At 42.2% G+C, this 230,686-nt stretch carries 204 protein-coding genes and 2 pseudogenes (2 of these 206 only partly in view); 59 read left to right on the plus strand and 147 right to left on the minus strand.

Features of this window, described 5'->3' with window-relative positions:
- Positions 1-1,136: the 3' portion of a phosphocholine cytidylyltransferase/choline kinase family protein gene (locus ACFPZG_RS03195; protein ID WP_283732654.1), read on the plus strand. 736 nt of this gene lie to the left of the window's left edge; only the last 1,136 of its 1,872 coding nucleotides appear in the window; its start codon lies beyond the left edge, outside the window; it ends in the stop codon at positions 1,134-1,136.
- A 320-nt stretch (positions 1,137-1,456) separates the two neighbouring features.
- Here ACFPZG_RS03195 and ACFPZG_RS03200 read toward each other — a convergent pair whose 3' ends face one another.
- The 15 genes from ACFPZG_RS03200 to ACFPZG_RS03270 form a co-directional block, all read right to left on the minus strand.
- Positions 1,457-2,692: a hypothetical protein gene (locus ACFPZG_RS03200; protein ID WP_381426401.1), complete on the minus strand. Its 1,236-nt coding sequence runs from the start codon at positions 2,690-2,692 to the stop codon at positions 1,457-1,459.
- 13 nt (positions 2,693-2,705) lie between these two features.
- A complete protein-coding gene (locus ACFPZG_RS03205) occupies positions 2,706-3,404 on the minus strand; it encodes a sugar phosphate nucleotidyltransferase (protein ID WP_317940612.1) in 699 nt (232 codons plus the stop codon).
- A gap of 259 nt (positions 3,405-3,663) precedes the next feature.
- The gene (locus tag ACFPZG_RS03210) at positions 3,664-5,142 is read right to left on the minus strand and encodes a CDP-glycerol glycerophosphotransferase family protein (protein ID WP_283732658.1); all 1,479 of its coding nucleotides are present in this window, start codon (positions 5,140-5,142) and stop codon (positions 3,664-3,666) included.
- A 161-nt stretch (positions 5,143-5,303) separates the two neighbouring features.
- Complete coding sequence (locus tag ACFPZG_RS03215; RefSeq protein ID WP_317940611.1) at positions 5,304-6,944, minus strand: glycosyltransferase; 1,641 nt, start codon at positions 6,942-6,944, stop codon at positions 5,304-5,306.
- Positions 6,945-7,064: 120 nt separating this feature from the next.
- On the minus strand, positions 7,065-7,901 hold the full coding sequence (gene hag / locus ACFPZG_RS03220) for a flagellin Hag (RefSeq protein WP_317940610.1): 837 nt from the start codon (positions 7,899-7,901) through the stop codon (positions 7,065-7,067).
- Between the two features lie 249 nt (positions 7,902-8,150).
- Positions 8,151-8,372, minus strand: a complete 222-nt coding sequence (gene csrA / locus ACFPZG_RS03225; protein WP_283732661.1) for a carbon storage regulator CsrA — start codon at positions 8,370-8,372, stop codon at positions 8,151-8,153.
- Positions 8,373-8,810, minus strand: coding sequence for a flagellar assembly protein FliW (gene fliW / locus ACFPZG_RS03230; RefSeq protein ID WP_283732662.1), 438 nt, complete (start codon positions 8,808-8,810; stop codon positions 8,373-8,375).
- 64 nt (positions 8,811-8,874) lie between these two features.
- Positions 8,875-9,750 (minus strand): flagellar hook-associated protein FlgL, encoded by an 876-nt coding sequence (gene flgL, locus ACFPZG_RS03235; RefSeq protein WP_283732663.1) that lies wholly within the window; start codon positions 9,748-9,750, stop codon positions 8,875-8,877.
- 18 nt (positions 9,751-9,768) lie between these two features.
- The gene (gene flgK, locus ACFPZG_RS03240; protein WP_283732664.1) at positions 9,769-11,238 is read right to left on the minus strand and encodes a flagellar hook-associated protein FlgK; all 1,470 of its coding nucleotides are present in this window, start codon (positions 11,236-11,238) and stop codon (positions 9,769-9,771) included.
- 10 nt (positions 11,239-11,248) lie between these two features.
- Entirely contained in the window at positions 11,249-11,764 is a 516-nt protein-coding gene (locus ACFPZG_RS03245; protein WP_381426402.1) for a flagellar protein FlgN, read from the minus strand.
- Positions 11,765-11,769: 5 nt separating this feature from the next.
- Positions 11,770-12,033 carry a flagellar biosynthesis anti-sigma factor FlgM gene (gene flgM / locus ACFPZG_RS03250; protein ID WP_317940608.1) on the minus strand — a complete coding sequence of 88 codons (264 nt, stop codon included), beginning with the start codon at positions 12,031-12,033 and terminating at the stop codon, positions 11,770-11,772.
- 286 nt (positions 12,034-12,319) lie between these two features.
- Entirely contained in the window at positions 12,320-12,745 is a 426-nt protein-coding gene (locus ACFPZG_RS03255; protein ID WP_283732667.1) for a TIGR03826 family flagellar region protein, read from the minus strand.
- 14 nt (positions 12,746-12,759) lie between these two features.
- The gene (locus ACFPZG_RS03260; protein WP_317940607.1) at positions 12,760-13,368 is read right to left on the minus strand and encodes a ComF family protein; all 609 of its coding nucleotides are present in this window, start codon (positions 13,366-13,368) and stop codon (positions 12,760-12,762) included.
- Positions 13,365-14,744 (minus strand): DEAD/DEAH box helicase, encoded by a 1,380-nt coding sequence (locus ACFPZG_RS03265; protein WP_317940606.1) that lies wholly within the window; start codon positions 14,742-14,744, stop codon positions 13,365-13,367. Before ACFPZG_RS03265 ends, ACFPZG_RS03260 begins: the two co-directional genes overlap by 4 nt.
- Positions 14,745-14,903: 159 nt before the next feature.
- A complete protein-coding gene (locus tag ACFPZG_RS03270) occupies positions 14,904-15,749 on the minus strand; it encodes a DegV family protein (RefSeq protein WP_317940605.1) in 846 nt (281 codons plus the stop codon).
- Positions 15,750-16,059: 310 nt separating this feature from the next.
- Between ACFPZG_RS03270 and ACFPZG_RS03275 the strand changes: the two genes are divergently transcribed.
- Positions 16,060-16,836, plus strand: a complete 777-nt coding sequence (locus ACFPZG_RS03275; protein WP_317940604.1) for an enoyl-CoA hydratase-related protein — start codon at positions 16,060-16,062, stop codon at positions 16,834-16,836.
- Between the two features lie 181 nt (positions 16,837-17,017).
- On the opposite strand, the gene ACFPZG_RS03280 is transcribed toward ACFPZG_RS03275, so the two are convergent.
- From ACFPZG_RS03280 to ACFPZG_RS03310, 7 genes are all read right to left on the minus strand, one after another.
- Positions 17,018-17,665: a TetR/AcrR family transcriptional regulator gene (locus ACFPZG_RS03280; RefSeq protein WP_283732671.1), complete on the minus strand. Its 648-nt coding sequence runs from the start codon at positions 17,663-17,665 to the stop codon at positions 17,018-17,020.
- A gap of 10 nt (positions 17,666-17,675) precedes the next feature.
- Complete coding sequence (locus ACFPZG_RS03285) at positions 17,676-18,701, minus strand: ABC transporter permease (protein ID WP_317940603.1); 1,026 nt, start codon at positions 18,699-18,701, stop codon at positions 17,676-17,678.
- On the minus strand, positions 18,698-19,429 hold the full coding sequence (locus tag ACFPZG_RS03290; RefSeq protein WP_283732672.1) for an ABC transporter ATP-binding protein: 732 nt from the start codon (positions 19,427-19,429) through the stop codon (positions 18,698-18,700). The genes ACFPZG_RS03285 and ACFPZG_RS03290 overlap by 4 nt, the downstream gene beginning before the upstream one ends.
- 203 nt (positions 19,430-19,632) lie before the next feature.
- Entirely contained in the window at positions 19,633-20,169 is a 537-nt protein-coding gene (locus ACFPZG_RS03295) for an SF0329 family protein (RefSeq protein WP_283732673.1), read from the minus strand.
- Positions 20,166-20,711 carry a GNAT family N-acetyltransferase gene (locus tag ACFPZG_RS03300; RefSeq protein ID WP_317940602.1) on the minus strand — a complete coding sequence of 182 codons (546 nt, stop codon included), beginning with the start codon at positions 20,709-20,711 and terminating at the stop codon, positions 20,166-20,168. Before ACFPZG_RS03300 ends, ACFPZG_RS03295 begins: the two co-directional genes overlap by 4 nt.
- A 16-nt stretch (positions 20,712-20,727) precedes the next feature.
- Complete coding sequence (locus tag ACFPZG_RS03305) at positions 20,728-22,698, minus strand: S9 family peptidase (RefSeq protein WP_317940601.1); 1,971 nt, start codon at positions 22,696-22,698, stop codon at positions 20,728-20,730.
- A gap of 77 nt (positions 22,699-22,775) precedes the next feature.
- Positions 22,776-23,861, minus strand: a complete 1,086-nt coding sequence (locus tag ACFPZG_RS03310; RefSeq protein WP_283732674.1) for a citrate synthase/methylcitrate synthase — start codon at positions 23,859-23,861, stop codon at positions 22,776-22,778.
- Between the two features lie 104 nt (positions 23,862-23,965).
- On the opposite strand from ACFPZG_RS03310, the gene ACFPZG_RS03315 reads away from it, so the two are divergent.
- Positions 23,966-24,847: a LysR family transcriptional regulator gene (locus tag ACFPZG_RS03315; RefSeq protein ID WP_283732675.1), complete on the plus strand. Its 882-nt coding sequence runs from the start codon at positions 23,966-23,968 to the stop codon at positions 24,845-24,847.
- Between the two features lie 389 nt (positions 24,848-25,236).
- Here the strand turns inward: ACFPZG_RS03315 and ACFPZG_RS03320 are convergent, their stop codons facing one another.
- The 6 genes from ACFPZG_RS03320 to ACFPZG_RS03345 all read right to left on the minus strand — a co-directional run bounded on the left by ACFPZG_RS03320 (position 25,237) and on the right by ACFPZG_RS03345 (position 32,967).
- Positions 25,237-26,790 (minus strand): fatty acid--CoA ligase family protein, encoded by a 1,554-nt coding sequence (locus tag ACFPZG_RS03320; protein WP_317940600.1) that lies wholly within the window; start codon positions 26,788-26,790, stop codon positions 25,237-25,239.
- 189 nt (positions 26,791-26,979) lie between these two features.
- A complete protein-coding gene (locus ACFPZG_RS03325) occupies positions 26,980-28,905 on the minus strand; it encodes an ABC transporter permease (protein ID WP_317940599.1) in 1,926 nt (641 codons plus the stop codon).
- 33 nt (positions 28,906-28,938) lie between these two features.
- Complete coding sequence (locus tag ACFPZG_RS03330) at positions 28,939-29,706, minus strand: ABC transporter ATP-binding protein (protein ID WP_283732678.1); 768 nt, start codon at positions 29,704-29,706, stop codon at positions 28,939-28,941.
- Complete coding sequence (locus ACFPZG_RS03335; RefSeq protein WP_283732679.1) at positions 29,657-30,709, minus strand: sensor histidine kinase; 1,053 nt, start codon at positions 30,707-30,709, stop codon at positions 29,657-29,659. The genes ACFPZG_RS03330 and ACFPZG_RS03335 overlap by 50 nt, the downstream gene beginning before the upstream one ends.
- Positions 30,706-31,410 carry a response regulator transcription factor gene (locus ACFPZG_RS03340; RefSeq protein WP_283732680.1) on the minus strand — a complete coding sequence of 235 codons (705 nt, stop codon included), beginning with the start codon at positions 31,408-31,410 and terminating at the stop codon, positions 30,706-30,708. Before ACFPZG_RS03340 ends, ACFPZG_RS03335 begins: the two co-directional genes overlap by 4 nt.
- A gap of 564 nt (positions 31,411-31,974) precedes the next feature.
- On the minus strand, positions 31,975-32,967 hold the full coding sequence (locus ACFPZG_RS03345) for a lipoate--protein ligase (RefSeq protein ID WP_283732681.1): 993 nt from the start codon (positions 32,965-32,967) through the stop codon (positions 31,975-31,977).
- Positions 32,968-33,245: 278 nt separating this feature from the next.
- On the opposite strand from ACFPZG_RS03345, the gene yhfH (ACFPZG_RS03350) reads away from it, so the two are divergent.
- Both yhfH (ACFPZG_RS03350) and yhfH (ACFPZG_RS03355) read left to right on the plus strand, forming a co-directional pair.
- The gene (yhfH, locus tag ACFPZG_RS03350; protein WP_283732682.1) at positions 33,246-33,371 is read left to right on the plus strand and encodes a protein YhfH; all 126 of its coding nucleotides are present in this window, start codon (positions 33,246-33,248) and stop codon (positions 33,369-33,371) included.
- Between the two features lie 77 nt (positions 33,372-33,448).
- Positions 33,449-33,574, plus strand: a complete 126-nt coding sequence (gene yhfH, locus ACFPZG_RS03355) for a protein YhfH (RefSeq protein ID WP_283732683.1) — start codon at positions 33,449-33,451, stop codon at positions 33,572-33,574.
- Positions 33,575-33,613: 39 nt separating this feature from the next.
- Here the strand turns inward: yhfH (ACFPZG_RS03355) and ACFPZG_RS03360 are convergent, their stop codons facing one another.
- From ACFPZG_RS03360 to hemE, 4 genes are read right to left on the minus strand one after another with little or no spacing between them, the layout of a single operon-like run.
- Positions 33,614-34,468, minus strand: coding sequence for a glycerophosphodiester phosphodiesterase family protein (locus tag ACFPZG_RS03360; protein WP_317940598.1), 855 nt, complete (start codon positions 34,466-34,468; stop codon positions 33,614-33,616).
- A 48-nt stretch (positions 34,469-34,516) separates the two neighbouring features.
- Positions 34,517-35,938, minus strand: coding sequence for a protoporphyrinogen oxidase (gene hemY / locus ACFPZG_RS03365; RefSeq protein ID WP_317940690.1), 1,422 nt, complete (start codon positions 35,936-35,938; stop codon positions 34,517-34,519).
- 24 nt (positions 35,939-35,962) lie between these two features.
- Positions 35,963-36,892 carry a ferrochelatase gene (hemH, locus tag ACFPZG_RS03370; RefSeq protein ID WP_283732685.1) on the minus strand — a complete coding sequence of 310 codons (930 nt, stop codon included), beginning with the start codon at positions 36,890-36,892 and terminating at the stop codon, positions 35,963-35,965.
- A gap of 36 nt (positions 36,893-36,928) precedes the next feature.
- On the minus strand, positions 36,929-37,966 hold the full coding sequence (gene hemE, locus ACFPZG_RS03375; RefSeq protein WP_317940597.1) for a uroporphyrinogen decarboxylase: 1,038 nt from the start codon (positions 37,964-37,966) through the stop codon (positions 36,929-36,931).
- A gap of 217 nt (positions 37,967-38,183) precedes the next feature.
- Between hemE and ACFPZG_RS03380 the strand changes: the two genes are divergently transcribed.
- The 3 genes from ACFPZG_RS03380 (at position 38,184) to ACFPZG_RS03390 (ending at position 40,706) form a co-directional block, all read left to right on the plus strand.
- Positions 38,184-38,705, plus strand: a complete 522-nt coding sequence (locus ACFPZG_RS03380; protein WP_283732686.1) for an antibiotic biosynthesis monooxygenase family protein — start codon at positions 38,184-38,186, stop codon at positions 38,703-38,705.
- Positions 38,706-38,809: 104 nt separating this feature from the next.
- Positions 38,810-39,976, plus strand: coding sequence for a M20 metallopeptidase family protein (locus ACFPZG_RS03385; protein ID WP_283732687.1), 1,167 nt, complete (start codon positions 38,810-38,812; stop codon positions 39,974-39,976).
- 166 nt (positions 39,977-40,142) lie between these two features.
- Positions 40,143-40,706 (plus strand): competence protein ComK, encoded by a 564-nt coding sequence (locus tag ACFPZG_RS03390; protein WP_317940596.1) that lies wholly within the window; start codon positions 40,143-40,145, stop codon positions 40,704-40,706.
- Here ACFPZG_RS03390 and ACFPZG_RS03395 read toward each other — a convergent pair.
- From ACFPZG_RS03395 to ACFPZG_RS03410, 4 genes are all read right to left on the minus strand, one after another.
- Positions 40,672-41,046 (minus strand): hypothetical protein, encoded by a 375-nt coding sequence (locus ACFPZG_RS03395; protein WP_283732689.1) that lies wholly within the window; start codon positions 41,044-41,046, stop codon positions 40,672-40,674. The genes ACFPZG_RS03390 and ACFPZG_RS03395 overlap by 35 nt on opposite strands.
- 489 nt (positions 41,047-41,535) lie before the next feature.
- Positions 41,536-42,108: a nuclear transport factor 2 family protein gene (locus tag ACFPZG_RS03400; protein WP_283732690.1), complete on the minus strand. Its 573-nt coding sequence runs from the start codon at positions 42,106-42,108 to the stop codon at positions 41,536-41,538.
- Positions 42,109-42,171: 63 nt separating this feature from the next.
- Positions 42,172-42,846 (minus strand): response regulator transcription factor, encoded by a 675-nt coding sequence (locus ACFPZG_RS03405; protein WP_317940595.1) that lies wholly within the window; start codon positions 42,844-42,846, stop codon positions 42,172-42,174.
- A gap of 2 nt (positions 42,847-42,848) precedes the next feature.
- On the minus strand, positions 42,849-44,009 hold the full coding sequence (locus ACFPZG_RS03410) for a sensor histidine kinase (protein ID WP_381426413.1): 1,161 nt from the start codon (positions 44,007-44,009) through the stop codon (positions 42,849-42,851).
- Positions 44,010-44,157: 148 nt separating this feature from the next.
- On the opposite strand from ACFPZG_RS03410, the gene ACFPZG_RS03415 reads away from it, so the two are divergent.
- A complete protein-coding gene (locus ACFPZG_RS03415) occupies positions 44,158-44,790 on the plus strand; it encodes a YigZ family protein (RefSeq protein ID WP_283732692.1) in 633 nt (210 codons plus the stop codon).
- Between the two features lie 153 nt (positions 44,791-44,943).
- A complete protein-coding gene (locus ACFPZG_RS03420) occupies positions 44,944-46,002 on the plus strand; it encodes an LCP family protein (protein WP_317940594.1) in 1,059 nt (352 codons plus the stop codon).
- Positions 46,003-46,075: 73 nt separating this feature from the next.
- On the opposite strand, the gene ACFPZG_RS03425 is transcribed toward ACFPZG_RS03420, so the two are convergent.
- Complete coding sequence (locus tag ACFPZG_RS03425; RefSeq protein WP_317940593.1) at positions 46,076-46,267, minus strand: hypothetical protein; 192 nt, start codon at positions 46,265-46,267, stop codon at positions 46,076-46,078.
- A 29-nt stretch (positions 46,268-46,296) separates the two neighbouring features.
- Positions 46,297-47,340, minus strand: a complete 1,044-nt coding sequence (locus ACFPZG_RS03430) for a glycosyltransferase family 4 protein (protein ID WP_283732694.1) — start codon at positions 47,338-47,340, stop codon at positions 46,297-46,299.
- A gap of 255 nt (positions 47,341-47,595) precedes the next feature.
- Between ACFPZG_RS03430 and secA2 the strand changes: the two genes are divergently transcribed.
- Entirely contained in the window at positions 47,596-49,962 is a 2,367-nt protein-coding gene (gene secA2, locus ACFPZG_RS03435) for an accessory Sec system translocase SecA2 (protein ID WP_283732695.1), read from the plus strand.
- Entirely contained in the window at positions 49,959-50,855 is an 897-nt protein-coding gene (locus tag ACFPZG_RS03440; protein ID WP_283732696.1) for an accessory Sec system S-layer assembly protein, read from the plus strand. Before secA2 ends, ACFPZG_RS03440 begins: the two co-directional genes overlap by 4 nt.
- A 320-nt stretch (positions 50,856-51,175) precedes the next feature.
- On the opposite strand, the gene ACFPZG_RS03445 is transcribed toward ACFPZG_RS03440, so the two are convergent.
- Both ACFPZG_RS03445 and nagB read right to left on the minus strand, forming a co-directional pair.
- Complete coding sequence (locus tag ACFPZG_RS03445; protein WP_283732697.1) at positions 51,176-51,667, minus strand: C40 family peptidase; 492 nt, start codon at positions 51,665-51,667, stop codon at positions 51,176-51,178.
- A 205-nt stretch (positions 51,668-51,872) separates the two neighbouring features.
- Complete coding sequence (nagB, locus tag ACFPZG_RS03450) at positions 51,873-52,574, minus strand: glucosamine-6-phosphate deaminase (RefSeq protein ID WP_283732698.1); 702 nt, start codon at positions 52,572-52,574, stop codon at positions 51,873-51,875.
- Between the two features lie 298 nt (positions 52,575-52,872).
- On the opposite strand from nagB, the gene ACFPZG_RS03455 reads away from it, so the two are divergent.
- The 8 genes from ACFPZG_RS03455 (at position 52,873) to ACFPZG_RS03490 (ending at position 60,578) form a co-directional block, all read left to right on the plus strand.
- The gene (locus ACFPZG_RS03455; protein WP_283732699.1) at positions 52,873-53,019 is read left to right on the plus strand and encodes a cytochrome c oxidase subunit 2A; all 147 of its coding nucleotides are present in this window, start codon (positions 52,873-52,875) and stop codon (positions 53,017-53,019) included.
- Between the two features lie 24 nt (positions 53,020-53,043).
- Entirely contained in the window at positions 53,044-53,547 is a 504-nt protein-coding gene (locus tag ACFPZG_RS03460) for a cytochrome c oxidase subunit II (protein WP_283732700.1), read from the plus strand.
- On the plus strand, positions 53,544-55,199 hold the full coding sequence (locus tag ACFPZG_RS03465) for a b(o/a)3-type cytochrome-c oxidase subunit 1 (protein ID WP_317940592.1): 1,656 nt from the start codon (positions 53,544-53,546) through the stop codon (positions 55,197-55,199). The genes ACFPZG_RS03460 and ACFPZG_RS03465 overlap by 4 nt, the downstream gene beginning before the upstream one ends.
- A 122-nt stretch (positions 55,200-55,321) precedes the next feature.
- Positions 55,322-55,669, plus strand: coding sequence for an SCP2 sterol-binding domain-containing protein (locus ACFPZG_RS03470; protein ID WP_283732701.1), 348 nt, complete (start codon positions 55,322-55,324; stop codon positions 55,667-55,669).
- Positions 55,670-55,827: 158 nt separating this feature from the next.
- Entirely contained in the window at positions 55,828-56,430 is a 603-nt protein-coding gene (locus ACFPZG_RS03475; RefSeq protein WP_283732702.1) for an ECF transporter S component, read from the plus strand.
- Between the two features lie 24 nt (positions 56,431-56,454).
- Positions 56,455-57,222, plus strand: a complete 768-nt coding sequence (locus tag ACFPZG_RS03480; protein ID WP_283732703.1) for an energy-coupling factor transporter transmembrane component T family protein — start codon at positions 56,455-56,457, stop codon at positions 57,220-57,222.
- A complete protein-coding gene (locus tag ACFPZG_RS03485) occupies positions 57,219-58,892 on the plus strand; it encodes an ABC transporter ATP-binding protein (RefSeq protein ID WP_317940591.1) in 1,674 nt (557 codons plus the stop codon). The genes ACFPZG_RS03480 and ACFPZG_RS03485 overlap by 4 nt, the downstream gene beginning before the upstream one ends.
- Before the next feature lie 111 nt (positions 58,893-59,003).
- A complete protein-coding gene (locus ACFPZG_RS03490) occupies positions 59,004-60,578 on the plus strand; it encodes a SulP family inorganic anion transporter (protein ID WP_317940590.1) in 1,575 nt (524 codons plus the stop codon).
- A 222-nt stretch (positions 60,579-60,800) separates the two neighbouring features.
- On the opposite strand, the gene ACFPZG_RS03495 is transcribed toward ACFPZG_RS03490, so the two are convergent.
- Together ACFPZG_RS03495 and ACFPZG_RS03500 are read right to left on the minus strand one after the other, a co-directional pair.
- Positions 60,801-61,904, minus strand: coding sequence for an amidohydrolase (locus tag ACFPZG_RS03495; RefSeq protein ID WP_317940689.1), 1,104 nt, complete (start codon positions 61,902-61,904; stop codon positions 60,801-60,803).
- An 82-nt stretch (positions 61,905-61,986) separates the two neighbouring features.
- Positions 61,987-63,090: a glycosyltransferase gene (locus ACFPZG_RS03500; protein ID WP_283732708.1), complete on the minus strand. Its 1,104-nt coding sequence runs from the start codon at positions 63,088-63,090 to the stop codon at positions 61,987-61,989.
- Positions 63,091-63,453: 363 nt separating this feature from the next.
- On the opposite strand from ACFPZG_RS03500, the gene ACFPZG_RS03505 reads away from it, so the two are divergent.
- Positions 63,454-64,347 carry a C40 family peptidase gene (locus tag ACFPZG_RS03505; RefSeq protein ID WP_283732709.1) on the plus strand — a complete coding sequence of 298 codons (894 nt, stop codon included), beginning with the start codon at positions 63,454-63,456 and terminating at the stop codon, positions 64,345-64,347.
- A 281-nt stretch (positions 64,348-64,628) separates the two neighbouring features.
- Positions 64,629-65,675 (plus strand): serine hydrolase domain-containing protein, encoded by a 1,047-nt coding sequence (locus tag ACFPZG_RS03510; protein ID WP_283732710.1) that lies wholly within the window; start codon positions 64,629-64,631, stop codon positions 65,673-65,675.
- 195 nt (positions 65,676-65,870) lie between these two features.
- Here ACFPZG_RS03510 and ACFPZG_RS03515 read toward each other — a convergent pair whose 3' ends face one another.
- A complete protein-coding gene (locus tag ACFPZG_RS03515) occupies positions 65,871-66,938 on the minus strand; it encodes a CapA family protein (protein WP_283732711.1) in 1,068 nt (355 codons plus the stop codon).
- Positions 66,939-67,110: 172 nt separating this feature from the next.
- On the minus strand, positions 67,111-67,284 hold the full coding sequence (locus ACFPZG_RS03520; RefSeq protein WP_283732712.1) for a hypothetical protein: 174 nt from the start codon (positions 67,282-67,284) through the stop codon (positions 67,111-67,113).
- A gap of 145 nt (positions 67,285-67,429) precedes the next feature.
- Between ACFPZG_RS03520 and ACFPZG_RS03525 the strand changes: the two genes are divergently transcribed.
- On the plus strand, positions 67,430-67,669 hold the full coding sequence (locus ACFPZG_RS03525) for a hypothetical protein (protein ID WP_283732713.1): 240 nt from the start codon (positions 67,430-67,432) through the stop codon (positions 67,667-67,669).
- 69 nt (positions 67,670-67,738) lie between these two features.
- Here ACFPZG_RS03525 and ACFPZG_RS03530 read toward each other — a convergent pair whose 3' ends face one another.
- From ACFPZG_RS03530 to ACFPZG_RS03580, 11 genes are all read right to left on the minus strand, one after another.
- Positions 67,739-68,458, minus strand: coding sequence for a hypothetical protein (locus ACFPZG_RS03530; protein WP_283732714.1), 720 nt, complete (start codon positions 68,456-68,458; stop codon positions 67,739-67,741).
- Between the two features lie 23 nt (positions 68,459-68,481).
- On the minus strand, positions 68,482-69,639 hold the full coding sequence (locus tag ACFPZG_RS03535) for a hypothetical protein (protein ID WP_317940589.1): 1,158 nt from the start codon (positions 69,637-69,639) through the stop codon (positions 68,482-68,484).
- 27 nt (positions 69,640-69,666) lie between these two features.
- Positions 69,667-70,905: a hypothetical protein gene (locus ACFPZG_RS03540; RefSeq protein WP_283732716.1), complete on the minus strand. Its 1,239-nt coding sequence runs from the start codon at positions 70,903-70,905 to the stop codon at positions 69,667-69,669.
- A 224-nt stretch (positions 70,906-71,129) separates the two neighbouring features.
- Positions 71,130-71,738, minus strand: coding sequence for a cupredoxin domain-containing protein (locus ACFPZG_RS03545; RefSeq protein ID WP_317940588.1), 609 nt, complete (start codon positions 71,736-71,738; stop codon positions 71,130-71,132).
- 82 nt (positions 71,739-71,820) lie between these two features.
- Positions 71,821-72,714, minus strand: coding sequence for an ABC transporter ATP-binding protein (locus ACFPZG_RS03550; protein ID WP_317940587.1), 894 nt, complete (start codon positions 72,712-72,714; stop codon positions 71,821-71,823).
- 17 nt (positions 72,715-72,731) lie between these two features.
- Positions 72,732-73,928 carry a hypothetical protein gene (locus ACFPZG_RS03555; RefSeq protein WP_283732721.1) on the minus strand — a complete coding sequence of 399 codons (1,197 nt, stop codon included), beginning with the start codon at positions 73,926-73,928 and terminating at the stop codon, positions 72,732-72,734.
- A 24-nt stretch (positions 73,929-73,952) separates the two neighbouring features.
- Entirely contained in the window at positions 73,953-75,191 is a 1,239-nt protein-coding gene (locus ACFPZG_RS03560; protein WP_317940586.1) for a hypothetical protein, read from the minus strand.
- Between the two features lie 149 nt (positions 75,192-75,340).
- Positions 75,341-76,720, minus strand: a complete 1,380-nt coding sequence (locus ACFPZG_RS03565; protein WP_283734689.1) for an ABC transporter substrate-binding protein — start codon at positions 76,718-76,720, stop codon at positions 75,341-75,343.
- Positions 76,721-76,764: 44 nt separating this feature from the next.
- Positions 76,765-77,577: a carbohydrate ABC transporter permease gene (locus ACFPZG_RS03570; protein WP_317940688.1), complete on the minus strand. Its 813-nt coding sequence runs from the start codon at positions 77,575-77,577 to the stop codon at positions 76,765-76,767.
- 2 nt (positions 77,578-77,579) lie between these two features.
- Positions 77,580-78,464 carry a carbohydrate ABC transporter permease gene (locus ACFPZG_RS03575; protein ID WP_283732723.1) on the minus strand — a complete coding sequence of 295 codons (885 nt, stop codon included), beginning with the start codon at positions 78,462-78,464 and terminating at the stop codon, positions 77,580-77,582.
- Positions 78,461-79,594 carry an ABC transporter ATP-binding protein gene (locus ACFPZG_RS03580; protein ID WP_317940585.1) on the minus strand — a complete coding sequence of 378 codons (1,134 nt, stop codon included), beginning with the start codon at positions 79,592-79,594 and terminating at the stop codon, positions 78,461-78,463. The genes ACFPZG_RS03575 and ACFPZG_RS03580 overlap by 4 nt, the downstream gene beginning before the upstream one ends.
- Before the next feature lie 73 nt (positions 79,595-79,667).
- On the opposite strand from ACFPZG_RS03580, the gene ACFPZG_RS03585 reads away from it, so the two are divergent.
- Positions 79,668-80,519 carry a glycerophosphodiester phosphodiesterase family protein gene (locus tag ACFPZG_RS03585; RefSeq protein ID WP_283732724.1) on the plus strand — a complete coding sequence of 284 codons (852 nt, stop codon included), beginning with the start codon at positions 79,668-79,670 and terminating at the stop codon, positions 80,517-80,519.
- 43 nt (positions 80,520-80,562) lie between these two features.
- Here the strand turns inward: ACFPZG_RS03585 and ACFPZG_RS03590 are convergent, their stop codons facing one another.
- Positions 80,563-81,729 (minus strand): pyridoxal-phosphate-dependent aminotransferase family protein, encoded by a 1,167-nt coding sequence (locus ACFPZG_RS03590; RefSeq protein ID WP_317940584.1) that lies wholly within the window; start codon positions 81,727-81,729, stop codon positions 80,563-80,565.
- A gap of 343 nt (positions 81,730-82,072) precedes the next feature.
- On the opposite strand from ACFPZG_RS03590, the gene ACFPZG_RS03595 reads away from it, so the two are divergent.
- On the plus strand, positions 82,073-83,251 hold the full coding sequence (locus ACFPZG_RS03595) for an IS256 family transposase (RefSeq protein WP_317940583.1): 1,179 nt from the start codon (positions 82,073-82,075) through the stop codon (positions 83,249-83,251).
- A 274-nt stretch (positions 83,252-83,525) separates the two neighbouring features.
- Here ACFPZG_RS03595 and ACFPZG_RS03600 read toward each other — a convergent pair whose 3' ends face one another.
- The 12 genes from ACFPZG_RS03600 to ACFPZG_RS03655 all read right to left on the minus strand — a co-directional run bounded on the left by ACFPZG_RS03600 (position 83,526) and on the right by ACFPZG_RS03655 (position 98,489).
- Positions 83,526-83,642: a YhfH family protein gene (locus ACFPZG_RS03600; RefSeq protein WP_283732725.1), complete on the minus strand. Its 117-nt coding sequence runs from the start codon at positions 83,640-83,642 to the stop codon at positions 83,526-83,528.
- A 15-nt stretch (positions 83,643-83,657) separates the two neighbouring features.
- The gene (gene aceB, locus ACFPZG_RS03605) at positions 83,658-85,268 is read right to left on the minus strand and encodes a malate synthase A (protein WP_317940582.1); all 1,611 of its coding nucleotides are present in this window, start codon (positions 85,266-85,268) and stop codon (positions 83,658-83,660) included.
- Positions 85,269-85,279: 11 nt separating this feature from the next.
- Positions 85,280-86,560 carry an isocitrate lyase gene (gene aceA, locus ACFPZG_RS03610; protein ID WP_317940581.1) on the minus strand — a complete coding sequence of 427 codons (1,281 nt, stop codon included), beginning with the start codon at positions 86,558-86,560 and terminating at the stop codon, positions 85,280-85,282.
- A gap of 417 nt (positions 86,561-86,977) precedes the next feature.
- Positions 86,978-87,562, minus strand: a complete 585-nt coding sequence (gene leuD, locus ACFPZG_RS03615) for a 3-isopropylmalate dehydratase small subunit (RefSeq protein ID WP_317940580.1) — start codon at positions 87,560-87,562, stop codon at positions 86,978-86,980.
- Between the two features lie 15 nt (positions 87,563-87,577).
- The gene (gene leuC / locus ACFPZG_RS03620) at positions 87,578-88,987 is read right to left on the minus strand and encodes a 3-isopropylmalate dehydratase large subunit (protein WP_317940579.1); all 1,410 of its coding nucleotides are present in this window, start codon (positions 88,985-88,987) and stop codon (positions 87,578-87,580) included.
- A 203-nt stretch (positions 88,988-89,190) separates the two neighbouring features.
- Positions 89,191-90,291, minus strand: a complete 1,101-nt coding sequence (gene leuB / locus ACFPZG_RS03625; protein WP_283732726.1) for a 3-isopropylmalate dehydrogenase — start codon at positions 90,289-90,291, stop codon at positions 89,191-89,193.
- A 327-nt stretch (positions 90,292-90,618) separates the two neighbouring features.
- Positions 90,619-92,169 (minus strand): 2-isopropylmalate synthase, encoded by a 1,551-nt coding sequence (locus ACFPZG_RS03630; RefSeq protein WP_317940578.1) that lies wholly within the window; start codon positions 92,167-92,169, stop codon positions 90,619-90,621.
- Positions 92,156-93,190, minus strand: a complete 1,035-nt coding sequence (gene ilvC, locus ACFPZG_RS03635) for a ketol-acid reductoisomerase (protein WP_317940577.1) — start codon at positions 93,188-93,190, stop codon at positions 92,156-92,158. Before ilvC ends, ACFPZG_RS03630 begins: the two co-directional genes overlap by 14 nt.
- A 49-nt stretch (positions 93,191-93,239) precedes the next feature.
- Entirely contained in the window at positions 93,240-93,755 is a 516-nt protein-coding gene (gene ilvN, locus ACFPZG_RS03640) for an acetolactate synthase small subunit (RefSeq protein ID WP_283732727.1), read from the minus strand.
- Positions 93,752-95,476: an acetolactate synthase large subunit gene (ilvB, locus tag ACFPZG_RS03645; RefSeq protein WP_283734690.1), complete on the minus strand. Its 1,725-nt coding sequence runs from the start codon at positions 95,474-95,476 to the stop codon at positions 93,752-93,754. The genes ilvN and ilvB overlap by 4 nt, the downstream gene beginning before the upstream one ends.
- 545 nt (positions 95,477-96,021) lie before the next feature.
- Entirely contained in the window at positions 96,022-97,689 is a 1,668-nt protein-coding gene (ilvD, locus tag ACFPZG_RS03650; RefSeq protein ID WP_317940576.1) for a dihydroxy-acid dehydratase, read from the minus strand.
- Positions 97,690-97,949: 260 nt separating this feature from the next.
- Entirely contained in the window at positions 97,950-98,489 is a 540-nt protein-coding gene (locus tag ACFPZG_RS03655) for a DL-endopeptidase inhibitor IseA family protein (RefSeq protein ID WP_283732728.1), read from the minus strand.
- 416 nt (positions 98,490-98,905) lie between these two features.
- On the opposite strand from ACFPZG_RS03655, the gene ACFPZG_RS03660 reads away from it, so the two are divergent.
- The 4 genes from ACFPZG_RS03660 to ACFPZG_RS03675 all read left to right on the plus strand — a co-directional run bounded on the left by ACFPZG_RS03660 (position 98,906) and on the right by ACFPZG_RS03675 (position 102,015).
- The gene (locus tag ACFPZG_RS03660) at positions 98,906-99,064 is read left to right on the plus strand and encodes a sporulation histidine kinase inhibitor Sda (protein ID WP_381426414.1); all 159 of its coding nucleotides are present in this window, start codon (positions 98,906-98,908) and stop codon (positions 99,062-99,064) included.
- Between the two features lie 95 nt (positions 99,065-99,159).
- Positions 99,160-99,987 carry a hypothetical protein gene (locus ACFPZG_RS03665; protein WP_317940575.1) on the plus strand — a complete coding sequence of 276 codons (828 nt, stop codon included), beginning with the start codon at positions 99,160-99,162 and terminating at the stop codon, positions 99,985-99,987.
- Positions 99,988-100,091: 104 nt separating this feature from the next.
- Complete coding sequence (locus ACFPZG_RS03670; RefSeq protein ID WP_381426403.1) at positions 100,092-101,453, plus strand: S-layer homology domain-containing protein; 1,362 nt, start codon at positions 100,092-100,094, stop codon at positions 101,451-101,453.
- A gap of 76 nt (positions 101,454-101,529) precedes the next feature.
- Positions 101,530-102,015 (plus strand): VanZ family protein, encoded by a 486-nt coding sequence (locus ACFPZG_RS03675; protein WP_317940573.1) that lies wholly within the window; start codon positions 101,530-101,532, stop codon positions 102,013-102,015.
- 443 nt (positions 102,016-102,458) lie between these two features.
- Here ACFPZG_RS03675 and ACFPZG_RS03680 read toward each other — a convergent pair whose 3' ends face one another.
- The 4 genes from ACFPZG_RS03680 to ACFPZG_RS03695 all read right to left on the minus strand — a co-directional run bounded on the left by ACFPZG_RS03680 (position 102,459) and on the right by ACFPZG_RS03695 (position 111,172).
- A complete protein-coding gene (locus tag ACFPZG_RS03680) occupies positions 102,459-103,592 on the minus strand; it encodes a M20 family metallopeptidase (protein ID WP_317940572.1) in 1,134 nt (377 codons plus the stop codon).
- Between the two features lie 339 nt (positions 103,593-103,931).
- Complete coding sequence (locus tag ACFPZG_RS03685; RefSeq protein ID WP_317940571.1) at positions 103,932-108,461, minus strand: endonuclease; 4,530 nt, start codon at positions 108,459-108,461, stop codon at positions 103,932-103,934.
- A 271-nt stretch (positions 108,462-108,732) separates the two neighbouring features.
- Positions 108,733-110,469: an AAA family ATPase gene (locus tag ACFPZG_RS03690; RefSeq protein WP_317940570.1), complete on the minus strand. Its 1,737-nt coding sequence runs from the start codon at positions 110,467-110,469 to the stop codon at positions 108,733-108,735.
- 571 nt (positions 110,470-111,040) lie between these two features.
- A complete protein-coding gene (locus ACFPZG_RS03695; protein WP_283732737.1) occupies positions 111,041-111,172 on the minus strand; it encodes a hypothetical protein in 132 nt (43 codons plus the stop codon).
- A 278-nt stretch (positions 111,173-111,450) separates the two neighbouring features.
- On the opposite strand from ACFPZG_RS03695, the gene ACFPZG_RS03700 reads away from it, so the two are divergent.
- Entirely contained in the window at positions 111,451-112,128 is a 678-nt protein-coding gene (locus ACFPZG_RS03700; protein WP_317940569.1) for a C40 family peptidase, read from the plus strand.
- 230 nt (positions 112,129-112,358) lie between these two features.
- Here ACFPZG_RS03700 and ACFPZG_RS03705 read toward each other — a convergent pair whose 3' ends face one another.
- Positions 112,359-113,276 carry a patatin-like phospholipase family protein gene (locus tag ACFPZG_RS03705; RefSeq protein WP_283732740.1) on the minus strand — a complete coding sequence of 306 codons (918 nt, stop codon included), beginning with the start codon at positions 113,274-113,276 and terminating at the stop codon, positions 112,359-112,361.
- A 201-nt stretch (positions 113,277-113,477) separates the two neighbouring features.
- Between ACFPZG_RS03705 and ACFPZG_RS03710 the strand changes: the two genes are divergently transcribed.
- The gene (locus ACFPZG_RS03710; protein ID WP_283732741.1) at positions 113,478-114,044 is read left to right on the plus strand and encodes a general stress protein; all 567 of its coding nucleotides are present in this window, start codon (positions 113,478-113,480) and stop codon (positions 114,042-114,044) included.
- Positions 114,045-115,076: 1,032 nt separating this feature from the next.
- On the opposite strand, the gene ACFPZG_RS03715 is transcribed toward ACFPZG_RS03710, so the two are convergent.
- The 3 genes from ACFPZG_RS03715 to ACFPZG_RS03725 all read right to left on the minus strand — a co-directional run bounded on the left by ACFPZG_RS03715 (position 115,077) and on the right by ACFPZG_RS03725 (position 117,720).
- Positions 115,077-116,291, minus strand: a complete 1,215-nt coding sequence (locus ACFPZG_RS03715; protein ID WP_317941406.1) for an ISL3 family transposase — start codon at positions 116,289-116,291, stop codon at positions 115,077-115,079.
- Positions 116,292-116,445: 154 nt separating this feature from the next.
- Positions 116,446-117,162 carry a hypothetical protein gene (locus ACFPZG_RS03720; RefSeq protein WP_283732742.1) on the minus strand — a complete coding sequence of 239 codons (717 nt, stop codon included), beginning with the start codon at positions 117,160-117,162 and terminating at the stop codon, positions 116,446-116,448.
- 48 nt (positions 117,163-117,210) lie between these two features.
- Complete coding sequence (locus ACFPZG_RS03725; protein WP_283732743.1) at positions 117,211-117,720, minus strand: YybS family protein; 510 nt, start codon at positions 117,718-117,720, stop codon at positions 117,211-117,213.
- A gap of 160 nt (positions 117,721-117,880) precedes the next feature.
- Between ACFPZG_RS03725 and ACFPZG_RS03730 the strand changes: the two genes are divergently transcribed.
- The gene (locus ACFPZG_RS03730) at positions 117,881-119,200 is read left to right on the plus strand and encodes a PQQ-dependent sugar dehydrogenase (RefSeq protein ID WP_317940251.1); all 1,320 of its coding nucleotides are present in this window, start codon (positions 117,881-117,883) and stop codon (positions 119,198-119,200) included.
- Positions 119,201-119,385: 185 nt separating this feature from the next.
- Entirely contained in the window at positions 119,386-119,808 is a 423-nt protein-coding gene (locus ACFPZG_RS03735; protein WP_283732746.1) for a general stress protein, read from the plus strand.
- A 48-nt stretch (positions 119,809-119,856) separates the two neighbouring features.
- On the opposite strand, the gene ACFPZG_RS03740 is transcribed toward ACFPZG_RS03735, so the two are convergent.
- Together ACFPZG_RS03740 and ACFPZG_RS03745 are read right to left on the minus strand one after the other, a co-directional pair.
- On the minus strand, positions 119,857-120,597 hold the full coding sequence (locus ACFPZG_RS03740) for a hypothetical protein (RefSeq protein WP_317940252.1): 741 nt from the start codon (positions 120,595-120,597) through the stop codon (positions 119,857-119,859).
- Complete coding sequence (locus ACFPZG_RS03745; protein ID WP_317940253.1) at positions 120,598-124,443, minus strand: AAA domain-containing protein; 3,846 nt, start codon at positions 124,441-124,443, stop codon at positions 120,598-120,600.
- Positions 124,444-124,678: 235 nt separating this feature from the next.
- Here ACFPZG_RS03745 and ACFPZG_RS03750 point away from each other — a divergent pair, with 235 nt between their 5' ends.
- The 5 genes from ACFPZG_RS03750 (at position 124,679) to ACFPZG_RS03770 (ending at position 130,081) form a co-directional block, all read left to right on the plus strand.
- Entirely contained in the window at positions 124,679-125,629 is a 951-nt protein-coding gene (locus ACFPZG_RS03750; protein WP_317940254.1) for a thermonuclease family protein, read from the plus strand.
- Positions 125,630-125,817: 188 nt separating this feature from the next.
- Positions 125,818-126,051, plus strand: a complete 234-nt coding sequence (locus ACFPZG_RS03755; RefSeq protein ID WP_283732751.1) for a hypothetical protein — start codon at positions 125,818-125,820, stop codon at positions 126,049-126,051.
- Positions 126,052-126,487: 436 nt separating this feature from the next.
- A complete protein-coding gene (locus ACFPZG_RS03760; RefSeq protein ID WP_317940417.1) occupies positions 126,488-128,773 on the plus strand; it encodes a xanthine dehydrogenase family protein molybdopterin-binding subunit in 2,286 nt (761 codons plus the stop codon).
- Positions 128,743-129,612: an FAD binding domain-containing protein gene (locus ACFPZG_RS03765; RefSeq protein WP_317940255.1), complete on the plus strand. Its 870-nt coding sequence runs from the start codon at positions 128,743-128,745 to the stop codon at positions 129,610-129,612. Before ACFPZG_RS03760 ends, ACFPZG_RS03765 begins: the two co-directional genes overlap by 31 nt.
- Position 129,613: 1 nt before the next feature.
- On the plus strand, positions 129,614-130,081 hold the full coding sequence (locus tag ACFPZG_RS03770; RefSeq protein WP_283732752.1) for a (2Fe-2S)-binding protein: 468 nt from the start codon (positions 129,614-129,616) through the stop codon (positions 130,079-130,081).
- Positions 130,082-130,285: 204 nt separating this feature from the next.
- Here the strand turns inward: ACFPZG_RS03770 and ACFPZG_RS03775 are convergent, their stop codons facing one another.
- On the minus strand, positions 130,286-130,477 hold the full coding sequence (locus ACFPZG_RS03775; RefSeq protein WP_283732753.1) for a hypothetical protein: 192 nt from the start codon (positions 130,475-130,477) through the stop codon (positions 130,286-130,288).
- A gap of 392 nt (positions 130,478-130,869) precedes the next feature.
- Here ACFPZG_RS03775 and ACFPZG_RS03780 point away from each other — a divergent pair, with 392 nt between their 5' ends.
- From ACFPZG_RS03780 to ACFPZG_RS03790, 3 genes are all read left to right on the plus strand, one after another.
- Positions 130,870-131,322 carry a competence protein ComK gene (locus ACFPZG_RS03780; RefSeq protein WP_283732754.1) on the plus strand — a complete coding sequence of 151 codons (453 nt, stop codon included), beginning with the start codon at positions 130,870-130,872 and terminating at the stop codon, positions 131,320-131,322.
- 227 nt (positions 131,323-131,549) lie between these two features.
- Positions 131,550-131,738, plus strand: a complete 189-nt coding sequence (locus ACFPZG_RS03785) for a hypothetical protein (protein WP_283732755.1) — start codon at positions 131,550-131,552, stop codon at positions 131,736-131,738.
- A 151-nt stretch (positions 131,739-131,889) separates the two neighbouring features.
- Complete coding sequence (locus ACFPZG_RS03790; protein ID WP_283732756.1) at positions 131,890-132,432, plus strand: manganese efflux pump MntP; 543 nt, start codon at positions 131,890-131,892, stop codon at positions 132,430-132,432.
- An 86-nt stretch (positions 132,433-132,518) separates the two neighbouring features.
- On the opposite strand, the gene ACFPZG_RS03795 is transcribed toward ACFPZG_RS03790, so the two are convergent.
- Complete coding sequence (locus ACFPZG_RS03795; RefSeq protein WP_283732757.1) at positions 132,519-132,680, minus strand: hypothetical protein; 162 nt, start codon at positions 132,678-132,680, stop codon at positions 132,519-132,521.
- A 147-nt stretch (positions 132,681-132,827) separates the two neighbouring features.
- Here ACFPZG_RS03795 and ACFPZG_RS03800 point away from each other — a divergent pair, with 147 nt between their 5' ends.
- Together ACFPZG_RS03800 and ACFPZG_RS03805 are read left to right on the plus strand one after the other, a co-directional pair.
- A complete protein-coding gene (locus ACFPZG_RS03800; RefSeq protein WP_381426404.1) occupies positions 132,828-134,273 on the plus strand; it encodes a tetratricopeptide repeat protein in 1,446 nt (481 codons plus the stop codon).
- Positions 134,273-134,416 (plus strand): hypothetical protein, encoded by a 144-nt coding sequence (locus ACFPZG_RS03805; protein ID WP_283732759.1) that lies wholly within the window; start codon positions 134,273-134,275, stop codon positions 134,414-134,416. The genes ACFPZG_RS03800 and ACFPZG_RS03805 overlap by 1 nt, the downstream gene beginning before the upstream one ends.
- Before the next feature lie 99 nt (positions 134,417-134,515).
- Here ACFPZG_RS03805 and ACFPZG_RS03810 read toward each other — a convergent pair whose 3' ends face one another.
- From ACFPZG_RS03810 to ACFPZG_RS03835, 6 genes are all read right to left on the minus strand, one after another.
- Positions 134,516-135,286 carry an ABC transporter ATP-binding protein gene (locus ACFPZG_RS03810; protein ID WP_283732760.1) on the minus strand — a complete coding sequence of 257 codons (771 nt, stop codon included), beginning with the start codon at positions 135,284-135,286 and terminating at the stop codon, positions 134,516-134,518.
- Positions 135,276-136,268 (minus strand): FecCD family ABC transporter permease, encoded by a 993-nt coding sequence (locus tag ACFPZG_RS03815; protein WP_317940257.1) that lies wholly within the window; start codon positions 136,266-136,268, stop codon positions 135,276-135,278. Before ACFPZG_RS03815 ends, ACFPZG_RS03810 begins: the two co-directional genes overlap by 11 nt.
- A 17-nt stretch (positions 136,269-136,285) precedes the next feature.
- Positions 136,286-137,164, minus strand: a complete 879-nt coding sequence (isdE, locus tag ACFPZG_RS03820) for a heme ABC transporter substrate-binding protein IsdE (RefSeq protein WP_317940258.1) — start codon at positions 137,162-137,164, stop codon at positions 136,286-136,288.
- Between the two features lie 24 nt (positions 137,165-137,188).
- Positions 137,189-138,160: an NEAT domain-containing protein gene (locus tag ACFPZG_RS03825; protein WP_283732761.1), complete on the minus strand. Its 972-nt coding sequence runs from the start codon at positions 138,158-138,160 to the stop codon at positions 137,189-137,191.
- A 74-nt stretch (positions 138,161-138,234) separates the two neighbouring features.
- Complete coding sequence (locus ACFPZG_RS03830) at positions 138,235-139,698, minus strand: NEAT domain-containing protein (protein WP_317940259.1); 1,464 nt, start codon at positions 139,696-139,698, stop codon at positions 138,235-138,237.
- A 3-nt stretch (positions 139,699-139,701) separates the two neighbouring features.
- The gene (locus ACFPZG_RS03835; RefSeq protein ID WP_283732764.1) at positions 139,702-140,304 is read right to left on the minus strand and encodes an NEAT domain-containing protein; all 603 of its coding nucleotides are present in this window, start codon (positions 140,302-140,304) and stop codon (positions 139,702-139,704) included.
- Positions 140,305-140,568: 264 nt separating this feature from the next.
- On the opposite strand from ACFPZG_RS03835, the gene ACFPZG_RS03840 reads away from it, so the two are divergent.
- Positions 140,569-140,736, plus strand: coding sequence for an acyltransferase (locus tag ACFPZG_RS03840; RefSeq protein ID WP_283732765.1), 168 nt, complete (start codon positions 140,569-140,571; stop codon positions 140,734-140,736).
- 76 nt (positions 140,737-140,812) lie between these two features.
- Here ACFPZG_RS03840 and ACFPZG_RS03845 read toward each other — a convergent pair whose 3' ends face one another.
- Positions 140,813-142,198 (minus strand): S41 family peptidase, encoded by a 1,386-nt coding sequence (locus ACFPZG_RS03845; protein WP_283732766.1) that lies wholly within the window; start codon positions 142,196-142,198, stop codon positions 140,813-140,815.
- Positions 142,199-142,636: 438 nt separating this feature from the next.
- Between ACFPZG_RS03845 and ACFPZG_RS03850 the strand changes: the two genes are divergently transcribed.
- Positions 142,637-142,858, plus strand: coding sequence for a TM2 domain-containing protein (locus ACFPZG_RS03850; RefSeq protein ID WP_317940418.1), 222 nt, complete (start codon positions 142,637-142,639; stop codon positions 142,856-142,858).
- 156 nt (positions 142,859-143,014) lie between these two features.
- Here ACFPZG_RS03850 and ACFPZG_RS03855 read toward each other — a convergent pair whose 3' ends face one another.
- The 3 genes from ACFPZG_RS03855 to ACFPZG_RS03865 form a co-directional block, all read right to left on the minus strand.
- Positions 143,015-144,811, minus strand: a complete 1,797-nt coding sequence (locus tag ACFPZG_RS03855) for a S9 family peptidase (RefSeq protein WP_317940260.1) — start codon at positions 144,809-144,811, stop codon at positions 143,015-143,017.
- A gap of 741 nt (positions 144,812-145,552) precedes the next feature.
- Positions 145,553-146,896, minus strand: a complete 1,344-nt coding sequence (locus ACFPZG_RS03860; RefSeq protein ID WP_283732770.1) for an S-layer homology domain-containing protein — start codon at positions 146,894-146,896, stop codon at positions 145,553-145,555.
- A 167-nt stretch (positions 146,897-147,063) separates the two neighbouring features.
- Positions 147,064-147,492, minus strand: a complete 429-nt coding sequence (locus ACFPZG_RS03865; protein ID WP_283732771.1) for a VanZ family protein — start codon at positions 147,490-147,492, stop codon at positions 147,064-147,066.
- Positions 147,493-147,711: 219 nt separating this feature from the next.
- Between ACFPZG_RS03865 and ACFPZG_RS03870 the strand changes: the two genes are divergently transcribed.
- The 3 genes from ACFPZG_RS03870 to ACFPZG_RS03880 all read left to right on the plus strand — a co-directional run bounded on the left by ACFPZG_RS03870 (position 147,712) and on the right by ACFPZG_RS03880 (position 150,901).
- A complete protein-coding gene (locus ACFPZG_RS03870) occupies positions 147,712-148,359 on the plus strand; it encodes a GGDEF domain-containing protein (RefSeq protein WP_283732772.1) in 648 nt (215 codons plus the stop codon).
- A gap of 35 nt (positions 148,360-148,394) precedes the next feature.
- The gene (locus ACFPZG_RS03875; RefSeq protein ID WP_317940261.1) at positions 148,395-150,041 is read left to right on the plus strand and encodes a DUF4855 domain-containing protein; all 1,647 of its coding nucleotides are present in this window, start codon (positions 148,395-148,397) and stop codon (positions 150,039-150,041) included.
- A gap of 143 nt (positions 150,042-150,184) precedes the next feature.
- Positions 150,185-150,901: a 3-ketoacyl-ACP reductase gene (locus ACFPZG_RS03880; RefSeq protein WP_283732775.1), complete on the plus strand. Its 717-nt coding sequence runs from the start codon at positions 150,185-150,187 to the stop codon at positions 150,899-150,901.
- A 285-nt stretch (positions 150,902-151,186) separates the two neighbouring features.
- On the opposite strand, the gene msrA is transcribed toward ACFPZG_RS03880, so the two are convergent.
- Together msrA and ACFPZG_RS03890 are read right to left on the minus strand one after the other, a co-directional pair.
- Positions 151,187-151,846: a peptide-methionine (S)-S-oxide reductase MsrA gene (gene msrA / locus ACFPZG_RS03885; protein ID WP_317940262.1), complete on the minus strand. Its 660-nt coding sequence runs from the start codon at positions 151,844-151,846 to the stop codon at positions 151,187-151,189.
- Positions 151,847-151,942: 96 nt separating this feature from the next.
- The gene (locus tag ACFPZG_RS03890) at positions 151,943-153,079 is read right to left on the minus strand and encodes a plasmid pRiA4b ORF-3 family protein (protein ID WP_283732776.1); all 1,137 of its coding nucleotides are present in this window, start codon (positions 153,077-153,079) and stop codon (positions 151,943-151,945) included.
- 295 nt (positions 153,080-153,374) lie between these two features.
- On the opposite strand from ACFPZG_RS03890, the gene ACFPZG_RS03895 reads away from it, so the two are divergent.
- Complete coding sequence (locus ACFPZG_RS03895; protein WP_283732777.1) at positions 153,375-155,888, plus strand: hypothetical protein; 2,514 nt, start codon at positions 153,375-153,377, stop codon at positions 155,886-155,888.
- Positions 155,889-156,054: 166 nt separating this feature from the next.
- The gene (locus ACFPZG_RS03900) at positions 156,055-156,666 is read left to right on the plus strand and encodes a hypothetical protein (RefSeq protein WP_317940263.1); all 612 of its coding nucleotides are present in this window, start codon (positions 156,055-156,057) and stop codon (positions 156,664-156,666) included.
- A gap of 165 nt (positions 156,667-156,831) precedes the next feature.
- On the opposite strand, the gene ACFPZG_RS03905 is transcribed toward ACFPZG_RS03900, so the two are convergent.
- The 6 genes from ACFPZG_RS03905 to ACFPZG_RS03930 form a co-directional block, all read right to left on the minus strand.
- Positions 156,832-161,187 (minus strand): S8 family serine peptidase, encoded by a 4,356-nt coding sequence (locus ACFPZG_RS03905; protein ID WP_317940264.1) that lies wholly within the window; start codon positions 161,185-161,187, stop codon positions 156,832-156,834.
- Positions 161,188-161,323: 136 nt separating this feature from the next.
- Positions 161,324-161,866, minus strand: coding sequence for a signal peptidase I (gene lepB, locus ACFPZG_RS03910; protein WP_283732779.1), 543 nt, complete (start codon positions 161,864-161,866; stop codon positions 161,324-161,326).
- Positions 161,863-162,534: a hypothetical protein gene (locus ACFPZG_RS03915; protein WP_283732780.1), complete on the minus strand. Its 672-nt coding sequence runs from the start codon at positions 162,532-162,534 to the stop codon at positions 161,863-161,865. Before ACFPZG_RS03915 ends, lepB begins: the two co-directional genes overlap by 4 nt.
- A gap of 60 nt (positions 162,535-162,594) precedes the next feature.
- Positions 162,595-163,368, minus strand: coding sequence for a hypothetical protein (locus tag ACFPZG_RS03920; protein WP_283732781.1), 774 nt, complete (start codon positions 163,366-163,368; stop codon positions 162,595-162,597).
- A 2-nt stretch (positions 163,369-163,370) separates the two neighbouring features.
- Positions 163,371-163,865: a hypothetical protein gene (locus tag ACFPZG_RS03925; protein WP_317940265.1), complete on the minus strand. Its 495-nt coding sequence runs from the start codon at positions 163,863-163,865 to the stop codon at positions 163,371-163,373.
- Positions 163,866-164,166: 301 nt separating this feature from the next.
- Positions 164,167-164,814 (minus strand): response regulator, encoded by a 648-nt coding sequence (locus tag ACFPZG_RS03930; RefSeq protein WP_283732783.1) that lies wholly within the window; start codon positions 164,812-164,814, stop codon positions 164,167-164,169.
- 738 nt (positions 164,815-165,552) lie between these two features.
- On the opposite strand from ACFPZG_RS03930, the pseudogene ACFPZG_RS03935 reads away from it, so the two are divergent.
- Positions 165,553-166,623: pseudogene (locus tag ACFPZG_RS03935) on the plus strand (class I adenylate-forming enzyme family protein); the annotation flags it as partial.
- A 123-nt stretch (positions 166,624-166,746) separates the two neighbouring features.
- Positions 166,747-167,055, plus strand: a complete 309-nt coding sequence (locus ACFPZG_RS03940; RefSeq protein WP_317940419.1) for a class I adenylate-forming enzyme family protein — start codon at positions 166,747-166,749, stop codon at positions 167,053-167,055.
- A gap of 155 nt (positions 167,056-167,210) precedes the next feature.
- Here the strand turns inward: ACFPZG_RS03940 and ACFPZG_RS03945 are convergent, their stop codons facing one another.
- The 4 genes from ACFPZG_RS03945 to ACFPZG_RS03960 all read right to left on the minus strand — a co-directional run bounded on the left by ACFPZG_RS03945 (position 167,211) and on the right by ACFPZG_RS03960 (position 171,734).
- Positions 167,211-168,500, minus strand: a complete 1,290-nt coding sequence (locus ACFPZG_RS03945) for a CitMHS family transporter (protein ID WP_317940266.1) — start codon at positions 168,498-168,500, stop codon at positions 167,211-167,213.
- Positions 168,501-168,523: 23 nt separating this feature from the next.
- Positions 168,524-168,835, minus strand: a complete 312-nt coding sequence (locus ACFPZG_RS03950) for an AtuA-related protein (protein WP_283732784.1) — start codon at positions 168,833-168,835, stop codon at positions 168,524-168,526.
- Positions 168,816-170,153, minus strand: a complete 1,338-nt coding sequence (locus tag ACFPZG_RS03955) for an acyclic terpene utilization AtuA family protein (protein WP_283732785.1) — start codon at positions 170,151-170,153, stop codon at positions 168,816-168,818. The genes ACFPZG_RS03950 and ACFPZG_RS03955 overlap by 20 nt, the downstream gene beginning before the upstream one ends.
- Before the next feature lie 207 nt (positions 170,154-170,360).
- Positions 170,361-171,734 (minus strand): sigma-54 interaction domain-containing protein, encoded by a 1,374-nt coding sequence (locus tag ACFPZG_RS03960; protein ID WP_317940267.1) that lies wholly within the window; start codon positions 171,732-171,734, stop codon positions 170,361-170,363.
- A 221-nt stretch (positions 171,735-171,955) separates the two neighbouring features.
- Here ACFPZG_RS03960 and ACFPZG_RS03965 point away from each other — a divergent pair, with 221 nt between their 5' ends.
- Positions 171,956-172,240 carry a phospholipase gene (locus tag ACFPZG_RS03965; RefSeq protein WP_317940268.1) on the plus strand — a complete coding sequence of 95 codons (285 nt, stop codon included), beginning with the start codon at positions 171,956-171,958 and terminating at the stop codon, positions 172,238-172,240.
- A gap of 385 nt (positions 172,241-172,625) precedes the next feature.
- Here ACFPZG_RS03965 and ACFPZG_RS03970 read toward each other — a convergent pair whose 3' ends face one another.
- The 5 genes from ACFPZG_RS03970 to ACFPZG_RS03990 form a co-directional block, all read right to left on the minus strand.
- Positions 172,626-173,987, minus strand: a complete 1,362-nt coding sequence (locus ACFPZG_RS03970; protein WP_317940269.1) for an IS1096 element passenger TnpR family protein — start codon at positions 173,985-173,987, stop codon at positions 172,626-172,628.
- A gap of 163 nt (positions 173,988-174,150) precedes the next feature.
- On the minus strand, positions 174,151-174,330 hold the full coding sequence (locus tag ACFPZG_RS03975; protein WP_283732789.1) for a hypothetical protein: 180 nt from the start codon (positions 174,328-174,330) through the stop codon (positions 174,151-174,153).
- A complete protein-coding gene (locus ACFPZG_RS03980) occupies positions 174,321-175,376 on the minus strand; it encodes a hypothetical protein (protein WP_283732790.1) in 1,056 nt (351 codons plus the stop codon). The genes ACFPZG_RS03975 and ACFPZG_RS03980 overlap by 10 nt, the downstream gene beginning before the upstream one ends.
- 26 nt (positions 175,377-175,402) lie before the next feature.
- Positions 175,403-176,704, minus strand: a complete 1,302-nt coding sequence (locus tag ACFPZG_RS03985; RefSeq protein WP_283732791.1) for a serine hydrolase domain-containing protein — start codon at positions 176,702-176,704, stop codon at positions 175,403-175,405.
- Positions 176,705-176,819: 115 nt separating this feature from the next.
- Entirely contained in the window at positions 176,820-177,566 is a 747-nt protein-coding gene (locus ACFPZG_RS03990) for a hypothetical protein (protein WP_283732792.1), read from the minus strand.
- A 121-nt stretch (positions 177,567-177,687) separates the two neighbouring features.
- On the opposite strand from ACFPZG_RS03990, the gene ACFPZG_RS03995 reads away from it, so the two are divergent.
- Entirely contained in the window at positions 177,688-178,020 is a 333-nt protein-coding gene (locus ACFPZG_RS03995; RefSeq protein WP_381426405.1) for a hypothetical protein, read from the plus strand.
- Between the two features lie 23 nt (positions 178,021-178,043).
- On the plus strand, positions 178,044-178,985 hold the full coding sequence (locus ACFPZG_RS04000) for a nuclease-related domain-containing protein (protein WP_317940270.1): 942 nt from the start codon (positions 178,044-178,046) through the stop codon (positions 178,983-178,985).
- Between the two features lie 495 nt (positions 178,986-179,480).
- Here the strand turns inward: ACFPZG_RS04000 and ACFPZG_RS04005 are convergent, their stop codons facing one another.
- The 25 genes from ACFPZG_RS04005 to ACFPZG_RS04125 all read right to left on the minus strand — a co-directional run bounded on the left by ACFPZG_RS04005 (position 179,481) and on the right by ACFPZG_RS04125 (position 213,077).
- Positions 179,481-180,467, minus strand: coding sequence for a tripartite tricarboxylate transporter substrate binding protein (locus tag ACFPZG_RS04005; protein WP_317940271.1), 987 nt, complete (start codon positions 180,465-180,467; stop codon positions 179,481-179,483).
- A gap of 51 nt (positions 180,468-180,518) precedes the next feature.
- Positions 180,519-181,193 carry a response regulator gene (locus ACFPZG_RS04010; RefSeq protein ID WP_283732794.1) on the minus strand — a complete coding sequence of 225 codons (675 nt, stop codon included), beginning with the start codon at positions 181,191-181,193 and terminating at the stop codon, positions 180,519-180,521.
- 12 nt (positions 181,194-181,205) lie between these two features.
- Positions 181,206-182,780: a sensor histidine kinase gene (locus ACFPZG_RS04015; RefSeq protein ID WP_283732795.1), complete on the minus strand. Its 1,575-nt coding sequence runs from the start codon at positions 182,778-182,780 to the stop codon at positions 181,206-181,208.
- 91 nt (positions 182,781-182,871) lie between these two features.
- A complete protein-coding gene (locus ACFPZG_RS04020; RefSeq protein ID WP_283732796.1) occupies positions 182,872-183,606 on the minus strand; it encodes a sulfite exporter TauE/SafE family protein in 735 nt (244 codons plus the stop codon).
- Positions 183,607-183,630: 24 nt separating this feature from the next.
- Positions 183,631-184,779 (minus strand): MFS transporter, encoded by a 1,149-nt coding sequence (locus ACFPZG_RS04025; RefSeq protein WP_317940272.1) that lies wholly within the window; start codon positions 184,777-184,779, stop codon positions 183,631-183,633.
- A gap of 118 nt (positions 184,780-184,897) precedes the next feature.
- A complete protein-coding gene (locus ACFPZG_RS04030; protein WP_283732799.1) occupies positions 184,898-185,920 on the minus strand; it encodes an ABC transporter ATP-binding protein in 1,023 nt (340 codons plus the stop codon).
- Complete coding sequence (locus ACFPZG_RS04035; protein WP_283732800.1) at positions 185,901-186,917, minus strand: ABC transporter ATP-binding protein; 1,017 nt, start codon at positions 186,915-186,917, stop codon at positions 185,901-185,903. Before ACFPZG_RS04035 ends, ACFPZG_RS04030 begins: the two co-directional genes overlap by 20 nt.
- Complete coding sequence (locus tag ACFPZG_RS04040; RefSeq protein WP_283732801.1) at positions 186,914-187,855, minus strand: ABC transporter permease; 942 nt, start codon at positions 187,853-187,855, stop codon at positions 186,914-186,916. The genes ACFPZG_RS04035 and ACFPZG_RS04040 overlap by 4 nt, the downstream gene beginning before the upstream one ends.
- 33 nt (positions 187,856-187,888) lie before the next feature.
- A complete protein-coding gene (locus ACFPZG_RS04045; RefSeq protein ID WP_317940273.1) occupies positions 187,889-188,839 on the minus strand; it encodes an ABC transporter permease in 951 nt (316 codons plus the stop codon).
- 88 nt (positions 188,840-188,927) lie between these two features.
- Positions 188,928-190,496: an ABC transporter substrate-binding protein gene (locus tag ACFPZG_RS04050; protein WP_317940274.1), complete on the minus strand. Its 1,569-nt coding sequence runs from the start codon at positions 190,494-190,496 to the stop codon at positions 188,928-188,930.
- Between the two features lie 263 nt (positions 190,497-190,759).
- A complete protein-coding gene (locus tag ACFPZG_RS04055; protein WP_381426406.1) occupies positions 190,760-190,888 on the minus strand; it encodes a hypothetical protein in 129 nt (42 codons plus the stop codon).
- 87 nt (positions 190,889-190,975) lie between these two features.
- Positions 190,976-191,947: a 2-hydroxyacid dehydrogenase gene (locus ACFPZG_RS04060; protein WP_381426407.1), complete on the minus strand. Its 972-nt coding sequence runs from the start codon at positions 191,945-191,947 to the stop codon at positions 190,976-190,978.
- 62 nt (positions 191,948-192,009) lie between these two features.
- Positions 192,010-192,696 (minus strand): FadR/GntR family transcriptional regulator, encoded by a 687-nt coding sequence (locus ACFPZG_RS04065; RefSeq protein WP_381426408.1) that lies wholly within the window; start codon positions 192,694-192,696, stop codon positions 192,010-192,012.
- Between the two features lie 115 nt (positions 192,697-192,811).
- Complete coding sequence (gene gudD / locus ACFPZG_RS04070) at positions 192,812-194,167, minus strand: glucarate dehydratase (RefSeq protein WP_283732805.1); 1,356 nt, start codon at positions 194,165-194,167, stop codon at positions 192,812-192,814.
- Positions 194,168-194,178: 11 nt separating this feature from the next.
- The gene (locus ACFPZG_RS04075) at positions 194,179-195,474 is read right to left on the minus strand and encodes an MFS transporter (protein WP_317940275.1); all 1,296 of its coding nucleotides are present in this window, start codon (positions 195,472-195,474) and stop codon (positions 194,179-194,181) included.
- Between the two features lie 80 nt (positions 195,475-195,554).
- Positions 195,555-197,024 (minus strand): alpha-ketoglutaric semialdehyde dehydrogenase GucD, encoded by a 1,470-nt coding sequence (gene gucD, locus ACFPZG_RS04080; RefSeq protein WP_283732808.1) that lies wholly within the window; start codon positions 197,022-197,024, stop codon positions 195,555-195,557.
- Entirely contained in the window at positions 197,025-197,963 is a 939-nt protein-coding gene (kdgD, locus tag ACFPZG_RS04085) for a 5-dehydro-4-deoxyglucarate dehydratase (protein WP_283732809.1), read from the minus strand.
- A 69-nt stretch (positions 197,964-198,032) separates the two neighbouring features.
- The gene (gene garD, locus ACFPZG_RS04090) at positions 198,033-199,568 is read right to left on the minus strand and encodes a galactarate dehydratase (RefSeq protein WP_317940276.1); all 1,536 of its coding nucleotides are present in this window, start codon (positions 199,566-199,568) and stop codon (positions 198,033-198,035) included.
- A gap of 255 nt (positions 199,569-199,823) precedes the next feature.
- Entirely contained in the window at positions 199,824-200,840 is a 1,017-nt protein-coding gene (locus ACFPZG_RS04095) for a mannonate dehydratase (protein WP_317940277.1), read from the minus strand.
- A 108-nt stretch (positions 200,841-200,948) separates the two neighbouring features.
- Positions 200,949-201,938, minus strand: coding sequence for a tripartite tricarboxylate transporter substrate binding protein (locus tag ACFPZG_RS04100; RefSeq protein ID WP_317940278.1), 990 nt, complete (start codon positions 201,936-201,938; stop codon positions 200,949-200,951).
- A gap of 40 nt (positions 201,939-201,978) precedes the next feature.
- Entirely contained in the window at positions 201,979-203,499 is a 1,521-nt protein-coding gene (locus ACFPZG_RS04105) for a tripartite tricarboxylate transporter permease (RefSeq protein WP_317940279.1), read from the minus strand.
- Between the two features lie 12 nt (positions 203,500-203,511).
- A complete protein-coding gene (locus ACFPZG_RS04110; RefSeq protein ID WP_283732811.1) occupies positions 203,512-204,006 on the minus strand; it encodes a tripartite tricarboxylate transporter TctB family protein in 495 nt (164 codons plus the stop codon).
- Between the two features lie 545 nt (positions 204,007-204,551).
- Positions 204,552-210,374 (minus strand): FecR family protein, encoded by a 5,823-nt coding sequence (locus ACFPZG_RS04115; protein ID WP_317940280.1) that lies wholly within the window; start codon positions 210,372-210,374, stop codon positions 204,552-204,554.
- A 4-nt stretch (positions 210,375-210,378) separates the two neighbouring features.
- Positions 210,379-212,028, minus strand: a complete 1,650-nt coding sequence (locus tag ACFPZG_RS04120; protein ID WP_317940282.1) for an S-layer homology domain-containing protein — start codon at positions 212,026-212,028, stop codon at positions 210,379-210,381.
- A gap of 242 nt (positions 212,029-212,270) precedes the next feature.
- Positions 212,271-213,077, minus strand: coding sequence for an isoprenyl transferase (locus ACFPZG_RS04125; protein WP_317940283.1), 807 nt, complete (start codon positions 213,075-213,077; stop codon positions 212,271-212,273).
- A 1,149-nt stretch (positions 213,078-214,226) separates the two neighbouring features.
- Here ACFPZG_RS04125 and ACFPZG_RS04130 point away from each other — a divergent pair.
- Entirely contained in the window at positions 214,227-215,633 is a 1,407-nt protein-coding gene (locus ACFPZG_RS04130) for a purine-cytosine permease family protein (protein ID WP_283732819.1), read from the plus strand.
- Between the two features lie 19 nt (positions 215,634-215,652).
- Positions 215,653-216,408: a creatininase family protein gene (locus ACFPZG_RS04135; protein ID WP_283732820.1), complete on the plus strand. Its 756-nt coding sequence runs from the start codon at positions 215,653-215,655 to the stop codon at positions 216,406-216,408.
- Between the two features lie 108 nt (positions 216,409-216,516).
- Here the strand turns inward: ACFPZG_RS04135 and ACFPZG_RS04140 are convergent, their stop codons facing one another.
- The gene (locus ACFPZG_RS04140) at positions 216,517-217,200 is read right to left on the minus strand and encodes a hypothetical protein (protein WP_283732821.1); all 684 of its coding nucleotides are present in this window, start codon (positions 217,198-217,200) and stop codon (positions 216,517-216,519) included.
- Between the two features lie 154 nt (positions 217,201-217,354).
- On the opposite strand from ACFPZG_RS04140, the gene ACFPZG_RS04145 reads away from it, so the two are divergent.
- Complete coding sequence (locus tag ACFPZG_RS04145; protein WP_381426409.1) at positions 217,355-217,525, plus strand: hypothetical protein; 171 nt, start codon at positions 217,355-217,357, stop codon at positions 217,523-217,525.
- On the opposite strand, the gene ACFPZG_RS04150 is transcribed toward ACFPZG_RS04145, so the two are convergent.
- The 10 genes and pseudogenes from ACFPZG_RS04150 to ACFPZG_RS04195 all read right to left on the minus strand — a co-directional run bounded on the left by ACFPZG_RS04150 (position 217,510) and on the right by ACFPZG_RS04195 (position 228,149).
- On the minus strand, positions 217,510-218,157 hold the full coding sequence (locus ACFPZG_RS04150) for an L-fuculose-phosphate aldolase (protein WP_283732822.1): 648 nt from the start codon (positions 218,155-218,157) through the stop codon (positions 217,510-217,512). The two genes, ACFPZG_RS04145 and ACFPZG_RS04150, sit on opposite strands and share 16 nt — an antisense overlap.
- A gap of 12 nt (positions 218,158-218,169) precedes the next feature.
- A pseudogene (locus ACFPZG_RS04155) lies at positions 218,170-219,504 on the minus strand (Na+/H+ antiporter NhaC family protein).
- A gap of 12 nt (positions 219,505-219,516) precedes the next feature.
- Positions 219,517-220,299 carry an SDR family NAD(P)-dependent oxidoreductase gene (locus ACFPZG_RS04160; RefSeq protein ID WP_283732823.1) on the minus strand — a complete coding sequence of 261 codons (783 nt, stop codon included), beginning with the start codon at positions 220,297-220,299 and terminating at the stop codon, positions 219,517-219,519.
- Between the two features lie 4 nt (positions 220,300-220,303).
- On the minus strand, positions 220,304-221,296 hold the full coding sequence (locus ACFPZG_RS04165) for a sugar phosphate isomerase/epimerase family protein (RefSeq protein ID WP_283732824.1): 993 nt from the start codon (positions 221,294-221,296) through the stop codon (positions 220,304-220,306).
- A gap of 14 nt (positions 221,297-221,310) precedes the next feature.
- Entirely contained in the window at positions 221,311-222,495 is a 1,185-nt protein-coding gene (locus tag ACFPZG_RS04170; RefSeq protein WP_317940284.1) for a trans-sulfuration enzyme family protein, read from the minus strand.
- Positions 222,485-223,537: a 2-hydroxyacid dehydrogenase gene (locus tag ACFPZG_RS04175; protein WP_283732827.1), complete on the minus strand. Its 1,053-nt coding sequence runs from the start codon at positions 223,535-223,537 to the stop codon at positions 222,485-222,487. Before ACFPZG_RS04175 ends, ACFPZG_RS04170 begins: the two co-directional genes overlap by 11 nt.
- Positions 223,522-225,087: an FGGY-family carbohydrate kinase gene (locus ACFPZG_RS04180; RefSeq protein WP_283732828.1), complete on the minus strand. Its 1,566-nt coding sequence runs from the start codon at positions 225,085-225,087 to the stop codon at positions 223,522-223,524. The genes ACFPZG_RS04175 and ACFPZG_RS04180 overlap by 16 nt, the downstream gene beginning before the upstream one ends.
- Positions 225,088-225,101: 14 nt before the next feature.
- The gene (locus tag ACFPZG_RS04185; RefSeq protein ID WP_317940285.1) at positions 225,102-226,037 is read right to left on the minus strand and encodes a sugar-binding transcriptional regulator; all 936 of its coding nucleotides are present in this window, start codon (positions 226,035-226,037) and stop codon (positions 225,102-225,104) included.
- Between the two features lie 269 nt (positions 226,038-226,306).
- Positions 226,307-227,947, minus strand: a complete 1,641-nt coding sequence (locus ACFPZG_RS04190) for a glycerol-3-phosphate dehydrogenase/oxidase (RefSeq protein ID WP_283732831.1) — start codon at positions 227,945-227,947, stop codon at positions 226,307-226,309.
- Between the two features lie 31 nt (positions 227,948-227,978).
- A complete protein-coding gene (locus ACFPZG_RS04195; RefSeq protein WP_283732832.1) occupies positions 227,979-228,149 on the minus strand; it encodes a hypothetical protein in 171 nt (56 codons plus the stop codon).
- A gap of 90 nt (positions 228,150-228,239) precedes the next feature.
- Here ACFPZG_RS04195 and ACFPZG_RS04200 point away from each other — a divergent pair, with 90 nt between their 5' ends.
- Positions 228,240-228,686, plus strand: coding sequence for a glycerol-3-phosphate responsive antiterminator (locus ACFPZG_RS04200; protein ID WP_283732833.1), 447 nt, complete (start codon positions 228,240-228,242; stop codon positions 228,684-228,686).
- Here the strand turns inward: ACFPZG_RS04200 and ACFPZG_RS04205 are convergent.
- From ACFPZG_RS04205 to ACFPZG_RS04220, 4 genes are all read right to left on the minus strand, one after another.
- Positions 228,681-228,881, minus strand: a complete 201-nt coding sequence (locus tag ACFPZG_RS04205) for an HAD hydrolase-like protein (protein ID WP_317940286.1) — start codon at positions 228,879-228,881, stop codon at positions 228,681-228,683. The genes ACFPZG_RS04200 and ACFPZG_RS04205 overlap by 6 nt on opposite strands.
- A gap of 3 nt (positions 228,882-228,884) precedes the next feature.
- Positions 228,885-229,454 carry an HAD-IIA family hydrolase gene (locus ACFPZG_RS04210; protein WP_317940287.1) on the minus strand — a complete coding sequence of 190 codons (570 nt, stop codon included), beginning with the start codon at positions 229,452-229,454 and terminating at the stop codon, positions 228,885-228,887.
- A gap of 57 nt (positions 229,455-229,511) precedes the next feature.
- Positions 229,512-229,907 (minus strand): ABC transporter permease subunit, encoded by a 396-nt coding sequence (locus ACFPZG_RS04215; RefSeq protein ID WP_381426410.1) that lies wholly within the window; start codon positions 229,905-229,907, stop codon positions 229,512-229,514.
- A gap of 104 nt (positions 229,908-230,011) precedes the next feature.
- Positions 230,012-230,686, minus strand: the 3' portion of a protein-coding gene (locus tag ACFPZG_RS04220) for an RNA-guided endonuclease TnpB family protein (RefSeq protein WP_283732835.1). 438 nt of this gene lie beyond the right edge of the window; the window shows 675 of its 1,113 coding nt (coding positions 439-1,113); the start codon falls outside the window, past its right edge — the gene reads right to left on this strand; it ends in the stop codon at positions 230,012-230,014.

Below are 230,686 nucleotides of genomic sequence, written 5' to 3' on the forward strand. Positions count from 1 at the left end.
AAATGGTTGGAATCACTAAGATTTCCTATGAAGTATTTATTGAAATGCTTGAAATTTATAAGGAGAACAAAAACCCTTTTATCAATTATGAATATACACTTCTGAATGTCTCCCGCAAGGTTAATTTAGGGTATTTAAAGCTTCCTGAATTGATTTGGTCGGAAATTGACAACAAAGAGCATTATTTTAAAGTCACTGATAAAATCTATACGTTGCTAAAAGTAAAAGAGGAAAAGTTTAAAGAAGATAAATTAAAGCATATAATTGCGGACGCTTTATCGATTGATGTAAAGCGTGTCATTTCCATGGAGCCACTTGGAGGCTTAACAAATCGAAATTATAAAGTATCGATTGACTCAAAGGATTATGCAGTTCGATTCCCTGGAAAAGGCACTGAAAGGTACTTAAATAGATACGCCGAAAAAGTGAACACTGAAATTGTTAGTGCTTTGGGTGTGAACCCAAATATTCTTTATTTTAATGAAGAGAATGGATTGAAAATTGTTGAATATATTCAAAATGGAGAAACCCTTAATCCGAAAACCGGGAGACGTGAAGACAATATTATCTTAGTTGCTCAATCTTTTCGCAAAGTTCATATGTCCGGGGAGGAGTTTGTAGAAGTATTTAATGTGTTTGAAAAGATTACTGAATATGAAACAGTATTAAAAGAATTAAAAGGTCAACTTCCAGAAGACTACGAAGAAGTAAAACGGCAAGTTTTAGATTTAAAAGATAAATATCTATCTCTTGATTTTAAATTAGCACCTTGCCATATCGATCCCCTCACAGAAAATTTTGTAAAAAGTAGCGAGGATAAAATGTATTTAATCGACTGGGAGTACGCGGGAATGAACGATCCTTTGTGGGATATCGCTATGTATGCGATAGAAGCTGGGTTAACTTCAGCTGAAGAAGAGCTATTCTTAACAATTTATTTTAATGGCATAGTTACAGATGAAGATACAGCAAGAGTCTTAATGAATAAAATTTTCATTGACTTCTTATGGACAATTTGGGGATTAATGAAGGAAGCCGGCGGAGCTGATTTCGGATCATATGCAGCAACACGATACAGTCGTGCGAAAAACTTTTTACGTGAGTACCATTCACTTACAAATAAGGTAATTAACTAATTGAGTATTGAAATTGATTAGCATCGTTACAAATAGTAATCCCAAAATCTTATGAACTAAGCAGAAAAACCAAAAGGACTAATAGTTAATATCACACTGTTTAAGCACCCTCAAACAAATGCAGTATCTCCTAAGTATAATTGATGTATACATTTTTAGGAGGTGCTGCTCCCATCTCAAATGTGCAAATAACGATTTAGCAGCGTTACCCTTCAACCCATTAGAACTCTTCTTCGAATGGGTAATACAGTTTAATTACTTCTGACATACCGTATTTGCTTGACGGTTGGCCGATTCCAGTGTTTGAGTTGTAAATGACTTTATATTACTTCCAAAACTTTTTTATTGAGTTCTGTGATAATTTCAGCAACATAATGCTGATATAACCATATCCCATCGATATTTCCCGTAAAGGATTTTTCACCACCACTAACCTCAGTTAAACCGATTCCAACACCTAAACCGTAGCTGTAAAAGCAGTCAATGGACTCTTGATTTTTCATAACAGGTCTAAAGTGGGTATCTGTTTTTAAAATTCCATTATTCACTTCAAACTGAATCTGCTTACCATTCTTATAAACCGGAATTAAATTTGTTTTATATCCAAGACATTCAATAATTAAATCATAATCTGCATTGTCTTTGAAATAAACTCTTTTTAACGTAACATTATTAATGGTCTCGTTCAAAATAGCCTTTGCTACTAAGAAAGATTCTTCACGCATTCCTGAATAACGATTAACCCTTTGTGTAACAGGACATATATCATCCTCTGTGAAGTTATATCCATCTAATAGTGCATCTTCCATACTTGAATAGTATAATTTCAAATTTGATTTTCCATATAGATCAAAGCTATATTTTGATGAATTAATGACGCTATAACGCTCATTTAATTTACTCAAAACTGACATAGCACTATGTGAATTACCGACAATCGCAATTTTAAGACTATCATTTGACGTAAATAGTTCTTCTAAATGCTCGTTTTGTTCCGTCAATATATAATGAGAATGCACATAACGGTCATCTTCATCCAGATTTAAAGTTTTCGGCACCCCACCTAAATTGACATGAACATTTTTTGCCCAAACTTCCTTTACACACCCGAATTGCTTAAATACTACTTTGAAAAGTCCCTCTTCACAAATATGTATCTGCTCAACTGTTGCGCATTTATATACATCACTATTTGGGTTTTGCTTAATACACTGTTCTAAAAAGTTACCGATTTTCCCATAAAGTACTCCGATATCATGCAAACTAGGGGCAATATCACAATAGCTTTGTATTTGCTCACTAAGCTTTTCTTTATTTAAATACTGTTGTACTAAAGAATGTTCAGATAAAAATTCAAACAAAGCCCCTCCTTTAGAGTTTGCAGATATTTTGTATTTCTTAATGTTTCCTGACAACAATTCGTCTGTTTTTTCAATGACACAAATTCCTCGATTTAATTCTTCTGCCAATTGACCTTGAGCATCAAAATAAATTAATTGAGACATACCGGCTGGACCACCGCCACAAATAATTGTTTCATAAACAGTTCGTTTCATAAAAACACCATACCTATTCATTAAATTCTTCTAATAAGCTTTTATAATCCTCTAAATCGTCAATTTCATAAACTAAATTTTCTGGAATGATCTTTACATAAACATTTAAATTCTCAAGGTTATTTTTCAAAATCGTATCCCAATATAAATTCGGTGAAAGTGAAACAAAATCCAAGCCTTCAAATACATTTTTCAAAGTATGACCGTCTGCATCATTTAAATACGTAATTCCAGCAGAAATATAATCGCTACCACAAACCTGTCCTACCCTAATATCGACTATCTTAGAATTTAAATCCGTTGTAACAAGCCACTCTTCTTTTGTTGTGTCTAATCTTTTCACAAAATAATTTGACGTATCAGTTGAGATATCCTTAAATACAGATTCCTTAATAAACAAATCACCTTCAAGTATATAACTATCCGCTAAAAAATCTCGTACTATATATAATGAATACGCATTATTTAATTCAACATACTTATCATTAAAAACTAATCTCACTTCTTTAAACTTTTCCGCCAAATACTCAAATTGTTGGTTTAAATAGCCTGTTACAATGATGATTTCTTCAACTTTTTCCGCTATTAAAAACTTTATCGTTCTTTCTAAAAACGGCTCTTTATTAATAGTCAAAAGCGATTTATGAGTTTTTTCTGTCAAAGGACGCAATCTAGTCCCCTGTCCAGCTGCTAAAATAATTGCACTTGTCATAATTTGCCTGCATCCCTTCAAATGTTCAATAACTTATTATAGCTTATACCAGCATTGTCCCGGAAAACCTCTTATTGTGATCCCCACACACAATCACCTCAAAATTAGCTGCATTATTAACCATAATAATACACCCCAACAGTTAGATTTTCGACTCTAACTTTTGGGGTGCATCTCATTTCTGTTAGAAATTCCCTAAAGGTGGCATTGATTTTATTGCTTAAAATTAGGAATTAAATCTAATTGTAAAGATGTTTAATCATGGTAGCCCCAATTGTAAATTTTTCATTAATAGTTCACTTACTCTTTCACCAATTCTTCCATCGGCTCCTGACATTTCTTCTTGAATTATCTGTAGTCTCTTATTTTTTGTCGTATCCACTCCGCTTTTAACCCTATCAATAAAGTCCTGAATTTCTCTTAAAGACGTTGCTTGTTCAAGATGATTGATAGGGAATATATACTGAGTTTCGTCTGAAACAATTTCTTCTTTATTTTTCTTAACCCAAATAATTGGTTTTTCAGTTAATAAATATTGTGCTAACAAAGAGCTATAGTCACTAATTAAAGCATCAGAGTAATTAAATGACATATAGGAAGAAGCATTATTATCAAGAACTATATTACTTGATTTATTAATTATCTCTTTCATGTATTCCCACTTATTAAGATACTGGGGTTGATACAGTTTAAATATAGTATCGGTCATAGGATGTGGTCGCCATATTAAACTAATGTCATCTCTGTCAAAAAAATGCTCTATTAAAGAGGTTCCGTATTCTAAAAGTGTTCCATTATTTGAAGTAATATTATAATGAGTGTTCCATAAAAAGACTTTTTTCCCCTTCAGTTTACTATCCCATTCTATATTTCTATGTGTGGTACTTAAAAATCCCTCATCCCATTTTGGCAAACCTGTTACTAAAACATTACTTCCCTTCTTAGGTGAAAACTCTTTATGCAACTCTTTTACTTTTTCTGATTGTGCAATTATCCTCCACGCATATTTAGTAACTGGAAACTGGCAATTAACCTGGATACTGGCATCGTCAGATATCAAAGTGGTATAGTATGGTAGATAAACAAGTTTTGTATATTTCGCAATGTTTTCAGGCCAAAACTGAGGGAGGGTTACACTTTCATAAGGATTACTAATTAATACAAGGTCAGGTAAATGCTTGGTAATATCATATTTGTTATATGGTATAAAGTTTATTCCTAAACTTGTAAGATAATCTTCATAAATAAAATCAGTTTCTATTTTTCCGTTGGTTTCTACTGTACGAAAAATTGGTGTTAATACCACACTGACTTCGCAGTCACTTCTTTGGCTAAAAGCTTCATATACACTTTGCATAGAATCCCATTTTTGACCAAGCTCTGCAAAAAACACAATATGGTAGATAGCACTAATTTCTTTTTCAAATATGACCGTTAAATCTTTTATATCCTCCCTTAAATCAGTTGTTAATTCAAGAATGCGATCTTCTTTATTTTGAATTAAAAGTTCAACAACTTTTTTTTCGCATAGTTTTATTTGACCAAAAATTTTTTGGTTATTGGTATCTTTATGATTTTCACTAATTACTTTTTTTATTCCCTGGAGAAACTCTTTACTGTTTAATAATAACTGATTATAAATTACCTCATCATTATTTTTTTCATTGTGAATATAATCTGCGGCTTCTAATAATGTAACTAACATTTCTTGAATATATTTATGTAATGCATAACGCACAAAATCCCACCTTTAGGCTGAAATTATTTTAATACTGAAACTTTGTAATTCGATAGACAGAATCATAGATACAAAAATCCCTGTCTTTAATACGAAAACCTATTTCAAAGAGTTTTGTTGAAAATAACCTCTGTTTTTCAAATCAAAGATATTCAACTTAATCAACCAATAAGTTTCAATTTATTTTTAAGTTTTTTACTTAAAAATGCTCTTTTCCCCTTCAAAATGGTTAACACCTCTGTTGACTCCAAAACTTCAGTCTGTTTATATATTGCTTCAAAAAAACTCTCTTCAATTGCAGTTAGTTTCTTATTTTTCTTCTTAAATATCATGTTATATAAATTCACTAAAGGCTGATCATATTTTATATTATATAGAAAATCAATAAATTCTTCGGATTCCAGCCTAACAGTCAATAGGATATAATCAACTAAACTAAATATGCCAGTTGCAAGTAGTGAAATAACTTCTTGATCACTTTTCTTTTTTAAAGACTCGCTTATTTCAGATTCAAATCCATCAAGTTGCAAATTCTTTATGAATAATGCCTCATTCTCGTTTGATGTTAGGTCTGGATTATCTAATAGAGAGCGGCTAAGTTTTTGTACATTAAGATTTGGAACAGAAAGTAGGATCTTCACAACCCTTAAAGGTGTCATTGTTTTTTTGTTTACCATATTATTATTCAAGAAGATTGACAATTCTTCTAAAGATGAATGCTTTGCAAGAATAGAAATTAATTTCACCCATACTTTATCGTCCGAGTCATTTATGGACAATGCCCTTGAATAACTTTTTACAGATTTATGCAAATCGTTCTCTATCTCATATATTTCACCAAGGTGTTTTAGTGGCAAGAACTCTAAAAAATCATCACTTGAATCACTTCTCAATATTTCTTTTTTAGATATTATTTCTTCAAATATTTTTTTTGCTTGTTTATACTGTTTTTTATTAAAAGATATAATTCCTTTATAATATTTGAAATCAACAACATTAGGAAAAGCTTCTATGCAAGTTTCTATGATATCTAACGACTCTTCGTTTCTATTACTTCGATGCAGTGCATCTGATAAATACAAAAGAAGTTTTTGAACCCATTCTAAGTTTAAATCGGGCTTAAAACTATATGCCTTCTGGTAGTATTGAATAGCCCTATTATTGTCATCGATATTTTTATATTCATTTCCAATAAAAAAGTAATCTATCGCTTCTTTATGTTCATTATCCAACAATAATTCCAAATTTCTATTTGACTTTTCTTTCTCCTGAACTGTACTTGTCAAATAGCCCGAATGGTAGAGCTGAAAGTCAATAATACCGTGTTTGGCCTTATCTGGATCATTATGTTCCAAAACTTCGTGAATACTTCTTCGATAAGCAATAGATCCATCATTTTTATATAAACGTTCATGGTGGTTAAGTGAAGTATTCTGTCCGTTTTGTCCAATAAAACTAACAATCTGAACACCTATTATATTGAAGACTGGTGGTTTAGATAGAAGATCATTTTTAAACTTTTCGAAGCTATCTCTATCTACATACTCATCAGCGTCAATAGCAAGAATCCATTCTCCTCTTGCTTTTGAGGCCGCAAAATTTCTTGCTTTTGAGAAATCATTTACCCATTGAAAGTCAAACACTTTATCAGTGAATTGAAGCGCAATTTCTTTTGACTGATCCTTAGAGCCCGTGTCTACAATTATAATTTCATCAGCGATTCCGCTAATTGATTCAAGACATCTTCCAATAACCTTTTCCTCATTTTTCATAATTATGCATACAGAAAGTATAGGTTGCATGTATAGCACTTCCCTTAAAATTTGATAGATTATAGGTTCATAAAAAAAATCGTACAGTCTATGTACGACTTTTTTTATGAACCTGTCATCATGATTGAGACAGGTCCGTTTTATTATTTATTATCGAAGTAATTGAAGTACGCCTTGCGGTTGTTGATTTGCTTGAGCTAGCATAGCTTGAGCAGCTTGAGTTAAAATATTGTTCTTTGTAAAGTCCATCATCTCTTTGGCCATATCGACATCTCTAATGCGAGATTCAGCAGCTGTTAGATTTTCGGAAGAAGCTCCAAGGTTATTGATTGTGTGTTCTAGTCTATTTTGGTATGCACCTAGTTTGGAACGCTCAGATGAAACTGCATCAATCGCCGACTGGATTGTCTTAATAGCATCATTTGCGGAAGCTTGAGTAGAAATTTTAATTCCTAAAGCTGCAGATGCGCCTTCAACTCCAAGCGCGCTTGCCCCCATATTGCCAATTGTTAGTTTAATACTCTGTGAAGCGTTTGCACCTATGTGGAAGGTCACTCCGCTTGTAGCTAAGCTGCCATTAATCAATTTCTTATTGTTGAACTCAGTATCAGTTGAAATACGAGTAATTTCTTGAGCTAATTGATCCACTTCGTTCTGAAGGTTTGCCCGCTCTGAATCAGTATTTGTATCATTCGCTGATTGTACTGCAAGCTCACGCATACGTTGAAGAATTGCATGGGTTTCGTTCATTGCACCTTCAGCTGTTTGGATCAAAGAAATACCGTCTTGAGCGTTTTTAGAAGCCATATCCAATCCACGGATTTGTGCACGCATTTTTTCGGAGATTGCAAGACCCGCTGCGTCGTCTCCTCCACGGTTGATTCTTTGACCAGAAGATAGCTTTTCCAAGTTTTTAGCTGCGTTTGTGTTGTTAGCACCTAGTTGGTTAAACGTATTAAGTGCAGCAATGTTGTGGTTAATTCTCATGATTTTTTCCTCCTTGAGTGTTTGTAGATTCACGTCCCTGTGAATCAATTAATTTGTTTGCGAAGTAAGAGCCGGCCGAACTCGTTACTGTCGCTTACATTGTTAATATCGGTTTGGTTGCCAAGTAGTTTAGTGTTTAATAAAAGATTTCGTGAGATTTTGGTTTATTTAGTGGAAAAATAGCGGATTTTACCTAAACGGATGGCCTGGCGCTTTTTCGGAAGAGAGCCAGGCTTTTATTTCGGAGATTTAATCTTTTTTTGTAAGCTGTGAAAATAATGCAGTATCCAGTGTAAGAGCTTCCGTGTTCGTTTCTGTTATTGATTGAACGAGTTCACCACGGAGAATATCCACTGTTTTTGGTGCTTCAATGCCAATGCGAATGGTTTCTCCTTTGACTTCGAGAATGCGTATTTCAATATCGTCACCAATTTTAATTGTTTCATTCGGTTTGCGTGAGAGGACTAGCATTTAGACTTCCTCCTTGACTTGGCCGATGATGTGGCGTGTTTTGAATCGGTTGTCGTTTATAATCATTTGTTTTGCTGTTTTGTTATTCATTTGAAAGATGAGTGGTGCTTGTAGGTTGATGGTTGATGTTTCGAATGGTTGTTTGAGTGTTAGGATGGCTAACACGAATACGTCTTCTGGTTTTTCGATGTTAAGTAGTTCAATTGTTGGTTCGTCGATGTCGAATGAATAGTCTTCGATAAGTGAATATGGATTCGAGACAATAAATGCTACTGCTTCGGTTGTTGTTGATTGTAATACTTGGAAATTAGGGTTTCCTTCGATTGGAAGCAGTGCGAATTGCTTTTCAGTTTCGAAGCCAGGGATGCCTTTTGGAAATTTCCATAGTTGGTCCGTTTGTATATCGATTTCGCCGTGGAATTTTGTTTGGATTTGCATAATGGTGATCGCTCCTTTTCCTTTTGTTGATTTGCATAAAAAAAGAACGTATAAACGTCCTTTTTTATCTTAGAAAGTCGACTAATGAAGGTTGGATAACTCTTGCGCCTACTGAGAGGGATGCACGATAGACGGCTTCTTGGGTAAGCATTTCGGTTATCACTTTTTCGAAGTCTATGTCTTCGTTTTCGGATTGTAGTTTTTTGGCTGATGCTTCTTGTACATCAAGTCGATTTTGCATGAGTTCTGCGCGGTTGGAGCGGCCGCCGATGTCCATTCGGAGTGCAAGGACATCATCCATCTGTTTATCAAGATCCGTCAGAGCTTTATCGAATTTGACATCTTCTCCGGCTTCTGTAATTTCATTAAAGAAAGTATTTAACTCTTCGAAAAGGTCTCTTGCATTAGTATTGACTTTCAAATTCACGCCATTGAATATTTCAATTTCAATGTCTTTGGAAAATCCATCTGTATCTGGCGTGAATTCTTTAGTTTGTTTATTGAATAGAGGCGTGTCCGTTTTGGTCCCGCTGAAAATATATTTATCCATTACTTGTGTGTTTGCAAAGTCTTGAATCGTTTCCTGAAGTTGCCTTAGTTCGATTTTAATAAACTCACGTTCTTCGGGATTCATTGCTCCGGTATTTGCGGCATTTGTGACAAGATACTTGGCACGTTGCAAGACTTGCCCAACGCCATCAAGTGCATCTTCCGAGCTGTCGAGCCAGTTATTCACTTCGATAAGGTTTTTCTTGTATTGGTCGATTTTGTCCACTTGATTGCGGAAGCCTATGCTTTTCATGGCGGCTCCAGGATCGTCTGATGGACGGTTAATTCTTTTTCCAGAGACTGCCTGTTCTTGCAGCTTACCCATTTTACTATAGCTTGTCATCAAGTTTCGAACTGTATTGTTAGAAAGCATGGATTGTGTTACGCGCATTGATTAGTACCCCCTTTATTATCTGCCAGATAAGCCCATTCCGTTAATGATTTTGTCGAGTGTTTCATCAATGACCGTAATCATACGGGCGGAGGCATTGTAGGCTTGCTGGAATCGGATCATATCTGTCATTTCCTCGTCCAGTGAAACGGCGCTGATGGAGTCGCGGCGATTGGCAGCGGCACCTTGTAGTGATGCTGTGTTAAATGCCATGCGCTGTGCTTGTTGGCCGTTAACTCCAAGTTTTCCGATAATACCTGAAAAGAAATCTTGAATTGTGGATTTATTTAAATCGTCCAATGGACTTGTTTGAATGGCTAAAAGGGCTTTGGCGTTATCCGCGTTAGCTATTTCATCAGCTGAACCTGATGCTGCAAGTTTTCTTGGATCGTCGATCAGATCTTGATTCACTGATAGATTACCAGCTGTTGTAATAACAAAGAATGCTTCTCCATCATTACCATCAAGATCTATTCCTTCTCCATGAACTCTGTTAAATTCATTTGCTAAAGCCTCAGCCATCTTATTCAAATTATTAATCATATCTGGATAAAGGCCATTTCCATCACCCGTGCCATATCCATATGAATTAATTAGTGACTTCAATTTTCCAGAATCTAAGAATTCGGAAAGTACGTGATTAGTGGAATCAGTATCGCCTACCGCCTTTATAGAAATGCCCTGAATTAATTGATTTGTAGGGTTTACCTCTACCTCCCCAAATTCCTTGCCTTTCACAAGCTCGACCCTTACACCGTCGTTCATTTTCAAAGACACAGTTACTGTCCCTTGAGCAATCGCCGATGTACCTCCACCTGTTTTTTCAAACTTAGTTTCGATCGGTAAATAGGTCGACAACTCGTCTAACAACAAATCTCTTTGATCATACAATTCATTCGGTAGATAACCGCCTGACTCCATTCCGGAGATTTGGCCATTCAATCTCGCAACTTCCTCCAATAGGAAGTTGACGTTATCTGTTGAAAAACTGATTTCTTTTCCTAAGTTTGTCTGGGCTTCGGTCAATGAACTGTGTAAATGATTGAATGACTCGGCTACATCCTGACCTCGCTGAATGACGATAGCTCTTGCGCCGCTGCTTGAAGGGCTTGTCGCAAGCGTTTGTAGTGAAGACCAAAATTCGCTTAGTGATTTTTGTAAACCGAATTCTGAAGGTTCACCTATAATGTCTTCAATTTGTGAAATTGCATTGGATCTTGATTCCCAATAGCCAAGTGTGTTGGATTCCTGTCTGAATTGGTTGTCGACGAAGGAATCGCGGATGCGTTGGATTGAGCTTGCTTCGACACCGGTCCCTAATAATCCAGGCGACGACGTGAGGCCCTGTGTTGCCTGCATATTGACGCGTGTTCTTGTGTAGCCGAGTGAGTTGGCGTTGCTTATGTTATTGCCGGTCGTGTAAAGGCCGGTTTGTTGTGCGTAGAGTCCGCGTTTATTTGTTTCAAGTCCCATGAATGTGGAGCGCATACTGTTCCTCCTATGCTTGAGAGTCGAAGTTTGGTATATCCCTCGACGCTTTTTTGCCGTTAATGCCTGTTTTTGAGTAAGTGACCGATTCCGTACGTGGTCGAACCATGTCCAGCGACAGATTCACAAATTGAAGGGATTGGTAGGTCAGTTTTTGGTTGAGATCATTTTGCCATTTCAATTCATGAATCGCATGCAGGAGACGGTCCCTCGCCTCCGTAAGTTGTTCAGTATCCGGAATGGGAGTTGCTTCAATCAGGTCGGTGATTGTTGGATTCATCGGCATAGAAATACCTTTTCCTTCAAGATAGTTGCTGACCGCATTCTGCCTGCTTTGGTCCATTTGGACGATTGCAGCGAGATGTGCCTGCTCATCTTTTAGGAGTTGGTCAATGCCTTGAATATCGCCATTTTTAATGAGTTCCGATTTTTCTTTTGCGATGCGAAGCAGGCTCTTATGCAATTTTTCCAGATTGTCGAGTATGGAAAGTATTGTTTCGATTGTCATCATAGTCCCTGCTTTCATCTAACTTATTTTTTGTAGTAGTTGAGTAGGCTTTGGGCCAATTTTTCGGGGTCTACTTTGTAATTTCCCGATTCGATTTGCGCCTTCAGTGATTGAACACGTTCGTTTCGTTCGATTGTGATTGGTGATGTTTCGGAAAGTTGTTTTGCTTCGGATGAGATTTCAATCTTGTCGGTTTTGATTTGGTGGTTTTCCTTTGCCTGTTCAACTTTCATTTGGTTGGCGCGGTATGGGTTGATGGGCGTGATGTTGACTCTATTTATTTTCATGATTTGGCTCCTTTCTTGGAGTATTTATATCCTTATGCTTTATTTCGGCATTTTTGAGCTGAGGTTTAGCTTAATGTGAAAGATTTGTGTATGAATACGTTCTTGGAGATAGTGTTTCCTTAATTAGCATAGAAAAAACCGACTTTTTATGGAGTCGGTTTTTCGTTTATGCGCTTTTGGGGTGATTTATGCGTGTTTACGGCTGTTTATGCTTTTTTGGAATGAAATATGCGTGTTTCCTACGAGTTATGGAATTTTGGAAGGATTTATGCGTTTTTGTAGAAATTTATGTGTTGAATTTATCTTCTCTCGTCATCTTTCCATGTGCCAAATACGTTTCATTCATTTCAATAATGGTTTCTTGTGATGCTTCGTATGCGTCTAACTGGCTTTTAAGTTTGTTGGTGCAACTTTCGCATATTTTTCCTGTTGTGATTAATTCTCCACAGTTCTCACATGGGTAGCCAAGGCCGGGGAACCGTGAGGGGTGAAGATGGCCTTTGCGCACCCATTTAAATAGCAATGTTGTAGTTACTCCCGTTTCTTGGACAATTCTTTGAACGGTTGAGGCGCGATTTTCTCGTCTTCTTAAAAACTGATGCACTATATCGAACATTTTTTCCTCTTCTTTTGTACACAATGGACAGATATCACTTAGTCCGTTATATTCGAATATTCCTTTGCAGGTTGAACAATTTCGTATTTCCGTCATAATGTTTTTTTCTCCTATCTTTCTGCACGTATGAGCGTGACCGCTTCCACTCTTTCAGCACCTGCTTCAAGTAAAGCGGTGGCTGCATGTTGGAGTGTCGTGCCGGTTGTGTATATATCGTCGACAAGTATATATGTAGTTTGTTGGATGACTGTACCTTCTTTGATTGAAAATAAATGGCGCATCGCAAGCCGTTCTTCCCTCGTCTTCTCCCCCATCACTTCGGTGTTCGTTTTTACGAGCAAGTCTTCGAAAGGGATGTTCGCCGCATGCAACAGCTCTTCGACATGTGAAAAAGTTCTTTCAATTTTTTTATCTAAATGCATTGGGATCGGCACAATAATTGCGTTTTTCCGTTTGAGTTCATTTCTTAACTCATTCGCAAAGACGCCAGAGAGTGCGACATCTTGGAGGAATTTGTATTGATGGAGATATTCGCGCATTGCTTCATTGTACGTATAAAGGGATTTGACGTGATGTAGAACATCCCCTCTCTCACTAGTATCGACACGTTCGAAGCTATTTGAACAGATTTCGCATATTAATAAAGTCTTTTCGATGGCAAGGAGAGATTGCCAGCTTGGTGTACTCGCAAGTTTTTGTTCACAAAGGAGACAGTTCATTTTTGGGGACCTCCTTTATTCAACTTCATAATTTCGTTTTTCGCGTCATCCATCGCGTAGGTGATTCCGTTATGGAAGAACGTGAAATCGCCTGTCGGGAATTCTGCTGAACGTCCGACTCGACCACCGATCTGAATAAGGGCGCCTTTATCGAAGATTTGCTGTTCCGCTCCAACTACTGCTACTTGGACGTTCGGGATTGTTATCCCCCGTTCAAGGATGGTAGTCGTCAATAGGCCAGGAAGTTCTTTATTCCGAAGTGCCTGTACGTGTTCCTTCCTGTCTGGATGCGATGCATGGACGGATTGGATATGTGGATTGAGTAGTTGGAATAAAGGCCTTGCTTCCTCCATTAAGCCGATATGATGGAAGAATATCAGGAATGGTTCATTTTTCGTGAACCTTTGCTTAGTCCATTGTACCAGTTTTTTTGGAAGTTTTCCTTTACGTATTTGTTTTTCATAGTTCCAAAGGGATTCATACGTCGGAACGGGTAATGGATGGCCATGATAGCGACGATTAATAGTAGAGATGGAACCCGATCGTTTCATGTTGGAAATGAGCTTATCTGAGGGGGTTGCCGTAACGTAATGGGCAGGAGCACCGGGTTTCAATGCTTTTTGGACGGCTCTTTGCAGCGTTTCATCTGCCTTATATGGGAAGGCATCCGCTTCATCGACGAAGATGGCATCAAAGGCATGTTGGAATCTGTATAGCTGATGAGTCGTGGCAAGCACAAGCTGGGACGCTTCCATCGTTGGTTTCGCGCCGCCGTATAATGCTTCGATTTTCGAATGCGGAAACGCTGTGCGCAGACGTGGTTCGAGTTCGAGAATGACATCAACTCTTGGAGCCGCGATGCAGACACGCTTTCCTTCGGATAAAAGCTTATGGATTGGCGGGAATAAAATTTCCGTTTTCCCCGCTCCGCAAACTGCGTAAATGAGATGGGAAATTTGCTGTTCCTGGCTTCTGATAAGATCCTCAGATGCCTTTTGCTGATGCGGCGTAAGTTTCCCTTGCCAAGCCAAAGTGTGGTTTGTCGGGTATTCAGGTTTATCACCGCTCCAGACGACCAATTCCGTGCATGAGGAAACTCGCCCCATTTTGAGGCAGTGCCTGCAATATGTACAAGGTCCTTCGCATTTGGCACAGTTAAATGTTGTGAAAAGGGCCGGATTATTATTTTCGCATCGGTTGCAGAAATGCTGTTTTTGATTCATGAATGAAGGTTTTGTTTGGATGCCTTCGATAATCTGAATATGACCCATTTCGATCTGTGCGGTTATTTCTTCAGGTGGAAAAGGGGTGTGCATGCGCAACCAAATACGACCATGCAGGAAATCCCTGATTGCCGAATTGAAAGGCTTTGTCATGTGTACACCCCTTTTCTTATTATTATTGATGTATGATTGCGTTTATGCGTAATTGAGTCCTTTTATGCGTTTCTGGCCCGATTTATGCGGTTTTTCAACGCTTTATGCGTATTTACGGCATTTTATGCTTACTTTCAGCAATTTATGCGTTTATTCACATTAAGCCTTCCGTTTCACCCATCCGAGTCCCATTGATCCTTCGCCTAAATGTGTGCCGATCACGGGGCCGAAATGGCTAATTGTGAATTCGACGTCAGGTAAGAGTTCTGACAGTTCTTCTTTCCAAGCTTCTGCCTCTTCCGGACGGTTTGCATGGATGATTGCCGCTTCAAGGGGCATTTTCCCCGCGTCTTCCGCAAGCATGTCCGCGATTCGTTTCATTGCTTTTTTACGTGTTCGGATCTTTTCGAATGGCACAATCACTTTGTCGTGGAAATGAAGGATCGGTTTAACTTGGAGCAGTCCCCCAATCAATGCTTGCGCACCGGATAACCTTCCGCCACGTTGTAAATGCGCGAGATCGTCCACCATGAAATAAGCACGCATCGTCTTTTTCATTTCATTAAGCTCCGCCATAATTTCATCTGGCGTAGCGCCTTCCTTAGCCATTTTGGCGGCTCTGATTACATAGAATCCTTGAAGATAACATGACAATTCGGAGTCGAATGCGCGCACATCCACGCCCTCTGTCATTTCTCCAGCCTGTACTGCTCCTGCGAAAGTTCCGCTAATTCCGCTTGATAGATGGATTGAAATGATTGTCTCATGGTCCTTTTTCAATGAGTCGAACAACTGTGCGAATTTCCCGACAGGTGGCTGGGAAGTTTTTGGAAGCGGTCCGTCACCACGTACCTTATCGTAGAATTCCGCCGACTTTAGGTCGACTTCCTCTTCATATGCTTGTCCATCGATTGTCACCGTCAAAGGGATGACGTTGATATCCAATTCTTTTACTATGTTAGAAGGCAAATATGCCGTACTATCCGTAACTATTGCTGTGTTCACTTGTATCACTCCCGAATAACATTCTACTCGAAACAAGCAGAAAGAACAAAAGCTGAGGGCGCTTGCCCAACTGCGACAGGCATAAGGCGAAGATGCGTAGTGGCGTTTTTTGCCACAGAGCAGCTTTGACTTATGACCCGAGCAGTTAGCGCCCGAAGCTGGATGGGACAAAAGCTTAGAGCGGCTCGAAGAATGTCGAATTTACCTCCAGCTAATACTACGAGTATACTAATTTTTTAGTTACTTTCATAGCGACATCTACTAATAAATGATATGTTTGTAGTAAGTTTTTACAAATGGGGGTTTTAAAATGGATACGCTTTTATATGAACAAGAGGGGCATATTGCGCGTGTGACGCTTCATAGACCGGATGCGATGAATGCATTTAATTACGATATGCTGTCTGAACTTGGAATGGTTGTCGAGTCAATTCGCATTAATCCTGATATCCGTGTCGTTATTTTTACGGGGGCGGGAGTTCGTGCGTTCAGTGTGGGGGCTGATTTGAAGGAACGGAAGCTGTTGACCGATGAGCAGGTGAAGCGCAATATTTACAAAATTGGTGAAGTGTTTACGATGATTGAAAACTTACCTCAGCCAACGATTGCGGTATTGAACGGATATGCATTCGGTGGGGGCATGGAGCTTGCCCTATCTTGCGATTTCAGGTTTGCGGTCGATACGGCAGTCATGGGATTGACGGAAACGGGACTTGCAATTATTCCGGGAGCTGGCGGAACGCAGCGCTTGCCAAGATTGATTGGCGAAGCAAAAGCGCTTGAGCTCATTTTGACGGCAAGAAGGTTGGATTCGAAATCGGCATTGCAATATGGTATTTTGACTTATGTTGCTTCTGCTGCGGACATGATAGAGTTGTTGGACCGATTCACAGGTGAATTGCTTGGCAATGGACCAATTGCGTTACAGCAGGCGAAATTTGCTATCAAGCATGGGATGAATGCGGATTTACAGACTGGACTTGCGATTGAGCGCAAGGCGTATGAGATTACGATTCCGACGGAGGATCGACTTGAGGCGCTTGCTGCGTTTGCGGAGAAGCGGAATCCGGAGTTTAAAGGGAAGTAATTTTAGATAGATAACGGGTAGGTATAGGGATTTTCCTATTCCTACCCGTTTTTGTATTGCGGATTTATGCGTGTTTGGGAGATGTTATGGACTTTTGAATACATTTATGCGTTTTTGTAAGGATTTATGCGCTTTTGCAAGGATTTATGCGTTTATTGATTGATTTCCATTAAGAAATTACTCAATTCTCTGCTGTTAGTCCTTTCATAAGGAATGTGATCATTTGATTTATCTCTTCTACATCATTCCAGTTCGCGCCAATGACGTGTTTTGTGACGAAATAGCCCATGATTGTGGAAGCGGTGAGGCGGATGACCGTCGTTGGAGGCATGTTGGTGATCTGCCCCTTTATTTGGTAATGCTCCACGATTTGAGTGAAGCGTCCGAGGACTTTTTTTCCGACGTGTTCGATGAATTGCTCCCTTAATTCGTAATGGAACGGAATTTCCTGGAGGAAGATCTGGACGACTTTCAGGTTTTTCTCAAGGAATTCCTGCCTGTTTTTTATCATGGCACGTAGGAAATCTTCGAAGTGCTCGAATTCCTTATCTAACACTTTGTTCAAGTCTTTGATGATGAATGGTGCCAGCATTTTGACCATCATTGGGGTGACGATGGAAAGTAACAGTTCTTTTTTCGTTTTGTAATGGCGGAAAATGGTGCCTTCAGCGACACCCGCTTTTTTGGCGATTTCATTTGTCGATGTAGCAGCGAAGCCTTTTTCCGCGAACATTTCGGTAGCTGCAACGAGGATTTGCTTTTGTTTTTCTGTTAGGCTTTCGTCTTCCTGCAGCATTTCTTCAAGTAGATGTTTATTTTGTTCAGTCATGATGGACTCCTTATATTTTACGATATTTTCGTAGGACCATAATATTTACGGCGATGAACAATAGACAGAATCCTAATAGAGCAAGCAAATTCGGATAGATGTCGCCCCACCCATATCCCCTTACCATGACGTCGCGGAGTGCTTCAGCGGCGTAATAAAGAGGGGTCAGAATACCGATCCAGCTTAGCCATTCGGCAATCGTCTCTAAGTTGAATAGGCCCGAGAAAAAGACTTGCGGGACGACAACAATCGGGATGAATTGCATCATTTGCAGTTCATTATGTGCGAATGAAGAAAGTAGGATGCCAAGCGTGAGTGCTGTCAATGCAAGCATCAGGATGATCAGCAGCACATAAAAAAATGCCCCCTCCATCACCATGTCTAATACGTAAATTGCATATGCTGTTATGATTGTTGACTGGATCATCGTGAAAAGTCCAAAGCCGATAACGTATCCAGCGACGATTTCCCATTTCTTGAGCGGACTTGCGAGCAGCCTTTCAAGTGTGCCAGTTGTGCGTTCACGTAGGAATGAAACGCCTGCGATTAGGAAAACGAAAAAGAATACGAAAAATCCAAGGAGAACCGGACCGAAATAATCGAACTGCCCCATGTCGCTTGAGCCATGCAAATAGTGGATATTCAAATTGCTTTCTTCTACGTGCGAAGGTATCGGCAAAGCGTTTTGAAGCCATCTCATCGTAGCTCCTGTGACACTCGGGTCACTTCCTTCAAGGACGATGGTCGGTGACATTCCCTCGATTTTCAAGTAACCGTCCAACTCCTGAGCGGCAAGTTTTTCTTTCGCTTCATTCTCATTGCTGAAAGTTTTCACTTCCGCACCACTTGTATCGATTTGATCCACAAGTATCTCCGGGACATCGACCAATCCAATCTTAGGGATGTAATCGGAACCATTGAAGACAAAATACAGCATTGTCAAAACCAATATAGGTGCAAAGATAAGCAGCCCGATTGTCCGTTTATCTCTGACAAGTTGACGAAGAATCCTTTTTACCAGTGCCATCACTCTCATCGTTCAACACCTCCGAAAACAAGGAATGCCTCTTCGATTGTTGCTGTATTTGTCTGCTTTTTCAGCTCTTCAGGCGTGCCGACCGCGATTAATTTCCCGTCACGCATTAACCCAAGGCGATCGCATTTATCGGCCTCATCCATTACATGCGTTGTGACGATAAGTGTTTTGCCTTGTGCTTTCAAATCAGTGAATGCTTTCCAAATGCTTTTTCGTAGGACAGGGTCGATGCCAACAGTCGGCTCGTCAAGGATCAACAATTCAGGTTCATGAAGTAGCGCAATGGCAAGCGATAATCTTCTTTTCATCCCTCCGGAATAATTGGACACTAATTTTGTGACGTCTCCGGAAAGCTTGACGAGTTCCATCACTTCCTTGATACGCTGCGATTGTTTCTGTCCTTTTAATCCGTATAGTTCGGAGAAGAATTGAAGATTTTCTTTTGCCGATAAGTCTTCGTAAAGGGCGTCCGATTGGGCCATATAACCAATCCGTTTGATCAGTTGCAAGGAAGGCATTTTTTCCTGGAATAAATAATTCTCACCCTTGGTCGGTTCGTCAAGGCCAGCCAATTCCTTCACCAATGTTGTCTTTCCCGCTCCAGATGGACCTAATAAGCCGAAAATTTCCCCTTCATTGATCTCCAGACTAATGTCTTGTAAGACGACATGCTTGCCAAAACTTTTGGAGACATTTCGAATCGAGACGCAAGCTTGCTTTTCATTCATGGAAAGTCACCTCTTTCTACAGTGAGTGATTACTCACTTTAGATTAATAGATAATAAGAAGATTGTAAAGTGAGTAATCACTCATTTCCGTTAATTAAATGTGGTCAAGTTACCCTGCGCAAGTTTCACCTTCCTAAAATATAGAAGATAATATGGAACAACAAAAATCCTCCCGATTTCAGGAGGATTTTTGTCTATTCATATCAACCTTCTATTTCATCGCGAAGTTTATAAAAACTACGGACAATCTCTTTTTCATCTGTTACATTAATATCCTTCCGCCTTCGCTTCCCAAGTCTCCGATCGAATAAGGCAATTGCCCGAATGAAAGGATGCTCATGGGTAAGCGCTTTGTCAAAGGGCATGTGGATGTAATCAAACAGTAGCCCGATGATTTCACCTGCCGGATATAAGCCACTCTCTCTAACTTCAGTTTCAGCATCATCATACGCTGCGTGAAGCTGTTTAAGTTCATTTGATTCCCACATCTTCCGCCAATCGGAATCCCATTTCAACGGGTCGATCGCCCTTTCTACAGTTAGTTCCTGACCCCGGGATGTGGCTGCGAGGTTATAGGGTATATCGGAAGCGCGAAAAATTTCATCTCCGTCAAATGTTATGCGAAAAGTGCCTGTTTGGTCATGGCTTTTCCGATGGATAATCCAATGGTATTGGACTCTCCCCTGAAGCGGTTCACATAGAAATCCTTCCGCCAATTGCTTTAACTTCGACCATCTCATTTCGCTTTATGCTCTTCCCACTCTTCTCGCAACACGCCCATACGGATGGAGTCGTAGTAGACACCGTTCCAGAAACGTACTTTGCGGATACGCGCTTCCATTGTCATGCCTAATTTTTCAGCTACTCGGATCATCCTCATGTTCCCGGACCAAGTCGTAAGACCGACGCGGACAAGCGGCATTTCATTGAATAAATGATCGATCCACATTGTGAGGGCTTTCGTTCCAAAGCCGCCACTCCAATATTTCGGCTCGTATATGAGGATGCCCATTTCGAGCCAAAGGGACGGCTTGTGCTCCCAGTAATAGCTGAGCATGCCGATAAGTTCGCCGTCCACTTCGATACCCCAATAATCATCTTGTGCTATTAATTTGTCTTTACGTTCTAAATAGACTTCATACGACATTGTCATATGCGGATAATAAGGAGCATCCCATTTCTTCCATTCTGGATTTTCCTCTTTGAAAGTAAGTTCCCACATACGTCGCAAGTCATCTTCTTTAATAGGGCGAATGGTTACGCCTTCAAGTGTATACGTCAAACTGTGTCCTCCGAAATTATAGGTATTTCGCGAACCAGCCCGTCATCTCATTTAGTCTTTCGATTCGCAGATTCGGTGCACCGGTCCGCGATAGATTATGGTCTGCATCAGGGAATCTGACGAATTCCGTCTCTTTCCCCATGCTCTTTAACGTAATATAAAGCTGTTCAGCCTGTTCAATCGGGCAACGGAAATCTCTTTCAGAGTGGAGGATCAATAATGGAGTCTCCACATTTTCCGCATATTTCAACGGAGAATGCTTCCATAATGTCTCTACATCCTTCATATCCGCCGCGATTTGCCATTCGCTGAAGTAATATCCGATATCGGAAACACCGAAGAAGCTGATCCAGTTACAGATCGAACGTTGTGTAACTGCTGCTTTGAAACGGTTCGTATGGCCGACAATCCAGTTCGTCATGAATCCGCCATAGCTGCCACCTGTCACGCCGAGACGGTCTGCGTCAATCCAAACATTCTCGGAAAGTGCAGAGTCGACAGCTGCCATGATGTCCTCATAGTCGCCGCCACCGTAATCACCACGTACAGCGTCAACGAATTCTTGGCTGTACCCATGGCTCCCGCGTGGGTTGATGTACAGGACACCATATCCACTTGCCGCAAACAGCTGCATTTCATGGAAGAATGTGTTGCCGTACATTGCGTGCGGACCGCCATGGATATTGACGATTAATGGGTATTTCTCCCCTTCTTCGAATCCTGCCGGTTTCATAAGCCAACCATGTACATCCCAATCTTTAGGACCTTTAAACGTTATTGCTTCCGGATGAACAAGCTCTACTTCCTTCAAATAATTATCATTGAATGAAGTGAGAGCTTTCCTTTCTCCGGTTGCAATGGACATTTGATAGATTTCACCAGGATGTACAGGGTCACTAATAGCGACTAACGCAAAATCACCCTCTGCATTCACATCATATCCATAGACATGCTCGTTTTCCGGCGTAGCTGGATACAGCTCTCCTTCAAGTGTTGCGAAATAGAGACGGACATCTCCCATCGTTGAAAGTTGGAAGTACAGGTCATTGTCTTTCGTCCACACGGCGCTTGGTGCGCTTGCCGATTGCTGATGATCCGCGGCAGTATAATCCCCGACAGGTGCATCGATGCTTTCAGTGATATTAATTGTATTGCCCCTTTTCGTGTCGTACACATATAAATGGCCGTGTGAAGCGTTTTGGTATGCACGGTCCGAACCTACGAACGCAATATAATTGTCATCCAATGAAAAGCGTGCGCCACCATAATAGCCCTCTTCTTCAATGATTACCGTTTCTTCCTTCGTTTCCACATTCACCAAAAAGAGTGGCTGACGGAATTCATGGTCCAAGTTTTCCTTCCGGTTCACACCGATGACAAGATGTTGGCCATCATTTGAAACCGCCTGTAATGAATGCTGGAAATTTCCTTCAGTAAATTGAGTGACCTCCTCAGTTTCAAGATTGACGAAACCGATTTGCTTGTATGAATCCTGTGGCAATAAACCGACGCCATCCATTTTGTACTTCATTTTCGTAACGCGTACTGGTTCAGGCTTCTTTTTATCGTTCTTTTCTTCTTTGAAACTGAAGTCCCTGCCTTCTTTTAGCGATGCGTCAAACCAGATTTTTGTACCGCAAGGAGACCATTGGAAGCTTGAAACGCCTTTATCAAAAGACGTTGCTTTTTTTGCTTCTCCACCACGTACAGGCAGAATATACAGCTGATTTTTATCGTCGCGATTCGACAAAAAAGCGATTTGCTTTCCGTCCACTGACCATTTAGGTGAGCTGACACGGTGTTTTCCGTGCGTCCATTGCGTCACTTCGTTTGTAGAAAGGTCAATATGGTACAAGTTTGAAATGTATTTATTATCCTCTTCGTCGATATGCGTTTTGATGAACAGCGCTTCTTTCCCGTCTGGTGATAACTGTGGGTTTGTGACGGATTGTAGTTTAAATAGGTCGTCTACTTGTAGGTTTCTCATATGGAATTCCCCCTTCTTTTTCTATTCTACATATTTCGACACCCGTAACAGTTATCCCTTCTTCATTTTTAAATTTATTAAAATTTATTTCCGACATATAAAGATTGTGGTCGGAAAATGGTGTTATCACCTTGTTGTTCGATTGCATGGGCCGTCCATCCGACAATTCTTGCGGCGCTGAATGCCGGAGTGAACAGTTCAGGCGGCATGTTGATGGCACGCATGATGGCTGCCGCATAGTATTCGACATTTGTGTATAATTCTCTGCCTGGTTTATACGTCTTGAGTAAGTCGATAATTTCTTTTTCGGCTGTCGTCGCAAGATCTAACCACTCATCTTTACCTGCCATGCTTTCACATTTCTTCCTAAGTAGAATTGAGCGCGGATCTTCTGTTTTATAAACCCGATGGCCGAATCCCATAATTCGCTCACCGTTTTTTAATCTTTGCTCGATTACTGGACGGATATTATTTTGAGTACCTATTTCCTCAAGCAGATCGATGACTCCTGAAGGGGCACCTCCATGTAATGGACCTTTCATCGTTCCGAGCGCTGAAGTAACGGCCGCCGTCAAATCGGATTCAGTAGAAATCGTGACCCGCCCAGCGAAAGTAGAGGCATTCATGCCATGCTCCATCGTCAGTTTCAAGTAGGTCTCAAGCGCTTCAACGTGTACATCAGTAGGTTTTTCGTAATTTAGCATCCAGAGGAAATTGGCAGTATGCGAAAGATTTTCGTCCGGCTCAACGATGGGCAATTGATTCACATTCCTGTAATGCCTTGCGATGATAACGGGTAACGCAGCGGTGAGAACAATCGCCTGTTCATCTATCGGTTTTTGCTTGAATTCAACCTGACCATATGCAGAAATTGCGGTCCGGATCGCATCCATTAGTGGAATATCTTTCGGTAGGATATCGATAATGGATGCAATATGCTGTGGAAGTCTTCTGCCTGCTCGCATCTTCGACTTCAATGAATTCAGTTCCTCTTCGTCCGGGAATTTACCATGCCATAAAAGGTAAGCCAATTCTTCGAATGAATGATCCGGGACTAACTCGCCCACTAAAATCCCCCTATATCTGAGCTCCCCCAACTCACCGTCAACTGATGCGATCTTCGTATGGACTGCCACAACATCCTTCAAACCTCTATTAAACATGTTCATTCCTCCTTTTCTTTTAGTATAAAGTAAAGATATAATTAATTAAATTGAATAATTACTATTGACTTAATTAAATTTATTAATCAATCAGGAGGGGTTGAATGGATACTCAATGGCTACGAACATTTATCATAGCGGCAGAAGAACTGAACTTCCGGAAAGCCGCGGAAAAACTGATGCTGTCCCAACCAAGTGTGACTGTACAAATCCGGCTATTGGAAGAGCATTTAGGGATACAGCTTTTTGATCGGATCAATCGACGTGTATCGCTGACTGAGGCAGGAAGATTGTTTTACGATGAGGCAGTAGGATTAATACAGAAGTTAGATGATAGCGTAGATCGAATGCATGCATTTGCGCAAGGATACAGACGGAACTGGACAATTGCAATTTCACCATTAATGGCGGAAACGATTTTGCCATATTTTTTGAGGACCTTCATGGAACGGCACGAGGAAGTCGAATTGACGATTCGAGTTGAGGAGTCGGAATTGATCGAACGCCTTGTCGACAGTGGCGAAGTAAATTTAGGCATTTCAGCACTCGACGCGACACTAAAAAATATTGAATCCCAGCGCATTTACGAGGATCCAATTATCTTTGTCATGCCGACCGACAGCTATGACGAAGAAAGCGGACCACAAATTGATGTAAAAGAGGCATTGATGATTAATTATTTACTTACCCACCATCACCCCGTCTATTGGGATGAATTGCTTTTCACATTAAACAAGCAGATCCCGGGCATTCGGACGATGAAAGTAACGCAAGCCCATATAGCCAAACGGTTCATCCAAGAAGGAATCGGCGTCTCATTCCTCCCCCACTCAATTGTACGCCGTGAATTATTGGAAGGAAGACTCATGAGACCCCACTTCGACCTATTCCCCCTCCCCTCCGTCGCCACTTTCATCCTGTTGAAAAAGAAGGGAGATCTGGAAGAAGAATTCATCCGAGACATCTCCGGATTCTACTTTGGATGAATTACCGATATCGCGGAGAAGAATAGTGTATTATTGTTCTAATAGTCGTGAAAAGTGTTTTTGACAAATTAAGGTTTTAAAAATGTAGCAGATGCGGCGGTTATGCGTGATTGCGGGGGATTTATGAGGTTTTGAATGGATTTATGCGTGAGTTCCGGAGTTTATAAACTTTTGTATGGATTTATGCGTGTTTAGGAGGGTTTATGCGTATTTCGAAGGTGAGATACTATTTTCATGTTAAATACTCTCTATTGATTGAAGCGGAAGGCGGCGACTCCTGCGGGATTTAGCGCGAATGGCGAGACCCCGCAGGTAGCGAAGCGGACGAGGAGGCTCGCCCGCGCCCCGCGGAAAGCGTCCGCCTGAAGCGGAAATCAATGTTTGTACTGTTATTGCTTCACTATATCCTTCAATGACCGTCTAAGAATTTTACCTGTTGTATTCTTAGGCAGTTCACTCAAAAACTCGATCGACTTCGGAACCTTATACTTTGCCAAGCGCTTCGCACAATACGCCTTCAACTTCTCGGCATTTCGTTCTGCGCCTTCCTTCAAAACAACAAAGGCTTGAACTTCATCGCCAAAATCAGCATCCGGCACACCAATCACCGCAGCTTCAACAATATCGCGATGCTCAAACAACACTTCTTCAACTTCACGCGGATACACATTATATCCGCCAACAATAATCATATCCTTCTTGCGGTCTACAATATAGAAATAGCCATTTTCATCCTGTCGCGCCATATCCCCAGTATATAGCCAACCATCGCGGATTGCGGCAGCTGTATCCTCAGGCATCTTATAATAACCCTTCATCACATTCGGCCCTCGGACTACAAGCTCACCTACTTCACCAACCGACACTTCATCCCCGAACTCATCGACGACTTTATTTTCCACATTCACAATACTTCTTCCAATCGAACCCGGTACGCGTTCTCGGTCTAATGGATTGAAGCAAGTGACAGGAGACGCTTCGGAAAGGCCGTATCCTTCCGAAATCCTTACATTGAATTTAGATTCGAAATTTGTTAAAAGCGCCACAGGCAATGAAGCCCCGCCCGAAATAGCTATCCTAATATTTTTAAAATCCTCCGCCGCCCCTTCAGGGAACTGATAAAGGAAATTGAACATCGTCGGAACGCCTGCAAAAATGGTAGCCTGCTGCGCCTTAATTGTTTCAAATACTTCTGCGGGACTGAACTTCGGCAGCAGTAAAATCGTTGCACCTTTTAATAATGGTGCATTGACAACAACTGTAAGCGCGAACACATGAAATACCGGCAATGTCGCAATAACGCGGTCTTCCTCTGAAAAACTTAGGTAATCCGCGGTATCTCGTGCATTCGAATACAAATTCTTATGCGTCAACATCGCGCCTTTCGGATGTCCAGTTGTACCCGATGTGTATAGAATGACAGCGGTTTCATTTTCATCAACTTCAATTGGAGCTTTGTTAGGCCTGTCCTTCGCAAAGAAATGTGTAAACTGGCTCACTTTCTTTCTCACATCTTCCGGTAATTCCGAAATTGAACTTCCGGTTAATGTACTTGTCTCACAAATAATATAATGTTCGATTGTCGGGAACGAGGTAGCAGCCTTTTCGACGAGCGGCAATAGCTGATCAAGCGCAATGACAACCTTCGCATCACTATTATGTAGGATATACGAGATTTCACTTGGTGAATAAATCGGATTGATTGGAATTGCAGTAGCCCCAATCCGCATCGTTGCGTAAAGTGAAACGATGAAATGCGGCGTATTCCCTAATAAAAATGCAACATGGTCTCCCTTTTTAACCCCTAAATCTTCAAGTCCTTGAGCAAACGTGGACACATGCTTGTCGAACTCGCCGTATTTCGTATCTTTGCCCATGAAATGATAAGCCGTCTTTTCCGGCTTCAGTTTCGATGTTTCATAAACCTGTGTGACCAAATTCATACATAACATCCCCTTTTCCCAAAAAATGAACAACCATTCATAATTCTCTCTATTATTATATAAGAAAAGTTTATAGTTAACAATGATTTTTGAAAATCTACTCAAATAGTAATAGTCCGAATGCTAAAAGCGTATTCTTTATTTCGGAAAATTAGTAAAGAAAAACATCGAGCCCATGCCTTTTCAGCATCAGCTCGATGTTCGGATATGCGCAAGATAGCGCCAGCGGATCAGATAGAAATAGATGACCTGTAAAATTGTAAACCCAAGCAAGACGAAGATTAGTTCACGCACAATCGAAATCTCGGCGAGTGCATCCCAAATGACTTGCAATGTTAAAAATGCAAAGGAACTATGCAACAGCGCCACTCCCCAAGGGACAAAGAATTGTGGAATAAGCTGTCGATTGATGATTTTCTTGAACTCCCTATCGGTAATGCCCATACGCCGCAGCACATCGAATTGCTTCCGGTCACTGTCAAGGGAAGTGTACAACCTGAAGTAAATAAAACTTCCCGCAGCAAGTAGAAATACTCCTGCTAACAATAAACCGATGAAAAGCAATAAGGTGAATGTTGTCCGTATGATGGAATAGTTCCGCCCTGGATTATCAAACGTGTAATTAAGTTCATGGGATGTTCCCGCCAAAATCGATTCCGTCATCGAATGCTCAATCGTCATGCCGATATTCTTCGTCATCTGCCACTCCGGGATGTCGAAAGCATGATAAACAACCGATGGAGTTTTAACGAAAGCGGCAATCCGGTCAAAATCCGTATCATTCAAAATGATTGCATTCGTTCCAATCGCATGTGCCGGGAATAATTGGTGAGGGTACGCGCCGTTGATCCGTATGGAAACTCCGCTTTCCTCCAATACCGTTTCGACAATTTGACTGTTCAATTGCTCGAATGTAGAAATCGTCGGTGGCAGGAATAGTGCCTCTCCTTCGTCCAATTCAAACGCTGTATTGCCAAAAGCCGTCGCTAACTCATTAATACTTGAGAGTTTAACGATGGATACTGTGAATTCCGTATAGGAAGAGCGTTGTTTCAAGACTGGAAAATCTACATATGTGTACTCAAGCCCATTTCTCCTTAATTCATCACGAAGCCGTTTAATGTTCTGTTCCTCCATCTTGTCACCCGGATAGCTGACATAGACAAGGCCAAGAGGGTTCACTTCCCGGTACTGCGAGGCGAATGAAGTTAATGAAGCAAGAATACCTACCGACATGAACGCGACCGTAGATACGATTGTGACGATGAAAAACATCCTCGCATTTTCCTTCAAACGGATTACCCCTTCGGATATGGCCAACAACCGGAAGTGACGCCAATACAATTCCTTCCTCCCTTTGAAAAGATGAAGAAGGAATGGCAAGGAATCCGTAAAAAAGAAATACGTTCCAAGTGTTGCAAGTGGTGGTAGAAGGAAAATGAGCCCGATGACAATATTATTGGATGTAAGTGAAGCCAACGTATAGGAAAGCACTAAAAGGATTAATCCAAGAGAACCACGGATTTTCGAAAAGCCTTCCTTTTCTTTTCCACTGCCGTCCCCGCGGATTAGTTCATGCAATCCGTCAGTCCGGATGAATACGGGAGCGACAAGCGAAATGATGATGAAAAGGCTAAAAAATGCACCTACGGTTAATGCAAATGGTTCCCATGATAAATACAATGGCAACGCAGGCAATAGGACAATCCGTTTAACGACCATGAAGAAAAACTTCGAGAACATATACCCTAAAAACGTCCCCACTCCGATTGAGCCCGCACCAATCAATATCGTCTCGATGAAAATGAGCCGATGCAATTGCCGTTTTTCCATACCTAAATGAAGGAGGATGCCAAACTCCTTCGTCCTCGCCTGCAAAAATGCACGCATCGAATAAAACAAGAAAAACATTGTAAATATGTAAAGGATGAGTTCCGCTGCACCCATGCCCAACAACGCAATATCCCGTAAGGAGCCCCCCTCAATGGATGGATGGAAAAGCAGCATGGAATAAAGGAAAAAAACCATTACCGAAAAAACACTCGCCATGAAAAAGGCCGCGTAAATTCGCCGATTCCGCACAACATTCCGATAGGCAAACTGGCGAAACGTCATGCAGCAGACCTCCCTATTTGGAATGAATCACATCTATCGCAAATCATGGACATTTCCTCCAAGCAAACTAAGCACATTCAATATCCGTTGGAAAAACGTCTGTCGTCTTTCATCCTTATAAATTTCATTGAAAATCTCCCCATCCTTGATGAACAACACACGATCGCAATAGCTTGCTGCAATCGGATCATGCGTCACCATAATGATAGTCGTCCCCTCGGTTTGATTGATATGGCTGAGCAATTCCAATACTTCCTTTGCAGATTTGGAATCAAGGTTCCCTGTCGGTTCGTCCGCAAGGATAAGTTTCGGTTTATGGATTAGCGCTCTGCCGACAGCTGTCCGCTGCGCTTGTCCGCCTGATAACTCATCCGGTCGGCGATTAAGAATTTCAGTTAATGTGAGTTGATCTGCCAATCGAGCGATCCGTCTTTTCATTTCCGAAATAGGCAGCCCATCCAATGTGAGAGGCAGAACAATGTTCTCTTCAACAGTCAGCATTTGGAGCAAATTGATGTCCTGGAAGACAAAGCCGAAATTACGTCTCCTGAAGAGCGCCAATTCATTGCCATTCAACGACTCGGGCTCAATTCCGTCGATTAGGACCTGTCCGTAAGTGGGCATATCGATTGTCGAAATGATGTTCAACAATGTCGTTTTGCCACTGCCGGACGGCCCCATAATTGCGATGAATTCCCCTTCGTCCGCTTCGAAATCCAGCCGGTTTAGCGCACGATGGATCACCTTACCTTCATAGATTTTCGTTATCTGCTTCAGTTTTAGGATTGCGTTCTTCGGCATCCGCCTCACCCATCTCTCCATTTGTAAACAAGATCTTCACAGCCGTACCTTTTCCAACTTCCGATTTAATCGCCAATGGGTGTCCTAACTTCCCGCACACTTCATCTGCAATATAAAGGCCCATCCCTGTCGACTCACCCGTGAGCCTTCCGTTCTCACCAGTAAAAAACGCCCTTGTCACCCGCTTCAGATCGGATGCCGGGATGCCTACCCCTTCGTCACGTATCGTCAATTCAAATCCTTTTTTCGTATGCTCCGCGGATAAATACACTCGCTTTCCTTCGCCGAACGTATATTTCACAGCATTTGTGATGAATTGCCCGATGACGATCTTCATCCATTTCGGATCGGTCGCAACGACCAACCGCTCATCGATTGAAATAACCGGAAACACACCGTTTGTAATGAACAACCGCTTATGATCCGTCACAATTTGTTGGGTAAGACTTTTCAAACCGACCCGTTCGATATGCATATCTTCTTCGAACGTCCCAAGCCTTGCATTGACAAGCACAGCATCCAGCCCGCGTTGTATTTTATCCACTTCTTCCCGGACACTTCTTTTATCAAGCTCCCCTTCTTCTTGAAGGAGTAAATTAATGACAGAAATCGGCGTCTTCATCTGATGCACCCATTGATTCATGAAATTGAGTTGCCGATGCTGTGTCGCATAAAGGGTCTGCACTTCATTCTGGTGCAGACTATACAAATCACGCATAAAATCCGAAGACCTTTTCTGTTCAGACGTTCGCACATTCCTGATGAGCGCATCCTCCATCTTCGTCGGTTTGCGGATAATCGCATTGTAATACGATCTTCTTGTGATGAATTTCGCCCCAAGGAATGCACCTAACAACAGCATGCTGATGATGATCGAGTAGATCATCGTGTTGATGCCGGTGAATCCATCCAGCCAATACAAAACGATTATGAACGATATAAGGAACATTTCGAAGATGACCCATGACAAGTATTCATTTATGAATAAACGGATCTGCCTCATGATTCCTCCGGCGCCGCTAATAGCCGATAGCCCGAGCCACGAACTGTCTCAATAGTCGACTTCACACCATAATCAGTGAGTTTCTTCCGCACACGCGTCATATTCACATTCAACGTATTCTCATCGACAAAAGACTGATCATCCCATAACTCCTCAAGAAGCGTCTCGCGCGACACCACTTTCGGCGACGCCTCCATTAGCAGTTCAAGAATGATGGCTTCTTTTTTCTGAAGCGGAATCGCCTCATCACGTAAATGAAGTTCCATCCGTTCGATGAACAACTCAAGCGCACCTAACTTCACAGTCCGCTCCCCCTGACTCGGCGCATACTCCCCGAACGCCCTTCTCAAATGACTCCTGATCTTCGCAAGGACGATCTCGTAATGAAAAGGTTTCGTAATGAAATCATCCCCACCATTCTCAAGCGCAAACACTTGATCCATATCCCCGGATCGAGCCGAAATATAAATGATCGGGCATCGTGTATGCTGCCGCAATTGACGGCACCAATAATACCCATCATAAGAAGGCAAATTTATATCAAGCAAAATCAAATGCGGATCAAACGCCAAACACTCCGTGTCCACATTATCAAAATCCTCCACAATCGCCACATCATACTGATACTTCCGAAGCGTCTCCGCCAATAAATGTGAGATTTTCTTATCATCTTCCACAATAAAAATACGGTGATTCGCCAATGCCAATTCCCCCCTTACTAGTTCCTATATTATATCGTATCATTGAAAAATTCGCTCGGCATCAGTGATCACAATCGCCCAGGGGCGGTTATCACCACTTGGGTGGAGTTTATCACCGCTTAGAGGAAGTTTATCACCGCTTAGGCAGACTTTATCACCACTTAGAGGAAGTTTATCACCGCTTAAGCAGGAGTTATCACCGACTCTTGGAGCGTTATCACCGACTTGGGGGAGTTTATCACCGACTCTTGCCACTTTATCACCGAATCACTCAAATACACCCGTTTTCCACCTGAAAAGTTGCACTTCACTTAGAAACGCGCACCAATGAAAATGCATTACCACCGACTTTTGGGGCGTTATCACCGACTCTCGGCCTGTTATCACCGACTCTGGGGAGTTTATCACCGACTCTCCGCAGTTTATCACCGACTCTCCGCACTTTATCACCAACTCGCCCAAATTCCACATCCTCGAACCAACAAATCCGCCAACACCCTTTCCTCAAACCCCACATATACTAAACCAAAAGAAAAAAACCGGCATGCACCGGTTTTCTTTCAATCAATAAATTAAATTAATGAATTCTTCTTTCGTAATACCACCAAGGATCGTTGGAATGTCTACTCCTTCAATCGCATTGCTAATGGATTCACGATCGTATTGGACATTTTTCAAACTTTCTTCAACAACCTGAACCTCACCTACACCGAAGAAATCCCCGTATATATTCACGTCTTGGATATTTCCGTTTTCTACTTGAAGGCGCACATCGATGCCACCAACAGGGAAACGATGTGAATGCTGTACGTTGAATTTAGGCGATTTGCCGTAATTCCAGTTCCAGTTGCCGTAACGCTCAGCTGACAACGCATGGATATTTTCCCAATCCTGCTCGGTCAACTCCATGTATTGAATATTTTCTTCGCCCCCGAAAATCGAGTTCAAAATGTTCATTCGGAACTGTTCGATTGTCATCGGTTCTTCGATGAATTCCGAGATATTCGCGACACGGCTACGGATGGACTTGATCCCTTTTGATTCAATCTTGTCCTTCCTGACACGCAACGCGGAAACGACCCGCTCAATTTCAGTGTTGAACATAAGAGTTCCATGGGTGAACATACGGCCATGTGTAGCAAACTGCGCGTTGCCCGAAACTTTACGCCCTTCGACAAGTATGTCATTTCGGCCTAACAATTCCGCCTTTACTCCCATATCTGCCAACGCTTTGATGACCGGCTCCGTGAACTTTTTGAAGTTACGGAAAGATTCTCCATCATCCTTCGTTATGAAACTGTAGTTGAGGTTTCCTAAATCATGGTACACAGCACCGCCCCCGGAAAGTCGGCGGACGACATGAATACCGTTTGCATCGACATACTCTGTATTGATTTCCTCGACGGTGTTTTGATTTTTCCCGATGATGATTGAAGGTCCGTTAATATAGAACAGCAAAAACGAATCTTTATCGACGTCCATGTTTTTCAGTACATACTCCTCGATCGCGAGGTTGATACGTGGGTCTGTTATGCCTTTATTATCAACGAAGAACACACTAATTGCCCCCTATGTAATTGAATTCATCTCTATTTTATACGAAATAGCAAAATAAGTCTTGACATTTGTTCGGTTGTTATAATACACTGACAATATTAATCTTAGTTATAGAACAAGAGATGATGAATATGTTGACCGGGAGTATAGAATCATAGAATCGCCCCATTAGCCAATTGTGAAAATACCGTAGTATACTATTTTTTTATCAATACTGTTATACTACAAACACATATTATTCAAGTAGTATTAATACAGAATAGATTGGAGAGAACAATATGATCGAGAATGTCATCGAGTTTTTCAAGAACCTACCTGCTAAATCCTGTACTACATGCGGAAAAGAAATTGAGGAACAGCACGAATGCTACAGTAATAAATGCGAAGAGTGCAATGTCATCTAATTTTTTTATCTAAACTGTTATATTACAAATAACTATATTCATTTAGTGTTACTACAGAATAGATCGGAGGGATTGTTATGATGGAGAATGTCATTGAGTTTTTCAAAAACCTGCCACCGAAAACCTGTATTACTTGCGGAAAAGAAATAGAGGAACAGCATGAATGCTATAGCAATAAATGCGATGAATGCAATATAATTTAGTCAACATAAAAGCAGCTGAGAACGCAAACTCAGCTGCTTTTATTCATCCAATAAATCCGGTTCATTCGTATGAATTCCATTTACCCCCATCGCCTTCAAACGCAATGCCGCTTCCGCATCATCCACTGTATATGCATGGACGACAAGCCCTTCTTTATGCATTTTATTCACAAATGAAGGGGTTATCGCTTCATAACTCACTCCGACTCCGGATGCATAGGATAGCATATCCTTCAACTCCTTCTTCGGAATTTTAGCCTCCTCATCTTCATCAAAGGAAATCAATTGCAGTAATGGAATTGCTGGATTTAGCCTATGCACTTCCTTCAGTGCCTCTTTATCAAATGAATGGATAATGGCTCTCGGATAACCATTACTGTTCTCACTAATCAATTCATATTCCTTCATCAGATCGATTATCTTCTTTTCAATTCCCACGTATTGCTCCGTATCCTTCAATTCGATGACATAATGGATATCATCCGCCATCTCATCAAAGACTTCACTCAATATCGGAATTTCATAGGCATCCTTGTCACGACCCGTGACTGCAACTATTTCGCCCTCTTCCTCATTGGCGTCTAACTCTTTCAGTTCCCTAAGAGTATAGTCCTTTATTTTACCCATGGATTCAGTCGTGCGGTCTACTTCGTCATCATGCATGACGATAAGCTCTCCGTCTTTTGTCAAATGAACATCAAGCTCAATATAATCAGCGTCTAATTTCTCCGCAAGCTCGAATGACGGCAGTGTATTTTCCGGTTCATAAGCCGAAGCCCCACGATGAGCGATCATAATGAACCCATCTTCAGGCATGGGATTATCCCAATCCGACCCAAGGGAGCAAGCCGACAATAAAATAAGCGCAATACATATACCGATTATTTTCTTCATCATATCTCCCCCTCTAAGTCAAAAAGCCCGCACTAGGCGGACTTTCTTTTAATTATGAAACAGCTCTTGAAGTACTTCTTCCACAGCTGCTTTTCCTTGGTTGACACAGTCCGGCAAGCCGACCCCGTCATAGGAGGCGCCCGCTAATTTGACGTTCGGAAACTCTTGTTTCAATTCAGCACGTGCCTCGTCAACACGTTGGCGATGACCGACCCTATATTGAGGACGATCTTCCTTGAATCGTGTGATGACTGAGAAATCGGGTTTGCCTTTGATCGTAAGAACTTTACCAAGGTCCTCAAGTACGATTTTCTCAATTTCACCATCCGGCAAATCGACGATCGCTTCTTCCCCGATCCGTCCGACGAAAGCACGTAGCAGAATTTTTCCTTCCGGCGTCGTTGTCGGCCATTTCCGATGGACCCATGTACATGCCGTTATGGAATAATCGTTGCTTCTTGAAACAAGGAAACCCGTGCCTTCCTTGTCCTGGACGACGGCATCTGCAGGAAATGCAAGGGCGACAGTCGCAACAGAAGTCGTCTGGATTTCCTTCAAGCCTTTAAGCAGTCCGTGAGAAGCGAATAGTTGGTGGGCAGCCATATGGCCCGTCGTTACGATGACCGCGTCTGCCAAAACGACTTCCCCGTTATTCAACTCAAGGATAGTTTGGTTCCCCTGTTTCGAAATGTTTTCGATGCGGACCCCTTTCTTCACAGTCCCCGGAAATAGTTGCTGTTCCGCAGCTTCTACGATTGATTCAAGACCATTCCGGAATGAATGGAATGCACCCTCTTTCGAAGCCCCGTGTCCATCCTTCTGCGGCACTTGCTTCGGAGTCGTTCTCTTCATCCCAAGGATAAGGCTCCGGTGCTTCTTTTCCACTTGGTAAAATTGAGGGTAAGTCGATTGCAAACTCATATGATCGATATCCCCTGCATAGACACCGGAAAGAAGTGGTTCAATTAGGTTATCCACAATCTCCCTGCCGAAACGACGGCGGAAGAATTGACCGAGTGACTGATCTCCCTCGACTCTGGAGCGCGGTAAGAACAAATCTCCAGCTGCCCTCAGTTTTCCGGTCAATGAAAACAGACCTGATCCTAAGAATGGACTCATCTTCGTCGGAATTCCCATGACAGAGCCTGGAGGAATCGGTTGAAGCCGGCCATTCACGAGGATATGCGCTTGCCCGGTTGCATTTCGCACTAACTCCCCGTCAATACCGAGGTCTTTGGCGAATTCCTCCATGCTTTTCTTACGAATCAGGAAGCTGTCAGGACCACGTTCAATCACAAATCCGTCGCGGCGAACCGTTTGAATTTTACCACCGAGGCGTTTGGTCGCTTCGATGAGCATTACTTCGATTGGCAAATTCTGTTCCTGTGCCGCCTTTTGCATATAAAACGCCGCAGAGAGCCCAGTGATTCCCCCACCGACAATGACAACTTTTTTCTTCTGTTCATTCATGTCCATCATCACTTCCTCACTGTTTCACGCCTTCAGTTGTTCAAGAACAGCATCAGACATGGCACTAATGAATAGCGGATCTGTATTCGGCATTTCCAGACGGTAATAAGAAGCACCAATTTCATCACAAACAACTTTACATTCGTAATCATTGTCGTATAGAACTTCCAAATGGTCCGAAACGAAGCCAACCGGCGTATAAACGAATGCTTCATATCCGTCTTTTTCATGCAATTCACGCGTCAAGTCTTGTACGTCCGGCCCTAACCAAGGCTCTCCCGTCTGTCCTTCACTTTGCCAACCGACTGCATAGTTTTTCACTTCAGCAGCTTCAGCGATCATTTTCGCCGTTTCTTCCAATTGTTCAGGATATGGATCTCCGAACTGCTTGATTTTCTCAGGCAAAGAGTGTGCTGAAACGATCAGACATGCTTTTTCCCGTTCCGCTTCGTTCATGCTATCGAATGAACCCCGGATTTTTTCTGTCCAATACTGGATGAATTTCGGTTGTTTGTACCAGCTATCAACTGAAGTAATCGAAATACCGTATTTTTCTGCTTCTTCTTTCGCACGTTCATTGTATGATTTTACGGAGAATGTTGAGTAATGTGGTGCAAGTACGATGGAAACTACTTCTTTGATTCCATCTGCGTCCATTTTTTCAACCGCTTCTTCAATGAAAGGCGTAATATGTTTTAGTCCGACATATACGCTAAATTCGATTTCATCTTGTGTTTTATTCAAGTGATCACAAAGCGCGTTTGCTTGGTTTTCCGTGATTTTCGCAAGTGGAGAAATTCCGCCGATTGCTTGGTAGCGGTCACGAAGGTTTTGTAGTTGTTCCGGTGCTGGTGGACGACCGCGTCGAATATGCGTGTAGTACGGTTCTATGTCTTCGTCTTTGTACGGAGTTCCGTACGCCATGACTAAAAGCCCCATTTTCTTCCTTGTCATTAGTTGCACCTCGTTTTAATCTGATTATAGTTTTACTTATTTTCGTAGTTGTGCACTGTACTCATGTACGAATTCAGTCAATCTCTTCAAAGTTGCTGGTTGGACTTCTGGGAAAACTCCGTGGCCCAAGTTGAAGATATGGCTGCCGTGCTCTACGCCTTGTTCGACGATTACTTTTGCACGTTCTTCTATGATGTTCCAATCAGCAAGGAGCAATGAAGGATCTAAATTCCCTTGTAATGTCTTCGTCAAACCTCTTTCCCCGGCTTCTTTGATGCTTAAACGCCAATCAAGACCGACGACGTCTACAGGAAGGTCATGCCACTCGTTTGCCAAATGGCTTGCACCGACTCCAAACGTGATTAGCGGTACATTTAATTCGCGCAGCTCTGAGAAGATTCGGTTCATGACAGGTTTGATGAATGTTCTATAGTCAGATACATTCAAAGCTCCGACCCATGAGTCAAATACTTGGATTGCTGCAGCTCCTGCATTAACTTGTGCCTTGATGGAAGTGATGATTGTATCACCCAATTTATTCATAAGGGCAAACCATGCTTCCGGTTCCGACACCATGAAGGATTTTGTCAGATTATAGCTTTTTGACGGGCCGCCTTCAATCATATAGCTTGCCAACGTGAATGGCGCACCAGCGAAACCGATCAATGGTACAGTCAGTTGTTCTTTCAATATTTTAATCGTGTCGAGAACAAATGGAATATGATCTTCTGGAGACAGTTCTCCAAGATTATGAACATCTTGCACAGAACGGATTGGATTAGAAATAACAGGGCCAACGCCCGCTTTAATTTTCACATCGACCCCGATTCCTGGCAAAGGCGTTACGATATCCTTATACAAAATTGCAGCGTCTACATTGTAGTTATCAACAGGCAGCTTTGTTACATATGCACAAAGTTCCGGCTGGTGTGTAATCTCTTCAAGGGAGTATTTTTCTTTTATTTTACGGTATTCCGGTTGTGAACGGCCAGCTTGTCTCATGTACCAAACCGGTGTATGGTCAATTTTTTCGCCTTTAGCAGCACGAAGCAGTGTATCGTTAAATGTTGTCATAAATCGATTCCCACCTTCTTAAAGTATTAGCAAACGTTTTTCTTTATTCGCTTTCAAATATAGACGTTTCCTAGCGTAAAGTATAGTATTTGCCTCGTTTTGTCATGAATTTGTACTGCTTTCTCTGTCATTTCTGCCACCATATCGCCATTGTTTGTTTTAATTCTTCTGATAAGGGAAAATATGAGTAGTATCTATAGTAGAGGAGGATTTGGGAATGAATTTGTATTTGACATCCGGAACGAAGGACTTTATGGAGAAACTTCAACAACGCTATAAAGATAAGGGAATGATCCTCATGCACGGTGGCGGACAGTCGCTACTTTTACATGAAACAGAGGCGAAGTCATTATTCCAAACACCAAGACGTTATGAAGTCATCAGTTCAACCGGCAATCTTAAAGATGAAGGCTTTTTTGTCTGCAATAATGTCACAATCACTGATGAGGGGCGTCCTGTTTTCGAACATCGTTTCTCTTCTTTAAATGAAGAAATCGAGTCCCAACCGGGGTTCGTTGCCTTCCGCCTACTTCGCCCGATTGGTTCGGACACATATGTCATTATGACGGAATGGGAAGAGGCTTCGGACTTCGACCTTTGGAAAAACACATCGTCGTATAAGAATTCCCATCAAATGATTGATAATAAGGAGTTTGCAAATAGTACGACGCATATTTTTTCAAGCGCTCCCTATATTACTACATTTATTGCAAAGAAAGAGGATAGCGGCGAACGATAAGCATCTATCAGCAAAAGCGGAGCAGTTAGACATATTGCGGGTCCCGAAACGTATTGTTATAATTACGAATGTATAGAAAATACGTTTTTGAGAGGGGTTATCGAATGAATGGGCGATTGTTCGAAAAGCTGGACCGTAGCTTTGAAGATATGGTGATCATCCGCAGACATCTGCATATGCATCCGGAATTATCATTTCAGGAAGAGAAAACTGCACAATATATCCATGATTTCTACACCGATCTTGGGGTCGATGTTCAAACAGGTGTTGGCGGCAACGGAGTAGTGGCTCGCATCAAAGGGGCTCGTCCAGGAAAGACGGTTGCATTGCGTGCTGATTTTGATGCATTGCCAATCCAGGATGAAAAAGATGTTCCTTATAAATCCACAGTACCAGGCGTCATGCATGCGTGCGGCCACGATGGACATACCGCTGCATTATTGCAATTGGCGAAAGCCATCCATGAAATGCAGGAAGATCTTGCAGGGGAATATGTGTTTATCCACCAACACGCAGAGGAATATGCTCCAGGTGGCGCCATTTCAATGATTGAGGACGGATGTCTCGAAGGCGTCGATGCAATCTTCGGTACCCATCTCTGGTCGGGTACTCCATTAAGAACGATTGAATACTTAACAGGACCAGTCATGGCGGCTGCCGACCGATTCGAAATAACAATCCAAGGGGCAGGTGGACACGGGGCATCTCCTCATCAGACGAAAGACGCGGTAGTTATTGGAGCGCAGCTTGTCATAAACCTTCAGCAGCTTGTGTCGAGACGTGTCAATCCGATTGAGTCCGCTGTACTTTCCGTTGGCTCTTTCATCGCCGACAATGCCTTCAACGTAATCGCGGACTCTGCCAAACTTGGCGGTACCGTCCGTTCCTTCAACCCGGAAATTCGTGATTTGATGGAACGGGAAATGAAGCGTGTCGTAGAAGGAACTGCTATCACCCACGACTGTGAAATCAAATTCGACTATTTCCGCGGCTACCCTGCCGTCGTGAACCATAAAGCGGAGACTGAATTCCTAAAAGAAGTTGCTGAGCAAATCCCAGGTGTTGACGCGGTCATCGAAAGCAAGCCACATATGGGCGGAGAGGATTTCGCATATTATTTGGAAAAGGTTCCCGGAACATTCTTCTTCACAGGAGCACAACCGGCTACCCCTTACCCACACCATCATCCGAAATTCGATTTTGATGAACAAGCGATGTTACTTGCAGCGAAGACACTCGGCGCGGCCGCATTAGACTATCAAACTGTTTAAGAAAAATTGGATAATTAACATCTACAAGGACACCCCAATTTGAGAAGGGTGTCCTTTTTCACTGCGTAATTGTTAGTTTTGAATAAATAATTCAAATTATCGCACCAATTGATTGCTATTATTTTATTTATCCTATACTATAAAGTGGACGGGATAGACAGAGATTTTGACGAAAAAGGGGGAATTACCGATCAATAATGAGTTAACCACGAGATACATCATTACAGAAAAGACCTTCGTATTGGCACCCGAAAATGCAGGCAACAAAATCTTCACAAGAGTCATCGAGCGGGAGAAGACGTTGATCGTTCCGAAAAAACCGTTACATATTGTGAGCCGTTCTTGCGCCGAATATGGTTCTGATTATGAAACCACCTTGAAGGCATCTAAAGTGTTATTCGGGAATAACAGACAAAAATCGCCCATTTTGTTGGCAAACTCTTATGGCTTACCATACATCTTCCTACCAACACTATCACCTCAGTCAGACCAAAATGTATGGATTGCGTACCATGCAATCGATCTTTTCAGCACTGACGGCTTAGGCACTTCCGTTTATTTTGATAATGGACAAAAATTCAAAACGGAAATCTCAGCCCCCACCCTGTATCGCCAATTCGCCTTGGCAAGAATGATCGAAAAAGATTTCCTAAAGAAACGAGAAATGGCAAACCGTTCATTTTTCTTTTTCCCGGCTAATGAGAGGCCGAATAATTTCCCATCCTTGTGAAATACGAATCCAATAATTCTTCCGTCCTGTTTCTTAGACGGACATTCAAATACCGGCGATGATCTTCATAGCCACCATTGATAAAAATGTATTCCGTAAACATACTATCCCTGTCCTTACGGATTACTTTCATATCATGGCGTCTCAGATAAAATTTCGTTTCTTGCAACTCGCTTTGAACCTGTGTCATCGTAGCATCAATAATTTTAAGATAAGGGCCCTTCAATTTGAACGGGCCCTTTTCAAGCAGCTCCCGATCACGTTGCAATACAATTAAAAGCATCGGCAGATAAATCATATTTTCAAAATAAGGCAATGCCTTCCCAGGAATTAAAGGCATCACTTTCTCCTCCTCTCAAAAGGAACGTTTGTTCTTATTATATGACTTAAATTCGGAAAATGCAACACAGGCCGGAAGGTAATTTTATCCGCAGCGGAGAATGAGTGAGGTAGCTGCGCGCTTTATGCGTGTTTCGGGAGATTTATGGACTTTTGCGGGGATTTGTGCGTATTTTGCGCGATTTATAAGCTTTTAACAGCGTTAAAGCGTGTTTCAATTGTTTTATGAGTATTTAAAGGAATTTATGCGATTTTGGAAATAAAAAACGAGCCCACCATTTAATTTAATGATGGACTCGTTCTTATGTTTTATTCAAAAAAATAATTTATTAAAAGCAGTCACCGTTGATTGAAGCGTAGGGCGGCGACTCCTGTGGGATTAAGCGCGAATGGTGAGACCCCGCAGGGAGCAAAGCGAAGCGTCGCGGACGAGGAGGCTCACCCGCGCCCCACGGAAAGCGTCCGCCCGAAGCGCAAATCAACTTATTGCTTACTTCTGATCCTCCATATAATAAACTGAAGTGACCTTCCATTCCCCATCCTCTTTCGCGAAAACAGTCACCTGACGACCATTACGCTTCGTCTCAAGACCCGTCGACTTCTGCTTCATCGAAGTAAACAAATTCGCAAAAACTTGAGCCTCATTCGTATCCTCATCATACTTAACAACCGTAATATCCGACGCTTCACGGCTCAATGCGTACTCCTTAAAAACACCCTCAATATAAACCCGCTCTTCATCAATTGTAAAACTCTTAGGATTTTTAGAAAGAACACTCATATATTCATCAACATCCTGATTATTAAAAGCATGCATATACGTCTCAAAAGACTTTATAATAAGATCCTTCTCCGCAGAAGGAACATTCGTCGCCTCTTCAATCGAACCGCCCAACATATTAAAACCAACCTTATTTTCATCTACCCCGTGATCAATCGAACCAAAGCCACCAACCGTTTCACCATCACTTACAGAACCACCAGTGGAATTTTCCTTATTAGAACATGCCCCAAGAATAAGAACAAGCGCTAAAGCCAAGTAAATCAGTACATTTTTCTTCATACTACTCCTCCTAACATTAAAAAAGGGACCCTTTAAAAGGCCCCTTTATCATACCAATTAATATTACTTAACTTCAACCCAGCCGTTTTTGATTGCAGTGACAACTGCCTGAGTACGGTCGTTGACACTCATCTTTTGCAAGATGCTGGATACGTGGTTTTTCACAGTTTTTTCAGAGATGAAAAGCGTTTCCCCAATTGTACGGTTGCTTTGTCCATCCGTCAACAATTGTAATACTTCACATTCACGTCTTGTCAATAAATGAAGCGGACGGCGAATGTCATTTTGATGGAAGTATCCTTTATGTTCTCGTTCGCTGAGACGACGGTATTCCGCAACAAGATTGCGAGTCACTTTCGGATGTAGGTATGAACCTCCAGCCGCTACGACCTTGATGGCTTGGACGATAGCGTCAGCGTCCATTTCCTTCAGCATATAGCCAAGTGCGCCTGACTTCAACGCATGCGATACATATGATTCATCATCATGGATGGAGAGAATGATAATTTTCGCGTCCGGGAATTCGTTTTTAACCTTTTCTGTTGCCTCTACGCCATTCATTCCCGGCATGTTGATATCCATTAATACGACGTCTGGTTCAAAGCGTCTGTAAAGTTCAGCCACTTCAGAGCCATCGTCCCCCTCTCCCACTACTTCGAATGAGTCTTCGAAATCGAGAATACGCTTAACACCTTCTCGGAAAAGCTGATGGTCATCCACAATTAAAATTTTGGTCATTTTCATTCCCTCCCAATACCCTTTTCAACAATTATATTTTCCTGTAACGGAATACGGAATAACACTGTAGTACCATTGCCTACGCTTGAAATAATTTTCATTTCACCTTTCAGCAATTCAATGCGCTCCCGCATCCCAATAATACCGAATGATTTCTCTTTAGATTGATTTACGTCAAAGCCTTTTCCATTATCTTTCACTACAATGTTCATTGTATCACGAAGCCATTCAACTTTCACCCATACATCCCTTGATTTACCATGTTTAAGGGCGTTGGTAATGCATTCCTGAACAAGTCGAAAAGTCGACACTTCAAAATTCGGCTCCAAGCGCCGCTCGCTGCCATTATTCACGAAGTGAATTGTAGTACCTTTCTCATATTCCATGGTCGTTTGGGAATACTTTCGTAGTGTCGGTATTAACCCTAAATCATCAAGCGCCATGGGACGTAGGTCATAAATGATACGACGCACTTCAAGAAGGGCATTTCTTACCATTTCCTTTAATGAGTGAAGCTCGGATATCGCTTCATTGGGACCTCTTTCGGTAAAGGTCTTTTCAATAAGTCCAGAACGAAGCAGAACATTGGCGAGCATCTGAGCTGGACCGTCGTGAATATCCCGGGAAAGGCGTTTTCGTTCTTCCTCTTGTGCCTGGATAATCTGAACAGCGAACTCCTGTTTCTTTCGTGCCGTTTCTAACGCTTCACCAACCTTTTTCAAATCGGAAGTCAAATACGAAATGACTGTAGTTACCTGATTAATAAGGTGATCAGCTTTATCAATTGTCTCTAATAGAGCTGCTATTCGCCGATCAAGATCGTCCCGGCGTGCACGTAATTGCTTTTCCTCCATCCGGTTGATAGATAACCTTACAAGCAGATCATTCGCAGTCTCATAAGCCTTTCGCACTTCTTCCTCGGAGTAATTCATAAAGTTCTTCGATACATCCGCAAGTCTTCTCCGAGAATGCCGTGTCAAATCCTCTAAATTATCTCCTTCATCGATTACCCGGGAAATCTCTTCTTTAATAAGTGCAATTTCAGTCTGCATCTCCTGGAAGGTTAGGCGGCTTTGCTCGCTAATAGAGAAAATATCATTTTTGGATTTATCCATCACATTAACCATATTATCGAAGATACTTTCCAAACGTTGGATATCCATGGTATTCTCTGCCAATTTTAACACTCCCATCCAGGCCACTATGTAGCAATGTTGCAGTATTCTTTAATAACGAATACACTTTATTATTATATCATCATAAAACTGAATACATATTAAGATTGTATTACAAGTGATAGGGGTGCTGCAAATGAGAGCGGATTACAAAACAGTCAAATTGTCCGGCGAAAGTGAACTCGTCATACAAAAATCTAAATTCCTCACATATGTCAGACGGGTAGAGACGGAAGAGGAAGCATTGGATTTCATACAAGAGATCAAAAAGATGCACCATACAGCGACACACAACTGTTCAGCCTATATTATCGGGGAGCATGACCAGATTCAAAAAGCGAATGATGACGGAGAACCATCAGGAACAGCTGGTTTTCCGATGCTTGAAGTCCTGAAAAAACAAGGATTGAAAGATACTGCAGTTGTAGTAACTCGCTATTTCGGAGGCATCAAATTAGGCGGCGGCGGACTAATTCGGGCGTATGGCCGGGCCACAACCGAAGGAATAGCCGCAACCGGTGTAGTTGAACGAAAGCTGCATCAGTTAATGAAAGTTTCCATCGATTACACTTGGCTTGGAAAAGTTGAGAATGAAGTTAGGCAATCTCCTTATCCATTAAAAGAGATTCTATATGAGGAAGACGTCAGCTTACTGCTATACGTACCGACTGATCATTCCAATGAATTTATCGAATGGATAACAGATTTAACAAACGGCCAAGCCGAGATATCCACTGAATCTAATACATTCCTTGAATTTGAAGTCTGATAATAGTATACGACAACCGAATTTAATAGTATAATGGTGAAAGTTGACGAATGATTACATTTATTGCAACTAAGTTACACGTAGACTTTTGCGCATACTAACTAAAAGATTAAAATTGCTAAGAAAATTCCTTAGCCCGGTGGAGGCTTAAATATGAAAAGAAAAGAATTTAAAAAAATGAAGAAAGCGACGTCAAAGACTCGTATTGCCGTCAAAATAGGTCTATTAGTTTCGTTGACCGCATTGCTTGTAATAGCTTCCTACGCGCTTTCATTGCGTCAGAAGGCTGAACAAGCCGTCGAAAATGCATATGAAGCGGTTCCTACTACATCGAAATCCGAATTAAGAGGTAATTCCAAGGTTAAGCCGTCGAGGGATAACGTATCCATTTTATTAATCGGTGTAGATGAAAATGATACTCGGATGGAAGCAAGAGGCCGCTCCGATGCACTTCTTGTTGCAACCTTCAATGTGGAAGAAAAATCCGTAAAATTATTAAGCATCCCTCGGGACTCTTACGTCTACATCCCGAAAGTCGGATATAAAGATCGGATCAACCATGCTCATGCTTTCGGAGGAACTCATGCAGCAATCGAAACAGTCGAGGAATTGTTAGACATTCCAATCGATTATTATGTGAAGATGAATTTCAATGCGTTTATCGAAGTTGTTGATGCATTAGGCGGTATTGAAGTCGAAGTACCATATAACAGACTGGAAAAAGACGAAAATGATAAAAACACCATTCAATTGAAAAAAGGACTTCATGTGCTTGACGGTCGACATGCTCTTGCATTAGCTCGCACACGTAAGCTTGATAGCGATCTTGAACGTGGAAAGCGCCAACAAATGATTTTGCAAGCAATCATCAAAGAAACGGCTTCAGTGAAATCGATCGGGAAGTATGGAGATGTCATCGAGGCTGTCGGAGATAATATGAAAACTGACATGACCTTTGGTGTGATGACATCGTTCTGGGAATATGCAAAAGGTGGTATGCCCAAAATCGATACGATTAACTTAAAAGGCTATGATGATTATTCAAAAGGTCCCTATTATTATCAGTTGGATCAAACCGACCTGGAAAATGTAAAACAGTTATTGAAAGCCCATCTTGGACTCATCCCGGATTCTTCGAATTTAACTGATGGCAGTTCAGACATTTACGGGGCAACAGATGAAAGTGCTGATGGCAGTGAAGATATAAAATGAAAAAACATCCCGCTGATTCTATTCAGCTGGGTGTTTTTTGTTGGAACAAAATATAATCCAGATAGGTCGAAGGTCATGAAACGACGATATTTCTCGTGAAGTGACCGATAACTCGCAGCAAGTGACCGATATCTTTGCGATAGTGACCGATAACCCCCGGCAAGTGACCGATAAATTTGTGAAAGTGACAGATAACCACCCGCGACAAACAATCGATCCCCATTTTTGTTTCATTCCAATAAAAAAGAACGATGATATGCATCATTCGCATACCACCGTTCTATATAGTATTATTTATTTTCCAATCATACGAACAAGGTTCAATATAGGACGATAATTTGTTCCGGCCAGGCCAATGACTTCGACGAAAAGCTCAATTGCAAGGAGCATGACGGCGATAAGTACGATTGCGCCCCAGACCGTTGCCTGTGAGAAAAGTACAGCCGCAACACCGAATAGAATAGCAAGTCCGTAAATAATAAGAACAGTCTGTCTGTGGGAGAACCCTGCTCTCAACAGACAATGATGTAAATGCGATTTATCTGGTGCTGAAATCGGTTGTTTCATCCTTAAACGACGAACAATCGCAAAGAATGTGTCCGAAATTGGTACACCTAACATGATGATTGGGATGACCAACGAAACGACTGCAACATTCTTAAACCCTAATAATGCTAATACTGCAATCATGTAACCAAGGAATAATGCCCCTGTATCCCCCATAAAAATTTTCGCGGGCTGGAAATTATAGAACAGGAAGCCAAGTGAGCTTGCAGCCAAGATAGCAGCAGTCGCGACAACGAACATGTCTCCCATGATTACAGCCATCACAGTAATAGATATGAGAGCAATCGTAGAAACGCCAGCAGCAAGACCATCCAAGCCATCAATTAGATTAATAGCGTTAGTTATGCCAACAATCCAAATGATTGTAATTGGAATACTTAAGTATCCAAAATCAAAAGGACCGAAAAATGGTAAGTTAATGAATTCGATTTGTAAACCGCCCCAAGCGACAACTACAATAGAAGCAGCCAATTGGCCAAGTAACTTAGCCTTAGCGGTGATATCAAGCATATCATCCAAAAATCCAGTTATGATAATGATAAGTGCTCCAACAAGAATTCCAATTGCATGCTCATCTTCAGGACGTAATAATAAATAGCCGACAGCGAAAGCGCCAAAAATTGCGACCCCGCCGATACGCGGCATGACGGACGCATGCACTTTCCTATAATTGGGATGATCGACTGCCCCGATTCGGAATGCAAACTTTATGACAAGTGGAGTTAGTATGATGGAAGCTACGAATGCAGCAGCCATTGCAAGGAATAACATGTCCTTCCTCCCCGAATAAAACAAATTTAGATAGCCAAACGTATTATAGCACGTTTAGATAGGGAAAGCATCCAAGTTTGCAAAAACATAGACTTCCATACCCTATTTTAATTTAACTCAAACTATAAACGAACATTTAAGCGGCTTCGTATCGTGCGTAATGTTTGATTTCTCCCTTGTGGTAGTCATTTCAGATATACTTTGATAAAATAGACGTATCCTTAAAGAGGGATTAGACAAAGGAGCATCCATTACATGTTATCATTTTTTAAGCGTTCAAATCAAACTAGTGAAAGACAGCTTCGCAAATACCGTAAAGTTGTTCAACACATAAATAATTTAGAATCAAAATACGAAGGCTTCACTGACGAAGAACTTGCAAATATGACTACAGTATTTAAAGAGCAACTTCAAAACGGTGAAACCGTCCATGATATCCTTCCAGAGGCTTTTGCAGTTGTGCGTGAAGCCTCGAAACGAATCTTGGACATGCGCCACTTCGATGTGCAACTAATCGGCGGAATGGTATTAGCCGAAGGAAATATAGCAGAGATGCCGACAGGTGAAGGAAAGACACTTGTTGCTTCACTTCCTTCCTATTTAAGAGCTCTCGAAGGAAAAGGTGTCCACGTTATTACCGTCAATGATTATCTTGCTAAACGAGATTATGATCAAATCGGTCAAATTCATCGCTTCCTTGGACTGACTGTCGGTTTAAATGTACCGATGATGCAAGGGCCCGAAAAGCAGGATGCGTATATGTCCGACATCACATACGGAGTCGGCACGGAGTTTGGATTCGACTATCTTCGCGATAATATGGTGCGTCATACGGCAGATAAAGTTCAGCGTCCATACCATTTTGCGATTATCGATGAAGTCGACAGCGTTCTGATTGATGAAGCGAAAACACCTTTGATTGTCGCCGGCAAAATGCAGGCAGATGCGGATCTTCATTTTATCGCCGCAAGACTTGCTAAGCGTTTCAAAAAGGGCGTGGATTTTGAATTCGACGATGAAACAAAAGCTACTTCATTGACTGAGGAAGGCATCGAGAAGGTTGAAAAGGCGTTTGGCATCGATAATCTATATGATTTGGAACACCAAACACTCTATCATTACATGATCCAAGCAGTTCGCGCATATGTCATTTTCAAACGCGATGTCGATTATATCGTGAAAGATGAAAAAGTAGAGCTTGTCGATATGTTCACTGGCCGAATTATGGAAGGAAGGACGCTTTCGGACGGCCTTCACCAGGCGATTGAAGCAAAAGAGGGTCTGCCCATCACCGATGAAAATAAAGCACAAGCCCAAATTACGATTCAGAACTATTTCCGGATGTACCCAACGCTAAGCGGAATGACAGGAACTGCGAAGACTCAGGAAAAAGAATTCCGTGAAGTATATAATATGGAAGTTATCCAAATTCCAACGAATCGTCCGCGCGCTCGTATTGATTCACCAGATATGGTGTACCAAACGATTGAGCAGAAGTACGAAGCGGTTGCAAAAGAAGTTGCCAAGCGACATGAAAAAGGACAACCCGTTCTTGTTGGTACTACATCTATTTTGCAATCTGAAAAAGTGGCCGATTATTTGGATCGCTTTAAGCTTGACTATAACCTTTTGAATGCAAAAAGCGTTGAACAGGAAGTCGACCTCATTTCACAAGCAGGACAATATGGTCATATTACGGTAGCTACGAACATGGCTGGACGCGGAACTGACATTGTGCTTGGTGACGGTGTCGAGGAAATCGGTGGACTTTTCGTCTTAGGTACGGAAAAGCACGAAAGCCGTCGAATCGACAACCAATTACGCGGTCGTTCCGGACGTCAAGGTGACCACGGTGAAAGCCAGTTCTTCCTCTCACTTGAAGATGAAATGTTTACTCGTTTCGCAAAAGATGATTTGGAGAAATTCAATAAAAAAGTCAAAACCGGTGAAAATGGCCTTGTTCAAAATCCGGAAGTGAATGAATTGACAGAGCGTACGCAACGAATTGTCGAAGGCGCCCACTTCTCCATGCGCGAATACAATTTGAAGTTGGATGATGTCATCAATGACCAACGCGGTGTTCTTTATTCATTACGGGATAAAGTTCTTGAACAAGAAGACCTTTTCAGCCAGTTAAAAACAATGGTGTCTGAAGCGGTGGAATTTGTCGTTTACGACAGTTGCCCTGAAAATGAAACTGTCGACAACTATGATTTCGATAGAATCGAAAGGACGATGAACAGCCTTTTACTGAAGCCGCTTACGCTGCCGCGTAATGTAGAAAAGCCTTCTGATATCCTGAAATTATACAAAGAGCCGATTGATGAACTGTTTGCCTATGTCGATTCTTTCGCTGATAATGAGGAAGTCGTCAACCTCATCCCTCAAGTAATGTTGAGCCATATCGATAGTATGTGGGTGAAACATCTTGAAGTGATGACCCGTCTGAAAGAAGGGATTGGTTTACGATCTTACGGACAAGAAGACCCGATGCGGATTTATCAGCGTGAAGGCCTGCAACTATTCGCCACACATTACCAAAAGCTGCGCCGCAGTATCGCATCCGAGGTAATCGGATTTATGAAGCTTATTTCACAACAACAGGAGGCCGATGAATCATGAAACTTTTTTCCATGTTCAAGAAAACTGAAAAAACAGGGGCAGACAGCACTGTCAATTCAGGGGAAATTTTAGAGAACGCTGTCCAATCTGATGAAACGGATGATATCGAAACGCAATTATCATTTCATCCAGAATGGGCTTTGTCTCAAGAGCAGGAATATGTATTCCGTTTCCTATCCAATGAACTTGAACCATTAAAACCAAACCAGATTTCCCTCGCTGGCGTCGATATCGATGTCGAAAAAGCGGACGGCAGCTGGTTGGTTAAGGCGTTTTTCAGATCATCACTGGATCAGGCGATTTCAATGGGACCTGTCGAATTGCTTTTATTGGATGATAAAGGTGAAGTGATTGCTTCCCAGGAATTCAATTTAAGTGAATTAGGTGAAATCCAGGCTCGTAGTGCACGACCTTGGGTATTCGTTTTCACCAAGCAAAATACATTCATGGAAGAACCGCCTAAGGAGAATTGGAAGCTTGCTTTCAACGTACAATCCATGGTGCCACATAAACTTGAACTTGAACAAGCATGGGAAGATGGGCTCTCGGCTGAACAGAAAGACGCACTTGAAAAAGTCGTTGAACGGATGCCGAAGTTAAAACCTCGTGAAGTGAACTTTGCGGGCTTCCAAGTGAAGAAACAGGATGACGGCAGCATTGCAGTCTCCCTCTTCATCCGTAACGGTCATTCAAAGCAGATCAGCATTGAAAAGCTGCCACTTGAGCTATTGGACGCAACAGGTGACCTCGTAGCACGCGGCTCGTTCAATTTGTCGCCGCTTGAAGTGAAAGCAAACACTTCAAAACCGTGGACGTTCATCTATCCGAAGGAAATGGTTCAAAAAGAGGATCCAGATTTCACAAAGTGGGTTATTCGTGTACCAGAGCAATAATTATAGAGAAAGGGCAGTCTGATTTGCCCTCTATGACAGCGGGTGAAGGAAAATATTCCTTCACCCGTTTGTTATGCTATCGATTCGCTCGTTCTTTCCTATAACCGCTCGTTCTTTCCTATAACCGCTCGTTCTTTCGCATAACCGCTCGTTCTTTCGCATAACCGCTCGTTCTTTCGTATAACCGCTCGTTCTTTCGCATAACCGCTCGTTCTTTCGCATATGCGCTCGTTCTTTCACCGAAGCAATCAATATTAGTAAGCAAAACAAAAAGCAGATTCCGCGTAGGAACCTGCCGTATAGGTAAGTTTAGTTATATATTATTTAGACGCGACATCTGTGACACCAGTAATGCGTTTAGCGCCTACATATTTTTTGCCCCAATAAGCCGGGTCATTAAGCTTATCAACACGAACGCCTTTGGAAGATGAAGCATGCGCAAACTTTCCATCACCGATATAGATGCCGACATGCGAAACGCCTTTGCCAGTTGTGTTAAAGAAAACCAAATCGCCAACAACAAGATCGCTTTTCTCAACTTTTGTTCCTGTTGCGTACTGAGCTGAAGACGAACGAGATAGATTGACTCCATGCTGCTTGAATACGAAATGAACATAGCCTGAGCAATCAAAACCGGCTTTTGTAGTTCCGCCGTATACATATCTGATTCCTTTAAGACTTGTGGCCGTTTGTGATATCGCAGCTGAATCAATTGATGATGCTTCAGCTTGACCAGTGAAAGGTGAGACGAGTAATAGAAATGACAATGCAAAAATAGCACAATGCTTTTGCATGCGTGTTAAGATTCTCATATGTTCCCCCAGGTTTTTTTATATTTATCTGAATAATCATCTAAGATAACTTTACCATGAACTATGCTCGTCCTATATTACAATTACGTAACAGTATAGTTACAAAAAATAATGTAAACTTACATTTGCAACACGCTTGTCATATTTGATTAAAAAGCCTAAAAAGCCGCATTCTCCACGGGGAGATGCGGCTTTACTGTTAGAATTAGATAGTTAAATCTGTAATAATCGTAACATCTTTATGATCATGTAAATAAGTAATTGTCCAGTCAGGATCCACTTTGCCCTCAAGGAACTTTGTAATCGCCGGACGCTTCTTCTCTCCGAATGCAAGAAGCACTAATTTCTTCGCACTAAGAATCGATGCGATTCCCATTGTCAGTGCAGTGTTCGGGATTTTTTCATCGTTTTCGAAGTATTGGCTATTGACACCTAATGTAGAGTCAGTCAATTCTGCAACATGAGTGACAGAATCAGCAGAAGTTCCCGGCTCATTGAATGCGATATGGCCATTTTCTCCTACACCCAATAATTGAATGTCAAGACCTGCTTTTTGCAAAGCCTCTTCATATCGCTTGCACTCTTCTTCCAGGTTTTCTGCCATCCCATTAGGAATATTCGTTTCTTTGAATTCTTTTTTGCTAAACAAATGATCGTTCATAAAAAACGCATAGCTATTCGGACTTGTGGCTTGTAGGCCAACATATTCATCTAAGTTAAACGTCGTTACATTTGAAAAATCCAATTGGGATTCAGTCAACTTTTTATATACAGGGATCATCGTACTTCCTGTCGCTAAACCAAGGACATGAAGTCGATCGTTTTCAAGTTCTTCTTTTATCAACTGATAAAATTGATCAGCACCCTTTTCAGGATTTTCAACTTGAATAAGTTTGTAGTTTACCATTTGTTCTCAACCGACTTTCATTATAAATTTGCTGTTACCTATTTATTGTAATTTCCAGAAACAGTATGGTCAACTTTCAACCTTTGGAACCACTCTACGACTTCCTTTTCCTTCCTCCCACGAATTTAAACCACTATACCATAACTATGGCAACTTTTTGAATTCCATTTGTACAAAGTGTGAAACTTTTTCACTATACGAGATACATAGGGATTTCCCTAATTCCTTCTTTTTGGCGTGCGTCTATGATGAAAGTATCAACGAGCAAAACGAATTTCTGCGTAGGGGGTGGAAATCTATGACTAACAAAAATAAAAAGCAGAATCAGCCAACACAAAAAGAATCTGAAATTAATCTAAAAGGTACTTTTATATCCGTCATGCTTCTTGGTGTCTTTATCCTTGTTTTATGGTTTGGCTCTTATGCGTTGTTTTTATCAAGATAATAAAATCAGTTAGGAGGAAAATCGATGCATTTGCATAAATATGAAAAGATTTGGCTCACATTCGGAATGGCTTCACTCGTCATTTTCTTACTTGTTATCGGATTTGCTGCATTCTGGAAAGGGACACACCCGCAGAGCCATATTGAAACTATCGATCCACAAAATGTCGAAGCACATGAAGCATTTAAACCAGAGAACCTCGGTCTTCGTGAAGTAGCGGACGGAAAATACACTGTTAACCTCGTTGCTTCAGCATTCAACTATGATTTTGGAACAGACGCGGACGGAAAAGCAGTTAAACGAATCCGTGTACCAAAAGGTTCCACTGTACTTTTCCAGGTTACTACTAAAGACGTCGTTCACGGATTCCAAGTTGCAGGAACGAACGTCAACATGATGGTAGAACCGGGCCACGTGAGTAGGCTTGAAACTGTCATGAAAAATGCAGGAGAGTTCACGGTTGTATGTAATGAATATTGCGGAGTCGGTCATCATCAGATGTTCGCAATCGTGGAGGTGTATGAATGATGCTGAAAAACTATAATTTCTCGAAGAAGGAATCCCGTCTTTACATGTCATACATGCATGTGACATTTGCATCGCTTCTTATTGGCGGCCTCATGGGTCTTTTACAGACACTTTCAAGGTCAGGGCAATTTCAATTGCCGTTCGGCATCAATTATTACACGATCCTAACGGTGCACGGCGTCATTTTAGGTCTCGTAATGACAACATTTTTCATCATCGGCTTCCAATTTGCGCTTATGGGAAAAACAGTCGGCATCTCTGAAAAACAGCAAAAATGGGCATGGATCGCGTTCTGGACAATGCTCGTCGGTACAATTATGGCTGCAATTACGATTTTAGTCGGTCAAGCGAATGTTTTATACACATTCTATGCTCCACTTCGGGCACATCCTGCGTTTTACGTTGGTCTTGCATTGGTTATAGTCGGAAGCTGGATTGCTGTATTCGTTAATTTCCGTCAGCTATACGTATGGAAAAAAGCCAATCCTGGTCAGAAATCTCCATTGCTTGCATTCATGGTCACTATCAATATGGCAATGTGGTTTATCGCATCACTTGGTGTAGCAACTTCTGTATTGGTCCAATTCATCCCTTGGTCACTCGGATATGCTGCAACGATCAATGTCTTGCTTAGCCGTACATTATTCTGGTATTTCGGTCACCCACTTGTTTATTTCTGGTTGCTTCCTGCTTACATGGCATGGTATGCAATCCTCCCGAAAATTATTGGTGGAAAGTTATTCAGTGATTCTCTTGCAAGAATGGCATTCATCCTATTACTATTGTTCTCGATTCCGGTTGGGTTCCATCACCAATTAACGGAACCAGGTATTGACCCAACATGGAAATTCATCCAAGTTGTCCTAACATTCATGGTTGTTATTCCTTCATTGATGACAGCTTTCTCGATTTTCGGTACGTTTGAAACAAGAGGACGTAAATTAGGTCACAAAGGGCTATTCGGCTGGTTAAAGCATTTACCATGGAAAGATGTACGTTTCCTTGCTCCGTTCATCGGAATGGTCGCTTTCATCCCGGGTGGCGCAGGCGGTATCGTCAACGCATCTCACCAAATGAACGCACTTATTCATAATACAATCTGGGTTACAGGGCATTTCCACTTAACTGTTGCAACAACTGTTATTCTAACGTATTTCGGTATGGCATACTGGCTTGTTCCACATTTGACAGGTCGTAGATTGACTCCAAAGTTGAATAAATTAGGGATTGTCCAAACGATTATTTGGACGGTCGGTATGACAATTATGTCGACGGCCATGCATATCCAAGGTCTCCTTGGCGGTCCACGTCGTTCCAACTTCTCGAATTATATGGGAGGCGAACAAGTTGAATCATGGATCAGCTATCAAATAGCTCAGGCGGTTGGTGGTACGATTCTTTTCATCGGCATCATCCTAATGATTTACATCTTCATCCAACTTGCATTTTTCGCACCAAAAGGAGTTCAGGAATTCCCGGTTGCTGAAGAGGAAGTCGATGCAGAACCGACACCTAAAATACTTGAAAACTGGTATTTATGGATTGGAATCACAATCGCTCTTATTCTATTCGCGTATACGATTCCAGTAATTGATATTATAAAACACTCCCCTCCTGGATCATTGCCATTTGATTGGCCGATCGGAAGGTAATTTTCAAGCCTCGGGTCTATGATGCCCGAGGCTTTTTTATTCATAAATACTTATCAGAAAGTTACGTGTATGGTATAGTGAATGAATAATCACTCACTTATACTCAAGGGATGGTGTTTGGTATGGATCTACTAAAAATGAGCATGGAAGAAATTTGGACTGAAATCGACAATCAATTGAATGAAAACCGTGGTCCCATCGAAGAGATGAACACAACTTATTCTTTGGAATTAACCGGGGATGAAGGTGGCGTGTATGGACTTAAATTCGCTGACGGTCAAGCCGAAATCATCAATGGGGATCCAGGCGAGGTTGATTGCTCCTTAAAAATGAGAGTTGGGGATTTCAAGAAATTGCTTGCCGGCAACTTGAATTCGACAGCGTCATTTATGATGGGAAAATTAAAGGTAAAAGGCAATATCGGACTTGCATTGAAACTTGAAAACGTATTGAAGGAATACCAATTTTAATAGGCTAATGCAGAACTATATAATTTACGACTAAGAATTTTCTCCCAAATGGTGATCTTAGTCTTTTTTTTTTCAAAAACGTCTTCCTTAATTCCTAATTATAGATTAGTATTAACATGTGTCTTGACAACTATCATGATTACAAAGGAGAAAAGAGAATGAAGAGCAAAAGTATGTGGTCATTTAAACTCTCAACTGCTGCGTTAGTCCTAATCCCAGCAGCGGTCGGTATCAATTACTTAGGAAAATTATTTGCAGACTTGCTTAAACTGCCATTATGGGTCGATTCCATTGGGACCGTCTTATCCAGTATGTTAGCGGGTCCAATTGTCGGCGCCCTATCAGGTATTGTAAATAACGTTGTCTATGGATTTACGACAAGTCCCGTTTCTTTTGTTTATGCGATCACCTCAGCCGTCATCGGGTTAATCGCGGGAATCATGGCGTACAAAGGTTGGATTTCGAATGCTGGTAAAGCAATCGTCCTTGGTCTGGTCGTCGGTTTCATTGCCGCAATAGTATCAACACCACTTAACATCATGTTCTGGGAAGGGACGACTGGAAACGTTTGGGGAGATGCATTATTCGCTACAATGCTTGCAAAAGATATGCCCCTTTGGCTTGCATCCTTCGCGGATAGCGTTGTTGTCGATGTCCCGGACAAAGTCGTTACTGTACTACTCAGTTTCCTAATCTTTAAAGGGTTACCGAAAAACGTAAAAAACATGTACGACAATACAGGTGAAATTGAACGGCTTTAATCAATGAATGTAGGAGGTTTTGAAATGAACAACATGACTCTATATGTGAAAAAGGAATCACCGATTCATACGGTCGATCCACTAACAAAGCTATTATTCGCATTTTTTTCCATCACATTGACGTACATCCTTTCAAACCACCTACCCGTTTTAATGATCCTTTTAACGACATTCATTATTTTACTTACCGGCAAAGTGTTTAAATACATTTTGCCGGTTATTGGTGTTAGTTTTCTATTGATCATTTCCATTATCATTGTCCAAGGATTTTTTCATCCTAGCAGAGCTACGGTCCTCTTTGAAGTTGGTCCCATTTCCATCTATAAGGAAGGCTTTTCAATTGCATTTCTAATCGCCCTCCGCGTTATCAATATGGTCGCTGCTTTCGGAGTTCTTATCTTAACGACGAAGCCGGATGACTTAGTTAACGCGTTGCTACATAAAGGATTGTCTCCAAGATTCGGCTACGTACTGCTTTCCGTACTACAAATCATTCCTCAAATGGTCTCGTTAACCGGTAAAATTACAGATGCTCAACGGGCCCGCGGCATGGAAACAGAAGGTACATTATGGTTACGATTCAAATCGTTCATTCCCCTTTTAGGACCAGTCGTCTTAAATTCATTGAATGAAACACGTGAGCGATCCATCGCGCTTGAAATACGTGGTTTCAATGCAAAAGGAAAGAGAACGTATTTACGTGAAACTGAAATCTATCGTCATAGCCTGTCGTTGAAAATTTTAATGACAGTCATTTTTATATCTGTAATCGTTTGGAGGTTCGTTCTATGAATGCATTAACCGTTAGGAATTTGAAGTATAAGTACCCTGATAGCTCCAATTTAGCGTTGAACGATGTTTCATTTTCTGTGCAAAAAGGAGAATTCATAGGGATTGCAGGTATGAATACAGCTGGCAAGTCGACATTATGTTATGCACTCTGCGGACTTGTCCCCCACTTTTTCAAAGGGGCTTATGGCGGTGATGTTTTAATTGGCGATATGGATATTTTATCGCATGAAATAAGCGATATCGCGGCAAAAGTAGGACTTGTTTTTGAAAACCCATTCTCCCAGATGACCGGGGCCAAGTTCACGGTCTATGATGAAATCGCATTCGGGTTAGAGAATTATGGCGTCCCACGTGATGAAATGCGTAAGCGAATTGAAAAAACGATGCAGTTGCTTGATATTGATCATTTGCAGAATAAAAACCCGTTTTCATTGTCGGGGGGACAAATGCAACGGGTGGCGATTGCAAGTGTCATTGCCATGTATCCAGATATTCTCATCCTTGACGAACCGACTTCACAATTAGATCCCGAAGGTGCCGAGGAAGTGTTCCGCGTTGTCGAAAAGCTTGCAGAGGGCGGAATGACAATCATTATGGTAGAACAGAAACTTGAGAAATTAGCCGCGTATGCGGATCGGATTTTATTAATGCATGAAGGGAAGTTAATCCAGGATGGAGCCCCTTCAGAAGTCTTTTCCAGAGACGATCTGGATAGTTATGGTGTAGAACCGCCTATGTATGTTAAGGTTGCTCGTGCTCTTGGTTTGAGGAATGAAAAGACGGGACTTTACCCGACTACATTGGAAGAGATGCCTACGGAACTGGATTTGCAATTTCAAGCCGACGAAGAGCCCATTGAGTGTACGCAAAAGACTTCTGAATTAATCGTCCGCAATCTCCACTTCGGATATGGTAAAGAGGATGATGTCATTAAAGGTTTGAACGTTACGTTGAGCGGCGAACCTATCGCAATTATCGGCCAAAACGGGGCTGGGAAAACGACGTTTGTGAAATTATTGAAGGGATTGTTGAACCCACGACAAGGTGAAATCCACGTCAATGGCACTCGTACTTCTGATTCAACAGCCGCAAAATTGGCAAGGCATATCGGTCTCATCTTCCAGAATCCGAACGACCAGATTTTTAAAAATAAAGTGCTTGATGAAGTGATGTTTGGTCCATTGAATATTGGCCAATCCAAAGAAACTGCATTAGCCAATGCCAAAGCTATGCTTGAACTTGTAGGGCTAACTGGTAAAGAGGAAGAAAATCCATATGATCTTAGCCTCGCGGAACGTAAAATGGTTGCAATGGCATCCATTCTTGCAATGGATACAGATATCGTCATTTTCGACGAACCGACAATGGGACAGGATTCTAAAGGCAAGTCGAAAGTAAAGGAAATCATCCATTCATTGTATGAAAAAGGAAAACTCGTCATTTGCATTTTGCATGACATGGATTTTGTTGCAGATACATTTGGTAGGACAATCATATTCAGCAAGGGGCAAATGCTTTTTGACGGTTCAACCCGTGATGCGTTCGCACAAGAAAAAGCATTGCAAGATGCACGTGTCGAACAGCCACATATTACGCAGCTCGTTCGTAAGTTGGGCTATGAGGAAATTATATTGAAGGAATTAGAGTTAGGAACTGCCACACTGTCATGAAGAGTGGCAGTTTTTAAAATCGGCGGCTGGCCCCCTTGTCAACCTATTACTTTTGACTTATAATAAAGATAGAATGTATTTTATAAAAATACGGTGGAAGAAGGGACCAAATTGTTCAAAGATCAGCGGTTTGTTGATTATAATGCAGCTGGATTTCGGAAAGATTTACTTTCAGGGATCACTGTAGGTATCGTAGCCATTCCACTAGGGATGGCTTTTGCAATTGCTTCAGGTGTTAAACCCGAATATGGATTGTACACAACAATCATTGCAGGGTTCCTCGTTGCGTTATTTGGAGGTTCGCGTTTTCAAATCGCGGGACCTACCGGCGCGTTCATCCCCATTCTTCTGGCAATCGTTCTTCAGTACGGCTATGAGGATCTTTTGATTGCCGGTTTTCTTGCAGGTATTTTCCTTGTCATTATGAGCTACTTAGGTGTCAGCAATCTAATTCATTTCGTGCCCCGATCCGTCACGATTGGGTTCACTTCAGGAATAGCAATCATTATATTCACAGGCCAGTTCGGGAATTTCCTCGGACTGTCAGGATTGGAAAGCAAGGAATTCTTCCATGAGAATATGATTGATGTGGCGAAACACCTTCATACAATTAATATTTTTGCAGTCCTTACAGCGGTCATCGGCCTTTCTATAATTTTCATATTGCCAAAATTAGCTCCAAAGTTGCCGGTGTTGCTTGTAGCGCTTTTAATCCCGACGATTATATCTGTCCTTTTATTTCCAGGAAAAGTAGAGACAATCGGTACGGCATTCGGCGGAATTCCGCAAACGTTACCGGGTTTCCATTTTCCCCAGATTACACTTACAAAGTTATTGAACTTATGGCAGCCGGCACTAATCATTGCCGCATTGGGCGCAATCGAATCGCTATTGTCCGCGGTTGTTGCGGATGGAATGAAAGAAGGACCGAAGCATGATTCCAAGCGTGAATTATTCGGTCAGGGAATCGCCAATATCGTTTCACCATTATTCGGCGGCATTCCGGCAACCGGGGCAATCGCCCGGACAGCGACCAATATCCGTTCCGGTGCAGTCGGCCCTGTTTCCGGCATCGTTCAAAGTGTATTCGTGCTATTATTCCTATTACTGTTCGCGCCTTACGCTTCTTATATTCCATTGGCAGCGATGGCTCCAATTCTAATGTTTGTCGCTTGGAATATGAGCGCAAGGAAGTCATTTGTTCATATTTTATCCGTTCGATCAAGCGATTCAATCGTACTCGTCACAACATTCTTGCTAACGATTTTCATCAATCTGACTGTTGCCGTACAAATCGGTATCCTTTTAGCAGCATTGTCATTCTTGCGGAAAATGAGTGGCAAACTGAACATTTCAGTGGGTAAACTTTCCGATGTAGAAATTCATAAATTCGGGGAAGATGTGACAAAGTTTATCTTTGATGGTCCTTTATTTTTCGGCAGTGCAAAGACGTTTGAGGATAAAATGCCAGGTATACTCTCGAAAGGAACTGGTACGATCATTTTGGATTTTGAACATCTCTCAATGATTGACGCCACGGGCGAGGCCGCGCTATTCACATTATTGGGTGAGGCGAAGAAAAAGAATGTGAAAATCATCATAAAGAAATTGCCAAAGCAGAAGCTCGCAATGTTTAAAAAGAGCGGATTGTATGATCGAATTGGAGAAGAGAATTTCTTTATGTGAACGTGGAATGGACCTTGAGCGTGGAAGAATGGGCCTTTGTGAAAAAGAATGGACCCTGAACGCGGGAGAATGGGCCTTTGTGAAAAAGAATGGACCCTGAACGCGGAAGAATGGGCCTTTGTGAAAAAGAATGGACCCTGGACACGGGAAAATGGATCTTGTGCAAATTAATAAAAAGCCGCCACACTTACTTTCAAGTGTGGCGGCTTTTTTCATTATTAATTAATCCAAACACGAAGCCTTCGCCAATGTCGTAGCTAACACCCTTGCGCCAACATCAAGCGCATCATGATTAAACGTCATATTCGGATGATGGAGTCCCGGACCGAGGTCCGCCCCCACCCCGATCATCGCCGCCTTTATCTCCGGACGATGAATCGTATAGAAATGGAAGTCATCGCTACCGGACGTGATGATAGCAGGTGCATACCCCTCTTCACCGACCGCTTCCAATATTCCGTCCCTCGCCAATGCTGACGCCTCTTCCGACACTTCCGCAGCAGGTGTGTAATCTGACCAATTCACCTCGATTTTAACATTATGCAAGTCTGCTATCGTTTGGATACCTGTGTCGATTCGTTCCCTCAATGCTTTTAAAACGGAATTAGACTGTGCCCGTACATCGATTGCAAACACTGCGTTACCGGGGATGATATTCAAACTTTCCCCACCCGCTTGGATCTTAGTCAATTTTGCTGAATAGGCTTCGTACGGTGAAAAGTGTATTGTTTTAATAAATGACGCAATGGCAAATATCGGATCGAGCGCATTTCTTCCCTGCTGTGGACGCGCCCCATGAGCATCCTCTCCACTCACTTTTGCTTCGAGGAAAATCGCCGCCCCATGATGAATGGCGGGTGATACTTTCCCGAACGGAATTTCTTCTTTTGGTCGGAGATGAACGCCGAACAGATGGGATACTCCGTCAACTGCTCCTCTCTCGATCATCGAAATAGCACCATTGCCCTTTTCCTCTGCAGGTTGGAAGATAAAGCGGATGCGTCCTCCGAGTTCCTGTTCCTTCAAATAAGCGAGCGCACCTATCACCATCGAAATATTTGCGTCATGTCCGCAAGAATGGTTAGCGCGAAAAACGCCATCAACCTCTTGCCATAGGGCGTCAATATCGGCACGAACGGCAATAATTCGATCCCCTTCACCGATTTCCGCCACGACACCTGTTACGTCATCGAATGTATGATGTTTCACATTCATTTCCGTAAGGATTTCTGCTATCTTTTTAGTCGTTTCGACTTCCTTCCAACTGATTTCAGGATGTTTATGGAAGTGGTCGAACCACTCTCCGATTTGTTTATTGATCAACATCATAATCTCTCCAATCACCGTCTACCTTCTATATAAAGAATAGCTTACCTTGGCAAAGAAAAAAAGCCGGATTTTTCCGGCTTTAGGATTTCTTTTTTCTTGTCTTTTCAATCTCTTCATAAATCTTCATTAATCGTTTTGAGATAACATCATAGGAGTGGCTCGCAGCAGTACTCTGCATCACACTACTTCTGTTTTCCCCTGATTCGGATAAAGCCTGTACTATGCCTTCTGCAAGTGATTGTGGATTTTTCGGTTCAACTAATATTCCTGCTCCTTCCGCGAGGAGATAGGATAGCCCGCCAACATCCGTGCCGACAACAGGTGTACCTACTGACATTGCTTCGAGTGCCACGAGACCGAACCCCTCATGATGGGAAGGGAGGACGAAAACATCGGCCGCCGCTATCCATTTGGCAATTTCCTTTTGCGGCATTGGCAGATGATGAATGATTCGTACATCATTATCAAGCAAACGCTTGGCAAAAATACGCATGAATGCCTCATCTTTATCAGACCCAATCATATGGAGTTTTGCATCAGGATACTTTTCTTGGATAACTTTGAAAGCGTCCACTAGGTCAAGAACGCCTTTTGCCTCAATCATATTTCCGACGAATAAAAGCGTTTTTTCACTCTCCGGAATATCGAGTTCTTGTCTTGCTTCAGATTTTGGCATCGGCTTGAACACTTCTGTATCAACCCCCATGCTCATCACGTGGACACGCCCTTGGTCCACACCAAATCCCTCGACGATATCCTTTTTCAGTCGTTCCCCTACTACGATGACAGCGTCCGCGCCTTGAAGAATTTTCTTCGTAGCTGACCGAATCTTTTCATTCTTGGCTGCCATTTTGTCGATGTCTCCGCCATGTACTGTGACGACATATGGCAAACGAAACAGCTTTTTTCCTATCAAAGAAAGAACGCCTGTTGGAAAGGCATAATGGGCATGTGTCAATGTAGTCCTACGGTTATCCCCCAACATGTGCATCATTGACCTCATAAACCAGATGAGGTATTTCTTCAAATTCGCTATTTTTCCTTTAGCAGGATCTGTAATTGCAATAATCTCTACATCCAAGCCTTTGGATCGCAGAAGCTCCACTTGATTCTTCACAAAAATACCGTATGTCGGGTGTTTTTGAGTCGGGTACATATTGCTGAATATCATTATTTTTTGCATCTATTTTCATCCCATCTTTAAATTCCATAGTCAGTTTTCACGATGAATTATCGACAATTATACCATATACAACAAATCTCTGAGTAATTTGCATATCTTTTCCAACATTATTACTGGCATATTACAGGAAGCTTAATAGAATTACAGTTTTTCTATATTATTATGTCGAAAAAGCTATTTTAATTGATTCCATAAATTTATTTGCCTCTAAAAACGTTGGTAATAGGGGTTTTTAGTGTACTTTGTCAGCTGTAATCCTAACGTAATGTGACTGTAACCAAAACAGGGGTTTAAAAGTGTTAGGATGAGTTCACAGACAAAGCACACCTATAGAAATGTGCGAAAGGGGAAATTGAGAAACATATGAAAAGACTTGTATTTGCGGTTTTTGCATGCCTATTAATCTCAACGTCCGCCCAATCCACGGCCTCTGCAAGCACGTCTGCATCTCTTATAACGAGCGCAAAAGCTCATATGGGAACGCCTTATAGATATGGTGGGACGACAACTTCCGGATTCGATTGTTCGGGATATACACAATTCGTATTGGAAAAAGAAGGGGTTTCGATTCCAAGATCTACAGATCAACAATATTCCACTGGAAAAGCCGTCTCAAAAAGTAATTTGCAAACTGGTGATCTTGTATTCTTCAACACATCAGGACGCGGAGTTTCACATGTCGGAATCTATATCGGATCCAGCAAATTCATTCATGCTTCAACAAGTAGAGGCGTAATGATTTCTTCCATCAACGACCCTGCATATTGGGGAAAACGATATATTGGAGCACGTCGAGTGAAAGATTTCTCGGCAGAAACACAAATTGCATCCATCTCCCAAGTACAATACGCTACAAGAGCTGAAATAGCTGAAATCCTTGTAAAGGAATTGGATCTTTCAAGTACTACAAACGAAGTCACATTCACTGATATTTCAACGTCACATCCACAATATGATGATATTGCTGCAGTCGCAGAAGCTAAAATCTTCTCTGGAAATTCAGCAGGACAGTTCATGCCGGATGACTATTTGACAAGAAGTGAGCTGGCAAAAGTTTTGGTCGGGGCATTTGACATCCCAATCGTATCTGGGACCACCCCTTTCACGGACGTCTCAACATCAAACTGGGCAAATGACTACATCAACACACTCTACGTTAATGAGTTAACTTCAGGCTATACTGATGGAACTTATGGCACAACTAAAAATGTAACTTCAAATGAATTTAAACTATTTATTAATAGACTTTCAAAATAATAGAAAAAAGTGGGGAATCCCAGAGGACGAATTCGCATAAGAATTCGTTCTTTTTTTGTATGGCAATTACGAAGTTTTTAGGCTATTCCTAGAGGGTCAGCATTACCGATAAAGTTTTAATTTTTGAATGTCATTATCTATTTAAGATGAACCGAGTGTTGTCCTCATCCCCTTTATCTTTTTCAAATATTTTGAGGATTATAGAATTTAGTGTTAAAATTAACATGTAGTTCAATGGTATTAGTCAAAATCGCTAATATAACAAGGGGGAGGTTAGCCATATGGAAATTCAAGAACAAAAGTTCCGAAAAGTTTTCGACAACATCACAAAGAAAAAGCACATACATGAATCTGTTCTTCTAGTTGAAAACTCCAATGGCGATGTTTCATACAGTTTTGGGCACGGGGATAAGCATACAGATACACCATTCTTTATTGCAAGTATCACAAAGCTGTTCACAACCTGTTGTATTTTTATGTTGAGAGAGCAGGGTAAACTTACATTAGATGATGAACTAACAAGCTATTTAAAAAAAGATACATTAAAGAACCTTCATGTTTACAAAGGTCGCGATTATTCTAATAGACTTACCCTCTCGAACTTATTGTTTCATACAAGTGGATTGCGGGATGGGATTGAGGAAGGTAGCAACAAGTCGAAAAAACGTGCGATATTTTTCGATGATGTGCAAATTGATTTTAATGAAACCCTACTAAAGACAAAGGACATCAAGCCACATTTTGCACCGGATATGGGAAAAAGAGCTCATTACGCAAATATAAACTTTGAACTCCTTGGAAAAGTAATTGAAATCGTTACGAATTCATCATTGGAAGACGTGTTTAGACAATTAATTTTCGATCCGTTAGGACTAAAAGATACGTATCTTCCTGTAGATGAAGAAGATTTCATCCCGCATCTTTATTATAAGGACACTGCCGTACACCGTCCAAAATTACTAAGGAGCGTTCGCGCGAGTGGCGGATGTATTTCTACGGCTCATGATTTAATGGTCTTTATCAAGGCTTTCTTTAAAGGAAAGTTATTTACAACTTTTGTTTTTCAAGACCTACAAGTAAACAACAGGTTGCAGGTTTCTATGCTTCCCATTCATTACGGTCCTGGATATATGAGAATTCCACTAAATGGGTTTGCAACACTATTCATGGGAAAAGGTGAGGTAGTTGGCCATTCCGGTTCAACAGGTTCCTTTGCATTTTACTATCCCGAAAAGGACATGTTTTTTGTTGGAGATGTCAATCAAATGGAAAACCCAGCGACTCCTGTACGGCTGGTGATGCAACTTGCCATGTCTATGAAATCATGAAGATTAAAGTATCTTCCATTAACGTGCGTTTATCAATAGTGGATTAACTCAATTCCTGAAGTTGAAAAAATCGTAAAGAATCGGGTGCTTTAGTGAAAGAACAAGTTAATAAAAGCTGAAAACGCAGATGATGTTAAAACCTCTGCGTTTTTCTGTAAGATTTAATGGCTAAAAGTGAGTGATTTTGCTTTAAATTCACTTCGGTAGACCAACATGCATCTCCACCCACTGCGCATCGAACCCAACCCCATCCTCCTGTAGAGGAACAACTACAAATCTTCTATTCTCATCGCGAACAACAGCCGTCGGATAGAATGTTGAATTCCCCACTTCGACAAAACTCCTTGCCGCATATTGCCCCTTAGAAACGGTCACTTCAGCAATTCCGCCGATATATGTGGAATCAAATTGCTGGGCTGAGTAAAAGTTGCCCAATGAATAAAAGATCTTTGTCTTGCCAATTTCAGCATACGGTTGAAGAACATGTGGGTGATGGCCAAAAACTATATCCACTTGTTGTGCAGCAAGCCAGTCGGCAAGTTCCTGCTGGTACTCAGAAGGCTGCAATGCATATTCATTTCCCCAATGGATTGAAACGACCGTTACATCCGTCTCTTTTCTTATTTCCCGTATATCAATCTCCATCTGTTCCCTATCAATCAATGAAACCATATAATCTTTCCCTCTCGGAACAGGCAACCCATTCAGACCATATGTGTAATTTAAAACACCAACGCGAATTCCTTTCACGTCAAAAATTCGCTTTTCATTCCGATCCTCGGCGGATTCATAGGCGCCAATGTAAGGCATCCCGTATTCATTCATGTAATTGATTGCATTCAATAGCCCGCGTTCCGATTTATCCATCGTATGGTTATTCGCGATGGACAGCAAATCTACGCCATTCGCTTTTAAATCTCGGATAATATGTTTCGGACTATTAAACCGCGGATAGCCAGACAACCCTAACTCCACACCACCCGGCAATGATTCCTGATTGGCTATCAGAAAATCGATTCCTGTCATTTTATCCTTGACGGCACTAAATGAAGCATCATAGTTGTCGTATGTATATAAGGGATGATGTAAAAGAATGTCACCGATCATACCGACCGTGATTTCCGAGTATTCCATTTGCAACTCAATCTCCAGCGGATTCGCTTGAATTGCAGCAAAATCATCCGGAACAATAATCTTTTCCTTTTGCGAACACCCCGTTAAAAAACACCCCGTAATTAAGATCAGCATAATGATTCTTCTCAACTAACTATCCCCTGTCTGCCTTCATATAAAAGAACATATATTTCCACTATACTCCAGGGAATTGCTTTACGGAAGTACTCATTAGGGCTTATCTATAAAATTTGCACTAATTATTGATTAAATCAAAAAAGCTATACGCATCGATGGACGATGTGTATAGCTTTTTCTGTTGTTATTTTTTGTCATTTGTACATGGCTTTTTCCTTGCTTCCGTGGAATTTTGAAATTGCATTACTTGTTTCTTGCCGTCTTGTTCAGGTTCAAAATCGGGAAATTTCGCATTAGGCATTCCCGTAAATCCGTTGTCTTCCTTATCGGTATTTGTTTGGAAACGGTTGTCTTTCATGTTGAACAACTCCTTCGATTAGTCTCCCTATTACAGTTCCCTGAAAACTTTCTTTTAATCGAAGGAATGAACAGCTGAGTGCCTTAATGAGAACTCTTTCTGTGAGAACGAGAACTCTTCGCTATTAAAGGAGAACTCTTACAGCATGAACGAGAACTCTTCGCTGTTAAAGGAGAACTCTTACAGCATGAACGAGAACTCTTCACTGTTAAAGGAGAACTCTTACAGCATAAACGAGAACTCTTCGCTGTTAAAGGAGAACTCCTACAGCATGAACGAGAACTCCTCACTGTTAAAGGAGAACTCTTACAGCATGAACGAGAACTCTTCGCTATTAAAGGAGAACTCCTTCCACATAAACGAGAACCCCCCCTCCGCGTTGTAAATAAAACAATCCATAAAAAAGCCCAGCAGCCATTCTCAGCCACTGGACTCTATCATCACATCCACCACCTCATTCACTTACCGGTTCAAAGTAAACAACCGAAACTCTCGACACACGCACCTTCTGCCCTTCTTGCAACTGAACTCTACTTTTGGAGCTTTTCAATTCGCTTCCCATCAATTCAAAAAGGCGAGGGTCTGCTCCTTGTTCCAAAATTTGTACAAATCCATATCCATCAGGGATGCTGATTGTATAATCCCCCGGTTCAATGTCCAACCCGACATCCCATATACCCGCGGTCAACTCTGTGGAAAGCATTGTTCCTACAGGTTCGATGGTTACTGTATTATAACCACCGTCAAAAAGAATCGAATACGTTGAATCGATATCAACGGTTAAAGTAGGCACGCCGGCTTTTTCTCCCACGATTTCCTGAACGAGCAAGTTATTATCTTTATCGTAAATATAAATATTCCCTGATGGATGGCCAGTCATTTTATATCTTCCTGTTTCGATTTTTAGCATTGCTCCCCTTTTTGTCGGCATCGGTCCAAACGTTCTTTTTGCTTCTATATTACTTCGATCGACCGTCGTGAAAATTGCCGGATGAACCTTTCCAATCATTTCATCTTTTGTAGTTCCAGTAATTTCATAGTTGTCTGCATATACGATTCTTTTTTCCGACTTGGTTCCTTGTAAATTATGACAACCGGATAAGACTAACATGCAAATAAAAATCCCAATTAATACTCCCTTGGCATCAAACCGATTTTGCATAATGCTTCTCATAATATTCCACCGTCCCTAACCTTTCAACTCGATTTTATTGGTACTGTTTCCACTTTTTGAATTTGGGCTAACTTATTTCTTCCATATAAAACGGAGATGATAATCAAATTCAGGACCACAAGCCAACTAAAAGCATGCTTGAAATCAAGTTTTTCTATGCCGAATTCCTTAGCAGCTTCCCCGCTTAAAACGGCACCGATATCAATAATTTCCAGTGGATATAGCCAATTCGTTTCTACTCCGGCAACCAACAGAAGTTGAGGAGACAGCAACACAAATAATAGAATCAAAATTGTCGCGTACAAGTTTTTTGTCACGATATTAATTAACAGGAAAGCAAATAACAGCAATAGAGCAATCAAACCAAATGCGATGGACATGAGTAACAAATAACGTAGCATCGATACTGCAATATAATCTGCGTTCTGATAAATGACTACAGGAGTTCTAAAGTCTCCCCACCCTGTTTTTCTAGATACATAATAACCGCCTATCAATATACTTGCAGAAAGAAAGAACATTACTTGCACGAGATGAACCCCTACTTTATTAGCCGCTTTTTGCATAAAGGAAATGGGAAACCCGTACACGACAGAAGGATGCTGTTGATCATTTACAAGCATAGTACTTCCCGCTAACAATACGAACAGGCAGAACATGACTCCGCTTATAAGAGGCAATGCGGCGGGTATGTAATTGCTCGCCTTAAACTGATTTTGGATGAAGGGAAGTTCATGCTCTTTGTGATACCGGTAAAGAGCATTTTCTTTTAGTATTTCGTCAACTGGAATAATATACTCCTTTTGTATCCCTTTATTCCCTCGTCGATGCATCTCAAGACGCAATTCATTCAACTCTAGACCGGCATCAAAAAACTCATGAAAATCATCATCTTTCCATAACGCATACCTTTGCTGGCTTAGCAATGAAGATTGTTGTATCAAAATGCCGCGAATTTCTTTTCCTTCTTCAGTTTGCCAAACAGAACCTGGAAATTTATCGAAAGCCTTATGAAGTTTATCGACTTCTTCATCCATTTCATCCCTTACGTCAACCAAATCCAATTGACTATAATATGAATAATAAAGCGGGAAAAAGAGGATCAGTGCAATTCCTAATAACCAATTTTTCTTATTTAATAGTAATAACTTTGTTTCAAATAATAAATATTTCCAGAACATATACTTGTCCTTCCCCCTCTCCCACTTTTAATTGGCTAAATAGAATCGGCGTTTATTAATGATAAGGGAAACGATATACAGCATGACCTCGATGACGAGGTATGTAATAAGTATCACGAGAATACCCTTTGCATAGGTAATCGTTTCTGTGTTCAATAAAAAATTCTTTTCCCCATCAATGATTTTTCCAAAATCAAAATAAGTTTGTGGAAACAGGCTGATGTCCATGCCGAACAATTCTTTTGTCGAACGACTAAAATAAAGACGTTCAGAGAACAATAGCAAACTGCTTGTGAAAAGGACTATCCATTCATTTTTAAAAATCAGGCTTAAAACGATATTTAACCGTACGAATAGGATGACTAATAGCGGTATGATGACGAGTGTCTTTCCTAAATAGGAACCTAAAGAAATGACACTATAGTCATCGGGTGTAAACGTTTTTTGCTGAATCATGATGGGAACATTCAAATCGAAATATCCGAACCCAAACTGAATTGTCATGGCTAACACTCCGACAACGATAAAACTAATAATGAACGCCATTGAATAAAGGAATGCAGACAATGATTTCAAATTCAGTTGGCGATACCAAGATAATGGCAAGCCTTGAAGAACAGCCTGATGTTTTCGATCCCTTGCAAGAATATCGCTGCTAAAATAAATGACACAAAATAATAGGAAGTAAACCCCATAGTTTTGAAGGAAATTCTGTAATGTTTGCAACCCGGTTTTCTCATACATCAACCCAAAAGTCACTGGGTAATCCTTATTGTGATAATCCTCATACTTCATCATCGTTTGGTAATATGCATGCTTCCGATCCTTACTAGGAAATGGTACGGTCTGAAATAAATACCTGTCTTCTAAATATTCATCTGGATTATGTAACAAATAAAATGTCCTTAAATTGAGCAGGCGTGCAAAATCACGATCCTCAAAAGACTTCAGCATTCCAGAAAACAATTCATAATTACGGGCATTCGCCGCATAAACGGGATGACCATCCTGACGATAATAGTTAACACTAATCCACTCAAAAACAATGCCGGTATTACCGATACTTCTCCATAGTTTTTGCTGGTCTCCCAAATAAGTTAGATACTCCTCTGTCTCCTTTTTATTAAATGCTTCCTTCGTATTCGCATACGGCCATAAAATTAAACAAAAACAAAACAATAAAACAGCGATGAAGAAAACAAATGGAATCGTACGTCTGCTTCTTGCTGTAATTAAAAATTCATGCTTTAAATAATTTCGATTCATCTCAGCTCCCCCTCCCTTATTTGTATATAAAAAGTTTGTTCATTTTTTCAAATTTTTCCATTACATCTTACTATACATATATAAATTAATAGTTCAATAGTTTCTAATAACTTAACTACGAAAGTTGCTATTCCAAGGGCACTTCACCTGTTTGCGGGCATTTCCAATTTAAAAAGCCCAGCAGCCATTTTCAGCCACTGGACCCCAACATCACTTCCACCATCTCATTCACTTACCGGTTCAAAGTAAACAACCGCAACTTTTGACACACGCACCTTTTGCCCTTCTTTCAACTGAACCAGACTTTTGGAGTTTGTTAATCCACCTGCCATCAATTCAAATAGGCGAGGGTCTTTATCTTCTTCTAAAATTTGTACAAAGCCATATCCAGCTGGGATGCTTATTGTATAGTCCCCCGGTTCAATATCCAACCCGACATCCCATATGCCTGTAGTCAGCTCTGTGGAAAGCTCTGTCTTTACAGGTTGTATCGTTACCGTATTATATCCACCGTCAAATACAATCGAAAACGTTGAATCGATGTCAGCCGTTAATGTAGGCACCCCGGCTTTATCCCCTACGATTTCTCGAACGAGCAAGTTATCATCTTTATCGTAAATATAAATATTCCCTGATGGATTACCAGTCAATACGTACCTCCCAGCCTCGATAGTTACCTTAGCTCCCTTTTTTGTAGGCATCGGTCCGTACGTTCTTTTCGCCCCTTTATTACTTCGATCCACTGTGGTAAAAATTGTGGGATGAATTTTTCCAGTGATTGTATCTCTTGTAGTTCCGCTTATTTCGAAATTGTCGGCATATACGCTTATCATTTCCGACTTCTTTCCTTGTAAATTATGACAACCAGACAAAACAAGAATGCTAACAAAAATTCCAATTATTATCCCCTTGGCTTTAAACCGACTTAGCATAATATTTTTCATAATATTCCACCGTCCCCAATGGCCCGATTGTCATTTCATTATTATATTTGAGCATCTGCGCCATCCATTTCGTTTGTTCTGACTCACTCATTCCACCTAATGGAATGCATAATAAATAATTGGCTATAAACATATGGCCTGCAGGCAAACCTAACACTGCTTGAAGCGTTTCATACTGTTCGAAACTTACTTCCACTTTAAGGAAGTCCTCATTTTCATCCGTAAATTTCTGTTCGTGAACAAACTTTCCGTCTTTCAAAAAAAGAACTCGATCGGCGTAAAGGTCCAAGTTTGACAACAAGTGCGATGCGACAAATATGAGCTTATCCTGCTTCATTTCCATTAAACATTCTGATATGAGAGCAACATTCTCGACATCTAGACCATTCATGACTTCATCCATCAACATAATAGGCGTGTCGGCTGCCATCATCATCGCGAAGCATAATCGTTGTCGCATCCCTAATGAATACGTGCGGACTTTCCGTTTCACATAATGTCCCATGTGAAGACGGTCGATGATTGAACGTATATGCTTCGTCGACCCTTTCCACATATTTGCGTAAAGTTTCATGTGATCGACGCCGGATAATTCCTCAAATAGATCCTTTTGTTCGGGGAATGTCGCCAACATCCGGTGAATGTGCAATTCTTCTTTCTCATTGCGGTACGTATATTTCCCATCAAAAAACACATGTCCGGAATCGGGTTTCACAAAATTCGCCATTACATTGAACATCGTCGTCTTACCTGTTCCATTCGGTGCCGCAACTCCGATGATTTCCCCTTTACTCGCTGTTAAATCCAATGAATCCAACACGATTTTATCATTATAGGCTATCGTTACATTTGATAATTTTATCATCATCTTCCCCTAACCTTTCAACTATATTTTAATGGGATGGTTTCAACTTTTCGAATATGCATGAGCTTATTCCTACCATATAAAATTGCAATCACAATCAAATTAAGAACGACAAGCCAACTATACGCATGCTTGAAATCAAGTTTTTCAATCCCATATTCTTTAGCTGCATCCCCGCTTAAAACAGCGCTGATATCAATGAATTTTAGTGGGTAGAGCCAATTTGTCTCCACTCCGGCAGCTTGAAGAAGTTGTGGAGACAGCAATACAAATAGGATAATGACAATTGCGGCGTACAAGTTTTTCGTCACGAGATTAACTAATAGGAACGTGAATAAAAGTAATAGGGCAATTAAACCAAATGCTACGAGCATGTAAAACAAATAGCGCAGCATGGATATTGCGATAAAATCTGCGTCTTGATAAATGAGTACAGGAGTTCTAAAATCTCCCCATCCCGCTTTTCCCGCTACATAATAACTGCCTATCAATATAGCTACACAGAGAAAAAGCATAATTTGAACAAAATGGACGCCTACCTTACTAATTGCTTTCCCCATGAACGAAATCGGGAACCCGAATAAGACGGAAGGATGAAGTTGATCATTCACAAGCATGCTACTTCCCACTAACAATACGAGAATGCAAAACAACGTTCCACTTATGAAATTCAATGCGGCCTTTATAAAATTGCTCGCTTTAAATGGATCCTGGACGAGGGAGAGTTCATGCTCTTTGTGATACTGGTAGAGCGCATTTTCTTTGAGTATTTCATCAACTGGGACAATATGATCCCGCCGAATCCCTTTATTTCCTTTTTGATGCAATTCTAGACGCAACTCATTCAGCCTAAGTCCTGCATCAAAAAACTTATGAAAATTAGGTCCTGCACTAAAAAAACTCTCAGGGTTGTTTACCTTTACCTCTTTACTTAAGTAAAGCCTTTGCCAGAATATCAATCCTACTTGTTCTAATAAATTTGCGTAGGTTTCTTTGCCTTCTTGAGTTTGCCAAACAGAAGCAGGAAATGAATCGAAAATCTCATAGAATTGCTCCGAGTTTTCGGTTATCTCATCTTGAATATCCACAATTTCCAATTGACTATAATGTGAATAATAAAGTGGAAAAAAGAGAATTAACGCAAGTCCTAACAACCAATTTTTTTTACTTAATAATAATAACTTCGTTTCAAACAGTAAATATTTCCGGAACATTTTGTCCTTCCTCCTTTCCCGCTTTTAACTTGTTAGATAGAATCGGCGTTTATTAATGATAAGGGAAACGAAATACAGAATGACCTCGATGACGAGATATGTAATAAATAGGACGATGATGCCCTTTGCATAGGTAATGGTTTCCGTGTTCAACAAAAAATTCTTTTCCCCATTAATGATTTTTCCGAAATCAAAATAAGTCTGCGGAAATAGGCTAATGTCCTTGCCGAATAATTCCCTTGTCGAGCGCGTAAAATAAAGTCGTTCTGAGAACAGTAACAAACTGCTTAAAAATAAGACAATCCATTCATTTTTAAAAAGTAAGCTTAAAACGACATTCAACCGTACGAATAGGATGACTAACAACGGTAGGACAACGAGTGTCTTCCCTAAATAAGCCGCAATTGAAATGACACTGTAATCCTCGGGTGCGAACGTTTCTTGCTTAATCATGATCGGAACATTCAAATCGAAATACCCAAATCCGAACTGAATCGTCATGAGGAGCACTCCAACAACAATCACGCTACCAATGAATGCCATTGAATAAAGAAATGCCGACAGTGATTTCAAATTCAGTTGACGATACCAAGATAATGGTAGGCCCTGGAGGATCGCCTGATGTTTTCGATCCCTTGAAAGAATATCACTACTAAAATAAATGACACAAAATAATAGGAAGTAAATCCCGTAGTTTTGAAGGAGATTCTGCAATGTTTGCAACCCAGTTTTCTCATACATCAAACCGAAAGTAACGGGGTGATCCTTTTTGAGATAATCCTCATACTTCATCATCGTTTGGTAATACGCATGCTCTCGATCTTTTCTAGGAGATGGCGCTTTCGGAAATAGAAAGCGATCCTCTAAATACTCACTTGGATTATTTTGTAAATAAAAAACTCTTAATTGAAGCATGCGCTCGAAGTTTCGATCTTCAAAAGACTGCGACATTGCCAAAAATAAATTATAATTATAGTCATTTTTTGCATAAACAGGATTACCTATCTGAAAATAAACATCAATGCTTCTCCTATTAAAAACAAGACCGGTATTCCCGATACTTTCCCATAGATTTTGCTGTTCTTTCAAATAAGTTAAGTACTCCTCTGTCTCCTTTTTATTAAAGGCTTCCTTCGTATCCGCATACGGCCATATAATAAAACAATAGCTAAACAATAAAATGGTGATGAAGAAAACAAAAGGAATCGTCCGTCTGCTTCTTGCTGTGATTAAAAATTCATGCTTTAAATAATATCGATTCACCGCAGCTTCCCCTCCTTTATTTCCATACTATAATTTTTTTTATTTTTTGAAATCATCAACCATATTCTACCATACTATTTACACAGTTCAATAGTTTCTGGTAATTGCACACCAAAAACCCCTATTCTCACAAATAGGGGTTCCGTCAGTTACTTTTTCGTCTTATTGGCAATTTCCATCGCCCGATTAGTTCCTTCTGCAGCTTTATCAAGCACTTCCTGAGGATCCTTTCCTTGGTAGAGCTCCTCTAAAGCCGTTACAATTTGCTGTCTTGATTCCGGGAAAACGGAGATAAGCGCGCCTTGTGTGGCGAGGCCTGGTACCGTATCCTGAAGCTGGTCGACAGTCACTTTGAATTGCGGGAATTCTGCCCACTTGTCTTTTACATTCTGTTCATCATAAGCTTTCGGGTTGATGGCGAAGTAGCCTGTGTCGAGATGCCATTTTGCTTGGACTTCAGGCGTCGCCAAGTATTTCATGAACTCCCAAGCTGCTTCCTGTTTTTCTTCCGCTATCCCTTTTGACATCCACAAAGATGCACCCCCGATGACGACGCCATTCCGTTTCACCTCATCCGCATGCGGAATATACGCTACACCGACTTCGAAAGGTGCGTTTTTGATGGCGCCAGCAACACCCGCGGAGGAATCCATATACATTGCTACTTTCTCCGTTGCAAACGCCGAACGGATATCATCCCAAAGCGTACCGAAGTTGCCAAATGTGCCTGCTTTATTCATCGTATCGAGGAAGCGGAATACGTTCAGCCCTTCAGGCCCGTTGAATAAAGCTTCCGTTGCGTCACCCGATCTACCATTGTCTTCATTCACATACAGTCCGCCTTGCGTCGCAACAAGTTGTTCGAAGAACCAGCCGTATGTCAGCATGGAGAAGCCATACATATCAGCAGTTTTCAGTTTCGCAGCAACGTCAATTACCTCTGCGAACGTTTCCGGCGCTTTTTCCGGATCCAATCCAGCAGCTCTAAATGCGTCTTTATTATAAATCATGACCGGCGTTGACGAATTGAACGGCATGGAATAAAGTTCGCCGTCCACCTTATAATAATTCAGGATGTTCCCTTCCAACTGGGAAAGATCGTAATTATCCTTGTCGATGAATTTCTGCATTGGTTCGATGTAGCCACTGTCGATCATATATTTCGTACCGACTTCAAATACTTGCGTGATCGCAGGAGCATCCTTTGTACCGCCAACCCCTCGCAGCTTCGTCAAGGATTCCTCATAAGAACCTTGGAACTCCGCTATTACTTCGTATTTATCCTGGGATTCATTGAACCCTTTTACGATTTTCTCAATTGATTCCTGACCAGTTCCCGACATCGCATGCCAGAACTCGATTGTGACCTTTTCTTCCACCGTGGCATTGGTCTCGTTATTCCCTTCCGAACTGGAAGATGAATTATTCGTAGAAGACGATGATTCATCGGTTTTCGAATCGCTATTTGAACAGGCTGTCAAAATCGCAACTGTCAAAATCAGCATCCAAAACAAAGATGACTTAACCATTTTCCTCAATTCAAGCACCCCTTTTGATTTGTTAGTTAAACTAATCATTTCAAAGCACCTTGGGATAACCCTTTTTGCAATTGCTTCTGTCCAAGGAACAGCAAAATTAGCGTCGGTATAATGACTACAATAACTCCGGCCATGACCACCCCCCATTCTGTCGCAATTTCCTGGGACTGTAGCTGCTTCAAACCGATTTGCACCGTCCGAACTGACTTGTTTGTCGTAATGAGCAAAGGCCATAAATACATATTCCAAGTCGTTAGGAAGCCATAGGCACCTAATGTGACAAGACTTGTTTTCGAAACCGGTAGGACGACCCGCCAGAAAAACACGAACCGGCTCAGACCCGCAATTTGAGATGCTTCGTGCAATTCCTTCGGTATCGTCAAGTAATGCTGACGTAGCAGGAACGTACCGAATGCAAGAGCGAAAAACGGCACTGTTAACCCTTGATACGTATTGAACCAATCTAACTTCCGAATCGTGAAGACGTTCGGAATCATCGTCGCCTCCCATGGAATCATCATCGTTGAGATGAACAGGAAGAAAATGAAATCCCGTCCTTTGAATTTTAAAAACACAAACGCATACGCCGCCAAACTGCAAACAAGCAGTTGGCCAAGCATCACACTTGCAGAGACAATGAAGCTGTTCAGCAAATAATTCATCAAAGGTAGTCGACTGAACACTTTAATGTAGTTTTCAAAACTTATGGACTCCGGCAAAAACTTCCCCTGAATTATCTCCGGCCCCGTCATGAATGAAATAAGGAAGGCATACAGTACGGGAAAGAAAACGAATGCTGACGTCACAAGCAATAGGAAATAGATCCATATCTTCGACAAAAGGCCCATTCTCATTGATAATGCACTCTCCTCTCGCCCAACTTGAACTGAAGGATTGTGACAACAAGGATGATGATGAATAAAATAACGGCCTGAGCACTTGCGGTCCCGAACTGGTAATTAATAAACGCCTCACGGTAAATCGAATACACGATCAAGTTCGTTGACTGTGAAGGTCCGCCCTTCGTCAAAATATCGATTTGCCCAAATGTCTGAAACGAATTGATCAGTGAAATCGTAATAATAAAGAATAATGTCGGCGACAGCATCGGCAATGTAATCCTTCTTAATCGGTAAAGATAACCCGCGCCATCTATTCTTGCACTCTCGTAAAGATGTTCATCTATGTTCTGTAGTCCGCCTAATAAAATAAGGAAGGAAAAACCGATATTCATCCAAATCGTTGAAATCGAAACAGAAATCAATGCCCACTCCGGATCTAAAAGCCACTGAACCTGTTGAATAGTAAAGAGGCTAAGTAAACGGTTGAACATGCCAATACTTGGATTAAACATGAATAACCAAATGACAGAGGAAGCTGCCACCGAAATTCCCATCGTTGAAGAGTACATCGTCCTGAAGAAACCGACTCCTTTTAATTTTTCATTCGCCAATAAGGCAAAGAAAAGGGCTAAAATGATTGTGAGTGGTACGGTATAAAAAACGAATAACCCAGTTGCTTTCATACTGTTTTGGAATTCCGACGAGCCTAACAAATAGAGATAGTTTTCGAAACCGACATTGATGGCAGGAGTCCCATTCTGATCCGTCAGGAAAAAACTTAAATAGATAGTACGGAACATCGGATAGAATACGAAAACAGAAAATAGAATGACAGATGGAAGTAGATAAAGAATCGCGGTCCGTCCATCGACTGATTTCCTCCAAAATGTCATGACGACACCTCTTTATTCGCAACATAATTTCCGTAATCGATTGTTTTCTTGATTAATTCGCCGCTTTTCTCCTCGAATATGGATAATGATTCAAAATCTATGTGGACAGACAGACGGTCGCCGATGTCGATATGCCATTGACCGCTCCATTTCGCCATCCATTCCTCCTTGCCCAATTTAAATGAAAAGATCGTTTCATTACCCAAGATTTCTACATTTGTCACTTCAACCTCGAAGACGTCGCCTTCCTTTTTGTCAGATGTCTTCGGGTAAAGATTTTCCGGTCTCAGACCGACTGTCATGGACGTTCGGGGAAGTTTCCCGATTTCCTCTACTGGGACACTTATCTTGAATTTATCCCCTAATACAAGTTGTTGATCCGCTTCATTAAATTCAGCTTTAGCCAAATTCATCGGAGGAGAACCAATGAATGTCGCAACGAATGGATTGGCGGGATAATTGTAAATATCAATCGGCTTTCCAATCTGCTGGATTTTCCCTTCATGCAAGATCATGATCCGGTCCCCCATTGTCATCGCTTCCACTTGGTCGTGGGTGACGTAGATCATCGTAATACCAAGGCTTCTTTGGATTCTTCTAATTTCCGAACGCATTTGCGCACGCAGTTTTGCATCGAGATTGGACAACGGTTCATCCATTAGACAAATTGGTTTTTCATTGACGATAGCTCTGGCAAGCGCGACACGTTGGCGTTGCCCCCCGGAAAGTTCACGGGGTTTCCGGTCAAGGTAGTCCGTCAATCCAAGCATTTCCGCTACATCAGCCGCTTTCTTTCGCTGATCCTCTTTCTTCATACGTTTCACGTCAAGACCGAACGTAATATTTTGCTGTACGGATATATGTGGAAGCAGGGCGTAGTTTTGGAACACCATTGAAAGGTCCCGTTTATTCGGCGTTAAATGATTCGCTACCGTGTCACCAATTTTAAGAGTTCCACCCGTAATCTCCTCAAGACCCGCAATCATTCGCAGCATTGTACTTTTTCCGCAGCCCGACGGTCCAACCAATACAAAAAACTCGCCCGGTTCAATCGTTACGTTTATATTTGAAATAACATCGACCTGCTTATCGTATGATTTAGAGACATCAATCAGTTCCACTCGTTTCATCGAAGCGAATTCCTTCCTTTCCGCTATTTTTTAAATAATTGTTAGACACATTACGATTTAGGAGGGCAAAACTATGAATAAACTATTCCTCGTCATCCTTCTTGCCCTCCTATCAGCATGTTCCCCCCAACCTGCCAAGTTGCCTGATGACGATTTCCTGATCATCGCACACCGCGGCGCCTCGGCATACGCACCGGAGCATTCATTACTGGCCTATGAATTGGCAGTAAAGATGCGCGCCGACTACATTGAACTTGATGTACATATGACAAAAGATGGGGAACTTGTTTCCATTCACGACAGTTTTATTGATGGGTTAGATAGTAAAAAAGCGATTAAAGATATTACCTTCAATGAGTTGAAATTAGTACCGAGAGAATCTACTTTTAAAGGACCAATACCGGTCTTTTTTCCGTCCGAAACTGACCTAATACGCATAGTCAGTACGGAAGAGATCTTTTCGCATTTCCGTGACGAAGTTAATTATTATATTGAAATTAAATCTCCACAATCTTATCCCGGTATAGAAGAGGTATTACTTAAGCAACTGAGAGATTACGGGCTTTTATTCGATAAAGGAACGGTTCCACAAGTGATTTTGCAATCATTCGATGCGGATTCATTGAAAAAGGTGCATAAATTGGAGCCATCTATTCCACTTATACAACTGTATTCGGTCAAAAATGAAACGATACCAACAAAAAGGAAATTGCGGAAAATTGCTACGTATGCATCAGGCATCGGTATCAACGAAAACCTTGTAACAGCGGAGTTTGTGAAGCTTGTGCACGGCGAGAAACTGCATCTTCATCCGTATACCGTGAACGAGGAAGAAGCGATTCGGCGCATGATTGAACTTGGGGTGGATGGAGTTTTTACAGATGTTCCGGATAAGGTTGAAGGAATTTTAGAAGGTATGAAATAAAAAAACATCCTATTCAACTTGCGAATAGGATGGCTTTTCTCAATTATACGCCCGCGGAAACTTCTTCTTTGAAGCGTTTTACAGCATTTTCAATTATCACAGTATGACCGATTTCATTCAGCGTTTCGCCAATTTTTCCGATTGCTGAAATAAGCATTTCCTCCGTCGTGTTCCCCATATGCCCGATTCGGAACGCTTTGCCGGCTAAATGTGCCAAGGAACCCGCGACGATTACTCCTTTTTCCCCCAATACACTACGGAATTCCGCGTCATTCACACTGTCAGGATAAAGGATACAGCTCAATGTAGATGCAGCAACATCTTCCTCCGCCAATGGCGTCATTCCATATTCACGAAGTGCACCTCGAACGCCTTTTCCGAATGCAGAATGTCTTGCGTATCGTTTTTCTAAACCTTCCTCCATGACCAATTTCATGCCTTCATCATAAGCATAGATCAGGTTCACTGGAGGCGTCGCAAAGTATTTCGAAGGATCATGCATGATTGGGATCCAGTTTTTAATATCGCAATAATATGCTGGAATATGCTCCATTTCTTCACGTGCGTTTAGGGCGGTTTGATTGAAAGCAACAATCGCCAATCCCGGAGGAACGCCAATCGCCTTTTGTGAGCCGGTCAGAATGACGTCAATCTTGTTATTTGGACTGCCATATTCTTTGCTCATATCCTCTTCCATTGCAGCCGTCGCACAGACGCCATCCAAAATGACAAGAGCACCATGTTTTTTAATAATCGGAACTAACGCATCCAAATCGGCCGCTACACCGGTTGACGTATCAGCATGAGTGATTGTCACCGCCTTGTATGTATGCTCCGATAGTGTCCGTTCCACTTCATCCGGCGAAACCTGTTTTCCCCATTCAGCCTGAAGAACATCCATCTCAATGCCAAATGCCTTCCCCAATTGAATGAACCGGTCCCCGAAATAGCCATGGCTGATAATCAATAAACGTTCGCCCGCAGCTACCGTATTGACAAGAGCCATTTCCATCCCAATCGTTCCGGAACCGGAAACGACGAACACCTCACCATCCGTCTTGAACATTTCGCGTGTCCTCTCGACTGAACGCTTATAAATCTCGACAAACCTCGGATCCGTGTGACCCCTTGTCTCACTTGCCATAGCATCATAGATCGAGTCAATAACTGGAGTCGGTCCCGGTATTAAAAGCATTTCTTCATTTCGCATACTGCATCCTCCCTATTTTATGCTCTAATTCATTCATTCGCTATATGGTCGTCAGTACCCTCTTATTATAGACTTAAATAGTGGATCCATGATGGATTAATGGAACCTGATTGCGGAATAATGGGCCTTGCAGATGGAACAATGGACCCTGGACGAGATTAATGGACCTTGTACACGGAACAATGGACCCTAAACGAGATTAATGGACCTTGAACACGGAACAATGGACCCTGTGTACCTCAAAAGCGATTAAGTCCATATAATTGTGTAAATAGGAAAAGGCCTTTTCCATCCCTTGTGATAAAATGTTTTCAACCACGATAAACATTTGGAGGAATGGAAAATGGCCCAACTTAATTTTAACCTAGATATGGATATTTTAAAAGACTCTGTAATGAATTCAAACATTGATGCTGTCGTCAAATCCACAATCGTTCTCGTTCTGAATGAATACATGGAAATGGAGCGGGATGAGTACTTAAAGGCGGCTTCCTATGAGCGTTCCGTCGACCGTATTGACTATCGTAACGGATACTACGAACGAGATTTAACCATGAGTATCGGAAAAATCACATTGAAGGTCCCCCGCACACGCCAAGGTGATTTCGCTCCTTCCGTTTTTGAAAGATACGCAAGATGCGACCAGGCACTTGTCCTCTCTATGCTTGAGATGGTAGTGAATGGCGTATCGACACGTAAGGTCACAAAGGTTGTGGAACAGTTATGTGGTAAGAGTGTTTCAAAATCATTCGTCTCATCCTTGACGGCGAAGTTAGATCCTATTGTCAACGAATGGGCTAACCGACCTTTGAATACAAGCTACTTTCCTTATTTATTTGTGGACGCCATGTACATTAAAGTAAGGGAGTACAATCGTGTGGTTTCTAAAGCTGTCTACCTCGCCCTTGGAGTTGATAAAGAGGGTCGTCGAGAAATTCTTGGTTTGAAAGTGGATCATAATGAAAGTTTCAAGAGTTGGTCTGCTTTTTTCCAACACCTTATTTCAAGAGGTCTTCAATCACCTAAACTGGTCGTTTCCGATGCACATGAAGGTCTTAAAAAGGCAATTCAACAAGATTTCGTGGGTACTTCTTGGCAGCGATGCAATGTTCATTTCAAACGCAATATTGTCGAAGCCTTTCCAAAGAAGGACAACCAGGAAGCGATTAGCCTCCTAAAAAGCATATTTGCCGCAGAAGATATGGATACTGTACGGAATCTGAAAGGGCTTTTCTTTGAAAAGTACGAAGGCAACTCCAAGTACCAAAAGGCATTGGGAATTCTCGATGAGGGCTTCGAGGATTCTATTCAATATATCAACTTTCCGATTGCCCATCGTAAGTCTATTAGAAGCACAAACGGTGTCGAGAGGTTAAACGAGGAGATTCGCAGGAGAGAACGTGTAATTCGGATCTTTCCCAACACCCAATCCGCTTTCAGATTAATTGGCGCCGTGCTCATCAGTTATGTGGATGGAAACAAATACTGGAATAAAAGATTGTTTACAGATAAAAAGTCGTAAGACTTAATTGATCGTCATGCAACTTGACATGGAGCCTCTGCGGGCATGAGTCCAAAGCCAGGAAATCCAGCCGATGGGGCTGGCTTTTCCCGCCAAGGCTATCATGCCCGCCTCTCCAAGTAAAGTTGCGAGCAGTTAGATTGTAGGCGTATCCAGTATTACCTAATATATTTTGTTGAAAGAAATCCATGAAAACATTAAAAGGGAATTTACACAAGATTAAGGACTTGACTTCAAAAGCCCGTTTCCATGTACAACGGGAACGGGCTTCTTATCATTCTAGATACTTGCCGATGCAACGCTCACATTCATATAGTAGAGACTCCACTTGCTCTACAATTTCACACCCACATTCCACACAGGTCTTTGCTGACTTTGTTTGAGTTTCCATATTGAATCCCTCCTTTTAATGTAAAATCCCATATCCCGGAAGCGTCAAAAACTCTTCGAACTCCTCTTGCAACGTCAACTTAACAAACAACTCGCTCGCTTCTTTATACTTTCCAAAGCGAAATTCCTTTTCCCCAATCGACGCTTTCAACTTACTCATTTCCTCTTCAAAAACTTCATGGAATAAATCAACAGTGATTTCCCTTCCATCTTCAAGCTTCCCTTCTGGATGGCGAATCCATTGCCAAACTTGGGAACGAGAAATTTCAGCGGTTGCAGCATCCTCCATCAGATGATTGATTGGTACAGCGCCATTTCCGTTCAACCAAGATGCAATATATTGAACGCCGACACTGCAATTCATCCGCAATCCATCCTCTGTAATCGTCCCCGTCGGCACTTCAAGCAGATCTGCAGCCGTCACTTTAACGTCCTCACGCTTCCGATGCACCTGATTCGGCCCTTCCATTTGCTTGTCGAATTCCTTCATCGCAATAGCGACAAGTCCCGGGTGAGCAACCCACGTCCCATCATGTCCGTCCGTCACTTCCCAGCGTTTATCTTCTGCAACTTTCCTGAACGCTTCTTCATTCGCCTCAGGATTATTCCGAATCGGAATTTGTGCGGCCATCCCTCCAAGAGCAAAAGCATTGCGCTTATGGCATGTTTGGATGCAAAGCTGTGTATAAGCCCGCATGAATGGTGATGTCATCATCACTTGCCCTCGATCTGGCAGAATTACATCCAGCTCGTTCCGAAGTCTTTTAATGAAGCTAAAAATATAATCCCAGCGGCCACAATTCAGCCCCGCTGCATGATCCCGCAATTCATAAAGGATTTCATCCATTTCAAAAGCAGCGGTAATTGTTTCGATCAATACCGTTGCACGTATCGTCCCGACCGGAATTTCAAGCCTTTCCTGCGCGAAAAGGAATACTTCATTCCAAAACCTTGCCTCCAAATGGCTTTCAAGCTTCGGTAAATAAAAATACGGTGCCGTCCCTTTTGCGATTAACTCATTCGCATTATGAAAAAAGTAGAGTCCAAAATCGAAAAGCCCTCCTGCCATCGGTTCACCGTCGATTAAAAGATGCTTTTCATCCAAATGCAGTCCGCGCGTCCTAACGAGTAAAACAGCAGTCTCGTCATTCAATGAATAGGTCTTTCCATTCGACGGCTGTTCAAACTCAATTGTCCGCCTGACAGCATCTTTCAGATTGACTTGCCCATTGATCATATTCGACCAGGTCGGAGAAGTCGCATCCTCAAAGTCCGCCATGAAAGCTTTCGCCCCCGAATTTAGTGCATTGATGATCATTTTTCGATCCACTGGTCCTGTAATTTCGACCCGCCGATCCTGCAAATCATGGGGGATCGGTGCAACACTCCAATCCCCCTCCCGGATATGCTTCGTTTCCTCAAGGTAATCAAGCTTCTGTCCTTCATTAAGGAGCTGTTGGCGTTGTTTCCGTTTATCCAACAGTTCCTTTCGTCTTCCATTGAACGTATCATGCAGACTATATAGGAATTCCAACGCTTCCGGAGTCAGGATTTCTTCCGTCCAAGCAGTCATTTCACCGACAACATCGATATTGAAACGTACTTTTTTAGAAGCCAGTTCGACCATCCTTTCGCTAATTAAATAAACTGCGCTTTCTCAGTTGAACCCTTCATGGCAGTTGTAGAAGAAGTGCCACCTGAAATGACTTGAGCCACTTCGTCGAAATACCCTGTACCGACTTCACGCTGATGGCGGGTCGCTGTGTACCCTTTCGATTCATTCGCAAATTCCGCTTCCTGCAACTTCGAGTACGCCGCCATTCCGTGGTCTTTATATCTATGCGCCAACTCGAACATGCTATGGTTCAATGAATGGAAGCCTGCGAGTGTGACGAATTGGAATTTGTACCCCATCTTGCCTAATTCACGCTGGAACTTTTCAATTGTTTCTTCATTGAGATTCGCCTTCCAGTTAAATGAAGGGGAGCAATTATAAGCAAGCATCTTCCCTGGAAATTTCTCATGGATCGCATCCGCAAACCGCTTAGCTTCTTGGAGATCAGGAGTGGATGTTTCACACCAGATGAGATCGGCATATGGCGCATAGGCAAGGCCCCGAGCAATTGCCTGATCGATACCAGCTTTCGTCCGGAAAAATCCTTCCGGAGTGCGTTCCCCTGTGATGAATGTATGATCTCGTTCGTCAATATCACTTGTAATCAAGTCCGCAGCATCCGCATCAGTACGTGCAATGATGACTGTCGATACACCTAACACATCCGCAGCAAGCCTCGCGGATATCAAATTTCGGACAGCATTTTGCGTAGGAAGCAACACCTTCCCACCAAGATGACCACATTTCTTTTCCGAAGCAAGCTGATCTTCAAAATGAACACCAGCCGCCCCCGCCTCAATCATCGCCTTCATTAATTCGAACACATTCAACGGACCGCCGAATCCGGCTTCCGCATCCGCCACAATCGGTGCAAACCAATCAAATCCGTCTTCTCTACCCTCAACATGATCGATTTGATCAGCACGTTGCAGCGCCTGATTGATGCGCTTCACAACATTCGGCACACTATTTACCGGGTAAAGGCTCTGATCGGGATACATATGGCCCGCCATATTAGCATCCGCAGCCACTTGCCAACCGCTTAAGTAAATTGCCTGAAGACCAGCCTTCACCTGCTGGACAGCCTGATTCCCCGTCAATGCGCCCAACGCATTAATGAAATCCTCTTCATGCAGTGATTTCCAAAGCCGTTCCGCACCTTTTTTCGCCAATGTCTGTTCAATTTGAACTGAACCACGGAGCTTCACAACCTCTTCCCCACTATAGCCCCGTTCAATTCCCGCCCATCTGCCATCCTCACGCCAGCTATTCTCCAACTGCTTTACCTGTTCAATACGATTCATGAATCCATTCCACACCTTTCAGTGATTTACGTTGTATTCTGTTATATAGTAATGTATTTCACGTTCGATTGTTGTGGTACAGTAGGAAAGTAACAAATCAGGCTGTGAAAATGCCCTAATGGTTATAGAAGGTGAAAGTTAGGGCAGGGTACGGGCAAATAGGGGGTCTATGGGAAGTCGGAGGCGTTCTATGGGAAGTCCGCCGTGTTCTATGGGAAGTCAATCGTGTTCTACGGGAAGTCCGCCGTGTTCTATGGGAAGTCAATCGTGTTCTACGGGAAGTCGGTAGCGTTCTACGGGAAGTCCGCCGTGTTCTATGGGAAGTCGGAGGCGTTCTATGGGAAGTCCACCGTATAAGCACAAATAAAAAAACTGTAAACAAAATCATCCCTCCCGATTTTGTTTACAGTCTTATGATCAAGCATGCTTTTTTTCATACTCCGAAATTTGTTCTTCGTATTGGAAGGTCAAAGCGATTTCATCCCAGCCGTTCAACAACATTTGCTTATAGTATGGATCGATATCAAACGTATAGGCTTTCCCGTCTTCACCTGTAACAGTTTGCTGCTCAAGATTAATTTCCAAAGCATATGGCTTGGATTTTCCTTTTGTTAACAACTCTTCGATTTCATCCACCTTAAGTCGGATTGGAAGTAAACCGTTTTTAAAGCAGTTATTATGGAAAATATCCGCGAATGACGGTGCAATGACAACTTCGAATCCATAGTCTAAAATAGCCCACGGCGCGTGCTCTCTTGAAGAACCGCAGCCAAAATTCTCTTGGGCAACGAGGATTTTTGAGCCCTTGAAACGTTCATCGTTTAAAACGAAATCTTTATTTTCCGTGCCATCCGCGTTAATTCTCCAATGATAAAAAAGGTATTTTCCGAAGCCGGTCCGTTCAATCCGTTTAAGGAATTCCTTTGAAATGATCTGGTCGGTATCGACATTTTTCCGGTCAAGTGGAGTCATGACGCTTTGCACTTCATTAATCGGTTCCATGAAATCATCCTTTCTTTATGCGTGAGCAAGTTTCATCGTACGCACGTCCGTGAAATGACCTGTAATTGCGGCAGCGGCTGCCATAGCTGGGCTCATCAAATGTGTTCTTGATCCCGCACCTTGCCTGCCTTCAAAATTACGATTCGACGTCGATGCACATCTCTCGCCTGCTGGAACGACATCATCATTCATAGCAAGACACATGCTGCAGCCTGATTCGCGCCATTCAAAGCCTGCTTCAAGGAATACTTTATCCAAACCTTCCTCTTCCGCCTGCCTTTTCACTGTTCGGGAACCTGGAACGACGATTGCCGTGACATCCGGATGCACTTTTTGTCCCGCAATCACTTCTGCCGCATTCCGCAAATCGCTTAATCTGGCATTTGTGCAAGACCCGATGAATACATGCTGTACTGCAATTAAAGATAGCGGCGTCCCCTGTTCAAGCCCCATGTAGGTAAGCGCTTTTTTCAAAGCCTCTTTATCGGATTCATTCACGAAATCCGCTACTGTCGGAACAGTTGCGCTGATTCCCGATCCCATGGAAGGATTCGTTCCCCACGTGACAAACGGCTCGATTTCTTCAGCATTCACTTCAAGGACAGTATCATAAACTGCTCCTTCATCCGTTGCCAAAGCGAACCATTTTTCCGTTGCCTCCTCAAACGCCTCACCTTCGGGGACATGTCGGCGGCCTCGTAAATAGTCGATCGTCGTTTCATCCGGGCTGATCAAGCCCGCTTTTGCCCCAGCTTCGATGGACATATTGCAAATGGTCATCCGTTCTTCCATCGACATTGCACGAATCGCTTCACCTGTGTATTCGACGATATGTCCTGTACCGACGTCGATTCCAAATTTCGCGATGATTGCAAGGATGACGTCCTTCGCGGTAACGCCATAACCTAACTTTCCATTAATGTGGATTTCCATCGTTTTCGGTTTTGATTGCCATAACGTCTGTGTCGAAAGGACATGTTCAACTTCACTCGTACCGATACCGAACGCGATTGCACCGAATGCCCCATGCGTTGACGTATGGCTATCCCCGCAGACAATTGTCTTGCCGGGCTGCGTTAATCCAAGCTCTGGGCCGATAATATGAACGATTCCCTGATCTGGATGCTCCATATCCGCAAGTGGAATGCCGAATTCTGTACAGTTCTTTTCCAAAGTTGTAATCTGCTTTTTCGCGATTGGGTCGTTGATAGTCGGTAAGTTTCGGGTCGGCACATTATGATCCATCGTTGCGAAACATAGATCGGGACGACGCACTTTCCGGCCCGCAATCCGCAACCCTTCAAATGCCTGAGGAGAAGTCACTTCATGCAATAAATGAAGGTCGATGTAGAGCAAATCCGGCTTCCCCTGTTCTTCATAGACAATATGCTGATCCCAAATCTTTTCAATAATTGTTTTGGCCATTGCGCTTCTCCTTCCCTTCCAATCAATTACGCCTTGGCGTAATTGCGTCCAGATTTTTATCGAACTTGCTCGATAAACTCCTTCAAAAATCTGTGACATCCGCCGGAGGCTATTTTATTCTGCCGTGTTTTAAATCCCAACTATGCCATAAATATTTCTACATGTTTCCATTCACTTATGTGAAGAATTCCGGCTGAATAAAATTAAACGTAAGAAAACATAATGCTATTGGAAACGAACTGAAGGTCCAGTTCATTAATCACCTTATCCGTCCATTCTTTCGTCGAATGAAACCGGTCAAGTTCGCCCTTCAAATCCGCTGTGAAATGTCCTTCTTCAAACACTGTGTTAACCGCTTTTTCAATCGCTGCCGCTTCCGTCTCCATGCCGAATGAGTAGCGAAGCATCATCGCAGCAGACAAAATTGCAGCAACTGGATTCGCAACTCCTTTTCCGGCTACATCCGGAGCAGATCCATGTACCGGCTCGTATAGACCAAAACCGTCGGAACGGACACTTGCGGATGGCAATAAACCAAGTGATCCCGTAATAACGGATGCTTCATCACTTAAAATATCACCAAACATATTTTCAGTGACGACTACATCGAAAGCAGCTGGATTTGTAATTAATTTCATCGCTGCCGAATCGACTAATTGATGCTCGACTTCGATGTCCGGATAACTTTTTCGTTTTTCCTCGACGACTTCCCGCCAAAGCTTACTGGATTGAAGTACATTCGCCTTATCAACGGATGTCACTTTTCCTTTCCGCAAGCGGGCAAGTTCAAACGCTTTATCGACGATCCGCTCGATTTCCTCACGTGTATAGACGAGTGTATCGACTGCGGTCGATTCGGTTTTCCGACTCGGTTGCCCAAAATAAAGGCCTCCTGTCAACTCTCGGACGATTACCATGTCAACGTCACGAACGACTTCTTCTTTTAAAGGTGAAGCATGCAGCAAGGAAGGGACAGCCTTCACGGGCCTTAGGTTTGCGAATAAATCAAAATGCTTTCGGATAGCAAGCAGTCCTTTTTCAGGTCGCAAATCAGATGGATTTTGGTCCCATTTAGGTCCCCCGACTGCCCCTAAGAGGACTGCATCACTTGATTCGCAGAGAGCAATCGTCTCTTCAGGAAGTGGATTGTTGAACTTATCAATCGCTTCCCCACCTATAGAACCGTAGTTGAAATGGAATGTATGATTAAACCTTCTCGCAACCACCTCGAGTACTCGCACTGCAGCTTCAGTCACTTCTGGTCCAATTCCATCACCTTGTAATACAGCCACTCTTTTTTCCATAGCAATTCTCCCCTTTGTTGTCATTAACTTACAAAATATTCAGTCTCAAAAACGTATAAAATACTGTTGATTTTCGCTTCAGGCGGACGCTTTCCGCGGGCATGGCTTCAGCCTCCTCGTCGCTACGCTCCTGCGGGGTCTTCAGCTCATGCTATTCCCGCTGGAGTCGCCGCCTTACGCTTCAATCAACGGAAATTAGTAGTTGGTAGAAACAATTACTCATAAATCTCTGCAGAAACGCATAAAACGGCGGAATTAATTATAAATCCTAAAACTTACGCATAAAGCCACTCAATCACGCATAAATTCCCACAATCACTCATAAACTCACTGCCCAACCATTTCCTTCACCTTCAACAACGCCTGATCCTTCACTAACTTTCTATTAATAGCATTCAAGTATGCTTTAGCCGACGCTTCCAACACGTCCTGCGAAATATCGCGCCCTGTATACGTTTCTCCGTTAAATCGTAGATTAACGACTGCCTCCCCGAGGGCATCACGTCCTTTGCCGATAGATGTGACGCGGTAATCCAATATATTGACATGCCCTTTCACAAGCAGTTCCAATGCATTGAAGATTGCTTCGACGGAACCAGCACCAGTAGTTGCAACGACGACGTTTTCTCCGGAAGGTACGTCTGCCGCGACAGTTGCTGTCGGTACATTCGAAGTTCCGTATTGCACTTGCACATTCGTCAATTCGTAGATGGATGCGTCCGCACTTTCGATTTGCTTTCCAGTGAAGAGGACGAATAGATCATCTTCTGTAATTTCCTTTTTGCGATCTGCTAACTTCTTAAACTCCGCAAAGGCTTCATTCAACTGCTGATCGTTCAACTCAAAGCCCATCGTTATTGCCCGATCCTTGAATGCATGGCGTCCCGAATGTTTGCCAAGCGCAAGAGGTGCCGTCGTTTCTCCAATCAATTCCGGAGTGATGATTTCATAAGTCTCCCGATTTTTCAGCATGCCGTCCTGATGGATTCCGGATTCATGGGCAAAGGCATTTTTCCCGACAACTGCTTTATTCGGTTGGATGACGACGCCTGTCAATTGGCTAACCAACTGGCTTGTGCGTTTGATTTCCTGAAGATTGATGTTAGTTTCAAAACCATAGATATCTTTCCGAATATGAAGTGCTACAGCGATTTCTTCGAGTGCTGCATTTCCAGCCCGTTCACCGATCCCGTTAATCGTACCTTCAACTTGGTCTGCGCCGTTTTCAATTGCCGCAATTGAGTTTGCAACTGCCATTCCCAAATCATTATGACAATGCGCGGATAGCTTCACTCGATCAATTCCAATCACATTCTCCTTCAAAAATTTGAATAAAGCACCGTATTCCTGAGGTGTTGCGTAACCGACTGTGTCAGGAATATTGATCGTCGTTGCACCGGCCTTGATCACTTGATTGATAATACGGACCAAGAATTCCGGGTCTGAACGGAATGCGTCTTCTGCTGACCATTGAACGAGTGGAAAGTATTTTTTCGCATATTTAACGGCTTCTACCGCAATATCGACAACCTGATCGGGAGTCTTTTTCAATTTGTAGTCCATATGAATCGGCGATGTTGCCAAGAAGACATGAAGATGAGGTTGTTCTCCTCCTTTAAGCGCTTCCCATGATGTGTCGATATCACTTTTCATTGCTCGTGCAAGGCCTGTTACCGTCGAGTTCTTCACTGTATTCGCGATTCGTTGCACCGCCTCGAAATCACCAGGTGAAGAAGCAGGGAATCCCGCTTCTATCACCGTCGCGCCAAACCGTTCAAGTTGACGGGCGATTTCCATCTTTTCAGCCGTGTTCAAATTGATGCCGGCTGACTGTTCACCATCACGTAGCGTCGTATCAAAGATGTCAATTCTGCGCACTGCCCACCACTTCTTTCTGTTTGGATTTTGCACCTTCATTCACAAACGGCATCATTGCGCGAAGTTTTGCTCCAACTTCTTCGATTTGATGTTTCGCTTCCGACTCTTCATATGCATTGAAATTCGGACGACCGTTTTCATTTTCTTCAATCCATCCTTTTGCGAATTTGCCTTCCTGGATATCTGTCAAAATTTCTTTCATGCGCGCTTTCGTGTCCGCATCGACAACCCGTGGACCCGATACAAAATCTCCCCACTCAGCCGTATCCGAAATCGAATAGCGCATTCCGGACATTCCGCCTTCATACATCAAATCTACGATCAGTTTCAATTCATGCATTGTTTCGAAATAGGCAAGTTCAGGCTGATAGCCAGCTTCTACCAATGTTTCGAAGCCTGCTTTAACGAGGGAAGTCAAGCCACCGCAAAGTACCGCTTGCTCTCCGAATAGATCTGTTTCAGTTTCTTCTTTGAATGAAGTTTCAAGAACTCCGGCACGTGCAGCCCCGATTCCTTTAGCATAAGCAAGAGCAACATCCTTCGCTTGACCGGAAACGTCTTGATGAACAGCGAATAATGCTGGTACACCAGCGCCCGCTTCATACGTTCTGCGCACAAGATGCCCCGGTCCTTTCGGTGCGACCAAGAATACGTCGACATCTGCTGGCGGCACGATTTGATTGAAATGAACGTTAAATCCATGCGCGAATACGAGGGATTTACCTGCTGTTAGTGCTGGTTCGATTTCTTCTTCATATACTTTTTTCTGTCTTTCATCTGGGAGCAAAACCATGATGATGTCTGCTTGTTCAGCTGCTTCGCGAACTGTTTTCACTTCAAGTCCATCTTCTTTTGCTTGATCGAAAGATTTCCCCGGGCGAACACCGACGACTACGTTGAATCCTGAGTCTTTCAGGTTTTGTGCATGTGCGTGGCCTTGTGAACCGTATCCGACCACCGCGATTGTCTTTCCTTGTAATAGTCCTTCATTGATATCCTGGTTGTAATACATTTTAGCCATTGTAAATTCCTCCTTGGTTTTTTGGTTTTTCGGGTTTTATTTTTATGTTTTATTTCAAAATCGATAACTGCGGTGAGTTCACCTTCTGAATCTCTCGAGTGAACGCTGTTGCGCCGGTCCTTGCTAACTCCTTGATTCCATAAGGTTTCACCAGATCAATGAAAGCTTCAATCTTCTCAGGTGCGCCGGTCACTTGATACGTGACAACATTCTTCCCAGAATCAATCACCGTCGCCCGGAACGGCTCGATAATACTATTGATTTCACTACGTGCATGTGGCGGGGAAACAACTTTCACCAAAGCGAGTTCACGCATCACAATTGCCTTCTCAGTTATATCATTTACTTTAAGCACATCAATCTGCTTCTGAAGTTGCTTTACCAACTGTTCGATTTTCTGTTCATCTTCCACATGCACGATGAATGTCATTTTCGACATTCCGGGCTGTTCAGTGTGTCCGACGGTAATGCTTTCGATATTGAATTGCCGCTTCATCAGCAATCCCGTCACCCGGTTTAACACTCCGCTTTGATTGATAGCCGTAACTGTTATGACTCTTCTCATGCACGTTTCACCCCAATCATTTCATTTAGACCTTTTCCTGGCGCCACCATCGGGTAGACGTTTTCGAGCATTTTCACTCGGCAATCGATAAGAACTGGTTCATCCGATAAAAGGGCTTCCTCAAAAATCTTTTCAGCATCCTCTTTCTTTGAAACCCGATATCCCTTGATGTCATAGGCTTCGGCAAGCTTGACGAAATCCGGTTGGACGGGGATCAATGACTGTGAGTAGCGTTCATCGTAAAATGTCTGCTGCCACTGACGCACCATTCCGAGCGCCCCGTTGTTCAAGATGACGACTTTCACGGGAATCCTCAACTCTTGTAGAAGCGATAATTCTTGTGCTGTCATTTGGAATCCGCCGTCTCCGACAATAGCAACGACCCGCGCTTCCGGTTTCGCAATTTGCGCACCAATAGCTGCCGGGAAGCCGAATCCCATCGTTCCAAGACCTCCGGATGTTACCCAATGATCCGGGTTGTTCAATGAATAATATTGGGCCGCCCACATTTGATGCTGTCCGACGTCTGTCGTGACAATTGCATTTCCTTTCGTGATGCGGTGAATCATTTGAATTGCCTCTTGCGGAAGCAGTTCGTGTTCATCCAAGTTGTACCATAACGGACCTTCTTCAGTGAGCCCGTTTAAGTAGTTCAACCACTCCGCAGTATCCGGAGCTTCGAACTCCTGATTGAGCAGTGCCTTCAAAGCTTCTTTCGAGTCTGCCACAATCGGGATTTCTGTTGGGACGTTCTTGCCGATCTCGGCAGGATCAATGTCGATATGAATCACTTTTGCATTTGGTGCGAACGTTTTAAGATTGCCAGTTAGTCGATCATCGAATCGCGCGCCGATATTCAGAAGCACATCACATTCGCTAATCGCCATATTCGCGGTATACGTCCCATGCATACCGGCCATGCCAAGGAACAGTTCGTGGTCTCCCGCGATTCCGCCTAATCCTAACAATGTGTTCGTAACTGGAATGCGGTTCTTCTCCAATAGTGTCTTCAATTCTTCCATCGCCTGGCCGTGTAAGACTCCGGCCCCTGCGAGGATAAGTGGTTTTTTAGCAACAGCGATTGCTTCCGCTGCCTTCTGTATTTGTAAGTAATTCGGAGTTGTTGTTGGCTGGTAGCCTGGTAGATTTACTTCGGCATTCCGATCCTCGGCAGTTACGAACATCGCAGTTGAAATGTCTTTCGGAATATCAACTAAGACTGGACCACGGCGACCTGTTGAAGCAATATGGAATGCCTCCTTAATGATCCTTGGCAAGTCCTCCACATTCTGCACTTGGTAGTTATGCTTCGTGATCGGTTGGGTAATGCCAACGATATCCGCTTCTTGGAATGCATCTGTACCGATGACCGTGCTTGCCACCTGCCCTGTGAAAACGACGAGTGGCAATGAATCCATCATTGCATCAGTGATTCCAGTCACAAGATTCGTCGCGCCCGGGCCCGATGTCGCAATGACGACTCCCGGTTTTCCAGATACTCGTGCATACCCTTCGGCCGCATGGATGGCTCCCTGTTCATGACGGGCAAGCACATGTGGAATCGGATCCTTATATAATGCGTCGTATATTGGTAGGACAGCACCCCCGGGGTAACCGAAAATGACTTCGACACCCTGACCCTTCAACCCTTGAATCAAGACGGCTGACCCATCCATCGGTTGAATCCCTTGTTGCTCCACAGGCTCCGGCTCCATCTCCATAACTGCTTGCTTGATTTGTACTTCCGTCTGAACTTCCGCACTCATTAACAAACTCCTCCTTACTTTTTTATTGTATTTTTATTAATTAACCCAACTATGAAAGTGGCTTGCTCCGTTGATTGGAGCGAAAGCCGTTACGAAGAACGGCTTTTGCGAGTAAAAGCGTAGCGTTACGAGCAGGAAGTAGTAAGCTGAAGCCATGCCCCCCGGAAAGCGTCCGCCTGTAGCGGAAATCAACTGTCACGTATAAATAAAAAAAGCCTTTTCTCCCCACACAAAGAAATCCTATCTTCATGTAAGGGATGAAAAAGCTTTTCATGGTACCACCCTTGTTCGCAGCATCCGCCGCCTCGCGAATGAACAAAAATAACCGTCCATTCATTGATAACGAGCCCAATATTACATAAGCCCGGGACTGCCTACTAGCTAACACTTTCAGCAATCCACTCCGGGGAGATGTCGCGGATAGTTGCATTGCCGGCTTCCAGCACGACCGGCTCTCTGTGAATGCAAGGATCTATCAACTTTTACCCCATCATCGATTTTTATATTTTCATCACGCCGCCAGTGCTGGCTGACGTAACAAGTTTTGAATATCTTGCTAAATACCCTTTTTTGATTTTCGGCTCGAATGGTTGCAGCTTACTTTTACGCTCCGCTAACACTTCGTCAGTTACCTTCAACTCAATCGTTCGATTCGTCAAATCAATGGCGATAATATCTCCATCTTCGACTAAAGCAATCGGACCGCCCTCTGCCGCTTCCGGTGAAATATGTCCGATGGAAATTCCACGGGAGGCTCCGGAGAATCGACCATCCGTAATGAGCGCCACTTTCGTTCCTAATCCTCTTCCTTGAATTGCAGAAGTAGGAGCAAGCATTTCCGGCATTCCCGGCCCGCCTTTCGGACCTTCATATCGGATGACGACGACATGCCCTTCACGGACATTGCCGTTATCAATGTTCTCCTGCGCCGCTTCCTGGGAATCAAAGACAATCGCTTCACCAGTAAACTCCTTGATAGATGGGTCGACTGCACCGACTTTGATAACTCCGCCGTCCGGTGCGATGTTGCCGAATAAAACCGACAAACCTCCGACTGGACTATATGGATTATCTTTTGTACGGATCACTTGATCATTTGTAATATGATGATCCTTCACATCTTCACCAATCGTTTTGCCTGTAATCGTTATGCGATCGGGGTGAATGGCGCCCGGGATCTTCGTAAGTTCATTGATGATGGCACTGACGCCACCCGCTTTGAATATGTCATCCATCGAGATATCCGATGCTGGCATGATTTTCGCCAAATACGGAACCCGTTCCGCCACTTTATTAATGTCTTGTACGCTATATTCGATTTCTGCTTCATGTGCGATCGCCAATGTATGTAAAACCGTATTCGTCGATCCGCCCATCGCCATGTCGAGTGCGAATGCATCATCGATGGCTTCCTTCGTCACGATGTCCCGCGGTTTGACATTTTCTTTCACCATGCGGATCAAGTGCTTTGCCGCATCCTTTATCAGTTTATGGCGCTCTTCCGAAGTCGCGACAATTGTTCCATTGCCTGGCAACGCCATTCCAAGCATTTCCATTAGGCAGTTCATAGAGTTCGCCGTGAACATTCCCGAGCAAGATCCGCATGTTGGACATGCATTGTTTTCAATGTCAAGAAGCTCTTCCGCAGTCATCTTGCCAGATTTATATGCTCCGACTCCTTCGAACACCGATGTTAGGGAAAGCTGAGCCCCTGTTGAAGAGACCCCCGCCTCCATCGGCCCGCCCGAGACGAATACGGAAGGGACATTCGTCCGTACCGCAGCCATGAGCATTCCCGGCGTGATTTTGTCACAGTTCGGGATGTAGAACACACCATCGAACCAATGCGCATTGATAACAGTCTCCGCCGAATCGGCAATCAGTTCGCGGCTCGGAAGCGAGTAACGCATTCCGATATGACCCATCGCAATTCCATCATCGACACCGATCGTATTGAATTCGAATGGAACCCCGCCTGCTTCCCAAATCGCCTCTTTAACGATTTCAGCAAATTTATTCAAATGTTTATGTCCTGGAATAATATCAATATATGAATTACAAACCCCGATGAAAGGCTTCTCCAAATCCCTGGTCTTCACACCGGTCGCATATAGCAGACTTCGATGCGGGGCACGGTCGACCCCTTTTTTAATCATGTCACTTCTCAAGGCAATCTCTCCTTGTCAATTCATCTATCAGCTATTAATTTGATAGAAGTGTGTGAAATGAATCACAAATCAAAATAGATTGTTGCTATCATATATCGGATAATAACTTGCGTCAACCCTCTTTTTTCAAATAATTTATCAATTGTGAATTATGATTAATTTTGTATCCGCTTACATTATTGACAGTCTGCCTTTTGCTAAAAATATGACACTTTTAAAATATTTTTTATTCAATGATGTGATCTGTAAGAATTGATTCTTCATTCATTGAATTTATCAATCCGCCAGCCAGCCTTTTTCACATAGATATAGTTGACCGTAAACTTCTCGGCAGTCCGGGTATCGCCGATAGGGACTGTCAATTCGAATGTCATTTTTCTTCCCTTCGATTTCATTTCCCTCGCTGTCGCGATTTCCCATATTAAAAGTGATTCCTCTTCATCTTCAGTTTCCGGCTGCGCCAACTTCTTTTCGTACTTAATAATCCCGTTTTTTCGGATGAACCTTTTAGCTTTTTTCTTAGTCACGAACTTCCGTATTTCCGCATTCAGTTTTTTCTTTGAATCCAAATGCCCTGCCAAGTAGCGATAGTTTAGGTGTTTATGCATAAAGGTCGTATACTCGCTTTCCTTATACAAACCACCGGCCATTACAATGTTTTCCATCTCCACCCAAGCGGTTGCCAATTCTATTGCACTTTTCGGTGTTAAGGCAGTTCGGTTAGTCGAATCTTTTCCACAAGCGGACAATACAATCACTAACATCAAAATGAATGCAACGTACTTTCTTTTATTTACCACCACTCAACCTCCTGACGACCCTGATACTTAAACGTATGAGAAATTTTGGGATCAAATACGCCAATCTACTTAATCAAAAACCATTTACATAAGGATTTTACTTGTAAGAATATTTCGCGACATGAATACAATTACAATGGGTCTCTATCTTTATGCATTAAAAATTGAACTGTTTCAAAAAAATCTTTCGACAAATTTCGCGGTTTCTCTACTTGTGGATAACTTTGTCCACGTTATACACATTGACCCATGCGCGTTAACAGCTTTACAAACAAGTTAACCACAACTTATCCACGGTTAACTGTGGATAAGAGAACGATTGTTCTTAAAATAAAACTCTGATATTGTATACATACCGAATCTTTAACGTATGCAATTAAAAACTTTTTTATGAAGGAGTCTATGCAATGTCGAGAATGTCGGACGATTTACTGGTCGAAGCCTATGAACAAGCAATCGTACTGAATCTCTGTCCCGGGTTTATAATATTATTGGAAAAAGAAATTCAACGCCGTTCATTACAACATGACATAGAACCCTCTCAAAGCACCTTGAAGAGCTCATCCTTTCAATGAAGGACAAGCTCTTTTTTTTGATTCATTTTCACTTAAATATCACAACTTTCAACCGATATACAGAATAAGGATTAGTATTTATGGAGGTGTTAAAATTGATTAAAAGAATCTTTAGCTTGTTCGTCATCGCTTTCTTTTTAGGCAGTACCATGCATTCCGCGGAAGCTGCAACTATTAGTGAACAAAGCAGAATTATTTTCGGTACTTTACAGTATTTAGATAAAAACGGTAGATATCTTACAATAAAAAGAGATAATGGGGGACTGGAAAACTACTATTTCCAGCGTCATACATTAATTATTAACGATAAGGGAGCAGCAGGACTAAGCGCTCTAATAGAAGGAGACCGTCTCAGACTTCAATTTACCGAAACCGGTTCATCACGTATAGACAAAGTGGAAGTGTTAAATGAAGAAAAAGAAATAGAGTCGATCCGGAAAGGAAAGATCCATCAGTTAGATGCCTTATCGGGGAAAATCAAGTTGAGCGACAGCAGTAAATACACGCATTATTCATGGGGCTACCAGTCCTATTATAATAGAAACAGTACTTTTCAATTATCTAATGATGTATTAATCTATTACGGTGGCCAGCTGCTTGATAGCTCACAGTTCCGCTACTATTCCAAGTTTGATGCTTTTTTCGTAACAAGCATGAGCTTTACGAATGAAATTGTTCAACGTGTCATCATTAACCGTAGCAGCGGAAAAGACTTGCAAGAGGAAATCACTTTTTTGAATGAAGGTCAACAATTCATTGAATTAAAGTCTTCCGGAAAAGTTAATTTCCACGAAGGTACTATTTTCATTCGCAATAATCGAATTGTCGATCCAGTCAGCATTATGAAAGGCGATAAGGCTTTCATCGCAACTGACAACATCGATGGAAAGCTCTATGCAAGCATCGTTTATATTACAAAATAAAGAGGAAAAGGTGAGATCAAGCATACATGATGAATTCCAACAAATCCAAGTTACTAGTTTTCTTATGCATCGCATTCATTTCATTCATAATACTTACGGATCGGGTGGAAGCAAGGCCCCTCGATTATAATGGCGGCGTTATGAATGAATATACATATGAAGAAGTTTTCTTTTTAGAGAGCTACCCAATTACATTCAGCGGTAAGCCAGTAGTGACAGAACGAATCGCTAAAGATAAAATCACAACGACCTACCGTTTCAATTTAACTAGTAAAAGCGGCGACAAATTGGTGCGCAACGTTGTTTACGAAACTGCATTGGACAATCGGACAGATAAAGGGCAAACAACATCCCAGACAACTGTAAAAAGCTATACAGAAAAAGTAACGACTACAACGAATACGATATTCACATTGGATGATATTCAATTTACACACTCAACAGTAATCGATCATCGAGCAGCTTCCGATTTTTATTCCGGGGATTTAATCGCAACTAAAAGATATATCGTAACACGGCCTTCAATTCCATTGGCTGCAGATGAACTGATCACTGTTCATATGACGGGTCGGAACGTGGGATATGAAAATTTCTGGGGCGCGACAGAAACACAAATCATCGACTACGAAATTATAGGGAATAACGGCACGACACTTGTTACAAGCAAAGTTTCAGATAGCACGACGAAGAAACTTGAATATCGTCAGCATGATCCAACGCTATCCAGCTTCACAGGCGGACATATCATCATTGTAAATTCAGATATGGTTAGTAAATATACGTATTCCTATCCGTATTACCTTAGAAACGGGTCTTTTGATCTTTCCAAACAAAATACGCCTACACTACAAAGATTGGTCGTCCCTAAGTTCCTTGACTTAACGAATCATTGGGCTAAGGACTCCATTGAAAAACTTTACTCCATCGGTGTATTTGATGATTCATCCGTTAAGTTCATGCCAGGCGAGATAATGACACGCTACGATTTTACAATTGGCGTTTTAAAAGCTGTCGATACAAGGGTGACGGAAAGCACGACTAAAAAAACATCCACTAAGTCCATTTTCAAAGATGTATCAGCGAAAGATAAAGGATATATGTATATCGAAAGCGCTGTTAACCAAGGTATCATCAACGGTTTCACAGCAGAACTGTTCAAACCGGACGACCCACTAACACGGGCACAAGCAGCAGCAGTTCTCGTCAGGGCACTTGGAATGGAAGGACGGGCTCCGGCCTCCGCATATAGTAAATTTGCTGATGATAGAAGCATTCCGGCTTGGGCACGGAATAGCGCATACGTCGCAAATGAACTCGGCATCATCCATGGGGACGCCAATCGTAGGTTCAACGCACAGCAGCACCTGACAAGAGCCGAGGCATCCGCCATGCTCCAAAGATTCGTCGACTTTCTTGAAGATGACTTGCAGAAGAACTACCGTGATGATGTACTGAACTTGAACTAACAGATCTAACAACAAAAACCTTCTTAAATGGAAGGTTTTTTTCTTCTATCTGAAAGAATTATGGTACAATTCATGTATGAAAAAATTAGTGGCGTTTTTAATTATCATTGGAATTCTATTTGTCTCATCCGGTCAAACCTATGAACAACAATCCCTTATCCCATCACTAAAAAAATGGCTACCAAACCAACCGATGCATTCCTTACTTGAAAAACTTCAAATCCCTTATTGGGGCAGGATCATTTCAATAGAAGAAAGGGGCTATTATCATTTTGTCGAATTTCTTCTAAGAAAAAGCGCACATTTTTTGATTTTCGGCTGCCTCGCTGTCGTAATTTATTGGATGCTGTCGAAAAAAGCTTCCCGCGTACTCCGATTTTTCTTAGCCTTATTATTTACCGCAATTCTCGCAGGTATAGATGAATATCATCAATCCTTAACAGGAGGAAGAACCCCTACAATGCAGGATGTTGTTCTTGACGTATCAGGGGCATTTACTTTCCTTCTTCTCGTACAGGTTTTTATTATGATAAAAAGCAAATGGAAGAAGTATCGGACTTAACTCCCTATGGATTATAGGGGGTTATTTTTTTGAGGGAACACTTTGATAGTGAATGAGAACTTTTCTACGATAATGGAGAACTCCTACACTTTAATGAGAACTCTTCTACGAGAAAGGAGAACTCCAGGCACTTTAATGAGAACTTTTCAACGATAAAGGAGAACTCCAGGCACTTTAATGAGAACTCTTCAACGATAAAGGAGAACTCCTGACACTTTAATGGGAACTCTTCTACGAGAAAGGAGAACTCCTAACACTTTAATGAGAACTCTTCGACGAGAAAGGAGAACTCCTAACACTTTAATGAGAACTCTTCGACGAGAAAGGAGAACTCACGATACTTTAACGAGAACTCTTCAGCGATAATCGGGAACTCCCATGCTCCTTCCCACAAAAAAAGATCCCAAGATCACTTCCCCCTCTTGGAATCTCCCTAAATCCAATCATTCCTCCGCTGAAAGTCTACCAATCAATTCTGCCAATAAGTTCGTTCTTTCGACAAGTGATGGGATTTCCAAATATTCCTGCTCACTATGTGTATTTCCGCCGATAGGCCCTAACCCATCGATTGTCGGAATTCCAATGGCTGAAGTGAATGACGCATCGGATCCGCCTCCGGTTGAGACATCGGTGATTTTGATTCCCAAGCCGTCTCCTATTTCCTTGATGACTTCCAGCAACTCGATCGTTTGCTCATTCTTCACCATTGGAGGACGGTTAATGCCACCTTCGAGTGTAATCTTTGTTCCCGGAACATCAGATGTTGAACAGATTTCCCTAATCTTCCTGTCTATTAATTCGGCTTGCTCAGCATATCTAATTCGTACGTCGACATGTGCAGCAGCCGTTGGGGCAACCGTGTTTACCGATTCGCCTCCTTCAATAAGACCGACGCTAACACTGACCCCCTCGTCATGATTAGTCAGTGCATGCAATTTAATGATCTTATGGGCGAGCTCACCAATTGCGCTAATTCCGTTTTGCGGTTCGATGCCGGAGTGTGTGGCTTTACCTTTGACGTAAACGGAATAACGCCCCACTCCACGCCGAGCGGTTACTAACGATCCGTCCTTGCGGGCAGGCTCCATGATTAATGCATATTTTTTCCCCTTGGCATACTTTTCAATTATCGGCCTTGACGTTTCGGATCCGGTTTCTTCATCACCATTCAATATGATTTGAACACTTTCAAGTGCTTTCGGATTGTTTTCTTTCAACGCCTTAATCGCATACAAAAGCGCGACTTGGCTACCTTTCATATCAATGACACCAGGTCCATATGCCTGGTCACCAACTATCGTGAATGGTCTTTCTTTCGCGGTGCCAACTTTGAAAACAGTATCCATATGAGCTACAGCAATGATGGATGGATTTTCCCCATAGGTGATCACGAGATTATTTCCACTCACAGACTCATGAACTACTTCTACTGAAAATCCTATTTCTTCATAGAGTTCCTTCAATATCCCGCCAACTTCATCTATTCCTTCCTTATGAGATGAGCCGGAGTCAATATTCACAAGCTTTTCAAGCAATAAAAGCATTTCCTCTTTCTTCGTTTGCAAAAATTCCTTCAATTTATTCCATCCCTTCCCCACCGGACTGGACAACAATTCTCCACAATTAAAGGATAATATCTTGCCCTTCTCCCAGTTTCATTCCTAATGAACACGCACATATATATTAGGCGAATATTCATACAAATTGTAACCGAATTATCGGGATTGCACAATGCCACCTACCCCAAATTATTTAATTAAAGACGCATAAAGACATGGAAAAAGCAAAAATCATTCCAAATACTCATAAATCATCCCAGACACTCATAACCCGTACCAGACACGCATAAAACATTAAATCGTCTATATCGATTTTAAAAAACGGCCCCAGGAAGTCACCTCCCCAGGCCGTTTTTCTTACGAAGCTTTTCTTATATTATCTGTGTTAGTACTACCTTTTTTCCAAATCGAATTAACCCACTCCGGATGGTCGATAAACGGATTGCGGTTGCCTTGCCATTTTTCGATAACATTATTACGGTTCATTTCAAACGCATCGACTGGATCCATTTCATGCCATTCTAACAGCACCGATAGTTTACCGTGGTATGGATTGCTGCCATTATTCAGCAGTTCATTCAGTTCCAAATCTACACGGTCACCGGCTTCGTAACGGGTTGCCATATAGAACAGTATCCGCGCCACATCGCCTTTTACCCGATCAGGTGGCTCCCAAGAATTTGTTGTTCTAAAGCAGCCATCACAGCCTTTCACCGCATTCCCGCCATAGTCAAAATCGAGATTGCCACGTGAGCTGTTCACTTGGACATCGGTAGGACGCAAATGATGGATATCAGTCCCAGGTCCTTTGCTTGTACCGAAATTGCCATGCGATTTTGCCCAAACATGCTCTCTGTTCCAATCGCCGACATTTCCGCCGTTACGATCCTTTGAACGTGATTCGCCTGAATAGAACAAGATGACATTGTCCGGATTATTTGGATCTTTGTCGGTTTCTTTTAAGGCATCCCAAACTTCCGAATAGGAAAGCTGGCGGTGATCTGAAATGATTTCGTGAAGAGCATCTTTCAGTGCCTGCCCTTCTTTTCCGAATGCATTCTTGTAATAATCGTCACCAGGAACGTCAACATCCTCTTTAATAACAGTCACTGTAAAGCTTGCTGTAACCGACTTATCCCCGTCCGTTGCAGTTACCCCAACGATATGGCTGCCTTCTTCAAGTGTCAGTGTAAGTTCGCCTTTATTCACTGTCCCTTTTGTTGCAGAATACGTCAGCTGATCACCATCCGGATCACTGAAATGCTCGGAGAGTACGATTGAAATTGTCTCCCCGGTTTTCGCATCCTTGTTCGGGATCGGCTTCGAAATTACTGGCGCATTGTTCTCGTTCGGAACGCCGATGCGCTTCCCTTTCGAGTTGTAAAAGATGACTTCAGTAGGGTCTGCCCCTTTAATAAAATCGATTCGCTCAATGTTTTCGGCACCTCTAATCTCGAGTGGATGTTTGCCTTCCACGATTACATGCCCCATCTCGGTACCTTTCATATCTACGATTAAGCCCTTTTTCTTCGGCTGTAAGATAACGGTATTCGTCTTGAACCCTTCGCCCGTTAACTCAGCATAGTCCCCTTTCAGGTACATGCCATCCTTCAATGATGATTGTGCGTCCATATAGACCGCAACACTTGGTTCTGCAATCATCACTTGCTTTTTATGATAATTAACAAGGTTATACACTTTCTTAATTGGAACCGGCTCCCAAACGACAGGGGCAACGAAACCAATCTGTACCATGACTGGATCATGATCGCTTGCACGTCCCGCCATATCCGTGAAGTCTGCATTGATGTGTAAAATATCAATTTCTGTTTGATCAACCAAATTATTCGACACTAAAATATGATCTAACACTTGCGAGTTGCCTTGGTACACGTATGAATATCTGTCAGCCATCTCGACTTGATTGATCAAATTCGTCATCAAGTTACCCTCATGGATTTTCAATGCATCTGTAAATTGGTAGTCATTGAAATCTCCAAGTGAAACGACATTCGCATCAGGATTATCGGCCTTAATGTCGGAAATGAACTCATCTACGAGCTTCGCAATTTGCTTGCGCTGCACTTCACTTCCATAGACCGGCGGCTGCTGCGAACCGAATAATGGCGTGTCTCCCGTTTTGGAGTTCCAATGGTTCGCAATTACGACAATGGACTCCCCTTGGAAATCGAATTGCGCTGCCAACGGCTTACGACTGCTGTTGAATGCTTGGTCATTCGGGGAAATCCGTCCAGGATTTAGCGTCAATTTTCCGTTTTCATATCCCACGGCTGTTGTCGCATCCCCATGCGGAATTCCATTCGTCAATGAAACCCTTGCTGGATTATAAAGGAATCCAACACGGATATTCGCATTCGGCTGTCCGCCGTCATCATTATTCACCGGGTCGATATTGACGTATTCATACTTAACACCGCCTGCATCGACAATCGCTTGGATTAGTCGCTCATAACTTTGATTCGCCTTCGAATCACCTGCATCCGGGCCATTATTATCCTGCACTTCGGTCACGCCGATAATATCCGGACTCTGCATATCTACTGCGAATGCCCGTGCCAGTTTTTTCGTTTTATCATTCGAAGTAGTTTTTGTATTGTTCGAGAAGTTTTCCAAGTTATATGAAGCGATTGTTAGCTTGTCCTCCGATTTCACAATCGTTGTCTTCTCAGGAACTGCATCCCCTTTTGTATGCCTTTGTTGCATTTCATTCAAGGACACGTAGATTTTATAGTTTTGGAACGAATAGCCGACAACACCTGTAATTGGCCCTGTGAAACGGTCACCCGTCGCGACTTCAAAATCACGTGCCGGCCCATTCGGTTCCAACCTGAATTGAACACGGTCTGCGTTCTCGTCATCTTCCTTGAATAAAATTCCGCCATTTAGCGTATCTGTCGCGGCATTTTCAAATACTGTAACAAGGTCACCATGCTCCTGGGGGCCTACCGCCTTGACATTGCCAACCTGGACAAGCATTGCTTCGCGGCTTTCCCAGAAATCGGCAGCATATGTCGCAGGATCGAATTCTTCGAACTGATAGCTTGCGATTTTCTCATTCGGTAAATTCTTTTCATTAATAATGAATGGAGTTGGAAGCGACACATTTCTCTCTAAGATTTGCACATTGCCGCCACGATCATCACGTACATTGATCTGCGTCGTCTTCAAATCAGTTTCCTGCCGATCCGCATATCCATCGATTGCATATTCACTAACTTCCCCCGTTACAGAAACGAAGTCCCCGATCGAGAGATTCCAAGCGTCCCGCCCACTATATAGGACGATTGCTTCTGAAGTGTTCAAATTGCCGTCGCGCTTATCGTCCGGTGACTGGATATGATAATAAACCGATCCGTTCAGTTCATATTTATACGTGACAATTCCTTCGACGCCTTCCACGATTTGACCGTCAAAAGGAGATACATGCCCCTCCCCTTGTATATCATGGATTTGCAAACTTTCTGTAATTGTGTAATTGAAAGTCTTCACATCACCATATCGGCCGTCATTCGTTTTCACGACAGCTTTGATTGTCATGTCTTCCCTTACATCAATCGGCGTAGCGTATGTTGCGCCACTTTCAATCGGATTCATGCCGTTCAATGTATATAGAATTTCAGAATCAGGTGTTCCTGTAGTCAATGAAACCTTCACACCACCAACAAATGTACCGCTGCCCGGATTCGCGATCACCGGCTGAATGACTGAACTATCAACGACAACATCCACCGTCGAACGGGGGATGATCTGGTAATCATTATCGAACTGCTGAACGATACCTGTAATCGAATCATACGTTGTTCCGACAGATAGTCCGAGTGATGCCGTTTCATCACGAACGATGAATTCATGCCCGTCCGTCGCTAAATAATTTGCCCAGCCACTTCCGGCTTGAACATCTGACAGGATTGCATTATGCACAGTGACGAGCTGTGATTCCACCGCTTCGCCAACTTCTGCCCCTGTAATTACTGTAGGTGCCGGGTCTCCTGCATTCTTATTTAATTCAACAATGGATGCACCATCCAATTGCAGCAATCCCCGATAATCGGCAAGTGTGCCGGTCAATGTCACTTCGTCGCCAATTGAAGCAGGCAAACTTATTGGTCGTACTGCGATTCCTCCTGTTTCGTCCTGGATTGAAATGGTGTTTTTCAAGTTAGCTGCAACTATGCCTTTTATTGTAACCGTTTCACCAAGAGCCATAGAACGCGCATCTGCTATTGTTAAAATATCTCCGGATTCATCGGGGTTTCCGGGTTCACCTGGTTCGGTGCCATCCATTTCATGTGACCCCAAATAATCGAATGTGTCCTTCGGATAAACGTTCCATTCATCATCCCGATTAAACGCATCATTTGGAACCGAATCCCCGCTTGTAATCGTAGCCTTTCGAACGAGTGTGACATCAGTCCCCCAATTGTTCCTTGCCCCGACTTGTCCAAATGAATCGATTACCTTATCCTCTTTTTTAAGAACAAGCGCATCATCCCCATTGAAATTGATGACGCTCATATTTTCAAGATTACCCTTATCTTTAATTCCGGCAGCTGCATCGCGATGATAGATGACAAATGTCTCATTTGCACCTAATGTCCCCGACAACGTCAGTTTTGAAGTCGCCACAGTCGCACCATTCGCGTAAAGCTCCACTGAATACTTACTTAAATCCACGGCCTGTCTTGTTCCGTTATAAAGCTCAATCGCCTTATTAAAACTGCTGCCCTCAACGTACTCCGAAATGAACAAATCGGACACAGCCGACTCTGCCTTTGCAATATTCGGTATTGACGGCACTAACATACTTGCCACCAATCCAACTGCCAAAAAACTATTCAAACGCTTTCTCCATCTCTTATTTCGCATGGTACCATTCTCCTCTCAACACTAAAAATTATGGTGCTGCGCGTCATAGATCGTAAGAAAACCGCTCCTTCCATTACAAGATTAATAGAATTGCATATTCATACTAACATTGCCTACTTCCAATGGCTATGCGACTTTTTGTAAGATTTCGCCACTACTATGTATTGCTTTCGAAGTATATTTATTCCAATGGAGGGGTGAGGTTAGTTGCAGAGAGAATTTAAAAAACACTCCCAATTGAACCTGGGAGTGTTGATTTTAATCTATCCAATTATACGACGACTAACTCATCAAGCTGCACAACTTTGCTGTCCACAATTTTTTGAATCTCAGTTCCATCCAAAGTTTCTTTTTGGAATAAAACTTCGACCAACTCTTCAAACTGCGCAGCATTTTCACGGATAAGCGTTTCAGTTTTACCAATTGCCTCACCGAAAATCTCCTGCATTTTCATTTCTTTCTCGCCTTTATTAAACGTCAACGTGAAGCTATCTTGGTACAAGCCAGTGTCTACCATCCGTTCGATGATATCCTTCGCTTGCTGCACATCGCCGCTGACGCCGATGCTGTGCTCGCCAAGGTAAAGCCGTTCGGCAACTCCCCCCGCAAGGATCATGCTTACTTGGTCCATCAATTCACTTGCAGTCTGCAAATGAAGTTCCTTCTGAATCGGGGCAACATATCCAAGCGCTTGTCCACGTGGAATAATTGTCGCTTTACGGACAGATCCCGGTTTTGTTAACGCAGCAATCAGCGCGTGACCTGATTCATGGATTGCGACTCTTCTTTTCGTGTCAATATCATTCAAAGCACGTGATGTACTACCAAGGATCGTACGGTCAATCGCAAAATCGAGATCGCCCTTATCAATCTGTTGGCGACCATCACGGACCGCACGTTTACTTGCCGTTTCGAATAAAGAACTAAGCTCAGCACCCGAAAATCCGGAAGTGCTTTCCGCCAATACATCAAGTGATGCATACACTTCATCAGCTAACAGACGGCCTTTCGTATGAATATCAATGATTTCGCGGCGACCATTCGTATCCGGCAGCGGCACATTGAATGTATAGTCGATACGGCCTGGACGAAGGAATGCTTCATCCAACATATCTTTCCGGTTCGTCGCAGCGATGAAAAGAATCCCTTCATTGTCATTGCCGCCATCCAATTGAACAAGCAGCTCAGTCAATGTTTTCTCCGATTCTTCCCCACCATGCTCTTTTCGTTTACCAGCAAGCGCATCGACTTCATCGATGAAAATGACTGCCGGGCGATGCTTCCGCGCATTTTGGAATAATGTTCGTACACGAGATGCACCAACTCCGACAAACAATTCCGTGAAGGCGGAACCGCTTGATGAATAGAAAGTCGCCCCAATTTCATGGGCAATCGCTTGAGCAAGCAATGTTTTCCCTGTCCCAGGAGGCCCGTATAATAAAAGCCCTTTTGGCGCCTGAATCCCTAATTGCGTGGCGCGCACTGGGTCTTTAATAATTGACAATGTCTGGTGAATCTCGTCCTTCATTTCCTCAGGAAGTCCACCGATATCATCCAATGTAATGTCAGGAAGAGGAGTCGCTTTAGATGCCCCATTCTTCATTGAAGAAATACCAGCACCCAACTTCCCTTTTTTATGGAGGACCAACAGCGTTAAAAACGCCGCAATAATTAAACCACCAATGATCAAACCACTATATTGGCTATTATCAACAAATTTATATGAAAGGTTATATTTTTCCATTAATCGTTCAGCTAATTGGCTTTGCGGACGGACCTGTGTAATGTACAGTTCACCTTCCGTTTGCAAATACAATGTACCATCAGCCTTTTCCCTTAAAGCTAACTGTTGGTCATCTTGAGCCTGGATCGTCTTCTCAAATTCTGAAAACGATACATTTATCCCCTTATTCGCACCCGAAACATACCATCCGACACTTGCTACAATCCCAATGACTAAGACAACAAGGACGACAATCTTCGTTGCAAATTTCGAAATAGGCTTCAAGCCATCCCCAACTCCTTCTGTATGATGTTATTATTATATAATAAAAAACAGTATATGAATAGGTGGAATTAATGACAATTGTATTTCGCTAACTTACTATCTTGTAAGGTTTTTATTTAATTTACTGTTATACCAAAAAATGTTTTCACAATGAAAATAGTATATTTTTTTTGATAGGAAGATTGGGGGAGTTTTTATGGGAATGCGGGGATACTTTTATTCCCCTTGCTTTATCCACAATTCCATGCTATAATCAATCAGTTAACAAACGTAGTAACTTTATAATTTGACTTGGCATTCTACGTACTGTTTTTGAGGACACTTATTCACACTGGCGCGGCTAAAGGGTCGCAAGGACGCAAGAGTAGGCAGGGCTTGCGTTGCTTAAGGATAGAAGACATCCAGTGGAAAATGACCGCGGCATTGATCATTTTCAATTTAATTCGGATCACGAATTCTAAAGATGAACACAAAACTTCAACTAAAAAAGTTACTATAAATCAAAGGGTTGCTTCTCAAGACGAGAGCAACCCTTTTCCAATTTCCCACAAAAAAAACGACCGAATGGATCTTATCGCCCATTCAGCCGTTTTTCTTCTACTTTCATCGCCTCTATCTTGATCTTCCCAGTAGTTTTGCGAATCGTCTCTGCGTTTCTCCTATGGTCGTCCGCAGCATTCATCATGTAGATGACTTGAATCATTGTGTAATCCCTCCAATTCTCATTACTCCTTATATAGTATGTGCTGAAAAAAGAAAGGATACACATCGGTTTAATATAATACTTTTCTGAAATCATGGATAATTGCAATGAATCAAACTCAAGAAACATCATGTATCTCCGCTATGTAACTCGCCTGTAATATATTTGTAATTTAATTGCCCCCGTCCTGTAATGTTCAATCTTTACAATGATTACTGTGATCAGTAACTTATATAAAAATAAAAAGCCATATAGATCAGTGGTAGATAGGGGAAAGCATGAAGAAAGTTGCTTTATCGTTAATCGTAGCAGGTTCATTGGCATTTGGATTTACAACTGGAGATGCAGAAGCTAGTTCACCGGCATCCCAATCAGTATCAGTAAATAACGGCACATATACAACAGCTCATAATGTAAATATCCGTTCCGGAGCAGGAACTGGGAATAAAATTGTTTTATTAGCGAAAAAAGGTACAGAGGTTTCGGTTGTTGGACAAAAGAATGTTGGAAAAGAAGTTTGGTATAACGTTAAGGTGAATGGCAAAACAGGCTGGGCACTTAGCACTTTATTAACAAAGAATGGTGCGGCTACCAAAACAGCAAACAATGCATCAGTTGTTCAAAAAGCGAAGTCTTTGACAGGCATTCCTTATCGATTCGGAGGCACTTCCACGAAAGGATTCGATTGCAGCGGGTTCGTCCAATATGTCTACAAACAATCTGGCAAATCGGTTTCTCGTGACACATTAGGTCAATTCGCACAATCTAAAAAAGTGAGTGAACCAAAACCAGGCGACTTGGTATTCTTCCAAAATACATACCGCAAAGGCATTTCACATGTCGGCATTTATATCGGGAATAACAAATTCGTTCATGCCGGCGGTAAACAATCACAAATCGTAAGCCTAAGCAATAGTTATTGGAAATCAAAATTCCATAGTTTTAAACGTCTTTAAGAACAAAAGCGCAGGGCGCCTGCATAGAGGCGACAGGCATAAGGCGAAGATGCGGCGTGGCGCTTTTTGCCACATAGCAGATTTGACTTATGACCCGAGCCAATCGAACAGCGCAGGGTTCGATTTGCCGTATTTCTGCGCTCTTTGCAGAAATTAAGGCATCCCCTTCAGCGCCCGGAGTCTAGACGTAAATAAAAAAACGCCGGTACGTTATATGTACCAGCGTTTTTTTATATTACTCGAAAATTCCTCTTGCTCCCATTGGCATGTGGCCAAGTTTGCAGAAATTGGTTCGTTCGTGACCGCCCTATTTCCATGAGTACGTCTTTTTGTTCGTCCTCCATATTGAACTGGGTGGCGCTGTATTGTTCAACAGGAATGAAAATAATATCTTTCTCGTGCTTACGTGAGATATATCGTTCATCATGAGCGTTTTTCATTGTGGAGAACAGTGCTTCGAATAAGTTGAGTGCATTGGTGATTTCCCTTCCACCCATTTCCTTACTGTTTGAGCTCAATTTCATACCGATTAGAGGACGTTCCTTCTTCCCTTCCGCGTCGTCGAAAATCCACATCGGGAAATTGCTAAGAACTCCGCCATCCACAACAATTGCTTCTCCCGTTGGCGCCCTAAAACGTACTGGCTCGAAGAAAAAAGGGATATTGCAACTCATCCGAAGCGCTCTTGCGATTGGAAACATCCCAGGCTCGATACCGTAATGAACGAGATCATCCGGCAAAACGATCATCTTGCCATGCGTTAAATCCGACGCAACCAATTTTAATGACCCAGGCGGCAAATCTGAAAACGTATAAAGCCCTTTCTCCGACAGCTTTTCGAAAAACCAATCCTCTAAAGCTTTTCCTTGATAAAGCCCCATCCGCCGATACAATCCCAACCATTTCATAAAAGGGATTGGAAGGAGTGACTTGCGGGGATCCAACAGAGACTCTAAATTTTCCTCCTGCATCATCGCCTCAATTTCCTTACCCGAATACCCTGCTGCTATGAAACATGCAATAATTGCACCGGCACTCGTTCCCGCCAATCGCTTAAAACGATATCCTTGCTCCTCCAACACTTGGTACGCACCGACCAAAGCGAAACCTTTCAACCCGCCACCAGCAAACACCCCATCTATTAACACAGCATCCCTCCCATGGCGTTGTTATACTATAATATTTGGAACCGCAATGTAGAACTTACTATTGATGAATTGGCGCAACGAGTCATGAATAAGTCCATATTATTTCGAAATAAAAATCCACATTACTATTAGCGAAAAATGTTTTCATATTTTCCAATACGGGTATTTGATTAATCATCACGAAAAAAGGAGGCAATCTACATGAAGGAAAAGAAATTTGTAGGTATGTACCATGACGATTCGGAATTGATGGCGAAAATAGACCAATTAAAATCCCAAGGTTTCGAAGGCGAGAACATTTACGTGATTGCAGAGGACGAAAACGATATAAGAATGTTTCAAGGGATGAAATATGGTGATGTGAAAACAACACCTGATTCTTGGTTCAATCGTTTCATCGATTTTCTTACTGGTGAGGATCATGTCCGAAGCATGCTCCAAGAGGTTGGTGTTTCCGAAGGAGATATGGAAAATTATTATACTGAAATTAAGACCGGCGGGAAGCTATTATATGTGGACCAAGGCGAAGTGAATCTATTTCATACAAATTATTCCCGTAACAGTTTTGGTGTGTCGGATATAGGATCAGATCCGAATTTAGGCGCAAATCGTATTTCAGATTTCGAGTCGAATGAATTTTCTTCGAATAACTATTCATCCGGGGCTTTCCAAGATTCGAATTTGCACGAAGGAACAGATACGAATTTTGGACGAGTTGGCGGAGAAGCGACTGTCAACGAAAGCCGTAAGAAAACAGATTATGAATAAAAGTTGAAAGAAAGACCCGCAAAGCTGGACATGCTTTGCGGGTCTTTTTCGCGCTCTGTCCGTTTGGGGTGAGACAGAGATGACACGTTAAGGTTTAGGGTGAATTTGCATTGATAGTCTAATAGATCACGAGATTGCACATTGCCAATGGTAGATGAGTTTCAAACATTTTTACGATATTACTTTGACAAGTTGATACTTTCAACCATAAGAGTGAAGGGATTAAGCTGGCTGGATGCTACCTCAGCCCGGGTTGTTCGGATATCATATTTCAAATTAGAGAGATTTTATTGCTGTCTGCGACGACAGTCTATTAGGCGGAATTAGAATAAGTTGCCTGTCCATGGCAAGTCCCTAAAAAGCCTAAACTTTGAGTTGGGAGGTACTGTTGCAGTCAACGATGTTTGTTGTTTCATATGGTACCGCGAATTATTTATATCAAAGTAGAGGTGGAGGCAATGTCGATTACAACTCGCAAATGTGTTCATTGTTTGTCCTAGTTGTGTTACTCATAAGATGTTTCACCCTATTCCTTAAAAACCCCTTCGAAAAAGGGTTCTCTATACTGTATTACAGTGAACTTACTCTGATTAGGTTGCCGCCACGGTTGTCCAGAAAATAATTTATTAATTGTAAGAAAAAATGCATAAAATGAACGAAGTACGCATAAATTCCGCTAAAAGCTCATAAATTCACATAAATACTCATAAAAATTTTTTATGCGTTTTTAGCGCGTTTTATGCGTGATTCCACGAATTTATGCGCTTTACGAATCAAAAAAAGCGGTTCTAAATCAAATGTTGGGGTGATGTGATTTGCACATCACCCTTTAACTTTCTTTAACTTAAATTTTGCTATGAATAATGTTGATTTGCACTACAGGCGGACGCTTTCCGCCGGCATGGCTTCAGCCGCTTCCCTCGCTTCGCTCAGTCCAGGGTCTTCAGCTCATGCTATTCCGGCAGGAGTCGCCGCCTTTCGCTCCAATCAACGAATCTCTTTTATACCAATATTGTTATAAGAAAATCCTCCTTATCCTAAATGAACTCCAATTTCTTTATATCGAATGTTTAATAAGATCTTTGCTTTAAAGTGATCAAAACGCCTAAAACCATAGGCATTGCGCTTCATCACTTTTGTTTTATTGTTAATGCCCTCAAGGAAACCGTTGGAATACTTAAATCCAAAACTATTCAAAATCTCTACTTGCCAGTTTTTGAACGTTTGAATAGCTCTTGAAAACGCTGGAATACCGGCTTTCTCTACCTTACGGTAAAAGGCTTCTAGTCGGTTTTTCACTTCTACCAAATCCTCTGCATTCTTTGCCCAATCAAACCACTCACAGTACGCCTCTTTCAGTTCGTATGCCTTCTTCAATTCATCAGACATGCCTAGATATCGATCTAAATACCAACGGTTTTTTTCCGTTAATTTCTCGATACGTTTATATAACACATGCCGCATCCTTTTACATTTCTTGCGGTCATACGCATGCCATTCTTTCTGCACTTTCCGCCGAACTTCATCAAGCGCCCAGTAGATATAGCGACAAAAATGAAAACGGTCTGCGACAATAACGGGGCGACCCAAAGCCTTTTTTACGGCTGCCTTAAAGCTTGGATTCATATCCATAACCACTAACTCAACGTCAGTCCCGTATTGGCATAGATAATCCTTGATCGTTTCTTTCCTTCGGTTCGGTAAGATATCCAGGGGTTCGTGTGTTTCTGCATCCGCAATAATCAGTTGGTACGTACCGGCATCTGTATCGCCCTTGTATTCATCAATCGCAATGGCCTTTGGTAATCGGACACCACTTTTCATCTGCTTTTTCGCCACTTCCTTGAACCGGCGGATCACTGTCGAGCTAGAGGTACCAAGTACTTCTCCTGCTTCTTTGAATGTTTTCGCCTTGACTGATCGGACTTGTACAACTTGATTCCACTCTTTCGTATAGCGTTGATACTTATCCACGAAGGGGGATGTCTCTGAGAAGCGCTTTCCGCATGAACAGGCATACCTACGACGTTTATAAAAAAGAACTGTTAAACGTTCAAACCACTTGAGGTGCTTGATCTTCTGAATGCGATAATCATGAATCTTAGTTGTCATCGCCCCACATGCAGGGCATTTGTGGGGCTTCCTTGGAAGCGAAACATGAAGTGCAGTCCGCTCTCCGACCTCTTCTATCTTTTCAATGTTTACATCTTTTAATCCTGGAATATTCATGTTAGAATTCATGTGCACGTATCACCTTTCGTTTACTTGTTTCTCGACAATTCAAGTATAAAAGAAATGGTGATTTACGTGCATTTTTTTATTGAATTTGTACGAACACCCCAACAAATATTATAGAACCAAAAAAGCAAGCCATTATGCAAGCCTGCTTTTCCTTCAATATTCACCACTGAATGGCATCCAATTTATCGATGGCAACTGTCACGACACCGGTATCAGCCGTAAAAAACGCGAAACCCTTCTTTTCGTCAACATTTAACAAATTTATCACCGGAATGACTGAGCCTTCTACGACGATTTGCTGAATGGGATACGTAGGCGGCAATTTGGAAAGCAATCTGCCGATACTTTTTTTCGCATGCAAAATTTTTTCAATCGACTTCTCCACTGACTCCGCTTCTTGCAACTGTTGAATTTCCTGCGCCTCCAACTTCCCTATGACCTTGGCGTTATCAGATTCAATCCGATCAAGCATGTCCAGAATCACATGCATATCGTCAAACTGATTAACTGTGAACTGGCGCATTGACATCCGATGATTTTGAAGGCTTTTCCGTAAACGGAACACCGCCTCCCCTTGCTTGCCTAACTCTTCACGTATCGTATCTTGTTTTACGGAATCAGAATGCAGCTTTTCCTGGACTTCCCAAATCCGGTCGCGCAATTGAAAATACCGATTCCTATGGCTATTCTGTTGGCGACTGACGATATCAAGAAGTCTCCCGCATACCTGTTCCAATCGGTTGACGACAATGACAAGATGCTCATTCGTTTCCCGCTGTTCTTTCATGAATGCCATATACGGAGTCCAAACGAATCGGTTCTGATTCGTCAAATAATCATCCATCCAGCCATTCAAATGAACTTTTGATTCTCCCAATTTCAAACTCCTCTATTAAACAATTTTCTGTCACGTGTTCATCTGATGCTAACTTAAGAACCGCCTCAGCCTGCGTATTAAAAACAAGCCGAATTCAATCCATACCCAGCTGTAAAATAATGAAAAACCCAAAATCATTAGGACCGTAATCAAATTTAATGAAGAGACTCCCGGGCCAAACACTGGGAAACCAAGCACAAAAAGTGGAATACAAATCCCAATGAACAAGACGATCTCGCCAATGAAAATCGCATTCAGTCGGTTCACCTGAGTACGTATCGCCCATCCCACTGCGATACCTAAAACACCAGTTGTGAACGGGAATATCATTAATTCACTTGGTTGAATCAAAACCAATAGGAAAATGGTCAATAAATAAGAAACACTTCCCCATCGAAAAGAAATTAGTGTGGCCATAAATATCGGTGCAGTTGCAAAGGGACTTATGAAAAATCCTACACCCGGTAAAAAACCACCAGCCGATTGAAGCACCGCCGCAAGTGCTGACATTAATGCAGCGAACATCATCTTTTCACTCTGCGACCATTTCAACGTCATCGATTTATGAACAGCCCTTGGATAAAAGGGCAAGGATCTAAGTATACGGAAAACCATTCCTCCTTTTGCCTTCTTCTCCTTAGTATATTCCCTAACATTAGGTACCTGTTACCCGATTCTTGAATAGATTGATAGAGGTATGAAAGGGAGGCATTGCGTTTTGATTAACAAGGAAATGACGACTAATTCATTGTCCCGTAGGCTGAATCCGGAAGATATTTTAGTACCACATGGCTTTGAAATTGATGTGTTTGCAACGGATTTAACGACCCCCATTAACATCACTTTCACGGAGAATGGCGAGATGCTTGTCGCTGATTCAGGGGTTGCGGATGGGAATGGAAAGGTATTAAAACAGACGGAGAATGGCTTTTCAGTCATAGCAGATGGATTTAACCCACCTTTGACGGGAATTACAGTGTATCAGGGCAATATTTACGTTGCGCATAGACGTTATGTGACGATGATCCTGCCTGACGGAACGAAAAAGGACATTATTGAAGGGCTACCGAGCAACGGGGATCACCATAATAACCGTGTGGTGTTTGGCCGGGATGGTAAAATGTATTTCGGGCAAGGGACTGCGACCAATAGTGGAGTCGTTGGATTAGACAATGACTGGGTGAAAGAGCATCCGTTCTTTCATGATTACACGGGCAGCGACATTACATTAAAAGGACAAAACTTCACAACTACAACATTTTCAGATGGCAATCAAGAAGTCGATACGGGGGCATACTCACCTTTTGGCGTTCCAAGTTATCCCGGAGAAAAGGTGAACGGCATCGTTCGCGCAAGCGGCAGCATTCTGCGAGCGAATCCGGACGGCTCCGATTTAGAGCTCGTCGCATGGGGTTTGCGAAATCCATTCAGAATCCATTTTGATAGTTATGATCGGCTATTCGCCGCGAACCATGGAATGGATGTCCGTGGAAGTCGTCCCGTTGCCAATTCCCCCGATGAATTCCAATGGATACGTCCAGGAATGTGGTATGGATTTCCTGATTACACGGGTGGGCTTCCTCTGACAATGCCACAGTTCAAGCCGGAAAACGAAGAGCAACCTGAATTCCTATTTGCGGAACATCCGATGCAACCACCAATGCCTGTAACCGTATTCCCGCCACACTCCGCCACAATGGGGTTCAGCTTCAATGAAAAATCTGCATTCGGTCCGATCGGAGATGTGTACATTGCCGAGTTCGGAGCCGACGAACCGATAACAACGGGTGGTAGATTGCTTCCCCTTGTCGGACATCGCGTTTCCCGCATTGATATGCAAACAGGCGAAGTGTTTCCATTTGCCATTAACCGAGGTGGCCTTCCAGCCTCCCTCTCTAATAGCGGTGGTTTCGAACGGCCAATCGATGCAGTTTTCGGTGAGGAAGATGTTCTATACGTGGCCGATTTCGGACTATTTTCCGACGAGGCTGCATTGCCTAATACAGGCGTGATTTGGAGGATAAGAAAAACGGGTTGAGTAACGTAAGGATGAACAACACAATGCGGTGTATCACAATCTAAAGTCGTCGTATCACAACATAAACACACCGTATCACAACGCAACTTTATTTAGACTGCCCCATTTATTAAAATAAATCAATTGTTTCCTTTTCCGTCAAGAAGGGTATTTTCGAAAACAACGATGGACAAGGAGGTTGAACTATGAGAAAAACATTCATTGGCAGTTTTCCGAATCAGGAGCGCCTAATTTACAAAATTCAAGAACTGTTGGATAAAGGCGTTGAAGAGCAGGATTTGTATATCGTCATGAAAGACGAAAAGGCAGTGGATGAACTCAGGCGTCATGCTACACTATCTGACCCGGATTCTCCGTTTAATCTGTTCAATCGTTTCATGGGATTTCTGGCAGGAGAAAAAAATGTCCGAAGTATGCTGCATGACTCCGGATTCACGGATGGCGAGGCAAAAAAGTATTTCCATGCTGTTCAGGAAGGTGCGCTATTACTTTACATGAATGGAAAATTTGAAAAGGCCCGGAATGTGGATCGCCCTCTAATTGAAAACGGGTATGAAGGCTACGAGCTGATCCCTTTGGACGAATCAGAAGCGGGGCTCGAAAATTGAAAGAGTAAAACACCCAATGGATTCTCACCATGGGTGTTTTTCATTTTCCTATTCCCCTAAATACTTTTCCCGCCATTCCGTAATTTCCCTCTCCATGACTTGCACTTCAAGCTTTTCGTCCCACTGGCTCGTCATCGTGTTCCATACTCTCGCAAACAACCTGTCCTCAGCAGTTTGGTGTAATTGAAACTCCAGGCAAGGGACCGAAATCCTTTGTAGCTCGTTAACCGACGATATGGCATGGACTACCTTTTGCGCGTCGCCTTCTACAGAAGTTGCATCTATCTGATCGAGTGCAGCACGCCATTCGGCTTCACTAATTTTATTCACATGGCGGAATTCCTCAGCATATCTGTATGCCTTCCCTTCCGCATCTTCCGGTTCGCCGGTCAAAAAGCAGGTATGCGACGGACTATAATAGACTGTCGCTTCCTCTATCTCGGGTGATTCGACAAAAATCCCGGCATCCAATTGTTGCCTTCCGGCTTCGGTCAAGGAATAGACACCGCTATTTTTCACAATCAATCCAGCCCGGCTCATTCGATCGGTGATGTCTTGGACGAATAACGGCTCCACTACCAATATGTCGCTCACAACTTCGACAGAAGAAAACTCCGAAGTCTTAAATGCAATTAACAACATCTTCATTAGGACATCCATCTTCGTCCTCTTCACCGTTTCGAATTCGACATCAATCACTTGAATCGGCAATGCCCATTTTTCCGTGGCAAGCAGTTTCACGTTCGGGTCTCTTAGTATTTCATTCCGAAGATGTTTTTCCACGTCCATTTACCCATTCCTTTCCAGCACCGAATCGAACTCCCTGAATCCTCCACCTAATTTCACCTTTTCCACCAATCTTGTATACATGGTCTTCGTCTCCGCATTTTTCGGCCGGTTCATGAACATCTCCGAACTGCCAACGATGATCAGCAATTCCTTGGCACGCGATAACGCAACATTCAACCGTCGGTAATCCTCGGCAAATCCAATTGTTCCACTTGGCTGATTATGATTCCGAACGAAACTCAAAATGATAATATCCATTTCCATACCTTGGAATTTATCAACAGTACCAGTCCTACAATGCAAATGCTTCGGCATGATTTCCTGTTCGATGAGCCGATCAATCCGCTTCACCTGCTCACCATAGAAACTGATCACACCAACGCTTTTCTTCGCATCTGCTTTTAGTCGATCTTCGCTCTTCGCAACTTCAGTCGCTTCCTCAATTTCAAGAAGCAGCTCCCTAACCCTTTGCAATTCCGCTTCATTATAAAGACTCGTTCCGCCCTTCACTTGAGCCTCAAAATAGGAAGGATTATTCGGCATATCAAACCACAACAGATGGTCATCGCGACTTAGGAACCGTGATGAAAGTAGATGGTCTCGCGCGACGTCAGAATCCTCTAACCCGCATTGTAGCCGATAATTCCCATCTACATAAAACGGAGTGATTGTCTCCATGATCTCCTCATGCATCCGATATTGAATACCAAGCATCGTCTTATTCTGCTTCGGCAAGCTTCTGAATAACCGCTCAAAAAGCGATTCCTTCAGCATCCCGCGCAATTGATTCTTCTCTTCAAGATCCTTGATTTCCTCAATGAATTCATCCATCGTTTCCCGGCCAACAAGTGGCGGCAACTGATGATGATCCCCGACAAGGACAATCTTTTTCCCTTTCAGCATTGGCAGTAGGAGCTCAGGAGGCGTCGCTTTCGACACCTCATCGATGATGACAACATCGAAATTCGGATAGTCTTCCATGAAATCACGCCGAGCCGAAGCGACACAAGTCGTCCCGATAACATTTGCATGCTTCACATACAGCTTTCGGATTTCATCCAAGTCAAATTCACTCGCACTTCCTAACAACTTACTCCATTCATCCTGCAAGGCACCTGCAATAGGCAATTGCACAAGCTCTTTATGTAACACAGCAGCTGTAGTTTGTTTTGTTTCAATTTCCACACCGATTTCCTGTTTACGCTTTTCAGGTTCAGATTCGATGATTTCCTGAAGATCCCGAATTCGACCCTCACATCTTTGAATCTCAATCGCCAACTCGGACTCATTCTTACTAAGTGCCTCCAAGGTTTCCTGTAAATTCGACAACTGATCTGCAGCAGACTCTCTGTTTTCGATGTTCTCCTTTAAAGCAAGTTCAGCCTTTTGGAATAAATCCTTCCGCTTCTCAAATTCAGCAAGTTCCTTTTCATGTTCCGCAATCATTTTTTCCACATCATGTCGATTAATATGCTCGTCTAAAAGATCGGCAAGCGTTAGACTTTCATCCTTTAATCCGCGTAGTTGTTCCACATGTTCGCGGATTTCCCGGTTTGCCTTTTCCTCAACATCCGTCAATTCGGCAAGCTCAGCCCTCATTTCATCCATGATTTCTGATTTCAACGACGAGAATCGCCCCGCCGCCTCACGATCAGATGACGTCTTTATAGTTACCGAATGTTTTTTAACTTCCTCAGTTTTCCCATATAAATAAGCCAAATTCTCGGCAAGCCGATGCAATAAAGCAGCTTTCTCTGGGCTCGCAGGCATTGCCAATGTTTTTTTAGTAGCTGGCAAAACGAAGAAACGGCTGATTTTATCAAGCATTTCATGCATCTCTTCAGGCGTCTTGTATTTATCATTCTGTTTGCTCCGCACTTCTTCAACGGGATAATAATACTTTTTGAGAATCTTCTTCGCGTATTCAATCCCGTTCGACAGACGTTCCGCCACTTCATTCCATTCAAGAAGAGCATACGGATACGTTCCATTAATAATTTCTACACGTAAACGCTGGAGTGCATTGATTTCAAGTTTTACAGGAAGTGATGGCTCGATTTGATGAGCTGCATAAAGTTCCTCTAACTCCTGAAGCCTCTTCACTGAAGACAGCTGTTCCAAAAACCGAGTCAACGGTCCACGTTTCGCTTCAATTATGCCCGACTCCTCTTTCAACCTCCGGAAAGCCATTTCTGCATAATCAATGGCTTCAATCGTTTGGAAATAGCGGAGCATTTTACGCTGTGTCGTCAGGCTACGATCTGTTTTCGTCATTTTTTCATAAATCTCAGGACTGATTTTAGCGTCAGCTACAGCCTTTTCACTACTTTGTATTTCGATGAAGAGTTTTTCTATCAATCGGGATAACTCCGCCTGTTGCTCCTCTATCTCAATCCGTTCTCGGGTTAGTTCCTTTTCCCTTTGACGCAATGGTTCAAGCTGCTTCGACAAATCACTTGCTTCCACTTCAGCTGCATGTTTTTCGACTATCTGCCGTTCTGCAACTTCCAATTCCGCCTTAAGACGCTCGATCTCTACCTTATTCTGTTCCAGTTCGAGTTCAATTTGTCGTTTACGGTCATCGCGTTTGTCCCGCTGTTCATTCACTGCTGCCAATGTTTCATCACGCCAATGAAGGGCAACATTCTCTTCGATGAACCGCTTCCCTTCCTCCTCGATGCTTTCCGTTCGTCCATACCTTAATATCCGGATACCAGGATCGGACAGCAAGCGCCCAAGCGCATTATCGACAGCCAAATTCGACTGAGAAGCGACAAGCGTCCGGTGCCCCGCCTTCATCAACTGATGGCAAAGTTCCGAAATCACCGTTGTCTTCCCTGTTCCTGGAGGTCCTTGAATGACATATAAATCATTCGCCGACATTGCGCCAATGACAGCGTCCTGTTGGAATTCGTTTAACGCATGATGGAACTCAAGCTCCAGTCGCTTGTTCGTAATTTGGACAACTGGGCGTTCTTCGAATAAGATTTTCTCCAAATTCGGATTTGCCGCGAAACCGTCCTGAAGATCCTTAAATCCTCTCCGCAGCCGCCGGATCTGGCTTAATTCCGCAAAATTGCTGAAAACAATTTCCCGTGCATCTTTCGGCAATAAAGAGCCTCGTCGCGCTATCGCTTGATACTTCCGGCTTAACTCGATTTTAACGGTGCGTTTTCCACGATTCACATCAACCACATTTCCGAGATCATCACCCGAACCTTTGAGTTTCGCACTGAAACCCGTGATTGCACCCCAACCTTTCGCATCAAGTCCACTGCATGTGATTGTTAGCTGGTTAAAGGATTCATTAACGTGTGCCTGCGAAAAATGGGCAGTTATATCAGCAACGTCCGCATTCTTCTCCTCAATCCGCAAGTATCCTTCCCAGCTCTTAATGCGTTTTTCAACATATTCCGAACGTTCCTGCGCAACAGGCAACTCCCGAAGGCGCGTATACAACTCGATTGGCATCGAACTGCCCGTACGCTGGTTGACCGCGAATTTCAGGCGGACGCCAAGCCGGCGATTCGTCCGAACAGGCTCTTTTCGACCTTTCACTCGGAAATTTGTCGCAAGGAAACCTTCATTTTTATAGACGCATTCCATAACCGCCACCCGCTCTTTCAGGTGGTTGGCAAGCTGTGCATTTGCTTCCGGGTCGAAATAGAAGGAGAATGTCATGTTCTCTTGTTTGGCGGGGAGTTTTTCGATGTAGACAGCAAAATGTTCCTGCATGGAAAAGAGCTCATTCTCGTCAATTGCCCAGTTCCCGATTTCCTTACGTGCCCGATGTGTCATATCGAGACGACATCTCATCACTTCATTCATCATTTCATTGCTTTTCACCACGACACCCTCCTTTCCTTTTGATCCTTCTCCGAATTAAAACCATACGTTCTATCATACAACAAAATCCGGTTCGGATTAATTAGAAAATCGATGAGTCGTCGTAGGAATTTCTTGGTTGCGGTGACATTGTGATATTTTGGGGAGGCACTCTCTACTCGCATTCTACTTATTTTTCCGATATACTAATTGATGGTTTAGAATAGATTTTATAAATACTTGGAGGCCTATAAATTTGAAAGTTTGGTTATCAGTTATTGTCGGATTATTGCTAATTCTAACTGGGTGCGCAAGTGCACCGGATGTAGATATTAATGAAAAATCAACGGTTGAAACAACTAAGAATCAGGAAACACCAAAAGAAAATGAATCTATTGAAGACACTTCAAAAGAAGATATTTCAAAAGATAAAACAATAGTGACCGAATCAGAAGCTCCAAAAAATAACACTGTGGCTAACGCTTCATCTGAGAAAAAGGAAACCACTGCTAAACCCGCTCCCGTGAAGAAGACCGAAACGGCGGGTACAACAGCGCATATACCAGTCAAATTGGTTAAAACAATCGACGGGGATACGATTAAGATTCTCTATAACGGGCAAGAGGTAAACGTCAGATATTTATTGATTGACACGCCTGAAACCAGTCACCCGCAGCTTGGCAAGCAGCCGTTTGGCGAGGAAGCCAAGGAGCGTAATCGGCAATTGGTGAATAGCGGTGAACTATCAATCGAATTCGATGTCGGGGAACGTTATGATAAATACGATAGATTGCTTGCTTACATCTATGTCGACGGGAAAAGTGTTCAGGAGACATTGCTTTCGGAAGGTTTGGCTCGGGTAGCGTATGTGTATCCGCCAAACACACGTCATCTGACACCTTACGAAGAAGCGCAAGCAGTAGCAAAGAAAAAAGGGCTTGGTATCTGGTCGGTTGAAAACTACGCGACGGATTCTGGATTCAATAGTGACGCAGTTAGTTCGAAAGTATCTGCATCAACGGGAGGATCCGCGTCTAAACCGGCTACTTCTCCTAACACAACATTAAGCACTACCACCGAAGGAAAGGAAATCTTCAAAAACTGTACAGAACTTCGGAAGAAATATCCAAGCGGCGTTCCACAAAGCCATCCTGCTTACCAAGCAAAAATGGACCGCGATAAAGATGGCTATGCATGTGAAAAATAAGGTGTGTTTTAAACCGGGAGAAATTCTATTTCTTCCGGTTTTTTTATTCCCATATGTCGCTTTTTGTCAGAATGCATCATTTATAATCCGGCATGAATCCACTTTAAAGAGGGAAAGGTATATAAAATAACGGTTTCTCATTTCCCAAGAAATAATGTAGAAAATTGTAAGTAAAGGAGCCCCATCCCATGCAGGAATTTAAAATAACATATTTCTTTGATGAAGAGCATTATATAAGACGTTTTATTCACACCGACTCAATGGAAGGCGCTCAAAAACTTGTACAAAACGAGCGGGATCATTATGTTTCATTTACAGACAGCCGTGGAATTTATCATGAGTTGCATACTGGAAAAGTACGGGTTGTACAGGTTTCGGAATATCATCGAGAAGATAAAAATAAAAAAGACAAGAAGCCTTGAACGAGAATATCAAAGCTTCTTGTCTTTTATTCACCCTTCACTTCTGAGGAAACACAAAGCAGTCTGACCTCTTTGTCAGTATAGTTGTACCAATAATGCGGACGTGTGGAATCAATCATGATTGATTCGGAAGGACCTAATTCGTACACTTGATCAATTTAAATCGCCACTATTATCGACAGTGCTTTTCGAGTTTAAATATTTCCATGCCCACATGATAATTTTAAACAAATGAAATTAACTACAGGCGCTCTCGGAATTTCGCGAATTGTTTAAAGACTACGCACTGAAAAAGTAAAGTATGCTAAATTATTTATGTTTATAACTAGTCAAAGACGCAAATAATAAATTATGCCACCAAATCCATATTTTTGAATGTTTTCGAAGGGAGATAATCCTAAACGTGATTGGTAAGAGTGTTCTTAGAAAAGAAGGAATGAATAAGGTTACAGGAACGGCTCATTATACTGGGGATTTTACAGCACCTGGTATGTTATATGCAAAAGTACTGACAAGTTCCTATGCTCATGCCAAAATAGAATCTATTTGTACAGCAGATGCTAAAAAGTGTTCAGGTGTAAAAGCTGTCATTACTGGACAGGATATGCCTTTTTTGACGGGAAGTATTATACATGATCGCCCAATATTGGCCAATGAAAAAGTTCGATATTTTGGAGAAGCCGTTGCTATCGTTGTTGCTAACAGTGAACATGAAGCACAATATGCTTGTCAATTCATCAAGGTAAAGTATGAGCCCCTTCCAGTTGTCAATTCAATTTCGGAGGCATTAAAAAGCACACCAACTTTAGTACATGAACGGTTAATGGAGTATTATCAAGTTCAACAAGTATATCCAGAAGCAAAAACAAACATAGCTAACCGAACTAAAGTCAGAAAAGGGAATATCTTAATAGGACGTGAACAAAGTGAGGTAATGGTAGAAGCAGAATTTTCAATACCTCAATCTGATCATGCTGCGATGGAGACTCGTGCTGTTCGAGCGGAAATCTTGCCCTCAGGAGAAGTGATTATTCACACCTCTAGCCAAGCCCCTTTTAAAGTAAAGCAACAAATTAGCAAGTATTTTTCAATTAATGAAAATGAAGTAATTGTTCATACCCCTTTAGTAGGAGGAGGTTTTGGAGGGAAAGCTGCAGTTCAGCTTGAACTGATTGCTTTTGCAGCCTCGAAAGCCGTAGAAGGAAGATTAGTTAAATTAGTTAATTCAAGAGAAGATGACATGACAACTTCGCCTGTGCATATCGGACTAAATGCGAAAGTAAAACTTGGTTCAACTAAGGAAGGAAAATTAATGCTGGCTGAGATTATGTTTTCTTTCGATTCTGGTGCTTATGTTGACGAAGCCTCAGATATAACGAAAAGCGCAGCATTGGATTGTACAGGACCTTATAAAATAGACAATGTATGGTGTGATTCCTTTTGTGTCTATACGAATCACCCGTATGTTACATCTTTTAGAGGGTTTGGACATGGAGAGCTTACCTTTCCCATTGAGAGGACAATGGAACTTCTCGCTGAAAAGCTACAAATGGATCCAATCGAATTGAGAATGAAAAACGCTTTAAAACCTGGCGATACAACACCCTCACAAACACTTCTTACTCAGAGTAACATAGGCAATCTTTCTAAGTGCCTCGATCGATTAAAAGAATTAATCAGCTGGGACGAGGGTCAAAAAGTACACTTATCTGATCGACTGATTAGAACAAAGGGAATAAGCTGTCTTTGGAAAACATCTATAACTCCAACCGATGCTTCTTCTGGTGCTATCATTACTTTCAATAAAGATGGAAGTATAAATCTTAGTTGTGGTGTAGTAGAGATTGGACAAGCAACAAAAACAGTATTGGCACAAATTTTAGCTGAAAGAATGAAAATGAATACAAGTAGAATACATGTCATGATGGAAGTCGATACGCAAGTAAATCCCAAGCATTGGAAAACTGTTGCTAGTAGCTCGATTAATATGGTAGGAAATGCTGTTTTAAAGGCAGCAGAAGATGCAATTCAGCAATTATGTAGAATTGCTTCCATCGTATTACATTGTTCTCCTGAAGATCTGGATGTTGCGGATGAAAGGGTTTTTTTGAAAAGTAATCCAATACAATTCGTACATGTAAAGGACATTGCAAATGGTTATAAATACCCGAACGGACATTCAATAGGAGGACTCATAATAGGACGTGGAAGTTACATTATGCAACATTTAACGACTATTAACCCTGAAACAGGAGAAGGCCAATCAGGACCAGATTGGACAGTAGGTGCCCAGGCTGTAGAAGTTGAATTTGATACCAAAACATATATGTATAAGATTATTAAGGCTATATCAGTCATTGATATCGGAAAAGTATTAAACCCTAAAGGGGCTCGAGGGCAAGTAACAGGTGCAATGAGCATGGGCCTTAGTTGGGCAAGTAGAGAGGCTTTTTCTTTTAATGAATTTGGTATTTTACAAAATAATCAGTTTCGCACCTATAAAGTATTTCGCTATGGAGAAAATCCAGAGTACGTTGTTGAATTTATTGAATCACCACAATTAAACGCTCCATATGGCGCGAGAGGTTGCGGAGAGCATGGATTAATAGGGATGCCGGCTGCACTCGCAAACAGTCTATCTAAAGCAGCAGATATTCCTTTAAATCAACTGCCCTTAGTCCCGGAGGAAATATGGAAAAGGAAGAGGGAGGGCAAAATTTGATTCCATTTAATTTTGAATATCATAAGCCTTCTTCTATTTCAAAAGCGGTTAAAATCTATCGAAAATTATACACAGAAGGAAAGAAACCGCTTTTTTATAATGGCGGTACGGAAATAATTACAATGTCGAGAATAAATGGCATTGAGACAAAGGCTGTAATTGATATTAAAGAAATTAAAGAGTGTAACGAATATGTGTTTAGGAATAACCAACTGGTTTTGGGTTCATCCCTTCCTTTAGCAAAAATCGAAGAAATGAATGATTTCCCATTGTTAAGTAAGAACTGTAGTCGAATAGCAGATCATACAGCTAGAGTTAAAATTACGTTAGGTGGAAATATCTCTGGACATATTAAATACAAGGAAGCAGTCTTACCTTTATTACTTACAGATAGTGATTTGTTAGTAGTAGGGGGAGAATATGGGCAAAGGCAAGTTTCAATTCATGAAGCCTTCAATAGGAAAATCAATCTAATGCCTGGAGAGTTCATCGCACAAATTCTTGTTTCTGAAAATTATCTCAAATTACCATTTGTCAGTAAAAAAGAGACGAGAATTGATCGAATCAGTTACCCTCTTCTAACGGTTTCTGCTATAAAAATAGAAGACCAAATTAGAATAGCTATTAGCGGATTATGTGATTTTCCTTTTCGTTCCACGAATTTTGAGAGAGAATTGAATAGAAAAGAGTTGCCAATAGAAGAGCGAATTATGAGGGCTATCAAGAATATTCCTGCTCCGATCCTCAATGATTTACATGGATCCGCAGATTATAGGCAATTTGTCCTATACAATACATTGGAAGAGACAATTTTGGAGCTTAAGGGAGAAAAGAAATAACATGGAACAGAATATACATTTAACTATCAATGACGAGGAAAGTAGTGTAATTGTTAGGTCAGCCGAAACACTTCTAACCACCCTTCGTGATAAACTAGGACTAACAGGGGCAAAACCAGGATGTGAAAATGGTGATTGTGGTGCCTGTACAATTTTAGTGAACGATTGGCCAATGAAGTCATGTCTTATGTTAACTTGTGAAAGTGCAAATCAAAAAATCACTACAATTGAAGGGTTGAAGAATGCACCAATTCAAAAAGCATTTTTAGAGCATTGGGGTTTTCAATGCGGGTATTGTACATCTGGCTTTATTATGAATTGTCATGCACTTAGCCTAATTCATCCTGATGCTAATGATTATATAATTGAAAACTGGTTACAATCAAACATATGTCGTTGTACAGGATATGAAGAAATAAAAGAAGCCATAAAATCAGTACTGAATCATAATAATCCATACATCTCATAGACATTCCATTAAAGTTTTGATCTATTTTATATTTTAATTAATACAAAAACCATACTCTATCTCAGAGTAGTGATTATAACTCATTTAATAGAATAAATAGCCAAAAGGTGTAATTTGCAATTGGCCTCGCAACCGACCGCCTTGCAAGACAGAACGCAAAAGACGGCAGACATTTCTTAGGTTTGCCGTTTTTTATTCCTCCGGTTACTTCTTAACTTGTCCTATCAGATCCTCTCCAACCTCAATTTTCACGAGTTGGACATCGCTTTTATGCTGCACATATTGCTTTTCAAATGAAGCAAGCAGTTCTACAGCAGGTTTAACTCCTCCGTAAATCGCAAAACTGAATGCCACAACAGAAACTGCAAGGACTATCGCTACAATCTTCTTAGCCACGTTCAATTCCTCCTTATAAGGGACCTTTTCAATTACTATACGACGTTTATTCCTTTTAGAAAATTAAATGTTTTTGATAAAATATGCCATTCGCCCTTGAAAATCGTCAGCAAACGAATTGAAGTTACCCGCATCGACAGTTTATGCTGTCGGATGCTGATAAAGAATAGGGAAACATTTATTTTTCGCGGGAGGTATAATCTTTGAAATTAAATGTGCGTTAAAAGCGTCAAAAATCAACAAGAAATTATTATTTATAATGTTATTAAGCCAATGTATGTACGTTATACTGTAATGTTATGAATTCCGAAAAAATTGAAGTAATTTTATTATTGTTTAGAAAATTTACATGTTATAATACATAAGACTTATGTAAAAAGGAGGATTCGTTTATGTACTGTAAAAGTGTGAGTCTTGACAAAGATGCACTTGCATTAAGATGGGCAAACTCGAATGGTTCCGTATCGGAGATCATCACACCTGAAGGTATTTTTCTATCCGAGCAAACCCCTTTAGAACTACTTGGTCATTCACAGAAAAAGGGTACCCCCTTACAAGGAGGATTCTATCCAGCCAACGGCCAAACAACAAACAGGGCATTTATCCAAACAGCCGCGTCTAATACTGGTGACTGTGTTTGGATTCTTAGCGATTGTTTCACATTAAAAGCTGTGGAGAAAAATAGAACCAAAGTATATTTCAAAAATGGAATATCAATAACTGTTGGCGTATCCAAGGAATTTATGGATCGCAAACGTTTGCGTATACATAGATACTCGCAATCCACATATCATTTAAATTACATACTTCCCGGTATAAAAGAATTTAATCAGAAGTATTTTTAGTCTTCTTAGACATCAAAAAAGCAGCCACAATGGGCTGCTTTTTGCTTTTTAATATTGGGTACAATACGCTTTGTAAATTTATCGAAACTCGATTCCTATGATATACTGTGGAGGGAATGCATAAAGAATAGTAAAGAATCACTTCTAAAGCCACCCGATCGCCAAATGACTAATTAAATAAATATAAAGAAATGAACAGATTCAGTTCTTAAAGAGGAGACAACCTTATGTCGTCAAAAATGCCAATCTTACTGATCCTGTTAGTGATTGGGAGTGTGTCACTTGTACTATCATTAACACTTTCGCTTTCGGAGGGTTTAAAGATGACCCTGCTGATTGTCGCGGTTCTTTTCAATATCACAAGCTCAGTTGGGCTTATGATTATTGGAGCCAAAAAAACGAGGGAATCGTTATAAGAATAAAAAAGCTGTTTTGAAGTCAATTTTCTGACCTCAAAACAGCTTTTTCGCGTTATATCACAATATCCGATAACAATTGCCCACCCTCCCCGTCACTCGAACCATATAGATAATGAATAGATACATTTAGAGCGCGGGGGGATTTATTGTGTTTTTGTTCATTATTATTGCGATTGGTGTGGCTGCAAATATAGATAATTTGGGAATCAGTATGGCATACGGCTTACGGTCCAACCGTATTCCGTTCATTTACAACCTCATCATCTCCATAATTTCGATGGCTGCTGCATATTTTTCGATTATTACTGGAAATGTCCTATCAAACTATTTAACGCTTTCCTTCTCCAATCTGATTGGTGGCATTCTTCTGATTGGGCTCGGATTATGGGTTACCTTGAAATCAACAAATTGTACGGAAGAAACCAAACAACTTGTATCCATCAATTGGAAGGAATCTGTCGTTTTAGGATTCATTTTGGCCCTCAATTGTCTGTCAATCGGATTCAGTGCAGGAATTACGGGAATTCCTCCTTTATCCACATCAATTTCCGTCGGTTTCTTCTCATTCATTTCAATCGCTATCGGAGTCAGGCTTGGCCATACAATCGGAAACACCTTTTTCGGAAAACACGCGGAACGTATTGGCGGACTACTGTTAATCTTGATCGGGGTATTTGAAATTTTTATATGAATCAAATTATATGCCCCAAGACATTAAAAAGGTGAAACGGAACTTTTTTGCAAAATCCGTTTCACCTTTCCTATTTTTTATTTAATTTACATTTCCAATGTGTTAGACAACTCATGATAGTCAACCGTTTTCAAGAATCCCTTCGATTGCATGTTCTTCACAAATTGTAGCAGTTCCAACTTCATCTCCATGAGTTCGATGTCCAGGAATTCTGCTGTATTCTCGTTTTCTGTAGGCATAATCATCATATTCCTTCACACTCCTCTTTAATCGTCTCAATTCTGATGCTTCATATATTAGACCCAGATACATTAGTAACAAACAAAAATCCACAGCACCTGTAAGCAAAAAGTCCTTAATAGCATACCCTTCAATCTTGCTGTATTAAACATAACATGATTAGATTGCAGTTTGAAGTTTTTCCTGTTGGGACATTTTTGTTAGAAAAGCCTATTTTTTTGCCGATTTCAATTAATATTTCTCAAATTGATTTGATTTGGTTTATACTGATAATGTACTATGATAATAAAGAGAGGGGTAGGCATATGAAAATAGGTCATTTGATTCGTGCTGAACGTGTACGTCAAGATATGAAACAAATAGTCCTTGCAAAAGGCATTTGTACGCCTTCATACCTATCTAAGATTGAACGAAATTTAATTGAACCAAGTGAAGACATCGCGGAGCTGTTATTTAATCGTTTAGGGATAGATCCGGCGAAATTGCAGAAGAAAGATGTTAAAACTGAAAAAGAATTCAAGGAATTGCTACTCTCAACATATAAATTAGTAATCACTTCAAGGAGTGTTGAGCTTACAGAGAAAAAACTTGATTACTTGCTACAGAATAGTCCGTTATTTGAAAACGACTCCCTATACTATACATATTTATTGATCACCCTAAGATTTCGAATTATTTTAGGGAAAAACTTCGAAGAGATAAGTAGGGAGATTGAAGCTTTAAGTGATTCCGTTGATGGTTTTGACACTTATCAAAAGTATTTATTTTTACTGAATCAGGCATTGTTTTACTATAATTCAGGTATACGAAAGAAGGCAATATCATATTTTGAAGAAATTGTAGAGGATTTGGATAAAATTCCTCTTGGGGATTGGGAAAAAGCAGAGTTCTATTATGTAATCGCTATTCTATATACCTCAGATGAAAATACTTTTGTCGCTATCGAATATATACGAAAAGCCCTTAATTATTTCATGGAAACATTGCAAATGAACCGAGTTTTGGAATGTTATATTATTATCGGAGTTACCAGAAAACTAAATGAACAGTTCGAAGAATCCTTGGAGGCTTATTCAAAGGCAATGCAACTTTGTGAAGAATTCCATCTTGACGATCAAAAAGGTATTATCTATCACAATATCGGCAATCTTAACAGCATCATGGGTAATAGTGAACAAGCCATTTTATACTTCAAAAAAAGTTATGACAGCAAAGTTGTTGATAATGAAAAATTGATTTCGATATTATGCTTAATTATGGAACATTCTAAGCGAGCAGAAAAAGCCCTCGTGCTAAAGTGGGCTAATATAGGCATAGATATAATCCAAGAATCAGAAGTGGAAGGTCGACAATCCTATTTGCATCACTTTAAGTTTTACAAATCACTTCATAGTGAAGAAGGATTATCCGAGGAAATAGCCTTAGCTGCAATTCAATACTTTAAGGATATTCAGGAATTTAAATTAACTCATAAGTATTGCATTGCTTTAGCGGACTGGTACTATTACAATAGGAAATATAAGCTGTCATCTATTTATTACCGTGAAGCTAATACTTATGGTAATATTTATAGAAAAATAGTGAAATGGGAGGATTTATAATGAAGAAAGTGCTTTCTATTCTGTTACTTGCAATTGTCTTAGGGCTATCGATTCAATCCAATGCGTCTGCAACACCGGCTGGTAATACGTCATCTGGCGATACAATGCCAAAGGTTTTCAGTACTTTCAACATCCAAAACTAATGATCAACTTGGAATACCTGTATCAGGTGTTCCTTTTTTTATTGTCCAATCCCATTGAAAAAGGAAGCGATCCAAATATTGTTCGCTTCCTTTTTCACCTTAAATCCCAACTGGAACGATATACATCCCCGCTTGCTCATCATGCTTAACGACCACTTGCACGCCGTAGATCTCATTAATCGCATCAGCAGTTATAACATCCGCAGGGGCACCTTTCGCGGCAATCTTCCCGTCTTTCATCGCGATGATTGTATCGCTGAATTGGATTGCCTGGTTAATATCATGCAAGACCATGACGATTGTGATACCGTGCTGTTTATTCAACGAGCGAATGAGTTCAAGCAGCTCATATTGATAATATATATCGAGATACGTCGTTGGTTCATCCAAAAACAGATAGGGCGTCTTCTGGGTTAACGCCATGGCGATCCAGACGCGCTGCATCTGTCCACCGGATAACTCGTCAATCGGCGTCTTCCTTTTATCAAGCAAGTTGGTGCTGGTGAGTGCCCATTCAACCGCCTCTTCATCCTCTTTCGTCGATGAAGAGAAGAGATTTTTATAAGGGATCCGGCCGTAAGCTGTCAGCTTCTCCACAGTCATATCGGACGGGGCATTGTTTTGCTGATGGACGACGGCAAGCCTTTTCGCAAGTTCTTTTGGCTTGAAATCGGTCAACGACTTGCCGTCCAAAACGATTTCCCCCTCTTGAGGGCGATGGTGATTCGACAGGACACCAAGCAATGTTGATTTCCCGCATCCATTCGGACCGATGATCGTCGTCACTTTCCCAGTTTCGATAGCGCCGTTCACACCATGCAATGTATTCAACTTTTTATCGTAGGAAAACGTGACATCTTTAATTTCCATAAATACGATCACTCTTTCTCAACAAGAATATGAGGAATGGTCCACCGATTACCGCGACGATGATTGATGCGGGGATTTCATTCGGTGCAATCAATACACGTCCAAGCGTATCCGCAAGCAGGACTAAAAGCGCTCCAGCCAATGCGGAAAAAGGAATGAGCACCTTATGGTCATTGCCAACGAGCGTCCTCCCGATATGCGGAACGAGAAGTCCGACAAACGCAAACATACCCGCAACCGCCGTCGCGACAGATGCAAGCAACACGGCTATCAACGCAATAACGAACCTTGCGAGATTCACATTGACTCCCAAACTCTTTGCGGTTTTATCCTCGAGCGCCAAGTAATTGCACCATTTATAAACAAAAAAGGAAAGGAAAATCCCGATACTTCCATAGAGCATAATTACGTCTACATCGCTCCACTTCTTCATTGTCAACGTCGAAGTCGCCACCTGGCTCATTGACTGCGTAAGCCCTCCTCCGCTAAACCCAATCGCCTGGCTAAGTCCAGTGAACAGCGCATTGATCGCAATACCGATTAAGATCATCCGTAGCGGATCAAGTCCCGATTTCCAGGACAACGAATAGACGAGTAAAAACGCAAGCGCCCCGCCTAAAAATGCAAATAACGGCACGAAAAAGAACAATGTCGGAAAAACTGCAATGAGCAAAATGGACATGAAACTGGCACCGGCAGACACCCCGATGATACCGGGGTCAGCAAGCGGATTGCGCATGACCGCCTGCAGCAGCGCCCCAGCTACCGACAAAGCCGCACCCGCAAACACCGCTATCAAAATTCTTGGGAAGCGCAGATCCTTAATGATTTCAACGTCATCATTTGTACCTGTCAGCAATCCGTGCATCAATTCAAACGGCGTAACCGTAATGCTTCCCGTCAATGCCGATTTCACGAAAACAATTGCCAACAACGCAATAACGGCTATAAAACTGATCGTTTTTTTAGTTAACCAAGACATATTTCAACCTGCCTTCTTCATTCAGGAAAAAGCATTTTCTGCAACTCACCAAGCGCCTCTACCGCCGCCAAGTTGCCTGTCGTACCGAATAATTGCTCCTTCAGGTCGTAAACACGACCATTCTTCACGGCATTAAAATGCTTCCATACATCATTCGAATTGAATTCCTTATCGAACATATCTATTACCTGCTCGGGCATTCCGTGCGCGGCCCTCAAAATGATGTCCGGATTCGACTGCTGTAAATATTCCGTATTAGAGGATAAAAACTCTACATCCTCGCCAGTAATCACATTCACGCCGCCAGCGCGTTTCACAAGGTCACCAATATAGGAATGCTCAGTTGCAACCAAATAACTTCCAGGAATCCCAAGCAGAATCAATACAGTCGGCTTCTCTTTCCCTTCAGAAGCTGCTTCGATTTCAGCAACCTTCTCCTCGAACTGAGCTACTAAGGCTTCTGCCTGCTGCAAGCGATCGTATTTCTCACCGATGCGCAAGATTTCTTCATGCATTGCGTCGATACTTTCTAAATTCGCATACGTCATATTGATACCACGTTCATCAAACATCTCTTGCAAATCATATTTCAACGTTGTCACTGAAAAGATTTCCGTCGGTTTCAATGAAAGAAGTGTCTCCATATCTGGGCTCATCGGATTGCCGACCTCTTTCGCATCGGCATATCTTTCAGGCAACTCTTTATAGCTCGAAGGTACGCCAACTAAATCAATCTCAAGCGCATCCATAATTTCAGTCAATGCGACGGTTGTCGCAACAATCCGATCGCCTTCCCCTACGTGCGGCGTCTGTCCGACAACTTTGTCGTTGTTAGATGAACAGCCCGCTATAATTACAAGGAACAACAATCCGACTAAGCCGATTACCTTTTTCATTTCTGTACAACTCCTTGCGCGCACTTATTTACGAGCGCGTTTCTTCATAACTGCAAATGCAATGCCGCCTGCTACAACTGCGAATATCACTACAAGCACGATGAACAAGGACTTGTTCGAACTATCCTTTTCAACGACAACCTCGTCTGCAACAGCCTCTTCTTGCGCAGTTTCCTCTATTGAAGCTTCTTTTAGTTCATCCGCGGATTCTTCAAGTTCTTCTTCCACTGTTAGTAGTTCATCTTCTTCGTCTTTCAATACATCATCAGATTCTTCCGAGTCAACTTCATCTTCCTTTGTCAAAGGCTTCTCCGACTTCTTGTCTTTTTCAGTCTCGGTTTTATTTGCCGTCTCGGTTTTATTCACAGTTGGTTCATTCTTGGAAACTTCTTTTTTCTCGACTGGTTTTTCAGTCTTCTGTTCAGTAGACTTCTGCACTGGCTTAACTTCATTCTTCACTTCGGGTTTCGCTTCAGGCTTCGTTTCCGGTTTCGTTTCCGGTTTTGTCTCCTTAGCAGGCTGCGTCACTGGCTTTTCAACAGGTGCCGGTGGAATGGAAGATGTGTTGAAAACAAGTCGGATATCATATTTATTGTCATATCCCTCTAATCCTGGAATCCCCGTTACAATGATGTGAATTTTCGCGTTTACTGTTTGTGAAATGTCTTCAACATCAAATTTGACGATTCGTTTGTCGTTCGCTTCGCTCACAACCTGCACATCTTTTCCCTGAACCTTAAAGTATTGCCACCATGAACTATTGTTCAATGTGACAGTTACTGTCGCCTTGCCATTCTGCATTTTCACTTTTGCAGGACTCACCATATAGTCAACAGTCGCCGATTCTTCATTCGAATTTGCCTTTAAGACTGAGAAAGGAAGGGTATAATCACCATCAGCGTATGTCGTGCCCGCTGCATGCATTTGACCTGTAATAGGAATTGATAGTGCAAGCAGCAACGCAATTACCATCGAAAAGAGTGTTTTCTTTTTCATCTTAAACTCCTTTATTCATATACAGACAACGCCGGCTGTCACTGTAGGTGCGACGCCGGCAATTGAATGTAAAATTATTTAATTACTTCAAGCATTTTGTAGACCATTTTAGAAGCATGTGCACGAGTTGCGCTGTCTTTAGGTTGGAACACCTTCTTGCCGTCTACAGTGCTTCCGTCAATGATGCCAAGGCCAGCAGATAGTGTTACAGCTGTTTTAGCATAGTCATTGATGCGACCAGCGTCTGCAAATACTACATTTGTATTAACATCCTTAAGAACGGATGCATTTTTGTATTCAATTGCGCGAATGATCATTGCCGCCATCTGTTCACGCGTAATCTCTTCATTGGGACTAAATTTGCCATCGTTTTTCCCTAAAACGATGCCTGCACGGTTTGCAGCTTCAATTTCTTGAACAATCGTTTTCATATCTTTAGTAACATCAGAGAATGTACCTGTAGCTTCTTGTGTTGGAAGTTTCAAGGCACGAGCAATTACCATTGCAAATTGAGCTCTTGTAATCTTATCGTCCGGAGCAAAAGTTTCTGCTGTTTTCCCTTTAAGGATTTCTTGTTCAGCAAGTGCTACAATATATTCTTTTGCGAAAGAATTATTGATGTCTTTAAATGAAACAGGAGCTTTCTCAGCACCTACCGGCGTGATTGTTTTTGTATCAAATGCAAGGCGCACTACATGATTACCTGTATAATTTGCTGAAGCAACATGAACAGTCACTTTCGCATTCATGATTTGATTAAGGTCCGCCACTTCAAATGAAACCGTGCGGATGTTTTCTTCTACATTCACCGCTACAACTTTCGCATCAATGAATTCACCGTTTTGTTCCACTTGGAATCCTGTAACTTGTTCATTATTCGTCAATTTAACAGTAACGATATTCTTACCGTCTTTCACAGTCAATGTTGCATTTGTTTCCATATGTCTTGCCATGCTAGAAGCTTTATCTTCCTTTTCATGCAATGGCGTGAAGTCAATTGTATAGTTGCCTTCTTTTATAGTAGTTGCTGGTTTATCTGTTTCTTCCTCTTTTGACACGTTTTCTTTATCAGCAGGTACATTGCTTCCGTCAAATTGGAAACGGATATCATGTACTGTGTCATATGTGCCCATTCCTGGAATTCCAGTAACGATAATATGAGCTTTCGCACTCAGTATCTTTTTAACATCTTTAATTTCAAACTTAACAAGTCTTGTTTTTGCTTCTTCATCTTCACTAACAACTTCAACAGCAACAAATTCATTGCCATCTTGGATTTTCATAGATTGCCAGTATTGGCTATTCAACAATGTCATATAGGCAATTGTCTTTCCATCCTCAATTTTGATTTGTGCAGGACTTTCCACATGTCGCCCAGCAGCCGACACTTCGTCTTTATCTGCTTGAAGTACTGTAAATGGAAGTTCATATGTTTGCTGGTCTTGCGCATTCACTTCAGCCGCGGCTGATGGTAGTGCAGGCACTGCTGTAAACAGTACAAGAATAGCTGTTAAAAGCATTATCAAATTTTTCTTCATTCTTTAACTCTCCTTTGAGTTCTTTTTCTTAGATCGCAACAATCGGAATGCTACAACAGCAACCACTGCAATCGCTATGTAAATAAAAGTATTTCCTGTATCGCCTTCGGACTCGGTTTCACCTAACCAACCCGTATCCGTCATTTCAGCGGAATCAAGATTGATAGCAGCCCGGACTGTATAGGCATGGTTGTAAGCCGGCTCCATTTCCTCAATTTCAACACGCATTTTTAGCAGAAATGGCTCTGAAAGATCACTATCAATCTTAAATTCAACGACGCGTAAATCCGCTTCATCATCCCAACCGATAACATTTACATCTACGAAGTCATCGTCATTCTGCGCTTTTAACTCCTTCACCCAGTTGCTATGATTCACGGTTAACTGCATGTATGCGTCTCCGTCCTTCACTTTAAGCAACGCAGGTTTCACAAAATAATCGTTTGCAATGGACACGGAGTCACTATCGGCTTGCAACAACTCGTATTCAACCGTATAAAGGCCATCATCCAAAGAAGCCGCAAAAGCGCTCGTTCCATTCACTATAAAAAAGAAAGAAAGCAGTAACATAACCGCCAAATTCTTAACTATTTTGCTATTAGCCAACCCCTCACCTCTTCCAATGAGAACAGTTATCATTACCTCTCCAATAATATCTCACAAACTATTAATTTAACAGGCATTTTCTCAAGCTTCACATATCGTTCACAAAATAATGACAAGTAATTGAAGCACGATGGGTTCTATTTGCAATATTTCTGTTTACCTTTCCGCCACACATTAAATAACGCCCTTGAATACTACCATCCTCATAATTCCCAATGAGTTGTAATAAATTAACTAACAACAAAATTCCAGGGGGAGGGTAATTTGAATTTTGACAGTTTACTCGATAAACTTTTAGGGCAACGTGAACTCATCCATGAAGTAGAATGTGCTGTTTGCGGTGGGTTTGAGGCTTATTATCGTGATCCGTTTACTAAGGAGAACTTGGGGCGAGCATGTGAATTTTGCGGAGAACTTCAAGCATTTGATTAAGCGTCGTACCTATCGGATAATAAAAGCGGGAGGTCAACCAAGCCTTGCCAGGTTGACCTCCCATTTTCTTGACCACCTATTCAACAACTACCTTCAAGTAAATCCCATTTCCCATCATAACCCCGGACTTATCCTTCCACAGAGGGTGTACGACCAATAAATAATCTTTACCCGAAATCATCGGTGAAACGGGCGTTACTTCCACTGTTCTTCCGTCCTTTACGGCGACACGGACTTCAGCTTCTTCTCCACCAAGCTCAATCAATTGAATTGCACGTTCATCCAAACGGCTCCAATCCATATCCTTGCTCATGCGAATGGTAAATGTCTTTGTCGTTTTCACATTTTCCATTACCGGAAATGGCGAATAGCCGGCAAACTTATATAGAAGCTGGTCATAATGTGCTGTATTCACTTCTTCATTGGTAGCCGTCACTACGTCTGGCGTCACACCGACTTTATCAACGGCAATCCCCTTTGGTGAAAAAAATCGGGCAGTCGTCAATTTCAAAACGCTTCCGTCCTGGAAAGCAAACATTGATTGCGCTGTGCCCTTACCATAGGAAGTTTGTCCGAAAATCTTCGCAGCATTTTGTTCTTTCAAATTAACCGCAAGCATTTCCGACGCACTTGCACTATATTCATTGATTAGCAATGACACGGGACTCTTAATCTTTATTTCCTGATTAACAGAACGATAGATTGCCGGAGTCTTATTTTTCTCTCGAATTTGGAACGCCTGCGACACATTAGGGAAAAATCCCGCGATTTCCTGTGCGGCCGTAATATAGCCTCCACCATTATTCCGGATATCTAAAATTAAACCATCCGTGTCGCCAAGGGTATTAATCGCCTCAGCCATCTCCTTCGCTGAATTAGTCGCGAAACTATTTAACCGGATATACCCGATATTCCCACCAAGCATTTCCGATTCGACCGTCGGCAAATGGATTTCCGCACGTTTAATCGTCTTTGTAATTGGAAGGCTATTTCCGCGTTCAATCGTCAAAGTGACTGACGTATTTTCCTCTCCACCAATCAACGGAACTACGGCTTGGACAGATTTCCCTGTTAACGATATTCCATTCACTCTGGTGATCACATCGCCCGGAAGCAGACCCGATTTGAAAGCGGGACCATCCTTTATTACCGAAATCACCTTTACGCCCTTATCACTTTCCTCCAACACAACGCCAATCCCAACGATACGCTGCTCGATTCCGTTAATAAAAGCCTCATATTCCTGTTTCGTCATATAGATTGAATGCGGATCCAGTCCATCAACAATCTCTTTTGCTGATTCTTTTAAGAGAACATCATCCGGAACCTCGTCAACATAATATTCTTGAATCAGCTGTCGAATCGCATCCAACGGCTCCGCTGCTGCCGCCTGAGTAAACGGCATCATGACAAAAAGGAGTGTAAGTAGTGCAATTAAAGGCTTCATAGGTCTTTTAATCAAGTCGATATCCTCATTTCTTGGTGATGTTTCTACTATTATACTAATTCAATTTACAATCGCACATCTTTTTTGTTTCATACTCTTCCGAATTTATAGTGTATTTTGTATTACTGAATGATATGATAAATTATAACTATGGGATAATTTTTGAAGGGGGAATAAATTATGATAAATTGTTATATACATACTGATGAATTGTCAGTGGGGACTTGTGTTGGTTGTGGCAAATTCATCTGTGCAAATTGTAATACTGAATTAAAAGGGAAAAATTACTGTAAAAGTTGTGTAGATGAACTTTTTGACGATAATAAGAAAAAAATTGAACGGTTAGAAGATAATATGAACAATAAACAGCCAATGGTATTTATGAACGCTGGCGGTGGTTCATCCTCTTCTAGCTCAAGTGCAGCCACAGCTGTTAGTAATGATGGTGGATATATGAGATATACTAAAAGTAAAACAGCGGCAGGACTTTTAGCAATCTTTTTCGGCGGACTAGGAATCCACAAATTTTACTTGGGTAGATGGGGATGGGGGATTATCTATCTATTATTTTGTTGGACGTACATTCCGGCTTTAATAGGACTTATAGAAGGTATTATCTATCTTGTATCAAACCCACATAACTTTGCAAGAAAGTATGAACCAGGATATCGCTGAAAGAATATTAATTTCGAATCTCCTTGGTAATGGCAATGAATCAGTAATTGAAATATACTTAGGCTGCTCTTAAAACTTGGATGCAGCCTATTATTGTTTTAATGAACAGGATGCTTTTAATGAAAAAAAGCCAACCATAAAGGTCGGCCTAATCCCTTAAACTTTCAGCCCCGCATAAAGATACCGCTCAAAAAACTCAACTGTCTTCGTGTGCATTGTAATATGATTTTCTATCTTTTCCGTCTGATGGCCTTCATCTTCGAAAATGACCATCTCAACTTCCCTGTCCAGTTTTTTCAGATCCGCAACAATCTGCTCCGCCTCGCTGACCGGAACGCGTGAATCATTCCTTCCATGGAACACTAATAAAGGGGCAGTGATTTTATGCGTTAGATTGATCGGCGCGGTTTCTTCGAAGAAATCACTATGTTCTGTTAGCGTTCCGTACTCATACTCGCGCAAGTACCTTCTCCATACACCAGTATTCGTTAGGAATGTTTTTAAGTTCGACATACCGACGATATCTACTCCCGCTGCCCACAAATCCGGATACTGAGTCAACGCGGACAATACCATGAATCCTCCGTAACTTCGACCCATGATGCCAATTTTATCCGGCACTACTTGATGGGCATCAACTAAAGCCCCCGCCAAACTTGCCAAATCCGCCACAGCATCAAGCCGCTTGTCCGCATCATCCAATTTCAAAAAAGTCCTACCATACCCGTTGCTTCCGCGGATATTCGGAACCGCCACCGCGAATCCTTTGTAAACAAGATATTGCAAAACAGGGTTATACTCGGCTCTCGACTGCGCTTCTGGACCGCCATGAACGTAAATTACGGCAGGCTTTGACTGATCGCCATCCTGGTTATAGAAGAAGTAAGGAACCTCCAAACCATCAAAGGATTTATAGGAATAAAGTTCAGGCTCCCTCCAATAATCGCCGACTGTTTCCGATTGCCCGATGAACGTCTGGCGCTCCACCTTTTTCGTAGATACTGTATATTTCCAAATATCTCCCGGGTTCGTCGGAGTTTTCATTGTGAATAAAAATGAGTCATTCGCCAGCCACGACATTGAACCGATAACACCGTCAGGAAGCGAATCAATCAGTTCGTAAGTTTGGGTTTTCGGGTAATAAATCCCGAGCCTCGTGATGCCGCCTTCATTAAGTGTAAAAGATAACGAGTCGCCATCAGGTGAAAGTGCAATTTCCTCCATATCCCACTTCTCCCAATGAAGCAACTTTTCAAGATGTCCAGGGTTATCCAGCGTGAACTTGCATAAATGAAGTGTATCTTCATTCGTATCCGTAAGGACATATCCCTCGTCATTCCCGACCCTCGGCGAGTTCATCCGAGCAAGCACATCTTCATTGCCAAGGCGCACTTTCTCTTTTGTCCGGGTATTTACGAGATAAATGATTCGATCAATATTTGTCTCCATCATGCTGACAAATAGGAATTCATTATCAAGCCACCCAAGCGGGGTGCAATTCGCATCATGTGTAAATACCTGCTCCACTTCCCGAGTTTCCACATCGATAATAAACACATCGAACTGACCAGGATGACGACGGTTGCTGGAATAAGAAAGATAACGACCATCCTTCGACCAACCACCAACATAATGGAAATGATCCTTCGATTCCACAAGAACTTCCGGATCCTTACCCGTCGGTCCCACAATATACAATTGCTGCTTTTCATTCCCCTTACTGTCAATCCCGACTACCGTCCGATCACCGGTTGGCGAATGATACACGCTCAAAACACGGTCATGCGTCTCTATGAATTGAACCGGCTCCCCATTTGAATCTAACTTCCAAACTTGCGGAATCCCCGTGAGTTTCGATAAAAATGTAAACGTCCCCGTTCCCGGAATAACCTTCGCTTCATACGCAGAATTAACTTTCAGAAAATCCAACAATACCTTTTCTTCATCAGACATGTATTCTCCCCCATTCACTTTCTAAATAATTTCAAGAGTCTATCAATTCTATAATAGTTTACCATTCATGGGGTGATAGTCACAACCTAAAGCACCACAAACAAAAAAGAGCCAGCTAATAATGACTTCCCGTTGACACACCATGACTTCCCATAGAACACCTATAACTTCCCGTTAACGCACCATGACTTCCCATAAAACATCGATAACTTCCCGTTAACGCACCGTGACTTCCCATAGAGCATCGATAACTTCCCGTTGACACACCATGACTTCCCATAGAACATCAATAACTTCCCGTTGACGCATCATGACTTCCCATAGAACATCATTAACTTCCCGTTAACGCACCATGACTTCCCATAGAACATCTATAACTTCCCGTTAACGCACCATGACTTCCCATAGAACATCTATAACTTCCCGTTGACACACCATGACTTCCCATAGAACATCAATAACTTCCCGTTGACGCATCATGACTTCCCATAGAACATCATTAACTTCCCGTTAACGCATCATGACTTCCCATAGAACATCTATAACTTCCCATTGACGCATCATGACTTCCCATAGAACATCATTAACTTCCCGTTAACGCATCATGACTTCCCATAGAACATCGTTAACTTCCCGTTGACGCATCATGACTTCCCATAGAACATCATTAACTTCCCGTTAACGCATCATGACTTCCCATAGAACATAAAACCCCTCGCCATCGGCAAGGGGTTGTCCTGATTACTTTTTCAATTGTTCCACCCGGTGAATGAAAATCGCCATATCTCCACGTGTGATGGAGTTGCTTGTACCAAATAGCGTCTCAGTTGTTCCCTGGGTGATATTGTACTTCACAAGTGCTTTTACGGCAGCACTATATTTGTCTGACACATCATTGAATTGAATAGTTGTATCTGCTCCGTCAAGTTTGTAAGCTTTCGAAAGAATCAAGGCCATTTCGCCTCGTGTTAGCTCGGCATCCGAACCGAAAATCGTTTTCGATTCGCCTTCCATAATTCCTTTTTCGACGAGTATATTTACTGCATTCGCAGCACGTGCCGGTACATCTTTAAATCCTGCATCTTTTACAAATGTCGTGTCTAAATTCAACGCCTTCACGACCAAGACTGCAGCATCCACTCGCTTAATTTTCGCATAAACACCAAATTCAGTTTTGGAAAATCCTTGTGTAATTTTATTTGCCACAAGGTAATCGACAGCTGCTTTGTATCGATCCGCAACATCTAAGAATGCAAGAGCCTGTGTCGGCCCAACATTATCTTTCGGTTCAGTCTCATTATCTACCGTTCCGAACAGTGCTTGGAGTGTATAAACTCCCGTGCTATCGCTATAACGAACCTGTTCTACTCCGATAAAATAAGTCCCTTTTTCCAAGTTAGCAAGCTGACTCAGCTTAGAAGGCTCGCCATTCTTACCGCCTTTAACCTGCTCACTGAACAATGCTTTTCCATTGCCATCGAATAACGAAATATTCACTTCATCTAAATAAGAGCTAAAATTCAACTTCAGCTTACCTGCTGTCTTCAACTCTACTTTGAAGAAGTCCGCAGTATCATTCAAGCTAATGAAACCACGAAGGGGCTCGGCATCGAGTTTTAAATCCTTTGCAAGTTCAATCGCATTATTCGGCTCAAGTTCCTGATTTTTAGCAGGAATAAACTTATTCGTCACCGTAAAAATACCTGATTCTTTTTTAATATACGCACCGTCACTAATTTTTATAAGATAGGTTCCCTTCTCCAAGTCGAGCGACTTGATCCATTTGGAAGCCTCAAGCAACGTTCCATCATACGATTTATCTTGATAAATAATATTCCCTAACATATCTTCCAGCGTAATTAACGTAATATCGATACGCGAATCTACGCTGAGTGTCAATGTCCCGGATTCTTCTAAAGGAAGCAAATAAGTATTCTCTTTACCACCAGGAATAATTTTCCCTGTTTCGGCGCTATTTGGAATAAAAACAACTTGCTCATTCGCTTTCGCAATATGATTGGTCAAAAGCGTCAGCGCAAAAACCGTCAGTAAAAGCGCTAACTTGCGCAGTACTCTATTTTTCATTTTGTCTCCTCTTTCTATTTAGTTTTCTATTAATATAGTATACCATCAAATAGTGTCGGAAATAGTAGAATTTTGAATGAAAAGGTAATATACCCTCCCAATAAAAAAACCCCTTCATTTGCAGAAGGAGTATCATTTACAAATTATTTCCCCACGGCGTAGTGGGTTTACGCTTCACTCTGCCTAGTAATAATATATCCCCTTAATAGGAAATGACAAACCGCAAAACTTACAAATATCCCGATAAAATCTATCCCAACATCATAAAACCTTCCATTCCTCCCGAAAAACAACTGCATGATTTCTGTAATCAAGGCAAAAACCGTACATATGATCAATGATTTCTTTTCTTTTTGGATTGATGAGAGAACTAAAATATACATGATTCCAAACGCAGTCATATGGCCGAATTTCTGAATCCAAAAAAACCTGCTCGTCCAATTAAAGTCGGTTGTGATCAACAGATCTGCGAATGTCGGGTCGAATAATGGGGTGAAGTGAATAACTTGATTATACAAAAATGCATGAGCGCTATATGTACAACCTGCGACCAATATGAAGAATATCCAAATTAACGTCAGTGTCCGTGTAAACAATAGAAGAACCTTCCTTTCAACGATAACGTTGAAAACAGCATTGACCAATTTAGTGGGTTTTATATAGAGGGGAATTTATTTTTGGGGATAGTCCCGGCTACCTTATAACGTATACCACCATCAATTAACCTACATTACCTAAATATACTTATTTACTCCTACACAGCCATATTTTCTGTGGTATTATACCTTATGAATATATGAAAACAGGTGAAATTCTTGAGATTTAATGGTCGGATCATTGCGATTGGGGTCGTCGGTTTATTTAATGTAATGCGTTATTTTTATTATCATCAGTATCTAAATTTACCTTTTAAAGCGGATTTTTTTATTTTAACTACATTTTTCTTAATCATAGCCTTGTGGGGTGGGAAACAGTTTGATCGGGTTAAGTATTTCTCTGAAAAAGACCCTCTAACAGATACTTTTAACCGGCGGACGATTGAACGGTTTTTTCAAAGAAACGCTAAAGTATGTGATAAGAATGGTAAAAAGTTAGGCGTTATTTTAATCGATATTAATGATTTTAAAGCTATCAACGATACATACGGTCACCATAAAGGCGATGAACTGTTGACCGAAATCGCTACAAGCCTGAAAAAGTCAGTTGATAAGAAGGATTTGGTCGCAAGATGGGGCGGCGATGAATTCTTGATTCTTGTACCTAATTGTACAGATGGGTTTAGAGCGGAATATATTAAAAATCTTCACCAAGCTTTTGAAGAGCACTTGGACGGTTTCCCAACTGTAAGGGCATCAATAGGATTTTCGATATATCCGGGAGACGGACAAAATTTCCAAGAATTAGTACAAAAAGCTGATGAGGCAATGTATAGAGATAAAAAAGATTGTGCGCAAGCGGTCTAATTTCAACTAAAATAGCAACAAGAAAGGAAGAAACAATGAAACCACTCAAACTTTTTACTGCATTCATACTTAGCTTCTTTTTATTGGCAAATACCGCAGCCGCTCAAAGTTTTCAGGATGTCCCAACAGATCATTGGGCGCATGATGAAATTCGCTTTTTGACGGATAAGCAAGTCATACGCGGATTTTCGGATGGTTCATTCAAACCACTTACTGTTTTAACGAGAAAAGACGCGGCTGTCATGCTTGTGCGTGCTCTAAAGCTGCCAACTATCCAGCAGCCACAAGTAAAACCCGCTGATTTGAAGCCGACGATGGGTGGGTATTCGGAAATGATGATAGCGGCGAATAAAGGTTTCTTCACCGTTACAGGAAACCGTTTCAACCCGAATCAGCCACTCACTCGCGATGAGATGGCTAAGGCGCTCGCCGTTGCATATGGGTACAACGGAAAAGGCACTTCTTTCTTTAAAGATGTGGCGAAGGGCAATCCATATTACAAGTTTATCGATGGGATTGCAGAAAATGGAATCACGACAGGTTATTCAGACGGTACATTTAAGCCGACTGTCGCCGTTAACCGGGCACAGTTTTCGACATTCCTCAAACGCGTCTACGATAAACCACATGAATATAGTGTGAAAAAAGATGGACGCATTTTAAAAACTTTCACGGATGAGACTGCCGCCATATCGTATGCAGTGAGCCAGGCCGGTTCGACAGTTCATCCGGTCAGTAATTCACTAATGAAATATGAGCAAAGGCCTGTCAACTTAAAGGCTACGGGAATAAAAAATGGTGTTTTGATTTACAGCGGTTCTGAAAAAGAGGCATTCGACAAGGACTTCTATGCACCTTACCTTGCCAAAGGGGACTCGACCTTTTTCGATACATTTATAGTTATGGGTAGACAATATCCTAATGGGGAATTTCAAGAAACTCCTAAAAACCTTGCGAATTACAGTGACTGGAAATGGTTTGCAGATAAACTTTTCTCACCTTCTGGCCCATTACGCCCATTGAATGAAGCTGCCGTGGAGGCAAATAGAAAAGCGAAAGTCTATATCGGAATTCCATATCCAAAACGCAATGGTAACTTGATTGACCTAAACGGTAAAAAGCTGCCCAACACACTCGATAATCGCAAACAAATGGTGAACTGGTACATTTCAACTGTCGAGCAGCAGTGGAAGCGCGCAGGATTGACCAACTTAACACTTACTGGATATTACTGGGTGAATGAAACCGTAATTCATGCAGATGACGAACTGTTAGTTACGGATACAGCTGCAGCTATCCATAAACTGAATAAGAAATTCATTTATGCGCCACATGCACGCACGACTAATTTCGGTAACTGGAAATACTACGGATTCGATGGTGCATACTTGCAGCCAAACACCTTCCGACTAAACCTCGGTGATCCGAAAGCAAAGCTGCATAAAGCTTTTCTCGAAGCGCAAATCAAAGGAAGCAGCATCACATTGGAAATTGACACCTATTCCCCACATCAAATAGGAGCCGGCTTACCAAACTTCGAAACCTATTTGGAGTTTGCAAAACGCTATGATTTACAAGGCTTCCTTCTCTACCAAGGGACGGAAATGGTCTATCGGATGGGCACGATGAAAAATGATGCATATCAAAAAGCGTATGAGGAATTATGGGACTTTATGGAGTAAGGATTGATTTGAAGGAGCCAATTTCCAATCGGAAACTTGGCTTCTTTTTTCTTCTGACCGAACTTTCCCATAAATCGTTTCTATAGGATGAAGTGTGGCTGTTTGTTATACTACATGTCAATGTAATGAAAGGAGATTTGATTATGCAAAATATATCTGGCAAAAATGCGATTATTACTGGGGCTGGGCGTGGAATCGGTCGTGCAACAGCAATTGCCTTCGCGAAAGAAGGCATTAACGTAGGTTTAATCGGGAAAACTGCTGCCAACCTTGAAAAGGTCGCTGAAGAACTAAGTGAATTTGGTGTAAAAGTTTCGTTTGCTGCTGCAGACGTGTCCGATAATGAATCCGTAATCGCTGCTGTCGAGCATGTAAAATCGGAGCTTGGACCAATTGATATTTTAATTAATAATGCCGGAATCGGTAAATTCGGCAAGTTCCTTGAACTCACTCCTGAGGAATTCAAACAAATAATCGATGTCAACTTGATGGGCATGTACTACGTCACACGCGCAGTGCTGCCAGAAATGATCGAACGACAAACAGGCGATATTATCAATATCTCCTCAACAGCTGGGCAAAAAGGTGCGCCTGCTACAAGTGCATACAGCGCTTCGAAATTTGGTGTATTGGGACTCACAGAATCACTTATGCTTGAAGTCAGAAAGCACAACATCCGCGTGACGGCATTAACACCAAGCACAGTGGCAACTGACTTGGCAATCGAAGGGAATCTCACTGATGGAAACCCTGAGAAAGTCATGCAACCTGAGGATCTTGCAGAAGTAATGGTTGCACAATTAAAGCTACATCCAAGAATCGTACTGAAATCGGCTGGACTTTGGTCGACAAATCCTTAATAAATTGGAAAAAGACCCTGATTGGGTCTTTTTTTTTTGATTAGTTCTCGTAGAATCGCTTTGACTTCCCATTGAACGGCGAAGACTTCCCATGGAATCGCTATAACTTCCCATTAAACACGGGTGACTTCCCATAGAAGCACTATAACTTCCCATTAAACACGGAGAACTTCCCATAGAAGCACTATAACTTCCCATTAAACACGGAGAACTTCCCATAGAAGCGCTATAACTTCCCATTAAACATGGAAGACTTCCCATAGTAACACTTCATCTTATCTACCGTCACCATTTCATTTGCCGGAATAGATCCGACAACACCCTTTTAGCCTCCACATCAATTTCCCAATCTGCAATCTCCTCCAGCAAACTATCCTTAGATCGGAAACCCTTAACAAATCCATTCAAGCGGGCGGCAAACGTAGAGTCTAAAAGCTCGTCCGCCCCACGATAAAGCCCTCCCAATTGCTCCAATGCCTTCGGATATCTCTTCAAATAATATTTCTGATGACGTTCTTCCGCTAACGTAAAGCCTGTAAGCTCTGCTATATCTGTTTCAATCGATTCACCAAGTTCCTCTTCCATTTCCCGCTTCACTATCTCAGCAAGCTCAAGCTGTTTATCGTCATGACAACGTAGTAAAGATAAATACTGCCGCCCTTTATATTGATCGCGATTCGGATAATGATTCCTCCAAAAGTGTCGTAGGACATCCTCATACCGCAAAATCTTCGGGTCAAAATCAATCTCCACAGTCTCCGTATGATCGCCCATTTGCCGATAAGTCGGGGACGGCGTTGTCCCGCCCGTATAACCGACCCGCGTCCGAATTACACCTGGTAAACTTCCAAAACGGGCTTCTGGTCCCCAAAAACAACCCATTCCAAACGTAGCGGTCTCCAAATCAGACTTATAAAGCCCTTTTTCAATTGCTTCAATCCCCATATGGATTCACCTTTCCTCGGAGCTTTTTCCTGATCATATTATTAAACACTGAGCCATTTCTCCATCCAGCCCCTGAATGAACCCAGCATTAACAACCTAATATCTCCTCAATCTCCCATTCACCAATCCCATATCAAACTCACGGTACAACTGCATCCTTGCCCAACTCTTCATAGACTCATATTCGGGATTTGAGGGATCGCTCATGATTTTCAGGAAATTATCAAATCCAGGCTCACCTCCGCAATCTTCCGGTGGTGCTGTTCCCTCACCTTCTAAACAAACTGGTGATTGGAGATCATCCCTTGTCACAATCTCTTCGATGAAAATTTCGTGCTTCCATTCATCACCATAGTCGTAGATATATTTCATATAAGTATGTGGTGGAATGAAATCGGTAAGCAGAAGTCCCTTTTCTAACTTCACTTCAACATCACCCGAGTAGGCAACCGCCTCTTCATTCATTACAATATTCAACATCGGCCGGTATCCATACGAAGTGTAGGTTGGCGAGTGTTCAAATTCAGGTTCATCCGTTTTTGATTCATCATATAAGTAAAATTCATGCAAATGATAATCATGCCAGTCGAACGCAATTTGCAAAATCCGGTGCATCTCATAAAATGAAGTGTCAAGCGGTACTAACAGCCTTCTCCAAATGGAGTGTTCCCCCAATTGCATCGAGACTTTCATGACAGCAGCTCTTGTTTTAAAAACCGGGCCTTCAACAAGAGATTTCAAGTCCTTGAATAATTCCTTATACGGGTAAGTGGATGGTGAATTTCCACCACCGCCCAATAACCGGCTCGCATTCTTGCTTACATTCGTATTGATTAGCAACGCCTTGTCCATTTCCCGAGAATAAAACCAAACATTATCAACGGCTTTATTCAGTCTTGCAACCAGTGAACGGTTTTTCGTTTTATGAAACGTTACAGCCCCTGCCGCACTAATATATTGTTCGATAACCTCATCGCTTAAGCGCTCCGACTTGAATGTTTTCCGAATCGCTTCCACAATCAACCCATCCAAGACTTTCAAGTCCTTCGCTTTTAATCCATACAAAACAATCGTGTATCGGTTGTTGTCATTCATCAGCACAATGGTTTTCCGTCGATCAATGACGAGCAAATTTGCATGCCACGAAAAAAGTGGATTTTCTTCTTCACCCGTATCCGCTTCCGGCTTAAACGGTATTTCGTCAAACAGCTTTTTCGTCGAATGAATTCTCATTTCTTCACGCCTTTCACACTTTTCATTTAGCCATACTGTAAGTGTATGGAAGTGAAGAGGATACTTCAATCGTTGAATCTCGCCAGGGTCTTACATTGTGATGCGAAACATTAATATTGCAGCGCATTTACGTTGCGATACATAACAACGCCATCCCTTTTAAAAAGACACTCTTATTCCACTTTTCATAAAAAGATATCATTGAACACCTTTAATCTTAGGAATATACTATTATATATAAATAATAAATCAAAAGTCATGTTATTGACTCTTTTGATTTGAAAGGTGTGTCGAAATGGAAGAATTCATTGTCATGCAAAGACCTATCAGCTTTTCTCCAGAGGAAATACTATTTCACGAATTACGTTCGCAATACGAACAGTTGGCGATGGAGTACGCGGACAAATTTGAAAAGGATTATGCTCAATTCAAAACGATTGAAAATGTAGTTCAACATTCAATGGATACTGCGATGAACTATATGGCGGAGGTAGCTGAATTTACAGCTGATCTGCTTCGGGATTGGAAGATCTACACGGTTGATGAAGAAATTTTTTTCAAGCACTACATATCAATTGATAATTTATTGGATGGCTATGATTTTGTCTGCGGTGAGTATGAAAAAATCATTGATAACGCCAAGGAGTTGAATGCGTACCGGACGGCTCGCAGGGAATATCGCGGCAGAATTTCCGGTGGTGGTTTTGGCCTGGAAGGGGCAGTCAAAGGAATGGCTACGGCCGGTGCACTGAACTTGGCAACGGGTGTGCTACATGGCACATTTAATATCATTGGAAGCATCGGTTCTGCCATGGCGAATAGTGTTAAAAAGGGCAAGCTTTATAAGAATCCCGAGTTATGCAATTCTTTAGTCAATGGCCTGTACATAGATATTCTTGATTTATACAAACCAGTTATTCAGATTATCAATGAAGAATTAGGATATGGTCTGAAGGAAGAATTTACAGAACTCGATTACCAACGTAAAAAAGGGTTGTTATCCAATATTGAGCGGATTTCTTCGGAGGAAGAACAAAAATCAGTTCTTATTGATTTATTGAAAATTGATCCGACTGACTTTGAAATCTATTTAAAAGTCCTTTCGATTACGGGAGATCCTGACGGTAGTTTAGGGAAAATGGCCGATAACTTCGGAGTGCCGCTTTTTAATTATAAGATGAATCAACTTTTTGATATCGTCGAGCAAGCGGATATCGAAGACGAAGAAGACGCCGAATTTATTAAACAAAAGATTTTACAACACTCTTTTACTTTCGGAATAGACGAGGAAAAATTGGAACCCATCTACAAGGAGTTAGAGAACAGAATCGAGAAATTTAAAAGGCTCGACTTTGACTATCTTATCGAAGCCGAGGCTGGAGAAGTCGCTCATTCATCAAGTGATGTTAGGGAGATTATCCACGAATTAATGGAAAGCCTTCCAACTGCACAGCGAGAATTATCACTTCTATTCGACGAAGCGATTACCAAATGTTCAAACGCTCTATCTCATTTGACAGAAAACGGACTTGAACAGGGTGAATGGGGGATTTTCCAAATGGATGACAGCCCATTTGGAAACGGTAAAGGCGGGATTTTATTGACGAATCGCCACCTTTATTACAAAAATACCTTTAGCAAACCAAAGCAGATACTATTAGGTTCTATCGAAAAAATCACAAACAGCAAAGATGAAATCATCATCAATGATCATGATAAAATCCAGATTGTATCTATTAAACGAGACACGTTATCTAACTACGTCAGTTTCCTTATCAAAGTAGTTGCTCTCATTTCCAAAACGTATAATATTCGCGAAGAGCAATCGGCATCGGATCAATACGCCGCCATCAAGAAAAGAATCATTTCGATCAAGGAAAAGAAAGTGCGTGAAAAGCTTTTCCTACCGAATGAAAATCCGAAGGCCTATGCAAATGCTATCCATGAATATGTAACACTTAGTCAGAACGAAGAAATTCTTATTCTTTTTGACGACACAATCTGGAGTACCGCAAAAAAAGGATTTGCAATAACCAATCATCGCCTGCATCTTAACTTAAAGGAAAATAACCGCTCTTTCCCATTGACAGCTATTGAAGAGGTCGGCTGCAGAGGCGAGTCCCACAACAAACATATCGTCTTATTAATGAGCAACGGAGAAGAGGTTATATGCAAACCAAGCATTTTGGAAGCTGTTTATTGGGATGACTTACTTGAACCAATTGCAGATGCAATCTTTGATTTATCAGATATGATTAACGATGAACCTGAGAATATCGAATTAATGGAACCAACTGAAACGGAAACTAATGAAGAAATAGGCTATGAAGAGACGGTAATAGACACACGCGAAGAATCCGTTTTGGAGACAATAGCTCATACAGCAACTATTGTTGAAAAACCGATAAAAACAAAAAACTTCGCAAAAAAGGTTGAAGGATTCTATCAATCTTTAAATAAAAACATAGAGGGGTACTTCTACCCTTGCGACAGAGACGATACCAAATCACAAAAAAGGCTCAAAGGAGCTTTAGGCTCGTATGCCAAACTTTCAACGGAAGAAACACCTTATCTACTTTTCGATAATACGGCATTCGGAAGTGCCAAAGACGGTTTCCTACTGTCTAATGAAGCCATCTACTATCACAATATGTGGAGCAACAGTGGTCGAATCGCCTACGCAGACATTGAAGACATCGAATTTAAAGGAAATCTTTACATCAATGGCAATGAAATTCAACTTGAATTAATCGGTAAGAAGTATCGCCCTGAATTAGTCGATCAACTGAAACAGCTTATTTTAGGTTAATCAAAAACCGAGCCCTTCTGACAGTCAAAGACGCTATTTTGTTCGAATTTGAACGAAATAGCGTCTTTTCTGTTTGTATACTTACTCAATTGCACTATTAATCCGAAAAGTATGTTCATCCTTCTGCCTCAATGTTAAAATAAAGATTGGAAAAGGGGGATTTAATTTGAAAAAACAACTAGTATTCATGGCTGCCCTGCTTGCTTTCGTTTTTGTTCTCAGCGGCTGCTCATCGGACAATAAAACGGTAGATAAAAAAACGGCCGAAGCAATTGACATATCCGAGTACTTTCCGTCTATTGGCATGACGCGGGAGTATATCCATTACGATACGGAAGGACAAACGGTAGAATCAATTGAAACAGTGAACGTATCGACCGACTCTGAGGGTAATGATTCAGTATACATCCATGAAAAAGGCGGAGTGACTACCGAAACAATCAAGGAATACATAGTTAGCAGCGAAGAAGTTAAACTCGTCTACCTCATCAATACGTTAGGGAATAACGAGACAGCTGTCGTCGAACTTGCGAACAAACCGAAATGGGACAAGAACGATGCCAACAAATCCGTCGGTATGATGACTGCGACTGGCTTAACAATGGAAGTCCCAGCTGGGAAGTATAATGAAGTAATTGAAATCACAAGCGTTATCCCAGAAGATAAAGAGGGAAAAACAATCCATTATTATGCACCGGGAGTCGGCCTTATTAAGACCGTATTCAGCTTTAAAGACACAAAGGACTTCATTTTTAACGAGTTAAAATCTGCGAACTGATTGTAAAGGTACCTGCGCGCGACACATTTATGACAATTCAACATAGTGAATATTAATTCAAAAAGAAGCCGATCGGTCATTGACCAGATCGGCTTCTTCACTATTTTTTATGCAATTGTAGTGCATAATCTGAATCGTTTCATGCACAGGTACCTTTACAATGCATCATTGCACGTTGATATACAATTTACCATTCGCAAATGCTCTTGTTTCGTTACCGTAAATGTCTTTCACTTTTACTTCGATGCGAGCGCCTGCTGCGACTACGCCAGATGGTACAGTCCAGTAGCCTACATAGTGGCCAGGGCTGACTTCTCTGATTGGTAACTCAAGCGCGTTTTCACTGCTCAACCCAAGATTTGTTAGTGGCATGTGGATTGAGAATGTGGCAGCTAATCCTGCTTCGCTATCAAACTCGATTTTTACAGTTTGGCCAACCCCTACATGAAGATCTGATGCCGGAGTAAGGTTAGAAATCTCAAGTTCAGAGAATTTCGCAAAAACAGTTACAGATTTTGTTTCTTCGTTACCTGCAGCGTCTTTCGCGACTACAGTGATGACGTTCTCACCTTCGTCAAGAAGAATACGCGTTGAGTAAGTTCCATTCGCAGCAACATTTGCCTTCTGTCCGTTGACAGTTACGGTGCTAAGGTTGGCGTCGGAAACTTTACCGGTAACAGTTGCTACTTCACTTTTCGTGTTTGTGCCAGTTCTTGGGCTTGTAATCGACAATACTGGTTTCACAGTATCCAACACAAATGTAACTTGTGCGGATTCACCTGTCACTCTACCATTCAGTGAAGAAACAGCCGTGAATACGTTTTGACCTTCAGTCATAACAATTGGGAATGCAAATGCGCCATCTTCGCCAACTGTGACGGATCCAACATTATTACCATTGTTCTTCAATGTGATTGTTGTTGTTGGAGATGCTTTACCTTCAACTACAACATTTGCATTGTTTGTTACTGCGCCAGGAGTCGTGATTACCGGTCCATCGACTTCATAGTTTACACGTGCACGGATCATGTAGTTTCCTTCGTCAGCAGGTGCTGGAGCCCAAACGCCGCCAACATACTCATAGCTTCTCTTAGCATTCGGACCGTTTTCATCCGTCGCCAATCCTGGTGAAGCCGTGTTGATATGAGTCTGAATGTAAACCATGTAGAAATCACCGTCAACCGCGATGTTATGTTCTGTCAAGTCAACGACAGTCCACCCGCCATCCCGTTTAGCATTCGCATCGATTGGGCCTGCAAGTTTTTTGCCTGGCGCTCCATTTGTTCCTTTTGCATCCCAAACTTCAACTGCAAATTTCGTTCCGCCTGGTACTGGCCATTCTGAAGTCCAGAAACGGAAAATACCTTCAGAGACGATCGCGGAATTCTTGCCTTCCGGAAGGGACATCTTAACTGCCCAGCCATTTCCAGCGTCATAAAATGCACGAGCATTTTCAGCCGTACCATCGTCATACGCTATTTCTCCACCAGGATATGTGAAGAAAGGATCCAAGATAATATCTTTGACAATCCCGTTAGGTCCGATTGTAATAGACTCCTCTTTACTATGGAATCCATTTGCAATCACTTTCATCGTATATTCACCGGAATACGCTGTGATTGAATAGCTTCCGTCAGCGTTTGATACGACAGGAGTAATATTCGCATCTTCAAGAAGCATGATAACTGCTCCTTCAACCGGAATTCCTGCAGCATCTGTGATTTTACCACTTGCCGTCCCTTTTGGATTTTCTTCCAATGTGAAATTGGCAGTAGTTGTTCCATTATCTGTGATTGTGACAGTTTGTGCCGTAGATTGGAATCCATACGCTTCTGCTTTCACAGTGTATGTGCCTGCGCCAAGTGTCATTGTGTACGAACCGTCTGCCGGATTTGTATTGACAGTACGATTGTTTTCAAGAACAGTCACTTTCGCACCGAGTGGCAATGCAGAAAGGTTATTTCCGTTCATGTCCACAAACGGAGCTGCAACTTCCTCTTTCGTCAAATCAATCACAAGATCTTTTGGATCCATTGGTTTTTCAGTTGCTTCTTTTTCTTTCTCCATTTCAAGTTCAGCATCCGTCAATTTCGCTGGTTTCGGCATGCCGATTGATGTTTTCGCTGGTTGTGCAACATCAGTTAACGCGACATCATCGAGATACCAACCTTGTTTTCCTACACTTCCATCGGAAAATGCATTGAATCCGAGATAGACGCGTTGTCCGCTATATTCAGACAAGTCGACTTGTACGTCAACCCAACCATCTGAAGAGCCATCAACTTTCAGTAGACGCGTCCAGTTTTCACGATCTGTGGAAATTACAATATGGCCGTAATCCCAAGTCGTTCCAAGTGTAGACTTCTCAAACTCATGCCAATGTTTAAACTGTAGATATGCATTTCCTTCAGGTAAATCAACCGGAGGCATAACCAATGTTGCGTTCATGTTATTCAAGTAGAGACCAGATAGATTCGTAGCGTATACCTTTTCACCAGAAGCCGCATTGTTTGGCCCTGATGTAGGAATACCCCACTCCCATGTATCATTTGCTCCAAATGATGCCCAACCGACTGGATTTGTTTCAAAGTCTTCGAAATAGCCAACTGTGATTCCTTGCTTCACAGCAACTATATACTCTTCAGTTGTCACTTCATTATTACCGAAGTCATTCATTGTCCATTTGTATGTGAATGCGTTGCCAGCGATTTTATCACCAGAAACCGATACACCATACACACCGGACTTATAGTCTCCGGATTTACGTGTAGCTTCCATCGTTTGCCAAGCTCCATCTGCGTCTTGGTATTGGAAAGTAACAGAAGAAACACTGATGTTATCGCTCACTTTGATTGTTAAATCAAGGTCCATACCCGCATATGTCTCAAGAGGCGCTGAGTGCTCATACACTGGTGCTTCAGTATCTTCACCGTGTTGAGTAACTTGGCCGCTAAGTGTTCCAAGTCCACTAGCAATTGTTGAAACTGCTGCATACGCATCAACAAGACCGTGTCCATATCCGTTATTAGGAACTGTTGGATATTGACTATCTGTTAACGGAACCGCAGTACTGAGTAAGATCTGTTCCATTTCATCGACAGTGATTGTAGCATTCGCTTGGCGAAGCAAAGCCGCAACCCCTGCGACAGCTGGACCAGACATCGAAGTTCCATTCCATCCACCTTCATAACCGCTACCCGGTACAGAGGAGCGAATGTTTACCCCTGGAGCAATGATATCAGGCTTAACTTCTCCATATGGCGAAGGTCCGCGCAAAGAGAAACTCGCTACCTTGTTGTTGATATCTGTTGCACCAGTTGCAAACGATTCAGGATAGTTTGCTGGTACTGCAATTGATCCAGGTCCACCCGGATTCGTTAATGTTGTATTTCCTGCAGAGAACTCAGGGAAAATTTCCGCGTTTCTCCAGTTAATAACTACGTCACGATACCACTCGTCAAGACCGCGACCACCGCCCCATGAGTTATTAACAACATCTGGAGCAAGATCGACACGAACGTTTCCATCTCGATCATGTGGCGCTAAAATCCACTGTGCTGCAGCTAGTAAAATAGCGTCTGATGTACTGCCAGCCGCATCGAATACTTTAACCGCAATCCACTTCGCCCCTGGAGCAACACCAATTTGGTTGGAACCGTTCGGCTCGCTTCCGACCATTGTTCCAGTAACGTGTGTTCCATGCCCATGGTCATCATAAGATGCTTCGCGAGCTGCACGAGTAGCATCAAAGAAGTTGTACACATGGTTTACTTGACCCGTAGAAGAATCATAGCCACGATATTTTTCTTTCAATGCTGGGTGATCCCATTGAACACCTGTGTCAAGACTTGCAACGACTGTTCCAGAACCGTCAATTCCCATTGCCCACACGTCTGGCGCATTCACTCGCTCAACGTTCCATTCAACGTTTGCAAGGCCGGATGCTGGTGCAACCGCATTTTCGGTTTTCGTTGCTGTGTATAGTTCGCGCGTTTCGTTCGGAAGGATTTTTTCAACTTCAGGGAAACTAGCGATCTTCTCGGCAATTTCCTTCGTTGCTGTAACAGCCATACCGTTTACAATATAGTAGGAGGTAATGTCTTTTACTTCTCCTGTCGAGAGGAGACCTTCCAAGAATTCTTTAACGTTTGCTTGCGCTTCTAGTGAAGTTGCTTTTAGCTCGGAAACTACTGCAGACCTCACCATCAACTCTGTTGTCACTGCGGAAAGACTAGCTTTATTTGCATCTTGTCTAGCCTGTTTTGCTACTTTCGTTGTATCTGCTTGCTCATTGAATTTAACTAAGAATGTAACTGTTTCTTCGTCCTTAAAGATTTGATTTAAGTCATTGCTAACTTTTGATGTAGCGTTAACAGCAGAGTCTTTGAACGACTGATGTAGTTTGTTCTGTTGCTCCGCCGTTGCCATTCCTGGTGTTAAAATAGAAAACACCATAAGGAGTGCCGTTACAATACTAAAAATTCGCATCTGACTTCGACCACGTTTTTTCCTCAATTTCATTCCTCCTTTTTTTATAAAGAACGCATTTCTTTACTGCAAAAGGTTTAATCGTACCCCTCCTTCCAACATTCGGGTTTTTATGGCATACATTTGATTTATCTTGTTGTTTCATTCACCATACAAATTTGGGTAACAATTATTTAAAACCAAGTGGATAAAGAGAGAAAACCAATTCCCCTTTAATTCGCTCTTTTGGTAGGAAACCGAATTCGCTATTTCTACTATCCAAACTCTCACCAGGAGTCCGGTTGTCTCCCATGACAAAGTAGGAGTTCTCCGCGACTTTAACTAATTCCATATCGTTCGGAAAACCGGTGGAATAAACTTCTTTCACTTTGTCGCCATTCACATAAACGACCCCATCAACAATCTCAACAGTGTCATTCGGTAAAGCGATTATCCGTTTAATGGCATCAAAACCATGTACATCACGAAATTGAACGATATCATCTATGTCAGGAGTGAAAAACACATTATTCGTCACAATAATATCCTTGTTTCCGAGTGTAGGAGCCATTGAGTTCCCGCTAATGACCGTAATGCCAATTGCATATCGGAATACAAGAAAAAGCCCAATGATGAGCAAAATGAATTTCACCCAACTGAGTACACTATCCTGAGACTTCTTCTTATCTTTCGTAGCTTCAATTGTTTTTGCTGTCAGTTCATTTACATTCATTTCGCATCACGTTTCCTCTCATCAAATTCAGGGGTTGTGTTAGGATCTACAGGGACTGGATTCGGATCAGAATCTGACCCTGTTTCCGGATTTGGGTCTGGGTTCGGGTCTGAATCTGGATCTGGATCTGGATCCTGTTCGGGATCTGGTTCTGTTTCAGGTTCCGGCTCTTCCCCCGGCTCTTCCTCTTCCGGAGATTCAGGCTCCTCAATTGGTGTTTGACCTATATTCCCCTCATTCACTACACGGTTCATTTCATTGACTGCAGATTGGAAAATACTATCCAATTCATCTCTTACACTATTTTCATTTTCCAAGTTATCGTTTACGAATCCATTTATTAATTCGTCGGCGTAACGTCGCAATTCGCTTGTTCGCCTTTCCTTTTCCTCCATTGTGAAAGCTTGAAGTCGTTCATTTGCCATTTGTATTTCCGAATGCAGCTCTTCTTTTAAGCGTCCCGTTTGAATCTCATGTTCCAAATCAATTGCTTCCTTGATTTCATCAAGTACGTGCCCCCTTTGTGTATCAAACCAATTCATCAACAATGATTGGATATCTTGATTCGCAAATGTGATTGATACACCACTTCCAATGATTCCGATTAAAAGAAGAGCTCCAATTAGAAACTTACATTTTTGTAAACTACTTCTTCTTTTTTGATCCACAGCACACCCTCCAAATATAATAGTAGGGCCAGCGTTGGGCAGGCCCTATTTAGCTATAAATTAGTCATTGATATCCGAAAGTAGCGCATCCATTGCAGCTTTCGCTTCATTTTCAAGTTCCAATGCTTTTGCTTCTATTAAAGCTTCTTGTTCCGCCACTAATCCATCCAAAATATCGGCAACTTGATTAAAGACTTCATTGACTTTAAAATCGACTGCAGTTTTCAAGTTCGCAACCGTAATTGTCTTTTCACTTTCAACTTCCGCCATAATTGCGGCCTTAGCAGCTACAATTGCCTCTTCAAGTCCAGTAAGTGCCTCAGCTTTAACAGCATCCAATTGCGTTGTCAATTCTTCGATTGCCGCAGCTCCCGTATCACCCGCGAATGCAGTCATATCATCAGAAGCGATTTGGGTAGCCTCGTTCCCAGCAGCTTGGATTTGCAGCCATCCTTCCTGGTACACATTATTAAAAGCAAGATCCATTCCCGCCAAAATCTCATTTTCCGCCTCCCCCAATGAGCTAATATGGGAGTCTCTTGCGCTTTGAATCGCGGCGGATGCTTTGCCAATTTCACGATCCTTTGTAAAATCGACATCAAATTCTGCTCCAGCTCTCAGACCTTCAAACATTTCATCCAAACTACCAAACTCTTCAGCAGAATACTGGTCCGCTTCTTGGGCAACTGAGGCTTGCGCACCATTAAAAACGCCGCTATACCAAGATTTCAACGCTCCACCAGCATCCGTGTTGGCAAACGCAAGACCCACCCCAGATAGCAATCCAACCGAAATTGTTCCTGCAACGATTTTCTTTTTAAATGTCATCTTCATGTTTAATTGTCCCCCTCAGTTTTGTTATGATTATTTTCAAGCTTCACATCACTAGTGATTCCGTCAAAACCATACTCGGAAAGAAGTTCTGATAAAATGTCAAATGTACGACGATCGATCTCCATTTGCCTTTTTTTCATCTCTTTTTCAATTTCAATAAGATCTTTTTCCATAAGAGACTCTTTTGTTTCATTCAACTGCTGAAGATGGTTGTTTTTATAATTTTTGATATCGTGATTTGCATCCTCGGAGGCATTAAGAACGTAATCCACAAGTCGACTTTCCATTCTTTTAAGCAGCTGCTCTTGATAGGTGTTTACGGATGTCTCGAATGTTGTAAGAGAAATATTCATCTCTTCACTTAATTGATTGGAAAGTAAATGGAATTGATGCCTATACCAGTCCGAAAAAGTCGTTCCTTGCGTGGATTGGGCATATATCGAAGTGCCCATTAAAAGAAGACAACACATTACAATTAAAAATACAATCCTTCTCATAATCACCTACCCCCTACTATTTTCGGAGAAGCACCTTTCATTTCGCTGAACGAACGTTGTGTTTGGAAAAGATACACTTTTCCATCTATTCCTAAGTATAAAAGCGAGGCTGTTTCTTCTCGCCCCCATTCCGTCTACTTTTCCCACTATTCTTTTGATACATCGTGTTATTCATTGTGGTAAGACGACCTACCACCTTAGTCTCCATTGGTATACAAAAGTGTAATGAGGAGCGGTAATTTAAAGTGAAAAATGCCAGACCCTTTTAAAACAGGATCTGGCATTGTAATTCAATATTTAATTAAGGTCCAGTAACAGTGTAACGAACTAATCCTTTCGCATTTGCATATAAAGCCGCCTGGGTTCGATCCCCAAGATTCAACTTCGCTAATACTTGGCTAACATGCTTTTTCACAGTGTACTCTGTTACTGATAACACTTCCGAGATTTCTTTATTCGATAGACCTTTACCAAGTTCTATCAACACTTCTGTTTCCTTAGGGGTCAGCGTTTCAAATTCCCCTCTTGTTAAATAGGAGCTTGGGGATTTCAAAATAACCTCAAGAATTCTTTGATCATAATAGTTTCTGCCATTACGAATCATTCGCAAGGCATGTACCAATTCTTCAAGCACTGATTCCTTCAATAAAAACCCGGAAACCCCCAACCTCTTCGCCTGCCTAAAGTTTTCCTCATTTGGCGAAGAGGACAATACGATAAATTTGCATACCACGCCTTGGCTTTTCGCCTCGGCAATCAAGTCCAATCCGCATTCGCCGCCTAAATATAGGTCCACAATCGCTATGTCGGGTTTCTTGGACCTTAAGATGGCCAACGCTTCCTTACGATTCGAAGCCTCCCCTACAATATTCAGCCCTTCTTCACCAACTAAAACTGAAAAAAGTCCTTTTCTTATTAACGGGTGATCATCGACAAGTATCACATTCATATAACGACAACCTCTCTCTTATCATTTTTCAGGATGATTTCTATTGTTTATCGTCGTTGAAAAACTATAATAATAGCTTCCGTCACTTTTTTGCGGGACGGTTTTGAACGGTTATCAACTTGCACGTGACTGTTTGGAGAAAAATAGTGAGTAGTAAGTGGAATTATTTCAAGGAATGAGGTAATTTCTGAGGTGTAATGTGGTTTTGGGTATAAAAACCATCTTCTTCCTCTATTGTAATGAAGTGTAGAAAAACTGGCAATATAGGTTTCTAACTATTTAAATTATTCATTCTTTATAACTGTTTTCATAACCTACCACTGATTCCTATTTCCCTTTCCACTAAAAAAAAATACTTATTATGCCTCATCCCCCACCACCTACTCACGGCATATCCGTCCCGTCAACTCATGAAAGTGGCTGTACGTGGCGATTTTATAAGTAATTAAAGAAAAAGAGTAAATATAGTAGGTCTTTGGTTGCAGAAAGGGATTATGAAGGTACCTGTGCACAACACATTTATGACAATTCAAGAAAAGCTATAATCATACAAAACGAAGCCAATCAAACAGCGATATTATTGACTTCCTTATTGTTTTTTTATGCAATTGTAGTGCATAGTCGGAATGGTTTCCGGCACAGGTACCAATATAATTGAATATTTAATATTGAACTTGTAATCAGAAATGTCTGTTGATAATATTAAAGAAAGGGAATAGTTGACGAGGGGGAATCGAAATGTTCATAGTGGATGTCTTGCTGAAGCACGCAAAAGAAACGCCGGATAAAGTATACACTTCCTTTAACGGGCGGGAGTGGACGTATGGGGAATTTGTTGGGAAGGCGGAAAAGATTGCAGCCTATTTGCAACGTCAAGGGTATGAAAAAGGGGATATTATTGCGCTTTATTCAATGAACTCCGATCTGTTTCTCGCCTGTTATTTTGGTGTGAAACTTGGTGGATTTACAGTGATGCCTGTCAATACGAAGCTTGCCGCGCGTGAAGTTGAGTATATTTTCAACCATTCAGAAGCGAAGGCTCTTTTATTCGACAAACGTCTAAAGGACGTCATTGAAAAAACGACTCATCCATTTAAAGAAAAGCTCTCAATCGGGGAAGGCGGGGATATCGACAAACTGCTTGGGGAAGAAACGGGTGCTTTTGAATATCCCGACTTCAACGGAGACGATACCGCGGTTGTCATGTACACATCAGGCACGACCGGGAAACCAAAAGGCGTCATGTTGACACATCAAAACATTATTTCAACTGGGTAAATTTGGGCGGAGGCAATGTCGATCACTTCCGTTGACCGCATGCTGATCTCCACCCCCCTTTTCCACTGTGCGGCGTGCCATGTATTCATGGTTCCGGTCACTTATAAAGGTGGGACGATAATTATTGAGGAAGCCTTTTCTCCGAAAGGCACGTTGGAGTTGCTACAAAAGTCCAACCCAACCATGTTCTTCGGCGTCCCTGCCATGTATACAATCATCTTGAATTTGCCGAACATCCGAGAATTAGAACTGCCATCGCTTCGCTTATTCGGTTACGGCGCCGCACCAATGCCTTACGAAATGGTCAAGAAGCTAAAAGACACTTTCCCGAATGTGAAGGTTCAAAACCTATACGGACAAACGGAAAATTCACCAGCGGCTTCAACTTTGAAAGACGATTTGGCACTTGAGAAAATTGGCTCTGTCGGCGAAGCTCTGCCGCAAACCGAGATCCAGGTTGTAGACGAATTCGGGGCTCCACTGCCTATCGGCGCAGTTGGTGAAATTGTCATGCGCGGACCGCAAGTGATGAAAGGCTATTTACGGGACGAAGAAGAGACAAAACGAACTGTCAGAAACGGCTGGCTCTACACGGGCGATTTAGGGAAATTGGACGAAGAAGGGCTTCTTTATATCGTTGACCGCAAAAAAGATATGATCATACGCGGTGGCGAAAATGTCTATCCTGTAGAAGTCGAAGAAGTGCTCTTCCAGATCCCATCCCTACTCGAAGCAACAGTCGTCGGTGTCCCACATGAAGTATTAGGGGAAGTCCCTAAAGCATACGTCGTCATAAAAGAAAACCATACCCTAACGGAGGACGAAATAAAGGAATACTGTATGAACAATCTTGCCAAATTCAAAGTCCCGATGGAAGTGGAGTTTTTAGATGAATTACCTCGGAATGCGTCGGGTAAGGTGTTGAAGCATGTATTGCGATCGCAGGTTCATGCAAATAGTTAATTCGAAAACACCCCATCTATGGTCTGATGACCTTGGTTGGGGTGTTTTATTGATATGCGCGGGTTACGTTATGATGCAAGCGAATTTAACATGAACAAACGCAAAAGATTCGCTTGACTTCTCATTTTAGTATACTACGGAATAACCGATAAAAATTATATAATCACGCCTGTAATAATCGCCACAATCGTCATGACAATTGTTGTCCCGAATGCCCACTTAAATACAAATTTCTGATGATCAGCTAATTCAACACCCGCTAATCCAATCAATAAAAAAGTTGATGCTGTCAAAGGACTTAACGGGAAGCCAGTTGTCATCTGTCCCAAGATAGCCGCACTGCCGACATGCGTAGGAAGTACACCATATGCAGCCGCTGTTTCACTAATAATTGGCAACACCCCGAAATAATAAGCATCCGGCGTGAACAGCAAACTGAGAGGCATGCCCGTAACTGCTACGATAATTCCCATCATGCCCCCAGCACCATCAGGAATTACATTAACTAGGGAATTCGCCATTTCCGTGATCATACCTGTACCCGATAGGATACCTGTGAAGATACCAGCTGCGAAAATAATCGAAACAACTGTGATCATACCAACGGCTTGGCTTTTCACTTGTTCCATTTGATCATCAGGTCTAGGATAATTGACGATTACCGCAACCGCGAATGCAATCATGAATATGATTGGAAGTGGTAGCCACACTTTTACAAGTGCGACGATGGTTATAATCGTCAATATCAAATTGAACCAAAACAACTTAGGTCTTCGCATTGCTCTTTCTTCATCGGACAGCTCCGTTTGAAGGTCATACTCGATATCCGCAACGCCAATTCTTTTCTTTTCCTTCCTTCCAATCCAAAATGATACTAAAAGTACCCAAACGATTCCCGCGACCATTGCCGGGATGACCGGATTGAATATTTCGCTCGTATCGACATTAAGTGCTGTTGCAGCACGTGCAGTCGGTCCGCCCCATGGAAGAAGATTCATGACCCCAGCACCAAGTGCCACGACACCGGCCAATACAATCCGACTCATTCCTAATTTATCGTAAAGTGGCAACAAGGCTGGAATAGCAATAAGGAATGTTGAAGCCCCAGATCCATCCAAATGTGCAAGCATCGCAATAATCGCTGTTCCGACAACAATCTTTTGAGGATCTCCCTTTACCACACGCAACACACGTGAAATAACAGGATCGAACAGGCCAGCATTATTCATCACGCCGAAGAAGAGAATCGCAAAACCAAGCATTATTCCTGTTGGAGCAACACCTTTTACTCCGTCTAACATAAATTCCCCCATTTGCGCGCCGAATCCCCCAATTAAGGCGAACACAATCGGAACGACGATTAACGATACAATAACTGACACTCGTTTCGTCAAAATCAAAGCCAAGAACACAAAAATTGTTAAGAAACCTAATAACGCTAACATACATTTTCCCCCTTAAGTTTGACCTACAAATCTACTTCCATTTCTAATAGTGCATAACTCAATGTCTTTCCATGTGTATCCACTCCAAGCGACGTCGTAACACCACCAAGAAGAGCACCTTGGCATACAAACTGCAAAGCCGATATATTTGGCATCTCGTATCGGGTCACTTCGCCTGTTACAATGTGATTCAAATGGCTTTTAACCCGATCCGCCGTCACATATTCTCGCAGGTCTTCGTACATTTCTTCATCAAAAGGAATGAGCGAAAGCATGAGAACATCGCCTTTATCTCCTGCTCGACTGTGCGCTATTTCATACAGTTTCCTTGCCATTTGACCTCACCTCCATAACCTTAATGTCCGACTTGATTACCTTCCTTGGCACCATAGTCGAGACAATCCCGATCACTTCATTCACATATTTACGCGCTCCTCCGCCCCCAGCAGGTCCATTTGTATAGAGGGCTTCAACCTCTTCACCAATCCTCCTCGCTTTATCTTCCTCAAAAGTTTTTCCTGCAACACGTAGACGAACTTCATATGGAGTCCCCTTATAGTCAAAAGAACCACGATGTGCAGAAATAGCCCCTATGTAATCAACTTTAAAATCCTCATAGTTTTCCGAAATGCGTTCTTTTACGATAGAACCCGCCAGTTCAGCACGACCATAGGCGTTCTCACCAGCGTAAGTGATTTCCCCTTCACCTATAAAACCGGCATCAAACCCAACGCTTACTTTCAACTCGGATGGTCTTTCCTTCCCTTTTCCACCAGTTAATAAAATACGATCCTCGCCATCCTCCTTTAAGTTGACTGTTGTAAAATCCGCAACAACGTCTGGCGTAATATAGGATGATGGATCCATTACTTCATACAATAGCTGTTCTTTTACCGTGCGAAGTGTAAGCGACCCTCCAGTTCCCGGAACTTTCGTCAATAAAGCTGAACCATCGGACTGAATTTCAGCTATCGGGAAACCAAGATAAGCAAGTCCACTAACGTCTTTCTTTCCTGGATCAGCAAAGTATCCACCTGTCAATTGGCCGGCGCATTCAAGCAAGTGACCGATAACCGTCCCTTTTGCCATCAAATCATAATCATCCACAGACCAACCAAAATGATGGATCATTGGTGCCAAAAATAGTGAAGGGTCGGCAACTCTTCCAGTGATAATCACATCGGCACCCGTTTCAATAGCCGGAACAATCGAAGATACACCCATATAGGCATTCGCAGAAAGTATGGAAGCGGTTTCAAAAAGTTCTGGATTGAACGACAGCGAACCTTGATTTTCCAATATGTACGGTAACACATCATCTCCCGTAACAGCTGCCACTTTCACCTTCAATCCTAATTCTTCCGCTATTTCAATAATTTTGTGTGCACCTCCTATCGGGTTGGCCGCCCCCATATTCGTCACTAAGCGAACTTTGTTTTTCAGTAATGTTGGTAATAAAGAGCGAAGCCGCTTTTCAAGCAATGGGTCATACCCTAACATCGCATCTGCTTTTTTCCGTTTTTGCGCAAGCGCGATAGTCCGTTCCGCCAAGCACTCCAAAACCAAGTAATCAATCTTACCTTTTTCGGCAAGTTCAACTGCTGGTTCAAGACGATCACCGGAAAATCCAGCTCCCGACCCAATACGTAACATGCAATCACCTCGTTGATTAAATTCTATTTCTCCTGCTATTTTATCAAAAAGAAAAGAAGAAATACCTGTAAATCTGGCATTTCTTCTTCTAATAAGCTGGAATGAAATGTGTACTCACAAAAGCTTTTCCACTTCAAACTTATTGATACTATTGTGATTCTAAGTTGTTAGAATATAGTTTTCTGCTATTACAAATAATTAGAATCGTCATTTAATATTATATTTCTTCATTTTATTATACAATGTGGCAAGTGAAATCCCTAACAAATCCGCAACTTCTTGTCGCTCCCCTACCGTTGGTCCACACGATTGAAGCGAGGTTTCAAGAATTTGTTTCTCAGCAACTTCGACAGCTTCATGCAATGGAAGGATCCCCTTTTCTTCATTCAATAAAGTATGTTGTTTTTGCATAAAATCGGGGAAATGCCGAATTGAGATTCGTTCATTTTCATCAACCAAGCACTTCGCGTAATCTAAGACATTTCGAAGCTCTCTTATATTCCCCGGCCAATCGTATTGCGTTAAGAACTTCAAAACATTCTCTTCTACCTCAAATCTATCCGCTAATAAAGATTGTGCAATGAGGGGAATTTCCTTTTTCCGTTCGCGTAGTGGCGGAATTTGAAGATCAATGGTATTCAAGCGATACAATAAATCGTTTCGAAAAAGCCCCTTAGTTATTAGTTGTTGCAAGTCCCGATGAGTCGAGGCAATAATTCGCACATCTACCCTACGCTCTTCAACCTCACCAACTCGCCTGATTGCTCCTTCCTGCAAAACACGTAACAATTTTGCTTGAACATCGAGTGAAAGATCTCCTATTTCATCTAAAAATAACGTCCCACCATCTGCCATTTCAAATAGACCCGCTTTACCGATTACCGGTTTACTATAAAGCACACCTTCAAAATGGCCAAACAATTCATTTTCAATCAAATCCGAAGGGATCGCTGAGCAATTCACAGCTATGAAAGGCTTGTCTGAACGCAGGCTTGCATGATGGATTGCATGTGCAAACAATTCCTTTCCCGTCCCGCTCTCCCCCCCGATCAGTACAGGCAAATCAGTAGCTGCCGTTTTCTTTGCAATTGAAACGATGTCCTGCATGTTGGACTCGGCCCTGATGATATCATCAAATGTATACCTTACCCTATGTAATGCGCTCATCCGCTCCTGCAATTCTTTCACTTTTTGCCGTTGCTTCTCAAGTTCCAGCGTAAGCAGCTGAACCTCATTCAAACTCTTACAAACCGAGACTGCCCCCACAATCTCATCATTAACCACGACAGGCGCCATATCAACAACGTATTCTCGATCATGCGTCTTCCGATAAACACCAACCTGGCTCTTTCCACTCGCAAGCGTTTCTGGCAACCTCGCACCCGGACGATACGAAACCAAAGGCTTCCCAATTATATCCGGCGTCACACCCGTGATCCTTGTATATTCCGGATTAATAGTCCTTACTATCCCGGCTTGGTCAATCACAAGCACTCCATCATTCATCGACTCAACAATCGCTTTCCACCATTCAACTGTCCCCTCGATTGTAACCATCCCCTTATTCACATTCAAAACCATACCATTCTACTATTATAGTACACTAAATCAAGTTGGAATTAGATTAGATTTGAGTTGATAGGGAAGATAAAAATTGACTTCGTCCTGATACAATCCAATTTTCATTGTGCTACAAAAACACAATAAACTCTTTTATTCTCCCTCCACCCCTACACAGGTACTTTAAGCCTATTCGAATAAAATATAGTAAGAGAATTTTATAGGGAGGGGAGGGTTATATTATGGAACGTAGACGATTTCGGAGCCCAAGATTCTGTGTGTTTCCGGGATATAATTGGTGCGGTCCGGGGTGTAGTGGTCCGGGTGCCCCAGTAAATGCAGTGGATGCGGCATGTAAAGCTCACGACTTATGCTATCTTTCGTACAAAAGTCGTTGTGAATGTGATATAGAATTTCTTGATCGCCTGGAACAATACATTAACCTAAATAACTTGGAAGGCCGGCACGCGAGGATGCTTTACCGCTATATGCTTGCCCAATCTAAATTCAATTGTTGGTGGTCCTAATTTCAAACCCCCGGTCGAATATTCAACCGGGGGCGTAGACTACTTTTATCGTGTATAAGAAAGGACAGCAGATGGGAATTTTCGTAGAACTTTCAGAGCTTCAACTTTTGTCGCAAACTCGAACATCCTAAAACTTTTTTGTTCAAAAACAGTAAGTACCCACATGATGCATTCTCCTTTTGTTTTGGTTTTGTTTGGCGAATCGCCTTCCTATTTCATATGGTACTACCTTTAAACCAAAACAACAGACAAGAATTACAGTTTTCACAAATCAGTCATGGACGAAGCGCTTACATTTGTCAAACGCGTGACTTCATTGTGCGATTCGGAAAATGGAGCACATAATCATCCCCTGTGCTTAACCCCTAACAATTCACAACTCCATTCAATTCCCACAACACTTCTTGTATTTCCTACCACTCCCACAAGGGCAAGGTTCGTTGCGCCCTATTTTATATCCACTAGGAAGTGGCCTAAGATTAGACTTTTCCAGTTGAAATAGTTCATTAGGAGTGTGTCCACGATTTTCCCAGAGTCGGGTAGTGTTGGCAATTTCCGTAACACAGTGTAAATAGGAGTTGATCTGAGCCATATCTTTTAGCCCCAATCTACTTGCAAATGCTTGAAATACAGAAAGGACATTTGAAAAAGTAACGGATAATTCTCCCACTAGATTTTCTATTTCACTATTAATTTTCCTTGCCGGAAAACCGTCCTTCATCATCAATTGCCCAAGCCCTAACTGCTGTGGAGTCTGTTCAAAATATGCATCCTTAACGTATTTAAGGAGCTTGTCCTTTTCGGGAACATAAAACGGCTTCCCTTTTATTTCCCCTGACAATGGTGCTTCATCCACATAATCCATAGCTTCATGATAAAAATTCAAACCTTCCACATGCACATGCCGATTTTTCAACAACTCAATAGTCGTAAGGTCAGTTACCATTGCCTTCATCATTTCACTCGAAATTACCGATTCATTTTGCCCATTATAAATCTCCCGCACTTTTTCTTGAGGGACGACTCCATATAAGTTCGTACAAGCAACAATATAATCAAGAATCAGATCTCTGGACGAAAGTTCCACTTGTTTTAATTGCTTAGGTCCGCGATATTTATCCGACTTCACATTATAATTATCATGGTCAATAAGGTCCCACTCGGTTTTCTTGTACTTTACATATTTTAAAATATTATTAAGGGCATCAATATCAAAAGGCTTATAGTATTGCGCCTCAGCCCACTCGTGGATAGCCAAATAATCTGGATGTTTCGGGTCATGGTAGATATCTAAAAATCCGATATACCCCTGCGGCCCCCCAACATCTTCAGGAGGAGCTGTTCCCTCTCCGGCAAGAACAGTCGGATAACCGAAATAGTAATCCTCAACGACCTCCTCAAGTTCTACGCTGATACGCCAGTCATCTCCCGAATCATATCGATACAAGAATTCTCCATTCTCCTCCAAATACGTATCGATTTTCAAATGGGAAGGTCGTTTAAGCTTCAAGCCATTAAACTCTTTCTTATATTCTTCATGTGTAAAAGGGTTATTTGTAATGAAAAGCCCATCTACTTCTATATCGAAATAATGATACGGCTCATCAATAAACCTACTTTGAAAGTTCGTGACGTATTGAATCATTTCATGTAGCCGATTAAACGTTGCTCCCGCAGGAAGGATTATCCTTCTCCAAATTGGCGGGTCGATATCTTCAAATGTCAGTTTTACAATATATGCTTTCATCGTTACACCTCGGCTTTGCACAAATTCAACTTACTAATAGTATCTATACTAATTCTTCATCCTGAAAATATCCAGCTTGCACATCATGCAAAAGAAAGCCAACCATTAATTACACGATTGACTTCCCTTTTATTTAATTCAATTATAGCGAATTGATTCCCAATCACTGCTTCCTCGTCAACCATAGGGAAGTTATTTCATCTTCTATATTTGAGTAGATTAATAGACGGTGCTCGCCAAATGTATAATACTCTATATATTCGTTGTAAATATCATCGAACACTTTCTTATCTGACTCCCCTAATAGTGCTCTCAGCTCTTCTGTCGAATTGGTCAATGCCATTTTCGATACACTATGAATGAAACATCCTGCGTCCCTTCATTATAAAAGTACGTATAGCCGCCCGGAAATTCATAGTAAGGACCGCCCTCATAGTAATCATGGCCAACCCAGTCATTTCTTTCCTGCAGCAACTTGTCAATTGGTTGCCCAAGTTGCACATTCTGATTGATAAACATGCCTTCCGACAATAAGGCTGTAGATTGATCTGTAAACGTGTATTGCGGAAAAGCCAAGTAGAAGTGCTGATATTCATGCCACTTGCCCGCTAAATATTCACCTGATGCAAGCCCGAATTCCTCCTGATCGGTATAGGACCTTTCAAAGTGGAAAGCAAAACTCATTTTTTCAGGATGCCATTTCCATGTTGTAAACGTCCATCCGGGAACAGCATCCATCGTGTCTTCCGAATCCAAATACATTTGTAAATAACTATCTTCGATTGCCCTAAATGTTGGATGCGAAGCCTGCACTTCGACTTTGCCATCAAATTGAATCTCTTTCAATTTTTCTCCATCATAAGCCCATGCAGTTATTAAATTCAGTTTTGTCGTCTCCTGCCGCGCCAAACTAAAAATTGTATACTCCCCAAATGTATAAGTACCAAGCGCCTCCTCAGGATCAATCAACAATCCGTCAACCTGTACTTGAAACTCAGCTTCTTTTGCGCCATCCTCTGCCAAAAACAGGGCATACGACCCTTCTTTAGGTGCTTGCTCTTTTCCAGTAATCGAAGACAATGATTCAGTTGAAATTATATAAACATCTCCAACCGCTTCACCGGACCGAACTCTAATAGTTGCAATGGCATGCTCCTTCGCCGCTTTTAGAGAAATAAAAACTCCATCTTCACCATTCACATCAACTTCCGGCTCCGAAACTCCCTCATCGACAATCTCACTCTCAGGTTGCGAAATCGGTGCTTTCTCACTGCACCCTGCAAGGATTCCGGCAACTAAAACCAAGCCCACTTTAACAGCAAAACGGCGAATTGCAACTAAACCTATTCCCAAAAGCGAAATTGTAAAAACTATAATAATAGTATCCAACCATTACTCTCCTTTCGAGGGCATCGTCACTCTTTAACCAGCATTCTAAGCCCCATAAACAACGCCCACGCGTTATTTTCATCATCAAAAAAGAATCGTATCGGTTTTTCAGTCGACTCAATGACGAGGGTGGATTCAGCACTGGCACGGAGAGTAAAAACTTCATTCCCAATGGTAGCCGTAGCTACATCACCATCCAAAGAGATGATCACCTCGGCACCCTCCCCCGACCGATACGTTCCAACCATTCGTTGAAGTTGTTCGTTCTTCATTTCATATTGCGGTTCCACACATCTTTTTTGGTCAGTCGGAAGATCCAACACAGTATTGATCGCTGCAAGCCAAATAGCGTCTGCACTAACATTACTCAAATTCGTCAACACAGCAACCGCAATTCCCCGTTCAGGAATGAACCCAAAATTGGATGAAACACCCGGTTGCCCGCCGCCATGCTCAACTAATGTAACACCCGAATAGTCGGGAGTGATTTTAAGTGCATACCCATAATAGCTATTCCCGCTCACCCAGTGTACAGGTTCAGTCATCCTACGAATGTATTGATCGCCAACAATCATTCCCAATCCTCCAACATACGCCTCCCCATACTTCAGCAAATCCAATACCGTCGATCGAATGCCGCCACCAACCGCATAATTCCCTAACATCGGCCAAGGACAATGCTCTGGCTTGCCATTCTCCAAAACGTATGGCACAGTAACATTTTCAAAGCCCTTCAATTCCTGAAGGTTGTATGTAGTTCTTTGCATCTCCAATGGTTCGATAATTAACTTCCGGATAAAGTCCTGATAATTTTCGCCTGTTATCTGTTCAATAACTGCACCCAACAATAAAAACATATCGTTGTTATAGCAGATAAATTCACCTGGTCTACCCAAATAGGTATGCTCAGCTTCATTCAAATAACGCAGATGTTCTTCAAACCCACTCAGTTGCTCCAGGCGCTCCATCGTCCCAAGCCCAGTTGTATGCGACAAAAGATGATGAATCGTTATTTCATCGATAAATCTACAATCTTTCAACTTGAAATTAGGAAGGTGTTTACTCACCGGATCTTCAAGTCGCAATTTGCCTTCCTCAACCAATTTCATGATCGCAAGTGCGGTAAATGACTTTGTAATGGAAGCAACCCCAAAAATCGTCTCTGGTGTGATCGGCTCTTTCGTTTCCAAATCTCTAATCCCAAAACCTTTTTGGTAGACCACCTTTCCATTCTCAGAAATCGCTACCGCGACACCGGGAACCTTTTCGGCCTCCATTATTTCCCTTACATATCCCTCAAACTCCCCCCACTGAATCACGTGCACCATTCCTTCCGATTTGAGAATTTTCTTTTATTTAACTAATTCTAACACTCCCTTTGATGGTTTAATAGGCGAAAAAAAGACCAATAGCAACATAGGCCATTGGCATTCTTCATTATAATCACCACATCTTCTCATACGTTTCAATGCCAAGCTTAACATTATACGCATACCCGATATTCTCAATAATCTCTTTTACTGTTTTCACACCAATTTGTGAATACGCCCGATTTAATGTCAGCGTATTATTAGTGGCGTATTCGGGCCATTCTTTTCGTGTGGAATAGGGTGTATTTACAAAATAGTAAGCTTCAATCTCGCCAATTCGTTCATAGTCAGATCGCCTTATTAACGGCCGCAAATACCCCTTTTGTTCGATTAACTTTTTTGCTTCGTATTTCTGGGCGGCTGTTTCAAAAGACATTTTGGCTGTGAATATCTTATCACCACGTGAATTCCACAGCTCCGTTGGGCGATAGATGTGTATGTTCAAATCATGGTAAGTGACAAGATCCTTTTCAATAATCTTCTTTTCCGACGTGATTCTGTCGTAGTTAAATTTGATGCCAAGCAGCTGCAAAATTTCAATCGTTGCACTCGGCCCGCTTCCACTGTATCCGCAAGTCGCACCACTTAACCAAATCTCCCGCTCACTATCTTCATTCCTTAAGATAAAAGTGTAGTTTCTTAATTGAAATTCCCTTTTCCCATTATCTAAATAGATATCCGGGACATTTCGATAGATTTCCGGAATATCCTCATCGTTGAAATATACTTCAAAACTCGTCACGTCATCCAATAAATCCAAATTCGCTTTAATATACCTCACCGTGCTATGAGGATCAGCACTATACCGAATGATTTCCATGTAACAATTCCTCCCTTTAGATTGCCCTAATGAAAGGTATGTTGGAGTGGTATAGGAATAGCACTTTTATAGATTGATTGCGTACGGTACTTGCAATTCTTTGTGTGCGCACAGGTCCCCTTTGGACGTGGATGCTCCATCTTTGGACGCGCTGGCCTTGTCTTTGGACGATGAAGCCACTTCTTTGGACGTGCACGCCACTTCTTTGGACGCGCAAACCACTTCCTTGGACGCGGAAGCCACTTCTTTGGACGTGGCCTGGAATGTTTTAGATGTAGGCACAAATATTCGAAGTTACCTATATCAAAAACTATGTCCATTTATAAGAAAAAATTATTTTTATCCCCCAAAATTCGAATTTGAGACGCGATTTGGCGCCTGTAGAAATTTTAAACCCGTAAAAAGGGGTCAAATTTTAATTATCACCCCTTTTGGAAATATTTTGAAGTACTGATAGAATGCACTTGAGGTGATTAGATGTTAATCAAAAAAAGGAATGAACCGTTGTCGCTAATAGGACTGCAGTCATTAATCGATAGGCTTGGAAACAACCATCAGTATTACTTTAAAGTAGAAGAAGAGTTAAGAAGGAGGAAAGCTGGGTATAGTGGTGAATTGAATTTTGACAAGCACATTAAGGAATTCCGGCCCTCATACCCATTTGCGTTGATTCACGATGTATGTCTTTTCCACAACGGTGTGTACTTTCAAATGGATTCGGTACTGATCATGCCGGACAGAATCATTATTTTTGAAATTAAAAACCTGGGAGGTAAACTAACTGTAAAGACAAATCCAACACAATTCATTCAAGAAATCAATGGTGAACGAAAGATTCTACAAAGTCCAATTACTGAGCTTGAACGAAAGAAGATATTTTTGGATAGATGGCTTAAGGAGCGCGGAATTAATATCCCGATCAAAGGAATGATCGCGCTGGCTTTTACAAATGAATTATTTATCGAGGAAGATACCGGCACTGAAATTGCATTCACCCGTGAAATTCCAATTAGATTATACAACATTGAAATTGAAAAAGAGTTATTCAATTTTGGTAAAGTCAATACACTTGCTCGCAATATTGCAGAATCGCACCAGGAATACAATCCATTTCCTTTAACAAAAACGATGAACATAGACAAAAAGGATATAATTACAGGCGTTATTTGTCCGGGGTGCAGTTACAAGGGAATGATTTGGTTTCAGAAAAAATGGCAGTGCCCAGAATGCAAATATAATGCGGCTGACTGTCACTTTTCGTTACTGAATGATTGGTTCCACTTAATGGATAATCAAATTACTAATCGCCAATTCCGTTACTTTTCACGGGTCGAACATCAACCCATTGCAAAAAGATTATTGAAAAGGTCAGGTCTTGTCATGAAAGGAAGTCGGAGTACTGCGTTTTATACCAGGTGATTTATGAAATTTCTTTTTTAATTGGGGAAAATCATGACATATCCGAAGAAGGGGACAGCGTCTGGGGCTCGCTTTGGACGCGCAGGCCATTTCTTTGGACGCGCGAGCCATCTCTTTGGACGCGCAAGCCGATTCTTTGGACGCGCGGGCCATCTCTTTGGACGCGTGAGCCATCTCTTTGGACGCGCGGACCAACTCTTTGGTCGCGCGGGCCATCTCTTTGGACGCGCAAGCCGATTCTTTGGACGCGCGGGCCATCTCTTTGGACGCGTGAGCCATCTCTTTGGACGCGCGAGCCACTTCTTTGGACGCGCAGGCCACTCCTTTGGACGCGCGAGCCACTTCTTTGGACGCGCGACGCACTCCTTTAGACGCGCGAACCGATTCTTTGGACGCGCAAGCCTATTCTTTGGACGCGCAAGCCTATTCTTTGGACGCGCGGGCCATCTCTTTGGACGCGCGACAAACCCCCATCACACAAACCAAGCACCCTTCTTAATCCACCAACCCTGATCCCTCCAACAACTGGCGATACATCCTCTCCTGCTCCTCTAAAAATCTCTTCGCCTCACTACTTCCTTTATAAAAAGACTCCCATTTGTTTTTCCTTATCAACTTCCCCCACGCCTCGGTTTCAGTCATCTTTTTTATCGTTTGATTCCAATAGGCAATTTCTTCTTCTGTCATACCAGGCGGCCCCATAATGCCTCTCCAGTGCGGGAATACCATGTCGACGCCTTGCTCTTTCCAAGTGGCAACATCCTCTAACCCTTCAAGACGTTCGTCCGATGTGACAGCTATGACTTTGAACTGATGCGTCTGATGTTCATCGATAAATTCGGAAACGGAGGATATCGCTACATCTATTTGACTGTCAAGAAGGCGCTTATCGATGTCTCCGCCGCTATCGTATACAATAAAATTCAGCTTTAACACATCGACCCCGTAGGATTTCGCTGCCAGAAGAAAAGAGATATGGTCATTGTTTGCGAGTCCCGGTGCGATAGCAATTTTCAGTGAGGACGGGTCTTCTTTCAATTTTTCCAGCAACTCTCTTGCGTCTTTGAAAGGAGAATCGTTTGGCACCGCAACGGCAATCCATTCTGTTGTGAGAATGGCAAGTGGTGTGAAATCCCGGAAGTCCACTTTGCTTTGTCCAAGGAGATGGTTCGTCAGCAGAAGACTTGAATTAAAAGCAATATGATGTGCATCTTGATTGGATAAGTGCTGCCAACCGACTTCTCCACTGCCGCCTGCCTTATTCACAACGAGAATGTTCTGTTCCACTAAACCCTCCTCTATCAAGACTTGTCGGACTGCACGTGCTGCGGCGTCCCATCCTCCGCCGATTGTTGCTGGGGCTATGATTTCAATCGTTTTTGTCGGAAAATCCTTCTCTTCCATTCCGGCTTTGCTTCCGGTGGAGCAGGCTGGCAAAAGCAATACGAAAACAAGTAAAAATGCTTGAATGACACTTTTCATCGTTCTCTCTCCTCTTTCTAGATAAAAACGAGCATCCCCCTACAAGGATGCTCAAACCATAAAGTATTTCCTTTCGGGGCGTCCGACAATCCCATACTCTAACTCAGCCTTCATTTTACCAATCGACACAAGGTATTCCATATACCTTCGCGCCGTTGTTCTTGATACACCAATCTGTTCCCCGATTTCTTCAACGGTCGTGCCCTCTGAGAAATCCGTCATCGTTTCCATGACCTTCGAAAGTGTTAGCGCATTGACCCCTTTCGGCAACGTTTCTTGTTGTTGTGTCTCGAAAGAGTGCTTACTGAATAACTGATCGACCAACGACTGTTCAACTGGTTTGTCCGATTCAAGAATTGACTTTCTCTTTTTAAATTGCTCAATGACTTCTTGCAATTTCTGTAACTGCAATGGTTTGATCAGATAATGGAAGGCACCTGCCTTAACACTTCTTTCGAGGATTTCCATATCCTTCGCAGCGGTGATCATGATGAAACTTAGATCCGTGTAGGTCTTTTTCAAATCCATCACTAAGTCGATCCCTAACTGATCAGGCATGTAAATATCAACAAGCAGAAGATCAATTCTTTCCTTTTGAAAATACCCGTGAACTTCTTCTGCTCGTAATGCCTTCCCCACTACTTGAATGCCTTCAATACTCTCCAAAAGTTGTTGATGGATCTCCGCAATTCTAAAATCGTCTTCTACGATTAAAACATTTATCATTCGAATCCCCTTTCAACTATTTCGGTTTTTCGGGATGTAAACTGTAAAGATGGTTCCATTTTCATTGCTTGTCCATTGAATTTCCCCACCAAGATCCTGAATCGCACTCATTACATTCGATAAACCATATCCATGCTCGTTCTTTCCCTTTGTCGAAAAACCTTGCGTGAAGATCTTATCCGCAATTACCGGGTCAATCCCCCTACCGTTATCGGACACTTCAAAGATAACGTCCTTGCCAAGATCCAAGGCGAAGAAATTCACCTCTCCATTCGGTTTATCAATGACCTCTTCAAAGGCATTGTCAATGAGATTGCCGATAATGATCGTTAACAATCCAGTTCCGATGAATTTCGGAAGTTCCGCGATACTACTATTTTCATCAATGTTAAAAATGATCTTATTTTCCGATGCTTTTCCTATTTTTCCAAATAGAATTGCTTGAACGTTCGGGTCTTTAATGTTTTCAAGTATAAATGTATTCGTATGTTGAGTAATATCAATTTCCTCTTGAATCATCTTGACCGCTTCGTTGTATTTTTGAAGTTGCAATAAAGCCGAGATAACGTATAGCTTATTCATATATTCATGCGTTTGGGCGCGTAAGTCATCCGAGTACTTCGTCACTTCAAATAATGTATTTACGAGTTCATTCATCTCCGTCTTATCCCTGAATGTGATGACTGTTCCGGAAATAGCAATTTTTTTACGCAACGGTACAATTGTCATGATCAATGTCTTCTTTTGAAACTTTAATTCAAAGGTTAATGGCTTTTGTTGAATATTTAATAGTTTAGAGTCTTGTAAACTCGGAAAAACTGACTGAATTGCTTGTCCCTTATAATCGCTTGAGATGTTCAATATTTTCCTAGCTGCCGTATTGATGATTGTTATTTTCCCTTCACCGTCAGTCGCAATGAGACCTTCTGAAATGGAAGCGAGGACAGCATGTCTTTCCATGTAAAAAACTGCAATTTCCTGCGGTTCCATACCAAACGTATCTTTGCGGATTTGGCGTGCAAGCCAAATACTAAGGAGAATTCCAATGACAAAAATTGAAAGCGAGAAAAATGCCAATTTTTTTGTACGCTCAATAACGGTATGCCGGAGGTCTTTCACTAAATAGCCAACCCTTGCTGTACCGACAATTTGTCGATTTACGTATATTGGCGAAATAGCAACAACTGCAGATCCGACGATATCGTAAGAAATCAAATTATAACTACCACCGAAAACAAGTGCCTTCGTCTCATCCTTACTTGGATAAAGTTCACCGATTTCATCGTCAACCGGATGGGCAAGTACTTTCCCTTCGCGGTCCTTGATTACGATAAACGCTGCTTCTGACTGAGTCACATAATAATCGATCAACGGCTTCAATTCGTCCGTATTTCCTTCCGACATTGCCCATTGAACGGAATCCATTTGCGACAGGATTTTCGTTGTTTGTATGCCCTTTTCAGCTGCATTTTGGAACACCCGTTTATAATCTGTGTATATAAAAAGGCTCAACATCAAAAAGACCATCAAAAAGACAAGGAAAACTACTACAATTAAAATCTTTCGTTGCAATGTTCCTTTAAACATGCAATCACCAATTTCTATCTTAAGTTACAATTCCATTATATCAATATCCGTCGAATCTTGTATTCAATCTTTTCTTTTTGGATAAAATTCTTCATTTTAAGTTTTCAATGACAAGCTGAAGGATAATAGCGACAGTTACAACGCGCAATATCGGTTTCACGTATTTTGGATTCAACTTCTGCGCGATTCGCACGCCCAATTGTGCCCCTGTCACTGAGCCAAGAAGTAAAGCAATCGTCATTGGCCAAATGATCATCCCTGTCGAAATATAACTGATAGCTGCCCCAAAGCAACTTGAAAATGTCGCAAGCCGCACATATCCGACGGCTTTAATATAGGCGACATTTAAATAGCCAAATAAATAGAGCATTAATGTTCCTTGACCGGGACCGAATAACCCGTCATAGATTCCAATTCCGTAAAGGCCGGGAGCGCTTTTCTTGGAAAAACGGAGAGGTTCATCCCCATTAAAACTTCCTTTGGATAAAAACGAAGTGATGAATGCGAAAATCAATAAACAAATTGCTACCCAATATAAGTTTGCCGCAGACATCAATGAAGCGATATAGCCGCCGCTTAACCCTCCAGCAAGACTTACAGGGATGATCCAAAATGATTCTTTGAATGAAATCTCTTTCCGTCTAAGTAAAACGTAAAAACTTGAAAATGCACTTACTGTATTCGATACTTTATTCGCCCCGATGGCCGAATGGATTGGGAGCCCCATTAACAGCATGGACGGTAGGCTGATCAGACCGCCACCTCCAGCAAGTGTGCCTAATGTCGTGGCAACAATCCCAATGAAAAAAATTAGAACAAATTCCATATAAAAACCCCTCTATTCCCCAAATTATGTACTGACTTCTTCATCATGATTTTTACGTGGTTTCATAATAATCGCACCACCAATTAAAAATGCACCACTCACATAAAAGACGGATACTACGCCAATCCATCCACCGACCGCACCGAACAGAACAGGCGCGATGAATTGGGAAAGCCGATTGGTCATTAAACGAATACCTAACACTTCACCGGTGCGCGATTTAGGTGAAGCATTGTAAGTCGTCGTCATGGAAATCGGTTGTCCACATCCTAAGCCAAATCCCATCAGACAGCTGAAAATAAAAAAGAGAATGATATTATGCGAGATAGAAAAACCTAAAAACGATGCGCCCGCAAGGAGGATGGAGGTAAATAAAACGACTTCTCGACCCAATCCTTGCAATAATTTAGGCAAGACAAATCGGATTATCATCATTGCGAGCCCTTGAATCGAAAGAATCCAACCAATTGTAGTGGTTGAGAGTCCGATATCCGTTCCATAGAGCGGAAAATACGCAACAAATATATCTTTCGAATAAAGTACGAGTGCACTTGAAAATAATGCTTTTTGAATCAGCGGATCCTTCACTAACTGCAGTGAAGCACCAAAGCTTACTTTTTCAGTCGTCTGTTCTTTTATCGTGACCGGTATGAAAAATGCAAAACCGATTAACAGAATACTAATGATCATTGATACAAGAAAACCTGCCGAATAGGAGAAATGATCGGCTAAATAGCCGCCCATCACCGGACCGACCAATGCCCCGCCTGCAACCGCTAATGCAAACATGCTGAAATAATAATCGCGTGTTTCTTTTGTCGCGTCATTCCCAAGAACATTTTGCAATGAAAGCGCAATAAAAACATTGGAAGTTCCAACGAGGATTTGGCTTACATATAAGGACCAAATCGATTCGAATAAATAAGGGAACAACATTCCGACAGCCATCCCTAACAACCCGAAAGTGACGGGAAGACGGTCCCCGATTTTATCGGCAATCTTTCCCGCCTGGATGGCGATCAATAGTGGGAGTGCTGCAAATGATGCCGTCAATATGCCAATTTCAAGCATTGAAGCATTCATTTCATATGCAGACAATGTGAGTATCGGGCGGGTTGCATTGATCACGATTTGAAAACCTAACACGATGATTAACACATTTCTTAATACCATAGGTGCTCGCCTCATATTCTTCCGGATCCGTAATAGCCAATTTAACTAACTAAAACGTTCCACCTTGGAATGCAGTAAAAGACTCCTTTCCTCAAAATTGAAGGAGTCTTTTATCCGTTTATTCATCATATAAATGACAGGCAATCTGATGGCCGCTCGCAACTGCTTTCTTCTCCGGAACTTCCAATTTGCATCGGTCCATTGCGAAAGGGCATCGGGTGTGGAATACACAGCCTGAAGGAGGGTTCATCGGAGATGGCAATTCACCTTTTAGTATAATCCGTTCCTTTTTTTCACCCGATTTTGGAACAGGTACTGCCGATAAAAGCGCCTGTGTATAAGGATGTAATGGGTTTGCAAATAGTTCATCCGTAGGTGCCTCTTCCACTAATTTTCCAAGGTACATGACGCCAATCCGATCAGAAACATGGCGAACTACACTCATATCATGCGAAATGAAAAGATAACTTAAATCCAAATCAGCCTGTATTGTTTTCAGCAAGTTAAGGATTTGAGATTGAATCGAAACGTCCAATGCCGAAACCGGCTCGTCCATGATTAATAGTTTAGGATTCAAGATAAGCGCTCGAGCAAGCCCGATCCGTTGCCGTTGTCCCCCTGAAAATTCATGTGGATAGCGATAATAATGCTCGAGTTGCAATCCGACTTTACTTAATATCTCCATGACAATCTCAGTCCGCTCTTTCGGCGTTCCGATGTTATGGATGATCAGCGGCTCTTCAAGGGTTTTACCGATTCTTTTCCTAGGATTCAAGGATGAATAGGGATCCTGGAAAACCATTTGAATATCTTGTCGTACTTTGCGCAACTCTTGTCCTGAAAGTTTGAAAATATCCTTACCATTATAGATGGCTTGGCCCTCTGTTGGCTCGATGAGTTTCAGCAAAGTACGCCCTGTTGTGCTTTTTCCGCAACCGGATTCCCCAACGAGGCCATACGTTTCACCTTTAAGAATGGAAAACGAAACGTCATTTACCGCTTGAACAAAAGTCTGTTCTTTGTTGAATTCCAAAAGGCCTTTTTTAACAGGGAAAAACTTCTTCACATTTTTTATTTCCAAAAGTGTTTCTTTGCTCTCGAGCTGTTGTTCATTACTTGACTCAATTGTAAGTGTGGACATCGGCAGTTCCCTCCTGTTTCGTAAGGATCTCTTCAAAATGCCAGCATTTCACTTTTTGCGTAGCTGTATATTCGGTGACAGGAGGCGAAGATGCAATGCATTGTTCATCCGCAAATGGACAGCGCGCGGCAAAACGGCATCCTTTCGGTACACGTGTCAACGGAGGCACAGTTCCTTCTATTGTATGTAGCATTGCTGAGCGATCTCCATCTAATTGAGGAATTGATTTGATCAACCCTTGCGTATACGGATGTAAAGGTCGCTCGAACAATTCTTCAATACTTGCTTCCTCAACTATTTCGCCTAAATACATGACAACAACCCTCGAACAAAGGTCAGCTACCACACCAAGGTCATGCGTGATGAAAATGATGCCCATATCCAGTTCTTCGTTCAGATTATTCATCAGATCCAATATTTGAGCTTGTATCGTTACATCAAGAGCAGTTGTAGGCTCATCTGCGATTAATAGTTTTGGTCGGCAGGCAAGAGCAACTGCAATCATCGCCCGTTGTCTCATTCCGCCGGAAAGATTATGGGGATATTCCTTTGCTCTTTTTTCAGGCGACGGAATACCAACAAGTCTTAATAGTTCAATTGCCTTTTCCTCGGCCTCTTTTTTACTCGCATTTTGATGTAAAATGATGGACTCCGCAATTTGGCGACCGACTGTATGTACTGGATTGAGCGTACTGAGTGGGTCTTGGAAGATCATGGAGATATCATTTCCTCGAACTTCATTAATCTGTCTTTTATTAAGGGAAAGTAGATTCTTTCCGTTAAAGTTTATTTCTCCTTCATATTCGACTGTCCCTTCTTCGAAAAGGCGAAGAATCGTTTGGGACATAACACTTTTCCCACAGCCGGATTCACCTACTACGCCTACGATTTCCCCTTTTTTGACGTCAAAGGATACACCATTCACGGCTGTCACATGACCTGTTTCGGTATAAAAATGTGTTTTAAGATTTTTTATTTCCAAGAGTACATCTGTCATCCCACAATTTCCTCCTTCCCTTTTATTGACTTGGTACGCTTTTTCGTGACCTTTTTATAATGCGGATCCATAATATCCCGTAACCCATCACCTAAAGAGTTAAGCCCGATAACGGCAATGATGATTAGAAGGCCCGGGAAGACAGTCATCCACCAAGCATTGAAAATGACAAGCTTTCCGTCATATAAAATATTCCCCCAACTTGGTGCTGGTGCAGGAATCCCCGCCCCCAGGAAGCTAAGTGCGGCTTCTGTAATAATTGAATCGGCAAAGATGAACGTCGCTTGTACGATCAATGGTGACAATATGTTTGGTGCAACATGCAGCCAAATAATGCGAGTGGAACTTGCGCCTTGCGCTTTCATTGCTTCAATATACGTTTGTTCGCGAACGACAAGTGCTGCCGATCGGACAATACGTGCTACATACGGAGTGAAAACGATGCTCAACGCGATGATGACGTTTTCAACTTTTGGACCTAAAGCTGCCATTAAAGCAATTGCTAAAAGAATCCCAGGAATCGCCATCAGTCCATCACAAATCCTCATTAATATTTGATCCAATCGTTTATAAAAACTTGCGTAAAGGCCGATTGTCAGACCTACAATTGACGTGATGATTGCGATTGATAAACCTACACTAATGGAAGCCCTCGCACCAAAGACAATTCGCGTAAGCAAGTCCCGTCCAAAGTTATCCGTCCCCAATAAGTGCTCTGCATTTGGGGCTTGAAGCCGGTTGTTCACTTCCAAATCCAATGGGCCGAAGCTAGTTAAATATGGACCTACAAAACTTAAAAGCATTAAAAATATAACGATAATTAATCCAATCACCATCGAATAATTGGAAAAGAAACGTTTTTTCAGTAGCTGCTGTTGCTCTTTCTTCAGTTTCCTTCTTGCTTCTGATAGCGTTAACGTACTCCCTATATTCTCCATACTATTCCTCCTTGCCTTAACAATGGATTGGGTCTATTTTTCTTCCAATCGAACCCGCGGATCAATGACTCCGTAAAGAATATCGATGATCAGGTTCAGCATGACATATACAAACGTTACAAATAGAACAATTCCTTGGATAACCGTATAATCGCGTCGGGCAACTGAATTGATGATCAGCGATCCAATGCCTGGTATATTAAAAATCGTCTCCGTTACAACCGCACCTGTTACCAATCCACCAAATGTAATTCCGATAACTGTTAGGATTGGTAGGAAGGCATTCTGCAAAGCATGGCCGTAAATGATTCTTCTTTCGACGACTCCTTTGGCGCGCGCCATTTTAATATAGTTCGTATTTAAAACTTCCAACATAGAAGATCTCGTCATCCGGGCAATCAAAGCCGCTTGGATAGATCCTAACGAAATTGCCGGCATGATTAAATACTTGATATGGTTCCATAATCCACTATCTAATGGCCGGTACCCCGCGACGGGCAACCATTGCAACTTCACTCCAATAAGTAAAACTAAAAACAATGCAAGTAAAAAACTTGGGATTGCCATGCCAAGTAATGAGAACCCCATAACGGTTTGATCCGTAGCGGTTCCTCTCTTAATCGCCGCTATGATGCCTAATGGTATCGCAATACATAACGCGACAATTTCAGCTAATATCGCGAGCGATAACGTAGGTCCGATATGGCTCATAATTGCTTCATTCACCGACATATTCATGTGATAGGAAGAGCCAAGATCCCCGACTGCCGCTTTTTTAACCCAATTGAAATATTGCTTATAAACCGGCTGATCCAATCCAAGCTGTTTCTTCGCATCAGCAATTTGTTCTGGGGTCGCTTCCTCCCCTAACATATAGGTCGTCGGATCACCGGGCGTCAGATGGATGATTGAAAAAATAACAATGGATACAATGAATAACACGGGTATTAACGATAATAACCGCTTAATAATGTATGACCACATGCGTGTTTACCTCCCTCAAGCATAAAAATAAAAAATAACGCCATGTTTACAAAAACATGATAAACCTGGCGTTATTTTAACCCTTCAATTACTTGGAATTTGAAACGTTCCAGAAAACGAGTCCATCAATATCTTCTAATTGTGAAAGTGACGTACGACCTGCAAAAAGCATATCCCCGTCTCCCATTTTAATAGCAGGTTTATATTCCAAGAAAAACGCCTGTAATTCATCATAGTATTTACGTGCATCATCAAGTGAAGGAGCTGTACGGATTTTAGATGTAATTGGAGCTAACTTCTCATTGTTCGTCCAGCCAACATAGTCCGGTCTTGACCAAACAAGTGAAGTCGGCTCAACTTTACCTTTATTTGTAATGATCGTAATATCGAATGCTGATGGATCATTACGGCGTTCTGAGAATGTCGGCCAGTCATACACTTCAAGCTTTACGTTGACCCCAGCTTTTTTCAATTGCTCTTGTACGACAATTGAAGCGTTGTACATATGGTCATAGTCGCGGGAAGTCATCAGGCGGATTTCTTCGCCGTTATAACCTGCTTCCGCAAATAGTTTTTTCGCCAACTCGGCATCTTGTTTGCCATACTCTTCTTTTCCAAGATCGCTATACCACTGTGCTTCCTGATTCGCTAACATTACATGGTGATTTGTTTTATAATAGTCCGGATTAACGAAAGCCGCTTTAAGTACATCTTCTTTCTTTACTGCTGCATTCACAGCATCACGTGCAGCTTGATTTGTAAAAAGACCTTCTTTTTTATTGAAATACAATAATAGTAGTTCACGAGGAACACTCTTTAATACAACATCCTTGTTCGCTTTAAGCTGCTCAACGTTATCGATTGGTAGCTCCATACCAGCGTCATATTCCCCTGATAAGATTCCAGCAACCCGTGTTGATGAATCTGGAACAAAAATAATATAAAGGTCATCTACCAATGCTTCACGTTTTCCTGCAAGACCGTCACCAGGCTCATCACGGTGAGAGTAGTCTTCAAATTTCGTCATGTGAATTTGTTGGTTTTGTTTCCAATCCTTAAATTGGAAAGGACCCGTACCGATATATTCAGTCACTCTTTCCTTTTCTTCTTTACCTTCAAGAATAGAAGCAGGCATGATCGTCGGTGCTTCTCCACCAGAATAAGCTAAAACAAGTGTTGCGGTTGAAGTTGGTTGTGCCATCTCAAGAAGGACAGTATACTCATCCACTTCAGAGAAGTTAGCGTCTTTGAATGTTTCTTTTCCTGAGCTCGAAACGTGTATCCATCGGTTCATCGATGCGACAACGTCCTTTGCCTTCAGTTCTTCGCCATTATGGAATTTAACACCCTTACGTAATTTAAATTCAATCGTTTTTCCATCTTCTTTAAAGGACTCTGCAAGCATAGGTTGAATTTCACCTTTGGAGTCGAAAGTTAATAGTGTTTCAAAAATATTTCTTGCGATGTTCGATGAAATCGTTGTCGTATTGACATGTGTATCCAATGTAGGCGGTTCAGAAGGAACTGCTACCTTCAATTCTCCCCCTGATGTCGTTCCCTTTTTCGGCGAATCCGCCCCAGCCTTGTCGTCCTTCGAGCAACCTGCGAGTGCAAGTAACAGGACACCTAAAAATATGGCATACTTAATGAATTTCATTCCAATTCCCCCTGTTTTTTAATTAGTTCCAAGCCAAACAAAAAACTGATCGACCAAAATGTTTAACACCCCTTTTGAGAGCGGTTACATTTCAACGAAACCATCTTTCGTATACATGGAAATTTATCATAAGCTGAACTAACATAATAGATTGACTACTTAAAATAAATTAAAACATTTGAATGCATTTTGTTCATTAAATTTATTGGGGACTTTTAATCTATTTTGGACAAAATAAAAGACAGGCTTTTTAGGCCCGCCATTCATGATAAACATTCATCTAAATATGCAATGACTTCTTCCCTATTTCCGGATACTTTATCCTCCATTGAACGAGGAATCACAACAACACCATCCGCATCCCCCACAATATCGCGAATTACCCCATCCACAACGCGGCTTTGGACGCGATAAGTTATCCTTTGGACGCGCAAAGCGATTCTTTGGACGCACAACTTATCGCTTTGGACGCGGAACCGCTACCTCACCCTCAATCCAACCACACTCTCATTAATCAACGAAGGTGGTATCTCCCCAGTCAACCCCGCCACCAAATTCCGGCAGGCTAACTCCTCCATTTTCGCGCGGGTTTCTGAGGTTGCAGACCCGATATGCGGGAGGGTAACAAGGTTCGGTATACCAAGGAATGGGTGGTCCTCAGCAAGAGGCTCATGCTCGTATACATCCAGTCCAGCTGCAAGGATCTCGCCCTCTTTCAGGGCAGCCGCCAAATCATCCTCATTCACTAACGCGCCTCTTGATCCATTAACAAATATGGCGGTTTCCTTCATTAAGCTAAATTCCCGGGCACTGATTAGATGAATGGTATCCGCAGTTTGCGGTGCCATCAAGCAAACAAAATCGGCTTGTTGCAATAGGTCATCCATTTCCACATATTTCGCGCCAAGCTTCGTCTCAGCTTCCGGCTTTCTTGAACGATTATGGTAAAGGATATCCATCCCAAATCCGAACCGCCCCCGTTTGGCTATGGCTTGTCCAATTTTACCCATGCCTATAATGCCAAGCGTCTTCCCATGAACGTCGACGCCAAATAGGGTTGGACTTAATTTCCCAGTCCAGTTTCCTTCTTTGACATACTTGTCGAGTTCCGGGATTCTTCTTGCTGTCGCTAACAATAAGCCAAAAATTGTATCAGCGGTTGTTTCGGTTAGGACATCAGGTGTGTTGGTGGCCAAAATTCCCCGCTTTGTTAATTCCTCAATATCGAGATTGTCATAGCCGACAGAAATATTAGATACAACCTTCAACAACGGCGCGCGTTCCAACAATGCCTCATTAACTTTCAAACTCGAGCCAATCAAGCCAGTGGCCGTCACTATCTCCCTATTGAATTCCTCACTTCCCGGAACGGCCGTAACAACAGTGAATCTATCTTCAAGCTTGATTGTCCCTTCTTCCGAAATCGGGCTATAAATTAATACTTTCTCCATTATCTTGGATTCCCCCTTATTGAAAAAGGACAGGAAATCGACAATTTCCTGTCCTGTTTTCATTATGACTTATTATGATCGCTCAATATTTTATCCCGTACATAACTTAAGTGATTGTACATCTTTTGAAATGCTTCGATTGGATCTCGTTTTTTCAAGGCCTCATAAATCTCAGTGTGGTACTGAATCGTTAATTCCGGCTCCCGTACTTTAATAAGTGAGTCGGTCTTTTCGTGGGCCATCAATAAAGACTCGATCATACCTTCCACAATCGGATTTTTTGCGCTGTAGGCGATGATTCTATGGAATTGCTTGTCGTACATTCCATAGTCTTCATCATTTTTCCGGATATTTTCAATCGTCTCGGCAAGTTCTGCAAGCTCACTATCTGTAATTTTTTCAGCAGCAATCGTGACAAGTCCGAGTTCAAGTGTCATCCTCGCTTCAATAACGGCCGGAAGATTGTTGATGGAAATTGCTAACATTGCACGGAACGGGCTGCTTCCAACTTTTTCATTCACAAACGTTCCGCCACGCGGCTTTCTCGTAATGACTTCGAGCGTTTCAAGCGAACTAAGTGCTTCACGGATGACGGGGCGGCTGACGTCCAGTTGTTCCATCAGCTGCATCTCCGGCGGAAGCCTGTCGCCCGGCCTCAACTGCCCACTGAACAAGAGCGAGATAATCTGTTCCATTACCTGCTGGGCAAGGGTGTTGCGTTTCACCGTATCAACATTATATAACTGCAAGGCGGTTCCTCCTTTCCTCATTAATATTGACGGACAATACTACAATTAAATCTACATTAAGTATACTACCTCTATGCAAAAAACAAAATGTAAGTCTGTACTTATAAGGAATTAATTATCGAACGAGACAAGGCTTTTTCGGATCGAATTTCCAACCCGGGATCAAATACTGCATCCCGACCGAATCATCCCGAGTTCCAAGCTTCATATCGACATACAACTTATGCGCTTTTTCAATCTCGTTCATATCGATTTCGATGCCAAGTCCGCCCGTTTTCGGAACTTCAACTTCTCCACCTTTTATTTGAAAAGGTTCTTTCGTTAAGCGCTGTCCATCCTGCCAGATCCAGTGTGTGTCAATTGCAGTGATAGTGCCTGGTGCAGCTGCAGCAACGTGTGTGAACATTGATAGGGAAATATCAAAGTGATTATTTGAGTGGGAGCCCCATGTTAATCCCCAATCATTACACATTTGAGCAACACGAACTGAGCCTTGCATTGTCCAGAAATGAGGATCCGCAAGCGGGATGTCGACGGCATTCAATTGTATGGTATGCCCCATCTGGCGCCAATCCGTTGCGATCATGTTAGTCGCAGTTGGAAGACCCGTTGCCCGGCGGAATTCCGCCATTGTTTCACGACCTGAATAGCCTTCTTCCGGACCACATGGGTCTTCCGCGTAAGCAAGAACATCTCCCATCCCCTTACAAAGACGGATAGCATCCTTCAATAGCCAACCGCCATTCGGGTCAAGGGTGATCCGAGCATCGGGGAATCGTTTCGCAAGGGCAGTAACCGCTTCAATCTCTTGCTCGCCTGCTAAAACGCCGCCTTTGAGCTTGAAATCTTCAAAACCGTATTTATCATACGCCGCTTCTGCCAAACGAACGATACTTTCAGGCGTCAATGCCTCTTCATGCCGGATACGGTCCCAGCCATCTACTTCCCCAGTCCCGTCATTGTAGGCAAGATCAGTCTTATTCCGGTCACCGACATAAAACAAGTACCCTAACATTTTCACCTTATCACGCTGTTGGCCTTCACCTAAAAGCTCCGCTACCGGCACATTCAAATGCTTCCCTAAAAGGTCTAAGAATGCAGCTTCAAGCGCAGTTACTGCATGGATCGTCGTGCGCAAATCGAATGTCTGATTGCCTCGGCCACCCGCATCTTTATGTGCAAATGCCGTGCGTACTTGATTGAGCACAGAATTATATTTCCCGATGGATTGCCCTTTGACAAATGGAATCGCTTCCTCGAGTGTCCGGCGTATCGACTCACCGCCCGGCACCTCCCCGGCACCAACATTTCCACTACTGTCTTCAAGCAATACGATATTTCGTGTAAAGTATGGAGCATGTGCACCACTCAAGTTCAACAACATACTGTCCCGGCCTGCAACAGGTATTACCGTCACTTTTGTAATCACCGGTGTTTCCGTCTTCTTTGCTTCTTCAATTGCTGTTTTCATTTCGTCGCCCCCTAATTAATAGAAACTTGTTTAATTTCTCCAACGAAAAACACATAGCAGAGTATTGCAAAAACTGCATGGATGCCTATGTACAGCAAGGCCAATTCGAATGAACCCGTCCACTGTACAAGGAATCCGATAAAGATAGGTGTGACAATGCCTGCCGAATTACCAAACATATTGAATAGCCCGCCGTTCAGTCCAGCATTTTCCTTATTCGATGTTTCGGCAACAATCGCCCAGCCCATTCCACCGAATCCCCTGCCAAAAAACGCGAAGGACATGATGGCAATCAAGAGAACTGTCGACTCGGCCATTTCCGCGAAGACAATCGACATCGAGCAAAGCATGCCAATTATAATTGGAATCTTCCTCGCTTTCGAAAGAGGAACGCCTCTTCCAATCAGTCCGTCAGAAAACCTTCCGCCCCAAAGCTGACCTAAAAATGCCGCCATAGCCGGGATTGTCGAAACGAGTCCAACCTCCAAGACGGACAGTCCCTTTTCACTAACTAAATAGATAGGAAACCAAGTCATAAAGAAGTACGTAATCCCTGTGACGCAATATTGACCAATGTAGATTCCAAGAGTCATTCGATTCGTCAGCAGCTGTATGATTGGCCGCTCCTTCATAGGTACTTTCTGACCACCGATTTTCAGTTTATCAGCGGTTTCCTTCTGTACCTTCTTTTCATCTGAACCCGGATCCTTATAAAATTTCATCCAGAGGATCGTACAAAATACGCCGATCACCCCAAACACTAAAAAGACATACGTCCAACCAAATCCTTGTGCAATAAAACCAATTACCGGCCCAAATAAGACAATCGCGAAGTATTGAGAAGAACTGAATACGGAGGAAGCTCTCCCCCTTTCTGACGGGGGGAACCACTCACTGACGATCCGAGCATTTGCAGGGAATACCGGAGCGGTAATAAATCCACATAAAATCCTTAGCAGGAATAAACTGATGAAAGCCACTATAGGCGTCAAGTAGCCCGTTAGTGCATGCAAGATTATAATAGCCGTCCATACAAGGATTACCGTACCATACACCTTGCCTGAACCGAAACGATCTAATATCAGTCCGCCCGGCACTTGACCGATTACATATGCCCATCCAAACGCTGAAAACAGAAAGCCCATCGCTACATCCCCAATGCCTAAATCCGCGGCGATTGGAGCCCCTGCAATCGAGAGAATTGAACGCTCCGAAAAACTGACAGCGGAAAAGAAAAAAAGCATCAGCATAATGCCATGCCGCGCTTGTATCCTACGCTGCTTATGCATTGCAGTAAAAACGCCCATGCATCAAGTTCCTTCCATTTCCGAAATTCGGTTAATAGCCAAAAGAAGAGCCGGATTTTACTCCGGCTCTTTTTCTCAAATCACTTTACAAAAACGGTCTTAATCGATGTGAAGAATTCGATTGCTGCGCGTCCTTGTTCACGCGAATGGGAGCTGGACTGCTTCATCCCGCCAAATGGTGCTTGAAGTTCGACGCCCGCACTTTCCGCATTGATGCGGACTAAACCAGCGTCCATTTCATTAATGAAGGAAAGGGCTTTCGAAATATTAGTTGTAAAAACAGAAGCGCTCAGTCCGTAATCCGAATCATTTGCGACGTCAAGTGCTTCTTCAAACGACGATACTTTCATTAACGCAAGGACCGGCCCGAAAATCTCTTCACGGGCGATTGCCATATCAGGAGTCACTTCATCGAAAACTGCTGGCTCAACGAAAAATCCTTTTGCATTCGCCCCTTTTTCACAGCGATTACCGCCGTATAGCAATTTGGCCCCTTCTTCCTTACCTTTTTGAACATAAGATAGGACCGTATTCAATTGATTTTCACTAACAGAAGGGCCCATCCAGCTACCTTCATTTAGGCCGTCCCCTACTGTGATTTCTGCAACTTTCGCCAACAACTTCTCACGGAACTCTTCATAAACGTCTTCATGGACAATCACACGACTTGTCGCTGTACATTTCTGACCTGTCGATTTCAGCCCACCGCTAATTGTTGCGTCAACAGCAAGGTCTAAATCAGCATCCTCCGCAACGATTACCGGGTTTTTGCCACCCATTTCAAGCTGGTATTTGATACCACGTTCGAGTGCGAGTTGACCAAGCTTTTTACCGACGCCATTGGAACCTGTGAATGTAATTCCACTTACTTTCGGGTGCTCGGCAAGGCCTTGGCCGACGACGGAGCCCGATCCTGTCACCATATTGATGACTCCAGCAGGAATACCGGCTTCATGCAAGCAATCGATTACTTTCGCGCAAGTAACTGCCGCCTCACTCGCAGGCTTCATGACAACTGCATTTCCGTAAATCAAAGCAGGTGCAGCTTTCCACATTGGAATTGCGACCGGGAAGTTCCACGGCGTGATGACTCCGACAACTCCAAGTGGTGTTCTTGTCGTGAACATAATTGCACTGCTGTCAGTTGAAGGGATGACGTCACCAACTGGGCGCATGCCTTCTCCAGCGTAGTAGCGGAGGATTGCAACACCGCGTGCAGTTTCCCCTTTTGCTTCCGGGAAGGTTTTACCCATCTCACGAGTCATCGTCCGTGCTATTTCATCGATTCGTTTTTCCATAATGTCAGCAGCTTTGAAAAGAATGTCGCCCCGTGCACTACCCGGGAGTTTTCGCCATTCCTTCTGGGCTTTCCAAGCCGCTTCAACTGCTTGATCCAAGTCTTCAGAAGAGGAGAGCTGGTAACGTCCGACCACATCATCTACATTTGCCGGATTCAGGCTTTCCGCTGTTTGGCCGGTGCTTGCTTCCACCCACTGTCCGTCGATATAGTTCAGAACGGTTTGGACTGTTTTTTCTGTACTTGTCGTCATTCAAGACACCTCCACTTGTTCAGTTCCTACTGGTGCAGGATACTTTTCTAATGCAGCAGTCAGGATTTCTTTCATCTCATCATAATGCCCTTGCTCGACTGGAGCGATTGGTGGACGGACTGTAGTGCCGACAGGCAATCCAACGATATTCATGCCCGCTTTGATAAGCGATACAGCGTAGCCCGCCTTGCGTTTGCGGATTGAATGAATCGGAAGGATGACATCTTCAAGCAAATCATGCATCGTCTTGTGATCTCCCTGTTGCAACGCCTCGAAATACTTCACTGAAATATGCGGGATATAGTTTGAAATGGCTGAAGAATACGTTCGGAATCCAAGATTGTAATAGGATGCCATCGTAACTTCCGCAAGCGGCATACCATTGATCCACTCAAGGCGGTCGCCAATCAATTGAACAGCCTCCGTATTGAATTCCATATCACCTTCGCCGTCCTTGAATCCTACAAGTTGTGGAAGTTCACAAAGTGCAAGTAAACTTTCTTTCGTTAAAATGCACTTGTCGCGCTGATAGAGAATTGCGCTCAAGTCCGTACTTTCAATAATTGCCTTCAAGTAGTTTAATAGACCGTCTTGCGAAGGATCGATTAAGTATGGTGGAAGGATCAGATAACCATCCGCCCCTGCTTCTGCGGAAATTTTAGCCTGCTCCAATGCGTGCTGGATGTTGCCCCCTACCCCCGTGTAAACCTGAACACGCCCGTCTACTGTTTTGATCGCTGTTTCGACCATTTGTTTATATTCATCCTGAGTCAATGCATGTAGTTCGCCAGCTCCGCAAGCTACAAATACGGATTGAACACCATTATTCAGCAGAAATTCAAGATTTGCCTCCAATCCATTTAAATCAAGCTGCCCATCTTCCTTAAGTGGTGCGACCGGGAATCCCAAAATGCCAGTCGGACAATTTCGTTTAACCATTCTTAATCTTCCACCTTTCGATTTGTTTGTTTTATTGTAAGACAATAAAACTTATCTGTCAACTTCATTTTATGTTATAGGTGCAGGATTGAATAAAACAAGATCATTTTTTATTCCCCAATGGTCTGCCCAAGTCTGACGGCGACCACTTGCAACATCTATAATGGCCTTGAAAATTTCTTCCCCAATCTCTTCAATCGTCGCCCCGCCGTCGATTATCTTGCCTGCATTAACATCTATCAAGTCACGCCATTGCTCGGAGAGTGTCGTTCTCGTCGCAACTTTGAGTACCGGCGCCATCGATAAGTTGTATGGCGTCCCTCGCCCGGTCGTAAATACCTCAATATGCATTCCTGAAGCCAACTGAAGCGTTCCGCAAACAAAATCCCCAGCCGGTGTCGCAGCAAAAGTCAGCCCATTCTTTCTAATTTTTTCACCTGGGGCAAGAACATCCACAATTGGTGCAGTTCCCGATTTGACGATTGAGCCAAGTGACTTTTCGACAATATTGGATAGACCGCCTTTCTTATTTCCAGGAGTTGTGTTCGCACTCCTGTCGGCAAGCCCTCTTGCCAAATAGGCGTCATACCATTCCATTTCGCGAATCAATGCCTTACAGACCTCTTCCGTCTCCGCCCGTGCAGCTAATAAATGAATACCGTCTCGTACTTCTGTCACTTCTGAAAACATGACAGATGCCCCCGCACGAATGAGCAAATCCGCCGCATGTCCGACCGCCGGGTTCGCTGTCACGCCCGAAAGCGCATCACTTCCACCGCATTGCAGTCCAACCGTCAATTTTGATAAAGGCGCTTCCACACGCTGACGCTTGTTCAGCCGTTCCAGTCGTTCTTTGGCCATTTCTAAAATGGAATCGACCATTTCAGAAAAACCATTACGATCTTGCAGAAATAAAACATCCGATTCACTTTCCCCTGCATTTAGACGGTCTAAAGTCAGCTTTTCGCAACCTAAACCAATGATCAGCATTTCTCCACCAAAGTTCGGATGGCTTGCAAGATTTCGGATTGTACGAATCGGAATCTCAGATCCAAGCCCATCGATTGCGACCCCACACCCATATGCATGGTCAATCGCCACTACATCATCTACATTTGGATAAGCAGGTAGAAGTTCTTTTTTTATCTTTTCAACGGCGAAGCCTAATACTCCCGTCACGCACTGAACGCTTGTCGTGATGCCAATGAGGTTTTTCGTGCCAAAAGTTCCGTCAGGGTTCGGATAGCCCATGAATGTATAAGTTTCCTCGAACGGCTCAAGTGGCTCTATATTTACTCCGTGACGCAGTTCCGATAGATTCGGTGGTTCCGGCATGCGTATCATCGTTTCGCGAATCCAGCCGCCTTTAAGGATTTCCCTGTTGGCATAGCCGATGATTTCACCGTATCGGATAATCGCATCGCCTTCCTGAAAATCTTTTAATGCAACTTTATGCCCTTGTGGAGTTCTTTGGAGGAGCTCCACTCCTTCCTGAAGAACCATTCCAGCGGGCAAACCATTGTCATTCCCGATAATCGTTACATTATCGTGGTCATTCATTTTGACGGAGATTGGTTTTATTCCCACTTCCTGATTAGTCATCATCACTCCCCCTTTCGGTTAGCGCTCGTTTATTCCGTGGAACCGCTCGTTTATTTCCGGAACCGCTCGTTTATTCCGGAATCCGCTCGTTTATTCCGAAATCCGCTTGTTTATTCCGATAACCGCTCGTTTATTCTGATAACCGCTCGTTTATTCCAGAAACCGCTCGTTTATTCCGAAATCCGCTCGTTTATTCCACAAACCGCTCGTTTATTCCACAAACCGCTCGTTTATTCCACACAACCGCTCGTTTACTTCTCAACGCCCCTCAAATTCATTCAACGCATTCAAAAGTGCCTTGATATACCCGACTGAATAAGCAAAACCGAGGCTTGACGGCTTCCAGCCAATATTCGAGTACTTCCAACTATCATGTAAATCAGCAACATCCCCCGCAAACGTCGGAACATGATCGGGATTCAAGCAGCCGCTGTAGCCGACTTTCCGAAGCTCCAAAAGAATTTTAAACATATTCAAATCACCATCATCTAACAGTGCCTCTTCAAACGCTCCCGCTGTAGGCAAACTTCCTCTCACGTTGCGGAAGTGAACGAGGAAGATACGTCCTTTTCTACCGAAGTGATTGATTTCATCCATTATTAGTGAAGAACCACCAGCTTCCGCGCGTGTACCGATGCAGTAAACGAACCCGACATTCTTATTCGGAAAGTCATCAATGATCCGATTCAGCCCAATTCCGCCGAACGGGGAATCCGGATGTGGTGTGTCGGATGGATGCATCGCAACATTCACATCGTGGTCCTGGGCAAGAGGTACAATTTCACGGTAAGCCCTTTGGAAAGACTTCCACCAATTCTGCAATTCTTCTTGGCCCGGCGTTTCAGTTTTCTCTTTCAATAACCCAATGCTCTCCCCGCGTGCAATAGCTCCCCCGCGCTGGATTGCCTCATAACTCTGTCCTCTTCCATAAAAGACATCGCCCTCAAATCGTTGGCGCACAATCTTGATTCCCGCCTCGCCGAAAACTCGCACAGCGTTGAGTGAGTTCTCAAGCTCCTGTTCGCTTCCGTCCACGCCATCCATGAATGAACGTGAAATATTCGGAAGCGTGACCCGGTTAATATCCAATCCATATGAGCGGACACGTTTTTTCAGCTTCAACAATTCATCGAGATCCGGATAACCTTGTTCCTTCACACCTTTGAATGACTGGCCATTCCCGAAATCCACAAAATCGATTCCAAGCTGAGACATCTGCCTTAAATCCAAATCGCTAAGATCCGCGGTATTTACAGTTACTGAAACATGCATCATCATGAACTCCCCCGATTCCTTCCGACTTCTTCCGATTTAATGAAAGAAGCCCGGTAAGCCGATCTGAGATCAACCGTACCGGGCCTGTCCTTCCTGTTATCCAGTGATTTATTTGCCCCCGGTCAATTTGTTAAGTTCAACATATTCCGCCTCAACCTCGGAGAGTTTCTTGCTTGCTTCTTCCGGATTCAAATAGACTGGATTCAACCAACTTTTCTTAATCTCTGCTTGATACTCCTCACTGTCGACCGCCTTGCCCATCGCTTTCGTGAAGGCAGTAACGATATCGTCAGGAGTGTCTGCTGGGAATGCCCATAAGAAAACTTTATCAACGACAAGATCTACACCTTGCTCTTTGAATGTTGGGATGTCTGAAGCGTCTTCCAATCGCTCATCAGCCATGACGCCAAGAGCTACAAAGTCACCAGACTCAATATAGCCTTTTACAAGTCCAAGAGAAGTCGGTACGATATCAACTCTTCCGCCAAGAAGTGCCGTGATTTTATCTGAAGCACCTCCGACGTCAGCAATGTTAAATTCGACACCAGTTTGTTCTTGGAATTGAAGAATTTGCATGTACGTCATTGAACCAATTTCCGTTGCAACCGTAACTTTTTTCGGATTGGCTTTTGCAAATTCAACAAGCTCTTTAACTGTTTTGAACTTCGAATCTTTGGAAACAAGGAATGTGTTGGATTGGTCAAGTACACCAACGCCCGCAACTTTCATGTCAGAGTACGTGTAATCCGCAAGTCCATAGACTTTGTTCAAGATCATCGAGTTGTGGAATGCCAAGACTGTATAGCCATCCGCCTTTGCATCCATCACCTTTTGAGTACCTGTTGTTCCACCTGCACCCGTAACGTTTGTAACGACAAGCGGCTTTCCAAGTTCTTTTTCCATCGCCTTCGCCAAAATCCTCGTATTCAAGTCCGTATCTCCACCAGCTCCTGCCGGCACGACAATTTCAATTGGTTTCGTTGGATAATTAGACGCCGTATCACCTGACGCCTTATCCGAGTCTGAACATGCCGCAAGACTTGCAGCAAGGGCAATTGCACCTGCCCCGAACGCTATTTTTTTCCAAACACCTTTCATCTGTTACTCCCCCAGTTCAATTTTGTTTTATTTTGATGAATCATTGTTCCCCTTCAAGGTAATTGAATGACTGATTATCTTTACTGCGCTTTTTCTTCCAGTTACTGTAGAGTTTTAATCCAAGTGAACCGAAAGTGAATATAAGGAATACTGCTGCAATCGGTGACGTCAAGAATGGCATGAAGTCCCCTTGTGACAGCATAAGTCCACGGCGCAAGTTCGTCTCAAGCAACGGCCCAAGGATGAAACCTAAAACAAGCGGCGTCAATGGGAATCCAAACTTGATCATTAAGTATCCAAGGAGACCGAAGAAGAAAAGTGCGCCAATGTCGAATACGCGACCATTTTCACCGTAAGCTCCGACCACACAAAGTCCAAGGACGACTGGCATAAGAATATTCTGAGGAACGCTCAACATCTTGACGAACCCTCTCATACCAAGGAACAGGAACAAAATCATGAACACGTTTGCAACTAACAGCGCAGCGAAGATCGCGTAAACAACATCTCCATTATTTTGAAGAAGAAGTGGTCCAGGCTGCAATCCATGTAGAACCAACCCACCTAATAGTAGGGCAGTTACCGTATCTCCCGGGATACCAAGTGATATCAAAGGAACAAGTGCCCCACCGATAGCCGCATTATTCGATGATTCGGATGCAACAACGCCATCCGGAATTCCTGTACCAAACTTCTCCGGCTTTTTAGAAGAGTTTTTCGCAGCCGCATAGGCGACGAGATTCGATGTTCCGCCCCCGATACCCGGCAGGATTCCAATTCCAATCCCTATCAAACTGGATCTAAACCAGTTCCAGCCTTGCGCAAGATACTCTTTAATAGTCACTTTGTAACTAATTTTCTTCATATTAACTTTTAGATTATCCTTAACCTTCTTCTCCGCATTGATGAGAATTTCAGAGATTGCGAATAACCCAATCAGTACCGGTAAAAGAGAAAATCCAGCGTCAAGTGTCTTCGCTCCAAATGTAAACCGCGGAAACGCGTCAATCGGAGCAGAACCCACCATCGCAAACCCAATTCCAAGAAGCCCAGCCATTAACCCCTTCGGCAATGAATCACCAGACAAGCTTGAAATCAGCGAAAGAGCAAAAATAATGATTGCAAAATACTCAAATGGTCCAAACTGAAGCGCCACCTTTCCGAGTGGCGGTGCGATCATAATCAAAACGATAATGCTCAACAGCCCTCCCATGAAAGACGAGACGATCGCAAAGTTGAACGCCTTGCCCGCTTCACCATTCCGAGCCATCGGATAGCCATCAAATGTAGTCGCAATGGACGATGGTGTCCCAGGAATCTTCAGCAAAATTGCCGGTATCAAACCACCCGATACCCCACCAATATAAAGACCCATCAAAAGCGCCATTCCATCGATTGGATTCATCCCGAACGTAATCGGCAAACAGATTGCAATGGCCATCGTCGCCGTGAGTCCCGGAATAGATCCAAAGATCAAACCTAATGTGACTCCTCCCATGATGAGCAAAATGCCTTTAATAGTAAGAATTGATGCAAAGCCGCTTAGCAGTAGTTCAAACATATCCAACCCCCCTTATAGAAACCCGTTTGGCAGCATGACGTAAAACACATTGCGGAATACATAATAAATGGTGGCAGAAGAAACGACCGAAACAACCGCGAACAACAGCCACCTTCTCTCCGGTTTATCAGAAAGGATCATCATCTGAGTAAACATATACACTGCAGTAGTTATTAGAAAACCCACGAAAGGCAGCACTACAACATACACAGCCATCAGAATAAATGACAAGATGACCGGACGATAGGTAACCTCATCTTTCGGATCCTTCTCAACAACAGCATCAGCAGAGGATTCTTTCTCCCTTTCCGCCTTTACACTCCTAATTCCCTGAATAATGATTGCAATAGCCATCAATGCAATTAAACCCGCAATAATCTGCGGCATAAAAGCAGGACCAACCGCCGTTGACGTCAACTTTTTAAAACTCAAAGTCGCACTAAACATGATAACGCTTACAACCAATAGAAAAATACCCGACTGGACATCTCTAATTTTTGGAACCATTACAACACCCTCCCCCTTTCGAAGATTCTGTTAAATTAGGTTTATTGTAAGACAATTATATTGTACAGTCAATAGAAAATAGTAAATAAATATAAATAATATATTAGTAGTTGAGCTCGATGGGTAGTTTTATTGGTGGCTCACTTTTAAGGTATCTGTGCACGATACAATTATAACAATTCAACCACACGAATAAATACTCAAGAAAATTGAAGACGAATTTAGTATTACATTGAATCACTTTTTAATTTTATGTATATTCGATGAATATTCTTGATTGTTTGTCACACAGGTACCTTTACAATTATTAAGGTACCTGTGCACGACAATTTTATGACAATTCAATTGTGTGTATAAGTATCCACAAATCCAAAAACGAATCACCTAATACATGGAAGGTCCTTTTACTTTTGTGTATACTTGTTGAATATTCGCGATTGTTTGTCACACAGGCACCGTCACAATTAGCTATCACGCAGGTACGTAAAACAAAAAAGAGGCCAATCATCGCATGCATGATTGACCCCACTTTTTAAAAACTAAATTTATAGTTCTACTATTATTGTTTCCGTAACTGCCTGCGGCCAGTCATAGCCTGAATACCTGAATTCCACATAAATTTCATACACGTTGCCTGCGTCTAAACCTATAGTTATAGTACTGCCACCGTTAATATAATACTCTTCTCCATTCACAAACACACGTATATCCTCGTACCCTTCTTCATTATCCCATGTTAATATAATTGAAGTATTTGTTGTGGTATAGCTAAGTTCTTTAACGTCAGGTAGCAATCCTTCTACATAGCCGATCATCTCTTGAAGCAGAATATCAAAAGTTTCTTTGAATTCATCAATACTTGAAAAACCTTCTTCTGGTCTTAAGTAAAACAGGTTATATGCAAGCCATTCAGCAAAAGGATAAAACTCTTCATATTCGTCATCAACGGCATAAAAATCAATGCCAAGTATATACGAATAGGAAGTTAAAAATTCAATTGGCTCTTCAGATCCCTCTGGATCAAAATCGTTTAATGCGGCCAACACCATTTCCGGATTCATACTTTCTCTTTCTATTAAATTGCTAATTGCGACCCAAATAGCTTCTGCTTTAGCAACCTTTTCCCCATCTGTTTCTTCCGGTAAATTCAAAGCCGCCAATAAATTAAACCAGCTTTCCTCCGTGTACACCCCAGAATCCCAAGGAACATTATTTTTCGCATCCATTAGATTCTGATCAATTAGAGTCACTAATTCGCTGATCGCATTCAAAATCGACTCGGTTTTTACAACCTTATCTTCATCCGTACCTTCAGGTAAATCCAAAGCCACCACTAAATTAAACCAGCTTTCATCGGTGTACAACCCCGAATCCAATGGAACACTATTTATCGCTTCCCACAGATTCTGATCAATTAGTGTCACTAATCCACTGATCGCATTCAAAACAGACTCGATTTTTACAACCTTTTCTTCATCCGTATCTTCTGGTAAATCCAAAGCCGCCATTAAATTAAACCAGGTTTCATCAGTGTACAACCCCGAATCCAATGGAACACTATTTATCGCTTCCCACAGATTCTGATCAATCACTGTCACCAATCCGCTGATTGCATCTAAAATCGCCTCAGTTTTAACAATCTTTTCTACATCCGTTTCTTCCGGTAACTCCAAGGCATTTTCTACCATTAACCAGCTTTCTACGGTGTATAGTCCTGAATCTTCAGGAACATTACTCTTAGCATCCATCAGATTCTGATCAATTCGAGTCACTAATTCGCTGATCGCATTCAAAATCGACTCGGTTTTTACAACCTTTTCTTCATCCGTACCTTCAGGTAAATCCAAAGCTGCCATTAAATTAAACCAGCTTTCCTCAGTGTACAACTCGGAATCCGAAGGAACACTATTTATCGAATCCATTAGATTCTGATCAATTATTGTCACTAATCCACTGATCGCATTCAAAATCAACTCGGTTTTCACGACCTTTTCTTCATCCGTTTCTTCAGACAACTCCAAAGCCGCCATTAAATTAAACCAGCTTTCATCAGTGTACAACCCTGAATCAGAAGGAACACTATTTATCGCATCCATCAGATTCTGATCAATTATTGTCACTAATCCACTGATCGCATTCAAAATCAACTCGGTTTTCACGACCTTTTCTTCATCCGTTTCTTCAGATAACTCCAAAGTTGTCATTAAATTAAACCAACTTTCCTCAGTGTACAACCAAGAATTCCAAGGAACACTATTTATCGCATCCATCAGATTCTGATCAATTATTGTCACCAATCCGCTGATTGCATTCAAAATCCAATCGGTCTTTACAACCTTTTCTTCATCCGTTTCTTCTGGTAACTCCAAAGCATTTTCTACCATTAACCAGCTCTCTTCAGTATATAAACCTGAATCTGAAGGTACGCTATTTTTTGCGCTTGCCAAATTCCAATCAACTATTGTCACCAATCCACGGATTGACTCCAAGATAGCTTCCGTTTTCAGTATCTTTTCCTCATCGGTGCCTTCAGCCAATTCCAACGCAGTTATCAAAACCAACCAGCTTTCATCTGTGTATAATCCTGAATCATCAGGAACACTATTCTTAGCATCCACCAGATTTTGTTCAATCCGTGTCACCAATCCGCTGATTGCATCTAAAATCGCCTCAGTTTTAGCGACCTTTTCTTCATCCGTTTCTTCTGGTAACTCTAAAGCGCTTTCTACCATTAACCAGCTTTCTACGGTGTATAGCCCTGAATCTGAAGGTACGCTACCTTTCGCGCTTGCTAAATTCCAATCAACAATTGTCACCAATCCACGAATTGCGTCCAAAATAGCCTCAGTTTTAGCGACCTTTTCTTCATCCGTTTCTTCCGGTAACTCCAAAGCACTCTTTACCATTAACCAGCTTTCCTCAGTGTATAGCCCTGAATCTGAAGGTACGCTACCTTTCGCGCTTGCTAAATTCCAATCAACAATTGTCACCAGTCCACGAATTGCGTCCAAAATAGCCTCAGTTTTAGCGACCTTTTCTTCATCCGTTTCTTCCGGTAACTCCATAGCACTCTCTACCATTAGCCAGCTTTCCTCAGTGTATAGCCCTGAATCTGAAGGTACGCTACCTTTCGCGCTTGCTAAATTCCAATCAACAATTGTCACCAGTCCATGGATCGCTTCCAAGATAGCTTCCGTTTTCACTATCTTTTCCTCATCGGTGCCTTCAGCCAATTCCAACGCAGTTATCAAAACCATCCAGCTTTCATCTGTGTATAATCCTGAATCATCAGGAACACTATTCTTAGCATCCCACAGATTCTGATCAATTCGTGTCACCAATCCGCTGATTGCATCTAAAATCGCACCAGTTTTCGCGACCTTTTCTTCATCCGTTTCTTCTGGTAACTGCAAAGCATTTTCTACCATTAACCAGCTTTCTACGGTGTATAATCCCGAATCATCGGGAACACTTTTCTTAGCATCCCACAGATTCTGATCAATTCGTGTCACCAATCCGCTTATTGCATCTAAAATCGCACCAATTTTCGCGACCTTTTCTTCATCCGTTCCTTCTGGTAACTGCAAAGCATTTTCTACCATTAACCAGCTCTCTTCAGTATATAAACCCGAATCTGAAGGTACTCTATTTTTTGCACTTGCTAAATTCCAATCAATTATAGTCACCAGTCCAAGGATCGCCTCTAAGATAGCTTCCGTTTTCGCTATCTTTTCCTCATCGGTACCTTCAGCCAATTCCAACGCAGTTATCAAAACCAACCAGCTTTCATCAGTGTATAATCCTGAATCATCAGGAACACTATTCTTAGCATCCATCAGATTCTGATCAATTCGTGTCACCAATCCACGAATTGCGTCCAAAATAGCCTCAGTTTTAGCGACCTTTTCTTCATCCGTTCGCTCTGGTAACTCCAAAGCATTTTCTACTACTAACCAGCTTTCCTCAGTGTATAGCCCTGAATTTGAGGGTACGCTACCTTTCGCGTTTGCCAAATTCCAATCAACAATTGTCACCAGTCCACGGATTGCGTCCAAAATAGCCTCAGTTTTAGCGACCTTTTCTTCATCCGTTCCTTCTGGTAACTCCAAAGCATTTTCTACCATTAACCAGCTTTCATCTGTGTATAGCCCTGAATCTGAAGGTACGCTACCTTTCGCGCTTGCCAAATTCCAATCAACAATTGTCACCAGTCCACGAATTGCGTCCAAAATAGCTTCCGTTTTCACTATCTTTTCCTCATCGGTGCCTTCAGCCAATTCCAACGCATTTATCAAAACGAACCAGCTTTCATCTGTGTATAATCCTGAATCATCAGGAACACTATTCTTAGCATCCCACAGATTCTGATCAATTCGTGTCACCAATTCGCTGATTGCATCTAAAATTGCTTCAGTTTTCGCAATCCTTTCTTCATCAGTTTCTTCCGGTAACTGTAAAGCATCTTCTACCATTAACCAGCTTTCTTCAGTATATAAAACAGAATCTGAAGGTACGCTATTTTTTGCACTTGCTAAATTCCAATCAATTATAGTCACCAGTCCACGGATCGCCTCTAAGATAGCTTCCGTTTTCACTATCTTTTCCTCATCGGTGCCTTCAGCCATTTCCAACGCAGTTATTAAAACCAACCAGCTTTCATCTGTGTATAATCCTGAATCATCAGGAACACTATTCTTAGCATCCATCAGATTCTGATCAATTCGTGTCACCAATCCGCTGATTGCATCTAAAATCGCCTCAGTTTTCGCGACCTTTTCTTCATCAGTTTCTTCCGGTAACTGCAAAGCATTTTCTATCAATTGCCAGCTTTTTTCGGTATATAGCCCCGAATCTTTAGGAACATTATCCATCGCATCCCTCAGATTTTGATCAACCCTCGTCACTAATCCACTGATTGCATTCAGAATAGCTTCCGTTTTTGCAACCTTTTCTTCATCAGATGACTCCTCTAAGCTCAAAGCAACTTCAATTCTCTCCCAACTCTCATCTGTATACGGCTCTGCAGAAATCGGAATGCCTGCTTTGGCTGAAGCAAGGTTTCTATCTACTTCAGAAATAGGCGGTATTGGGGGCGGACTTGGCGGTTGAACAACAGGCCGTGCTGTTCTCTCTCTCTCCCTATTTTCCGCATCTTTCTGACGTTGTCTTTCGCGTTCTCTCTCACGTTGCATCTCATCAAATCTATCCCGAGCCTCTTGTTCTAACGCTTCCCTATATCTTTCTTCCGCTTTTCGTTTGGCTTCCTCTGCGGCTTTTTTTTTCTCTTCTTCTTGTTGTTCTTTCCTTCTTAATAATTCTTGAAGCAACGCAGCATTATTTTTTTGCCTTTCTTCCATTTCTTGTTGTTGCGCAGCTTCCCTTTGTTTCCTTTCTTGTTCAATCTGCCTCTGCCTCTCCCGTTCCCTTTCGGTCATTATCCATTCTGGAAGATTATCAAGATTGATTGGATTTTCCAACGAACCGTTCACGTTTCGAATTAACTCAGCAATTGCTTCTTCTGATAAATTATTTGCACCCATAGCCGCTTTAATGATGTGCTCGACCAAAAATTGGAGATTCACTTGCATTCTTTGCAGTTCTTCTAAATCCATTTGAAGAAATCCTTCGGTACTATCGTTCTGTAATTGGTTTAACATTTCTTCAAGAAATTGTGCATTCTCTTTATCAATTTCATCTTTCATTCGAAGAATCTGTTCAATTATATTAAAGTTGATCTGTCCAATGAGATCATCAAAATTAATATCCCCTATAGATCCAATAGGGTCACGTGAATCATTAACAAATTCCCCTCCAGGATAAATCATGTCTTGAGCGGGTTGATTTGGTTCAATAGAGGATACGATACCAGTCAATACCCAAAGCGTGGCCATGCCAGTCAATGGATCAACACCCACTATAAATTGAGTGCCTTTTGCACCAATTTTCTGGCCTGGTGTATTAATTTCAAAGACATCTTCCGGGTTTCTATCAGGATTGACACTTGACAATACTGTGCCGGACCAAACTAATAGTTTGGTAATCTTATGACCCGCCTTTAAGCGCAAATCTGATATCACCAAATTGGCATTGTTGGTAATCGTTAATTCATCTTCCGTATCACTGATAACCAATTTGGCACTTGAAAAAGCTTCGGTTGTCACCCGATCGCCTTGCTGCAAACGCATTCCTGAATACGCCCTAACCGCTAAATTCCCGCCGGCCTTCATTACCCAAACAGTACCAACCACATCTTCTATCTTCGCAGTCCGATTTTCAACCGCTCCAACCGATTGCCCGAATCCCGACAACATAAGAATAGCCGCCAGAAAAAGGGCAAACAGCTGCTTTATCGGCTTGGTGGCCTTCACGAACTCATTTACCTCCCCTTCCTGAAATTTGTAAAATCAGGTTATCGTAGCTATCTGCTACATATAAATTCCCGCCAGAATCTATCGCGAGGCCTGCCGGATTTTCGAAACCTTGTGCAACCGTACGGATTTTTCCATCTTTCAATACCCGAATAGATTTATTCAAGCTATCTGCAATGAACAATCCATATTTCTCCGAATAGTACAGCCCTTTTGGAAAATTGAGTTGTGCATCGGCTGCAAACCCATTCAAAAAACCACCTTCTGCATATAGAGAATGGGTCCCCTTGAAACTCCCTACAACAGTAGAAACCGTATTTGTCGAGAAATCGATGTAACGGATTAATTGATTTCCCGAATCGCTCACATATAAATTCCCTTTCGAATCAAGTGCGAGCCCGGATGGTTCATTGAATTTCGCATCGTTCAGCAAGCCATCTTTATAATCACCAGCCCACTCGACTTCACCTGGAAATACTTCCACAACCCGCTCAGATGCTGCGTTCAATGTCGACACTTCACCTTCAGCCGTTATTTTACGGATTATATGATTCAATGTATCCGCAACATATAACGTTCCATTCGCAGTTACAACGATTGACTGTGGAGAATAAAATCGGGCACTTTCACCGGCACCGTCTTCCTTTCCAATGAACCCATTACCAGCAAGAGTGGTAACCTGGCCGTTGTTTGATATTTTGCGGATTGCATGGTTTAGGGAATCAGCAACAAAGACATTCCCTGCGTCATCCGCTGCAATATCAATAGGTTCATCAAAGAAGGCCTTTTCCTTATCGCCATTGTAGAAACCACCTTGCGGCAACCCAAATTCGTTTAATTCTAAAGTCATTCCTGCAAACGTACTCACAACGCCATTGTGGATTTTCCGAATCACATGATTTCTACTGTCCGCTACAAGAATAGAACCATCAGGAAGAAGGGCAATACTGGTCGGCCCCCGGAACGAAGCACTTTCTGCCTTCCCATCCACCAAGTCAAACTTGCCATTCCCCACGAATTTCAAAACCGATACAGCCGCCTCGCTCCTTGTAATAAATGAAGCAAACTGACCACGTGTGACAAATGAATTCGGTGAATATGTCGTTGGCGACGTACCGGAAGTGATTCCATTCACCCGAAGTGATTCAACATAGGGTGCAAACCAATCACCACTTGAAACATCCGAGAAAGGAGAATCATTCAGCGAGCCTTCCATAAGCCCAAATCCATCGTGAATAATTTTCGCCATCTGCGCCCGCGTCATCAAAACATTCGGTTTAAACGTCCCATCTCCAAAGCCCCCAATTACTCCTGCTTGTACCAGCGCCGCAATTTGTCCATAAGATGGATGAGTCGTTGGCAAGTCTCTAAAATTCGGGTTCTTAACGTTCAAGGTATCCAACCCCAACACAGAAGCAAGCATCACGGCCGCCTGCCCACGTGTAACAAACTCCCCCGGCCTAAACGTACCATCCGGGAACCCATTCACAATTCCCCTCTCACTCAGCTCAATAACAGACCCATAGTAATAAGCTTTCGCATCCAAATCACTGAATGGTATTCCATCCGCCTGCACAGCCGCTGGGGCCACAACCGCCCCCATCACCATGGCAGAAGCAATAGCAGAAAGGAACATTTTCTTCGACTGCAACAATTTTCAACCTCCTTTATCATATAGGTGTGCGAAGTATACTATGCCGGGGTATGGAAAAGGATACGCATTTTGGTGGAATTTGGGATGCTACATACTATTTACGTTGTGATACGATGGGGTTACGTTGCGATACGATGACTTTACGTTGCGATACGAAGAGGTTACGTTGTGATACAACATAACGCAACCCACATAAAACTCCACAAAAAAAGAGACACCATTAACGGTATCTCCAAATCAAATCATTTATTAAACGCCCCAATTCCCTCAACCACACCGCCATAACGACGGTTCCGACTTTGGAAATCTTCAATCGCACTCAAAAGGCATTCTTCATTAAAATCTGGCCAATATACATCCGTAAAATTGAACTCCGTATAAGCGAGCTGCCAAAGCATGAAGTTCGAGAGTCGGACTTCACCGCTAGTTCGGATCAACAAATCCGGTTCAGGCAAGTGGGAGGTCATAAGATTGGATTCAATAAGTGATTCATCAATATCCTCTGGGAGAATCTCCCCTTTTCTTGCCATTTCCCCAATCGCTTTTACCATATTTAACAATTCCAGGCGACTGCCGTAGTTCATTGCAAAGTTCAAAATCAGCCCGTCATTGTTTGCGGTTGCGTCCATTGCATCCTTGATGGCTTTTTGAGTATGGGTAGGCAATGCTGAAAAATCACCGATCATTTCTACCCTTACATTTTCCTCAATAAGTTCGGGAAGATATGTGGATAAAAACTCAACAGGAAGCTTCATAAGGAAATCGACCTCAAATCTTGGTCTCTTCCAGTTTTCGGTTGAAAATGCATATAAAGTCAACACGCGAATTCCAAGCCGATTCGCAAAACGTGTGATCTTCCGTACCGTTTTCATACCTTCATGATGGCCCATTACACGCGGTAGATTACGCTGTTTTGCCCAACGTCCGTTTCCATCCATTATGATGGCAACATGGGAGGGGACAGTTTTCTGTCGTGCCTCATTAACACGAAAAGATAAAGTTTTTTCATCTATATCTGGTGTCTTCTTCCACCAAATCTTCTCAAGCATATTGTCCCTCCACTCTACTTTACTCTCCTACCAATTATCTTACGGCCACCTTTATTTATTTTAAAATATTTAATATTCACGATGATAGAGTCATATTGTCACTATATCATTCTTCTTGTCGAATTGGAATGCAATTTCATTTTTTTTAGTTTATTAGGCCTATTATTGTAGTAACTACTCTATGCCAAAATAAATATAAGTTATAAATACTAAAATGTAATCACATACTTTATAACTAATTAGACACTCCTACGGAAACTATTAAAATATGTCATATTTATTTGTCTACTATGTATTGACGCATCTACTTTCTATAGGTTCCCTTAAAAACAAAATTGTTGAAAACCTTTTTTCTGAATGGCGAACAAAGAATTGTACATTAACCAATCCACATTTAATAAATTCTAATCACGGCAAATCTGCTTTAAACTTCCCATTGAACCATTCAAACACCCATTACACGAAGAAAGTAATACATCCTAATTAATAATACCTATTCTGTCGACACTTAGGCATGCCACACTTCCACGATTCGACAAATACATGAAATTGGCACCGGAATCCGCTCCAATAAACGACAAATTCATCGCTCCATATACCTTTTACACAGCATTAATAGGCGCCAATGTCATCTAACAAAGATAGTAATTTCGACTCGTGATAAAATAGGTCGAAATTCGCTGTCGGAATAAAGTTACTAATTTTTATCACGCGCTATAGGTAAAACATCATGTAAGGTGTATAATAAGGGTAGAAATTATTTTATTTATTCTTTATTCTGTGTCCAATTTAGATAATTTTTACTAACAAAGTTTCAAAAGGGGGATCTTATGACAAAATGGGTAGGCAAATGGTTATGTAAGCTTTCCGGTTACCATCGGATGGACTACTATTCCAATACATGCAAGCGTTGCGGACATGTTAGACGGAAGGCTTAAGAAAATAATTGGGACATGGGGAAGAAAACAGTCCAGAAAGGTAAGCAAAATCTACCTTCTGGACTGTTTTTTCATTTGTAAAGGGTCCTGTGCAATTGTAGTCGTTTGATGCACAGGCACCGAAATAATTCGCAACACGAATAACTTTCCTTCATATTAAACCCCATCCCTGAATATTGTGCACTAATACAATTAAAAGGGAGGGATCATAATGGCTAAACAAGAAGACTTCGAAGTACTCACTCACGAAGATGGCGAGTATATGCTTTCTCCTGTTCCCGAATCGGAGCGACGTCCGACTTGGAAGCAGGTCATGGTATGGGTAGGTTTCGGGTATGTCGTGACCGGACTATTTGTCGGTGGTGTTTTAGCGGGATTTGGAGGACAACCAGGGGTGCCACCAGGAATGGCATTATGGGCAATTGGAATTGGAATGGGCGTTTTGCTTGTTCTGACGACGTTGTTAGGCATCATGGCACAAAAGACAGGATTGAATTTGGCTTTGATCAGCCGATATTCTTACGGTTCGATGGGAAGTAATTTACCTCTGTTCGTCATGGCATTATTAACTTTAGGTTGGTTTGCAAGTATCACAGGTATGGTTGGACAAATTTGGAGTTCATTGATTGGTAATCCTACAGGGATAACTGTATTCGATCCGGCCGTTTTGGGCTATAAGGATATTCCTGCAATTACACTGGAAAATTTCTTGGCATGCGCTGTTTTTGGACTCATTTTCACCTATACCGCCTATAAGGGAATGAAGGCAATTGAAGCGGTGGCAATTCCTGTTGCTCCTGTTATCCTAATCATCGCAGTCATCGTTGGAGTTGGTATGTTGAATGAAGGCGGTGGGATGGGAAGCTTTTTATCGGAGGCCAATAAAATCGGTGGTCTTGGAATGGGAAGTGCCATCACAATTGTTATGGGTAGCTGGATTGCCGGAGTCGTAATGGGAGTCGATCTTTTCCGGTTCAATAAATCCATAAAAGCGGTATTTGCGGGTGCAGTCGCCTGTTTCGTCCTCACAAATCCATTGCTCAACATCGTAGGCTATATCGGCGCTGTTTCAGTTGGTCAATTCAACTATGTTGAATGGATGATTGATAAGGGTATTCTGTTCGCACTTATTGGAGTTTTTGCGTGGACTACGTCCTTATGGACAACAAATAATGCAGAACTATACTGTAATTCGCTTTATGTAGGTCCTGTTATTTCATCCTATAAGAAGAAAGCAAACCGGCAGAAGATTGTTTTGATTACTGGAGTGGTCGGTACGATCATCGGTTCATTGGCGTTTTATCAGATCTTTTTCGCGGATTTCATCACAATCCTTGGTGCCGGTTTCCTTCCATTGGCGGGTCCACTAATTGCGGACTATTTCATCGTTAAGAAAGGTTCCTATAAGGTCGAGGAACTTAATTCTCAGGCGAAATATAAAATGGCAGGCATCATTTCATTCCTAATCGGCGCTGTTTTAGGATTGGTGTTCGAGTACGCACTCGTTTTGCCATTCGGCTTACCTTCAGGGCTCGTTGCTTTGCTCATCACAATAGCACTCTATCCGATCATTTACCGTTTCACAGCTGATTCAAAAAATCCCACTGCAGAAGCCTAAAAGAATGGAGGAATTACTCATGATAACTATCGGAACAAATATGACCTATCACCAATTTAAACAAGCCAAAATCGATAAGGTAGTTTTTGGTGTCGGCGCATTCGAAACTCATGGCAGCCATATGCCATTCGGAACCGATGCCCTCATCTCCAATATCCTTTCTGAAAAACTGGCGCAACGTGTAGATGGAATGATGGTTTTGCCGCCAATCAATTATGGATTAAGCGAGCATTACAATGACCTGCCCTTCACAATCAGCCTTAAGCCGGATACGATTGTCAATGTCATTAAAGAGGTTTTGCAGGAAATCGTGAGGAATGGAATTACTAAAATATTGATTATAAACGGGCATGACGGCAACATCGCGCCAATAGAATTAGCTGCGAGGGCTGTTAAAGTAGAGCATCCGGATGTTACGATTGCTTCATTTAATGACTGGTGGGTTGCTGCCGGGAAAATGGTGCCAGAGAATTTCTTCGAGAAATGGAATGGATTGGGGCATGCCGGAGAATGTGAAACATCGATGGGATTAGCTCTTTTCGAAGATTTAATACAAATGGAACATGCCGTCGGGGTTATCCCCGACTTGCCTGAGCACGTTGAAATAAAATGGCGATTTGAAGAATTGACCAACACTGGCGCATCCGGAGATCCAAGTGTTGCAACAGTGGAAAAAGGTAAGAAACTTGAGGAAGTCGTCCTCGATGTATTAGAGGATTTCGTGAGATCGATGGATGAAAACGGGTGGCAGTACGCGTCCAAAAAAGCACATTAATGAAAAGAGATTTGGAAGTCAATCAAAACGATGCTTGGTTGACTTCCTTTTTTATGTAAATTAAGTGACCTTCGAAGCTGTCATCTAACTTTATAAAAACTGAAGTCTCTAAGAATGAACCAAACTAACCTTATCATCTTCATCGTTTAACGAAGCGAGTTCCGTCGCGATAATTTTTGAGGCCTGTTTATTAAAAATAGCCGATTGCCAAAAATACATATCTATAAGTTTCATAGGAGTAAAACCACTATCCAAGTAGGGCTCAAACTCCATTTTATACGTATTATAAAAACGTACTATTTCAATTAAAGATTCCTTGGTAAGAGAACTTTTCATGCTGTGCAATCTTAAACCTTTTCTGAAATAGCGGTCGAATGCAGGAATATTACCAAACACCCCCATCAGAATCTTAGTAACAAGTGTATCCGAAACATTGAACTCCTCATAACACGCACGAGTCTCGTTCACCAACTCCATCAAAGTCTCTACATGTTCCTCATCCGTCAATTGTCTTGAGTAAAAAGCTGTGTAATTGGTATTCCCAGCAACCGTCCTAACAAATTCCAAGTGAATCTTATAGTCCTTTTGTATCAGCTTGGAACTTCCTCGCATCATCCCCCAACTCGCTAAGTAAAAACCTATATGCAATGCAGCGACATCCTGGACAAATTCCTCATGCAAACGCTGATGATTGTTCGCAAAAAAGCTGTGGCAATGATGCCATGAATTATATCGATGATGTATATCCTCCGTCGCCGGCTCAATATACATATCCAACATTTCCTTAATCATCTGACTTCCACTCCCGGTAAATTTCTACTTAATCCCCTTCTAAGTACTTATATTCGACAAAGGAGTGGAAAGTCCTTCCTGTCTTTCTTCCTAATTTTGTATTAAAAATGCAAATCTATCGTAAGGTAAGACACTAATATGACAATTCATCAATATGAGCATACATGTAATAAATGATCTACGAAACGTTGATGGTATTGTATTCTCGATTGTTCGTTACACAACCGTCACAATTCCAATCTACATTGTGAAACAATCAAAAAAAGCAACAAGCACCCAAACAATTACAATCGTTCGGGTGCCTGTCACTTATCTCACACGCTGACCATATGTCTCAAATTTCTTCTGCATCAACGTCATTTCATTCTCACCTAAAATAACCGGTTCCCCAATACTTTTCGTTCGATAATAAAGCTCTGCACAGAACTCTATCTCCTCCGCGATATTAAATGCATGGTCGATATCATTGCCGCCTGCCAACAATCCATGGTTGGCAAGCAAGACAGCACGCCGATCTCGCATGGCCTCAAATGAGTTGACTGCAAGTTCCGGAGAACCGTATGTTGCATACTTAGCACATCGGACATTATTTCCCGCGAAAGCGACTAAATAATGTACCGCGGGTAATTCCCAGTTCATACAGGAAATTGTCGTTGCATAGTTAGAATGTGTATGGACAACCGCCTGTATGTCATCTCTTTTGTTATAGTAGATCAAGTGCATCGATACTTCACTTGAAGGCGTGCGGTTTCCGTCAACGACATTTCCATTCAAATCAATGACGACGACATCTTCCGGAGTAATATCGAAATAATTCATTCCACTTGGTGAAATTGCGACCAATTGTTTTTCCCTGTTGAAGATACTTAGATTCCCGCCAGTTCCTGTTGTTAATTGATTCACGATTAACTTCTGTCCATATTCCATGACCAAAGTCCGTTCTTTTTCTAATAACATTTTCACAACCCCTTACACATTCTTATTCACTTCTATAGCTGTTTGGGGTACTTTCTTTTTCCCAAGACGTGGCACGTTGAAAACGATTGCCAGTATTCCGAAGAACAAAATAAGGAATGGATAGATCGAATACGGCATAATGCTTAGCGGCGAAATAGAAGCGATTCCCGCAGCAACTAACATCTGACCGCCATACGGTACCATGCCTTGCCATGCACATGAGAAAATATCCAGTATACTCGCAGACCTTCTGGGGTCGATATCATATTCATCCGCGATATCCTTCGCCAACGGCCCCGTCATAACAATGGAAATTGTATTATTTGCTGTTGCAATATCCGCAACACTTACTAACCCAGCTATTCCAAACTCGGCACCCTTTTTGGATTTGATTTTGCTGGTGATCGTATAAAGCATATAGTCGATTCCGCCGTTATGTTTTATGATTTCAACGATACCGCCTATCAAAATCGCAATCATTGCCAAGTCTTCCATTCCCATAATCCCTTCGCCCATTAGCCCGAAAAAGCCATAAACCCCAAATGAGCCGTCAATTATCCCGATAATCCCTGCAAATACTGTCCCGCCAATCAAGACTAACATCACATTCACGCCCATCAAGGCGACAACAAGTACGGCCAAGTACGGAAGAACCTTAACTAAATTATAAGAAAGGTCCCCTCCAATATTTGCAGAACTTCCTGCAGTTGCAATGCCAAGGAGGATGGCAGTCACAATAGCCGCAGGTAAAACGATGATGAAGTTCACCTTGAATTTATCACTCATCTGGGTACCTTGTGTTCGTACAGCCGCAATCGTCGTATCTGATATCATGGAAAGATTGTCCCCAAACATCGCTCCACCGATAACAGCACCCATTGCAAGCGCAGGAGAAATTCCAGCCTGTTGTGCAACTCCGAAAGCAATTGGAGCCAATGCGACAACAGTACCCATTGAAGTCCCCATTGATAATGAAATAAAACACCCAATGACGAAAATCCCGACAATCAATAGGTTCGCGGGAATCACAGATAACCCGAGATTCACCGTGGAATCGACTGCCCCCATCCCTCAAGCAACAGAAGCAAATGCGCCGGCAAGGATAAAGATGATCGCCATTAAAATAATATTAGGATGACCGCCGCCTTTTGTGAAAATATCAACCTTTGTAGATAGTTTTTCTTTCCGATTCATCGCCAATGCCACTACCCCAGCAATGACAAATGCAACGATTACCGGCATCTTTCCAAAGTCATTTGTAATCAAGGCCGTGCCGATGAATAGCAATAAAAATACAAATAGTGGCAGCAAAGCCCATGGGTTCCCCTTACTCAACTTCGTTTTCATTTCTCCCACTCCCTAGTTCATAGTCATTCCGCCCGTGACATTAATACTTTGTCCCGTCATATAGCTTGCAAGTTCAGAAGCTAAAAACAATACAACATTTGCGACGTCTCTAGGTTGCCCGGTCCTTCCTAAAGGCACTTGGGAATTGTCCTCCTGCTCGACTTCCTCCGCCTTCATTCCCCTTAAATTTCCACCCCATACACGTTCAATCCTCTTCATATCCGTTTCGATAATGCCAGGACAAACTGCGTTCACTAAAATCTTTTCCTTTGCAAGCTCCAATGCCATTACCTTTGTCAGTCCAAGGACAGCATGCTTCGAAGCGACATAGTTACCCATGCATCGATAACCATTCTTTCCCGCTTGCGAAGCAATCGTTATGATTCTACCCCCTTCCCCTTGTTCCTTGAACATCTTTATCACATTTTGGCTTGCAAGAAAAACCCCTTTTGCGTTCAAATCCATAATGCTATCCCAATCTTCTTCCTTTATATCTTCCACATAATCCATCGTGGAGGAGCCAGCATTATTGACCAAAATATCTATTCTGCCGAAATGTTCCTTTGTCGCGCTGACCATTCTTTCGATGTCCTGCTTTTTCGAAACATCCGCAGCAAATGGAAAGACATGATCCACCCCAAACTCCGCGGCGACCTCATCACAAAGTTCTTGACGCCTTCCGACAATGGCCACTTTCGCCCCACTCTCAACAAATAGCTCTACTATCGCCTTACCAATCCCTTTTGTTCCCCCAGTGACAATTGCAACTTTTCCTGTTAAGTCAATACAATACATTCTCCTACCCCCTGACTGTCGCCGCGAATATTCCTTGGAATAGATGCTTTTGTACTGCCAAAGCATCCTGTTCGGCTAATAACTTCTCCATAAATGCATCATCCATCTCATCTACAAATCGGCCCATTTGCTCCATCACTTCAATCGAATGCTCAACAACGCCAATCTGATCTTCCCTTGCAGGCGTTATATCAAGGCTGATCCATCCTTGATATCCGATTTTCTTCAAGTAATAAAAGAATTCAAGTGTTTCCCAGACATGATAGGAGCCGACCATGAAATCATCGTCCCAATCCCTCGTATTGTCATTCATATGCACATGGAATAGCTTCCCGTATCGGTTCAGCAACACCGCAGATTCCGCTGGATTTTCCTTAACTTGTAAGGCATGGCCAAAATCGATCGTTACCCCAAAATTATCCGCACCGATTTCTTGCAACATCATCAATGAAGTTCCAACAGTACTAATCGCCGATCTTCCCCGCGGCTCTCTCCCTTTATACTCAATGGCGAACTTCTGATTCGGGAATTCCTCTACAACACTTTTTACGGAACTGATTAAGTGATTCCATAAGTCGATGAAATTCACTTGGAATGGATAATCATGACCGTCAGCACCTGGCCAAATATTGACGACTTCAACACCAAGTTGCCGTGCAGCCCTCGCTGCTCCCCTAATGATTTCCATTGCGTCTTCCCGGATAACTAAATCGTTTGCAGAAAGAGCGCCTTTACGGAATTTCCTATTTCCGAATATTTCACAGTTAATGGCTGCAATCTCCAAGCCGAACTCGTCAATCATCTGCTTCGTCTCATCAACTGACGACTCGTCAAAATCGCCATTGAAATGGATTTCAACACCTTTTATACCTTTTGATTCGGAAGCGGCCTTCAATTTCTCCCTGAAGGTTCTTGATTGTTGATAACCCTGCTCACAAAAGCGGTCCGAAACGGAACCGTAAGCCCAAACACCGACTGCATACTTGTATTTCGCCAATCAAATACCCCCCTTTAAATTTTTTCCAAAGACTGCGCGATGTCCTCAATAATGTCTTTCGCATTTTCTATTCCGACAGAAAGCCTAATCAAACTATCTGTTATCCCGTGCTTCCGCCTTTCTTCAAGCGGCAGTGACTTATGGGTCATTGAGGCAGGGTGTTGCACGAGGGAACCAACATCCCCTAAACTTACAGCCAACTGAATCATTTTGAGATTATCGCAAAATGCCTGCCCTTTCTCGAGCCCTCCTTTCAATTCGAATGAAATAAGACCTCCATAACCGCCCATTTGCTTTTTCACTAGCTCATACTGCGGAAATGATTCCAAACCAGGGTAGACGAGCAACTCGATCTTTTCATGATTTTCCAAAAACCTTGCCACTTCCATTGCATTGGAATTATGCTTTTCCATTCTTAATGCCAATGTTTGCAAGCCGCGCTTCACTAAAAAACAAGTGAAAGGGGAGATTAATCCACCTAACTTTGTGACCGGATCATGTAATCCTTTTTTAATGAATTCCTCAGAACCGACAACCGCGCCTGCAATGAGGTCACCGTGCCCGCCCATATATTTAGTTGCGCTATGGACGACAATATCCGCGCCTAATTCTAGTGGTCTTTGAAAATATGGAGTCATAAATGTGTTGTCAACAACTAATTTAATGCCATGTTCCTTACACAACTCAGCAGTTTCTTTGATGTCAACAATTTTCAAGGTAGGATTTGCGGGAGTCTCGATATAGACAAATTTCGTATTGGGGCGTATCGAACTTTTCAACAGTTCAATATCTGATGTATCAATAAATGAAGCGCTTACATTAAATTTCGAAAAAATCTTTGCGAACAGCCCATACGTGCCACCGTAAACGACGGTATCACATACGACATGATCACCTGCTTCAAGCAATGCTGTGCAAGTCGCTGCAATTGCCGCCATCCCTGACGCGAATGCCTTACACGCTTCCCCTCCCTCTAAAGCAGCAATTTTAGCTTCAAGCTCAAGCTCTGTTGGACTATGATCACGGCCGTACAAGTATCCAAATTGTTCCCCGGAGAAGATTTTCCCTGCTTCCTCTGTACTTTTATACGTATACGTGGAAGTTTGGTAGATTGGCGACACAATGGCTCCGGTATGCGGGCAAGGATCTGAACCAACATGGACTGCTTTCGTTTCAAAATCCCATTTTTCATTCAACAACAGGAACTCCCCCTTTTTCTTCTTTATATTGAAACTCAAGTAATTCACCGTTCATGAACTTCTTTAAATCAGAGATTATCATTTTAGTATGATTAGTTATGGCGTCGTACGTTGCCCCGGCTATATGAGGGGTAATGATGACGTTTTCAAGTTCATTTAAAAATGGATGATCGGCTTGCAATGGCTCACTCGCAAATACATCAAGCGCCGCCCCAGCAATTTCTTTATTCCTTAATGCCTCGATTAAATCTTCTTCATTTATAATGGCACCGCGGCTCGTGTTGATTAAATACGCAGATCTTTTCATCAGCTGAAATGTCCTTTTATTCATAAGACCGATCGTTTCAGGTACGACTGCCGCATGCAATGTGATGAAATCGCTTTGCAGCAGCAATTCATTCAAGTCTACTTGCCTATTAGATCCATCTACTATTTTGAAATTCGGATCATAAACAAGAATGTCCATACCGAATGCTTTCGCAAGCTCCGCAACCTTTTTACCGATTTGTCCGAAACCGACTATGCCCAATGTTTTCCCTTTCAATTCAAATCCTTTGAAAACCAAATAGGGGCTTCCCTCGCCAAGTGCCCATGTCACATCCGCCTTACCAATATCGGAAGTCTTACCCTTTTCCACAGATTCCTGGACATACTTGCCATTCTTAAGTGCCATATACGCAAATGGAGTATTACGGGAAATATTCAACATTAACGAAAAGGTATACTCCGCAGCGCTGTCCGCATTTCTTCCTGGCGTATGAATTATTGGAATGCCATGCTCAAAAGCTGCATCATAGTCGATATTTACAGGATTCGATCTTGTGCATGCGATCAGTTTCAGATTAGGGCAGCTTTCAATGACTTTCCGTGTAACTTTATCGTAGCTCGTTATCAAAACCTCTTTGTCTCGCAATCTGTCAATTAATTCATCCTCATCTAACAAACGATTTGACGTAAACCATCCCCCCTTTTCCACCTCAAGAAACTCTTCTATTTCTTCTATAAGCGTCTTATCCATTTCAGCTGTCAGTAGGGCTCGCATACCTTTTCCTCCACTCTGTTTTTGACCTTATTCATAAACTGATGCCTTAGTTCCCAGTTTTCAATATTCGACGTTCGAATTTGCTTATATAGCTTGAACAAGTCATCATACAGTTCCGCATTCTCCTTAATGGGAAGATAAGACTTCTCCACTGTTGTTGTTGTCTGTACAGCCTTATCAAGGGACTCATAAACCCCCGATTGAACTGCTGCCAGAAAAAATGCTCCTTTAGAGGTGATTTCCTTGCCTACCAACTTAACGACTTCCGTCCCGGTACAATCCGCAATAATTTGCGGCAGAAGAACACTGTTTGAACCGCCACCATTCAAGACGATCCGTTTAACCCCTATTGCAGAATCGAGACAATCCCTTATCGAAAGAGCAATCCCTTCATATACTGCGCGGCTTAGATGCGCTTTGGATGTAGACTGTTGAATCCCGAAAAACTGGGCTGAAGCGTATGGATTATAGAAGGGAGCCCTTTCGCCCACCATAATATATGGATGGTAAAGTACACCTCCTGCGCCAATTGGAACCGCTTTCATTTCATCGTCCAATAAAGCAAAGAAATCGTCTTTTTCCTGTTGGTCTCTAAAATCCGTCTCATAGAGAACATTCGTGATCCAATCGATATTTGGCGTACCTGCCATACTACCTGCCATTTTCAAGTATTGACCAGGGCTTGCACCAAATTGGGTGCTGCCTTTACCATCATGATTCGGTGGTAGTGTGGCAATCAACCTCTGAATGCTGCATGTTGTTCCAATCGTAATACTTATTTCCCCTTCATTTATAGCTCCGCTGCCTAATGCGTTTGCTATGATATCGAGTGAACCAATCACGACAGGCGTACCTTCAAGGAGACCCGTGAGACTGGCAGCCTCCTCCGTAATTGTTCCACCATTTTCGCCCGCATAATGAATTGGCGGGATGAGCCGGCCTAAATGGGGAATTTCAAGTAGATCGAATACTTCCGATGATACTTTTCCAAATTTCATATCTAACATTGAAGTTGAGATATCCGAATAATCGGTACGGGCTACGCTTGTTAATTTCAACCGAATCCAATCCTTGCACGTTAGGCACCACTTCGCCTTGCTCAACGAGGATGGCTCATTTTTATCCAACCATTTGAGCAAAGCAATAGTTGAACCTGGAACCAGGCCTGAATAAGTGATGGCTTCGTAGTTCAATTGTTCGTCAATCGGAATTTCACTGAGTAGTTTGGCTGCTCTTTTATCCATCCAAAGAATAGCATTCCGAACAGGCATATATTGACTATCGACTAGCCAACATCCTTCCCCCTGCCCCGTGATTCCTATATTTAGAATCGAGCTCGGATGAATGGCAGTTTGTTCAATTAATTCGCGGATGGATGAAGCGACCTTTTCCCAAAGCAGTGTCATATCTAATTCAAACCGTTCATTTCCGGATTGGATCATATGTACCGACCGGACAATTGAGTTGATAATTGTTCCATTGATATGGAACAAGGAAACTTTCAGGTTAGTCGTACCGGCGTCAATCGTTACGATATAGTTTTTCTTCACACCCAGCCCCCCTACTATATTTCCGATGAAATCATATGTGCAGTGATGGAATCGGTAATTAATACGTCAACCGCCCCTGTTCGTAATGCCCCGATGATTGCATTCACTTTTTCCGCTCCACCTGCGATTGCCACGACATTCGGGATGTTAAGAAGCTGAGCTCTATCCAGCCCAATTGAAAAATGCTCAACATTTTCTTCGATGAAATTACCTGTCTTATCAAATACATGCAGACAAATATCGCCGACCGCATTATTGCCATGCAAATAATTTAGGTAATCACTATCCAAATACTTCTGTTCGTAAATCGTCGATACACTACTCAGTTCACCGATCCCGACAAAGGCAATGTCGCAATGGTCGATTTCTTCCATCACCACACGGATGCTGTCCTCCTGTAATATTGATTCCTTCAATTCCCTGCTTTTCACAATGGCAGGAGCGTAGATATAATGTGGAACTCCACCAAGGCTTGACGCGAATTGCCGTGTAATTTCATTCGTCATATCGGCAGCTATATTAGAATTCACCCCACCAACAAGTTGAATGACTTCAACATTTCCTTTTTGGCCATTGCGTAAATTAGCCCCCACTTCATGCAGCGTCTTCCCCCAAGAAACCCCGATTTTAACATCATCATTCAGTTGACTCATCAGGAATTCTGCACCCGCAACACCAAGTTGCCTCGTAATATCCTCTTTACTATCTGCATGAGCAACAATTACACGCCTAAGATTAAATTTCTTTTCCAAAGCACTCTCCAATTCTTCGAAAGAGTCCTCTAATTTCATAATCTCGATTTTCACAATACCTTCCTCATGCAATCTCTTAATAGATCGATTCACTTTTTGACGCGAAATGGACAGCTTTTGCGCAATCTCCTGTTGCGTCAACCCATCTTTATAATAATAATGCGCAATTTTAATGAGTTCTCTCTTATCCTCTAGCAAAAGGCCACCTCTTTTCATCGTTACATTTGCTCATATATATTACATATGTAACTATCTTCAATTTAATCACAGTAATCTGAATATGTAAATAGTTTACGAGAAGTTTTTGGGGTCATTGTGAAGGTACCTGTGCATTACACGTTTATGACAATTCATCGAAATGAAAATTCTCGATTGTTTGCTGCACAGGCACGTTTACAATTTGGCCTCACACAAAAAAGGAGGACAACGAAATTATCGTTGTCCTCCCATTAATTTCCAATCAAGACTCATACTATCTCTTCAATCCGCTGATTCAAATCATCCATACGCTTCTGCGTTTCCTCAAAACTCCACTTCATTACAATAGCCATATACGCAACAACTTCGTATTTCCATTTATTCACCCAGTCGATGTCGAATAGGACTGCGCCGGTTCTTCTGATGAAGTAGTCGGCGGGTGTGATGGCCATTTCTTCTTCGATTGCGTAGTGGAGGGTCAGCTTAATGGACAGCGGCAAGTTCGTTTCTTGTAATTCTTTGCCCGCATATCTTAATACTGAATCCGTGTTTGTACCGTATGTTGCAAGGATGCTTGTTGCGTCACCGAGTGAAATGCCTGTTTCTACGGCAATAGCCTGAGCTCTATCGTTTATGAAACGCCCATAGTCTTCAGGATTATTGAAATTCCCACCTGATAACTTCATTTGCTTAGTTACAGACTCTGTGCAATTCTTGCCTTCTTGTTTTAATTGCTCGCAAATCATGTCTGTGACGGTTTCAGCCATTTTCCGGTAGCCGGTCAATTTGCCGCCAGCGATTGTGATCAAACCTGTTTCAGATGTCCAGATCTCATCTTTCCGTGAAATTTCGGATGGTCCTTTCCCTTCCTGGCGGATTAACGGCCGCACGCCTGCCCACGCAGATTCGATATCCTGCATGCTAAGTTGCAAGTCCGGAAACATGAATGCAATGCTTTTCAATATATATTGTTTGTCTTCCTCGGTGATTTCGGGATTCACCAAATCACCGTGGTACTCGGTATCGGTCGTTCCTACATACGTTTTCCCATTCCTCGGAATGGCAAATACCATTCGTCCGTCAGGTGTGTCGAAATAGACTGCTTGACGTAATGGGAATTTCGAACCGTCGATGACGATATGAACGCCTTTTGAATGAAAAAGACTTTTCCCTTCAATCTTCCGGTCTTGACCGATTGTCTCTTCAACCCATGGACCAGTGGCGTTAATAATTTTTTTGCCCATAACAAGATATCGCTCTTCATCCAAAACATCCCGGAAATATAGTCCTGCAACCTTTCCGTGCGCGTCATATTTAAACGACTCAGCTTTCACATAGTTAAGCAAGTCGACGCCATTTGCATAAGCAGTTTTCGCCACTTCAATTGTCAATCGTGCGTCGTCTGTCCGATATTCAACGTAATAGCCTGCACCTTGGAGATCTTTCTTTTTTAATAAAGGCTCTTTCCGTAAACTTTCTTCCATTGTCAGCATTTTACGCCGCTCGTTTCTTTTAACTCCAGCCAAAAAATCATAGACTTTTAAACCAAGCGACGTGGAATACTTCCCGAATGTCCCTTTACGATAAATCGGCAGTAACATCCACTCCGGGTGAGTAACATGAGGCGCATTTCGATAGACGACTTCCCTTTCCTTCCCAACTTCCGCAACCATTCCCACTTCAAATTGCTTTAAATAGCGCAATCCACCGTGGACAAGTTTCGTGGAACGGCTTGATGTCCCAGCAGCAAAATCTTGCATTTCAACCAAAAGAGTCTTCAAACCCCTTGTTACACTATCAAGGGCAATTCCTGTTCCGGTAATTCCGCCCCCGATAATTATCACGTCATAGTGCTCGTTTTCAATCCCGCTTAATAATTCTTGTCTGCCTTTAAATGAAAATGATTTCATTTTTTACACGCTCCTATAATGAAAAAGAACATTACAATAACCCCGCCGAGTGCAGGAATTGTAATGGTCTTTTCTCATAATCTCTGACCTTCCCGGTTTGAAGGAAGACAATATTGACATTCGAAGTAAGTGCGTGTTGTAAATCCTCCTCACTTTTTACGGAGGCAATCATTTGGGATTCCACCATGTCAACTAATTTCAAGTTTATTCATCCTTTCGATAAATACGGAATGGTTACTCTCTACTATAATAGTCCAAGAGATGAAATTTTGGAAAGAATTAATTTTATCTGATGACCATTGCCAACTATATTGAACAGTTGCGCAAGGCCGATAAACATGTGTTCCTTCACATGGATTTTATTGACGGAATATCCAATTCACGAAGCGCACTTAGCTATGTTGCAGAATATTGGAAGCCGACCGGCATCATTACAACAAAAACCAATGTTGTTAAAGCTGCAAAGGAATTGGGTCTAAGAACGATTCAACGTATCTTTCTGTTGGACCAAGCCGCCATTACGAAAGGGATTGAAATGGTCAAATCCTGCCAACCAGATGCTGTTGAAATTCTGCCTGGCATTATCCCGAAAGTGATTGATCAACTTTCAAGGGAACTTGACTATCCCATCATCGCAGGCGGTTTGATCACTGATCTTTCAGAAGTCTATGAAGCGCTTCAAGTTGGCGCGTTGGCCGTTTCATCCGGTGATCCGGAAATGTGGAAATTTGATTTATAAGGTTGCGATGTCCTTTACACTATCAAGTACATATTCCGGTTGATGAACACTTACCTTCAACATCTCTTCATTCGTAATGCCTGACATGACTAAGACGGAATGGATTCCTGCGTCATTCGCCATTTTAATGTCCGTTTCCAAACGGTCACCGACCATATAGCATTGGCCAGCTTCCATGCCCAATACATTTTTCAAGACTTATTCGGCCATCAAAAGTGAAGGCTTGCCAGTAATCATCTTCACCGGTTCACCAGTCGCCCCTTCAAGCGCGCCAATCATGGCTCCACAATCAGGGATTTCACCGTCTTTGACTGGACAAGTCCGATTGGGGTTCGTTGCAATGATTTCTGCACCATTTCGCCAAGCTTGGAAAGCATTGTTCAATTTCTCATAATTGAATTCACGATCCCAACCTAATACAACATGAGATGCGCTGGCGGGATTTTCCGCCAGCTTTATGTTTTCACTCGCCAATTCGTCGAATAACGGCCCCTCACCAATGACGTAAACAGTATCATCAGTTTTCATAACAGTTTTCAAGTAATGCGCTGTAATATAATTGGAATTAATGACCTCGTCAAGTTCCACTTCAATCCCTAACGCATTCAACTTCACGACATAATCTTTACGGCTTGCAATCGATTTATTCGTAAGGAACACGACTTTATCCCCGCGATCCTTAAGGGCTTTGATACCATCCGCCGCACCATCTATTATATGGTCGTCAAGATAAATCGTTCCATCCAAATCAAAGATAAAACCTTTCAAAACGCTCACTCCAAATCAGTTATGTTAGATGCCCGGTTGCAGTATGCTGTCAAAGGATTAAAGCTGTTGTTTCTTACCGATTAAGCTAGCAATCCCTTGCAATATCAACACCAGCGCAACGAGGATAACTGACATCGCTGCTGCTGAATAATATTCTGCCCGCAGGATGTTTTGGAAAATCGCCAAACTCATTGGAGCCCATTCAGGTGGTGCAAGCAAGATGGACACACTCGCCTCTTTAATAACCGTGATGAAAACAAGTACGGATCCGGCAGCAATCCCCGGAAGCATCAACGGGCCTACGATTGTAATCGCCGCTGTCAATGGGGTAGCCCCTAAGTTCACCGCTGCTTCTTCGATATCCGCTTTTATAGCCCGCATCGATCCCATAGTCGAACGGACCATATAAGGAAGTCGGCGAATTGTATAAGCGATGAGTGAACTACCCACCACTTAACGCTTTGCGTTTGAAGTGGGGGCTTCTCGACTTATCGCCGCTTCTAGTAGCCGGCGAAAACAGACCGAGCTATCTCTCTTGTTCCAAGAGTTCCGTTTCATCAGGACAAGTCCAGCATCAACTGTCCCTCATTCTTGATGTTGATAGCGGCATTCCAATCTCGGTCGATAACGAATCCGCAATCGCAATCAAAAGTCCGTTCGGAGAGGCGTAAGGCAGCATTGACATGCCCACAGGCCGAACACGTTTTCGACGAGGGGAACCATTTGTCAATTTTGATAAGTCGCTTACCTTGTTCATCCAATTTATACCGCAAGAATGTCGTGAACATCCCCCATCCGTTGTCGGCAACGCTTTTGCCGAAACGGAAGGCCTTCGACATCCCCTTCATATTAAGATCTTCGATGACGACACAATCGTATTTATTTACCAATTTTCTTGACTCTTGATGAAGGTAGTTCTTTCGTTGGTTTGCCACTCTTTCGTGGAGTTTGGCGACTTTGGTCCGTTGTTTTTCCCAGCGGGAGGAGCCATTCATCATTTTGGACAATTTTCTTTGTTCCTTTGCCAGTTTTTCTTCTGTCTGTCGATAGAATCGTGGATAATTGGCTTTCTTACCCTTTTCGCTCTCAACAAAAAGTCCATTCATGGCAAAATCCAATCCGACTACATGATTGATTTCTTTTTTGACGGGATTGTGTTCGTATTCTGTGAGAATGGAAATATGGTACTTTCCAGTGGCTGAACGGGAAATGGTGCATGACTTGATGACATG

This window comes from Sporosarcina thermotolerans (genome assembly GCF_042658975.1).
GTDB lineage: Bacteria > Bacillota > Bacilli > Bacillales_A > Planococcaceae > Sporosarcina > Sporosarcina thermotolerans.

What these genes read in the sequence shown, in the direction of transcription:
- ACFPZG_RS03200 (WP_381426401.1), bottom strand. Translation starts at nt 2,692, where the DNA reads ATGAAACGAACTGTTTATGAAACAATTATTTGTGGCGGTGGTCCAGCC.
- ACFPZG_RS03205 (WP_317940612.1), bottom strand. Translation starts at nt 3,404, where the DNA reads ATGACAAGTGCAATTATTTTAGCAGCTGGACAGGGGACTAGATTGCGT.
- ACFPZG_RS03215 (WP_317940611.1), bottom strand. Translation starts at nt 6,944, where the DNA reads ATGCAACCTATACTTTCTGTATGCATAATTATGAAAAATGAGGAAAAG.
- hag (WP_317940610.1), bottom strand. Translation starts at nt 7,901, where the DNA reads ATGAGAATTAACCACAACATTGCTGCACTTAATACGTTTAACCAACTA.
- csrA (WP_283732661.1), bottom strand. Translation starts at nt 8,372, where the DNA reads ATGCTAGTCCTCTCACGCAAACCGAATGAAACAATTAAAATTGGTGAC.
- fliW (WP_283732662.1), bottom strand. Translation starts at nt 8,810, where the DNA reads ATGCAAATCCAAACAAAATTCCACGGCGAAATCGATATACAAACGGAC.
- flgL (WP_283732663.1), bottom strand. Translation starts at nt 9,750, where the DNA reads ATGCGCGTAACACAATCCATGCTTTCTAACAATACAGTTCGAAACTTG.
- flgK (WP_283732664.1), bottom strand. Translation starts at nt 11,238, where the DNA reads ATGCGCTCCACATTCATGGGACTTGAAACAAATAAACGCGGACTCTAC.
- ACFPZG_RS03245 (WP_381426402.1), bottom strand. Translation starts at nt 11,764, where the DNA reads ATGAAAGCAGGGACTATGATGACAATCGAAACAATACTTTCCATACTC.
- flgM (WP_317940608.1), bottom strand. Translation starts at nt 12,033, where the DNA reads ATGAAAATAAATAGAGTCAACATCACGCCCATCAACCCATACCGCGCC.
- ACFPZG_RS03255 (WP_283732667.1), bottom strand. Translation starts at nt 12,745, where the DNA reads ATGACGGAAATACGAAATTGTTCAACCTGCAAAGGAATATTCGAATAT.
- ACFPZG_RS03260 (WP_317940607.1), bottom strand. Translation starts at nt 13,368, where the DNA reads ATGAACTGTCTCCTTTGTGAACAAAAACTTGCGAGTACACCAAGCTGG.
- ACFPZG_RS03265 (WP_317940606.1), bottom strand. Translation starts at nt 14,744, where the DNA reads ATGACAAAGCCTTTCAATTCGGCAATCAGGGATTTCCTGCATGGTCGT.
- ACFPZG_RS03275 (WP_317940604.1), top strand. Translation starts at nt 16,060, where the DNA reads ATGGATACGCTTTTATATGAACAAGAGGGGCATATTGCGCGTGTGACG.
- ACFPZG_RS03280 (WP_283732671.1), bottom strand. Translation starts at nt 17,665, where the DNA reads ATGACTGAACAAAATAAACATCTACTTGAAGAAATGCTGCAGGAAGAC.
- ACFPZG_RS03285 (WP_317940603.1), bottom strand. Translation starts at nt 18,701, where the DNA reads ATGAGAGTGATGGCACTGGTAAAAAGGATTCTTCGTCAACTTGTCAGA.
- ACFPZG_RS03290 (WP_283732672.1), bottom strand. Translation starts at nt 19,429, where the DNA reads ATGAATGAAAAGCAAGCTTGCGTCTCGATTCGAAATGTCTCCAAAAGT.
- ACFPZG_RS03295 (WP_283732673.1), bottom strand. Translation starts at nt 20,169, where the DNA reads ATGAGATGGTCGAAGTTAAAGCAATTGGCGGAAGGATTTCTATGTGAA.
- ACFPZG_RS03305 (WP_317940601.1), bottom strand. Translation starts at nt 22,698, where the DNA reads ATGAGAAACCTACAAGTAGACGACCTATTTAAACTACAATCCGTCACA.
- ACFPZG_RS03310 (WP_283732674.1), bottom strand. Translation starts at nt 23,861, where the DNA reads ATGTTTAATAGAGGTTTGAAGGATGTTGTGGCAGTCCATACGAAGATC.
- ACFPZG_RS03315 (WP_283732675.1), top strand. Translation starts at nt 23,966, where the DNA reads ATGGATACTCAATGGCTACGAACATTTATCATAGCGGCAGAAGAACTG.
- ACFPZG_RS03320 (WP_317940600.1), bottom strand. Translation starts at nt 26,790, where the DNA reads ATGAATTTGGTCACACAGGTTTATGAAACATCGAAACTGAAGCCGGAA.
- ACFPZG_RS03325 (WP_317940599.1), bottom strand. Translation starts at nt 28,905, where the DNA reads ATGACGTTTCGCCAGTTTGCCTATCGGAATGTTGTGCGGAATCGGCGA.
- ACFPZG_RS03330 (WP_283732678.1), bottom strand. Translation starts at nt 29,706, where the DNA reads ATGCCGAAGAACGCAATCCTAAAACTGAAGCAGATAACGAAAATCTAT.
- ACFPZG_RS03335 (WP_283732679.1), bottom strand. Translation starts at nt 30,709, where the DNA reads ATGAGGCAGATCCGTTTATTCATAAATGAATACTTGTCATGGGTCATC.
- yhfH (WP_283732682.1), top strand. Translation starts at nt 33,246, where the DNA reads ATGATCGAGAATGTCATCGAGTTTTTCAAGAACCTACCTGCTAAATCC.
- yhfH (WP_283732683.1), top strand. Translation starts at nt 33,449, where the DNA reads ATGATGGAGAATGTCATTGAGTTTTTCAAAAACCTGCCACCGAAAACC.
- ACFPZG_RS03360 (WP_317940598.1), bottom strand. Translation starts at nt 34,468, where the DNA reads ATGAAGAAAATAATCGGTATATGTATTGCGCTTATTTTATTGTCGGCT.
- hemY (WP_317940690.1), bottom strand. Translation starts at nt 35,938, where the DNA reads ATGAATGAACAGAAGAAAAAAGTTGTCATTGTCGGTGGGGGAATCACT.
- hemH (WP_283732685.1), bottom strand. Translation starts at nt 36,892, where the DNA reads ATGACAAGGAAGAAAATGGGGCTTTTAGTCATGGCGTACGGAACTCCG.
- hemE (WP_317940597.1), bottom strand. Translation starts at nt 37,966, where the DNA reads ATGACAACATTTAACGATACACTGCTTCGTGCTGCTAAAGGCGAAAAA.
- ACFPZG_RS03380 (WP_283732686.1), top strand. Translation starts at nt 38,184, where the DNA reads ATGAATTTGTATTTGACATCCGGAACGAAGGACTTTATGGAGAAACTT.
- ACFPZG_RS03385 (WP_283732687.1), top strand. Translation starts at nt 38,810, where the DNA reads ATGAATGGGCGATTGTTCGAAAAGCTGGACCGTAGCTTTGAAGATATG.
- ACFPZG_RS03395 (WP_283732689.1), bottom strand. Translation starts at nt 41,046, where the DNA reads ATGCCTTTAATTCCTGGGAAGGCATTGCCTTATTTTGAAAATATGATT.
- ACFPZG_RS03400 (WP_283732690.1), bottom strand. Translation starts at nt 42,108, where the DNA reads ATGAAGAAAAATGTACTGATTTACTTGGCTTTAGCGCTTGTTCTTATT.
- ACFPZG_RS03405 (WP_317940595.1), bottom strand. Translation starts at nt 42,846, where the DNA reads ATGACCAAAATTTTAATTGTGGATGACCATCAGCTTTTCCGAGAAGGT.
- ACFPZG_RS03410 (WP_381426413.1), bottom strand. Translation starts at nt 44,009, where the DNA reads ATGGATATCCAACGTTTGGAAAGTATCTTCGATAATATGGTTAATGTG.
- ACFPZG_RS03415 (WP_283732692.1), top strand. Translation starts at nt 44,158, where the DNA reads ATGAGAGCGGATTACAAAACAGTCAAATTGTCCGGCGAAAGTGAACTC.
- ACFPZG_RS03420 (WP_317940594.1), top strand. Translation starts at nt 44,944, where the DNA reads ATGAAAAGAAAAGAATTTAAAAAAATGAAGAAAGCGACGTCAAAGACT.
- ACFPZG_RS03425 (WP_317940593.1), bottom strand. Translation starts at nt 46,267, where the DNA reads ATGATGCATATCATCGTTCTTTTTTATTGGAATGAAACAAAAATGGGG.
- ACFPZG_RS03430 (WP_283732694.1), bottom strand. Translation starts at nt 47,340, where the DNA reads ATGTTATTCCTTGCAATGGCTGCTGCATTCGTAGCTTCCATCATACTA.
- secA2 (WP_283732695.1), top strand. Translation starts at nt 47,596, where the DNA reads ATGTTATCATTTTTTAAGCGTTCAAATCAAACTAGTGAAAGACAGCTT.
- ACFPZG_RS03440 (WP_283732696.1), top strand. Translation starts at nt 49,959, where the DNA reads ATGAAACTTTTTTCCATGTTCAAGAAAACTGAAAAAACAGGGGCAGAC.
- ACFPZG_RS03445 (WP_283732697.1), bottom strand. Translation starts at nt 51,667, where the DNA reads ATGAGAATCTTAACACGCATGCAAAAGCATTGTGCTATTTTTGCATTG.
- nagB (WP_283732698.1), bottom strand. Translation starts at nt 52,574, where the DNA reads ATGGTAAACTACAAACTTATTCAAGTTGAAAATCCTGAAAAGGGTGCT.
- ACFPZG_RS03455 (WP_283732699.1), top strand. Translation starts at nt 52,873, where the DNA reads ATGACTAACAAAAATAAAAAGCAGAATCAGCCAACACAAAAAGAATCT.
- ACFPZG_RS03460 (WP_283732700.1), top strand. Translation starts at nt 53,044, where the DNA reads ATGCATTTGCATAAATATGAAAAGATTTGGCTCACATTCGGAATGGCT.
- ACFPZG_RS03465 (WP_317940592.1), top strand. Translation starts at nt 53,544, where the DNA reads ATGATGCTGAAAAACTATAATTTCTCGAAGAAGGAATCCCGTCTTTAC.
- ACFPZG_RS03470 (WP_283732701.1), top strand. Translation starts at nt 55,322, where the DNA reads ATGGATCTACTAAAAATGAGCATGGAAGAAATTTGGACTGAAATCGAC.
- ACFPZG_RS03475 (WP_283732702.1), top strand. Translation starts at nt 55,828, where the DNA reads ATGAAGAGCAAAAGTATGTGGTCATTTAAACTCTCAACTGCTGCGTTA.
- ACFPZG_RS03480 (WP_283732703.1), top strand. Translation starts at nt 56,455, where the DNA reads ATGAACAACATGACTCTATATGTGAAAAAGGAATCACCGATTCATACG.
- ACFPZG_RS03485 (WP_317940591.1), top strand. Translation starts at nt 57,219, where the DNA reads ATGAATGCATTAACCGTTAGGAATTTGAAGTATAAGTACCCTGATAGC.
- ACFPZG_RS03495 (WP_317940689.1), bottom strand. Translation starts at nt 61,904, where the DNA reads ATGTTGATCAATAAACAAATCGGAGAGTGGTTCGACCACTTCCATAAA.
- ACFPZG_RS03500 (WP_283732708.1), bottom strand. Translation starts at nt 63,090, where the DNA reads ATGCAAAAAATAATGATATTCAGCAATATGTACCCGACTCAAAAACAC.
- ACFPZG_RS03505 (WP_283732709.1), top strand. Translation starts at nt 63,454, where the DNA reads ATGAAAAGACTTGTATTTGCGGTTTTTGCATGCCTATTAATCTCAACG.
- ACFPZG_RS03510 (WP_283732710.1), top strand. Translation starts at nt 64,629, where the DNA reads ATGGAAATTCAAGAACAAAAGTTCCGAAAAGTTTTCGACAACATCACA.
- ACFPZG_RS03520 (WP_283732712.1), bottom strand. Translation starts at nt 67,284, where the DNA reads ATGAAAGACAACCGTTTCCAAACAAATACCGATAAGGAAGACAACGGA.
- ACFPZG_RS03525 (WP_283732713.1), top strand. Translation starts at nt 67,430, where the DNA reads ATGAACGAGAACTCTTCGCTGTTAAAGGAGAACTCTTACAGCATGAAC.
- ACFPZG_RS03530 (WP_283732714.1), bottom strand. Translation starts at nt 68,458, where the DNA reads ATGAGAAGCATTATGCAAAATCGGTTTGATGCCAAGGGAGTATTAATT.
- ACFPZG_RS03535 (WP_317940589.1), bottom strand. Translation starts at nt 69,639, where the DNA reads ATGTTCTGGAAATATTTATTATTTGAAACAAAGTTATTACTATTAAAT.
- ACFPZG_RS03540 (WP_283732716.1), bottom strand. Translation starts at nt 70,905, where the DNA reads ATGAATCGAAATTATTTAAAGCATGAATTTTTAATTACAGCAAGAAGC.
- ACFPZG_RS03545 (WP_317940588.1), bottom strand. Translation starts at nt 71,738, where the DNA reads ATGATAAGCGTATATGCCGACAATTTCGAAATAAGCGGAACTACAAGA.
- ACFPZG_RS03550 (WP_317940587.1), bottom strand. Translation starts at nt 72,714, where the DNA reads ATGATAAAATTATCAAATGTAACGATAGCCTATAATGATAAAATCGTG.
- ACFPZG_RS03555 (WP_283732721.1), bottom strand. Translation starts at nt 73,928, where the DNA reads ATGTTCCGGAAATATTTACTGTTTGAAACGAAGTTATTATTATTAAGT.
- ACFPZG_RS03565 (WP_283734689.1), bottom strand. Translation starts at nt 76,720, where the DNA reads ATGGTTAAGTCATCTTTGTTTTGGATGCTGATTTTGACAGTTGCGATT.
- ACFPZG_RS03570 (WP_317940688.1), bottom strand. Translation starts at nt 77,577, where the DNA reads ATGGGCCTTTTGTCGAAGATATGGATCTATTTCCTATTGCTTGTGACG.
- ACFPZG_RS03575 (WP_283732723.1), bottom strand. Translation starts at nt 78,464, where the DNA reads ATGACATTTTGGAGGAAATCAGTCGATGGACGGACCGCGATTCTTTAT.
- ACFPZG_RS03580 (WP_317940585.1), bottom strand. Translation starts at nt 79,594, where the DNA reads ATGAAACGAGTGGAACTGATTGATGTCTCTAAATCATACGATAAGCAG.
- ACFPZG_RS03585 (WP_283732724.1), top strand. Translation starts at nt 79,668, where the DNA reads ATGAATAAACTATTCCTCGTCATCCTTCTTGCCCTCCTATCAGCATGT.
- ACFPZG_RS03590 (WP_317940584.1), bottom strand. Translation starts at nt 81,729, where the DNA reads ATGCGAAATGAAGAAATGCTTTTAATACCGGGACCGACTCCAGTTATT.
- ACFPZG_RS03595 (WP_317940583.1), top strand. Translation starts at nt 82,073, where the DNA reads ATGGCCCAACTTAATTTTAACCTAGATATGGATATTTTAAAAGACTCT.
- ACFPZG_RS03600 (WP_283732725.1), bottom strand. Translation starts at nt 83,642, where the DNA reads ATGGAAACTCAAACAAAGTCAGCAAAGACCTGTGTGGAATGTGGGTGT.
- aceB (WP_317940582.1), bottom strand. Translation starts at nt 85,268, where the DNA reads ATGGTCGAACTGGCTTCTAAAAAAGTACGTTTCAATATCGATGTTGTC.
- aceA (WP_317940581.1), bottom strand. Translation starts at nt 86,560, where the DNA reads ATGAATCGTATTGAACAGGTAAAGCAGTTGGAGAATAGCTGGCGTGAG.
- leuD (WP_317940580.1), bottom strand. Translation starts at nt 87,562, where the DNA reads ATGGAACCGATTAATGAAGTGCAAAGCGTCATGACTCCACTTGACCGG.
- leuC (WP_317940579.1), bottom strand. Translation starts at nt 88,987, where the DNA reads ATGGCCAAAACAATTATTGAAAAGATTTGGGATCAGCATATTGTCTAT.
- leuB (WP_283732726.1), bottom strand. Translation starts at nt 90,291, where the DNA reads ATGGAAAAAAGAGTGGCTGTATTACAAGGTGATGGAATTGGACCAGAA.
- ilvC (WP_317940577.1), bottom strand. Translation starts at nt 93,190, where the DNA reads ATGGCTAAAATGTATTACAACCAGGATATCAATGAAGGACTATTACAA.
- ilvN (WP_283732727.1), bottom strand. Translation starts at nt 93,755, where the DNA reads ATGAGAAGAGTCATAACAGTTACGGCTATCAATCAAAGCGGAGTGTTA.
- ilvB (WP_283734690.1), bottom strand. Translation starts at nt 95,476, where the DNA reads ATGGAGATGGAGCCGGAGCCTGTGGAGCAACAAGGGATTCAACCGATG.
- ACFPZG_RS03660 (WP_381426414.1), top strand. Translation starts at nt 98,906, where the DNA reads ATGTCGGACGATTTACTGGTCGAAGCCTATGAACAAGCAATCGTACTG.
- ACFPZG_RS03675 (WP_317940573.1), top strand. Translation starts at nt 101,530, where the DNA reads ATGAAAAAATTAGTGGCGTTTTTAATTATCATTGGAATTCTATTTGTC.
- ACFPZG_RS03685 (WP_317940571.1), bottom strand. Translation starts at nt 108,461, where the DNA reads ATGCGAAATAAGAGATGGAGAAAGCGTTTGAATAGTTTTTTGGCAGTT.
- ACFPZG_RS03695 (WP_283732737.1), bottom strand. Translation starts at nt 111,172, where the DNA reads ATGATTCAAGTCATCTACATGATGAATGCTGCGGACGACCATAGGAGA.
- ACFPZG_RS03700 (WP_317940569.1), top strand. Translation starts at nt 111,451, where the DNA reads ATGAAGAAAGTTGCTTTATCGTTAATCGTAGCAGGTTCATTGGCATTT.
- ACFPZG_RS03710 (WP_283732741.1), top strand. Translation starts at nt 113,478, where the DNA reads ATGAAGGAAAAGAAATTTGTAGGTATGTACCATGACGATTCGGAATTG.
- ACFPZG_RS03725 (WP_283732743.1), bottom strand. Translation starts at nt 117,720, where the DNA reads ATGACGTTGAAATGGTCGCAGAGTGAAAAGATGATGTTCGCTGCATTA.
- ACFPZG_RS03735 (WP_283732746.1), top strand. Translation starts at nt 119,386, where the DNA reads ATGAGAAAAACATTCATTGGCAGTTTTCCGAATCAGGAGCGCCTAATT.
- ACFPZG_RS03740 (WP_317940252.1), bottom strand. Translation starts at nt 120,597, where the DNA reads ATGGACGTGGAAAAACATCTTCGGAATGAAATACTAAGAGACCCGAAC.
- ACFPZG_RS03755 (WP_283732751.1), top strand. Translation starts at nt 125,818, where the DNA reads ATGCAGGAATTTAAAATAACATATTTCTTTGATGAAGAGCATTATATA.
- ACFPZG_RS03760 (WP_317940417.1), top strand. Translation starts at nt 126,488, where the DNA reads ATGAATAAGGTTACAGGAACGGCTCATTATACTGGGGATTTTACAGCA.
- ACFPZG_RS03765 (WP_317940255.1), top strand. Translation starts at nt 128,743, where the DNA reads ATGGAAAAGGAAGAGGGAGGGCAAAATTTGATTCCATTTAATTTTGAA.
- ACFPZG_RS03770 (WP_283732752.1), top strand. Translation starts at nt 129,614, where the DNA reads ATGGAACAGAATATACATTTAACTATCAATGACGAGGAAAGTAGTGTA.
- ACFPZG_RS03780 (WP_283732754.1), top strand. Translation starts at nt 130,870, where the DNA reads ATGTACTGTAAAAGTGTGAGTCTTGACAAAGATGCACTTGCATTAAGA.
- ACFPZG_RS03785 (WP_283732755.1), top strand. Translation starts at nt 131,550, where the DNA reads ATGTCGTCAAAAATGCCAATCTTACTGATCCTGTTAGTGATTGGGAGT.
- ACFPZG_RS03795 (WP_283732757.1), bottom strand. Translation starts at nt 132,680, where the DNA reads ATGATGATTATGCCTACAGAAAACGAGAATACAGCAGAATTCCTGGAC.
- ACFPZG_RS03800 (WP_381426404.1), top strand. Translation starts at nt 132,828, where the DNA reads ATGATTAGATTGCAGTTTGAAGTTTTTCCTGTTGGGACATTTTTGTTA.
- ACFPZG_RS03805 (WP_283732759.1), top strand. Translation starts at nt 134,273, where the DNA reads ATGAAGAAAGTGCTTTCTATTCTGTTACTTGCAATTGTCTTAGGGCTA.
- ACFPZG_RS03810 (WP_283732760.1), bottom strand. Translation starts at nt 135,286, where the DNA reads ATGGAAATTAAAGATGTCACGTTTTCCTACGATAAAAAGTTGAATACA.
- ACFPZG_RS03815 (WP_317940257.1), bottom strand. Translation starts at nt 136,268, where the DNA reads ATGTCTTGGTTAACTAAAAAAACGATCAGTTTTATAGCCGTTATTGCG.
- isdE (WP_317940258.1), bottom strand. Translation starts at nt 137,164, where the DNA reads ATGAAAAAGGTAATCGGCTTAGTCGGATTGTTGTTCCTTGTAATTATA.
- ACFPZG_RS03825 (WP_283732761.1), bottom strand. Translation starts at nt 138,160, where the DNA reads ATGAAAAAGAAAACACTCTTTTCGATGGTAATTGCGTTGCTGCTTGCA.
- ACFPZG_RS03830 (WP_317940259.1), bottom strand. Translation starts at nt 139,698, where the DNA reads ATGAAGAAAAATTTGATAATGCTTTTAACAGCTATTCTTGTACTGTTT.
- ACFPZG_RS03850 (WP_317940418.1), top strand. Translation starts at nt 142,637, where the DNA reads ATGAGATATACTAAAAGTAAAACAGCGGCAGGACTTTTAGCAATCTTT.
- ACFPZG_RS03855 (WP_317940260.1), bottom strand. Translation starts at nt 144,811, where the DNA reads ATGTCTGATGAAGAAAAGGTATTGTTGGATTTTCTGAAAGTTAATTCT.
- ACFPZG_RS03860 (WP_283732770.1), bottom strand. Translation starts at nt 146,896, where the DNA reads ATGAAAAATAGAGTACTGCGCAAGTTAGCGCTTTTACTGACGGTTTTT.
- ACFPZG_RS03875 (WP_317940261.1), top strand. Translation starts at nt 148,395, where the DNA reads ATGAAACCACTCAAACTTTTTACTGCATTCATACTTAGCTTCTTTTTA.
- ACFPZG_RS03880 (WP_283732775.1), top strand. Translation starts at nt 150,185, where the DNA reads ATGCAAAATATATCTGGCAAAAATGCGATTATTACTGGGGCTGGGCGT.
- msrA (WP_317940262.1), bottom strand. Translation starts at nt 151,846, where the DNA reads ATGGGGATTGAAGCAATTGAAAAAGGGCTTTATAAGTCTGATTTGGAG.
- ACFPZG_RS03890 (WP_283732776.1), bottom strand. Translation starts at nt 153,079, where the DNA reads ATGAGAATTCATTCGACGAAAAAGCTGTTTGACGAAATACCGTTTAAG.
- ACFPZG_RS03895 (WP_283732777.1), top strand. Translation starts at nt 153,375, where the DNA reads ATGGAAGAATTCATTGTCATGCAAAGACCTATCAGCTTTTCTCCAGAG.
- ACFPZG_RS03905 (WP_317940264.1), bottom strand. Translation starts at nt 161,187, where the DNA reads ATGAAATTGAGGAAAAAACGTGGTCGAAGTCAGATGCGAATTTTTAGT.
- lepB (WP_283732779.1), bottom strand. Translation starts at nt 161,866, where the DNA reads ATGAATGTAAATGAACTGACAGCAAAAACAATTGAAGCTACGAAAGAT.
- ACFPZG_RS03920 (WP_283732781.1), bottom strand. Translation starts at nt 163,368, where the DNA reads ATGAAGATGACATTTAAAAAGAAAATCGTTGCAGGAACAATTTCGGTT.
- ACFPZG_RS03925 (WP_317940265.1), bottom strand. Translation starts at nt 163,865, where the DNA reads ATGAGAAGGATTGTATTTTTAATTGTAATGTGTTGTCTTCTTTTAATG.
- ACFPZG_RS03930 (WP_283732783.1), bottom strand. Translation starts at nt 164,814, where the DNA reads ATGAATGTGATACTTGTCGATGATCACCCGTTAATAAGAAAAGGACTT.
- ACFPZG_RS03940 (WP_317940419.1), top strand. Translation starts at nt 166,747, where the DNA reads ATGATCATACGCGGTGGCGAAAATGTCTATCCTGTAGAAGTCGAAGAA.
- ACFPZG_RS03945 (WP_317940266.1), bottom strand. Translation starts at nt 168,500, where the DNA reads ATGTTAGCGTTATTAGGTTTCTTAACAATTTTTGTGTTCTTGGCTTTG.
- ACFPZG_RS03950 (WP_283732784.1), bottom strand. Translation starts at nt 168,835, where the DNA reads ATGGCAAGGAAACTGTATGAAATAGCGCACAGTCGAGCAGGAGATAAA.
- ACFPZG_RS03955 (WP_283732785.1), bottom strand. Translation starts at nt 170,153, where the DNA reads ATGTTACGTATTGGGTCGGGAGCTGGATTTTCCGGTGATCGTCTTGAA.
- ACFPZG_RS03960 (WP_317940267.1), bottom strand. Translation starts at nt 171,734, where the DNA reads ATGGTTTTGAATGTGAATAAGGGGATGGTTACAATCGAGGGGACAGTT.
- ACFPZG_RS03965 (WP_317940268.1), top strand. Translation starts at nt 171,956, where the DNA reads ATGGAACGTAGACGATTTCGGAGCCCAAGATTCTGTGTGTTTCCGGGA.
- ACFPZG_RS03970 (WP_317940269.1), bottom strand. Translation starts at nt 173,987, where the DNA reads ATGAAAGCATATATTGTAAAACTGACATTTGAAGATATCGACCCGCCA.
- ACFPZG_RS03975 (WP_283732789.1), bottom strand. Translation starts at nt 174,330, where the DNA reads ATGGCATTGACCAATTCGACAGAAGAGCTGAGAGCACTATTAGGGGAG.
- ACFPZG_RS03985 (WP_283732791.1), bottom strand. Translation starts at nt 176,704, where the DNA reads ATGGTGCACGTGATTCAGTGGGGGGAGTTTGAGGGATATGTAAGGGAA.
- ACFPZG_RS03990 (WP_283732792.1), bottom strand. Translation starts at nt 177,566, where the DNA reads ATGGAAATCATTCGGTATAGTGCTGATCCTCATAGCACGGTGAGGTAT.
- ACFPZG_RS04000 (WP_317940270.1), top strand. Translation starts at nt 178,044, where the DNA reads ATGTTAATCAAAAAAAGGAATGAACCGTTGTCGCTAATAGGACTGCAG.
- ACFPZG_RS04005 (WP_317940271.1), bottom strand. Translation starts at nt 180,467, where the DNA reads ATGAAAAGTGTCATTCAAGCATTTTTACTTGTTTTCGTATTGCTTTTG.
- ACFPZG_RS04010 (WP_283732794.1), bottom strand. Translation starts at nt 181,193, where the DNA reads ATGATAAATGTTTTAATCGTAGAAGACGATTTTAGAATTGCGGAGATC.
- ACFPZG_RS04015 (WP_283732795.1), bottom strand. Translation starts at nt 182,780, where the DNA reads ATGTTTAAAGGAACATTGCAACGAAAGATTTTAATTGTAGTAGTTTTC.
- ACFPZG_RS04020 (WP_283732796.1), bottom strand. Translation starts at nt 183,606, where the DNA reads ATGGAATTTGTTCTAATTTTTTTCATTGGGATTGTTGCCACGACATTA.
- ACFPZG_RS04025 (WP_317940272.1), bottom strand. Translation starts at nt 184,779, where the DNA reads ATGGTATTAAGAAATGTGTTAATCATCGTGTTAGGTTTTCAAATCGTG.
- ACFPZG_RS04030 (WP_283732799.1), bottom strand. Translation starts at nt 185,920, where the DNA reads ATGTCCACACTTACAATTGAGTCAAGTAATGAACAACAGCTCGAGAGC.
- ACFPZG_RS04035 (WP_283732800.1), bottom strand. Translation starts at nt 186,917, where the DNA reads ATGACAGATGTACTCTTGGAAATAAAAAATCTTAAAACACATTTTTAT.
- ACFPZG_RS04040 (WP_283732801.1), bottom strand. Translation starts at nt 187,855, where the DNA reads ATGGAGAATATAGGGAGTACGTTAACGCTATCAGAAGCAAGAAGGAAA.
- ACFPZG_RS04045 (WP_317940273.1), bottom strand. Translation starts at nt 188,839, where the DNA reads ATGTGGTCATACATTATTAAGCGGTTATTATCGTTAATACCCGTGTTA.
- ACFPZG_RS04050 (WP_317940274.1), bottom strand. Translation starts at nt 190,496, where the DNA reads ATGAAATTCATTAAGTATGCCATATTTTTAGGTGTCCTGTTACTTGCA.
- ACFPZG_RS04060 (WP_381426407.1), bottom strand. Translation starts at nt 191,947, where the DNA reads ATGGAGAAAGTATTAATTTATAGCCCGATTTCGGAAGAAGGGACAATC.
- gudD (WP_283732805.1), bottom strand. Translation starts at nt 194,167, where the DNA reads ATGAAAACAGCAATTGAAGAAGCAAAGAAGACGGAAACACCGGTGATT.
- ACFPZG_RS04075 (WP_317940275.1), bottom strand. Translation starts at nt 195,474, where the DNA reads ATGGGCGTTTTTACTGCAATGCATAAGCAGCGTAGGATACAAGCGCGG.
- gucD (WP_283732808.1), bottom strand. Translation starts at nt 197,024, where the DNA reads ATGACGACAAGTACAGAAAAAACAGTCCAAACCGTTCTGAACTATATC.
- kdgD (WP_283732809.1), bottom strand. Translation starts at nt 197,963, where the DNA reads ATGGTTAAACGAAATTGTCCGACTGGCATTTTGGGATTCCCGGTCGCA.
- garD (WP_317940276.1), bottom strand. Translation starts at nt 199,568, where the DNA reads ATGATGACTAATCAGGAAGTGGGAATAAAACCAATCTCCGTCAAAATG.
- ACFPZG_RS04095 (WP_317940277.1), bottom strand. Translation starts at nt 200,840, where the DNA reads ATGATGCATGTTTCAGTAACTGTAAATACCGCGGATCTTAGCGATTTG.
- ACFPZG_RS04100 (WP_317940278.1), bottom strand. Translation starts at nt 201,938, where the DNA reads ATGAAAGGTGTTTGGAAAAAAATAGCGTTCGGGGCAGGTGCAATTGCC.
- ACFPZG_RS04105 (WP_317940279.1), bottom strand. Translation starts at nt 203,499, where the DNA reads ATGTTTGAACTACTGCTAAGCGGCTTTGCATCAATTCTTACTATTAAA.
- ACFPZG_RS04110 (WP_283732811.1), bottom strand. Translation starts at nt 204,006, where the DNA reads ATGGTTCCAAAAATTAGAGATGTCCAGTCGGGTATTTTTCTATTGGTT.
- ACFPZG_RS04125 (WP_317940283.1), bottom strand. Translation starts at nt 213,077, where the DNA reads ATGCTTGAGAAGATTTGGTGGAAGAAGACACCAGATATAGATGAAAAA.
- ACFPZG_RS04130 (WP_283732819.1), top strand. Translation starts at nt 214,227, where the DNA reads ATGGCTAAACAAGAAGACTTCGAAGTACTCACTCACGAAGATGGCGAG.
- ACFPZG_RS04135 (WP_283732820.1), top strand. Translation starts at nt 215,653, where the DNA reads ATGATAACTATCGGAACAAATATGACCTATCACCAATTTAAACAAGCC.
- ACFPZG_RS04140 (WP_283732821.1), bottom strand. Translation starts at nt 217,200, where the DNA reads ATGATTAAGGAAATGTTGGATATGTATATTGAGCCGGCGACGGAGGAT.
- ACFPZG_RS04145 (WP_381426409.1), top strand. Translation starts at nt 217,355, where the DNA reads ATGAGCATACATGTAATAAATGATCTACGAAACGTTGATGGTATTGTA.
- ACFPZG_RS04150 (WP_283732822.1), bottom strand. Translation starts at nt 218,157, where the DNA reads ATGTTATTAGAAAAAGAACGGACTTTGGTCATGGAATATGGACAGAAG.
- ACFPZG_RS04160 (WP_283732823.1), bottom strand. Translation starts at nt 220,299, where the DNA reads ATGTATTGTATTGACTTAACAGGAAAAGTTGCAATTGTCACTGGGGGA.
- ACFPZG_RS04175 (WP_283732827.1), bottom strand. Translation starts at nt 223,537, where the DNA reads ATGCGAGCCCTACTGACAGCTGAAATGGATAAGACGCTTATAGAAGAA.
- ACFPZG_RS04190 (WP_283732831.1), bottom strand. Translation starts at nt 227,947, where the DNA reads ATGAAATCATTTTCATTTAAAGGCAGACAAGAATTATTAAGCGGGATT.
- ACFPZG_RS04200 (WP_283732833.1), top strand. Translation starts at nt 228,240, where the DNA reads ATGACCATTGCCAACTATATTGAACAGTTGCGCAAGGCCGATAAACAT.